This window comes from Neisseria sp. P0017.S009, from assembly GCF_051957375.1.
Taxonomy (GTDB): Bacteria; Pseudomonadota; Gammaproteobacteria; order Burkholderiales; family Neisseriaceae; genus Neisseria; species Neisseria perflava.
On the sequence record NZ_JBQCWL010000003.1, the window covers coordinates 1 to 230,686 of the forward strand.

The following is a 230,686-nucleotide window of genomic DNA, read 5'->3' on the forward strand; positions in this document are numbered from 1 at the left end:
AACCAGATAATCCGATGAGATGCTAGTCTGTCTCACTCTCATGCAAAGGTAAGATCAACCATTTAATCCGCTTACCCAATATTTTTCATGGTAGTGTTCTTTGTGAAATTAAAATATAAAACAGTTGGTGCTTGTTTTAACAGGACTAAGTATATCTTGGAAAAATTAGGCCAAAATTATCGACAAAGTGCTTCCTGTATTCATTGTTAGGGCTTAAAACGCCAATGTTGGTATGCTCAGCCTTTCTTGTCGTTGATAGTTTAAAGTGGAACATTATTTAATAAATTCCACCACTTCGCGTTTTTGGGTGAGGCTCTTACTTGCGATAGCCAAATGCTGCCATCACACTTAACTTAAATTCTTGGGGATCAAACAAGCCTTTTTCTGCCAATAATGTATCCATTTTGGCATGAGGGAAACCTTCAACAGTGGGAAGCGGTCGATGTGTTTGGCAATCATGGCTTGGGCAGTTTACTGGAAGAAAGTACTCATGAGAAATCCCCTAAATGTCTTGGTGGAAATTTAGGGGATTTTGGGGAATTTTGCAAAGGTCTCAGGCCGTCTGAAACCCTATATTCAGGTTTCAGACGGCCTTTTTAACTACCCTATTTTATTCGCCGTAGTAGGCTTTGGTCAGGATTTCTTCCATATCGGCCACCATCGCGAGGCGTGGGTTGGCCGGGGTGCATTGGTCTTCAAAAGACATCATGGCCAGTTCTTTTCTGCCGTCGAGGAAGGTTTTCTCATCGATGCCCTGCTCTTTAAACGACATTTTGATGCCGACGTTGACCGCCAGTTCGTGGCAGGCGCGGGCGAAGGATTCGACGCCTTCTGCCGGTGTGCTGCATGGCAGGCCTAAGGTACGGGCGATTTCCTGATATTTCAGGTCGGCTTTGTAGTAGTTGTACTTCGGCCAAGTGGCGGTTTTCTGCGGACGCGTGCCGTTGTAGCGGATGACGTGCGGCAGCAGGATGGCGTTGGCACGGCCGTGCGGAACGTGATATTTACCGCCGATTTTGTGCGCCATCGAGTGATTGATGCCCAAGAACGCATTGGCAAACGCCATGCCTGCAATGGTGGAGGCATTGTGCATATGCTCGCGCGCTTCGGGATCGGCCGCACCGTGTTTGTAGGAGCGTTCGAGGTATTGGAACACGAGCTTGATGGCTTGCAGGGCAAGGCCGTCTGTAAAGTCGTTCGCCAGTACGGAAACGTATGCTTCTACGGCGTGGGTCAATACGTCCAAACCGGTATCGGCGGTTACGCCTGCCGGTACGGTCATGGTAAACGCAGGATCGACAATCGAAATGGTCGGTGTCAATGAGTAGTCGGCAATCGGATATTTTTTGTCGCCGTCGCTAATGACGGTAAACGGCGTTACTTCGGAGCCTGTGCCCGATGTGGTAGGGATGCCGATAAATTTGGCTTTGCGGCCCAACTCAGGGAAGCGGAATGCACGTTTGCGGATGTCCATGAATTTTTGCACCAAGTCTTCAAAATCGACTTGCGGCTGCTCGTAGAAGAGCCACATGGCTTTGGCCGCATCCATCGGCGAGCCGCCGCCCAGTGCGATAATGGTGTCTGGTTGGAAGCTGCGCATCAAATCGGTGCCTTTATAGACGGTTTGGACGCTCGGATCGGCTTCGACGTCGGTAAACAGCTGGATGGTCACTTTGTTTTTGCGTTGATGCAGTTGGTGGGTGATTTTATCGACAAAGCCCAGATCAACCATCGAACGGTCGGTCACAATCATGACTTTTTCGCAGTCTTTCATGTCTTGCAGATATTGGATGGAATCGCGTTCAAAATAGATTTTGGCGGGCACTTTGAACCATTGCATGTTGTTTCTCCGACGGCCTACTTTTTTGATGTTTAACAGATTGACTGCGCTGACGTTGCCGCCGACGGCGTTTTTACCGTAAGAGCCGCAGCCGAGGGTCAGAGAAGGCAGGAAGGCGTTGTACACGTCGCCGATGCCGCCGAAGGTGGAAGGCGAATTCCAAATCACGCGCAGGGCTTTGACGCGGGAGCCGAACGTTTTGACCAATTCTTCGTCGGCGGTATGGATGGCGGCTGAGTGTCCCAAGCCGTCAAAGGCAACCATTTCTTCAGCGAACTTCAAACCTTGTTCGGTCGAATCCGCCTTAATCATGGCCAAAACAGGCGAAAGTTTTTCTCGGGTCAGCGGCTCGTTCGGGCCGACTTCGCGGCATTCGGCGATGATGATGTTGGTTTTTTCAGGCACTTTAAACCCGGCCTGTTCGGCAATCCATGCCGCCGGTTTGCCCACTACCGCAGAATTGAGTTTCGCCCCGCCGCAGCTGGCGCAATTCGCCGTTACGCCGAAGATAAACTCTTCGAGCATGGCTTTTTCTTTTTTGTTGGCGAAGTACACGCCGTAAGATTTGAATTCTTCGGCCAACTCTTTGTAAATCTCTTTATCGGCAATCACCGCCTGCTCGCTGGCGCACACCATGCCGTTGTCAAAAGATTTCGACATCACAATATCGTGCGCCACCTGTTTGATGTCCGCCGTTTTTTCAACATAAGCAGGTACGTTGCCCGCCCCGACGCCGAGTGCAGGTTTGCCGCAAGAATACGCGGCTTCCACCATCGCATTGCCGCCGGTCGCCAAAATCGTTGCCACGCCCGGATGCTTCATCAGCGCGGAAGTGCCTTCCATAGACGGCTTTTCAATCCACTGGATACAGTTTTCCGGCGCACCGGCCGCAATCGCTGCATCGCGCACAATACGTGCGGCATGTGCGGAACACTGCTGGGCGGACGGGTGGAACGAGAAAATAATCGGATTGCGGGTTTTCAGCGCAATCAAAGATTTGAAAATGGTGGTGGAAGTCGGATTGGTCGTTGGCACAATACCGCAAACCACGCCGACCGGATCGGCAATTTCAGTAATACCGGTTACATCGTTTTCGCTGATGACGCCCACGGTTTTCAAATCGCGCAGGCGGCGCACGACGTTTTCGCAAGCAAACAGGTTTTTCGTCGCCTTATCCTCAAACACGCCGCGTCCCGTTTCTTCCACCGCGTGCATGGCGAGCACACCATGTTTGTCCAGCGCGGCAATGGAGGCTTTGGCAACAATAAAGTCAATCTGCTCCTGATCGAGCTTAAGAAACTCGTCCAATGCCCGTAAACCCTTGTCAACCAGGCTGTTTACCTCGGCTACGGCTGGGCTGACGACGTTGTCGGCTGATGCGTTCATGGTGTATCTCCTTAATAAAAGGTGGCAATAAGGTCAATAAATTTTCACTACGATAACTATAGGTAATTTAGTTACATTTTGCTTTGACCTACATCACAAACCATGATTGAACTTTTCAGACGGCCATTTTATCGTTTATTCATTTTAATTCTTTGAAGTATAATATTTTTATCTACACAAAAACAAAGACGGTTATTCTTCGTCGCTTTCCTCGATAATTAAGATAAAAACAGAAAATAGATGTATTAAAATTACAAACATAAATGAAAAAGGCCGTCTGAAAATATTTTTCAGACGGCCTTTATTTATATATGCATTTTATTGACTGATGTCTTCCAGCGTACGGCCTTTGGTTTCCTCACCCAATACCAAGATTACCGCCACAATCAGCAGCATAACCAGCGCAAACATCATAAAGATATTGCCGAAGCCGCCGCTGTTGCCCACCATCGCCGCCACTACCATGGGCGCGAGTATGCCGCCGACGCGCCCGATGGCGCCTGCCCAGCCGGATGCGAAAGCACGGAAGCGCAAGGGGTAGAGTTCGGGGGTGTAGGTGTACAAAACGCCCCATGCACCCAAGTTGAAGAAGGACATCAGGCTGCCCCAGATCATGACTTCGGCCGCAGTTGTGCTTTGCCCGAAAAACCATGCGCACACGGCGCAAGCGGCCAGAAAGCCTGCCAGCGTTGCTTTGCGGCCGATTCTTTCCACCAAAGCCGCGGCGGCAATATAGCCGGGCAGTTGCGCAACAATCATCACCAGCACATATTCAAAGGTTTTGACCACGGTATTGCCCTGCTCGACCAGCAATTTGGGCAACCAAGTGAAAATGCCGTAATACGAAAACACAATGCCGAACCAAACCAGCCACAGCATCAGCGTGCGCCGTGCAAACGGATGTTGCCAAAGTTGGAAGAAGCGGATGCGTTCGCGCGGGGCGGCAGGGGCGGCAACGGCTTCTGTCGGCGGCGTGATGCCCGATTGAATTTCCAACGCGGATACCAAATGGTGCGCTTCATCGGTTTTGCCACGGGAAAGCAGGTAAGGCACGGATTCGGGAACGAATTTCAACACCAACGGCACATAAAACAGGGGCAAGGCGCCGAATAAAAACGCGCTGTGCCAGCCGGTTTGCGGAATAAAGAAATAAGACACCAGCGCGGCTGAGAGCCAGCCCAAGCCCCAAAAGCTTTCCAGCAACACAATAAAACGGCCGCGTACTTTCGGCGGCGCATATTCGCTGACCAGCGATACGGCAACGGGCAGTTGGCCGCCCAAACCGACGCCGACAAAAAAGCGGCACACCAGCAAAACCGTCAAATCAGGTGCAAACGCGCACAAACCTGTGGCAATGCTGTACACCACCATCGTGCCGGCAAAAACGGTTTTCCGTCCGAACCTGTCCGCCAGCCAGCCGCTGAATACTGCGCCCAGAGCCATGCCGACAAAGGCAATGCTGACAATCCAACCCAACTGCGCCGGAGCCAGCGCCCAATCTTTGCCCAAAGCAGGCAATACAAACGACACCAAGCCTGTATCCATGGCATCAAACAGCCAACCTATGCCGACCAAAACCAGAAGTTTGTAATGAAATCGGGAAGGCGGCAGATTGTGCAGCCGTGTCAGAATATCCATAACTTCTTTCCTTTGTTTGTGTATGATTGAATTGGGTTTTAGCAATAAATGCTTTAATTTCAGTGACAAACCTGAAACCGAGACATTGTGTCGATTTTAACATTGGTACCATATGCAAAGAATAGGAAGCGCGTGTTTTTTAGATATTTTTATCGCCAGAACCGCACGCCCTATTAAAACTCTGAATAAGGGTTCACGGCAGGCCGTCTGAAAGTTGATGGTTTGGGTTTCAGACGGCCTGCCGTTTTTTGCAAAGGCTTCATGCTTGGGTTATGATGTTTATTTGTAATATGTAAACAGATGATTGCCTGTTTTTACATAACAGGCCGTCTGAAACAACGGAGAACGATATGAATGCGGTTGTAATTGCGGTCATCATCATGCTTGTGCTGTCTTTATCGCGCGTGCATGTGGTGCTCAGCTTGGCTGTCGGCGCGTTTGTCGGCGGCTTGGTGGCCGGTATGCCTTTGGAGAATGTAACCAACGCGGCCGGCGATGTGGTGCAGCAAGGGATTATTCCTGTTTTTAACGAAGGTCTGAAAGGCGGGGCGCAAATCGCGCTGTCTTATGCCATGCTCGGCGCGTTTGCCATGGCCATCACGCATTCCGGCCTGCCGCAACAGCTCGCCGGCGTGATTATCCGCAAACTAAACGGCGGTGAAGGCAATGCGAAAGGCGAAGGCGCGGTCAAATGGCTGCTGCTGGCGATTATTTTGTGCATGGGTGTGATGAGCCAAAACGTTGTGCCGATTCATATTGCGTTTATCCCGATGATTATTCCGCCGCTGCTGTTGGTGTTCAACCGTTTGAAACTCGACCGCCGCTTGGTGGCCTGCGTGATTACGTTTGGCTTGGTAACGACTTATATGTTCCTGCCTTACGGTTTCGGCGCCATCTTCTTGAACGACATCATGTTGGGCAATATCCGCTCGGCAGGCATGGACACCAGCGGCATCAATGTGATGCACGCAATGGCGATTCCGGCTTTGGGCATGGTTTCCGGCTTGCTGCTGGCCTTTTTGCACTACCGCAAGCCGCGCATTTATCAAAACAATACCACTGACACGGAAGACAACCGTGCAGCAGTGCAACAACAAGAGCCTTCAACCTATCGCAGCTTGGTAGCGGCCGTGGCGATTGCCGTGTGTTTTGCCATCCAGCTTATGTATGAAAACTCATTGGTATTGGGCGCGATGTTGGGCTTTGCCGTGTTTATGATGTTGGGCGTGATGAACCGCTCCGCCGCCAGCGATGTATTCGGCGAAGGCATTAAAATGATGGCGATGGTCGGCTTTATTATGATTGCGGCACAAGGTTTCGCCGCTGTAATGAACGCAACCGGCGAGATTCAGCCTTTGGTCGAACACAGCATGGCTTTGTTCGGCGGCAATAAAGGCATGGCCGCCTTTACCATGCTATTTGTCGGCCTGCTGGTAACCATGGGCATCGGCTCGTCTTTCTCCACCTTGCCGATTATTACCGCGATTTATGTGCCTTTGTGCATCAGCTTGGGCTTCTCCCCAATGGCTACCGTGGCCATCGTCGGCACCGCCGGCGCGCTGGGCGATGCGGGTTCCCCCGCTTCCGACTCGACACTCGGTCCGACCATGGGTTTGAATGCCGACGGTCAGCACGACCACATCCGCGATTCGGTTATCCCGACCTTTATCCACTACAATATCCCGCTGATGGTTGCAGGCTGGATTGCCGCGATGGTGCTGTAATATGAGCGATATTCAGGAATTGGAACACCGCGTCACCGAGCTGGAAATTCAGACGGCCTTGCAGGAAGATTTAATCGGCAGCCTGAACGACACCATCGCCAAGATGCAACAGGCTTTGGATTTGCAACAAGGTCAGTTGCGGCTTCTGTATCAACGGATGCAGGACAAAGGCGCAAACGGCGAACGCGAACCGTACAGCCTGCGCGACGAGATTCCGCCGCATTATTGATAAACTAAAAAAGGGCATGTTTGATACATGCCCTTTTCTTTCATAGCAAAGGCCGTCTGAAAGTCAATCAAGCTTTCAGACGGCCTTTTAAACAATCAAACCTTACAAACAAGCCAATTCGTTGGCCATTTGCTGCTCGACGGTTTCACGTTGGCGGATAAGTTTGTATCCGCTGCCGTCAACCAATACTTCCGCCGCACGGTTGCGCGTGTTGTAGTTACTCGCCATGCTTGAGCCATACGCACCGGCGCTGCGGATAAGCAGCAAATCCCCTTCTTCGCAGGCGATGGTGCGGTCTTTGCCGAGAAAGTCGCCGGTTTCGCAAATCGGGCCAACGATATTGGCCGTCAAAGGCTCAATGTCTTTGGTTTCGACCGCTTCGATGTGATGATAGGCATCATAAAGCGCCGGACGCATCAAATCGTTCATCGCCGCATCGACCATCACAAAGTTTTTCTCTTCGCCATGTTTTACGAATTCGACTCGCGTCAATAACGCGCCTGCATTGCCAACCAAACTACGACCTGGCTCGAGGACCAGTTTCAGACGGCGTGTGCCGATCAGTTTTTGAACGGCTTGGGCATACGCGCCCAAATCAGGCACATTTTCGTCTTGGTAAACAATACCGACACCGCCGCCCAAGTCTAAGTGTTCCAACACAATGCCTTCGGCTGCCAGTTGGTCGACCAAGTTCAAGATACGTTCGCAGGCTTCGACAAGTGGGCTGAGGTCGGTCAGTTGTGAGCCGATATGGCAGTCGATACCGACGATTTTCAAATGGCTTTGTAGGGAAGCATGACGATAGGCCTCAAGTGCATCGGCATAGGCAATACCAAATTTGTTGGCTTTCAGGCCGGTGGAGATATAAGGATGAGTTTTAGCATCGACATCGGGATTGACGCGCAGGGAGACCGGAGCGACTTTCCCCAAGCGAGCGGCAACCTTTTGAATACGGTCGATTTCGGGAATGCTCTCCATATTAAAGCATTTCACGCCTGCATTCAGCGCAAACTCAATTTCTGCTTCACTCTTACCCACACCGGAAAAAATCGTTTTCGCCGCATCGCCGCCTGCCGCCAAAACACGCGCCAACTCGCCGCCGGACACAATGTCAAAACCACTCCCCAAAGAAGCAAAGTGCTTGATAATGCTCAGGTTGCCATTCGCTTTGACCGCATAGCAGACAAGCGGATTTAAAGCGGCAAACGCGGTTTGGTAGTTTTCAAACGCCTCGGTCAGCGCAGATTTGCTGTACACATAAAGCGGCGTGCCGAATTCCTCGGCAAGATGGGAATAAGGGATTTGTTCGCAGGATAAGGTCATGTTTGTGAAGTCTTTTTTTAATCGTTGGTTTGAGTGGTCGGCTCTTTTGCCGTATCGAATTTCAAGCCGGTCTGAATCACGCCGAAGCGCGCCTTGTCGCCTTCTTTGGGCAGGTAGAGGTCGCCTTTGTAGCCGCAGGCAGAAAGCAGCAGAGCCGTTGCCGCTGCAAAAAATACGCCGTATTTCATCAGTAAAACTTTCTTCATCATTACGAATGTGGCAAGATTCGGTATCTTAAACAAAAACCACACAAAAAGCCATGATGACCGAAAGCGAATTCATCCGCATGAGCGAAGAATTGTTTGAACACATTGAAGACCAAATCGATGAAAACGGCTGGGATTTCGACTGTCAGTTTGCCGGAAACGTGCTGACCATCGAAGCCGAAGACGGCACGCAAATCATCGTTAACCGCCACACGCCCAACCAAGAATTGTGGATTGCTGCCAAAAGCGGCGGCTACCATTTCGCCGAGCAAAACGGCAAATGGCTGGCAACACGCGACAGCCGTGATTTCTACGACGTTTTAAACGAAGCACTGAGCGCGGCTTCGGGCGAAGCGGTTGAGATTACGGAATTGTGATTCAGTCTTCGAATATCCCTAGCTAAAAATCTATTTACCTCAAAGGACACCCAAATGCCCCTACTAGACAGTTTCAAAGTCGACCACACCCGTATGCACGCTCCTGCCGTACGCGTGGCAAAGACCATGACCACGCCCAAAGGCGACACCATTACCGTGTTTGACCTGCGTTTCTGCATTCCCAACAAAGAAATCCTGCCCGAAAAAGGCATTCACACGCTGGAGCACCTGTTCGCCGGTTTTATGCGCGACCACTTAAACGGCAACGGTGTCGAAATCATCGACATTTCCCCGATGGGCTGCCGCACCGGTTTCTACATGAGCCTTATCGGCACGCCCGACGAGCAAAAAGTGGCCGACGCATGGCTCGCTTCAATGCAGGATGTTTTGACCGTTCAAGACCAAAGCAAAATCCCCGAGCTGAACGAATACCAATGCGGTACTTACCTGATGCACTCGCTTGCCGAAGCACACGAAATCGCCCAAAACGTTTTGGCACGCAAAGTCGCCGTCAATAAAAACGAAGAGCTGACATTGGACGAAAGTCTGTTGAACACTTAATACGCTATAACAGCAAAGGCCGTCTGAAACTTCATATGACAAGTTTCAGACGGCCTAAGACCTTTTATTCCAATTTTCAACCTTCCAGCCACAGTTTTACACCGCCTAAAAATAAGTTGGCGGATGCTGACAGTGTACATAGTATAATTACACTTTGAACAAACAACCTGATTCTATTGCCTTTATGAAACCGTTTTTCTGCAAAACCGCCATTGCCCTCAGCCTGACCCTCCCCGCCGCCGCTAATGCTGCCGAGTATGTCTGCAATGTTGAAGGCATCACCGTTTATGCTTCATACCAGATCAATGACGCCTGTCGCATAGTTGAAACAAACAATGTAACAGAAAACAGCGTCGTTGCGATTCCGGGCGACACTCCGGTTTTAAAAACGGTACAAACAACAGAATTTAAAGCATCTGCCGCAGACTACATTAATGCTTCTCAAGCAACGCCCGCGGTACAAACCCCAGTCGTTGTTGCTCGAAATGAATACGGTATTCCGGCACCTATTTCCATTCCGATGGCACAAACTCGACAAGCTATGCTAGCGAATAAAACCATTGCAGACAGCGCAATCGTTTCCAACAATACGCCTGCTTTGGAAACATCAGCCGTTGCAAAACCTGAAAACTATGTTGTCGATGCTGCTGTCCACAACACAACTCCTGTCGTACAAACTCAGACGACTGCCGTTCAAGAGGACAACACTATTGTTCCTCCTGTACTCATCGCGCAAACCCATACCGTTACAGCCGACAAAGCCATTGCAGACAGCGTAATCGTTCCCAACAATACGCCTACTCTGGAAGCGCCGCCCACAATAAAAGCTGAAGACTATGTTGCCGACACTACTGTCCGCAATACAACTCCTGTCGTACAAACTCAGTCTAGTGCAACCCAAACAGAAAACAGTGTTGTTCCTGTAATGCTTGCCGCACAAGCCCAACCTACTGCTTCTACCGAGAAAACAGTTTCAGACGGCCTTGCTATTATTAATGAAACACCAGCTGTTCAACCTGTTGTACCTGCAATCCAAACTCCACAAGAGATTATTCAGAACTCGGCAGTTCAGCCGCAAACTTCAACTACCCAAAATAACCAAGCGGTAACAGCTCAGGATGAAGTGCTCGATAAAACACCTACCAAAGTCGAGACTAAGCATAAAGGCAAAACTTATGCCAAAACCTCCTCTCGACGCAAAGCCAAGGTTAACCGTACTAAAGCCGATAAAACAGCCGTTGTCCGCGCATCTGAGGAACAAGCAGCCAAACCTATTGCCACCGCTTCAACCGAACCAAGCACGCCGGCAACTGCCACTCTGGTAGAGCATGGCAAAACCACTGTCCCAACACCTTTCCCACAAGCATACAAACCGGCAGCCGATATTTTGCTGGATAAAGGAAATAGCGACAGCGATATCAAAATCCTGCCGAATGTACCGATTACCAGCGTGACCAACACAGCCGAAGCTGCCAATCCGCGCATCAATATTACCCTGCGCAACCGTCAGAACAAATCACGCAGTTCTTCATACAGCAAATACAAAGCCCCTGTTATCCGTACTGCACCTGTGGTTACGCCGGCTCCTAAGCCAAGCCCTAAAGAAACCCGCAAACAGATATTGCAGACCGAAGTACGCAACGAACAGGCTGCTATTACCCGCCTTCAAACCCAGTTGAACGCGGCCAAACAAAAAGGCGATCAGATTAAAATCCAACAACTGACCCGTACCATAAACGCCCGTAAAGCGAATATCCGCGCTATTCAAGGCGAGATGTCTCGTTGATTGGTTTTTTATACAAAAAGGCCGTCTGAAAACATTTTCAGACGGCCTTTTTAATGGTACAGACCTTATTTATTCAACAGACAAATACTTTCTCTAAAATCATTTGCTGATCACGCCAAAGTACATTTCTTCACATCCCTACCCTCGTGCGCCATTACTGCTTCTATCCAATCGGCGATATTTTGCCAATAATATTGCGGCTTTTCAGACGACCTATCAGTCTGCATCACTTCATCATTCAACACAACGGGAACACCCTGCTCTGCACCGGCTTCAAGCACAATCCAAATACTGCCTTCATGGGTATCGGCTCGGGCTACTTGATGTTCATATGCCCAGCCAACCGCAGCTTGTCCGCCATTTTGCAAAGACTGCATCGCCAGAGATAATGGATGAAAGCAGGTATCTACATTGTTGTCGGCAGTAACGACCAAAGTTGCACCATGCGTGCCTAACGCTTGCGCGGCATGAAAGACTGGGGAGTTGTGCAGGTTGGCAATAAAGTCAAACGGCATCGCGGCGTGATGGTTCAGCACATTGTCTGCCATTTTTTCAAACACGGATGGCGAAGAAAACGGCGTACCAAGAAAAACGGCGCAATCAGGGCGGATTTCGCTTTGTTCCTTTAGCTGCCCTGCACCAAGCGCGGCAATCAAACTCAAGCGGCTGAGGCGGCGAGTATCTATACCGCTTTGCTGCTTTAAGATTTGTTTGAGGATTTTACCGCCGGTGCCGGCGTCAGTATCAAAACGCACGGCGGCGGTAATACGGATATTAGGATTTACGGTTGCCATTGCCATACCAAAGATGTGTTGCTGCCGCCAAAACCAAACTGATTGGCCAAACAGAAAAAGCCGCCTTTTTGTGAAGCCGCGCACTCGGAAAAACGAATTTTCCACCCCTGATAATCGTTGCTTCCGCCTTGTTTTAGAGCGGATAAAAGCAAGGCTGTTTCAAGGGCTGCCGTTGCGCCAAGCGTGTGTCCGATTTGCGGTTTGAACGCCATCAAGGGCGGCAGTGTACCGAATATATTTTCCAGTGCGGCCAATTCGGCGGCATCGCTGTCAGCCGTGCCGATGCCGTGTGTTTTAACGGCCGCAATGCTTTCAGGAACGATGCCTGCAATATCTAACGCACGTCGCATCACTTGCTCTTGCGCTTGGCCATCGCTTTGAATCAGGTCATTGCCTGTATTGGCAGCGTGTCCTATAAGTTTCAGACGGCCTGAAGATTCAGGAGCAGCGGAAGATAAGGCAAGCGCGGCAACACCTTCGCCTAAAATCAAACCGTTTCCGCCAAAAGGCTGATACTGTTCGGTCAGCAAACCCAAGCTGTGAAAATGCAGCAAAGTCAGTCGGTTGAGGTTTTCAATCCCAAGCACAAAGGCACGCTCCGCCTCGCCGCGCAAGCAGTTATCCGCCTGAATGAGCGCATGGGCGGATGAAGTGCAGGCAGTAGCGAAACTGAAAATCTGCCGATTGCCGCTGCGCCGGCGCAAATCTTCGGCGAGATAAAGCAGATTGTGTTCTTCTTCCGCCCTATTGCCCACAAAATGGCGGTTTTCATATTCGGAGATGGAATAGGAACTAGACCCGATAAACACCAGCGCATCATGCCAACTTTCAGATGGCCAGCCTGCATTTTCGGCAGCTAGGCGCAAATGTTGTTCGGCGATATCCGCCAATTCCTTCCGCCCCAAACTGTCGCTAGCAAATGCACGAAAATAAGCAGCCTGCTGCGGCTGGTTTAAAAACGTATAAGACACCGCATCAGGCCGTCTGAAGTCCGTTTGCGGATTCAAGGCAGAAGTGGCCGCCGTACCGAAAACCCAACTCACGCACCATGCTCCGCACGGATAAACGCCGCCAAATCGCGTACGCACATCATATGTTTGCGCACCATACGGTCGCCCTGCAGGCGCACTTGGAAATACTGTTGCAAAGCAACGCTGATTTGCAGCGCATCAAGCGAATCCAAACCGACCGGACTGTCATCGCCAAACAAAAGCGCATCGTCGGTGAAATCATCCATATCCACATCGTCGGCCTTATCGGCCTCTTGCACGATTAACTTTTTCAATTCCGCTTCCAGCTCGTGCTCGGCCAGTGTAAAGGTGTAAGACATTTTTTAAACTCCCATTTTTATCTCATGAAGCAACAGCTCGTTTTAGCGAAACTCGCTACGCTCGTTTTCAGACGGCCTGAACTTTATGCAAAATCGCCCCAAAGCGTCTGCATGGCGGCAATGGCCGCAAGTGAGGCGGTTTCGGTACGCAACACCCGTTTGCCGAGCGTAACGGATTGAAAACCGGCATCAAATGCCTGCTGCTCTTCCTTCTCCGTCCAGCCGCCTTCAGGGCCGACCATAAACACGACTTTGCCGGATTGCGGCTGAACATCGCTCAGTTTTTGTGCGCGGTTCAAACTCATTAACAGTTTGGTCGTTTCCTGCGGCAACTGTTGCAGAGCCTGTGCATAAGTCGTCAGCGGCAAAACCTTCGGCACAATATTGCGGCCGCTTTGTTCACACGCCGAAACAACAATTTCCTGCCAACGCGCTACCCGCTTTTCAGCACGTTCGCCGCTCAAGCGGACGACACAGCGTTCGCTGATGACCGGGCGAATTTCTGCCACGCCCAATTCCACGCTTTTCTGCAAAGTGAAATCCATGCGCTCGGCGGCGGATACCGCCTGTACCAATGTAATGTTCAGCGGCGATTCGTTGTCCGTTGCCTCTTCACGCAAAATCCGCACGCTGGCTCGGCGTTTTTCCAAAACTTCTGGCAAAGCCGGATATGCCTTGCCATTGCCGTTGAACAACACGATTTCTTCCGTGTTTTTCACGCGCAATACATTCAGATGGCGCACCACATTATCGGGCAATTCGACCACGCTGTCGGGGCTTAAGGCAAAATCAACATAAAATCGGGGCATGGTTTCCTGCTTTATTCATGTATATAATTTAATGTATATAATTTAAATTTAAAATTTCGTGAATGAAGTTGAAACACGGCGACATACTCCTGCCTGCTTTCGATTTCATCCACTATAATTTGAAAACTTCCCGAATTTTAATCCACTGTCGCGCAAAACTGCAAAAAACAAGGATACGCCGTGCTATACCGTTTACAGAAAGTCGTCCGCCACATCGCCCAAACCGAAGTCATGCCGCGTTTTCTGAACACGCCGTCACGACGTAAGGAAGACGGATCGGTTTTGAGTGAAGCAGATTTGGCCGCACAAACCGCTTTTGCCGCCGCCCTTCCCTTATTGGAGGATTGTCCGATGTTGGGCGAGGAAATGAGCTTTCAGGAACAAACCCGTTTGTGGAACGAACATTCAGACGGCCTATGGATTGTCGACCCTATCGACGGCACAAACAACTTCGTCAACGGTTTGCCGCATTTTGCCGTATCCGTCGCGCTGGTTAAAAACGGCCATGCCGAATTGGGCGTGATTTACAATCCGGTCAGCGGCGAATGTTTCTATGCCGAACGCGGCAAAGGCGCATTTCTCAACGGCACGCCGCTGCCGCTGCGTTCGGAAAACAAAAAACTCAACGAATCCATTGCCGGCGTAGAAATCAAATACCTGCGTTCGGGCAAACTCGCCAGCCGCATGAATACCCTTGCCCCATTCGGCACAATCCGCAGTATGGGCAGCAGCACGCTCGATTGGTGCTACCTTGCCAGCGGCCGCTACGATATTTACATCCACGGCGGACAAAAGCTGTGGGACTACGCTGCCGGTGCATTAATTTTTGAAGAAGCCGGCGGCTGCCTGACCACTTTGGAAGGCGACGATTTTTGGAGCGGCGAACATGTATTTAAGCGTTCCGTCATCGCCGCATTGCAACCCGAGCTGTTTCAGCAATGGGTGAAATGGATTCGAGAAAATCAGTAAAAATACCGTTTATCTTCAAAATATCACGATTATCTTGCAACTTATTGAAATTATTTCACTTCTTAACAGCATTTAATACTAAAAACGGTAGAATATCAATCGCTGACACAACACCGCTCTTTCATCCCTTTTGGGCGGTGCAGCAAGTAAGACGTTTTCCCGCAATGTATTGGCCATTCATACTTCTCCCTTAGTATGAATGGTTTTTTTTATCTGCAAAAACAGCTTAGGCCGTCTGAACGTTCAGACGGCCTGTTTACACTACTATTTGAAAAACTGTCCGCAACACGCCTTAAACTTTTTGCCCGAACCGCACAAACAAGGCTGTTTCATCGTCGGTAACGCAACGGTCGGCTCAATAAAGTACCAACGCCCGTCTATTTTCACAAATGCCGACAATTCATGATGGCACTCAGTTTGCCCGTTCTCTTCAAAATACGCCTCAAACTCGACCAAAGCATGCAGCTTGCCAAACGGCACATGACGGATAACCTTCAATCCCGACCACTGCATCTGCCTACTCCATGCCGCCAAATCCTGCTTGTCCAACAAATTCTGCTGCGCAGGGACAGTCGTGTCCACGATATAGTCGATTTCCTGCAAAACATACGCGCTGTAACGCGAACGCATCAACTCTTCCGCCGTCGAGGCCGCCGCCTCACGCGCATGAAACGGTGCGCAACATTCCGTATAAACACGCCCCGACTGACAGGGGCAAAGTGTAGCCGTCATTCCTAATTACCCGAATAAATCCATTTCAAAATTATAACGCAAACCCGACTCAGGCCGTCTGAAAACGAGCGTAGCGCGTTTCGCTAAAACGAGTGTAGAGAGTTTCACTAAAATAAGCAAAGCGGGTTTCGCCAAAACAAACGCAACAATCTGATATAATGCGCCTTTTCGATTTTGACTATCCATGATGACCATTCCCATCCAAAGCATCAGCCGCCTGTTGCCGCAAACCCAATGCCGTGAGTGCGGCTATGAAGGCTGCCTACCCTATGCGCGCGCCCTGTCGGCAGGAGAAGCGCCGGTAAACCTGTGCGCGCCGGGTGGGGAAACCGTCATGAAAGACATTGCCGACCTATTGGGCAAGCCCTACCTCGCCCCGGCAAAAACACAAATCAAAGCCGTAGCCCTGATTGACGAGGCCGTCTGCATCGGCTGTACCGCCTGCATCCGCGCCTGTCCCGTCGATGCCATTATGGGCGCGTCCAAACTAATGCACACCGTCATCAGCGACGAATGCACCGGCTGCGGCTTGTGCGTTGCCCCCTGCCCCGTCGACTGCATCGACATGGTTCCCGTATCGCAGCCCTTCCTGCCGTCCGCACGCCGTTTCAGCACCTCTGCCGAACCGCGCTTCGCCGCCGCCGAACACGCGCAAAGCCGTTTTGAACGCCATACCGCGCGCAAACAGCGCGATGATGCCGAACGCAAAGCCCTACTGGCGCAACGTGAAGCCGCCGTCAAAGCCAAACAGGCCGCACAGGCACAAGCCCAAATAGCCGCAACAAGCGCCGCATTCAACCCCATGGATTTGATTGCCAAAGCCATGGCCAAAGCGCAATCACAACAGGACAAACTCGTCTCCTCCGACAACCGCGAAGACTTCAAAGCGCGCCAAATCGAAGAAGCCAAAGAACGCGCCGAACTGCGCCGCGCCCAACGTGATGCCAAATACGGCAACGAAGCCGAAAAAGCCGCCGCCATCGAATTTCTGCGCCGCTACAAAGCCGCGCAGGAAGCGGTCAAAGAAGCGCGCTGATTTCCAAAACAACAAACCCATTCCTATAAAACTTCAGGCCGTCTGAAAACATTGCACGAAAACCAATAACTTTATGACCATACAAGAATTTCCACACCAGCATACCGCCCATTGCGAAAGCGGTGTGATGTCCACCCTGCTCAAATACCATGGCCACAATTTAGACGAAGCCATGATTTTCGGCATTTCCCACGCGCTGACGTTTGTCTGGATGCCGCTGATCAAATTAAACGGCATGCCGCTGGTTTCCTACCGTACCGCGCCGCGCAGCATCATCAAAAACACCTGCAAAGCATTGGGGCTGAAATTATCTGTCCGCAAATTTTCCGACGCACAAAGCGGACAAGCCGCATTGGATGCCGCGCTATCCTCAGGCAAACTGGCCGGTTTGCAAACCTCCGTCTTTTGGCTGCCCTACTTCCCGCCACAAATGCGCTTCCATTTCAACGCACACAATCTTTTAGTGTACGGAAAAGACGGCAACGACTACCTCATCAGCGACCCCGTATTTGAAACCGTGCAACGCTGCGCCGCCGAAGATTTGCAACGGGCGCGCTTTGCCAAAGGCGTATTGGCGGCAAAAGGCATGATGTACACCTTGGAAGACAACAGGCCGTCTGAAAAAATCATAGCAAACTTACCCGCCATTATCCGCAAAGCCATACGCAAAAACGCCAAACATATGCTCGCACCGGTCTTTTTCATCGGCGTCAAAGGCATCCGCACGCTGGCCAAAAAAATCGAATCCCTGCCTGCCAAACAAAATGAGAAATACCAAAAACTGTTTCTCGGCCATTTGGTGCGGATGCAGGAAGAAATCGGCACCGGTGGCGCAGGTTTCCGCTACATCTACGCCTACTTCCTCGAACAAGCCACCCATATCTGCAACGAACCTGCATTTCAGACGGCCTCAGAACAAATGACCGCCATCGGCGACCAGTGGCGGCAGTTTGCAGCGATGTGCGTGAAACAGTGCAAAAAGCCGTCCGAAAACGGCTGCCGCGAAATCGCCGCATTTTTGCGCAAGATTGCGGACGATGAAGAAGCGTTATGGCGGGGATTATTGGAATAATCAGGATTTATTCGATCCCGATTAATCTACCGTGAATTATTTTGACATTCAGGCCGTCTGAAAACTAAAAGAAATTAAAAATGCGTTACCTAGCTACTGTCTTATTTTTGTGTTCCGCCTTAACCCATGCCGCGCCGCAGGACGGTTTTGCCTTGGTTCATGATGGCGACGGACACACCAACTTGCGTAAAATCCCCAATTTACGTTCCAAACCACTGGCGAAAATCCCTAACGGCACACCGTTGGAATGTATAGAAGAACTCAGCGAAAACAAATCGGACTTCTGTTTTGTTCAACTACAACAGGCAAACGCCGACGATTCTGGCTTTATCCATCGCAGCCGTCTGATATTTCTCGCTGCCGATAAAAGCTTCGTCCGTCTGCGCGAACAATCCGGTCATGACGATACGCTGACTTTGTCCGGTAGCAGACAAAAGGTACACATCGTTGCCCGCCGCATCCATCCAAAACTCAGCGACTTCTCGGGCATCAGCAAAGACAACTTCACGGCGCGTCTCTATCAAGGCAAACCGTATTATGGTATCGACTCTATGATTCCCAAAAGCGTGTTCGCGCTTGAACGTATTACATTAAACGATCAAACGGTTCCCGCTGCCGAACTGCAAGGACTGTTCTCTCCCGATTTTGCCGCCACCGCACGTGGCAGCAATGTGTATGAAAAATGGGAAGCCTATTATCGTGACAGCGATAAAACGCTTTATCTGTTCGGCAGACAAGGTTCGGACGGCAATCCTTTCAGCGTTTGCTTTATATTTAAAGACGGCAAATTCCAACGCCGTTATTTATGGGGTGCTGCAATTTAAATATCGCTCGAAAGGCCGTCTGAAACCATGATTCAAATCCAATCCCTCTCCCACCATTATCCCAAAGCTGAAACCGCCGCGCTGGACAATGTGTCGTTCGATATTGCCGACGGCGAATGTTTGGGGCTGCTCGGTCACAACGGTGCAGGGAAAACGACGCTGATGTCGCTTTTGGCCGGCTTGCAGGAAGTGCGGCAGGGCGAAATTTTGTTTGACGGCAAGCCGTTGCGCCTGTTGAGCCGCAGCAAACGGCAGAAAATCGGTTTGGTGCCGCAGGATTTCGCGTTTTATCCGCAGCTTTCGGTGTGGGACAACCTGCTGTTTTTCGCCTCACTTTACAAAGTGCGCGATAAAGGCCGTCTGAACGCGCTGTTGGAGCAGACCGACCTGACCGCCCACAAAAACAAAGCGGCAAAGCATCTTTCGGGCGGGCTTAAACGCCGTCTGAATTTTGCCATCGGCCTGATTAACACGCCGCAGCTGGTGTTCCTTGACGAAATCACAGTCGGCATCGACCCGCAGTCGCGCCGCTTTATCCTCGACAGCGTGGCGGATTTGACGCGGCAGGGGGTAACGGTGGTTTACACCTCGCACTATCTGTCGGAAATTGAGCAGCTTTGCGACAAAATCGCACTGCTGCAACACGGCAAGCTGGTGTACCACGGCGGTTTGGACGAGCTTTTAAGCACGCAAACAGCTGTCGTGCGCTTTACTGTCGAACCGCCGCTGCCGCCTCAAACGCTGGCCGCCTTAGGTGCCAAACAAGTGGACAGCCGCGGTATGATGGAAACCATACACGATGCCGCCGCCGTTTATGCCGCCCTGCAACAAAGCGGCGCACAAATCCGCTACTTCCAGCAGGGACACGGTTCGCTGGAAACGTTTTACCTTGATTTCCTGCGCAAAGACGAGCCAGCAACAGATAAGCAAAATCCACAATGACGATTTCCTCCCTCCTCAAAGAACTCAAACTGCTCTGCCGCGACCTGCACGGTTTGGCCGTGTTGTTTGTGATGCCCATCGCCTTCATGCTGATTATGTCGTTGGCGCTGAGCCGTGACCAAGACCCGCACACCGACAGCCGCATCGCACTGGTTGGCGTAGCAAACGACAGTATCAATACCGCGCTGGCCGCCGCGCTGGAGAAAGAACAAATCCATGTCACACTGATGCCGTCTGAAAAACTAACCGACGCGCAAAACGGCCTACACGACAAACGTTTCCAACTGGTGCTGCACAACCCGAACCACGCCTCCGGCAAAATTGCCGATGACAAAGCCCTGCAAATCTATGTACCGCCCGATACCGAGCCTTCATGGCTGGCGGCGGTCAAAGGCGTTTTGCAACAGCACTACACCGAAACGCGGCTGGACGCTTATTTCGACAACAACGACGGCATCAAAATCAATAATAAAAAACTGCCCCGCTCCATCCGCAAAGACATCCAGAAAAAAGTGGATGGAAAAAACGACGAACAATTCACCGCCGTGCGCAGCTTTTTAGATAAAAAAATGCTGGAAGAGCATTACCTGAGCGCAGGCAGCGGCACAGTGGAAAAACCCAACGCCGTACAGCACAGCGTACCCGCATGGCTGATTTTCGGTATGTTTTTCATCATGATACCGCTATCGAACGTCATGGCGCTGGAACGCCAGACCAACACCATTACCCGCCTGCGCCTCGCCCGCGCCTCCGCATCCGGCCTGATTGCAGCGAAACTCATCCCCTATTTCCTGATTAACCAGCTTCAGTTTGTCGGAATGTTGCTGCTCGGCCGCTACCTGCTGCCCGAAATCGGCGTACCCGCCCTCATACTCAACGGCAGCCTTGTTCCCTACGCGTTGCTGTCCGCTGCCGTCAGTGCCGCCGCACTCGGCTACGCGCTATTAATCAGCGTCTGCGCCAAATCCACCGAACACGCCGTCGTCCTCGGCGGCGGCGGCATCATCCTGATGGCGGCAATCGGCGGCATTATGGTGCCTGCACACGTCATGCCCGAAACCATGCAGCAACTCACTTGGATTTCCCCAATGGCATGGGGCTTGAAGGCTTTTCAGGAATTACTGCTCAACCGCAGCGGACTGGACGGAATCGGCCGTTATCTGCTTCTACTGTCAGCATTCTCTTTTGCCACACTGACTGCTGCCGTATTGGTTTATCGTAGGCAGTTGCAGACGCAGATTAGGTTTTAAACGTTTGTCTGCCCTAGGTAGAAAACTTATTTCTCAAAACCATTCCTATAAAACTTCAGGCCGTCTGAAAGATATTTTCAGACGGCCTGATGCTTGATGTGCTATGGATTGTTTCAATAACAAAATATGTTCAACAAAATCCTAAAATCCAAACGTAAAAAACCTGCTTTTGTCAAAGCAGGTTTTCATATTTGGTGGGTCGTGAGCGATTCGAACGCTCGACCAACGGATTAAAAGTCCGCTGCTCTACCGACTGAGCTAACGACCCGATAAGCTGTGCATTATAGAGACGGGACTCACAGCTGTCAACACTTTTTTTAAACTTTTTTATTCGACGACGATTTTCGGGAAGCGGCTGCTGAAGTCTTTGCCTTTATCGGCAATGGCCAGCGCGATTTGGAATGCAGCTTCGGTGTAGATGTCGGCGATGGTTTGGTTGTTTTCAAACAAGGCCGAAGATGTGCCGCTGTCCATGGCTTCGCGTACAGGCAGGCTCAACGGAAGCTGGCCGAGCAACGGTACGTTCAAACGCTCTGCCAAGTTTTTACCGCCTTCTGCGCCAAAGATTGCTTCGGCATGGCCGCAGTTGGAGCAAATATGGACAGACATGTTTTCCAAAACGCCCAAAATCGGGATATTGACTTTGTTGAACATATCCACGGCTTTGCGTGCATCAATCAGGGCGATGTCTTGCGGCGTGGTCACGACAACGGAGCCGGTTACGGGGATTTTTTGCGACAGGGTCAATTGGATATCGCCGGTACCGGGCGGCAGGTCGATGAAGAGATAATCGACATTGTCCCATTCGCTTTGGAACATAAGTTGTTGCAAGGCTTGGCTGACCATCGGGCCGCGCCAAACGACGGCTTGGTCGGTATCGACCAGAAAACCGATGGACATCACTTGAATGCCGCTTTCAGCTTCAACAGGAATGAGTTTTTTGTTTTGTTGATCGGGTTTGCGGTCTTGTACGCCGAGCATGGTGGGCTGGCTTGGGCCGTACAGGTCGGCATCGAGTACGCCGACGCGCGCGCCCATTCTGGCCATTGCGGTGGCAAGGTTGGCTGTGGTCGTTGATTTGCCGACGCCGCCTTTGCCCGATGCAACGGCGATGATGTTTTTCACGCCTTTGATGGTTGCTACGCCGGGTTGAACTTTATGCGTACCGATTTCGGTATCGATACTCAAGTGAATGTGGGTATCGCCGGTATGCGAAATGACGGCTTCTTGAACGACGTTGGCAATGTCTGCAGCAATATGGGCAACTGGGAACGCGAATTTCAGGCCGATATGCAGGCCGTCTGAATGCTCTTCCAGAAGCGAAACGGCTTTTTCGCTGCCCAAAGTGCGTATTGTGGTGGGAATCAACACGGCATCGAGTGCGGTTCGGATGGCTGGAATATTCATAATCTGCCTCTTGAATGTGGGAAATTGTTTGATGTGCGCGATTTGCCTGCCTGACAAATCTGCTGAATTATACCCTTGAACGCCATGCAAGGGATACGCCCGAAAAACTTCAGGCTGCCTGAATCATCGGGCAGCCTGAAAAAGGGTCAACTGAAACGCGGCCTTATTCGCTCAAGAGCGCAATGTCGGCAACTGCGTTCATTTGTTCTGCCAAGCGGTTCAGCAGGTTCAAACGGTTTTGTTTCACGGCGGCATCTTCGGCCATCACCATCACGCCGTCGAAGAAGGCATCGACTTGCGGTTTGACGGAAGCCAGTTCGGACAAGGCGGTTTGGAAATTGCCTTCGGCAACAGCAGCGGCGATTTTCGGCTGCAAGCCTTGTGCAGCGGCATACAGGGCTTTTTCTTCATCTTGTTGCAGCAGGCTTTCATTGACTTCGCCCAGCGCAGCATCGGCTTTTTTCAGCAGGTTTTGCACGCGTTTGTTGGCGGCAGCGAGCGCGGCGGCTTCGGGCAGTTGTTTAAACGCGGCAACGGCTTGCAGTTTGGCGGTCAAATCGTCCAAACGGCGCGGCTGTTTGGCGAGTACGGCGGCGACGATGTCTTGCGGATAGTCGTTTTGCAGCAACACGGCAAGGCGCGCCTGCATGAAGTCGACGGTTTCAGACGGCGTTTTTTCGTTGAGCAAACCTTTGGGGAAGCTGTCGAAGGTCGTCTGAATCAGCTCGTTCACGTCCAAGCCATACTGCATCAGCATCCGCAAAATACCCAAGGCAGCGCGGCGCAGGGCGTAGGGGTCTTTGTCGCCGGTCGGAATCAGACCGATGCCCCAAATGCCGACCAAGGTTTCCAGTTTGTCGGCCAGCGCAACGGCAGTAGCGACTTTGCCGTTCGGCAGGTTGTCGCCGGCAAAACGCGGTTGGTAGTGCTGCTCGATGGCTTCGGCGATTTCTTCGGTTTCGCCGTCCAAGCGGGCGTAGTATTTGCCCATCGTACCTTGCAGTTCGGGGAACTCGCCGACCATTTCGGTCACCAAGTCGGCTTTTGCCAGACGCGTGGCGCGTTCGGCTGCGGCGGCATCTGCGCCCAGTGCTTTGGCGATGTGGGCGGCAATGCTTTGCAGGCGTTCGATGCGTTCGGCCTGCGAACCGATTTTGTTGTGATAAACCACGTTTGCCAGCTTGGGCAGGCGGCTTTCCAAAGTCGCTTTCTGGTCTTGCTTGTAGAAGAACTCGGCATCAGACAGGCGCGCACGCAAAACGCGTTCGTTGCCTTGGATGATGTGCGACGGGTCTTCGGTTTGCAGGTTGGAGACCAGCAGGAAGCGGTTCATCAGCTTGCCGTTTTGGTCGAGCAGCGGGAAGTATTTTTGGTTTTGCTGCATGGTCAGAATCAGGCATTCCTGCGGCACGGCGAGGAAATGTTCTTCAAAACCGGCTTCCAATACCACAGGCCATTCGACCAATGCAGTCACTTCGTCCAACAAGGCTTCATCGGCGGCAACGGTCGCTTTCAGACGACCTGCCTGTTCGTTCAAGGCTGTCTGAATCGCAGCTTTGCGCTCGGCAAACGAAGCTACGACTTTGCCTTGCTCGCGCATTTGTGCGGCGTAGCTGTCGGCGTTTTCAATGGTGATTTCGCCGTTGGACAGGAAGCGGTGTCCCAAGGTTTGATTGCCGCTTTGCAGGCCCAAAACGCTGACGTTCACGATCTCGCCGCCGTGCAGCACAATCAGCCCGTGGACAGGGCGCACGAAGGTAAATGTGCTGCTGCCCCAACGCATGACTTTAGGAATCGGCAATTTTTTCACTGCGGCATTGATGATGTCTTCCAAAAGCTCGCCCAGCGGTTTGCCGGTTTGGACGTATTCGTAGGCGTACACATCCTGCTTGCCGTCGTTGATGATGGTCAGGTCTTCGATTTTCGCACCCGCACCGCGCGCAAAACCTTCCAAAGCCTTAGTCGGCGCACCGTCTTTCATGGCATTCGCCACTGCCGGGCCTTTTTTCACGATTTTTTGATCAGCTTGAACGGCCTTCACGTTTTTGACTTGAACGGCTAAACGGCGCGGAGAAGCGTAGGCAGTGTATTCGGCTGCGCCGTCAATCAGTTGCGCTTTTTCCAAGCCTTCGGCAACGGAAGCGGCAAAATGGTTGCCCAGATTATTGAGGGCTTTTGGCGGGAGTTCTTCAGTGAGAAGTTCAATTAAAAGGGTTTGGGTTGTCATGTGCTTATCGTTAAATAGGAAATTGGTTGGCGTCTGAATACGGCATCATGCGGTTTTCAGACGCAAGGTTAATTGAATTGACGGCGATTTTATCATTTTCAGACGGCCTGTGGCTGTCTTTCACAAATAATTTGCCCAATTTTCAAGCAACTTCGTCCGCAACGGCTTCAATTCGCAGCGCGGATATACGGCAAACCGCTGGTTTCGTCGTATTCGGGAATGTCGCTTCCGGCAAACAGCGCGCCGGCCAAACGCACAGCCGCACCGGTCACGGCCGGAGAAATCATAAAGCCGTGGCGGAACAGGCCGTTGACTTCAATCAGGCGGCGTTCGCGGTTGAAGCGGATTTCGGGATTGTGGTGGTTTAGCGTTGGGCGCAGGCCGGTGGCCAGCTCCAAGAGGTTTGCTTCGCCAAAGGCCGGATGCACGGCGTACAGCGCGGACAAAAGTTCCAAACCGGAACGCACGCTGGCCGGCGCTTGGCTTTCGCTTTCGATTTGGGTCGCACCAATCACAAAAATATGGTTTTCCTTCGGCGCGATATACAAAGGATAGCGCGGATGCAGCAGACGAACGGGGCGGGAAAGCTCGATTTCAGGGGCGTAAACGCGCGCCACTTCGCCACGAACGCCGCGCAAAACGCTTTCAGACGGCCTGTTCCACGCGCTCTTTGCACCATAACCGCGGCAGTCGATGACCCAATCGTATTGCGCCGCAAAATCTTCGACTTCGCGTTCGCACGACCAATGGCACGCTACATTCATTGACTCCAAAGCATCGGCCAGCGCATTCAATACCTGCCGTCCGTCCAACTGCCCTTCTGTCGGCAGATACAGGCCGTCTGAAAACCTCCCTGCCAGTTGCGGCTCGTTTGCCGCGATTTCATCCGCGTTCCAACGTATGGTTTCATGTTCTGCCACGCCGCCGCGCTTCAAATGACGGGCAAACTCGGCAGAAAGCGGCTTGTCCTGCGTGTGCCAAACAATCAGGCTGCCGTTTTCCTGCATCATCACCGGCGTATTCAGACGGCCGACAATCGCGCGCCAAAGCGCAATACTTTGTTTGCCCAAACGAATGACTTCGGGCGTTGCCTCCACCGCTTCGGCAGACGGCGCTAACATGGCCGCGGCAACATAAGCGGCGGCTTGCGCGCCGTCGCGTTCGCCTTTCTCAAACAACTCGACCGAAATGCCCTGCTCTGCCAGTTGGAACGCCATCAGACGGCCCGACAGACCGCCACCGAGTACCGCAACCTTAGACATCAGTTTCTCCTTGTTTTTAATATATAAATAAGCGGCATATTTTAGAACTTGTTTTGCTGTATCACAATATCAACAGAAAATGAAAACAGTTTTTCAGATTATGCTCAAGCTAAATCAGTAATACGTAAACAAAAATCTTCCCTCTATACCCGGCAGTTAACCGCTTCAAGCTGCCAATCAGTTTTTATAAAAATATCTTCCTTACATAAAACCTACTATAATGCCATCTTTTGACATATTTACATTCACTCAGCATCATTGCACCTACTAATTGTCTTTGATGCACCCATTTGATTTTATAAGGAATAATGATGAAAAGCTTGGGCAGTACTTTATTTATCCTCGGCGTATTGGCATTCGGTTTGAATTATATGAACGCAGTACCCAAAGTTTTGGCTTGGATTTACGAATGGGGCGAAGATACCGCCCTATGGATTAAAGCAGGCATTACAGGTAGTGGCGCTTTACTGTGGTTGGCAGGCAACTTCCTTGAAAAACCTGCAGAGACAGAGGCAGAAGCAGAAGAGGAAGAAGAATAAATGCTATAAAAGGCCTTCTGAAAAGTTTCAGACGGCCTTTTTTATATCTTCGGCAAAACAGTACCTACTTTATGTCTGAAAGTATGCCTTAATAGAATAAATTGCTTGCTTTATTACTCCATGCGTCGAAGTTGACTTTTATGGATATAACCCTGAATCGAAATATGATGACCATACTCGTCTTTTTCTGTGTAAGCTCCCTGATTGCTGTACCACAACCAGTCGCCTTTTCTGAAGGCTGGGGCGATCTGTACACGTGTTCCGTTTGGGAGTGTTTTGATGATTTCGCCTTGCCTGATCGGTTCTTCGGGGTAGCTGTTGTTACGGACGTTTGCCGATCCGTCAGGGCTGGCGACAACATAATTGTGCACAATAAAGCCTTGGCTTTGATGGACGTAGCCTGTACGGATTCCGTCTAATTGAATATGAAACCATTTACCCTGTTTACTGAGTATTTTATGTTTTTTGCTTTCATAATCCAATACGGTCATGATTTTGCTGCGTGTATCAGGAGCAGCACGAACGTTTGCAGAGCCATCGCATTCGGCATAAGGCAAAAAGTAATCAGCGGCTTGGGCTGCTGCCGACGATAGTAAAACCGTTAAAAACAGTGCCATTTTCTTCATGGTTGGTTTTCCTTAGTATGTTTAGAGTGAGTTTGTTGTGGCGGTAAATTGTGTTGCCGTGCAGGCTTTGACGCTGAATACGCCCGCCTGCTTATCCGAATTTCACTTCTACCCCGAATACTTCCCGCCATAGTTTTCGCACGTTGCCGTAGTGGGTCAGCAATTCGTCCGTTACTTCGGTTTTTTTGGCATCTCGCAGTTTGGTGTTGTGTTGCTGCTGGCGGTAGAAGCGGTAGGCGGTGCGGCTTTGTTCGGCGAGAGTTTTGTCGATGAGGCCGCAGTCGGCAGCGATGTTCAATAGGGCGATGTTGCCGTAGTTGTCCAAGAGTTGCGGATACTGGCGGGCATGGGCAAGGATCAGATATTGGACGATAAATTCGACATCGACCACGCCGCCGCGCGCGTATTTGACGTTGCTGTCGGCAGGCGGATGAGTGGGGAACATTTTTTCGCGCATTTCGATGATTTCGCCTGCTAAAACGGTTTGGTCGCGTTCGGCAGTCAGTATTTCGGTGCGGATGCGGTCGAAGGCCGTCTGAACATCAGGCGTACCGCAGATAAAACGGGCGCGGGTAAGGGATTGGTGTTCCCACGTCCATGCGTTTTCGCGCTGGTATTTTTCAAAGGCGGCGATGCTGTGGGCGAGGAAACCTGCGTCGCCGTTGGGGCGCAGGCGCAGGTCGGTTTCGTAGAGGCTGCCTGCGCCGGTAGCAGCGGAAAGCCAGTTGGTCAGGCGGCGGGCAAGACGGCTGTACACGTCGCCTGCATCGGGATGCGGATCGTCGTAAAGATAAACCAAGTCAAGGTCGGAGGAATAGCTGAGTTCTTTACCCCCCAGTTTGCCGTAGCCGATGATGGCAAATTGCGGCGTGTCGCGGTGTTTTTTGGGCATGTCCGCCCACGCGCACGGCACGGCGGCGGCGAGGATGGTGTCGGCAAGTGCGGAGAGCTGGTCGGAAAGTGATTCTACCGTCCACAATCCGGCAAGGTCCTGAACGGCGAGGCGGAAGACTTGGGCGTGTTGGAAATGGCGCAGCGTGTCCATTTGCGCTTCGGTGTCGCCGCCGCAGGCTTTGAGGTCGTTTGAAAGGGCTGCGGCGAGGGCTTGCCAGTCGAACGCGGTATCCAAAAGCTGCGCGCTGATGAGTTCGTCCAGCAGAATCGGATATTTGCTCAGATACGCCGCCACCCATGAGCTTTGGCTCATAATCTGCGCCAGTTGTGCCAGGGTTTGCGGATGCTCGTTGAGAAAGGCGAGATAGGCGGAGCGGCGGCTGATGTTTTCGAGGAAGTCAAACAGCCGCATCAGCGTATTGGTCGGGTTGGTTTGCTCTGCCGCCGCCTGTACCAACAGCGGCACGATGGCGTCAAAACGCGGCTGGGCGTGTGCGGAAAGGTGGCGGTATTTATGGCCGTGCCGGATTTGGTCTAGCCTTGCGGCGATGGTTTCGGCATCGAACCCGTGTTTTTTCAGACGGCCTTGCCGCTCTTCTTCGTCGGGCTTGTCCTGCCATGCCCATTGCCATTCGCTGTTGTCTAGGGTTTGCTCTTCGGGTTCGCTCAAAATTTCGTTGAACAACTGATTGACCTTGTTCCGATGAACGTTGAGGTCGTCTGAAAAGGCGGCGTAGCTGTCGAAACCCATGCTTTCGGCAAGCAGTTGCTGCTGTTCGGGCGAGGAGGGCAGGGTTTGGGTTTGCTGGTTGTCCCAGTATTGCAGGCGGTGTTCGATGTCGCGCAGGAAGCGGTAGGCGGCGAGCAGGGTTTCGACGTTTTCAGACGGCATGATGCCCAGCTCGGCAAGTTTCTTCAGCGTTTCCTGCGTGCCTTTCAGTTGCAGCGCGCGCATTTGTCCGCCGCGTATCATCTGGAAAATTTGGGCGATAAATTCAACTTCGCGGATGCCGCCCGCGCCGAGTTTGATGTTGTCCGCCATGCCTTTTTTGCTGACTTCGCTGCGGATTTGGCGGTGCAGGTTGCGCATCGCTTCATACGCGCTGTAATCCAGATATTTGCGGAACACAAAAGGGCGCACCAGCGATTTGATGTCGTTCGGATGCGGCGTAACCACGCGGCCTTTGCACCACGCATAGCGCTCCCATTCGCGCCCCTGCGTGATCAGATATTGCTCCAGCGCGGTTTCGCTCAACACCAGCGCGCCCGAATCACCGTCCGGCCGCAGCCGCATATCGACGCGGAACACCTGCCCGTCGGCGGTAATGTCGTTCAACAATGCAATCAGTTTCTGCCCGACTTTGGTGAAAAACTCTTGATTGCCGCGTTCGCGCCTGCCGTCGGTATCGCCCGATTCGGGATAGATGAAAATCAAATCGATGTCGGAAGATACATTCAACTCATAGCCGCCTGCCTTGCCCATCGCCACCACGCTCAAATGCTGCGGCGATTTCGTATAACGCCCGATCGGCGTGCCGTACATGTCCCGATAATAGGCGTAGGCAAAGTCCAGCGCGGTATTGACGGCAAAATCGGCAAACAGCGTAATCGTGCGGGTTACTTCGTTCAAATCGCTGATGCGGTTGATATCGCGCACGATAATCTGCGACACCACATAACGGCGCAACTCGCGCAACTGCCGCGCCAATTCTTCCTCGTTTTCTTCCGCGCGGATTTTGTCCCAGTCGGCAAAGGCTTGGAAATCCGCTTCGGTCAACACCTTGTCCAGCATGGGCAGGAAAATTTCGGGCTTGAGTTTGCCTGAATCAAGGTTGCGGGCGAGAAAAAGGGAATAACGGCGGGCAGTATCGAGGCGGTTCATAATCTTTGCCTGAATAAACAGAAAAGACCATCATAGCAAGGTTTCAGGCCGTCTGAAAGCCACGCTTTCCCCTATCCGTGCAATCGGCTAAAATACCAACTTTGCAACCCATCATAAGGAAACCGCCATGACCCGTATGGTTCACTGCGTCAAACTCGGCAAAGAAGCCGAAGGCATGAAATTTCCGCCGCTGCCCAACGAGCTGGGCAAACGCATCTTCGAAAACGTTTCCCAAGAAGCATGGATGGCATGGACCCGCCACCAAACCATGCTCATCAACGAAAACCGCCTAAGCCTTGCCGACCCTCGCGCACGCGAATACCTCGCCCAGCAGATGGAACAATACTTCTTCGGCGACGGCGCAGATGCCGTACAAGGCTACGTTCCGCAAGAGCCTAAATAAACATTAAACGCCGAGGCCGTCTGAAACCCGATTTTCAGACGGCCTTTAAAATTCCCGATTGCCCCGCATATTAGACAAATAGAACAGATAAATCATACAAACCCATGATTTTCTGTTAAAATCCAAATTTCATTCATTTCAATCCACACTGGAGCAAACGCCATGCAAAACGACGTTTACGACTATACCTCGCAAGGCTCGGTTGCCAAAAATACCGTCCTGCAAAAAACCTACCGCCTGCTCGGCCTGTCTTTCATTCCTGCCATTGCCGGCGCGTTCTTTTCCGCCAAAACAGGCTTTAACATTTTTGCCATATTCGGCTCATACTATGTTGCCCTGGCCGCCTTCTTCGGCTTCTTCTACGGCATGACCTTCCTGATCGAGAAAAACCGTTACAGCAACGTCGGCGTCGCCCTGTTGATGATCTTCACTTTCGGCATGGGCCTTGCCATCAGCCCTATGCTGCAATACACCCTGGCGATTAACAACGGCGCGCAAATCGTCGGTACGGCCGCCGCCATGACCGCCGGCGTATTCTTCACCATGTCCGCCATGGCACGCCGCACCACAATGAATATGAACAAACTCGGCAGCTTCCTCGGTGCCGGTGCCATCGTGCTCATGATTGCTGTTGTGGCCAACATCTTCCTCAACATCCCTGCCCTGAGCCTGACCATCGCGGCCGGCTTCGTTGTCTTCAGTTCCCTGATGATTATGTGGCAGGTGCGTGCCGTTATCGACGGCGGCGAAGACAGCCACATCAGCGCAGCGCTGACCATCTTCATCTCCATCTACAACATTTTCAGCAGCCTCTTGAGAATCCTCATCTCTATTAGTGGTGACGACTGATAAAGCCGCAAAGGCCGTCTGAAATTTCAGACGGCCTTTTTGATTTTTGACATCACCGGCAAACTCCCCTATCCTGAACGCCACACAAACCCCATTCCCAACCCAAAATGACCACGACCACTCCGCGCCGTGCCGTGTACGCAGGCAGCTTCGACCCTCCCACCCTCGGCCACCTGTGGATGATACAGGAAGCCCAATCCCTCTTTGACGAACTCATCGTCGCCATCGGTACCAATCCCGAAAAGCGCAGCACCTACACCATAGAAGAACGCCGCGCCATGCTCAATGCCATTACCCACCCCTTCCCAAACGTCCGCATCAGTGTGTTTGAAAACCGCTTTTTGGTCGATTACGCCCGCGAAGCCAAAGCCAATTTTATCGTCCGCGGCATCCGTTCCGCCGCCGACTACGAATACGAACGCTCGATGCGCTACATCAACAGCGACATCGCCCCCGAAATCTCCACCGTCTTCCTGATGCCGCCACGCGAAATTGCCGAAGTGTCCTCCACCATGGTCAAAGGCTTGGTCGGCCCACAAGGCTGGCGCGATATGATAGGCCGCTACCTCCCCGACCCCGTCTATCAAAAAATCCTGCAAGACCACGAAACAAACACATAAAACAAAGGCCGTCCGAACATTTCAGACGGCCTTCCAATTTTCATTGATTATTTACGGGCAGACATCAACACCTGCAGGTTTTGATTCAACGTTTCCATGTCCAACCAACCGGCGGCAATAAACAGTATCAAAATCACCGTACCCACACACAACACGCCGAAACCATACAACAGATAACCTACCAAAACACGGCCTACCGTCGCATTCCCCATCCACATCAAACCGCGTACCTGCACCACAAACACCCAAGCCTGCCACAACAGCGCAAACGCAGCCAACGCCGGCACATACAACACCAGCAACAGCGGCAGCAGCAACGCCTCAGACACCAAAATAAAGCCCCACAAAGGCAGCCGGGGCGCACCGTAATAATGCAGCACCTTGCGCATCGAGCGGCTCAACACCAACCATTTCACAATCACCAAAATTACCGACAGGCACACCGCCGCCGCGCCACTGCCAAACAAAGGCGACATGCTGGCCGCGTTCACCACACCCAACAGCAGCAACACCGCCGCCATCACCAAAGGCGAATACAAATACGTCTCCGGCGAACGATAGCGCAAACGCAAAACATCCCACATATCACGAACAAACACATACAGCATGGCATAAATCCAAAGCAAAAAAGCCGATTGTATCTTAGGCCGTCTGAAAATCAAACCGGCAAACCTAAAAACTGCTAATTGAACCGAAAAATAATTCAATACAAAACAAAATCTTAATTTACCGCCTCAAAAATAAAGCCTACAAACGCTTGCACAAGGCAACGAAATTTGGTTTAATTCACATCTCGCAACGAAACACGCGAAGGCCAGATAGCTCAGTTGGTAGAGCAACGGATTGAAAATCCGTGTGTCGGCGGTTCGATTCCGCCTCTGGCCACCACCAACCGCCTTGAAGCGGTTATTTTTTTGTCTATACGATTTACACGCCATACTTAGCGCAAATCCTGCTCCAGACCATGCGTCCCGATTTCCACACAAGGCCGTCTGAAAATTTTCAGACGGCCGTTGTTCATGTTGGCATGGCATAAAAATCCGCTTTACCGCCCCATTCCGACAGAATACGGCGCTTCCATCCAAACCGGCTGAAACCTTCGCGAACATACTGAATATGAATAAAGTTCAAGGCCGGTCGGTTTACTATATAATACCGTCCAAACCAACCATAACTTACTCATTGCAGGGAAGATAATGAAAAAAGTGCTGATTGTGCATTACTCGCAAACGGGGCAGCTCTCCAGCCTGGCGCGAAATTTTGCCGCGCCGTTGCAAACAGCCGGCATACAGGTCGATTGCGTCAATATCGTCCCGGAGCAGGCATTTCCGTTTCCGTGGCCGTTTTGGCGTTTTTTCGATACCTTTCCGGAAACCGTCCATTTAAAGCCCGCCCCGATTCTGCCGCCGCACATTCCATCTGAAGATTACGATGTGGTGGTCATTGCCTACACCGTTTGGTTCCTCTCTCCTTCGCAACCGATGACCGCCTTTTTGCAACGCGAAGAAACGCGCCGCCTGCTGGACGGCAAACCGGTCATCACGCTTATCGGCTGCCGCAATATGTGGCTGGGCGCGCAGGAAAAAATGAAATCTTTGCTGAAACAAAACGGCGCCAAACTCATCGGCAACATCGTAAAAATCGATGCCTGCAACAGCGCGGCCAGTTTCATTACCACGCCCGCATGGATGCTGACCGGCGACAAACGCTATTTCCGCTCCCTGCCCTCCGCCGGCATTGCTGAAGAAGAATTGGCGGATGCGGCGCGGTTTGGGACGAAATTGCGCGATGCGCTGTTAAACCAACAGCCCTTGGACGAAACCCTGTTTCAAAACATGGGCGCAGTGACGGTTAATGAAAAACTGATTTTCAGCGAACGCGCCGCCGGCCGCAGCTTCTTCGTCTGGGGCAGGCTTTTGATGGCGGCAGGCCGTATTTCTCCGCTTTTGCGCCGTGCCTTGCTGTGCTTTTACATCGTCTTTTTATTGGCGATGATTTTGGTGGTTTTGCCTGTCAGCGTGATTTTGAAAAAGCTGCTGCATCCGCTGCTTAAAGGCCGTCTGAAAAAGCTGGCGGATTATTATGGACAACCGTCAGGCAGATAATACTTTTCAGACGGCCTCAAACCAGGAACCCATCATGCCCGAAGTGATCCACTACCCCGAACGCCGTCGCTTTCAAATCGATATTGACGGTTTGGAAGCAGGCTATATCAGCTATACCGAACACAACGGCGGCTGGGACGTAAACCATACCGAGGTCTCACCCAACTTCCGTCATCGCGGCATTGCCAAACTGCTGGTGGACGCGCTGATGGAATACGCCGAAGCACACCACATCCCGTTGACTGCAAGCTGCGACTACGCGGCGCGGTTTATCGGTTGATTATTTTGACAAACACATCATGACATCGAATAACACACTCAAAGACGTTTATCTCAACCGCGTTTCTGCCTTTTTGCCCAATGCACCCGTCGGCAACGACGAAATGGAAGCCGTCCTCGGCATGGCAGGCGATGTACCTTCACGCGTACGCCGTATGATTTTGCGCTCCAACGGCATTTTGTCGCGCCATTACGCCATCGACCCCGAAAGCCGCCGTACGACGCACACCAATGCCGAGTTGGCCGCCGAAGCGGTCAACGGCCTGTTTGCCCAAGGCGTTGCGGCAGAAGCCATCGGCAGCCTGGCCTGCGCCACTTCCTATCCCGACCAAACCATGCCCGGACACGGCGTGATGGTGCATGGTTTGCTGGATATGCCGCCTTGCGAAGTGTTCAGCATGGCAGGCGTATGCGCGGCAGGTATGGCGGCGATGAAACATGCCTACAACGCCGTGCGCACCGGCGAACACGCACATGCGGTTTCCGTTGCCTCCGAAAATGCCTCGGCGGTCATGCGCGGCGAAGTATTTCAAAGTGAAACCGACCATAAAAAACTGGAAAACGCGTCCCCCGAAATCGGGTTTGAAAAAGACTTTTTACGCTGGATGCTGTCTGACGGCGCAGGCGCGGTGTATCTGTCCGACCGCCCCAATTCAGACGGCCTCAGCCTCAAAATCCATTGGATAGACCTGCTTTCCTACGCCAACGAAATGCCGCCCTGCATGTATGCCGGCGCAGAATTCCGCGACGGCGTATTTGAAGGCTGGAAACACGCCGATGCCGATTACGGCCGCCGCCACAGCCTGATGGCGGTCAAACAGGACGTCAAACTGCTGAACGAAAACATCGTCCGCTATACAGTGGAAAAACCCCTCTCCCAAATCGCCGCCAAACACGGCATCCGCGCCGAAGAAATCGATTGGTTCCTACCCCACTACTCTTCCGGCTTTTTCCGCGACCGCCTTTCAGACGGCCTGAAAAACATCGGCTTCGACATTCCGCAGGAAAAATGGTTTACCAATCTGCACAGCAAGGGCAACACGGGTTCGGCCTCGATTTACATCATCCTTGAAGAATTTATGCGCACCTTCCCCATCGAACACGGCCAAAAAATCCTGTGTTACGTTCCGGAAAGCGGACGCTTTTCAACATGTTTCATGCTTTTGGAAGCAGTAAAGGCCGTCTGAATGAAGATTGACGACATCCCTCAAGACAACAGCGCCAGCTACCACGGCCACCGCAAAGTCATCTACGGCACCCGCGACGGCCACTACGAAGCGGCCACCAGCAACGGTTGGCAGGACGAAGCCTACGCCACCGAAATGGCGGTGTGCGAACTCGATGCCCAAACACAGGCCGCGCGCAAAGCCGTCGAAAAAGGCGAGTATTCTCCGCTGTACTACCATATGTTCCGCTGCCGTTATGATGAAACCGGCTTGGCCATGGCGGCAGGCGTATGGAAATGGCAGCTGCGTCGGCATTTCCGCCCCGAAGTGTTCGCCAAACTACCGGCCAAAACCCTGCAAAAATACGCCGATGCCTGCCAAATCAGCATAGACAACCTCAAACAAACCGATATTTAAAGTCCCTCATGATTACCCTACATTCTCTCGAGCAATCCCGCGCCCTGCGCATTGTTTGGCTGCTTGAAATCCTCGGTACGCCCTACCGCCTGCAAACCTACTGCCGTCATCCTGACACTTTGCTCGCCCCTGACGAACTCAAAGCCATCCATCCCTTGGGCAAATCGCCTTTATTGGATGATGACGGCTTTATCTTGGCGGAAAGCGGCGCGATTACTGACTACCTGATTCAAACCTACGGCAACGGTCGTCTGATGCCCGAACGCGGCAGCCGCGAATACTGGCAATATCAACGCTGGCTGCATTATGCCGAAGGTTCGCTGATGCCGTTATTGCTGCTCGGACTGGTGTTCCGCCGGATTGAAAGCGCGCCCATGCCGTTTTTCGTCAAACCGATTGCCCGCAAAATCAGCAGTAGCGTCAAAAGCAGCTTTATCCATCCGCAAGCCGCCCTGCATCTTGCCCACATCAACAGCGAGTTGGAAAACCGCGAATGGTTGGTCGGCAACAGCCTTAGCGGTGCCGACATCATGATGAGCTATCCGCTGCAAGCCGCGGCCGACCGCTTCGATTTTGCCGACTACCCCAATATCCGTGCCTATTTGCAGCGCATCGAAGCGCATGAAGCCTACCGCCGCGCCGTTGAAAAAGCAGGTTCGCCTTTATTGAAACTCGACAAATAAAACAAGGCCGTCTGAAACGTTTTCAAACGGCCTGAAACCTTGGTTCACTTATCGAATAGCTTTGCGGCAAACGGCGTTTTTACCCAAGCGCCGCCCGAATGCTTTGTTCCCCCTCGCCGTTCCACTATAATGGCAATCCATATCCTTCTAAAAAATAACATCATGCCAACCGACAACCGCCCGACTCTTGCTATCGACACCAGCACATCCTTTTTGTCCATCGCATTGGAACATCAAGGCAAAATCCGCCTGTTTCATGAAAACGTCGGCACCAAGCAATCCGAACAAATCCTGCCGCAAATCGAGCGCCTCTTTAAAGAAGCAGGCATCACGGCCGCCGATTTGGGCTGCATCGTTTATGCACAGGGCCCCGGCGCATTTACCGGCCTGCGTATCGGCGCGGCGGTTGCACAAGGTTTGGCCACGCCGTTTGACACGCCCATGATCGGCATTCCCTGCCTCGATGCCGCCGCTTCGCTGTTGCCACCATCAAGCTGTGTACTGGCAGCCACAGATGCGCGTATGGGCGAAGTGTTCTACGCATGGTTTGATACGCAAAACCACGTCCGCTTGAGCGATTACACGGTTGGCAAAGCCTCCGCCATTGCCGCGCCCGAAGGCCAAACGCCTAGCGGCGGCATCGGTAATGCCTTTGCCCTCGCCGACAAACCGCCTTTTGACGGTCAAGCCGATATGCCGACCGCCGCCGACTATCTTAAACTTGCCCGCAGCGGCCGCTATATTGCTACTGACGCGGCACACGCCGAGTTGCTCTACGTCCGCAACAAAATTGCCCTGACCGCGCAAGAGCAAGCCCAACAAAAGGCCAAACCGTGAACCTGCGCCCAGCCGTACTTGCCGACTGCCCCACCCTTGCCGCCATCGACGCACAAGGCAATCCCTCGTCGTGGACGGCGCAACAGTTTGAGTCGGCGGTTCAACACCATCCCGACAGCGTTTGGCTCAGCCAGACCAACCACCAAATTACCGGCTTTATCGTGTGGCAAACCGTGTTTGACGAATCCGAGCTGCACCTGATTGCCGTTGCGCCAGAATACCGCCGACAAGGCATTGCATCCGCCCTGCTACAACACTGGCAAAACGCAGTGCAACAGCAAGACGCAACCCGATTGCTGCTCGAAGTCCGCGCAAGCAATGAAACCGCGCAACAGCTCTACCGCAAACACGGCTTCCAAACCTGCGGTCGCCGCAAAAACTACTACGCCCTGCCCGACGGTGGCAGCGAAGATGCCGTATTGATGGAGAAATCATGTTAAGCAGCCGCTATCTGCACCTGCACGAAGCCTTGGGCTTGGGCCCGATGTGGCTGAACCGAAACGCCAAAATCATCCATGCCGCGCCTCAAACCGCAACATCAGCCGCACCCGTCCGCCCCAAAACCATTGCTGCCGATACCGCGCAAACCGTGCGCACTTTATCCGCAGGTGCCCATCAGGCACGCACTGCCGCCATCGCTACTGCGCAAGCGGCCAAACCGGCTGTCCGCGCTCCCGAAGCAGCACCCAAAGCCATTGCCGAAACACCGACAAAAACAGAAAAAGCCGCGCATTCAGACAATCTGCCCCGCCTTGACGTAACCATCAGGCCGTCTGAAATCATGGTGGTCAGCATTTGCCCGTCCACCGAAGACAGCCTGCACGGTACACTGTTTAGCGGCGATGTCGGCACGCTTCTCGACAACATCCTCGCCGCCATCGGCCTCAAGCCCGAGCAGGCGCACAAAACCGCATGGGTCAAAACCGCGCCCGTATTCACTGCCCTGCCCGATGCCGAACACATCCGCTCCGAGCTTGCCGAAATGCAAAACGAGCTGACCGCTTCGCAAGCGCGCGCAGTATTGTTCCTCGGCAAAATCTTCGACAGCCCCGACATGATCGGGCTGATGAACGAATTGTGCGCAGAGCGGCCGCATTTCGTCATTCCCCACCCCGCCCGCCTGCTGATGCAGCCGCAACTCAAAGCGCAGGCATGGCAAATCTTAAAGCCATTGAAACAGCTTTTGGCCAAGGCCGTCTGAACATTCTGTTCAACCTGAAATCAGGTTTTTCACCAACAAAAAAGGGCGTGTTCGACACGCCCTAATGTTTTTCAATATTCCGCCGAATGCCAGAAAGGCTGACCCACCGTCGGCGTACTGGCGCGCGCTTTCTCACGCGCCTCCACAGGTTCCGCCTCATAAGCCAGACGGCCCGACTCGACCGCAAGCGCAAAAGCGCGTGCCATATTGACCGGATCGCCACTTCGGGAAACGGCGGTATTCAATAACACGCCGTCAAAACCCCATTCCATCACTTGCGCCGCCTGCGAAGGCAAACCCAACCCCGCATCGATAATCAACGGCGTGTTGGGCAGACGTTCGCGCAGGACTTTCAGCGCATAAGCATGAACCGTGCCCAGTCCCGTGCCAATCGGCGCCGCCCACGGCATCAACGCCTGACAGCCTGCGTCGAGCAGTCGGCGGCAGGCAATCAGGTCTTCGGTGCAATAAGGCAGTACTTTGAAGCCGTCTTTAATCAGGATTTCCGCCGCCTCGACCAGTTGGAACACGTCGGGCTGCAACGTGTCATCATCGCCGATAAGTTCGAGCTTAATCCAATCGGTATCAAACACTTCGCGCGCCATTTGCGCAGTGGTCACAGCTTCCTGTACGCTTTGACAGCCTGCGGTATTGGGCAACACAGGCACACCCATTTCTTCCAACAACGACCAAAAACCCTGCCCGTGCGCTTCGCCGCCGCTGCCGGCGCGGCGCAATGAAACGGTAATCATCGCCGGTTGCGCGATTTGAACAGACTGCTTGAGGATTTCCGGCGTCGGATAAGCAGCCGTACCGAGTAGCAGCCGTGAAGGGAAAGTTTCTCCATATAGGGTAAACATGATGGATTCCTTTGTAATATTATTTTTGGGGCGATAGCCTTCTGAAAAATCGGTTCAGATAGTTTCCAAATAGTTTTCAAGTCCTTCCGCGACCTTAGTCGGAATAAACTCGGTAATTGTGTATTTCGCTACGCCTTCTCGGTGAAATGGGTCTTCTGCAATTAACTTTTCCACCTGTTCCCTGCCTGATGCTTTCATCAGGATAATGCCGCCTGTCCGCGGCTGTTTGCGTCCAGACATCACAAATACACCTGCTTGATAATACCGTTCAAGATACGCAATATGCTCGGACAGGTAGGTTTCAACCGCAGCCAAGTCTTTAATATATTCCAACGATACGATAAACATTTCTTTTCCTTTTCTCAGCATTAAACCAATAGCGCAGCTATACACGCAGTAAAACCGCTTATCCGCCGACTACGGGGCGCACAATGTCCACTTTGTCGTTTTCGTTTAAAACCGTTTCCGCATACGCGCCTTTGGCGACAAACTGGGTATTGACGGCAACGGCAAACGGTTTCTGCGGCGCGGTTTGGGCGATAAGGTCGGCAACGGTTGTGCCGTTTAATGTGATGGCTTCATTGTTTAATATAATCTTCATAATGCTGCTCCTCTTGTCAGACTTCTTATTTTCAGACGGCCTTATTCATCCCACAAAGCCTGAAACGCTTTAACCACGGCTTCGGGATTTTCCGCTTCGGTAACGGCGCGGACGACGGCGAGGGAGGAAACGCCGGTGGCAAGTACATCTTCAGCGTTGTTCAAATCGATGCCGCCGATGGCGACGACGGGTATGCCGCGAGCCTGTTTCACATATTCGCGCAGTTTCTCCAAGCCTTGCGGGGCGGTGGGCATTTGTTTGGTCGTGGTCGGAAAAATCGCGCCGCTGGCGACGTAGCTAGGTTGTACGGACAAGGCGCGATCGAGTTCGGCAACAGAGTGCGTACTCAAGCCCAAGCGCAAACCGGCAGCTTCAATCGCGGCTAGGTCGGCAGTGTCCATGTCTTCCTGCCCGAGATGCACGCCGTATGCACCTGCGGCAATCGCTTCGCGCCAGTGGTCGTTGATGAAAAGCTGGGTTGCACTGTTTTGACAGGCTACGACGCAACGTTCGATTTCGCGTTTCAACTCGTCGCCATGCAGGATTTTACAGCGCAGTTGCACCGTGTCGGCACCTGCTTTGACCATGCGCTCGACCCAGTCAGCAGTGGGAACAACGGCGTAAAATTTCAGGGGAGATTTGAGTGGCGGGAAGGTCATAACGGCTCCGAAAGGAATAATTCGTTGTTATATTATCAGAAAAGGCCGTCTGAATAATATTTGTTTTCAGACGGCCTGATTGAAAAAATGAATATTGCCCTATTCGGCTTTGGCTTTATAAAAATATGAACATACTGATGGGTTATCAAAATGAGTGCCATATTGGCGCCCCACATTCGGAGACCCAACCCATGAAAAAAATTTCTCTTGTTAGCCGCCCTTCCCTTACTGTTTACCACTTATTCAAATGCCGCCACGCCTAAAGCGGAAGCTTCAAAACCAGCTTCGGCACACAAACAAACCAAGCAGCGTTTTTCCGGCAAAATCACCGGCTATCAAACCGCCGAGCATTTGTTCTCCGTACGCAAGGGCGACCGCCTGCGCATCAGTAAAACCGGCAGCCCTAACGCCTATTTCAACGTATGGGCACCCAAAGACGATGAAGCCGTATTTAACGGTTCGGCACAAGGCGATAAATTTGACGGTATCGCTACCCAATCGGGCAAATATAAAGTGCAGGTCTATATGATGCGCGCCCAAGCCCGCCGTAACACTACTGCCCATTACGCCGTAAACGTCATCAAAAACTAAGGGGCTGACGTAGATTAGCCCTAAATTCCACACCAATCTCGCAGGATTTTAAGCTGTTGAGACGGTGTGCCGAAGTTAAATCGAAATTCGCATTCTTTCAAGAACAGCGGGAAAGATTTGCGATCGATTCCGTTGTATTTTCGCAAGAAACGTTTTGCCTGATTCCAAAAATTCTCAATGCCGTTAATGTGGTTCTGACGGTCGACAAATTCCTTGGAATGGTTGATGCGGTAATGGATAAAACCGCTCACGTCCAACTTATCATAGCTGCTCAGGCTATCCGTGTAAACAATGCTGTCCGGCATGATTTTCTTTTTGATGACAGGGAATAACGTTTCAGACTTGGCATTATCCACCACAACGGTATAGACCCGTCCGTTGCGTTTCAGAATGCCGAAGACAACCACTTTTCCTGCCGCACCTCGACCACGTCTGCCTTTACGCTGTCCGCCGAAATAGCTTTCGTCCAGCTCGACAGAGCCCTCGAAAACCTCATCGGCAGCCAAGGCCAAATGATGGATGATGACATACATATTTTGCGGTAGAATAGAGTTATTTATCCTGCGACTAGGTAGAAGGCGCGGAAAGTCCGGCAGAACTGGTCAGCCTGATTGAAAGCGGCGACTACGAAGCCCTGCTTGCCGAAGATTCGGACGAACATGGCCAAGGCCACGAACATCATTGCGGCTGCGGCTGTTCCCTCGGCTGAGTCAGCCTGCCCATATTATCTACCGCCTCGATTTTCATATTAAAAGGAGACTTACCAGCATGATAAGCAAAGCAAAATTCAATACCGTTGTCGGCAGCATAGGAGCGGCAATAGGTATTTTCGTATTTGTCGCCTATATCCCCCAAATTATCGCCAATATGCAAGGGGCAAAGGCGCAGCCGTGGCAACCCCTGTTTGCAGCAGTATCCTGTCTGATTTGGGTTTTGTACGGTTGGAGCAAAGAACCCCGGAAAGACTGGATTCTGATTATACCCAACGCAGTCGGCGTGATATTGGGATTTCTGACTTTTCTGACTTCGCTTTAAACAAGGGGCTAATCTACGTCAGCCCCAAAACTAAACGCCCTCATGATGTAAAGCTTTAAAAAACAGCAAAGGCCGTCTGAAAATTGAAATTTCAGACGGCCTTTTAAACGGTTTGAAAAGGACGTATCGAACACGTCTTTTTTTTCCTATTACAACAGGAACATGGTTGCTAATCCCAAGAAAATCAGGAAGCCGCCGGAGTCGGTAACCGCGGTAATCAGCACCGAGCTGCCCAATGCCGGGTCGCGTCCGGCTTTGTCCATCATGACGGGAATGAGGACGCCGACGGTCGCGGCCAGCAAAAGGTTCAAGGTCATCGCGGCCACCATGACCAAACCGATGCCGATGTTGCCGTAGAGCAGCCATGAAATCACGCCCATTACCGTGCCCCAAATAATGCCGTTGACGAGGGCGACGCCGACTTCTTTTTTCAGCAGGCGGCCTGCCTGCGTACTGGTCATTTGTCCCATTGCCATGGCGCGGACGATCATGGTGATGGTTTGGTTGCCGGAGTTGCCGCCGATGCCGGCGACGATGGGCATCAGCGCAGCCAGTGCGACGATTTTCTCGATACTGCCTTCAAATGCGCCAATTACGCGGCTGGCGATAAAGGCGGTACACAGGTTGATGGCAAGCCACATCCAGCGGTTTTTCACCGAGTCCCAAATCGGGGCGAACAAGTCCTCTTCTTCTTGCAAACCGGCCATGTTAAACATGTCGGCTTCGGATTCTTCACGGATCACGTCCACCATTTCGTCAATGGTGATCCTGCCGATCAGCTTTTTGTTTTCATCGACAACCGGCGCGGTGACCAAGTCATAACGTTCAAACGCCTGTGCCGCTTCTTCCACGTCGTCTTCGGGACGGAAGCGCACGACATCGGTGGCCATCACGTCCGCCACCATGTCTTCGGGGTCGGCGACCAAGAGTTTGCGGATGGGCAGCACGCCTTGCAACACGTCGTTTTCATCAACCACGAAAATCTTGTCGGTATGGTCGGGCAGGCTGTCGAAACGGCGCAAGTAGCGCAACACGACTTCACACGCCACATCGGCGCGGATGCTGACCAATTCAAAGTCCATAATCGCGCCGACTTGGTTATCTTCGTAAGACATCGCCGCTTTGACCTGCTCGCGTTCTTCTTCATCACGCGTTTGCAGCGCTTCGTACACCACTTGGTGCGGCAGGTCGTCTGCCAGTTCTGCCAATTCGTCTGCGTCCAAATCATCGACGGCGGCCAACAGCTCGTCTTTGTCCATGGACTCGATCAGCGTTTCGCGTACGGCGTCGGATACTTCCAGCAAGACTTCGCCGTCGTCTTCAGGGGCGACCAAAAGCCAGACGATGTTACGCTCGCGCGGCGGCAGGGATTCCAAGACGGCGGCCACGTCGGCAGGGTGCAACTCGGCCAAGAGGACGGTCAGCTCGGTGAACTTGTCACGCAGGCTTTCGTCTTCAATCGGCACGCCTGCTTCGATTTGTTCAAAGGACGGCTCGAGGATTTCGCATAAGGCGTGGATGCGGTCGATATCGTCAGAGATGCGATCGTCAGAAATGCGGTCTTCCACCGCTTCATTGTCGGGGGTATGGTCGAGATTCGGAGGGGTTTGTTCGATGCTCATAAATGCTCCGCCCGCCGGACGCGGGGAGGCATTTCGGCGGGATGATTATGGTTGTTGTGTGTCTGATGGGAAGTTCAAAGGCGAACTGGGAAGGTCCATAATTCGAGCCTGCTGAGAGGCGCAGAGTTGTAAACGGTGCATATTCTACTCTTTTTTAGGCCGTTTTACCATTTTTAACGGGAAAGGCCGTCTGAAAGCGGGTGATAACGACACCCTTTTTTTTCAGACGGCCTGATGATTTGATTTTATTTGTTTCGCCTGCCGAACGCTTCCCTGACCACGTCCAACCAAGCCCTTAAGGCCGGCGTCGGGCGTTGGTGTTTCTTCCATGCCATGGTGAGCTGCCAGCGGATTTCGGGTTCGACCAAAGGAATGGCGGCAAAGACATCGGGATTGATTTTTCGGGCATAGTATTCGGGTAACAAGGCAATGCCCATATTGTGCGCCACCATGTCGGCGACCAAATTCCATTGTCCGGTACGGCAGACAACGTTGGGCGTAAAACCTTGATTGCGGCAGGCCGTCTGAATGGTTTCGTTGAGGGAAAAGCCTGCACCAAAAAGGATGAAGGGCTCGTGTTGCAGGCTTTTGAGCGTCAGCGCATCGTGTCTCGCCCGATTTTTCGGCATCAAGACCACCAGCGGATAGTCGCACAACGTGATGCTGTCGAAGTCTTCGTGAACCGGCGCGAGCAGCTGCCCGGCATCGAGTTCGTTGTTGCGCAGGGATTGCTCGATGGCGAGCGAACCTTGTTCCAAAAACGACAATTCTATGTCCGGCCATTTTTGGTGGAAATCAAACAGCGCATGACTGAGCAAATCGCTGCCGAACAAGGCCAAACCCAAACGCAGCGTCCCGCTTTTGACATGGCGGTAATCGTCAACGCGGGCCAGCAGCAAATCGCGTTCGTGTAAAAGGTTTAACGCATGGCGATAGACTTCTTCGCCGATTGCGGTCGGCTGCACCTGCCGCTTTTTGCGTCCGTTTTCTCTGCACAAAAGCGGCACGCCCAATTCTTCTTCCAAAGACTGGATGATTTTGCTGACCGTCGGCTGCGTCAAATTCAACGCGGAAGCCGTGGCCGAAAAACTTTGCAGGCGGATGAGTTCGGCAAAACAATGCAGGCTTTTGAAATCCATTATTCCTCTAAGGCATGATTATTCGTTTAATAATTCATATTATGCAGAAATTAGGTTTCTATAATCAAGCCTTTCATTCAACACACACCCATATCATGGACTCCCTCACCAGATTTTTTCAGACGGCCTTGCAGCTTGCCATCATCGGCGCAGTATGGGGCGTCTCCGACCTTATCGTCCGCTTCACGCATCTGCCTGTTTCTTCAGGCGTATTGGGCTTGTTCCTCATGCTCGCCCTTTTAGGGCTCGGCATCATCCGCCCGGGCATGGTTGATCGCGGCGCAAAATGGGCATTGGGCGAACTCGTCTTTTTCTTCATCCCCATCATGGTTTCCGTCTTGCAATATCAAGACCTGCTGATGTCCGAAGGTTGGCAGCTGATTTTGACCATCGCCGTCGGCACCGCGCTCGTGATGATCAGCACCGCCCTGACTCTCGATTTCTGCTACCGCTGGAAACGCCGCCTCTACAAAAAACTCCACTCCTAAAAATAGAGAATAAAAATGGACTACACTGCCCTCGCCTGCTTCATCTGGACTTGCTTTGCCTATGTCGTTGCCAAAAAAATCCACCGCAAAAAACCCTTAATGATTTTCTCCCCCGTCGTTACCGTCTCCGTCAGCACCATCCTCCTGCTGCTGGCATTCGGCGTCAATTACGACACCTACCACAAATATACCCAAGGCATCGTCTTCCTGCTCACTCCGGTTACCGTTGCCTTTGCCGTCCCCATTTATGAAAACCGCGAAGTCATCCGCCGCCAGCTGCCCATCCTCTCCATCGCCATTATGGTGGGCATGTTTGTCGGCGTAGTCAGCGCATTCCTCATGAGCCATATGTTCCACTTCAACAACGAAGTAACCAACAGCCTAATGGCGCGCTCCATCTCCACGCCGTTTGCCGTCGTCCTCGCCAGCGAAATCCACGGTTCAGCCTCGCTCGTTTCCCTGTTCACCATCATCACCGGCTTTGTCGGCATGATATTCGGCGACCTGTTTTTGGCCTTCACCCGCATCCGTTTCCGTACCGCCAACGGTGTAGCATTTGGCAATGCCGCCCACGGCTTCGGCACATCGCGCGCCGGACAACGCCATGAAACCGAAGGCGTAATGGCCAGCCTGACCATGATTTTGGCCGGACTGTTTATGGTATTGTTTGGCCCAACCATGGTGCATTTGGTAATTTGGATGATGAGTTAGGCTTCGTCCCGATGACCATACACAAAAAGGCCGTCTGAAACACATATCGGTTTCAGACGGCCTTTTATATTATGGAACGATTACAGTTTGAAAATAGAAGCCTCTGCTAAATCATGAATGGTATCCAACGCAGATGAACCTGTACCATTGTTTGAATAGGTCGCATTGTCTGAGGAAAGACCAGCAGAAGAATCAAGAGGATCAGCCTCACCAAACTCACGGCTCAAAAGCTCATCTCCATCGAAAGCTTTGGATTCCAATATCGGCTTCGCGGCCGGCTGTGCAGGCTCAAAACCTTCCCACTCACGCGGATCAAGGCGGATGATATGATCATCGTCATAGCCATCATTAGGCCCTTTGCCTTCTCCTGAAAAAGTACCGTCCCACTCGCGCGGATCGAGGCGGATAACAAAATCTTCAGAATCACTTTCTTTACTTGGTTGATGTACTTTAGCCATGAAATTCTCCTTAACAAATAAACGGATACTGTACCTAATGCCTCATAAAAGGCATTGCGGACTCTATTCTAGAACAAAGAAAACAGCGGGCAAAGATTGAAGGGAACAACGGTTTATTAACACGATAATCGTATTTAAATCTTTTTAAAACAAATAGATATAATTTATACATCATACCCGGTCATCCATTATTAAAAATCTCGCACATGCCGTCCACCAAGATGATTCCCCCTCTTCCGTCCCTTGCTATGTAACAAAAAGGCCGTCTGAAAAATGACTTTCAGACGGCCTTTTCATTTGCTCAAACCTTATTCTTTAGGCAGGCGCAGGACGGAGACGATGAATCCGCCCCAAATGACGATCAATGCGACAAGCATCATAATAATGGCTGAAGTACTCATTATTCGTCTCCTTCACGTTCGTGTTCATGTTCGTCTTTGACGTTGAAGCCCTGACCGTGTTCCCACGGCAAGAATGACAGCAAGACCGACAATACGAGGATGGCGCCCACCATGCCCCAACCAAAGATATTGAGGAAGCTGTCAGGATAGCCGCTGTAATTCTCTTTTAGGAGGCCGGCAGTATCCTGATAAAGCATATAGCCGAGCATGGCGACGGTAACCACCACGCTGGCTGTCCACACTTTGCCGACACGGATGGAAGACAGCGCGTTCAAGTGGTTACGCAGTTCCGGCAGCTTGTTCAACAAGACAATCGCCAAAACGTAAACAAAACCGGAAGCCACAATGCCATAAGTATTGATGAATTTGTCCAATACGTCCAACACAGGCAGGCCGGTGGTCGTACCGAACAGCAAGGTGGAAATAATCGCCATGGGAACGCCAGCAATCAACGTTGCGCTGACACGTCCGATGTTCATTTTGTCTTGAATTGCAGCCACAATCACTTCAACGATGGAAATCATAGAAGTTACACCGGCAAACACCAGCGAGCCGAAGAACAACACGCCGATCAACGCGCCCATCGGCGCTTGGTTGATGATGGTCGGGAACGCGATAAACGCCAAGCCGATACCGTTGGATGCCACTTCGCTGACTTCTTTGCCTGCGGCTTGAGCCATAAAGCCCAATGCGGCAAATACGCCGATACCGGCGAGCAACTCAAAGCTGCTGTTGGCAAAGCCGACAACCAAGCCGGTGCCGCCCAAGTCGGTTTTTTTCTTCAGGTAAGAAGAATAAGTAATCATGATGCCGAAGCAGATGGAGAGCGAGAAGAAGATCTGACCATATGCGGCTACCCAGACTTTCGGATCCGCCAAGCGGCTCCAGTCAGGCGTAAACAAAGCGTCCAAACCTTTTGCCGCACCCGGCAGAGTCAGCGCAATGCCCACCATGATGACAAACATTACCACCAACAAAGGCATGAAGAATGTGGACGCACCGGCCACACCTTTTTGCACGCCCAAAGCCATAATCGCCAGCGTAAACACCCACACGGCAATCAACGGACCGGCAACTTTGCCGACAAAATCCAAGCCCAAGTCTTTGGCATCGGCCATTTGCAGGAAGTCTTTGAAGAAGAAGGTCTGCGGATCCGTACCCCATGCCGAAGTCAAAGAATAATAGGCATAGCTTGCCGCCCAGCCGACAATCACGGCGTAGTAGATACAGATGATGACGTTGGTCAGAAAGTTCCACCAACCCACCGGCTCAAACCAACGGCCGAGGCGGCGGAAGGCCAAAGGAGGCGAACCGCGGTAACGGTGGCCGATGGCATAGTCGAGCAGCAACAGCGGAATACCCGCCGTCAACAGCGCAACCAAATAAGGGAGGACGAAAGCACCGCCGCCGTTGTCGAAGGCGATGTAAGGGAAACGCCAAATGTTGCCTAAGCCCACGGCCGAGCCGATGGCGGCAAACATAAAGGCACGGCGACTGCTAAACGTCGCGCGTTCGCTGGATTGAGAATTTGACACGATGAACCTCTTAAAAATCGAGTGTCGTCAAGGCCTCCCGGCCTTGCGCGTATATATTTAGAAATCAGGTCGGACAAACCGGCCGGTTAAAATAGATATTCGGACAAGGATAATATCCGGTATTTAAAGAATGCACCGCTTATGGCCATGCAAACATAATCTGACCTTATCGTAAAAAAATTTAACACTGTTGGCAAGTCAGTATTGCATTAAAATCGCAAGGAAAATCTTCATGCACTACGACTAAAATCTTCATACACTTCTTTATATACAAGCCAAACGCAACACCCAAGCCCCGTTTTTCCCTCCCCTTCCCACTGACAACCGCCCTCGCCGCAAACCGCCTTTCCCTTATCCCGTAAGGAAAAGCGGCAACCCAACGCATTCAAATCCCCCGTCATCAAAATGTTTCAGACGGCCTGTTTTCCTTCCGTCCAATCCGGGCCGTCTGAAAATTTCACTGTTGCATGTTGTAATCAAGAAACCGTCCCAAAATTCCGTTTAATATAAACAAAAACAATCCACCTTTTCCCGTTTCCTTCATTACCGTGATTTAAAACGGACACAAAACACCAAAAAATGGAATTAATAAAAATAAAATTTCAAAAAATATTAAATAACATTAAATTTAAACCTGCATTTCTACTCTAATTATCCACAATTAAAAATAATCAAACCAAAAAATTTCAATAAAACATTAATTACACAGCACTACATTTTTGCTATAATTGCCGCCATTCAATCCACAACCCAAACCCAAAAGAAGAGGAAAAGCCATGGGTATCAAAGTTGCCATCAACGGTTACGGCCGCATCGGCCGCCAAGTAGTGCGCGCTATTTTCGACTACAAACTGCAAGACCAACTCGACATCGTTGCCATCAATGCCAGCGGCAGCATCGAGACCAATGCTCACCTGACCAAATTCGACACTGTTCACGGCCGCTTTGACGCCGATGTTTCCCATGATGAAAAACACCTCATCATCGACGGTAAAAAAATCCCTTACTTCTCCACCCGCAACCCAGCCGAATTGCCATGGGGCGAATTGGGCGTTGACTTGGTAATGGAATGTACCGGCGCGTTCACCAGCAAAGAGAAAGCCAAAATCCACTTGGAAAGCGGCGCGAAAAAAGTGCTGATTTCCGCTCCCGGCGGCGATGACGTTGACGCAACCATCGTTTACGGCGTAAACGACGACGTGATTACCGACGACATGACCGTTATCTCCAACGCGTCTTGTACCACCAACTGCCTGGCACCTGTTGCCAAAGTATTGAACGAAAACATCGGTATCGTAAACGGCGTGATGACCACCATCCACGCGCTGACCAACGACCAAACCGTCACCGACGTACGCCACAAAGACCTGCGCCGTGCGCGTAGCGGCGTGGAAAACATGATTCCGACCAAAACCGGTGCTGCCAAAGCCGTCGGTTTGGTATTGCCGGACCTGAAAGGCAAACTCGACGGCCTCGCCATCCGCGTACCGACCGTCAACGTTTCCCTGGTTGACCTGAGCTTCCAAGCAGGTCGCGACACTTCCGCCGAAGAAATCAACGCGCTGATGAAAGCCGCTTCCGAAGAAGGCCGTCTGAAAGGCGTATTGGCCTACAATACCCTGCCGCTGGTTTCCATGGACTTCAACCACACTACCCAAGCCAGCACATTTGACTCTACGCTGACTAAAGTCACCGCAGGCAAAATGGTTAAAGTGTTCGCATGGTACGACAACGAGTGGGGCTTCAGCTGCCAAATGCTGAACACCGCTCGCCGTATGTTCGGTTTGGAAGTACGTCCGTTCTAATCGGCTTCCAACACAAAGGCCGTCTGAAACATCTTTTCAGACGGCCTTTTGTATTTCCTTTAAAATATCGCATTCCCATTTATTTTCAGACGGCCTCTTCATGTTTCCCAACGAATCCGCCCCCAACCTCCTGCAAGGCTTAAACCCCGAACAACTCTCCGCCGTAACCTGGCCGCCGCAATCCGCCCTCGTTTTGGCAGGCGCAGGCAGCGGCAAAACGCGCGTGCTGACCACGCGTATCGCCTGGCTGTTGCAAAGCGGACAAGCCAGCGTGCACAGCATTATGGCGGTAACGTTTACCAACAAAGCCGCCAAAGAAATGCAGACCCGTTTGGGCGCAATGATTCCAGTCAACGTCCGCGCCATGTGGCTCGGCACGTTCCACGGCCTCTGCCACCGCTTTTTGCGCCTGCACCACCGCGACGCAGGCCTGCCCTCTTCCTTCCAAATCCTCGACAGCGGCGACCAACTCTCCCTCATCAAACGTCTGCTCAAAAGCCTCAACATCGCCGAAGAAATCATCGCACCGCGTTCATTGCAAGGCTTTATCAACGCGCAAAAAGAATCCGGCTTGCGCGCTTCCGTATTGAGCGCGCCCGATCCGCACACACGCCGCATGATTGAGTGCTACGCCGAATACGACAAAATCTGCCAACGCGAAGGCGTAGTCGATTTCGCCGAACTCATGCTCCGCAGCTACGAAATGCTGCAAAGCAACGAAATCCTGCGCCAACACTACCAAAACCGCTTCAACCACATTCTGGTCGACGAGTTCCAAGACACCAACAAGCTGCAATACGCCTGGCTCAAATTAATCGCCGGCAACCACGCAGCAGTGTTTGCCGTCGGCGATGACGACCAAAGCATTTACCGCTTCCGCGGCGCAAACGTCGGCAACATGACCGCGCTGATGGAAGAATTCCACATCGACGCGCCCGTCAAACTCGAACAAAACTACCGCTCTGTCGGCAACATCCTCGCCGCCGCCAACGCCGTCATCGAAAACAACGACGAACGCCTCGGCAAAAACCTGCGCACCGACGCCGAAGCAGGCGATAAAATCCGCTACTACTCCGCCTTTACCGACCTCGAAGAAGCCCAATTCATCGTGGACGAAACCAAAGCCCTCGAACGCGAAGGCTGGAATTTGGACGAAATCGCCGTCCTCTACCGCAGCAACGCCCAATCCCGCGTCATCGAACAAAGCCTGTTCCGCAGCGGCATCCCCTACAAAATCTACGGCGGCCTGCGCTTTTACGAACGCCAAGAAATCAAACACGCCCTCGCCTACCTGCGCCTCGCCGTCAATCCCGACGACGACAACGCCCTCTTGCGCGTGATTAACTTCCCACCGCGCGGCATCGGCGCACGCACCATCGAAAACCTTCAGACGGCCTCAAACGAACAAGGCATCACCCTCTGGCAGGCAGCCTGCAACGCCGGCGCAAAAGCCACCAAAATCGTCGCCTTCGTCCGCCTCATTGAAGCCCTGCGCAACCAAGTCGGACAACTGCCCCTGTCCGAAATCATCGTCGGCATCCTCAAAGACAGCGGCCTGACCGAACACTACCGAACCCAAAAAGGCGACAACCAAGACCGCCTCGACAACCTCGACGAACTCGTCAACGCCGCCATCGAGTTCAAACCCGAAGACAGCAACTTTGAAACCCTGCCTGAAAACATTTCAGACGACCCCGCCTTCCCCATCCTCGCCTTCCTCAGCAACGCCGCCCTCGAATCCGGCGAAAACCAAGCAGGCGCAGGCGAAAAAGCCGTCCAACTGATGACCGTCCACGCCTCCAAAGGCTTGGAATTTAACGCCGTCTTCCTCACCGGCATGGAAGAAGGCCGTTTCCCCAGCGAAATGAGCCTCGCCGAACGCGGCGGCCTCGAAGAAGAACGCCGCCTCATGTACGTCGCCATCACCCGCGCCCGTAAACGCCTCTACATCACCATGGCGCAACAACGCATGCTGCACGGACAAACCCAATTCGGCATCGTCTCCCGCTTCGTCGAAGAAATCCCGCCCGAAGTATTGCACTACCTGTCCGTCAAAAAACCCGTCTACGACAGCTACGGCAACACACGCCAAACCGCCACGTTCAAAGACAAAATCCTCGACGACTTCAAACAGCCGCAAACCTACGCAGGCTTCCGCATCGGCCAAAACGTCCGCCACGCCAAATTCGGCACCGGCGTCATCATCGATGCCGTGGACAAAGGCGAATCCGCCCGACTGACCATCAACTTCGGCAAACAGGGCGTAAAAGAGCTAGATACCAAGTTTGCGAAATTGGAAGAGATGTAGAAGGGAGATGGCAGAGGCCGTCTGAAAACGGGAGGAGCAATTTTGCCGAAACCTCCGCCGTCATTCCCTCGCAGGCGGGAATCCAGAAGTAGAAATGTAGGTTGAATACTCGTATCCAACAAAAACATTGACGCGTCTATCGTTTCCGAAAAAAACGCTGTTGGAAAATGTCGGATTCGAGAATCCGACCTACGGCTGCTGCTTTTGGGGTGATGAAAAAGCAGCCTGCACTTTAAATTTCACTCGTTTCCCTGCTCATAAGATTTCAAACAATTGTGCCAACAGCACATCCTGCAGCACCACCCGCGTTTCGGCCTGCCGAAGCAGCCGTGCGAGTAGTGCATCGATTTCTACGCCCGAAACAGTTTGACGCAGGCTGGATAAAGCCTTCATGCGGTTTTTTTGTTCGAATGCATCTTCCATACCAGGTTTGACACAAAAATACCAAAACGGCTCGGTCCTCATGTGGTAGAGCGGCATGCCGAAATTTTCTTGGTGGTATGCGTTTGCCACCCACCGCTGCCATTACTGTCTGAATATTGCCTGCCATTCTTCCAAAAGCGTATCCGAAAAATCAATTTTTTCTGTGTGCAGGCTGCCTGATTCATACAGCAGGCATAAACTGTATAGAAGGATGAATTTATGCGGGGCACGGTTGTTTGCTTGTGTAAAACTTGTATGCAGGCTGCGGAATTGTTCCGCATATTTTAATAATGCTGCCAAATCTTTCATACCGCTTCCTCCTGCAAACTTTGCAATACCTCCTCCGGTTGCCAATTCAATGCGCGGCAATAATCAATAAACTCAAAGATATCCAGCCGCCTGTCACCTGTTTCCACTTTTCCTACGAACGAATGCACCACATTCATCCGTTCCGCCAATGCACGCTGCGACAACCCCAAATCCAATCTTCTGCGGATAAGGAGTTGTCGCAAATAGGTGTGTTCGGCAGAGTGTACCGACAAACGAATATTTCTCATGCGCTCCGATTTTAGGTACAATCACGCATGCACCTGTTTTAGGTGCAAATAAGAAATATGTATAAAAATGACCGTAATACCCATACACCCTGCCAACCCGTTCGACGCTATACGCCAAAACATCACTGAAGAATATTTAAGCGAAACGCAGCACTACCCTTGGATTGTTACCTTTTCAGGCGGCAAGGACAGCACCCTTGTCGCCCATTTGGTGTTTGACATGCTGCTTTCGCTGCCGCCGATGCTGCGGACGCGGCAGGTGTTCTTCATTTCCAACGACACGCTGGTGGAAAGCCCGCTGGTAGTGAAACACATGCGCCAATCTTTGGCAGAAATTCTGCGTGCCGCTGAAATTTTCAGGCTGCCCGTCAGCGGCGAAATCACCGTGCCGAAATTGCAGGACACCTTTTGGACGCTACTCATCGGCAAAGGCTACCCCACGCCTAACCGCTCAATGCGCTGGTGCACCGACCGCCTGAAAATCCAGCCTACTAGCGGCTACATCCTGCAAAAAGTAAACGAAAACGGCAAAGCCATCATCGTACTGGGCGTGCGCAAAGACGAATCTGCCACCCGCAAAGCAAGTATCGAAAGCCACCAAAACTTGGAAAACAGCAATCTGACCCCGCACAGTGATTTGAAAAACGCGTTGGTGTACCGACCGATTGTCGATTTGAGTACCGACGACGTGTGGGAATTCCTTGCTGCCAACGACCCGCCCTGGGGAGGCGCACACAGCGATTTAATCAAGCTCTACCGCGAAGCCGCCGGCGGCGAATGTCCGATTGTGCTGTCGCAGGAAGAAGCCCCCGGTTGCGGCACCAATTCCAGCCGCTTCGGCTGCTGGACGTGCACGGTGGTCAATAAGGACAGAAGCCTGCAGGGCTTTGTGGACGCGGGGAAAACCGAATTCACACCGTTAATCGAATACCGCGACTGGCTGGTGGACATCCGCAACAAACCCGAATACCGCCAGGCCGAACGGCGCAACGGAAAACTCACGTTCAAAGGCGGCAAACACATCCCCGGCCCGTTCACCATCGCAGCGCGGCAGGAAATGCTGGCGAAGCTGCTAAAAGTGCAGGCTGCTTTCGGCGAAGAACTGATTTCGCAGGACGAAATCGACCTAATCAAGCGAATTTGGACGGAAGATCTGATTAACACTTACTCAAGGAATAAAAATGAAGACGGAAACACGGGAACAGGTGGCTGATTTGCTGCTGTGGAGTGATGAAAATGCCAGAAACCTGATAGAGAAAATCGCTGCCGAACATGGTGTATCGCCCGATGCGCTGGCCGATTTGGCGGCATGGGAGCGCGAGCAACAGGAACGGATCCGCAAACGCGGCATGACCGAAGTATTCGATGAAGTTTTTGAAAACAGGAAATATTGGGGCTGAATATGTGGATACATTCAATCAGGCTGCTTAATTTCAAATCCTACCAAGAAGCGGCCTTCTCCTTTCCCGAACCGAAAAACGGGCAGAACATTGTTTTAATCGGCGCGATGAACGGGCACGGCAAAACCACTTTGTTGGAAGCGGTTTACCTGTGCCTGTATGACGCGGATGCGGTCAGCCATTTGCAGCGGGCCGGCTTGAACAGCAAAGATGTCAATTACCCGAATTTCCTGCAGGCTGCCCTGCATCACAAAGCAGCGCCGCAATACGGCCGATACCGCATCGAGCTGGAAATTGAAATCCGCCAACGGCGGCAAGGTAAGATTTGCGGCCTGAAAATCCGCCGGAAATGGCATTTCAATGAGAAAAGGCAATTTGAACGCGAAAGCACCGAAACGCGGGCAGACGTGCTGGTTGACGACCGCTACCTGCCTGTCGATTTAGCCGAATTGGACAAATATCTCAACACTTACGCCCTGCCGTTCGATTATGCACCGTTTTTCTTTTTCGACGGCGAAAAAATCGTGCAGGCTGCAGAACGCAGCGGCACGGGTATGTGGCTCAATACCGCCCTGAAAGGCCTGTTGGGCGTAACCCTGCTGACGCGGCTTGCAGACAGCCTTGGCGATTACCGCAAACGCTGCATTTCCGAGAACGCGGGCAAAAAGATGCAGGAAGATTTGGACAAAGCCGAAAGCGCATTGACTTCTGCCCAAGTGCAATATGATGTATTCCGTGAAGAATGGGAAAAAGTACAACAGGAATGGGCGCATTGGGATGCGGAAAGAAGCAGGCTGCAACAGCAGATCGGCGGCGGCAGCGACATCCGCACTTCGCAGGATTTGCTGATGCAGCGGGAACGGCTGGAGAAGGAAATGGACGATTTCAATGCGAAGGTCAAGGCGGCGGTTAAAGCCATGCCGCTGGCCTTCCTGCCTTCAGACGGCCTGAACGCGCTAAAAATCAAACTCGAACGAGAAGCCAACCGCCTGCACCATGAAGCCGGCAGGGAGCAGATTGCGGGACGGGTAAACGATTTTTGGAGCGCGTTTGTCGGCAGCGGCAAAGTCAAAGAAGTATTGGGGCGTTCGGCTTGCGCCATTTTGGAAGACCCGCTGATGAAGGAAGCTGTAGCCGAATGCTGGAACGAATTATTTTACCCGTTGCCTGAAAATTGCGCCGAAACTATCGAGCACAACTATCTCTCGAAAAACGCCCATGCTGAAATCCAAAACGAAATCAGCCGCATACAGGGTATGCCACAAGGAAGGATAGGCAGCCTGCTGGCCGATATCGAACAGCGGCGGAGCGAACAAAAACAAGTCTTGGAAGAATTGGAGCTGCTCAAAGGCAGCAACAAAGACGAACTGGTGGAACAGCTCAAACAGGCGAACAAGCAGGCCGATATACTGAAAGAACGTTCGGGCAGCCTGAAAAGCAACGTGTTGGAAAAAGAAAAAGAATGCCGGCGCAAAAAGGATGAAGTCAGCAAACTGCAAGACAAAATCAGCGACAGCAACCCGCTGATGGTGAAGTCGCGCCGTGCGGGACAGGTAGAAAAAGTTATTGCCGCATTGACCGATGCTCTAATGCGGCAAAAGGCGGGTGAAATCGGTGAAACCGCCACCCGCATCAACCGCACCATTGCACACGATGACCGCATCCACAAAATCAGCATCGAAGCCGACGGAAGGATGGGGCTTTACGGCCGCGACGGCAGGGAAGCGCAGGTCGATTTGTCGGCCGGACAAATGCAAATTCTGATTATGTCGCTGGTGTCGGCATTGGCGGAAGTTACCCACTATCCTGCCCCCTTTGTCATCGATACCCCTTTGGCACGTTTGGATGAGGGCCACCGAGAAGGTTTGTTCAAGCATTGGAGTGGGCTGGAACAGCAGGTGATTTTGTTGTCGCAGGACACCGAAATCACCCCCGAAGTGTACCGCCGTCTCGACCCGCATATCGGCCGCACCTATCTGGTGGAAGCCGAATCACTGGACAGCGCGGGCGCATGTTCACGTGTAACTGCCGATGTTTATTTCGAATAATTAAAGGAACAATACATGTATCTGCTGCCAGACAACCGCCAGTGGGATTCCGACTATTTCCATACCCTGATTAGCGACAAACACATTATTTCCAGCAGCGAAGCCAAAGCCATACGCGAAAAACTCACCCACGCAGGTGCGTTGCCGCATCTGGACAACAACTACGAGTGGGCGGTACTCTGTATCGGCTATTGCTTTGCCAAAGGCTGGGCTCGCCAGCCGGAAAATTTGACTGCCGCCCCCGATACCAAAGGCATCGACATCCCTTCTTTCCAAACCTGCTTTCAAGACCATTCGCGGCTTTGGCTTGCCCTGTTGAGCGAAACCCTGTTCCACATCAGGCAAGGGAAACTGGCGGGAAAAGATGATTTGTACAAACTAATTGCCGACCTGTGGCATACCGGCGCGCTTGGTTTGCATGCGTTTTGGGAACGTTGCAGACAATTCAAACCCGATGACGATTTGGCACAACGGCAGGCCTTTTTGAACGAATTGGCTGAATTGGCTGTTAAAAACAGTAGCGGACGGCAACATGCAGGAGAGATTTCTAGTTCAAGCGAATTTCCCGCAGAAAATGTCGGAACACTCGATGCAGCCCGCATCAAACTTAAAACCGCACTGGACAAAACAGTCGGCAAGGGCGGCACGATACAACTAGAATACGTCGGCGTGCGCTACGACTGCTTGCGCGTACAGTTCGACTGCTATGTGGATTTGGAAAAATACCACAGCCAGATTTGCTCCGAATTAGGCATCGGCGATGACGAAATGCGCTGCGGACGCATACGCGGCGAAGCCAATACATGGCACATCAATATCCTGCGCCCGCAAGACACTTGGCGGCAATACGGGCAAAGTGAGTTTCAGACGGCCTTACAGCAATACCGCGCATCGGCACAGCAATTCAGATTGCCAGTGTGTATCGGTTTGGACGAACGCGGCGAACCCGTGTTTCAAGATTTTGCCACCGCGCCGCATGTGATGGTAGGCGGGGAAACGGGGGCTGGGAAATCGGTACTGGTGCGCTCAATGCTGGCTTCCCTGTTCGAACTCGCTCCTCAGAATGAAACGGAAATCGTCGTGTGTTATTGCAAAGTTTCTGCGGATTTCGCCGCCTTCAAAGACCGTCCGAATTTATGGCAGGGGCGCATAGTCAGCGATGCGGAAGAAGCTGCTGAAATATTGTCGTCTTTTGCTGACGAGATGGATAAACGATACCGCCTGATGGACGAATACGCTGCAAAGGATATTGCAGAAGTCCCACAGCACGCCCGTCCAAAATATGTTGTTATCGTGATTGACGAACTGGCCGACCTTATCGATGTCAGCAGTGACGCAGAAGGGCATTTGGTACGGCTGGCACAAAAAGCGCGCTCCGCAGGAATGTATCTGTTATTGGCAACGCAACGCCCCGATGCGAAAACACTCAGCGGCCGCCTACGTGACAACCTGCCGACCAAAATTGCGTTGAAAACAGGCAAACGCCAGTCTTCCGAGATTATCTTGGGCGAGCGCGGTGCTGAAAACCTGACGGCCAAAGGCGATCATTTGGTCAAATGGAACAATGAAGCAGCACGTTTTCTGCACGGGTATAATGTATAATTTGTTCAACCATCCTTTGCAAAGGTCTCAGGCCGTCTGAAACTTAAATGGGGTTTCAGACGGTCTTTTCCTTTGGGGATTAGTGATTAGGCTTTAGGTTCGCCATCATTCTCTGCTTTGGGCGGAACGGGGGCAAACCAGCCGACCAGAAGCAACAGCAAGCCGACGATGATGAAGGAGGCAATGCGCTCGATACCGCCGCTGTTGGAAAGCTCGATCAGGAAGAGTTTGACGACCACGATGCCCATCAGCGTCGCGCCTGTCATCCAGTAGGAACGCTGTTTGCGGCGGTTGCCGAGTACCATCAAGATGATGGCGGTTACTGCCCAAACGACGGAGAGGCTGGCTTGCAGGCCGAAGGATTGGAGCATGATGTCGAGACGCCAAGTAATGCCGTCGTAGAAATGCCATACGCGCATCACGCCTACGCTGATCAGCATAAATGCCAAGGCGGAAACTGTGGTTGCCGTGGTACGGCGAAGGTCGGGTGGCAAGGCTTCGGGCAAAGATTTCAGGGCAAACCAAAGCATACCGGCGCTGGCAAGTTCCAATGGGTTAAGCACGGGAATATACGGCAACGGCAAAGGTTGGAACGGCGTGGAGAAGTTGGTCCACAGCATCCAACAGGCAGCGGCAAGGGCGCACAACGGCATAGCAAAATGCTGATAAATGGCTTGATGCCGTCTGAAAAATCCACGTTGGCGCTGCGTATGGAAAACAACCCACATCGCCAAAGGCACAACCAGCCATGAGAGCTGCGCCCAAACGCCGGATAGGAGGCCGCCGACATACAGCGCGGTCCAAAGTGTCCAAAGTATGCCAAGTATCGTGATATTGAGTTTGTGTAACCAAATCAGATCAGGGCGTGGATAATTGTTCAAAATAATGAAGTTCAACACGCTGGCGGCGACAAGCGGCAAGGCTGCGGCGGCTGTCCATGCGTGTTCGGTATGATAGAAGACGAAATGCAGGGCAAACACGGGCAGGAATGCCAAGTTTGCCTGCAGAAGCTCTTCCCATTTCAAACGTTTGGCAAACAGCAGCAAGCCGGCAAATATCGGCCACATCCACAACTCGATAAACAGGGTTTCCTCGCCTGTCCATTGCATATAGAGGGCGTAGCTGCCTGTCGCCAACGCTGTAAGCAGGATGATCCAGCCTGCAACCTTCGCAAAGTAAACCTCGTTTCCTTCCGGCTTTTCGCTTGCAACCGGCACACGCGGATATTGCAGCGCGTAGGCAGCCGCAAACAGCAAAGGCGTAGCGGCAATAAGGTACAGATGGCTCAGGAAGCCTTGGGATTCATAAATGATGCTGGATTGCAGCAACAGGGCGAACAATACATTGCCCAAGACAAATGTGATAAATACATTCGGCTCATGTTTGCGCCGGCAGAATGCCCACGCCGCTGCCAAAGCGGAGAGAGCGACAATGCTGCCTTGGTCGGCCAAGAAAAGCAAAGGCAAAATAGAGATGTACAGCAAGGCGGCAGACAACACGGCCGTCTGAACGGATTTTTCCCATTGCGCAGAACCTTCGCGACGCGAGAAATACCACAGCAAGTAAATCGCCGCCCCGCCAAGCAACACCACAATCGTCGTAAACCACTGCCCTTCCAGAACGGTATCCGTGCCGAAACCCTGATAATTGCCCAACTGAATCAGCGCCGCCAAGAGATAAACCATCAGCGCACCCAAACGGATATGCGGACGCTGTTGGCGCAAACCGAAGAAATAAACCAGTGCGGATTCAGCACTCCACAAAATGACCGTATTGCTCGGTTCAAAATAAAGCGGAACGGCAATCGTGAGGAACAACACCGCCAACGCAAAAAACGCCTGACGCAAAATATACAAACCCTGCTGACGTTTCAGCAGCAGCGCCGCCAATCCGTAAACAGCGGCAAAACCCAATGCAGAAAGCGCATCCGCGGACGGCCAATGCTCCACCATGCGGTATTGCAGGCCGAACGCCGCCGCCATCGTGCCAAACAATAAAGTATGGTCGAGGACATGAACGCGCAGGCCGTGTGTATAAATACTCTTGCCGATTTCTTCCAAAGTCGCATTGTCGGCAATCGGCGTAACGCCGTCTTCGCTGTTTTCCGTCAACTTACGGCGTGCGAACAGATACGCGATAAAGGTATAGAGCAGCCAGTGGTAAATCAGGAAAGGCTCGGTAGTGGCGAAATGTTGCGGCGTATAACTTCGCATGCCCCACAGCGCGGCAATCGCAAAAGTAGCGACAAAGCCCGTCAGGTTCAGCGGACGCCATGCCTTAAACCAAGCAATCGCGGCCACACCGGCATTGAGTAGGGCAAGATAAGAAAACAGCACCAAATAATTGCCGCTGCCGTCTGAAGTCAGCAAAGGCGCGGCCATACCGCCGATTAAAGCAACCTGCGCCATAATCTGCGCGTTCTGCCTTACCGCCAGCCACGCCATCAGCACAACCATCGCCACCATCAGCCCGAACACGACCGACACAGGCAGCAGCGGATGCAGTTTCAACGCCGCCAACGCCGTCAAATACATCACCGCCACGCCGAAACCCTGCAACACCAAGCCATATTCACGCTTACGGCTTTGCAGCTTCCAGCCGCCGACCACCGCCGCCAAACCCGCGCCTGCCACAGTCAGATAACGCAGTTCCACCGGCACATGAACCCGCTCGGAGGCATAGCGCAAGAGGAACGCCAAGCCGAGGAACAGCACCACAATACCGGTTTTCAACAGCGGATTACCGCGCAAGAACCAAGCAACAATCGGATTATCGGAAAACTTGTACTCTCCGCCTTCCGACTGAGCTTTATGGATAACGAATTGACGCGATGGCGCTTCTTCGCTTTCAGACGGCATCGAAGCAACAACAGCCTCTTCTTTAGGCAACCCTGCTTGTTCAGCAGCAACCGGAGCAACCGCCTCAACAACTTCCGATTCCACAACAGGCTCAGACGAAGCAGCAGCCTTGGCAGAAACAGGATTAATAGGTATAGAAAAAGAAGGTGCAAACGCCTCTTCAATTTTCTGCTTAACAGGCGCAGCTTCCGCCTCAGACTCAACCCGAACATGAAGCGGCTCAGAGGCCGTCTGAACATCGGAAACAGCCCGAGCCTCAAGCCCCTGTCCTACTTTCGCCTCATCACGGACAGCCTCATGTTCCAACACCGACAAACGCCGTTTCAGCAGCTCGATTTCCTGCTCCAGCTTCTGCATCCTGTCGCCTGCCGTAGCAGATTCAGCCAAACGCTCTTCTTGGCGTTGTTTGGCGATTGACCAAGCAACCAGCCAAAACAACGACCCAATAATAACGCCAGTGAACATCTCATCAGCAAAATAGCCGATAATAATAGGAATAAGCAGGCCAAAAAACTGCATGAAACACCTGTTTGATAACAATAAGAATATGCCGATTGTAACACCGGCAACATTATTCATGAAAAAAAGAGACAAAAGGCCTAGAATAAAAGCATACGGCGAATAGAATATAAAGAATCGGAATAGAAAAAGGCCGTCTGAAAATATTTAGGGATTTTCAGACGGCCTTGGGTGTGTTGTGAATTTCAACTATCGCATACTTGCCTTGAGATACTAACGCGACAAATCGATATTTTTGTTTATCCCGCACGCTTTTCTATCAGAGCAATTTCTGCATCATTCAAACCGTACATCTGATAGACAGTTTGGTTGATTTTGTCATCTAAAAAGGCAATGTGCTGATTATAGAAGGTTTGGTCAGATTCGGTTTCAGCAGTTTTTGCGTTTTGTTTGGCTTGAAGCATTTGGTCGGCAAGTTTGACCAGTTGATCATGCAAGGTTTGGTTTGTCCGACTCACTTTTGGCAACATCAGTTGCTCAACATGGGCTTTTTTGACCTCTGCCAAGGCTTCACCGCTTTCAGGATTGAGCTGGTAATAGCAAAAATCGATCAGTTTAGAGTTTAAGACTGCTAAAATAAATTTTTGGTTTACCTTCTCCGAAATCAAAATATGTAGATTATTCCGACAGATAATGTCTTTGCCAATGAGAGTAGCAATGATTCGGTCGGCAGTTTGGCGGACGATGATCTTTTCGGGAGCGGAAAAGATTTCCGGTTGACGTGGTGCTGCCAGCCATTCACCGTACTGTATCCACGAGTCTTCGTTCCAGTAGCTGATGTATTTGTTCATCAAACTGCCGCGCATCAGCGGCTTCCAGTTCTCACCTTCGGGCTTGGGGCAATCTTCTTTAACGTAAGGTTTGTCTTTGACAGTTTCTTTGCTTTGCGGCGGATTACCTTTGCCTTTTTCAAATGGTTTCACCCCGTTGTAAACAATAGTGCAGTCTTGCAATGCAATAGACTGTTTTTTGATTTTCTCAAACAGAGTAGTTTCTTCAGGAGTGGCAAGAATGTTGATGATGCCGCCTTGTTTGTCGAAGTGGTTCTGGTCAAGCCGCTGGTAAGACGAAATTTGGCAGTTTTCTGCCATTTCTACGTCAAATAGATTTTTACCGTTCAGACGGCCTTTTTCAAAAATCAAGACATGGGTATCGACAACAGCATCGAAAATGTGTTCTTTGCCGTGCAAAATTTTCTGCCATCGGTAATCATTGAGTAGATAACGTCGGATCTCAGTGTAAGTGAGAGATTGCAGCCATGTATTCGGCACAATCATGCCAATTTTGCCATTTTCCGCCAAAAGTGCGCCACTACGCTCAAGGAAGAGCAAGTAGAGGTCGTATTGGTAGTTTTGATGTTGATAATGTTGCTCGAAATAGGCACGTTGATCTTTTTGCTCTTTGCTGCTGACTTTGACGTAGGGTGGATTGCCGACTATTGCGTCAAAGCCTTTTTGAGGTCGTCTGAAAACTTTGGGAAAGGCTTGTTCGAATTCAAATGGGTTGATACTGCGTTGGTGTGGACGATCAAAATCGGGCAGATTGTCCATGATATCGTAGCCGATGAGTGCATTGCCACATTTGATGTTGCCACTCAAATCAGGCAGGATTTTTTCGGCAAACAAGACGTTCATTTCGTTAGCAGTCACCATAGTTTCATCTTCCAAAAGCTTGAGAAAGAGGGAAACTTGGGTTACTTCGGCTGCTTGCATATCAATATCCACACCATAGACATTATCAAGCAAGATTTGTTGCTTCTGTCGAATTGACAATACCCACACGCCGTTTTCTTCGTCCCAATGGCAGCCTGCTTCTTTAGCAGCAGTGGGGTACTGATTGTAATAGCTGCGATACCAATCTAAAAGTTTACCGTACACTCCAATCAAAAAGCTACCGCTACCACAAGCAATATCGGCGACTTTCAGTTCGGCAACTTTGGATGGATACCGCGCCTTTTCTAACAATGGGCCAACAGTGTGTTCGACAATGTAATCTACAATGTATTTGGGCGTATAAAACACCCCGCCTGCTTTACGGACTTCAGGTTTCTGCTCAATAAGAGCTTTACCATCTTGAATACTGATAACTTTACCTAAAAAGCGTTCATAAATGTTACCAAGAATGTGGATGGGGATGTAATTGAAATCGTAAGGGGTGTTGGTATGGTCAAGATCAGCTGCAATTTCTCGGAATTGAGCTTCGTCAGCGCCGAGAAAACCATCTTTATCCATGAAATGCGGCTTAAACACAATGCCGTTGTATTTGATATCGAGGTGGCGGCATTCTGCAATAAATTTTTTCCACGGTTTGGCTGCATTGGCAATATTATGTAGCAGATTTTCAGGCTTCGGTCAATTGATAGTTGTCAAGATTAGGATTGCCGGTGTAAAAGGCTTGCGCCATTTGCAGACGGATTTCGTCGATGTATTCAAGAAAACTATCATCAATAGATGCACCGCCGCCGAATAAATTGCCTTGTTTGCCGCTTTTACCTTTGGGTTTGGGCAGATTGCTGATATAGGCTTGTAGGTTGCCTGCAGCTACGGCTTCGCGTGAAAACAGCCAGAAGACTTCGGCAAATGTATCTTGGTTAAGAAAATCAGTGTAGGTATAGTATTTAATTTCAGTAGATAAGGCAGTATCAAAGTCAGGTTTGTGTCGGCAGTCGATAATGACGAATTCCTCAAAATCGGTCAGTACGGATACCCCTGTTTGTGAGTTCCAGCCGTATTTGGCCGTCTGAAAATAGTCAGCTTGATTTTTCCGCAATGTACGGCTTGGTTTTTTAGCCTCGACAAAAAATTGTACGGTTCGATAATCTGGCGCAAGGTGGAAAGCGTAATCGGCACGTTTCTGTGCCTGAGAACCTTCCTGTCTTTGGGCTTTTTCTACTTTAACTTCTTGCTGATATGGATTTTTCTGATGATTATGTGCCACATCCCAGCCTAATGCCGTAAAGAATTTATCAATAAAATCTTGACGGACAGCAGCTTCGGTATAACTTGGTGAGAGGTAGTAATCAGAGTTGGTTTTGAAGTCTTCAATTAGTTGTACAACTTGTTGATGAGCAGTTTCCAGCATGTTTTTTCCTGTTTAGTTGATCTTTTCTCAGACGGTTGAATTTATTTTTCAGACTACATGAGGTAGTGGAACTTTCCTGAACTCAATGCGCCTCTTCCCAATTCATCCCCACACCCACTTCAGCCACCAGCGGCACGTTCAACATCCCTTCATCCACTTTCGCCATAATCTGCGGCAGTTTTTCTTTGACCAAATCCAGTTCGGCTTCGGGTACTTCCAGCACCAGTTCGTCATGCACCTGCATGATCAGTTTGCTTTGCAAGAGGTCGTCCCACGGGGAGGCTTCGCACTCTGAAAGCCAGCAGGATACGTCTATCATGGCGCGTTTGATGAGGTCGGAGGCGGTACCTTGCATGGGGGCGTTGATGGCGGCGCGTTCGGCTCCGGCGCGGGCGTTGGCGTTTTTGTTGTGGATGTCGGGCAGGTAGAGGCGACGGCCGAACAGGGTTTCGACGAAGCCTTGTGCGGCGGCTTGTTCTTTGGTGCGCTGCATGTATTCGGCGACGCCGGGGTAGCGGGCGAAGTAGCGGTCGATAAAGTTTTTGGCGGAGATGTTGTCGATGCCCAATGATTTGGCAAGGCCATATTGGCCCATGCCGTAGATCAGGCCGAAGTTGATGGTTTTGGCGTAGCGGCGTTGTTCGGACGAGACGTTTTCGGGGGAGATGCCGAACACTTCGGCGGCGGTACGGCGGTGTACGTCTTCTCCGTTTTGGAACGCGGTAATCAGGGTTTTGTCGCCGGAGAGGTGCGCCATGATGCGCAGCTCGATTTGGGAATAGTCGGCGGAAACGATGACGCTGCCTTGCGGTGCGGTGAAGGCACGGCGCACGCGGCGGCCTTCGGCGGTGCGGATGGGGATGTTTTGCAGGTTGGGGTTATTGCTGGCGAGGCGGCCGGTAATGGCGACGGCTTGGGCGTAGGTGGTATGCACGCGGCCGTCTTTGGGGGAAATCATTTCGGGCAGTTTGTCGGTGTAGGTGGATTTGAGTTTTGCCAGGCTGCGGTTTTGCAGGATGATTTTGGGCAGGGGGTAGTCAGGCGCGAGCTGTTCGAGCACGGCTTCGTTGGTGGAAATGCCGCCTTTGGCGGTTTTTTTCAGGCCTTTGGTGGGGATGCCCATTTTGTCGAACAGGATTTCTTGAAGCTGTTTGGGCGAGTTGAGGTTGAACGGCTGGCCTGCGGCGGCGTAGGCTTCTTGTTCGAGCTTCATCAGCTCGGCGCCGAGTTCCGCGCTTTGGCGGGCGAGTTCGGCGCGGTCAATTTGTACGCCGTTGCGTTCCATTTCAAACAATACTTGCGCAACGAGCAGCTCCATTTTTTCATACATTTCAAGCTGTTTGGCGTCCATCTGCGCGCGCAGGTGTGCTTCGAGGCGCAGGGCGAAATCGGCGTCTTGGGCGGCGTATTCGGTCGCCTGTCCGATGGCAACGTCAGCAAAACTGATTTGCTTTGCGCCTTTGCCGCACAGCGATTCGTAGGTAATGGTTTCCAAGCCGAGCCAGCGTTCGGACAATTCGTCCAAACCGTGTCCGAGATGGCTCTCAATGATGTAGGAAGCGAGCATGGCGTCGCCGGCAATGCCGTTCAGGGCGATGTCGTAGTTGGCGAAAACGTGTTGGTCGTATTTGAGGTTTTGCCCGATTTTTTTCAGGGCAGGATTTTCCAAATGCGGTTTCAGACGGCCTAATACGTCTTGCAAATCAAGCTGTTCTGGCGCGGCAGTCAGGCTGTGTCCTACGGGGATGTAAACCGCTTTGCCTGCTTGGAACGCGATGCTGATACCGACCAGCGCGGCATTCATTGCGTCTAGGGATGTGGTTTCCGTGTCGATGCCGATTTTTTCCGCCTGCGCCAGTTTGTCCAACAAGGCGGCAAACTGCGCTTCGGTGGTAATGGCTTGATAATCCAGTTTTTCAGGGGCTGGGGCGAGTTCGGGTTGTTTTTCAGGCTGTGTTTCCATCGCCAATGCGGCCTGTTCGCCGATATGCTCGCTGCCGAACAAATCTGTGTTTTGCGCTTCGTGCATACGGCTTTCCGCCTCTTTCAGCCAAGTGCGGAAGCCCCAGCGTTTGAAATCGACAACCAGCTGCGCCCATTTCGGCGAAGTGCGGCGCAGGCTTTCGAGGCCGTCTGAAAGCTCGGCGTGCAAGTCCACATCGGTTTTAATCGTTACCAAGTCATACGACAGCGGCAGTTGTTCCAAAGCGGCTTGCAGGTTTTCGCCGACCTTGCCCTTGATTTCCGCAGCGTGTTCCATCACACCGGCCAGCGAGCCGTAGGCTTCCAGCCACTTCACCGCCGTTTTCGGGCCGCACTTCTCCACGCCCGGCACGTTGTCCACCTTGTCGCCCATCAGCGCGAGATAATCGCGGATTTGGTCGGGGCGCACGCCGAATTTTTCCTTCACGCCTTCAATGTCCAGCGTTTCGCCACTCATCGTGTTCACCAGCGTCACGCGCTCGTTCACCAGCTGCGCCATGTCCTTATCACCGGTGGACACCACCACGTTCCACCCTGCTTCACTGGCCATCTTAGCCAAAGTGCCGATAACGTCGTCCGCTTCCACCTGCGGAATCACCAATACCGGCCAGCCCATCAGGCGCACCAAATCCGGCAAGGCTTCCGCCTGCGGGCGCAAATCGTCCGGCATCGGCGGGCGCGTCGCCTTATAGTCGGGAAACATCTCGTGGCGGAAATTCTTGCCCTTCGCGTCAAACACCACCGCGCAATAGTCGTGCACATAATCCGCCCGCAACCGGCGCAACATGTTCAACACGCCATAAAGCGCACCCGTCGGCGCACCATCTGGCGCAGATAAATTCTGACCCATAGCATGATAGGCGCGGTAAAGATAAGAAGAGCCGTCAACGAGAAGGAGAGTGGGTTTGTTGGACATGGAGAACCTGCTGTGTGTATGAAAATAATGTACGGATTATAAAGGAAAAGGCCGTCTGAAAACCGAAAATCAAGTTTCAGACGGCCTGATGTTTACATAAATATACGGTTTCAGGTATTGCGCCGCAGAATCCCATCTTGTATATTTGTATCCAAATGAATACAAACTAAAACAAACGAATATGAATGCAACGAACCGTATCCCAATCAGCGTGCGCATCACTCAAGAAGATGCTGATTTTATTGCTGAACTCAAAATCGAAGGTGCGAATACGCCGTCTGAAAAAATCCGCGAACTGCTCAAACTGGCGCGCTTGGCGCATACGCAAACGCGCGATTACAGCTCCGCACTGACGGCGCAGGAGCAATTTTTCCAAGCGGCAAAACACGAAATCTTGCACGCTGAAAAACAGGCGGGGGTGCATTCGCATATCGTGGCAAGGTTGTTTGAACAACTGCCCGACTTGGGCGCAACGCTTGCCGCCGACCTGCCTGAAGAAGCCGACCTCGACGATTTGAAAAAATACGAACGCGAACTGATGTGGCGCATCGTCCGCCTCACCGACAGCATCTTGCAACTCGCCGTAACCGGCAAAGGTGCGGCATACGACGATACGGTATTGCAACAACTTGAAAACACTTTGAAACTGGCAAAGATTGTGCAGCAGGCAAATGAAGTTTAAGACTGCCGCCATACCAAATGAAACAAACACATTTTAGTGAAAGGAAAATCCAAATGAGCGAAACCCTATCCCGCCGAGTAGGCCGTCTGGTGAGCGGCGGTTTTCATGCCCTGATTGATGCGGCGGAAAACCTCGCGCCTGAAGCGGTAATGAACGAAAGCATCCGCGAAATCGAGCGTGCAGTAGATGAAGTGCGTGCTGAGTTAGGCAAAGTGTTGGCGCAGAAACACCTTGCCGCCAAGAAAATGGCTGATGAAAGCAACCGCCATGAAGCCATCGATGCCAATCTGCAAGCCGCCGTAGATGCCGGTCGCGATGATCTTGCCGAAGCGGGTATCGCCGAACAGATGGACATCGAAGCGCGTCTGCCCATCTTGGAAAACACCATTGCCGATTGTGCCGCACAAGAAAAAGAGCTCGAAGGCTTTATCGCCGCCCTGCAGGCGAAAAAACGCGAGATGCAGCAGCAGTTGCAAGACTGGCGTGCCGCACAGCAAAGCATGAGCACAGGCAAAACAGCCGGCGGCAACGGCAGCGACCTCAATCGCATTGCCCGTGATGCCGAAAAAAGCGGCAACGCTTTCGACCGCGTGATGGGTCATCAAAACTCGGTACACAGCAGCACCGATGCGGCGCAGTTGGCAAAATTGAAGGAATTGGAAGACTTGAGCCGCAACAACCGTATTGCCGAACGATTGGCGGCATTGAAAGCGAAATCATAAGCCATATTGAGAAAATCGCGGTTTCAGACGGCCTCTATCTCTACGGGCCGTCTGAAAAAAGAAAACCATACACACCTTAATAACAAAAAGATGACGGATTGGGAAAAATCCTGTCAGTTACGACAAATTAATAAAAAACCCATATCCAATCTGCTTAACTTTAAAATAAAATATATGCTGTCTGAAAATTAAAAAGAATAAGGAAATGCAATATGTGGAATTTAATCAACGCCCCCGAAACTGAAATCTTCGGCATTGCCATTGCGCTGATGGTTTTGCTCGGTGTGTTGGAAGTCATTTCCATGCTGGCAGGCGGTATCAGCGACTGGTTGGACAACCTGTTGCCCGACAGCCTGACCGAAACTGCGCACGCCGAGGTCGGATTGGATGTGGCGGATGCAGGCATATTCGTGCGTTTCCTGAGCTGGCTGTATGTCGGACGTATCCCGGTGTTGATGTTGATGGTGATGTTTCTTGCCGTATACGGACTGACGGGTTATCTGTTTCAGACGGCCTTTGCCACTGTATTCGGCAGTTATCTGAATGGCACGCTGGCAGCAGTCATTGTTTGGTTTATTTCCCTACCCTTGGTGCGCGTGACGGCTAGCGGTTTGTACAAAATTATGCCGAAAGATGAAACCACTGCCGTTTTGCAGGAAAGTTTAATCGGCCGCGTCGGCACGGTGGTATTGGGCGAAGCTCGGGTAGGCAATGCGGCGCAGGTGCGCGTGAAAGATGCTTACGGCCAACAGCATTATGTGATGGTAGAGCCTGACTCTGAAGATGTATTAAAACAAGGTGATGCAGTATTGCTGGTGTCGTTGAACGGAAATACATTTAAAGCGATTTTGAATCCGAGCGGCAGCTTGGTTGATTAAGGCCGTCTGAAACCGCTGATTTATCGATACGGGAAAAATAGATACTTCACCGCCCTATTCTCACTATCTAGAAATTTGAGATAAAAATTAGAAAAAACACCCCCTATTATTTCACATATTTTTAACCCTTTCAGACGGCCTCTTTCTCTCAAAGCCTTCTGAATCCACCGCCCCAAAGGCATATTAACAAGAAGAAAGGAAAAACCATGAATTTGGTCTCCATCGGCACTATCGCCGGCGTCATACTCGTCGCGCTGTTTGTACTCGGCCTCATCCTGACCCGTCTGTATCGCCGTGCCAGCAAAGAAGTCTCATTTGTCCGCACCGGTTTTGGTGGCGAAAAAGTCATCATGAACGGCGGTGCGATGGTGCTGCCTGTATTGCACGAAATCATCCCCGTCAACATGAATACACTGCGCCTTGAAGTGCGCCGCGCAGCCCAACAAGCGCTGATTACCCGCGACCGGATGCGCGTTGACGTGATGGCGGAATTTTACGTCCGCGTTAAACCCAGCGCCGAGAGCATTGCGACCGCCGCACAAACACTGGGTATGAAAACCATGTCTCCCGATGAGTTGAAAGACCTCGTCGAAGGTAAATTTGTTGACGCCCTACGCGCCGTTGCCGCCGAAATGGCGATGGAAGAACTGCATGAAAAACGTGTTGATTTCGTTCAGAAAGTACAACAAGTCGTGAGTGAAGACTTGTTCAAAAACGGTCTCGAACTCGAAACCGTTTCCCTGACCGGCCTCGACCAAACCAGCTTCGAATTTTTCAACCCGCAAAACGCCTTTGACGCGGAAGGTTTGACCAAACTGACCGAAACCATCGAAGGCCGCCGCAAAAAACGTAACGAAATCGAACAAGACACCGATTTGGCAATCAAAACCAAAAACCTCGAAGCCGAGCAGCAACGCCTGAAAATCTCGCGCGAAGAAGAATACGCCAAACTCGAACAAGAGCGTGAGATTGCCGTCCGCCGTGCCGAACAAGAGGCCAGCATTGCCGAACAAGAATCTCAGAAAAAACGTGAAGCGGAAGAAGCCAAAATTGCGGCTGAACGCGAAGTGGATTTGAAACGCATTGCCGCCGAACGCGACATTAAAAACGAAGACATTAGAAAAGCCCAAGCCGTTGAGCAGGCCGAGGTTGAACGCCGCAAAGCCATCGAATTGGCCGAGCAAGACCGCGCCATCGCCGTTGCCGAAAAATCGCGTGCTGAATCCGAAGCCAAAGCCGAAGCCGACAAAGCCCGCGCCGCCGCCGTTCGCGAAGAAGAGAGCGTGATTACCGTACGCGAAACCGAACGCGCCGAGCGTGCCAAAGCGGTTGAATTGATTGCCGCAGAAGAAGCCGCGCAAAAAGATGCGATTTCGCTCACTGTTGCTGCCGAAGCCGAAAAACAAGCCGCACAAGACCGCGCAGAAGCCGTGCGTATTGCCGCCGAAGCCGAAGCCGAAAAACACCGCCTGCAAGCCAAAGGTGAGGCAGATGCCAAAATTCTGTTGGCGCAAGCGCAAGAGCAACAATACAAGGTTGATGCAGAAGGTACCCGCGCTGTAAACGAGGCTGCCAACGTCCTGAGCGTTGAACAGGTTGAAATGCAAGTCCGCCTTGCCCTCTTAAAACACCTGCCGGACATCATCCGCGAATCCGTCCGCCCGATGGAAAAAATCGAAGACATCAAAATCTTGCAAGTCAATGGTCTGGGTGGCTTTGCCGGTGGTGCAAACGGTGCGGAAGGTGTTTCAGACGGCCAAACCACACAAGCCAGCCTTGCCGATCAAATGGTCAACAGCGCCCTGCGCTACCGCAGCCAAGCTCCGTTGGTTGACGGTCTATTGAAAGAGTTGGGACTGAATGGTGGCGACATCAACGGTCTGACCCAAGGACTGGATAAAACCATCGACCAATCATAAATGAATACCGTAATAATGGTTTAAAGGCCGTCTGAAAAGTTTCAGACGGCCTTTTGTTTATACAAGGGCTTCCGCAAATTCTAATATTTTCAATACTGATCAATTCAGATCTGTTGCGGTTGCAATAAATTAGGAATTATCCACCCTGCTTTTTGTGGTTAAAAAAGATTGAGTAGGCTATTCTTAGCCAAATAACAAGACTAACTGCTTTGAAAATGATCCGCCAACAATTGAGTCATAAAAACCGGTTCTACCGTTCCGATTTCAAGTTTGCCATCTACTCATCTATCGACATTTCAATACCAAGCTGCTTATCTTCAGGCAAATAAAAAAGCACAACATTTCGTTGTGCTTTTTCTTGATGAACCCACATTACTTGTTTTTTTGCGAACGAAGGTAATCCAAAGTTTTCAGCTGGGCAATGGCTGCTGCCAATGCTTTGTGCGCTTCGGCCAGAGATTTATCATCTTTGGCTGCAGAAACACCTGCCTCGGCTGCTTTTTTAGCTGCTTCAGCACGCGCCTGATCCATTTCGGTACTGCGGACGGCAACGTCTGCCAATACGGTAATCTTATCAGGCTGTACTTCTAAAACGCCACCGGAAACGGCAACCAGCACTTCTTCAGCTTCACCCGGAACAGTCAAACGCAATGCGCCGGGGCGTACCAAACTCATAATCGGCTCGTGTCGTGGATAAATACCAAGCTCACCTTGAACGGTCGGAACCACCACAAAGCTGGCTTCGCCCGAATAGATGTTTTGCTCGCTACTGACCACTTCAACTTGCATGACGCTCATGCCGACCTCCTTAGTTTAAGGTTTTCGCTTTCTCAACTGCTTCTTCGATGCCGCCTACCATGTAGAACGCTTGTTCAGGCAGATGGTCGTATTCGCCGTTCAAGATGGCTTTAAAGCCGGCAATGGTATCGCGCAGGGCGACATATTTGCCTGGAGAACCTGTAAACACTTCTGCAACGTGGAACGGTTGAGACAGGAAGCGTTGAATTTTACGGGCACGCATCACAGTCAGTTTGTCTTCGTCAGACAATTCGTCCATACCCAGAATGGCAATAATGTCGCGCAATTCTTTGTATTTTTGCAGAGTAGACTGTACACCGCGCGCTACGTCGTAATGCTCTTGACCCAATACCATCGGATCCAATTGGCGCGAAGTAGAGTCAAGCGGGTCAACTGCCGGGTAAATACCCAAAGATGCAATGTCACGGCTCAATACGACGGTCGCGTCCAAGTGGGCGAAAGTTGTCGCTGGAGACGGGTCAGTCAAGTCATCCGCAGGTACATATACGGCTTGGATGGAAGTGATGGAACCTGTTTGGGTAGAGGTAATACGCTCTTGCAAACGACCCATTTCTTCAGCCAATGTCGGTTGGTAACCCACTGCAGAAGGCATACGGCCCAACAGTGCAGATACTTCGGTACCGGCCAGAGTGTAACGGTAGATGTTGTCGACGAAGAACAATACGTCGCGACCTTTACCGTTTTCGTCTTTTTCGTCACGGAAGTATTCGGCCATAGTCAAACCGGTCAAAGCAACGCGCAGACGGTTGCCTGGAGGTTCGTTCATTTGGCCATACACCATGGCTACTTTATCCAATACGTTGGAATCTTTCATCTCGTGGTAGAAGTCGTTACCTTCACGGGTACGTTCACCCACACCTGCGAACACGGACAGACCGCTGTGCGCTTTGGCGATGTTGTTGATCAATTCCATCATGTTCACGGTTTTGCCCACACCGGCACCACCGAACAGACCTACTTTACCGCCCTTAGCAAACGGACACAGCAAATCGATCACTTTAATACCGGTTTCCAACAATTCGGTAGTTGAAGACAACTCGTCGAATTTCGGAGCAGTTTGGTGAATAGCACGGCTCTTGTCGGTATCGATCGGACCTGCTTCATCAACAGGCGTACCCAATACGTCGACAATACGACCCAATGTACCTTTACCTACCGGTACAGTGATTGGCGCACCAGTATTGCTTACAGACATACCGCGTTTCAGGCCGTCTGAACTACCCATTGCAATAGTACGGACAACGCCGTCACCCAGAAGCTGTTGAACTTCCAGAGTCAGACCGTTCTCGTCCAATTTCAGGGCATCGTAAACATGCGGGATAGCGTCGCGTGGAAATTCCACGTCAACCACCGCACCAATAACTTGTACGATTTTGCCTTGGCTCATTATCGTATCCTAATTTCCTGTTCAGGCTTCAGACGGCATTAAACTGCCGCTGCACCTGCTACAATTTCTGACAATTCTGTGGTAATCGCGGCTTGACGCGATTTGTTGTACACCAAGCGCAATTCTTTAATGGCATTACCTGCGTTATCGGTTGCGGCTTTCATCGCTACCATACGCGCGGCTTGTTCAGATGCCATGTTGTCGCTCAATGCCTGATAAACCACAGACTCTAAATAGCGGCGAACCAAATATTCCAATACGGCGATAGGACTCGGCTCGTAGAGGTATTCCCAAGTAAATGAAGAATGACCTGTTCCGTCGTCAATAACGTTTTCACCGATAGGCAGCAAAACTTCCATACGCGGCTCTTGGCGCATTGTATTGACGAAACGTGAGTAAACCATATGGATACGGTCTAATTCATGCTTCTCATAACGTTGGAAGATTTCGGTCAGAGGGCCGAGCAGCAATTCCATTTTTGGGGTATCACCCAAATTGGTTGCGCTGGCAATAACATTCAAACCGATGCTTTGGCATGCAGCCAAACCTTTACTACCCAGGCACACGACTTCGACTTCGATGCCTTGTTCCTGATACTCTTGAACTTGCGCCAAAAACTTTTTCAGTACGTTTGCGTTCAAGCCACCGCACAAACCTTTGTCCGAGGTAATCAAAATGAAACCGGCACGACGCACTTCGCGGTGCGGCTCCAACAATTTGATACCATGATCGGCATTAGTTTGTGCAAGATGGCTCATCACTGTACGCACTTTTTCGGCGTACGGACGCGCTAAGCGCATCCGGTCTTGAGTCTTCCGCATTTTAGAGGTCGACACCATTTGCATCGCTTTAGTGATCTTTTGGGTATTTTGAACACTACGGATTTTGGTGAGAATCTCTTTTCCGACTGCCATTTCAGACTCCTTTCATCTCAATACTTATGCTTGGTAAGCGTAAGAAGATTTGAAAGATTTCATGGCTTCGGTCAATGCTTTTTCGCTTTCGTCAGACATTGCGCCTGATGCATTAATCGCTTCCAGAACCTCAGGATGTTGCGTACGTACGAAACTCAAGAATTCTGCTTCGAAAGCCAAGGCTTTGGATACCGGAACATCTGCGTAAGAACCGTTGTTGATCGCCCACAAAGTCAATGCCATTTCGGCAGTGTTCAATGTGCTGAATTGTTTTTGTTTCATCAATTCAGTAACTACTTCACCGTGTTGCAGCTGTTTGCGCGTTGCTTCGTCCAAATCGGAAGCAAATTGCGAGAACGCTGCCAATTCACGGTACTGTGCCAACGCCAAACGGATACCGCCACCCAGTTTTTTGATGACTTTGGTTTGTGCTGCACCACCTACGCGCGATACGGAAATACCGGCATTGATTGCAGGACGGATACCGGCGTTGAACAAGTCGGTCTCCAAGAAGATTTGGCCGTCTGTAATCGAGATTACGTTGGTTGGTACGAATGCTGATACGTCACCGGCTTGGGTTTCAATAATTGGCAACGCAGTCAGAGAACCGGTTTTGCCTTTTACTTCGCCATTGGTCAGTTTTTCAACTTCGTTTTCGCTGACACGGGCTGCACGTTCCAACAGACGGGAGTGCAGATAGAATACGTCGCCAGGATATGCTTCACGGCCAGGAGGACGGCGTAACAGCAGAGAAATTTGACGGTATGCAACGGCTTGTTTAGACAAGTCATCGTATACGATCAACGCATCTTCACCACGGTCACGGAAGAATTCACCCATGGTACAACCGGAGTAAGGAGCGATGTATTGCAGTGCAGCGGCTTCAGAAGCAGTTGCAGCAACCACGATGGTATGCTCCATCGCGCCATGCTCTTCCAATTTGCGTACTACGTTGGCAATAGAAGATGCTTTTTGACCGATAGCCACATAAATACAGATAACGCCTGTACCTTTTTGGTTAACGATGGCATCCAGTGCCACGGCAGTTTTACCGGTTTGACGGTCACCAATGATCAACTCACGTTGACCACGACCAACCGGAACCATAGAGTCAATGGCTTTCAGGCCGGTTTGCATTGGTTGGTCAACCGATTTACGCGCAATCACACCCGGTGCAATTTTCTCGATTGGAGCAGTCAATGTTGTGTTGATTGGACCTTTACCATCGATAGGACGACCCAATGCATCAACCACACGGCCAACCAGTTCGCGACCGATCGGCACTTCCAAAATACGGCCGGTACAGGTAACTGTATCGCCTTCTTTAATGTGTTCGTACTCACCCAACACTACGGCACCGACGGAGTCACGCTCCAAGTTCATGGCCAGACCGAAAGTGTTACCGGGGAATTCGAGCATCTCACCTTGCATCGCGTCTGACAAGCCATGAATGCGCACAATGCCGTCTGTAACAGAAACAACGGTACCACGGGTACGCACTTCTGCATTGACGGACAGATTTTCGATTTTAGCTTTAATCAAATCGCTAATTTCAGCAGGATTAAGCTGCATGAAAACTCTCCTAATTTGTCATAGTCGCATACAAAGCATTCAGTTTGCCTTGTACGGACAAATCCAAGACCTGATCACCCACTTCTACTTTGATGCCGCCGATTAATTCAGGGGCAACTTTAGCTACCACATCCAATTTGCTGTTGAAGCGTTTTGTCAGGATATCGGTAACATCGGCCAGCTGCTGAGAACTGAGCTCATACGCGCTGTAAATTACTGCCGATTTCGTATTGTTGTGTATCAAGGTCAAATCTTGATATTGGGCATAAATTTCCGGCAATACCAGCAAACGCTTTTGCTCGGCCAAAACGGTAATAAAATTTGCCAATTCGACATTTTTGATACCGACAAGACCTTTGAGCGTTTCTGCCTTTTCGGAAGCTCCCGTTTCCGGCTGCTCGATGAAAGCAATGACTTTCTCATCCTGAACAACCGCTGCGAGTTCTTTCAGTTCGCCCAACCAAGACTCGATTTGGTTTTTTTCCTGAGCCAGACTAAACAATGCTTTCGCATAAGGTCTGGCAATCGTTGCGAACTCTGCCATAAGATTACAGCTCCTGTTTTAAGGCACTGAGCAGATCTGCATGTTTGGAAGCATCGACTTCTTTACGCAGGATAGATTCCGCACCTTTAACAGCCAATGAAGCGACCTGTTCGCGCAACACTTCGCGTGCACGGTTAACTTCTTGCTCTACATCAGCTTTTGCTTGGGCTGCAATGCGTGCTGCTTCATGAGAAGCTTGCTCTTTGGCTTCTTCTACAATTTTTGCAGCACGTTTTTCGGCGTTGGCAACCATTTCGGTTACCTGATTACGCCCTTCGGCCATAAGTTCTGCAACTTTTTTCTCTGCCTGCTCAAAATCGCTCTTACCGCGCTCGGCAGCAGCCAAGCCTTCGGCGATTTTTGCGGCACGCTCATCCAATGCTTTGGCGATCGGAGGCCATACGAATTTCATCGTAAACCATACCAAGCCAAAGAAAACTAGGATTTGCGCAAATAAGGTTGCATTAATATTCACGTTACTTAACCTTCGTATCTGGGTTAATCAAACAGACGGCAAGCCTGTATCTGAACGGATCGCTCCGTCTTGATTACGCACCACTAAACGGGTTAACGAAGGCGAACAACAGGGCAATAGCCACACCGATCAAGAAAGCCGCGTCGATCAGACCAGCGATCAAGAACAGTTTGGTTTGCAGAGGACCGATCAGCTCAGGTTGGCGAGCAGAAGATTCCAAGTATTTAGAACCAACCATTGCAATACCGATAGAGGCACCCAATGCGCCCAAGGCAACGATCAAACCACATGCGATAGCAATCAAACCCATTTTTAAACTCCTTAAAATAGTAAAGGTTAAACTACAAAAAACAAACTACAAAAAAACTACTTGATTAGTGTGCATCATGCGCCTGTCCGATATATACGAACGCCAACGCCATGAAAATAAATGCCTGCAAGGTGATGACCAAAATGTGGAAAATCGCCCAAGCCAAACCGGCAATCAGGTGGAACACAAATAAAATCGGATCCAAAGTTTCGACACTGCCGGTTGACGCCCATGCACCGCCCAACAGAGCGATCAACAGGAACACCAGCTCGCCAGCATACATATTACCAAACAACCGCATACCGTGGGATACGGTTTTGGACAAGAACTCTACCAAGTTCAGCAGGAAGTTGGCCGGAGCAAGCCACGGACCGAAAGGTGCGCAGAACAACTCGTGAATCCAACCGCCAAGGCCTTTGATTTTGACATTGTAGTAAATACAGATCAGCAATACGCCAATCGCCAGAGCCAAAGTCGTATTCAAGTCAGCTGTCGGCACGACGCGCAACAGGGCATGATGATTACCGGTAATGCCTTGCCATGCCATCGGCAGCAAATCAACCGGCAGCATATCCATGGCGTTCATCAAGAGAATCCAGACAAATAAGGTCAGACCCAACGGGGCAACGGCTTTACGCGATTGTTCGTTATGGATAATGCTTTTACACATGTCATCCACGAATTCGAACAGAATTTCAACAGCCGCTTGGAAACGACCGGGAACACCGGCCGTCGCTTTTTTGGCACCGCGCCACAAAAGGAAGCTGCCGATTACGCCCAACAGAACGGCAAAAAAGATTGCATCAAGGTTAATGAACGAAAAATCAGCAATGTTTTTCAGTCCTTGACCCTGAGTAACATCCGACATACTGGTCAAGCTTTGCAAGTGGTGCTTGATGTAGTCGGCAGCGGTCATAGTTTCACCTGCCATAGTGTTTCACTCTCAACAATACTAAAAAAACCAAATGACTGACGCCAAGAAACGCCAATAAAAATGGGTAAAATACCAGTGATCGATGCCATATCGCAAAAACGACCAACATAGATACCAGCGACAGCACTACTTTTAAAACCTCTCCGCCGATAAACATCGAACTTTGCAGATCAGGATTTCGTCGGGAAAACTTTAAAAGTAAAACTGCAACTAGGGTAGGCAAAATGTACGAAAATCCTCCCGCAAAAGCAGAGAGGAAGCCGGGCAATCCGGAAAATAACGCACAAACAACTGAAATTATTAACAATACAATCACTTGCAATGGGACTATCTGATTCATTGTACTTCACACCCCAAAACGCAAGGTAAATTAATATAATCAAGAAGTTTATTAACGTCAAGCAATATGTTAATCTTTGTGAACCTTTCACAGATAAATGATTAACACATATAAAACAAATCTTTGCAGGAACGGAGTTTAACACAAATTACATGTTGCTACACAGATTTTACAGAAGATTTTGATTTGTATTGTAAACATTTATACGCTCTACGCTTTTTCAAAAATTGAGGCCGTCTGAAAAGCTTTTTTCAGACGGCCCGTTCTGTTTATAAAGCCGTTAGAACGCTTGATTGATGCCTAACTGCTTCAGCAAATATTCGAATGTTTCCGGCGTATCAAAATGCAGCACGATTTTGCCTTTTTTCTGATTACTGGTTTTGACTTCGGCATTAACGCCCAAATGCTCGGTCAATGCATCATTGATGCGGCGGATATCCGGGTTAATGGTTTTGGTTGCTTCCGGTTTGGCTTTTTGATGTGCCAACTGGCTGCGGCGCTCTACCTCGCGTACCGACCAACCGTTTTTGACGGCTTTTTGTGCCAACTCCAATTGGTCAACCACATGCAAGGTCAGCAACGCGCGGGCATGACCCATTTCCAGACGGCGTTGGTAAAGCATTTCCTGAACCGGCTCAGGCAGGCTCAACAGACGCAGGCTGTTGGAGATGGCACTACGGCTTTTACCGACGGCTTTTGCGATGGTTTCATGAGTCAGGCCGAATTCATCGGCAAGGCGTTTCAAACCTTGCGCTTCTTCAATCGGATTCAGGTTTTCACGTTGTAAGTTTTCAATCAAACCCATGGCCAACGCAGTTTCGTCGCTGATGGTTTTAATGACGACGGGAATTTCGGTCAAACCGGCCAACTGGGAAGCGCGCCAACGGCGTTCTCCGGCAATCAATTCATATTGAGACAAACCACGTTCGCGTACGATAACCGGCTGGATAATGCCTTGCGCTTTAATGGAATCGGCCAATTCCTGCAAAGCTTCGTCATCAATTTGCACACGCGCCTGATAACGGCCGGGCTGAATATCGGCGATGGCAACCGTTGTCAGGCGGTCGCTACTGCTGCTGTCCACTGCATTGGAAATCAGCGAATCCAAACCGCGTCCCAATCCACCTTTTGCTTTTGCCATATTGTTTTCCCTTTCAGACGACCTCATTGTTGAAATGACGTATTCTATCGGATATTGCCGCTTTACGACAATTTGAATCACGATGATTTGACTATTGCCATTTATTTACGGAGCGAAACCGCAAACACGCCCCTTAAAGCGTTACTCAAACGGATTTCTTCCGCATTTTCCAATATAGCGCGCGTGATGTGGGCTTCCTTGATTGTATCTGCACCTAAATATAGCTGAGACTGCTTCAATACCGCTTGGCGCATTACCCCGTTCAAAATATCCAAATCCAAAGACGGCGTGAGCCATTGTCCTTGATATTTGACGAACACATTGCTTCTTCCACCCTCTAACAAAAGGCCGTCTGAATTGAAAAACAGACTGTCAAATGCACCCTGCCCTTCTGCCGTTTTCCATGCTTGGTCAAAAATTTCACGGCGTGTGGTTTTGAAACGGCGTAGATAATCGCGTTGGTTTAATGTGTGTTCACTCAGGATGACGTATTGCTGCCCATCCAATTCAGAAACAGCCCCATGGCTCAATGAAAGGCCGTCTGAAAACAAAGCTGCTTTGACTCTAAATAACCCACTTGGCAACTCATCTATATAATGTTGAATTTGCTCTATTGCATTTTGAGGCCAAGACAGGTTGAGCGCTTGTGCCGATCTGTTCAGACGGCCTAAGTGCAAATCGAGCAAACGGCATTGTTTGTATTCCACGCGCATGGTTTCAAAAATACCGAAATCAGGCCGCAAGTCATTCAGAAAACGCGCCTTCCAACCGCACTCGCGATATTCGGCTTCAGGGTCGCTATCAATCACAATCCCCGAACCCACGCCATAAACACCTTGATAAAGGCCGTCTGAAACGGGCTTCAGGGATAAGGTGCGGATCACAACATTAAACACACCTTCAAACCCCAAACCTGTATCGCACGGATGCAAAAAGCCAATGCTGCCTGTGTACAAACCACGCGGTTCGGACTCAAGAGACTCAATAATGTGCATACTCATGCGTTTGGGCGCACCAGTAATACTGCCGCACGGGAAGGCTGCGCGGAGAATATCGGCAACCGAAACATCAGGCAGCGCCTGCGCTTCGATGGCACTGGTCATCTGCCAAACACTGCCGAAACGGGAAACTTTAAACGGTTCAGGCACGCGTACTTTGCCTGTTTGCGCGATTTTGCCGAGGTCATTGCGCAACAAATCGACAATCATCACATTTTCGGCGCGGTTTTTCGGGTCGTTTTGCAATTCAACGGCGCGGCGTTCATCTTGCCCATCGTGAAGAATCGGCGCAGTGCCCTTCATCGGCTCGGTTGTAATCAGGCCGTTTGAATCGATTTTGAGGAAAAGTTCGGGAGAAAAACACAAAGTCCACGCTTCCTGCCCTGCCCCGTCGGGCAGACAAGACAAAACAGCATACGGCACAGGCTGGCGCAAACGGCGGTAAAGCTGAATCGGATTGCCGTAAGTTTGCAGGTGCAGGCGTGCGGTGTAATTGATTTGATAGGTATCGCCACGGCGGATGGCCTCGTGGATTTGGCGGATATGCTCGAGATAATCGGCTTCGGATATGGAGAATCGGGGAGTGGAGATGCCTGCCGCCAGGCCGTCTAAATGATTGGCCAGCCAGCTTTCGGCATCGATTTCGGAACAATCGGCAAACCAGTGCAAACGCAAATTGCCACTGTGCGCGGATGAAATATCCATCAGTGGCAATCCGAATTCGTAGTCTGCAAACAACACTGCATGCAAACCCTTTTTCCAGCCGGCTTGCAAAATACTTGTTAACGAATCCAGTTCGTTATGATAAAACCGATGGCTTTCTACATGATTTTGATAGAGTTTTGCTCGGCCGCTCACGGCATCGTCAAACAGGGCGAAATAAGGCATGATTGCTGTACAAATAGGCTGATTATACGCTGCTTTTACATAAGTTAGCAGACAAATTCAAAAAAAGCACTCGAATGTAATTTTATGTAGTCGAACGAAGTATAAAAGGGTAGAATCAAACCATACCACACCATATCATTTAAAACTTAATCGATAAGGAGACTTTATGGCAGACCACCAATTAGAACCGTTCGAGAATGTTGAACTGGGCGAGAAACAAGACCAGCTGCAAGTATTCGAAAAGGCTGTTTTGGAACACGAAGGACGCGGCACTGACGAAGATTCCAGCAGCGCACCGCTTCCTGCCAACTACCCATACAAACAACGTATGCGCCGCTCTGTTTACGAAAAAGAAAAACAGAAGCTGCAAATCGAATTGTTGAAAGTACAAAGCTGGGTTAAAGATTCCGGTCAGCGTATTGTCAGCCTGTTTGAAGGCCGCGACGCAGCCGGTAAAGGCGGTACCATCAAACGCTTCATGGAACACCTGAATCCGCGTGGCGCGCGCGTGGTTGCTTTGGAAAAACCAACCACTACCGAACGCGGCCAATGGTATTTCCAACGCTACATCCAAAACCTGCCGACCGCAGGCGAAATGGTATTCTTCGACCGCTCATGGTACAACCGTGCAGGCGTAGAACGCGTAATGGGCTTCTGCGAACCTAACGAATACCTGCTCTTCATGCGTCAAACTCCTGAATTGGAACGTATGCTTGTTGCCAGCGGTATCCATCTGTTCAAATTCTGGTTCTCCGTATCCCGTGAAGAACAACTCCGCCGCTTCATCTCCCGTCGTGACGACCCACTGAAACACTGGAAACTGTCCCCTGTGGATATCCAGTCGCTCGACCGCTGGGACGACTACACCGAAGCCAAAAACGCCATGTTCTTCCACACCCATACCGGCGACGCGCCTTGGGTCATCATCCGCTCCGACGACAAAAAACGTGCACGTTTGAACTGTATCCGCTACTTCCTGCACCAGCTGGACTATCCGGGCAAAGACGTGAAAGCCATCGGCAAAGTGGACGAGAAAATCGTTTTGGTTCCTGATACACGTTACAAAGACAAAACTGTCGAGCTCGGACACGATTAATTTGTAACCTTACCAAAGGCCGTCTGAAATTTCATCTTTCAGACGGCCTTTTCTTAATCCTCGCGATTCCAGTACGTTTTTTGTGCGAATACCAATTTATTGTCAGTGAATTTTACATTATCCAAATTCAACGCCCAGACATCACTTTTCATCACTCGAGCAGCAGGATGCGCTTTGTAAAATAAAGACTGCGCCGCTTTCAAATCCGCTTCATTCTCAATCAAAGCGGCAGTCGCCGCAAACTGAATGCCGCTGATTTTTGTGATACTATCAGGCTGACCGGCAATGGTACCGGCTACTTTGGCAGAACGGCTCATCATTCCGCCATGTTTCGTTTTCAAAGAAGTCAACACAATCAATCGGGCATTCGCCTCATCAAACACATAAAAACAACAAGCCGCCCAAACTTCGCCGTCTGCCGCAGCGGCAATACTGACGACATGATGATTGCTCAAAAATTTAACGATATTGGTAGGAATCGCTTGCATGATTTTATCCTCTTTCTCAGTGTATTCAATTTATTTTCAGGCCGTCTGAAACATCAGCCCTGCCAGCGCGGCGCATCGGTTTGAAAAATACCGAACAAGTCCAAAGCATGAGAGACACTGTGTGTAATCATATCTTCGATGGATTCTGGCTTCTGATACAGAGCCGGAACGGGAGGAAACACAATGCCGCCCATCTCTGTTACACGGCGCATATTGTCGATGTGTGCCAAGTTTAACGGCGCTTCACGCACCATCAACACCAGCCTGCGCCGCTCTTTCAATGTTACATCCGCCGCACGGCTGAGCAAATTATCGGCAAACCCGTGAGCAACCGAAGCCAAGGTTTTCATTGAACACGGCGCAATCAACATTCCATCCGTCAAAAACGATCCGCTGGCAATACTTGCCCCGACATTACGGACGGAATGCACGACATCCGCCAAAGCATAAACGTCTTCTTTAGTGTAATCCGTTTCCAAAGCACGGGTCATCTCCGCCCCTTGCGAAACCACCAAATGCGTTTCTACCTGATGCTCACGCAAAAGCTGCAAAGCCTTCACGCCATACTGAAAACCGCTGGCACCGCTGATGCCGACAACCAAACGCTTCATTGTATTTCCCTGTCTTGGCCTAAAGATAAATGAAAGGCAGATTCTCAAGACGAAAAAATAACCGCTAAAAAGCGGTTAGATTTCCTAATGTGGTGCCGACAGCGAGATTTGAACTCGCACAGCCTATGGCCACTACCCCCTCAAGATAGCGTGTCTACCAATTCCACCATGTCGGCATAAATTAAATTGTCTTACTGCTGCTGAGGATTCGGAGCAACAGGAGTTGTATTGTTTTGTGCAGGCGTTGCAGGCTTAGGAGCTTGCTGGGTCTGCTTCACATCGCTGAAGTCTAAACCATGCTTACTGGAGTGAGTGTGAATATACACCATCGCCATGCAAGTCGCAAAGAAAAATGTTGCAGCAACGGCAGTCGAGCGGCTGAGGAAGTTGGCATTACCGGCAGAACCGAATACGCCTTGCGCGCTACCGCTGCCGGAACCGAATGTTGCGCCGGCATCCGCGCCTTTACCGTGTTGCAGCAATACTAACACGATTACGAATAGAGCGGAAATAATATTAATAATCCAGATAAGGGTTTTAAAGGCTTCCATATGTTTTCTACGAGGCTTGTGCTGCGTTGATGATGGCGGTAAAGGAGTCATATGATAATGACGCGCCACCAACCAATGCGCCGTCTACATGAGGTACTGCGAAGATGTCGGCCGCGTTATCCGCTTTCACACTTCCGCCGTAAAGAACGCGGATTTTAACATCGCTTCCGCACAAAGACAAGATTTCTTTGTAGATAAATGCGTGCATGTCGGCGATTTGTTCGACGGTGGCGACTTTGCCTGTACCGATCGCCCAAACCGGCTCGTAGGCAACGGCGATGTTTTTGGTGTTCAAACCTTGCAGGATGGAAAGCTGGTGGGCAATGACTTCGTGTTCTTTACCGGCTTCGCGTTCTTCCAAACTTTCGCCGACGCACAACAATGGAATCAGGCCGACGTTGAGGACGTTTTCCATTTTGCGGCGTTGGATTTCGTTTTTCTCGCCAAAATAAAGGCTGCGCTCGGAGTGGCCGATGAGGACGATATCTGTACCGATGTCGGCAAGCATTTCAGCGGACACTTCGCCAGTGTACGCGCCATTATTTGGGAAACGGCTCACGTCTTGCGCACAGGTCAAGATGCGGTTGTTCAAAACAATCTGCATGGCGTTGTGCAGTTGCAACAGATAAACGGTCGGAGCAGCCAGGCCGATTAACACGCGTTCTGCGGTTGGCATGACACGGAAGCGGTGCATAAGTGCATTGTTGTTTTGGAGTCGGCCGTTCATTTTCCAGTTGCCGATAACCCATTTTTGGTCCCACATTCCGATTTGGTGATACATCTTTATTGCTCCGTGTGTTGGTTGTTGCTTGCTGTAGCGTCGTGTAATGTGAAAGTTTAGTGGATATATGTGCGCTTGGCAATTATTAACGGGCCTCCGGGGCCGTCTGAAAGATGGCACACTCTCCGACAAGGATTTATAATGTATGCTTCGATAAAATTAAGAATTGAACGGAGCACAAATATGGACTTTGAAAAAGCGCGTTTCAATATGGTTGAACAGCAGATTCGTCCGTGGGATGTCTTGGACTTCGACATTTTGGATGCTTTAGAGGAGATCGAGCGCGAACATTTTGTCGGCGAGGCTTTTCAAGGTTTGACCTATGCAGATATGGAGCTGCCGCTGACCAACGGCCATAAGATGTTGGAACCCAAAGTCGTTGCCCGCCTGGCTCAAGGCTTGAAACTGAAAAAAGACGAAACTGTCTTAGAAATCGGTACAGGCTCAGGCTATGCAACCGCCCTGCTGTCCAAACTGGCCGGCAAAGTCGTGACCGACGACATCGACGCCGAGCAGCAGCAACGCGCCAAAAAAGTTTTGGACGAATTGGGCTTTACCAACGTCGATTATGTGCAAAACAACGGCCTGACCGAAGCATCGCAAGGCGCTCCTTTTGATGCGATTTATGTGGGCGGCGCAGTAGACAGCGTACCTGAAATCTTAAAAGAGCAATTGAAAGATGGCGGCCGCATGGTGGTCATTGTCGGTCGCAAACCGGTACAACGCGTGCTTTTGCTGACGCGTAACGGCAATGAGTTTTCCGAAAAAGTATTATTTGACACCGTCGTGGCACACTTGGAAGACAAATCGGCCAATCCGTTTGGCGATTTCGATTTTTAAACAACAGGCCGTCTGAAAATTCAGACGGCCTCATGCTTTTACCCAACCCTATGACCGACATCATCCAACTCTCGCCCACCGAATTGAAACAATGGCAGGACGAAGGCCGCGCATTTCATCTGCTCGACGTCCGCACCGATGAAGAACGCGCCATCTGCACCCTGCCCGCCGCCATTCATATCCCGATGAACCTCATCCCCCTGCGCCAAAACGAGCTGCCCGACGATGATTTACCCATTGTTGTCTATTGCCACCACGGCATCCGCAGCCTGCACACGGCAATGTATTTGGAAGACGCCGGATTTGAAAACCTCTACAACCTGCAAGGCGGTATTGATGCTTGGGCAATGCAGGTAGACAGCAAAATGATGCGATATTGAATCGGTTTTATCAATAAAAGGCCGTCTGAAACTGGATTTCAGACGGCCTTTTTCAAACCTTTCTGCTTACACTTGTAAGCTAGCGACAAACTGCTGTACGGCCGGCACAGCCAAAATCAACAGCAATACCAATACGGCTTTTTCCATACGGTTGAACTGACAATTTCCGTAGTGTTTCTTTTGCGAATAGAAAAACAGTAATACGCCGGGCAAATAGAGCAAGACTGAAAGCAGCAAATATTCCGTGCCTGCCGCATAGACAATCCAAGCCGCATAAAGCGTTGCTGCCGCGCCGATAAGACGGTATTTCGCCGCGGCCTTTTGTGTCAGCGATAATTTGAGCAGATATGCACCAATTAACAAATATGGTATCAAAATCATGGAAGTCGATACCATCAGCAAGGCAGAATAATCCTCGCCTTTTAACCACACCAGCAATAGGCAAAACTGCACGGTCAAGGTGGTAAACATCAATGAACCCTGCGGCACTTCGTTTTTATTCAACGGGATAAACGATTTTGGAAATGCGCCGTTTCTCGCACCCATGTGCGGAATCTCGGTCGCATACAGCGTCCAGCTTAAATAAGACGACAGCACAGACACAATCAGGCAGGAAGAAATCAACACTTTACCCCAAGAGCCGACCATGTGCGCCAACACGCCCGCCATAGACGGATTAGCCATTGCTGCAATATCCGCACGAGGCAAAATGCCTTGAGCCAAGACGGTAATTGCCACATACATGGCCAGCGTCAAGCTGACGCCGATAATGGTTGCTCGACCGACATCAGCACGACTTCGCGCATGCTTGGACAAAACCGCCGCACCCTCAATACCGGTAAACACCCACAGCGTAATCAGCATTGTGTTTTTCACCTGCGTCATCAGGCTGACATCAGGATTTTCAGGCGTAGCAAGGCTCGCCCCTGTCCAATCGGACATAAACACTTCGGTTTGAAAGAAATAGGCTGCCATACCAATAAATAAAATCAGCGGAAATACTTTGACTGCCGTCGCAATCAGGTTCACTCCTGCCGCTTCTTTAATACCGCGCACCACCAACCAGTAAATCAGCCACACAATTACTGATTCTCCAACAAAAGCAGCAAATGTGTTGCCTTTGCCGAAAATCACGTTGTCCGGCGTATCGACAAATCCGCCTACTGCTTCAAACGCAACCACCAAATAGCCGACAATACCGACCGTGGTGCAAAGCCAATAGCCCCACGCCGAGAAAAAACCCATCAAATCGCCGAAGCCGTCGCGGGCGTACGTATAAATACCGCCATCCAATTCGGGCTTAAGTTTGGACAAGGCCGAAAATGACAGGCCGAGGAAGATAATGCCCACACCGGTAATCAGCCAACCCAACAGCAAAGCCTGCGAACCTGCAACGGCAGCCATATTCTGCGGCAGGCTGAAAATACCCGAACCAATCATGGAACTGATAACCAAGGCCGTCAGCGCGGCCAAGCCGATTTGAGATTTTTGCGACATGTTTATTCCTGATTTTTATCATTATGTGTTTGTGAAGCGACGGCATTACCGGCTTTTTTAGCCTGTTCTAACCGTATCAAAATATTATGCAGCTGCTTTCAGACGGCCTTAAATCCTTGCGCCAACGCACGGATATGTTCAGGTGCGATACCGCAGCACCCGCCGATGATTTCAGCACCCAAATCCGCCCATTGTCTCGCCCATGCCAAATAATTTTTCGGCGTGGCATCGGAGCGAATCGGATCCAAACCGTCGTTGGCCTCGTTCATCTGACCTTGTACCGGTTCAAATGCATTGGCGTACACACCCAGTTTCAGACGGCCTTGGGCTTCATGTGCCACTTTCAAAGCTTCTGCCATTACTTCAGGCTGACTGCAATTGAACAACATTGCCGCCGCACCTATTTCTACCGCGAAATCCGCCGCCTCGTGCACGGTTTCTCCCGAACGCAACACCGGTACATCATGCGGCATCGTATCTTCCAAAGTAAACGATACCCAAAACGGCTTACCGTCATCAGGCAGACTGCTGCGCCAGAAACGCGCTTCTTCCAAGCTGGATACGGTTTCTGCCAACCAAATATCAGCAAACGGCATCAAACCCGATATTAAAGGGCGCGCCAAAGCAGGTGCGACTTGTTTGTCAAACAAGTCAGGGCGGTAAGAACCGAATAACGGCGGCAGGCTTGCGGCTACTTTTGCAGTAGTCCCGCTTTGTTCCACCGCTTCACGCGCTAAACGGCCGGAAAGCCTTGCCCATTCGGCAGCTTGAGCATCAAAGCGCTCCTGCCCGATATGAAACGGAACAAGCGCATAACTGTTGGTCGTAATCACCTGTGCGCCTGCGCGAAGAAAGTCCAAATGCGTTTCGCGTACAATCTCCGGTGTTTCCATCAAAGCCAAAGCAGACCATTCCGGCTGACGAAACGGTGCGCCACGCCGATGCAGTTCACGCCCCATTCCGCCGTCTAAAATCGTTACCGTCATGATCGACCTCCAATGATGAATTTTTAAAATCGCCATTCTACGCTTTTTTAACTCCTTACCTTTAATCTATGAAAAACTAAACTTATGCAGTTTCGTTATATAAAAGGCCGTCTGAAGCAGGATTTCAGACGGCCTTTACGATTATTTCACAAACCGTGCATCTGCCATAAACGGCCGTGTAGCGGCTGGTTTGGCGGAATAGAAGCGGGAGAAAGTGCTGTCGATTTTGGTCTGTATCGGCTTACCGTCCAATGTTGCCGATGCTTCCAATTTCACACCACCGCCACTGGTTTCGCCTAATTTCATATTTGGCAACGTCAGTTTGGCAATATTGAGTTTCACATTTCCCACTTTGGTATCGGGGGACATCAGCTGCTTACCGACCGGACGGATTTTTTCACCCTCATCATGAGGCGCGGCACCACCGTTATCGTCAACCACGCCGATATTAATCAATCTGGCAGACGCCAAATCCATCTTGCCGTTTTTTACCGGAATACCGACAAACAGTTTTACGCCGCGATGAATGAACGTATTGTCCCGCCACTGAGTTTGGCCCTCTTTCGGCGGTTTGGTTTCTGCCGCCACCGAATAAGTGCGGCCCATAATCATCAATTTATAACCTGGAATTTTTTTCGAACCGAATCCATCAGTGATATCTTCGACCAGTTGCGGCGCAGTCAGGGTTTCGTTTGCCAAAATACGGGCTGAAGTTTCTGCCAGATGGGCAGGCTTGCCGTCTATGGTCAATGCCTGTTCATGGCCGAAATCAGACGCAAATGCAGGCACGGCGGCCAGTGCAGCGGCCAATGCTAGAATACGGATGGTTTTCATTGCAGACTCCTTAAAAATGTAATTGGGTTGATTGCCCGTCAAAATCCGGGCAATATTGATTGGAGTCGATATTTTTATATAAATGATACAGATTATCAAAAATATTTGTATTTTAAAATAAAAAAGGCCGTCTGAAACCTAGTTTCAGACGGCCTTTTAATCTACTTAAAACCTTCTATCAGTCTTTGAAGCGTTTGAATACCAATGTGCCGTTGGTACCGCCAAAGCCAAAGGAATTGGAGATGGCAACGTCGATTTTCGCATCGCGTGCTTCGTTGGCGCAGTAGTCCAAATCGCAACCGGCTTCAACGTCTTGTTCAAAGATGTTGATGGTCGGTGGAGATTTTTGCTCGTGTACCGCTAACACGCTGTACAACGCTTCCACACCGCCGGCCGCGCCGAGCAAGTGGCCGGTCATGGATTTGGTGGAGTTAACGATGACTTTGCGCGCATGATCGCCCAAAGCGCGTTTGATGGCTTTGGTTTCGTTGGCATCTCCCAAAGGAGTCGATGTACCGTGTGCGTTAACGTAATCAACGTCTTCAGGATTCAGGCCGGCATCTTTCAGGGCGCGGGTAACGGCCAATGCAGGGCCTTCTTCGTTAGGCGCAGTAATGTGGTAAGCATCGGAGCTCATACCGAAGCCGACGATTTCGGCGTAAATTTTCGCACCGCGTTTTTTCGCGTGTTCCAATTCTTCCAACACCAGCACGCCAGCGCCTTCGCCGATAACGAAACCGTCACGGCCTTTGTCCCACGGACGGGAAGCGGTAGCAGGGTCGTCGTTGCGGGTGGAAAGTGCCTTCATGGCGGCAAAACCGCCGACGCCCAAAGTGCTGATCGCGCCTTCTGCGCCACCGGCAATCATCACGTCTGCGTCGCCGTATTTAATCAATCGTGCAGAGTCGCCGATGGAGTGTGCGCCGGTTGTACAGGCAGAAACCATGCCGTAACTCGGGCCGCGGTAGCCTTTGAGGATGGTCACGTGACCGGAAATCAGGTTAATCAGCGAACCCGGAATAAAGAAAGGATTGATTTTGCGCGCGCCGCCTTCGATAACGGCTTTGCCGGTCGCTTCGATGCTGGGCAGGCCGCCGATACCGGAGCCGATGTTGACACCGACGCGGTCTTTGTCGAGGGTTTCCAAATCGTCCAAGCCTGAATCATTGATGGCTTGCAGGGCGGCGGCAATACCGTAGTGGATGAACACGTCCATACGGCGCGCTTCTTTCGCGCTGATGTATTGGCCGATGTCGAAATCGCGAACTTCGCCGGCGATTTGGCTGTTGATGTCGGATGCGTCAAAGCGGGTAATCCGTCCGATGCCGCTTTTGCCTGCGAGCAGATTGCTCCATGCGGTGGCGACGTCGTTGCCGACCGGTGATACTTGGCCAAGACCTGTGATGACTACTCTTCTCTGACTCATGATAATCTCGCTGTTGGTTGTCGGGATTTTCGCGGCAGCCTTGCTCTTTTTCTTCGTGAAAACGGGCAAAACTCATGCCGTCTGAAATTTCAGGGGTTTAATAATAAGGTAAAAGCCTCTATTGCGATGGCGCAGCAGAGGCTGGATGTTTGGTGCGACCGATTAGCCTTGGTGGGCGTTGATGTAGTCGATAGCCAATTGTACGGTAGTGATTTTTTCAGCGTCTTCGTCAGGGATTTCGCAGCCGAAAGCTTCTTCCAAAGCCATCACCAGTTCTACGGTGTCCAGAGAGTCAGCACCCAAATCGTCTTGGAAAGAAGATTCGTTTTTCACTTCGGCTTCGTTTACGCCCAGTTGTTCAGCAACAATTTTTTTAACTTGTTGTTCGATGTTTGACATGTCAGTCGTTCCTTTTCGCCTTGCGGCAGGTTGTTTAAGGGAAATAATTCGTCGGTATTGTACCGAATTCGGATAGAGTTTTCCATCTAATCCTGCATTTTAGCACAGATTATTCTGGAAAAACCTGTTGTTGCGCATATTAGCATATGCTGATTTTAACCTACAAGCAGGAATTTGTTTTTGTTACGTATTAACATTAACATTATTAAAAACAAGGGGCTGTACTAGATTAGCAGATATGTTACCCTCGAAATATGAAGATAACTCACTGCAAATTAAAGAAAAAAAGTACAGAAAGAACTGCTTCGTTTTTTTGTACTCGAAGTTACCGCCCGTTCTGCCGCCGATATTTTGGGTATCCATCCCAATTCGGCAGCACTGTTCTACCGTAAAATCCGCATGGTTATCAACTATCATTTGGCCTTGGCTGCCGATGAGGTTTTTGAGGGCTCTGTCGAACTGGACGAAAGCTATTTCGGCGGACGGCGTAAAGGCAGACGTGGTCGCGGTGCGGCAGGAAAAGTGGTTGTCTTCGGCATTCTGAAACGCAACGGACGGGTCTATACCGTTGTGGTGGATAATGCCAAGTCTGAAACGTTACTCCCTGTCATCAAAAAGAAAATCATGCCGGACAGTATTGTTTATACCGATAGTCTGAGTAGCTACGACAAGTTGGACGTGAGCGGTTTCATCCATTACCGCATCAACCATTCCAAGGAATTTGCCGACCGTCAGAACCACATTAACGGCATTGAGAATTTTTGGAATCAGGCAAAACGTGTCTTGCGAAAATACAACGGAATCGATCGCAAATCTTTCCCGTTGTTCTTGAAAGAATGCGAATTTCGATTTAACTTCGGCACACCGTCCCGGCAGCTAAAAATCCTGCAAAAATGGTGTGAAATTTAGGGCTAATCTACTAGTACAGCCCCTTAAAAAATTTTGATGGCGGTTGCTGCTGAAAAAGTAGAAATTGGATTTGAGAGAAGGTTTTTGCATATGCTGGTTTCGTGAAGGCCTACGCAGGATCAGCGTTGTCAGCGTTTTCATGTGTATGCTAACCTTCTGCAAGGTATCTGCTTAATCATATTTGAAATCAGTATTAAAGCATAATTATCAGTATCCGAAATTCCAGTTAATTAAATATTCAGAGACAATCGTTAAGATTGATTTAAGGATGAAAATGCAAGACCAAGAAAACATTAAAAACCAAGAAGAACAAGAAAATCAGCCAAAAGAAGACAATGGTGCCATGACCAAGTTGCAAGATGTGTTCAATCTTGCGCATGACCAGGCCCATCCCGATAAAATTGATGCCGTCATCCGCGCCAATACTCGGGTGTCCGGAACCAATATGTGGGTATTGATGTTTGCCATTGCCGTGGCGAGTATCGGTCTAAATGTAAACAGCACGGCGGTAGTGATCGGCGCGATGTTGATTTCGCCGTTGATGGGGCCGATTGTAGGTATGGGTTACGGTTTGGCGGTAGGGGATACTGCGCTGATCCGTCAAGCCGTGCGCAATATTATTATATTCGTCGTCATCAGCTTGATTACCGCTACATTGTATTTCCTGTTAACCCCGCTTAAAGAGGCGCAAAGCGAGCTTTTGGCGCGTACTCAGCCGACCCTTTGGGATGTGTTGATTGCCTTCTTCGGCGGTAGTGCGGGTATTGTGGCGCTGACTCGAAAAGAAGGAGGCAATGCCATACCGGGTGTGGCGATTGCTACCGCATTGATGCCGCCCCTGTGTACTGCGGGCTACGGACTGGCACATGGCAACTGGCACTACTTTCTCGGTGCTTCATATCTTTTTGCCATCAACTGCGTGTTCATCGCTTTTTCGACCTTGTTGTTTTCCAAGCTGCTCAAGCTGCCGCGCAGGGGGCTGGTAACGGAATCCAAACGCCGGTTGCAAAGCATCATTATTACTGCTGTCGTGTTGGCTGTGATGATTCCGAGCGGCTATATGGCATCAGGACTGGTGCGTCAGGAGATCTTCAACACCAGAGCCAATGCCGCCATTGCCACTGCGCAGCAACAGGAAGGTTTTTTCGTGCTGCGTAAGATGTTGAACCACAGAGAAAATAAAGTCGGTCTGATTGTCAATGGAACGGGCAATGCCGAGAAAATTTCCGCCTTGCTGGTGAAAAGCCTTAACGCGTCGGGGGTGAAAGAGCCGAAGGTCAACGTGGTCTATGCGGGAGGGAACGATGCCAAAATCGAAGAATTGCTGGCAAGCCGAAACAACCCGGTTCAGCAGCAAAATGAGCTGAAAGAGCAGCAGGCCTATATCGATACCATACTGGCAGGCAAAGCCTCCGATATCGACGATGCAGCGGTACTCAAGGAATTAAAAGCCCAATATCCGGAAGCGGAAAAAATCGTTGTCGGACGCGGCTTGGCTTGGGATAAAGCGCAAACAACGCCTGTTTCCGAACAGTCTGAAAGCCAAAAAAACGCAGAACCGAAGACAGATACATATGACGATATCGTCGTTGTCTCTCTCGAATTGGAGCAGCCACTACCTGCCAAAGATTACGAGCGGATACAGGCGTGGTTACGCCAGCGTTATGAGGGTAAGGTAGTGAACATATTGCAAACGCACAAGTCTCAGACAGATAAACCGTCTAACGAATAATCGCCTTCAGGCTTTATCCATTTCCGAGAAATCATTGATTGTTCCTAGTACACCAAATCCGCCTCAAACACGCCTCTCAAGGCGTTGGAGAGGCGGATTTTTTCTGCGCGTTCGAGCATATCGCGGGTGATGTGCGTTTCGATGACTGCGTCCGCGCCCAAGTAGGTTTGCAGCTGCTGCAACACGGCTTGGCGCATGATGCCGTTGAGGATATCCAAATCCAGAGACGGGGTGAGACGGGTGTTTTTGTGCATGTTCATGTTTCAGTATTCTCCTGAAAATACTGTAAACAACGCTACTAGTTTCTACAGCATCGAGTTGATAACGTTCGCCCACACCGGCAAGGTTTTCTGCGCCAAGGACGAGTTTGAGTTTCTCAAAGTCGATTTGGTCTTCGCAAAAGACTTCGGGAAAGATTTGCTTGAGTTTTAATATGTTGTTTTGTTTGAAATTATTTTCTAAATCGTGTATAATTTTTCGGTTCGGCTGCCATAATTGCGTCTTCCATCAATGATCACTTACAAAGTGTCCATTTTATCGGGATATGTTGAAAGTTAAAAGAAAAGAAGGCCGTCTGAAAAACTTTAATATTCGTTTTTCAGACGGCCTTCTTTTCACTTACCGAAACAAGAGTATTTTGTTTCTCAACTTTACGAAACAGTCAGTCCTGCTGCTTGCTTCTACCCCAAAAACTCTTTCAAAAACAGCAATACGCAGGTAAGTTCGTCGGCGGATTCGCGTTGCGTACCGTTGCCGGTATGGCCGCCGCCGTCAGGCGAGTAGAGCCAAGATTGCGGCGAGGTTTCGCGCAGTTTGGCGTAGAACTTGAGCGCGTGGGCGGGATGGACGCGGTCGTCGCTGAGGCTGGTGGTAATGAGCGCTGGCGGATAATTGATGCCGTCTGAAAGATTGTGATACGGCGACAATTCGCCCAGCCAGCGTTTGCAGACTTCGTATTTTTGCGGATTGCCGTATTCGTCCGTCCAGCTTGAACCGGCGGAGAGCAGCGGATAACGGATCATGTCGGTCAGCGGCACTTCGCACACCAGCGCGCCAATGCTTTGAGGTTCGCGCACGCAGGCGGCGGCGGTAATCAGGCCGCCGTTGCTGCCTCCCTGCAAGCCGATGTGTTTGGGCGAACTGATACCGCGTTCGGACAAATCGCGCACGACGGCAAGCAAATCATCAACGCTTTTATGTTTGCTGATTCCCTGCGCCGCCTGATGCCAACGCGGGCCGAATTCGCCGCCGCCGCGGATGTTCGCCAACACAAAGGCATTGCCCTCTTCCAGCCAATATTTGCCGACGCTACCCAAATAATGCGGCAATTCGGGAATACCGAAACCGCCGTAGGCATAGACTAAGGTCGGCGTGTCGGGCGTGGCGTTTTTGCCGACGTGGAAATAAGGAATGCGCTCGCCGTCGGCTGAAGTCGTCCAAAACTGCTGCACGTTGATGCCGTCTGAATCGAACTGCTGCGGCTGACGGCGCATGACGGTCAGTTCCATCACGTTCAAATCCAATGCAAACAGCGTCAGCGGTGTGGTGAAATCGCTGGCGGCAAGGTAAACCACGTCGCCGCCCCACGGTTGGTCGGTCATTTCCAACGCGCCCGAAGGCAGGCGCGGCAGTTCGACTTCCTGCCATTTGCCGTCGGTAAAACGCCATGCTTTCAGACGGCCTTGTACGTTTTCCAGTAGGCTCGCCACCACAAAACGCTTGGTCGTTTCCACGCTTTCTAATGCCTGCGTTTCATCGGGCGCAAACAAAAGCTGCGCCGCGCCTAATTCGCCGCGGTTTAATTTTACTGCCACCAATGCGCCGCTCGGATAGCTTTGGTTCGCGCGGTTCCAGTCTTTGCGCAGCGTCAGCAAAAGATGTCCAGCCAGATAGCCGACTACGTCGCAATCGTTGGGCAGGTTTAACGGTTTCGCCTCGCCTTCGGCTGAGACCTGCAAATAGGTTTTGGTGTAAAAACCGTCCGACGCTTCAATCAAATCAATCGGCGAACCCTGCGGATCGAGGTAACGCCACGCGTTTACCATCATGCCGTCTTTGGCAATTTGATACACCGGCAGGCTTTCCTCGAAACTTTTGCCGCGTTCCACCAGCCACACTTCGCGCGGATAGCCCGATTCGGTCAACTGGCGTTCGTCCCAAGCCGGACACACCCATACGCTGTTTTCATCGCGCCACGACACATGGTTTTTGCCTGCCGGAAAGTGAAAACCGCCTTCTACCAACTCCCCTGCTTCCAAATCCACTTCCAGCGTGTACGCCGTATCGCCGCCCGATTTGCTCAGTGTTAACAACGCGCGGTTGGGCTTTTCCACCAAGTGCGACACGCCACCCAAATACACATCGTCGCCGAGCAACTCGTCGAAATCCGCCACTGAAAACAGGATTTTCCACTCGGGATAGCCGGAACGATACGTCGCTGCGGTACATACGCGGTACACGCCCTTCGGATACTCCGCGTCCTGATGGAAATGGTACATCCGCGCGCGGTGTTCCTGACAAAACGGAATCTGCCGCGTATCCTGCAACTGTGCCAAAATGCCGTCAGACAATGCGCGCGCCTTGTCGTTTTCTAAAAAACGGGCGCGCGTTTCGGCATGCGCCGCAGCGGCAAACTCTTGCGTTTTGGGAGATTCGAGGTTTTCAAAATGAAGATAGGAATCGGGGTAAGATTTCATAGGAAAAGACCGTCTGAAAGATTGGGAAACGGAATTATAACGGCAAAATCAAAAAAGGCCGTCTGAAACCTGCGTTTCAGACGGCCTGAGACATTATTCAACTCAACGTCCGTATATTTTCCACAAACCTTCCTGCAAACCAAATGCAGGCTCGCCGTCTTGCGGCTGGGTGCGTACATAGCTGCCGTCAGGCTGCATCAGCCAAGCCTGGGTATTGTCTTCCAAGGCCATTTCCAAACCTTCGCGGATCACGCGTTCTTTGAGTTCGGGCGTGGTAATCGGCGTGGCGACTTCAATGCGGCGGAAAAAGTTGCGACCCATCCAGTCGGCGCTGGAGATAAAGGTATCGTCTGCGCCGTTGTTATGGAAGCAATACACGCGCGAGTGTTCGAGTTGGCGGCCGATGATGGAGCGGACGCGGATGTTTTCGGACAAGCCTTTTACACCCGGGCGCAAAGTACACATACCGCGCACAATCAGGTCGATTTGCACGCCTGCCGCGCTGGCCTGATACAGCGCATCAATTACGCTCGGCTCGATGAGGGAATTCATCTTGGCGGTAATCCGCGCCGGTTTGCCTGCTTTGGCGTGTTCGGTTTCCTGCTTGATGCGGTCGATGACCATTTTGTGCAGGGTAAACGGGCTTTGATAGAGCTTGTTCAGACGGCCCGGCTTGCCCAAGCCTGTGATTTCCATAAACAAAGTGTTCACATCGGCAGTGATTTGTTCGTCGGCGGTAATGATGCCGAAGTCGGTGTAAATGCGCGATGTGCCTTGGTGGTAGTTACCGGTACCGAGGTGGGCATAATGCTTGAGCACGCCGTCTTCGCGGCGGATAACCAAAGCCATTTTGGCGTGAACTTTGTAGCCGAATACGCCGTACACGACGTGCGCGCCCGCCTCTTCGAGCTGTTTCGCCCAGTTGACGTTGTTGGCTTCGTCAAAACGTGCCATCAGCTCAACGACGACGGTTACTTGTTTGCCCGCCAGTGCGGCCTTCATCAATGCGCGCACAAGCTCGGAATTGCTGCCGGTACGGTAGATAGTCATTTTGACGGCCAACACATCCGGATCGGCCGCAGCCTCGCGTATCATTTGAACAACCGGATCGAAAGACTGATACGGATGGTGCAGCAAGATCGGCGACTGTTTGACCAGTTTGAATACGGAGCCGTTTTTGCGCAAGGCTTTCAGACGGCCTGCATTGCGTGGCGGAAACTTCAAATCCGGCCTGTCCACCAAATCGGGGACGGCATTGAGGCGCACCAAATTGACCGGCCCTTTGACCTGATACAGCTCGGCAGAAGTCAGCTTGAACTGGGCAAGCAAGAAGTCGTGAATATGCGCCGGACAAGTGTCCGCTACTTCCAAGCGCACGCCGTCGCCGTATTCGCGGTCGTGCAATTCGTTTTGAATCGCGGCACGCAGGTTTTTCAAATCTTCTTCATCAACCGTCAAATCGCTGTCGCGCGTGAGGCGGAACTGATGGCAGTCTTTAACCTTCATGCCGGGAAAGAGTTTGCCGACATGGGCGTGCAAAATCGAAGACAAGAACACAAAGCCTGCATCGCCGCCGCAAATTTCAGACGGCATGGGGACGACGCGCGGCAAAATGCGCGGAGCCTGCACAATCGCCATCCCGGACGGACGGCCGAACGCATCCGTGCCTTCTAGTTCAACGGCAAAGTTGAGCGATTTGTTTAACGGGCGCGGGAATGGGTGTGACGGATCAAGGCCGATGGGGGTGAGAATGGGCAAAAGCTCGTTGTCGAAATAGTTTTCGATCCATTTTTTCTGCGCAGCCGTCCATTTGTGGCGGCGATAGAAATGAATGCCGGCACGGCCGAGTGCAGGCTGTAATACTTTGTTAAACAGATCGTACTGCTCGCGGATCAAGGCCTGCGCCTCTTTCGCCACCGCTTCGATTGTTTCGGCCGCGGTTTTTCCGTTGTCGAGCAGTTGATGCGGACGCAGTTTGTTTTCGCGTTTCAACCACGCCATGCGCACTTCAAAAAATTCGTCCAAATTGGAAGAAACAATGCACAAAAAACGCAAACGCTCCAACAAAGGAACATTCGCATCCTGCGCCTGAGCCAGCACACGACGGTTAAACGCCAACAGGCTAAGTTCTCGGCAGAGAATGCGGTTTTGCTCGGGCATGGTTCACTCCTGAAACATCGGTCATTAAGACTATCAAGTATAACGTTTTGCCGCCGTTCCGTCAGGTTTCAGACGGCCTTAGCAGACAACCTTATCTCTATTTGAGGCAAGACAAAGGGTTATCCGTTTTTTTCTATGCCGAAACAGCGGTTTTTGCTATAATGCGCAGTTTAATGCAACCGCAATACCACTGCTAAAGGATAAGAAAATGGGCTTTTTGCAAGGCAAAAAAATTCTGATTACCGGCATGATCTCCGAGCGTTCCATCGCTTACGGCATCGCCAAAGCCTGCCGCGAACAAGGCGCGGAATTGGCATTTACTTATGTTGTCGACAAACTGGAAGAGCGCGTCCGTAAAATGGCGGCCGAACTCGGCTCCGAACTCGTGTTCCGCTGCGACGTTGCCAGCGACGACGAAATCAACCAAGTTTTCGTTGACTTGGGCAAACACTGGGACGGCTTGGACGGCCTCGTTCACTCCATCGGCTTCGCCCCTAAAGAAGCTTTGAGCGGCGACTTCCTCGACAGCATCAGCCGCGAAGCGTTCAACACCGCTCACGAAATCTCCGCATACAGCCTGCCTGCACTGGCAAAAGCCGCCCGTCCGATGATGCAGGGCCGCAACGCCGCAATCGTTGCCCTGAGCTACTTGGGCGCCGTTCGTGCCATTCCTAACTACAATGTTATGGGCATGGCCAAAGCCAGCCTCGAAGCCGGCATCCGCTTCACTGCCGCCTGCCTGGGCAAAGAAGGCATCCGCTGCAACGGCATCTCCGCAGGCCCGATCAAAACCCTGGCCGCTTCCGGCATCGCCGATTTAAGCAAACTCTTGGGTCACGTCGCTTCCCACAACCCATTGGGTCGTAACGTTACCACCGAAGAAGTTGGCAACACAGCCGCCTTCCTACTGTCCGACCTCGCTTCCGGCATTACCGGCGAGATTACCTACGTTGACGGCGGTTACAGCATCAACGCGCTGAACGACGAAGAGAACTAAACAGTTTTCACGCCAAACGCACTTTCATCATGAAAGTGCGTTTTTTATGGCCATTACATTATGGTTTTAATGACTGCATAACCGATAAGGCCGTCTGAAATTCAAATACACGTAGGAAACATGATTGTCGTATGCTTTGGTGCATTATGTTAATAACATTACAACATTATCATTTTATTTCATCTAAAAGGTAAGATAGAGCATTGATTCTAAATATAACATTCATATTATCTGATACTTAGCCGCTGATAAAAAGTGGTGTAAAAAAGTAACAGAAAAAATTCAGACGGCCTGTTTTTCATACAGAAGGCATAGAAGCTAGGCATTTTTAGCACAAAATACAAAATTTAACATTATTGAATTTTTCTTAACCGATAAAGCGTTAATATGCCTGCCGATTAACTGAATCACATCTGATTTTGACTCAAACACATACAGGAGATTAATTATGTCAATCGCTTCAGAATTTAAAGAATTTATTATGCGTGGCAACGTTGTCGACCTCGCAGTCGGTATGGTTGTCGGTACAGCATTCAGCGGCATCGTCAAATCATTGGTTGACGATGTAATCATGCCTCCTATCGGTCTGTTGATCGGCGGCGTTGATTTCTCCAACCTGTTCATTACCCTGAAAGACGGCGCACAAGCCGCTCCTGCAGAAGGTTACGCCAATCTAGCAGCCGCTCAAGCAGCCGGTGCCGTTACCCTGAACATCGGTCTGTTCATCAATACTGTGATCAGCTTCCTGATCGTTGCCGCTGCCATCTTCTGTGTGGTTAAAGCCATTAACTCTGTGAAAAAAACCGAAGCTCCTGCTGAAGAAGCACCGGCAGAGCCTAGCGAAGAAGTTCTGTTGTTGCGCGAAATCCGTGACTCTCTGAACAAAAAATAATCACAATACCCAAACATACACACACAAACCAAGGCCGTCTGAAACCATTTCAGACGGCTTTTCTCATACCAATTTTCATTAAGCCCTTCCTATTGAAAAAAACATGCCTTCCCTTTCTCAGCAATCTATCCTGCTTTTTCAACCATGAAGCAACGCTCATGGTAAACACAAAGAAAATAAGAGCAGCATAACTCCTTGCCAATAAAAAAGCCCGATGCGTTCAACATCGGGCTTTTAACTGGAAAACCAATCTTAATCTTTGCGTGTTTCCACCAAAATCATTTCGACTGCTACGTCTTCCACTTCTACTTTAGGCACATCCGAACGGCGTGTTTTAGCAACCGGTTCAGGTTGTGGCTGCGCGGCAAAAGCGGCAACTGCTTGCGGATCGGTTTCAACGAAGATTAAATCGCCCAAGCTCTCAGGCACAACGATTGCGACAGGCGCTGCTTCAGCTACGGCTTCAGTTTGTGTGGCAACAGTTTCGGCTGGTGCTTCAACTGGTGCAACAGTAGCCGTTGCATTCGGAGACAATACCGCAGCAATGGCTTCTTTGACGTTGCTGACTGCAGAAGCAAGCAGGGCTTGTTCGGCATCAGCGCCTTCAGTTTGCGCTACAGCAGGCTCGTCTTCGCTTTCAATCGCAAATACGAATGGCTCTGCGCTGGTCACTTCAGGCTCGGATACCACAATCACCAGCGGCTCGGCATGATCATCTTCCTGCGGCAAAGGCACATTTTCAGTTTCGGCGGTTTCGTTCAAACCCAAAACATGCGCCACGGCAAAGAGGACTTTGTCGGCGGTGTCGGTAATGTTCAGGTATTGCTCGATTTTTGCCGAAGACGGAATATTGCGTTTTTTGCTGTTTGAACGGCGGTCGTTGCGGTTGTTGCGCTGACGGTTGTTACGGTCGCGTCCTTGACGGCCGTTGTTTTTCACGCCTTCTTCACTGCGGGCGTTGTTGTCCGCTTCAACTTGCGCCTGTTCGCCATCGGCTTGAACGTTTGCGTCTTCAACATGGCTTTCCGCATATTGGTTACGGTTGCGCTCGTTACGGCCGTTGTTGCGGCGGCGTTTATTGCCGTTTTGTTCCGCTTGGTTTTCAGACGGCATCTCAGCCAGTGCGGCCACTTCTTGAACGTTTACGTCTTCAACCGTTTCCTCGACACGGTTACGCTCGTTATTGCGCTCATCGCGGCGGTTGTTGCGGTTGCGGCTGCGGCGGCTTTCTTTACGCTCGTCGTTGCGGCTTTCGCTTGATTTGTTTTCTTCAAACTTACTGTCGGCGGCTTCGGCATTCACTTCGCGCACTTCGACTTTGCTGCCGTCGTGTTTGTTGTTGCGGCGCGGATTTTGACGGCGGCTGCTCGAACGGCGGTTGCCGTTTTGGCCACGGTTGTTTGCCGTGCGTTTTTCAGCAGGCTCTTGAGCGACTGCGGCAGGCGCAGGTTCGCCGCCGAAAATGCGTTTCAACCAAGCTTTGAAGCTGTCCCACCAAGAGGCTTTTTTCTCAGGGGCGACAGTTGGCGCAGGCTGGGTATGGCGCACGCCTTTGACGGCAGGCTCAGGACGGGCTGCTTTGGCTTTTTCGCTACCGAAAGGTTTGGCAGATTCGTCTTCTTCCGGCTCGGCAACGCGTTTGTAGCTCGGTTCGCCGTCTTCTTCTACGTCATCAATGCGGATGCGGTTGATTTCGTAGTGCGGATTTTCCAAATGGATATTTGGAATCAGGACGACGTTTACATCCAAACGCTCTTCCATCGCAAACAGCTCGGCGCGTTTTTCGTTCAACAGGAAGGTGGCGACATCGACAGGCACCTGTGCGCGTACTTCACCGGTGTTGTCTTTCATTGCTTCTTCTTGAATGATGCGCAAAACGTGCAGGGCGGTGGATTCGATGCCGCGGATGACGCCGGTACCGGCGCAGCGCGGACACGCAACATGACTGCTTTCGCCCAAAGCCGGTTTCAAACGTTGGCGGCTCAATTCCAAAAGGCCGAAACGGGAGAGTTTGCCCATTTGCACGCGGGCGCGGTCTTTTTTGAGCGCGTCGCGCAGGACGTTTTCAACATCGCGCTGGTGTTTCGGGTTTTCCATGTCGATGAAGTCGATGACGACCAAACCGCCCAAGTCGCGCAGGCGCATTTGACGGGCGACCTCTTCGGCGGCTTCCATATTGGTTTTGAACGCGGTGTCTTCAATATCCGAGCCGCGTGTGGCACGCGCAGAGTTGACGTCGATGGAAACCAGGGCTTCGGTATGGTCGATCACAATCGCGCCGCCGGAAGGCAGGCTGACGCTGCGTGAGAACGCACTTTCGATTTGGTGTTCGATTTGGAAACGGGAGAACAGCGGCGTGTGGTCTTGATAGAGTTTCAGACGGCCTACATTGCTCGGCATGACGTAGCTCATGAATTCGGCAACTTGGTCGTAAACTTCTTGATTGTCCACCAAAATCTCGCCGATATCGGGACGGAAATAGTCGCGAATCGCACGAATCAGCAGCGAGCTTTCCATAAAGAGCAGGTAAGGGTCATGGTGTGCTTTGCCTGCTTCTTCAATGGCTTGCCAGAGCTGTTTGAGGTAGTTCAAGTCCCATTCCAACTCTTCCGCGCTGCGGCCGATGCCGGCGGTGCGGGCGATGATGCTCATACCGTTCGGAATGTCGAGTTCGGCCATGGCGGCTTTCAACTCTTGGCGCTCTTCGCCTTCAATACGGCGGGATACGCCGCCGCCGCGCGGGTTGTTCGGCATCAATACCAAATAGCGGCCGGCCAGGCTGATGAAGGTGGTCAGTGCCGCGCCTTTGTTGCCGCGCTCATCTTTTTCGACTTGGACGATAACTTCCATGCCCTCTTTGAGCACGTCCTGAATACGCGCCCTGCCGCCTTCGTAGTCGCGGAAATATGAACGCGATACTTCCTTAAACGGCAAAAAGCCGTGGCGGTCGGTTCCGTAATCGACGAAACACGCTTCCAGCGACGGCTCGATGCGGGTAATGATACCTTTGTAGATATTGCCTTTACGCTGTTCTTTGCCCAGCGTTTCGATGTCCAAGTCCAAAAGGTTTTGGCCATCGACAATGGCAACGCGCAGCTCTTCGGCCTGCGTTGCGTTGAATAACATTCTTTTCATAGTCACCTCGTGAACAGCGGCCGTTTGATTTGTGAATATCTTTTTCAGACGGCCTGTCTGTCCGGTTGGCACTCTTCAAAGGCAAGATGGGAAAATCCCCGTGTAACCAGTATTTGATTTGAAATCCGCAAGGTTGCATGCTTGAACTCAAGCCATGTGCGGACGGATTCGGATAAAGAAGGAAATAAAGAACAATGCGGCGGAAAGGTTGATGGTTCCGCTGCCGTCCGAATGCTGATGCTTCGGACAAAATTAAGGCAGCCTACATCTTCTTATTATCGTAGCGCCGGTAATTTCGGACGGTGCTGCGCGGACTGCGTCTTACGCCCGGCCGGACGGCAGGTTCAATTCAAACTTAATTACGGGATTGCGTTTGCCGGCTTTGAACAAACACAAGGAAATGCTTTGCGGAGTGCGTTTTTAATATAAAATCTCGTTTTAACAATAAATCCGTTTCAGACGGCCTGCGACGGCAGGTTCGAGTCCCGAAACGGACGTTTGGGATTATAGAGAAAATGCACGCAATACGCAAAGATTCAGTCAGCCTGATTGCCGTTGCCGAACACGAGGAAGGCCAACGCCTTGATAACTATCTGATAAAAATCCTCAAAGGCGTCCCGAAAAGCCATATCCACCGCATTATCCGCGCCGGCGAAGTGCGGCTGAACAAAAAACGCTGCAAACCCGACAACCGCATTCAGGCAGGCGATACTATTCGCATTCCGCCGATACGCATCGCAGAAAAACAAAGGCCGGCTGAAAACCAGGCCGCGCCAGCACGCGAGTTTGACATCGTTTACGAAGACGATGCGCTTTTGGTCATCAACAAACCGTCCGGCGTTGCCGTCCACGGCGGCAGCGGCGTGAGCTTCGGCGTCATCGAACAAATCCGCCGCGCCCGTCCCGAAGCGCGTTATCTCGAACTCGTCCACCGCCTCGACAAAGACACCAGCGGCCTTTTGATGATAGCCAAAAAACGCAGCGCCTTGGTGAAACTGCACGAAGCCATCCGCAACGACCATCCGAAAAAAATCTATCTCGCGCTGGGTGTCGGCAGGCTGCCGAACGACCGCTTCCACGTCAAGCTTCCCCTGTTCAAATACACCGGCGCACAAGGTGAAAAAATGGTGCGCGTCAGCGAAGACGGCCAATCCGCCCACACCATCTTCCGCGTGTTAAACCGTTTTTCAGACGGCCTTTTGCACCAAGTCGGCCTGTCCGACCTGACCTTTGTCGAAGCCACCCTGAAAACCGGCCGCACCCACCAAATCCGCGTCCACCTACAATCGCAAGACTGCCCCATTGCCGGCGACGAACGCTACGGCGACTATCAGGCCAACAAACGCCTGCAGAAACTCGGTTTGAAAAGAATGTTCCTGCACGCTTCCGAGCTGCACCTCGCCCATCCGCTGACCGGCGAAAAACTAATCCTGAAAGCCCACCTGCCGCAAGAATTAGCGCAATTTGTTTTAATGCTGGAAAATCAGGAAAAGGCCGTCTGAAAGGAAACCCATGAAACCCAAACTCATTATTTTCGACTGGGACGGCACGCTTGCCGACACCACCAACCCCATCATCCACACCTTTCAACAAAGCTTTGCCGATTGTGGCCTGCCCGTTCCCGAAGCCGACCAAATCCGTCCGCTCATCGGATACAGCCTGTCCGGCATCATCCGCCGCCTTGCCCACAACGTCAGCGAACACGTTCAGGAAACCCTGATTGAGACCTATGCCGCGCACTACCTCAATCCCAACAACCGCAACATGACCCTGTTCACCGAAGCCCTGCCCTGCCTGCAACGCTTGAAACAACAAGGCTATTGGCTTGCAGTAGCGACCGGCAAAGGCCGGAGCGGCTTGGACAAAGCCATTGCACAAACCGACACCCAAGCCTTTTGGCTGGAAACCGCCTGCGCCAGCGAATATCCGTCCAAACCCGCGCCCGACATGGTACTCGCCCTCTGCGACCGACTGGGTGTTGAACCGGAAGAGGCCATCGTCGTCGGCGACACCACCCACGACCTAGAAATGGCCGCCAACGCCAAAATCCGTGCCATCGCAGTCACCACCGGCGCACATACCGCCCAACAGCTTTCCGCCCTGCCCCATGCCGCCATGCTCAACAGCTTGGCCGAATTGCCTGATGTATTGGAAACCTTATAAATGATGGCGTGCATCAAACGACAAAGATTTAGATAACTAACCGATTGGACTTGAAATGAAAAAATTGCTTTTTGTGTTATTAGGGCTGGCAGGCCTTAATGTCTGCGTTGCCAACCCTACTTATGATGCAACCAGAGGTGCGTTGCAAAATGACCCTGGTCTATGCCAATACGGCTACAACTCCAATTGTGGTTCGCCTGGTCAACGTCAACAAAGACGGACTACGGAAATTATCAATATCAAGGTTCCATCAAAATACGGAGCCTGGGCATTTAATCCTAAAACTGGTATTACAGGTGGCGCACTTGATATGAATTCTCGTGAGGAAGCAGAAAGAGAAGCCATTAAAACCTGCGAACAAGGGGGTAGAAATAAACCATGTAAGATAGGTGTTTGGGTACGTAATAGTTGTATCGCCGTTGCACAAGGTAAATTGGGTAAGAAAGTAGAAACTTTCTATGGAATGGAACCTATCCCCGGCCACGCTGAACCATCTGCCTTGAGAAAATGTCAAGCATCTGGAAGCTCTCAATGTACTATTGTTGTTAACGAAGGTTGCTCACTACCTAAATTCTAAATAGACCAAAGGCCGTCTGAAACGTAGACAAACATTAAATAAGCATTTCCTAGGAACACCCATGGCACTCCAATTTGAAATCAACGCCGTTACCCCCTTCCGTCAAAACTGCACGCTGATTTGGGATGACGAAACAAAAGAAGCCGTTTTGACCGATGTCGGCGGCGACGTACCCTATTTATTGCAACAAGTCCAAAACAAAGGCCTCAAGCTGACCGCCATTTGGCTGACTCACGGCCATCTTGACCACGCAGGCGGCGTGGTTGAACTTTTGAAAACCTGCGACGTACCCGTTCTCGGCCCGCACAAAGACGACGAATTCCTGCTCCAAGCCCTTCCGCAAACAACGGCGCAATACGGCTTCCCTGTTTCTCCGTCATTCACGCCGACACGCTGGCTGGAAGAAGGGGAAACGCTCAAGGTCGGCAACCACAGTTTCCAAGTCCTCCACATTCCCGGCCACACCCCCGGCCAAGTCGTTTTTTACAACGCTGAAAACGGTCTTTTAGTCGCAGGTGATGTCTTATTTTATGAGACCGTTGGTCGCACAGATTTTCCGCGCGGCAATCATGATGACCTCATAAACAATATCTGCGCTAAACTATTAACCCTACCCGAAACCACGCAAGTTATAGCCGGACACGGCCGTATGACCAGCATCGGGCATGAGAAAAGGTACAATCCGTTTCTGGTTCGTTAATATGAATGTTGTATAAAGCCAACATTCTGGCATACGCAGATTATGCGTATAAAGGAAAACTGGCATACAATTTGCAGGGATAACACCCGAAAGATTAAGTACCTAATCTCCGGCAAATGCCAAAATGAACTAAAGCACAAAGATAACAAGGTATTACGCAATACAACCTGATTTATCGAAAACCGGACATCTCTAAACCCCAAGCCTTACTCGCAGTGAAATTGTTACAAAGTGACAATAAATGTCAGTCAGGCCTTCTGAACGGTTCTGCCGATTCAGGCGGATACAACGGAGATGAGGCGCAATGCCCTGCCGGAATGTGCCGATGTTCTGTTTGTCAAACCGTCGGGTACATCTTTAAGAAGCACAACATTATTTGGGTAAACCGGCAAACTCGCTGCCGGCACTAACAGGCCGTCTGAAAAGTTCGGCTGGTAAAATCAATAAAAGGATTATCAAATGAAAAAAATCGCAAAAGTGGGCTTCGTCCTGCTGGCTACCGGCCTGCTGGCCGCCTGTGCTACTAAGAGCAAAATCACTCCTGAAGGCACTACCGACGAGCCACGCTTCCCTAAACCTTACTCCCTGACCTTCAACAAAGACCGCGGTACATTCCCGACTTTTGACGAGTTGGATCAAATGCGTCCTGGTCTGACCAAAGACGACATCTATAAAATCCTCGGCCGTCCTCACTACGACGAAGGCATGGTTGGCGTTCGTGAATGGGACTACCTGTTCCACTTCTACACCCCGGGCGTAGGCGTTGACCCTGAAAACACTTCCGGCGTTGAAGGCATCACTACTTGCCAATACAAAGTGATCTTCGACAAAGACAAATTTGCACGCAGCTTCTTCTGGAATCCAGTATTCCCTAAAGATGCCGTATGTCCTCCTCCAGCACCTAAACAAGAGCCTCAAGTGATCATCCGCGAGATCATTAAAGAAGCTCCTAAACGCATCCGTCAATAAGGACAAATTTGAAACGGATCCTATTGGGTATAGCCTTGGCAGTAGGTCTGAATTCTTTGGCCGCTGCCGATGCTGTCAGCGACTATATCCAACGCAAAAAAGTCGTGGTCAATACAGCTAAGGCAGAGCTTTGCTTTGCCGATGACGGTCAGTGCCATCCGGTATTGATCGGTAAGACCACGCCGAAAGGCAAGTTCAATATGACGCCGATGATGACCAGCAAACCGGGTTACGGTGGCGAGGTTATCGGCTTCAAAGAAGAAAATGACTTTTTGTTTGCGTTACACCGGGTATGGACGCTCAAGCCGCAGGAAAGGCGCATGGAACGCATCGCTTCTCCCAATGTGGCCGACCGCATCATAACCAATGGTTGTATCAACGTACAAAATAATGTGTACGAAAAACTGCGTCAGTATTTCATTTTGGAAATCATCTGATGTAAGTCAGTCAAACAAAGGCCGTCTGAAACTTTTCAGACGGCCTTTCTTCTCAAACGAAAATCCAACGGCATTTGCTTGCTCCGTCAGTACCAAACGAAGAATATTTGACCGCTTCATCCTCAATTCATCCTCAAGCCATATCACTTTTTACCATATCCAAAGAACCAACGGTTATTTATACCGCTTTCCGCCCAATGCTAGAATCGCGCGTTTATATATCGGCCCGCCGAAAAATCAAATAAATAATATAGCGGCAGAAATAGCTTTTATTCCCTGCCCCTTACACACACAAATATCATGACTGATTCTTCTGCCAAATTACCCAATTTGTGGCTGCTGATTGCCGCTGCCGCCTCCATCCTGCTGATTACCATCGGCATGAGGATGACTTTAGGACTTTTTGTCCTGCCCGTCGTCAACTCGACCGAATTGAGCATGACCCAGTTCAGCCTGATTATTGCCGTTTTCCAATTGATGTGGGGCATATCGCAACCCTTGTCCGGCGCGTTGGCCGACCGTTTCGGCGCGTTTAAGGTTTTAGCTGGCGGTACGGTTCTGTTGATTGCTGCCTGTCTGATGGTGCCGCAAATGCCGACTTATTGGGGGCTGATGCTGGGTATCGGTTTATTGTTGGCATTCGGTACGGGTTCGGGCGGATTTTCCATCATTATGGGACAGGTCGCCGCCAAAACGCCGCCTCATCGGCGCGGCTTGGCTTCCGGCCTGGTCAATGCAGGCGGGTCCGCAGGGCAATTTTTGTTCGCGCCGCTGGTTCAAGGTTTGATTGCCCTGCCCCATGTCGGCTGGACGGGGACATTTTATGTTTGGGCAGTCATTGCCATCTTGATTTTGCCGATTTCTTGGTGGCTGGCCGGCGGCAAACATGCTGCTCATACCGTCCATACCGACGACGGCGGCCAAACCCTGAAGCAGGCCGTCTGCAAGGCTTTCGCCAACCGCAGCTATATCTTGCTGCATTTGGGTTTCTTTACCTGCGGTTTCCACATCGCCTTTTTGGTTACTCATCTGCCGACCGAAATTTCACTTTGCGGCCTCCCTGCTACGGTCGCTTCGACCTCTATTGCCATTATTGGTTTGGCAAACATCGCCGGCTGTATTTTTTCAGGCTGGTGTACCGGCAGATTTTTGGGCAAATACGTCCTCTTCGGTTTATATGCTTCGCGTGTCGCCATGATATTGATTTATCTGGCCGCACCTAAAACCGATTTGAACTTCTATCTTTTCGCCGCCGGACTCGGTTTCACTTGGTTGGCAACCGTCGCCCCCACCGCCGCCATCACCGGCAAACTTTTCGGCACGCGCTACTTGGCCACCCTCTTCGGGTTGACCATGTTGAGCCACCAAATCGGCGGCTTTTTGGGTTCGTACATCGGCGGCATCGTCATCACGCGCTTCAACGATTACGGCTGGATGTGGTACGCCGACGCAGTCTTGGCAGGTGCGGCCGCCCTGTTGAATTTACTGATTCATGAACGGAAAGCGGCTGCCGCCTGACGCGGAAACCTTGGCATTTCAAGGCCGTCTGAAACGTTTCAGACGGCCTTTGCCTTATTCCATTTTTTGTGTTTTATCCACAATCGATATTCCTATCCATTATTTAACACTCCCTTACAAACCCGTTAAAATACTGCCTTTATCATGCTGATTGTCTGACTCTGATGAACTGGTCTTATCTGATCGATGCCATCCCCAAATTCGTCGATGCGGCAAAGCTGACGCTGGAATTGTCGGTATATGGCGTCGTTTTGTCGTTGCTGTTCGGCCTGCCCGTTGCCGTGGTTACGGCATACCGCATCCGCCCCTTCTACGCATTGGCACGCGCCTATATCGAGCTGTCGCGCAATACGCCCCTGCTGATCCAATTGTTTTTCCTGTATTACGGCCTGCCGAAAATGGGCATTAAATGGGACGGTTTCACCTGCGGCGTGATCGCACTGGTTTTCTTGGGCGCAAGCTACATGGCGGAAGCCATCCGCGCCGGTATTCTGACCGTCCCCAAAGGACAGATCGAAGCGGGCAAGGCCATCGGTTTGAGCCGCTTTCAAGTGTTCCGCTATGTCGAATTGCCTCAGGCATGGGCGGTCGCCGTTCCCGCCATCGGCGCAAACGTATTGTTTTTGATGAAAGAAACATCTATCGTCAGCGCGGTCGGCATTGCGGAATTGCTGTTCGTTACCAAAGACATCATCGGCATGGACTACAAAACCAACGAAGCCTTGTTCCTGCTGTTTGCCAGCTACCTGATCATCCTTCTGCCCGTTTCGCTTCTGGCGCGCTGGGCAGAAAACCGCGTACGGAGTGCAAAATATGGTGTTTGACTGGCTGTTTGAAGGACAAAACGCAGCACGCTTGGGCGAAGGCCTGTTGCTGACGGCGCAGATTTCCCTGGCCTCCGTTGCCGCCTCCTGCGTATTGGGTACGCTGTTCGGCTTGGTTTTACGTTCGCGCAACCGGCTCATCCGCTTTATCGGACGGTTTTATCTCGAAACCATCCGAATCGTACCGATTTTGGTGTGGCTGTTCGGCCTGTATTTCGGCCTATCCGTCTGGACAGGCATCCACATCGACGGATTTTGGGTCTGCGTCTGGGTATTCACCATGTGGGGCATCGCCGAAATGGGCGATTTGGTCCGCGGCGCATTGGAATCGATTGAAAAACACCAGGTCGAATCAGGCCTGGCACTCGGCTTGAGCCGCGGGCAGGTATTCCGCTACATCGAGCTGCCGCAAAGCATCCGCCGCGTATTGCCCGGCGCCGTCAATCTGTTTACGCGCATGATCAAAACCAGCTCGCTCGCCTCCCTTATCGGCGTCATCGAAGTCGTCAAAGTCGGCCAGCAAATCATCGAAAACTCGCTGCTGACGCAACCCAATGCTTCATTTTGGGTTTACGGCCTGATTTTTATGCTGTATTTCTTCTGTTGCTGGCCGCTGTCGCTGCTGGCGGCAAAACTTGAACAAAAATGGGAACACTGACATGGCTTTACTGAGCATCCGCAACCTGCACAAACAATACGGCAACGTAACCGCCATTCAATCCTTAGACTTGGACTTGGAAAAAGGCGAAGTCATCGTACTGCTGGGCCCGTCCGGCTGCGGCAAATCCACCCTCCTGCGCTGCGTCAACGGTTTGGAGCCGCACCAAGGCGGCAGCATCGTGATGGACGGGGTCGGCGAATTCGGCAAAGACGTTTCCTGGCAAACCGCCCGGCAAAAAGTCGGCATGGTCTTTCAAAGCTATGAACTGTTTGCCCACATGACCGTCATCGAAAACATCCTCTTAGGCCCGGTGAAAGTACAAAACCGCAACCGTGCCGAAGCAGAGGCACAAGCCGACAAACTGTTGGAACGCGTCGGCCTGCTCGACCGCAAAAACGCCTATCCGTGCGAACTCTCCGGCGGCCAGAAACAACGCATCGCCATTGTCCGCGCCCTGTGCCTGAACCCGGAAGTCATCCTGCTGGACGAAATCACCGCCGCACTCGACCCCGAAATGGTGCGCGAGGTCTTGGAAGTGGTTTTAGAACTCGCCCGCGAAGGCATGAGCATGCTCATCGTAACCCATGAAATGGGGTTTGCCCGCAAAGTTGCCGACCGCATCGTCCTCATGGACAAAGGCGGCATCGTCGAATCGACCGACCCCGAGACCTTCTTCTCCGCCCCCAAAAGCGAACGCGCCCGCCAATTCTTGGCAGGTATGGACTACTGATTTTATTTTCAGGCCGTCTGAACCCTTTTTCAGACAGCCTCCACTTTCAACCAAACATTTGAAAAGGAAACACTCATGCAATTGAATGCCAAATTCAAAGCCCTCCTCGCCTCCGCCGCCATCGCCGTCGGCCTGACTGCTTGCGGAGGCGGCTCCGGCGATGCCCAATCTTCACAAAGCAGCGGCGCGGCAACCGTTGCCGCCATCAAAGAAAAAGGCGTCATCCGTATCGGCGTATTCGGCGACAAACCTCCGTTCGGCTATGTTGACGCCAACGGCAAAAACCAAGGCTTTGACGTTGAAATCGCCAAAGACCTGGCCAAAGACCTGCTCGGCAGCCCCGACAAAGTCGAATTCGTCCTGACCGAGGCCGCAAACCGCGTCGAGTACGTCCGTTCCGGCAAAGTCGACCTCATCCTCGCCAACTTCACCAAAACACCCGAACGCGCCGAAGCCGTCGATTTCGCCGATCCTTACATGAAAGTGGCCTTGGGCGTGGTTTCCCCCAAAGACAAACCGATTACCGACGTTGCACAATTGAAAGACCAAACCCTGCTGGTCAACAAAGGCACCACCGCCGACGCCTTCTTCACCAAAAGCCATCCTGAAGTCAAACTGCTGAAATTCGACCAAAATACCGAAACCTTCGACGCACTGAAAGACGGCCGCGGCGTAGCACTCGCCCACGACAACGCCCTGCTGTGGGCATGGGCAAAAGAAAACCCGAATTTTGAAGTCGCCATCGGCAACCTCGGCCCTGCCGAATTCATCGCCCCGGCTGTTCAAAAAGGCAACACTGACCTCCTGAACTGGGTCAACGGCGAAATCGCCGCCATGAAAAAAGACGGCCGTCTGAAAGCCGCCTATGAAAAAACCCTCTTGCCCGTATATGGCGAGAAAGTCAAACCGGAAGAATTGTTGGCGGAATAAACCGACTATTTTCTCGGCAAAAAGTCACTTTCCCGTATTTCAGCCATTCGATTTGTGATTCATTTAAACAAATATCATATCCGACGACAGGCCGTCTGAACGTGTTATCGATACCTTCAGACGGCCCGTTGTTTAAAAACGAATAACATGATAACCTTTTAATAACGGATGAAATAATTCGTCCGATATTTCTACAAAGCAAAAAGGAAACTATGATGAACCGTCGTCAATTTATCGGCAGCGCAGCCGCCGTCTCCCTCACCGCAGCCGCCTCATTCGCCCGTGCGCACGACCACGCAGGCCATGCACACCATGCCGGCCACGGTGAACACGCACATTCCGCACCCCGTGCCTACGAAGCCGCGCGTAAAGCCGCCGCACATTGCGTTGAAGCCGGCCAAATCTGCCTGGCGCACTGCATCGCCCTGTTGAGCGCAGGCGATACCTCCATGAAAGACTGCGCAACCGGCGTCAATCAAATGCTGGCACTGTGCGGCACCTTGCAAAATCTCGCCGCCCAAAATTCACGCCTGACCCCGTCTTTGGCGAAAGTGTGCATCGAAGCCTGCAAACAATGTTCCGCCGCCTGCAAAGAACACGCCGGCCACCACGCAGAATGCAAAGCCTGCTACGAATCTTGCTTGGCCTGCATTAAAGAATGCGAAAAAATTGCCGCTTAATCAATATTAAAAAAAAGGCCGTCTGAAATCTTTCAGACGGCCTTTTGTTTATGGTTTCGTTCACGCTATTCAGCTGCAAGCTCTTGCTCATCCAGCAGTTTTTTCTTCACAACCGCAGGATTACCAGCGGCCACGCAATAAGGCGGCACGTCTTTGGTAACCACCGAACCTGCGCCGATTACCGCGCCCTTGCCGATGGTAACGCCGCCCATGATAATCGCACGCCGGCCGATCCAAACATCGTCTTCAATCACAATCGGGCGGATGTCCGTATAGCCTTCAAAGCGGCGGGTTTCAGGGTTGAATTTGTGGTTGGTCGAATAAAACAGGCATTCCGGCCCCATCATCACGTTCTTGCCGAGGGTCAGGCCGTGACAGATTTCGCAATTGACGCCGATACCCGAATTGTCGCCGATTACCGTATCCGGAAAAACATATCCGCCTTTTTCGATATTGACATTTTTGCCGATGTTTGGGGAAATGCACGCAGCCAAAGCGGCGCGGAATTTTTGCGCAATCCGGCCGAAGGGTTTGCAATAAGACGGAGGCAACATTCCTCCCCAGACACGCAAAATACGCGTCAATATCCTTTTTTGCATGGATTCCGTCTCCTGTTCGTAAAAGCGTAAATATTAATCAGACTATTATTTTTCTTAAAGTTTCACATCTAGAAGAGGCTTTACATCCTCTTTTCAGTTGAATTACAGCCCGATTACACAATATTTAGTTTGAAACTCTATTCTAAACTGTTCTCGCCTGTTGCGAAACTGCCCGCTACGCAAAATATCCGCTTGACGAAACAGCCAAAAATAGCGAAAATCCCACGCTTAACTGAAGTACAGGCAAAACCCCTGTGCCCGCTTAATCGAAAGGAAATCAAATGAAACAAGGTATTCACCCGAACTACCACGAAATCAACGTTACCTGCTCTTGCGGCAACAAATTCGTGACCAAATCCGCAATGGAAAAAGACAGCTTCAACGTTGAGGTTTGCTCTCTGTGCCACCCTTTCTACACCGGTACTCAAAAAATCGTCGACACTACCGGTCGCGTGGACAAATTCAACAACAAATTCGGCAACCTGTTCAAACGCTAATTGTCGCTTTGTCAAAAAGACTGCTTCGTGCAGTCTTTTTTGCATTCAGGCCGTCTGAAACCTTTCTTTCAGACGGCCTCGCCATATCGGATAAACATCCTTTCAAATACCCGAAAAAACCAGCGGTAAACATGATTTTTACAAAGCTCTCCGTTCCGGCATATCGCGCAAACCCGTCAAACCCTGTACCATTGCCATTCAAACCAACCGTTTTTTGACCTTCCATGCTGACTTACACACCGCCCGATCCGCGCCGCCCCCAAAAAACCCATGAAAAACCGTGGCTCCTGCTGCTGATGGCCTTTGCCTGGCTGTGGCCGGGTGTGTTCTCGCATGACTTGTGGAACCCTGCCGAACCCTCCCTCTTTACCGCCTCCGAATCCATGAAAAACGGCGGCAGCCTGCTGGTTGCACAAATCTTCGGCCAACCCGACTTTACCATCTCCCCAGCTTTTTTGTGGGTAGCAACCGCATTCCAAACCCTGTTTTCGCCTTGGGCGGCTGATGCCTATGATGCCGCACGTTTTACCGGCGTGGTATTCACCGCCGTCGGACTGACTGCCTGCGGTTTTGCCGGTTTCAACTTCCTCGGCAGACACCACGGCCGCAGCGTTGTCTTAATCCTCATCGGCAGTATCGGTTTGCTGCCCATTGCCCACTTTCTCAACCCCATGTCGACTGCTTTTGCCGCATTTGGATTGATTCTGTGCGGCTTTTCACTGGCACGCCGCCGCGTCATTATTGCCATTTTGCTGTTGTGCGGCGGCTGGGTTTTACTCTCCCTTTCCTCAGGCTATCTGCTGACCGCGGCCATGATGTTTTTGGCACTTGCCCTATCGTTCCATTCCACTTGGCAGAGCAAACGCTATCTGCTGACCCTGATTGGCGCCATCGTCGTTTCCCTGCCCCTGCTGATTCTGTATCCGCTGGTTTTATCCAGAACCCATCCCGAATGGTTTGATATATGGTTCAACCATTATTCTTTAGGCGTATTCGGCGGCTTCCATCAAATTCAGACGGCCTTCAATCTGCCCTATTATCTGAAAAACCTGCTGTGGTTTGCCCTACCTGCTTGGCCGCTGGCGGCATGGACGCTCAGCCGCACGCGTATCCACGATAAAAATTGGGGCATTCTGAGCCTGTCGTGGCTGGTTATCATGACAGCCCTGCTCGCCATCAATCCGCAACGCCTGCAAGACAACCTCGTTTGGCTGCTGCCGCCGCTTGCCCTGCTCGGCGCGGCACAACTGGACGGCCTGCGTCGCGGCGCGGCGGCATTTATCAACTGGTTCGGCATCATGGCATTCGGTTTGATTGCCGTGTTCCTGTGGCTGGGCTTCTTCGCCATGAACTACGGCTGGCCTGCCAAACTGGCCGAACGCGCCGCCTATTTCAGCCCGTATTACATCCCCGACATCGACCCGATTCCGATGGCCGTCGCCCTGCTGTTTACCCCGTTGTGGCTCTGGGCGATTACGCGTAAAAACATCCGCGGCCGCCAAGCCGTCACCAACTGGGCGGCCGGCGTTACCTTGGCCTGGGCCTTGCTGATGACCCTGTTTTTACCGTGGCTCAACGCCGCCAAAAGCCATGCGCCGGTCGTACACCAAATGGAAGCCGCACTTTCTTCCGAATTGAAACAGAAACTTTCAGACGGCCTCGAATGTATCAGCATCGACAGCCAAGACCAGCGCACACGCATCGCGTGGACACAATACAGCCGTATTAAAACCACGACCGACAACCCTTCCTGCCGCTACCGCCTCATCCGCCAAGCCGCCAACATCGGTGCACCTTCGGGCTGGCAAACCTTGTGGCAAGGCGCAAGACCGCGCAACAAAGCCGAGACTTTCCTATTGCTGGAAAAAACTGCGGCGCAGTAAACCGCACCAGCCTCAAAACTGAATAACCTCAGTCCAACAAAGGCCGTCTGAAAGAACTTTTATCCTTTCAGACGGCCTTTGACTCACTTTAACACCGCTTCCCGTACAATGGCCCTTTTCCCTTATCTGCCTAAAAATATGAAACCCAACCGCCTTTTGCCCCTCGTCCTCTTATTGACCGCCCTCTCCGCCCATGCCAAAGATTTCATTATCTACGACCGCATGGACTACGTCGGCAAACCCGACCTGACCGCCGACAAACTCTCCAAAGTGTTTTTGGTTTACGAAAGCGAGCTGGTCAAACCCGATCCGACGGGCAAACGCAAACACGGCGTACTCAATGAAGCGCGTATCCGCGAATTGGCCAAACAATCGCGCCGCGAAGGCTACCGCACCATTTCCACCGACATCGAAAGCTGGTTTGCCGAAAAAGACGGCCAACTACTGACACCCGACGAATTGAGAACCGACTTCGCGCGGATGTACCAAATCTTCAGAGAAGAAAACCCGCGCGCCTTCATCAGCAACTACGGCATGCCTTCCGAACACCTGCACGGCATCCGCCACTACCGCCCCAATGTTGACAACGAAGCCATCTTGGCCAAATGGCGGCAAGTCAGCAAACGCCGTGCGCCCACCGCCGCCATCAGCGACTATGCCAATCCTGTGTTCTACATCACTTCCCCCGATTTGGTGCAATGGGAAAAAGACGTGAAAACCGCCGTTGACGACATCCATCAACGCTTTCCCAACAAAAAAATCATCGGCTACATCTGGCCGCAATATTATTCGGCCACCAACAGCCCTTATTTCAAACAGTTCATCGACCCCGTCCGCTGGCGCAAAATGCTTGAAATCAGCAAAAAATACACCGACGGCGTGATTATTTGGTCGGACAAGCGCGATGAAAACAACCAAATCGTGCGCTGGAACGATCCGCGCATTCAAGCCACAATGAAAGCGACTCAAGCCTTCATCCATGCCAATGCCAAAGAAATCAAGGTGGAAGGTTTGCAGAAATATTAAAAACAAGGCGGGCATATTTACCCGCCTTTTTACTTACCTACACAACTGTCTGTATGTTTGACACAACACGCTGCAAAACAACCGTAGCACCAACGCTTCTGCGTTCTTTCACACGTTTTTACCCGTTATTCCTAAACGCAGGCCGTCTGAAAATTGCCCGAATATCCAATACCCTTTACAATACCCGTAATTAAAATACATTTTTCGACACCCCCCTCCTGCATGAGTTCCACACCCTTCATCGAAATGAAAGACGTTGCCTTCGCATATGGCGACCGTCCTATTCTGAACAACATCAACTTCAGCATTCCACAAGGCAATTTCGCCGCCGTAATGGGTGGTTCGGGTAGCGGTAAAACCACGCTGATGCGCCTGATTACGGGTCAAATCCACCCGCAATCGGGTAAAGTGCTGATTGAAGGGCGTGATTTGGCCGCATTTTCAGCGCAGGAGCTGTACGAACACCGCCGCCGCATGGGCGTTTTGTTCCAACACGGCGCATTGTTCACCGACTTATCCGTCTTCGACAACATCGCCTTCCCCATGCGCGAACTGACGGATTTGCCCGAAGCGGTCATCCGCGATTTGGTGGTGTTGAAACTGAATGCAGTCGGTTTGCGCGGTGTTGAAAACCTGATGCCTTCCGAGCTTTCCGGCGGTATGTCGCGCCGCGTTGCCCTCGCGCGTACGATTGCGCTCGACCCTGAAATCATGTTGTACGACGAGCCTTTCACCGGCCTCGACCCGATTTCACTGGGCGTCATCGCCCACCTCATCAGCCGCGCCAACAAAGCCCTGCGCTCCACCAGCGTAATGGTAACGCACGACATCGAAAAATCACTGGAAATCGTCGATCAAGTCATTTTCCTGGCACACGGCGAAATCATGTTCTCCGGATCGCCCGAAGAAATGCGCGAACTCGACTCGCCTTGGGTACGCCAGTTTGTCGGCGGTTTGGCAGACGGCCCCGTCGCCTACCGCTATCCGGCGCAAACGACTTTAAAACAAGACTTGCTGGGCTGATGTTCAGACGGCCTGAAACTTAAACAAGGCCGTCTGAAAACCATTTAACCAATCAACTGAAACCTATGAATTTTATCCGTTCCGTCGGGGCAAAAACCCTCGGCTTCATCCAATCGCTGGGCAGCATTACGCTGTTTTTCCTGCAGATCCTGGCCAAATCAGGTACGGCGTTTGCCCGCCCGCGCCTGAGCATCCGCCAGGTTTACTTTGCAGGCGTGTTGTCTGTCCTGATTGTTGCCGTCTCCGGCCTGTTTGTCGGCATGGTATTGGGCTTGCAGGGCTATACGCAGCTGGCAAAATTCAAATCCGCCGATATTTTGGGCTATATGGTTGCCGCTTCCCTGTTGCGCGAATTGGGTCCCGTATTGGCGGCTATTCTGTTTGCCAGCAGCGCGGGCGGTGCCATGACCAGTGAAATCGGTTTGATGAAAACCACCGAGCAGCTTGAAGCAATGAACGTGATGGCGGTCGACCCCGTGGCACGCGTGGTTGCGCCGCGCTTTTGGGCGGGTGTGTTTTCCATGCCTTTGTTGGCATCAATTTTCAATGTTGCCGGCATTTACGGCGCGTATTTGGTCGGCGTCGAATGGCTGGGTTTGGACGGCGGTATTTTCTGGTCGCAAATGCAAAACAACATTACCTTCCATTACGACGTACTCAACGGCTTAATCAAATCCGCCGCCTTCGGCGTAGCCGTTACGCTGATCGCCGTACATCAGGGCTTCCACTGCGTACCGACTTCCGAAGGTATTTTGCGCGCCAGTACACGCACCGTAGTGTCTTCCGCCCTGACTATCCTCGCCGTCGACTTCATGTTGACCGCATGGATGTTTACCGACTAAAGGCCGTCTGAAACGACACTTAAAAAGAATGAAACAAGGAAATAGCACATGAAAAAAAATGCTTTGGAATTTTGGGTAGGACTGTTTGTCTTACTGGGCGCAGCCGCTATCGGCTTTCTCGCCTTCCGAGCCGCCGGCGGGCAATCGTTCGGCAAATCCTCTCAAACCTACACCGTCTATGCCGATTTCAGCGACATCGGCGGCTTGAAAACCAACGCTCCGGTCAAATCCGCAGGCGTACTGGTGGGCCGCGTTGCATCCATTCAGCTCGACCCTAAATCCTATCAGGCAAAAGTTGCCCTCAATCTGGACAGTCAATATCAGTTCAGCAGCGACGTTTCCGCACAAATCCTGACTTCAGGCTTGTTGGGCGAACAATACATCGGCCTGCAACAAGGCGGCGATACTGATTCTTTGGCGGCAGGCGACACCATTACCGTCACCAGCTCCGCCATGGTTTTGGAAAACCTTATCGGCAAATTCATGACCAGCTTTGCCGAAAAAAACGCAGACAGTGAATCTGCCGGTCAAAACAAACAATAAACACATATCAACCCAATATTCAGGACACTCCCATGAAAAAAACTTCCTTCATCAGCGCATTGAGCATCGGCGTATTGAGCATCAGCATGGCATTTGCCTCTCCTGCCGACGCAGTCAACCAAGTCCGTGAAAACTCCGTTCAAGTGCTGAAAATCCTCAACAGCGGCGATGCCAACACTGCACGCCAAAAAGCTGAAGCCTACGCCATCCCTTACTTCGACTTCCAACGCATGACAGCTTTGGCCGTCGGCAACCCATGGCGTACTGCAACTGACGCACAAAAACAAGCGTTGACTAAAGAGTTCCAAACCCTGCTGATCCGCACCTACTCCGGCACCATGCTGAAATTCAAAAACGCCAAGGTCAACATCAAAGACAACCCGGTCGTAAACAAAGGCGGTAAAGAAATCGTTGTCCGCGCCGAAATCAACGTTTCCGGCCAAAAACCGGTCAACATGGACTTCACCACCTATCAAAGCGGCAGCAGATACCGCGCATACAATGTCGCAGTCGAAGGCGCAAGCTTGGTTACCGTATACCGCAACCAATTCGGCGAAACCATCAAAGCCAAAGGTATTGATGGTCTGATTGCCGACTTGAAAGCCAAAAACGGCGGTAAATAATCCACCCCCGCACCATGCCGCCTGATGTTCAGACGGCATGGTGCCTTACATCATAAAGACACCATGCAAACAGAAATCCGCAACGGCACGCTCTACATCAGCGGCGACGTTACCGTCAAAACCCTGACTGCCTCCGCCTTTGCGCGCTACGAACAACAATGCCGTCTGAAAGAAACAGACAGCATAGACTTCAGCCAAGTAGGCAAAGCAGATTCCGCCTGCGTTTCCCTGCTGCTCAACGCTCTGCGCCGGACAGACAAAAAACCGACCATTCAAAACATTCCCGATTCCGTCCGCGCACTGGCCGAACTTTACGAAATCAAAGACTGGTTGCAATCATGAAAAAAACCACCGCTTCCCTCTGCCTCATCATCAGCCTTGCCTCCGCTCCCGCACTTGCCGAACGCAATCCGGCCGACCCTTACGAAGGCTACAATCGCACCGTTTCCAAGTTCAACGACAAAGCAGACAAATACGTCCTTTCCCCTGTAGCACGCGGCTATCGCAAAGTAACGCCCAAACCGGTGCGTACCGGCGTGAGCAACTTCTTCAACAACCTACGCGATGTTGTCAGCTTCGGCAGCAACGTGCTGCGCCTTGACATCAAACGCGCTAGCGAAGACCTCGTCCGCGTCGGCATCAACACCACCTTCGGCCTTGGCGGTTTAATCGACGTAGCCGGTGCAGGCGGCGTACCCAGCAATAAAAACACCCTCGGCGACACCTTCGCCTCATGGGGCTGGAAAAACAGCAACTACTTCGTCGTCCCCCTGCTCGGCCCGTCTACCGTACGCGATACCGTCGGCAACGCCATTACCACCGTCTATCCGGTTAAAAATGCCGTCTTCCACACCAGCGCAGGACGCTGGGGTACAACCGGCATGCAAGCCATCAACACCCGCAAAGAGCTCCTCGACCTGACCGACAGCCTCGAAGGTGCAGCCATCGACAAATACAGCTACACACGCGACCTTTACATGAAAGTCCGCACCCAACAAACCGGCGGCACGCTCCCTCAAAGCGAAGACGACAATATCGACATCGATGACTTGGTGGACAGCAACACCACTTCCGAACCGGTAGCAGCCCCCCAATCCACTCCGGAAGAAATCCCCGATACAGCCAATCCCCAAACCCTGTATCAAACACCATCAGAAAACCCCTGATTATTCCCAAAAATAAAGGCCGTCTGAAATTCAGACGGCCTTTATCCTCCAAAGGATAGCCAGTCCACCACCTTTGCTATATCATTCAACTATACAGAAACCAAGGAAAACACCATGTACGAAGTCAACCGCAGCGTCTTCCTGCTTATCCCCCTCGATCCTTTTTGGAACTGGCTGAAATCCCTGCCCGGCAATCACCTTGACGGCCTGACACTTGAAGATATCCAAGCCGATGCCAACTCCTACCTCGTTCGCCCGTGCGAAACTGCCGACGAAGTATGGGACGAGATCGAAGCGCGTTTCGAAGATATTTTTGCTGCCGAATTGGCCGACTGGTGCGAAGACGAAAGCGAATGGCCTGATTTGGACGCCGACATTTTCAACGAATGGTTCGACATCCAACTTTCCACCGTGATTACCGACCTCGAACACGAACCAATCGCACGCGAAGAGTTCCAACCCATCAATCTCAACTGATGAAACTGACCGTCCGCAACTACCATCTCGACGGCTACGGCCACGTCAACAATGCGCGCTATCTCGAATTTCTCGAAGAAGCGCGCTGGACGTTTTTTCAAGAGCATGACCTTCTGTCCGAACTCGAAGGCATCATGCTCGTTGTTGCACGCGTCGATATCCGCTATCGCCGTCCGTCGCTCGAAGGCGATGTTTTAACCTTTACAGGCCGTCTGAAAGACATCGGCACACGCCACATCATCCTCAGCCAAACCGCGACCCTGCCCAACGGCAAAGCCGCCATCGAAGCCGAAGTGACCCTTATGCCCGTCAGCAGCGAAAGCGGCCGCAGCATCAGCGTTCCCCAAACCTTAGCACACGCCATTCAAAACCTCGAATCATGAAAAAAATACTCACACTCCTTGTCATTGCCACAATTGGCGCGCTTCTTGCCTTCGTCCTTATCCCCAGCAACAAAGCCGCCCCTGAGTTCGCCCTGCCCGACCTGCAAGGCAAAACCATTACCAATGCCGATTTGAAAGACAAAGTTACCCTCATTAACTTCTGGTTTCCCTCCTGCCCCGGCTGCGTGAGCGAAATGCCTAAAATCATCAAAACCGCCCAAGACTATCAAGGCAAAAACTTCCAAGTCCTCGGCATTGCCCAGCCCATCGACCCTATTGAGAGCGTCCATCAGTACGTCAAAGAATACGGCCTTCCCTTCACCGTCATGTACGATGCCAACAAAACTGCTGCAAAAGCCTTTGGTACACAGGTTTACCCGACTTCTGTCCTGATCGACAAAAACGGCAACATCCTTAAAACCTACGTTGGCGAACCCAATTTCACCCAACTCTATCAAGAAATCGACCAGGCCCTCGCCCAATAAATCCAAGGCCGTCTGAAACCATATTTCAGACGGCCTAAAACCGAAATATCCTTTATAATAAGCAACATTTTATCCGTTCAGACACCAAGCTCCTCTATTAACAAAGGCCGTCTGAAACAACCGAATACCCATAAGAGAACATCATGAAATTTATCGACGAAGCAAAAATCGAAGTCGCCGCAGGCAAAGGCGGTAATGGCGCAACCAGTTTCCGCCGCGAAAAATTCGTACCCCGCGGCGGCCCTGACGGCGGCGACGGCGGCAAAGGCGGCAGCGTTTGGGCAGAAGCCGACGAAAACACCAACACCCTCGTCGAATACCGCTTCGTCAAACGCTACCAGGCCAAAAACGGCGAAAAAGGTCACGGTTCCGACCGCTACGGCGCAGGGGCGGACGACATCGTCCTCAAAATGCCCGTCGGCACCCTCATCCGCGACCTCGACACCGACGAAATCGTCGCCGACCTCACCCACCACGGCCAGCGCGTCTGCCTCGCCAAGGGCGGCAAAGGCGGCTTGGGCAATATCCACTTCAAATCCTCCGTCAACCGCGCCCCGAAACAATCCACGCCCGGCGAAGAAGGCGAAACCCGTTCCCTGCAACTCGAACTCAAAGTCCTCGCCGACGTCGGCTTGTTAGGCATGCCCAACGCCGGTAAATCCACCCTGATTACCGCCGTATCCGCCGCACGTCCAAAAATCGCCAACTACCCCTTCACCACCCTGCATCCGAATTTAGGCGTCGTGCGCATCGACGAAAACCACAGCTTCGTCATGGCCGACATCCCCGGCCTGATTGAAGGCGCGGCAGAAGGCGCAGGCTTGGGACACCGCTTCCTCAAACACTTATCACGTACCGGCCTGCTGCTGCACGTCGTCGATTTGGCACCCTTCGACGAAACCGTCAACCCCGCCGAAGAAGCCCTTGCCATCATCAACGAATTGCGCAAATACGACGAAGAACTCTACGGCAAACCGCGCTGGCTGGTGCTGAACAAACTCGACATGCTCGACGAAGAAGAAGCCCAAGCACGCACCGCCTCCTTCCTCGAAGCCATCGGCTGGGACTACCCGAAACCAGACGACCGCTTCCAATTCGACATGAAAACCCCGCGCCTCTTCCAAATCAGCGCTCTGACCCACCAAGGTACGCAGGAATTGGTGCACCAAATCAACCAATACCTGACCGAGAAAAAACGCATCGAAGCCGAGAAAGCAGAAGCGGAGCAGGCAGCCGCAAATGTCGAAATTATCGAACAGCAGCCTAAAACAGATACTGGCGTGTTTAAGCCAGAGTAAGAAGGATGGTTTCAGACAGACCTTTGACATTAATCAGAATGTCCGAAATTTCACCTATTAGATTTCAACAAAAGGAAGCGTTATTATGGAACTCGAGCTAGTTTCTTCTAAAGAAGAAATTCTCGCTAATTTAATCCGGTTTTCAAATTATCAATTCAGCAAAAATAACTCCCATCGTAATTATTATAAAGACACTCTAAAGAGAGGGAAGATTTTTGTCTTCGCTGATTATGGAGGCAGATACATTTTCTGTCCTAGTAGATTTGTTGGATATAAAAACTGTACCATTCAAAAACACCAAAAAGCCACCAATAAAAACGGTTCTAAAACCACACCCAAAATTAATAGTTTATTGAAAAAGCAACACGATAAAAATGAAAATGCGGAAAATGAATACCAAAAACTTTGCAGAGAACTCAATATTGCTCCTAACGATAAAAAGAGAACATTCTGGGAAATAGATCTCTTGGAGAACATCAATTCCTCTTATACTGGGTTCCCTGATGAAGTAAATCATCAATCAGAATACCAAGAAGGCAGCGTACAACAAGTAATGGTTAATCGATATGAAAGAGATCCTAAAGCAAGGGAAGCATGCTTAAAAAAATATGGTTATAACTGCTCTGTATGTAACTTTAATTTTGAAGATTTCTATGGAGAAATAGGGAAAAATTTCATTCATGTACATCATTTGACACCTGTTTCCAATAATGGTGAACGTTACACAAACCCTGAAAAAGATTTACGCCCTGTATGTCCAAATTGCCATGCTATGTTACATAAAACCAATCGGCCACAACGTATAGAAGATCTCAAACTTCTTATTAAAATGCAGAAAATCATTGATTCATAAACTTTAAGCAAAACACCATGACCACCATCTACAACACCCTTACCCGCCAAAAAGAACCCTTTACCCCCATCGACCCTAAAAACGTGCGCATGTACGTTTGCGGTATGACCGTTTACGACTATTGCCACTTAGGCCATGCCCGTGTGATGGTCGTGTTCGACATGATTGCCCGTTGGTTGCGCGAGTGCGGTTATCCGCTCACTTATGTGCGTAATATCACCGACATCGACGACAAAATCATCGCCCGTGCGGCTGAAAACGGCGAAACCATCGGCGAGCTAACCGCGCGTTTCATTCAGGCCATGCATGAAGATGCCGATGCTTTGGGTGTGTTGCGTCCCGACATCGAGCCAAAGGCAACGGAAAATATCCCGCAAATGATTGCCATGATTGAAACCTTGATTCAAAACGGCAAGGCATACCCTGCCGCAAACGGCGACGTTTACTACGCCGTGCGCGAGTTTTCCGCTTACGGCCAATTGTCGGGCAAATCGTTGGATGACCTGCGCGCAGGCGAGCGCGTGGAAGTGGACGGTTTCAAACGCGATCCGCTTGATTTTGTGTTGTGGAAAGCGGCCAAAGTAGGCGAACCGGCATGGGAAAGCCCTTGGGGCAACGGCCGTCCGGGTTGGCATATTGAATGCTCTGCCATGAGTGAAAACCTGTTCGGCGATACTTTCGATATTCACGGCGGCGGCGCGGACTTGCAGTTCCCGCACCATGAAAATGAAATCGCCCAAAGCGTCGGTGCCAGCGGCCATACCTGCGGCCACGACCACGCGCAAACCCATCATGGTCAAAGCATTGCCAGTCACGTCAAATACTGGCTGCACAATGGTTTCATCCGTGTAGACGGCGAAAAAATGTCCAAATCGCTGGGCAACTTCTTCACCATCCGCGAAGTATTGAAACAATACGACCCGGAAGTCGTGCGCTTCTTCATCCTGCGCGCCCACTACCGCAGCCCGCTGAACTACTCCGACGCGCATTTGGACGACGCAAAAGGTGCGCTGACTCGTCTGTATACCACGTTGAAAAACACTCCTGCGGCTGAGTTTGATTTATCCGAAAACGCCAATGACTACACCCGCCGCTTCTACGCCGCCATGAACGACGATTTCGGCACGGTCGAAGCGGTTGCCGTGTTGTTTGAGCTGGCAGGCGAAGTGAACAAAACCAATGATGCGCACCTCGCCGGCTGCCTGAAAGCCTTGGGCGGCATCATCGGTCTGTTGCAACGCGATCCGATTGAGTTCCTGCAAGGCGGTGCTGTTTCAGACGGCCTCTCCAACGAAGAAATCGAAGACTTAATCGCCCGCCGCAAACAGGCACGCGCGGATAAAAACTGGGCGGAATCCGACCGTATCCGCGACCTTCTGAACGAACACAAAATCATTCTGGAAGACAATGCCGGCGGTACGACTTGGCGCCGCGGTTGATTTCATGACATAGATAAAAGGCCGTCTGAAACTGTTTTCAGACGGCCTTTTTAATTTTGCTATTTCCAAAAGGGCGCAAACATCGCGTCCTTGGTTTAAAACATCATTTCATTTATGCGCCGAATACTTTCAGACGGCCTTCGATTGGTTGGAAGGTTTTTTCGCCGGCTGGAGCTGCAATACCGCCAATCACCATTTGCGCACGCAACAACCAGCTTTCCGGCAAGTTCCATTCTTTGGCAATGGCCGCATCAGGCAGCGGATTGTAGTGTTGCAGATTGGCGCCGATACCGGCAGCCGCCAATGTTGTCCAAACAGCATATTGAATCATGCCATTTGCCTGATCTGCCCAGATCGGGAAGTTGGCCGCATAAGATGGGAACTGCTCTTGTAAGCCTTTGACAACATCTTGATCTTCAAAGAATAAAACTGTCGCCGCGCCTGCTTTAAACAAGTTCAGTTTTTGTGCAGTGGCTTCAAACTGCTCGGCAGGAACAACCGCACGCAACGCTTCTTCGACAAAATGCCACACTTTGGCATGTTCTTCGCCAAACAATACGACCACTCGGGCAGATTGCGAATTGAAAGAAGACGGCGTATGCAAAACGGCGTGTTCGATGATTTTGGTTACTTCCTCATTGGACAGAGGCAGGGTGTTGTTCAATGCATAGATAGAACGACGGGTTTCAGCAGCTTGTTGCAAAACAGAATAAGTCATGATCTTTTCCTTAAATTAATCTTTATCTTTACCAAAAACGTTATCCAGAGCCCACGCTCCGCCACCGGCTACTGCCAGATACAAAAACACGAAGCAGAACAAAACGGCAGATTCGCCATGGTTGGCCAATGGGAACAAAACATCACCAGAAGACGCGTGGGCTATAAAGTAGGCGGCTGCCATCTGACCGGACAAAACAAACGCGGCCGGACGCGTAAACAGGCCCAATATCAATAAGATACCACCGACAATTTCCAAAACACCGGCCACCAGCATCAAGCCTTCGGGCGCACCGCCCATAGACATCGGAAAACTGAAAAACTTGGCCGTACCATGCAACAAAAACAAATACGCCGCAACAATACGCAAGACAGACAATACAACAGGTTGGAATGATTTGAGGGCTGACATCTTAATAATCCTTATTTTAATGGCTACCTGAAGAGGTATGGAGCAATTTCAATAAGTGCAGTATAGATAATTCCCAGTAAGAGATATATACTCGAATTATTGATACAACGTTTCCTAATAAGAAATAATGGATACCCTATTTAGCCTAAAAGTTTTCCGCCAAGTTGTTCAAAGCGGCAGCTTTACCCGTGCCGCCGATCAGCTCGGCATTTCCACCGCCATGGCCAGCAAACACGTCAGCCATCTGGAAAACACCATTCAAGCCAAGCTCTTACACCGCAACAGCCGCAACCTCCATCTGACCGAAGCAGGCGAAGAATACTACCGCCAATGCAGCTACGCGCTGGATACCTTGGACACCGCCGCCCAAAAAGCGGCAGGCGGTACCGACACGCCGCAAGGTATGTTGCGCGTTACCATGCCCCTATGGTTTGCAGGCGGCAATATGAGCGCATGGCTAGCAGAATACCGCCAGCGTTATCCCAAAGTAACGCTCGACCTCGTCCTCGACAACCGCCATATCGACCTCATTGCCGAAGGTTTCGACCTCGCCTTACGCGTTTCCAAAACCCCCTCCCCTTCGCTGATCGTCAAACCGCTGGCCAAAATCGAGTTCGTCCTGCTTGCCGCTCCCGACTATCTGGCCCGACACGGCACACCCGATACGCCCGAATCCGTCATGCAGCATCAAGCCATCCTGCCTTCCTATACCAGTCAACAAAACTGGGAGATTACCCACCGCATTACCGGAGAAAAAGCCATTCTCCACCTCTCCCCGGTTATCCGCAGCGACAACACGCTGATGATCCGCGAACTGATTAAAGCAGGCGCAGGCATAGGCTATCAGCCCCTTTGGGCGGTTCAGCAGGAATTGAAGGAGGGCACATTAATCCAACTCCTGCCCGATTACACCATCTGGACAGATCAACTGAACGCCACCTATGTCGACAGGGCATTTCTCAGTGCGAAAGTGCGCAGCTTTATTGACTTTCTCAATGAAAAAATATCGGAAGGATAAACATCAAGGCCGTCTGAAACACTTTTCAGACGGCCTTTAATCAAAGCAACAATTCAATCAATAATTGGTCGAGCAGAACTGTTCGCGTTTGTCCGCATCAGCGGCATAGCATGTCAAACCCATGCCTGACGCATTGCTGTTGTTCGCTTTCGCACCCGGTTTCTTGTTCACCAAAACCTTACCGTTTTTTCCGATTTCCACGGTGACGTCTTTGCCGTTTTTCAGCTTCCATTTCAACACTTGCGCATCGGCACTTTGACACTTGCTGACCGTACAGCCGCCTTCTGTCGCAACATTGCCGTTTTTATAAATCACGCACTGCTGTTGGCTGTCGGTACAGGCCGCATACGCAGCAACGGAGAAACAGGAAATCAGCGCAGCAAACAAAACAGGTTTCATGGTTTGAACTCCTAAGGTTGTGATGATGGGTTTGTGATATTTGGAACTATACGCTTATTTGAAGATACCTACTACTCTTCAAATATGCATAAGTTGCAGCCATAGAAGCTGAAGCAACTGCCCCATTCAATTGATATGCAGCTCCCGTCAACATAGCACCAGCTGCATTTGCATTACCAGAGAGACCTGCATTGGCTACAGAAGCTCCCATAGCAGCACTTGTAGCGGCGAAAGATAAGGCTGCGATTGCAGCATCAAGGCCATCCAATGAATTTCTATCTGCTTCAGGCGTGGCTAAATATTTCTGAATATTATTAGCATTTTGAATCGCATCAGCAGTACTTAATCCATTTTCGCGTGCAATATTTAAAAAACTAAATCCAGCGTTTGGCATTCTCATACTCCAAATTTTAAACTAAAAACCACAACCCAAAAAACGGAAATACAAATTGCAAAAAATATAAATAAATTAATATACTGAACAATATAAAAAATCATATTAATTTGTTTAAAAAATTTACTTGACTCTGTAATATTACCAATAATAAACTTTACACTAGAGGAAAGAAAAAAAAGAGTGATCCCCCACCATAGAATATATAATTATTAATTCTTACAAAAATAATAAAAATATCATAATATTCTATCCTGTATACATATAAAATTCCACCTAATAAAAAATAACATATCATAAAGATAAAATAAAAAATACATATAAAAATCTTTACCATATTTTAAAATTTCAACCGAAATATCTTTTATTAATTTAATAAATATAGAATGGGTTACAAACCCAATATTCAAAAGTAGTCTAAAACAATATCTGTTTTCCAATAATCTTTCATAACAATAACAAAATACTAAACAGATACTCAACTTATAATTTTGAGTAAAATACCATTACATCTAAAATCTACAATCCATTTCAGATAAACGGAATTTAACTAAAACAAACGTATCATTACAACTGTAAATGCCGGCAAAAGTTGTCTGAAAAGTTTTCAGACGACCTTTAATTGGTTTTCTACCTCACCGCTTCAACTTCGCAAACGCATCCGCCATCGCCGAATTGGTCGGGGCGCGGTCGTTGCGTTGGGGTTTTCGGTCGCGGCGTTCTTGATGTCGGGTTTCAGACGGCCTGTTGCCTTTGGCTGTGCCACCAGCCTCGTCATCCAGCCGCATGGTCAGCGCGATGCGTTTTCTGGCGGCATCGACTTCCAGCACTTTCACTTTCACCACGTCGCCGGCTTTCACCACTTCGCGCGGGTCTTGGACGAATTTATTGGATAAGGCAGAGATGTGCACCAAGCCGTCCTGATGGACGCCGATGTCCACGAACGCGCCGAAGTTGGCGACGTTGGAGACCACGCCTTCAAGTATCATGCCGACTTGCAAGTCGCTGATTTCGTGGATGCCTTCGGCGAATGAGGCCGTCTGAAACTCGCCGCGCGGGTCGCGACCGGGTTTTTCAAGCTCGGACAGGATGTCCAGAATGGTCGGCAGGCCGAAGCGTTCGTCGGTGAAGTCGGAGGCTTTGATTTGCTTCACGCGCTCGCGGTTGCCGATGAGTTCGGCGGCGGTAATGCCTTGTTGCGCCAGCATTTTGGCGACAACAGGATAGGCTTCGGGGTGGACGGCGCTCGCGTCCAACGGCTCTTTGCCACCGTTAATCCGCAAAAAGCCTGCCGCCTGCTCGAAGGTTTTTTCGCCCAAACGCGGTACTTTCAGCAATTTTTTGCGGCTGTCGAACGCGCCGTTTTCATCGCGGTAGGCGACGATGTTTTGGGCAAGGGTTTGATTTAAGCCGGAAATTCGCGCCAAGAGCGGGGCGGAGGCGGTGTTCACGTCCACGCCGACGGCGTTCACGCAGTCTTCGACCACCGCGTCCAGCGATTTGGCGAGCTGGCTTTGGTTCACGTCGTGCTGATACTGCCCCACGCCGATGGATTTGGGGTCGATTTTGACCAACTCGGCGAGCGGGTCTTGCAGCCTGCGGGCGATGGACACCGCGCCGCGCAGGGAAACGTCCAAGTCGGGGAACTCGCGCGCCGCCAGTTCGGACGCGGAATAAATCGACGCGCCGGCTTCGGAAACGACGATTTTGTGCAGCCCCATTTCCGGCATTCCGCCCACCAGTTCGCCCGCGATTTTGTCGGTTTCGCGGCTGGCGGTGCCGTTGCCGATGGCGATAAGTTTCACGCCGTGTTGTTTAATCAGGCGCGACAACGTTGCCAACATATTGTTTTCTTGATGCAAATAGACGATGACGGTATCCAACAGCTTGCCCGTGTCGTCCACTACGGCGCATTTCACGCCGTTGCGGTAGCCGGGGTCGAGACCCAGCGTGGTCAGCCGTCCGGCGGGCGCGGCGAGCAGCAAGTCTTTGAGATTGCGGGCGAACACGGTAATCGCGTCGGTGTCGGCGGCTTCTTTCAGACGGCCTAGGGCTTCAAGTTCCAACGACAAAAAGATTTTTGCGCGCCAAGTCAGGCGCACGGTATCACGCAGCCATTTGTGGCCGTCTGAAACCTTGAAACGGCGGGCGATGATTTGCTCGTATTCGCTTCGCTGCGTAATCGGCGTGTCGTCGGGCTGGTATTTGAGCGCGATGTTCAAAATGCCTTCGTTGCGGCCGCGCAAAACCGCCAGCGCGCGGTGGCTGGGCATGGTGCGGACGGGTTCGCGGTGGTTGAAATAATCACTGAATTTTTCGCCTTCGGTTTCTTTGCCTTCAACGACTTGCGCGTGGATTTCGGCTTCGTTCCACAACTTATCGCGCAGCGTGCCGATGAGTTCTGCGTCTTCGGCAAACTGCTCCATCAGAATCGCGCGCGCGCCGTCCAACGCGGCTTTTACGTCAGGGACGTTTTCGTTCAGGTAGTCCTGTGCGGCGGCTTCAACATCCTGCGGCTGCTCAGCAAGCAACACGTCCGCCAGCGGCTGCAAACCGTGTTCGCGTGCGATTTGCGCTTTGGTGCGGCGTTTGGGTTTGTAGGGCAGATACAGGTCTTCCAGCGCGGTTTTGTTGTCGACGGCTTCAATTTGCGCCCTGAGGTCGTCTGAAAGCTTGCCTTGCTCTTCAATGCTTTTTAAAACAACGGTTTTGCGCTCTTCCAATTCGCGCAGATATTGCAACCGCTCGGCAAGCTGGCGCAGCTGCGTATCATCTAGCCCGCCTGTAGCTTCTTTACGGTAACGCGCGATAAAAGGTACGGTTGCGCCATCATCTAAAAGCTCAATCGCAGCATTGATTTGCGCGGCAGTGGCGGAGAGTTCTTGGGAGAGGATTTGAGTAATGTTCATCAATAGAATTCCAACGGACAGGCCGTCTGAAATTTCAGACGGCCTGATTTAAAAAACAATCGCTTTAAGGCAGCGAATTATAATATTCGTAGGCTTTGTCCATATCTTCAAACTGGTACATATGCCCTTTTTCCAGCACCATCGCATTATCGCAATATTGCTTCATGGCGCTGTGGCTGTGTGACACCAAGATGATAGAACGGTCTTTGCGCTTTTCAAACAACTCGTACTTACATTTATCGGCAAAGCGCGAGTCACCCACTGCAATCACTTCGTCAATCAAATAGCAGTCAAACTCTACCGCCAACGACAAAGCAAATGCCAAACGCGCCTTCATACCTGAAGAATAACGCTTAACCGGCTCATAAAGATATTGCCCCAGCTCGGAAAACTCTTCGGTAAAGTTCTTCACATAATCGATATCGACATTGTAAATCCGGCAGATGAAACGCAAATTGTCCATACCGGTCAGGCTGCCTTGAAACGCACCGGAGAATGCCAAAGGCCAAGAAATACTCATCGTCCGCTTGATTTCGCCCGTGGTTGGCGGCTCAACGCCACTGATCAAACGGATGAGCGTCGATTTACCTGCACCGTTGCGGCCGAGAATACCGATTTTCTCGCCCTTCTCCATTTTGAAGTTGATATCGTGCAAGACTGTCCGCCAACCTTGGCGGGTCAGATAGCGTTTGGAAACGTGTTCAACTGAAATCATTGCGGCTCAACCCCTTTGCTGAATCTCGCCACCATCGCCAAACCAAGCAGCAGCAAAACTAAATTACACAACAAAATATACCAAGGATTTTCGTAAGTCGTAACGCTGTTACCAAAATATCCGGCACGGAACATTTCTGTACCATGCACCATCGGAAGCATCAGCACATAGTGTTGCAACTGCTGAGGCAGGTTGTGTACGAAGAAAAACACGCCGGACAAAGGCATCATCACAAAACTGATGGTACTCCAAACTTTGCCAAACGGCTCAAAGTGAAACGCCACCGAACAGATGACCAGCCCCAATCCAACGGCAAACATTGCCATCAAAAGCCAAGCCAACAACATATAGAAAATATCTGCCGGTACATCAATCCAGCCGATGACGACCAATGCAGCCATAATCACAACCTGCGCAATGGTGGCACCGGCAATCTCCAACAACATACGCGCAAAAATGGTATCTAAAACACGTACATTTCGGTGATACAGCAGGCTTGTGTTGGCCGCAATCGAACCGATGGCGCGATTAGAGGCATTACGCCACATCATCATCATCGGATAGCCTGTCAGCGTGAAAGCCACGATATTCAAAGCCGACACGTTGTGCATGCGGAAAAACTTCCACATCAACACCATAACCAAAGTCAGCAGCAAAGGTTCGACAAATAACCACAAAAAACCAATGTTATTACGACCGTAGCGAGTAATAATTTCACGCATTAAGAGCGCGCCGATTACCCTTTTTTGGATAAGCAGCGACTCCAAAAACGATGTTTTATGTAGCTCTTTCATCAGTTTTTATGCTCACGGATACTTGCAGACAGCAACACGGCAATGCCATAGACAATCAAACCGATGACAAACGTTGCCACAATGTTGTACAGACGGTTTGGTTCATGCGCCAAGTCAGGTTTGTTCGGCTGGGAAATCACTTCCAAATACAATTGCTGACGATCTGCTTCCGCTTTCGCACTTTCCAAAGAAGTCATCGCTGCAGCCAATTGTTTCTCAGCCAATTCGTTTTCCAAATACACGCGCTGATATTCCGCCGCCTGATTGGACAACGAACCCTCGCCACCGCCGGAAATCGCTTTCATTTGTTGCGAGATTTCTTTACGCAAGCTCTTTTCACGCGCAATCAAACCTGGAATTTGCGGGTTTTCAGGCGTAACGGCTTTTACCTGGTCAAGCTGGGTTTGAATGACAATCAACTCGTCCTGCAATTTGGATACCAAACCCATTTGCACATCGGATTGCGCCTTCAAGTCGAAAATACCGTTGGATACACGAAATTTCGTCAATTGGGCAGAAGCCTCTTTAACTTGTTCTTCAGCCGAATTGACCACTTCTTGAGCATAACGAATCGTATCCTGACGCGCACGTTCGTTCAGCTGGTTGATCAATACCTCACCCTGTTTGAGCAAAGCATCATTAATCTTTTGAGATTCACCGGCATTGAACGATGTAACGCTCAAATTGGAAATGCCTGAGACAGAGTCAAAATGGATGGATACCTTATCGCGGTAGTATTGATAAAAGGCCTCATCCTCGCCACGCAGGCCAAAACCATTAAAACGGCTGAAAATATCGCCTTCTTTTTCATAAAAATCACGAACGGGCATTTTCTTACGCAACGCGTCCAAAGCCGATCGCGACTGCATATATTCCTGTACGGTATAAATATCGTCTTGAGCACGAGAGAAACCCGAACCCTGCAAAATGGCACCTAAGCCGTTCAAAGACGATTGGCTCTTAGGAGAACGCACCACAAAGCTGGACTGAGATGTGAACTGATCAGAAGCAAATAGTCCGTAATACACACCGGAACACAAAGTCGGCACGATAACCGTTGCCCAAAGCAGCGGATTAATCTTACGCGACCAAGACTTCTTGGCCTTTTTCTTTTCAGGAGCCGGTTGTTCCGGTTTCACATCCACATTTGCAGAAACTTGCTCAGACATTATTTTCCCCATCAGTTCACTAAATTATTAATACTGTTCGCACCGCTAACCACAGGCGAGAACACAAATGACAAGAACTTGCGTACTTCGGCCATCGGCGCATTCGATACGTACACCACGTCCTTATCTTTCACAGGGAAACGCTGCATCCAAAACATAGAATTCGCATCTGCCAGGTTCAAACGGTAGACCACAGGAATCTCCGCACGATCGCCATAACCCTTTTCAACCCATTTAGATTGTTTCTCGGGAGGCAGCTCGGATAAAGGCGCATAACGGAATACAAATACACCGCGCGCATCTGCACGATAATCCTGCAAACCGCCCATACGTCCCACAGCCTCAGCCAAAGACAAGCCCTTCACAGAGAAACCAATCTGCTGCGTATGACCGACCGCACCCATAGACGTAAACGTGCTTGGATTAGTAATCATTGTGACTACATCACCGCGGCGCAACAAAATATTTTGACGCGGATGCGCTACCAAATCTTCCAAAGCAATCGTTCTGACAACATTGCCGCGTGTTAGCTGTACGTTCGTATCCTGAACATTCGCAGTCGAACCGCCCACCGCAGCCACCGCATCCAACACACGCTCGCCTGCAGCCGTCAAAGGCATACGCACACTATTACCCGCGCGGATAACAGATACATTCGCCGCATTGTTTTGCACCATGCGCACCATTACCTGCGGCTGGTTCGCCATTTTTTTCAGACGGCCTTTAATAATGTTTTGCACCTGAACCGGTGTTTTACCAAGGACAGACACATCGCCGATAAACGGCACAGAAATCGTACCTGAAGAGCTGACCATCTGTTCGGGCAGCTTAGTTTGCTGCGCATTACCCGAACCGGTAGACGACAAAGCTCCGCCGAACAACACAGCCGGAGGAGCTTCCCAAATCGTAATGTCCAGCACATCACCTATATTGATAGCCCCTATTGATGATGTACCATCGCCCAACTGAGCAAATGACTGATTAACTTGCGCTTGATATAGTGACTGAGCCACCGCACCATTCACATCAATCAATTCCACCTCCGGCACTTCGGCCGTAGCCGGCTGTTGCCCCAAAGCAACAACATTTCGCGTACTCGGACCAGAATTAGGAAGAGAAGAGCATGCGGCCAACAGGCTGACACACAACAATAACATGCCCCTGCGGGTAAGACATTCTGCTTTCAACATTGATTAAATCTCACTATACTTTTAATTAAGCACGACCATTATAACACCTGATGAAATATTAGGCCGTCTGAAAACCTGACATAAGTATCAAAAACATCACATTACAGTGAATACCGTCATGAGAAAACTTAAAAAACTGATTCGACAACCAGGTGTATTCTTCCGCGACTATCTCAACAAAAGATACCCTGTCCGCAACGCCGAACAGCGTACAACAGAGTCTGACGAACCGGTCATTATCGACAACACCCTGTATTTAGCCGAACTTGAAAATAGTATCAACCTTCCCCCTATTAAAGTTGATGTCGTTTTCACATGGGTAAATAACCAAGATCCCAAATGGCAGCAACGCCGCCGCCAACATAGCCCTACTGCCGAACAAAACGCACTTCACAATAATGACGAGGCCCGTTTCAGCAACCACAACGAACTTTACTATTCACTTCACAGCGTGCGTACCTTCCTGCCGTGGGTTAACCATATCTACATCATTACCGACAACCAACGCCCCGACTGGCTCAATCCTGCCGACTATCCCAACGTCAGCATAATAGATCACAGTCAAATCATTGACCCGCAATACCTGCCCACCTTCAATTCGCATGTAATCGAAGCACACCTGCACAACATTCCCAATCTAAATGAACACTTCATCTATTTTAACGATGATGTATTTGTTGCCCGACCATTACCGAAGGAACACTTCTTTCACGCCAACGGCATTGCTTCACTATTTATTGCAGACAAAAGCTTAAAACAAATGTCCGAAAGAGGAACCGATACACCCACTCTTTCCGCCTCAAAAAACTGTATCGCACTATTACAACAGCACTACGACTGCCGCATCGACCGTCCGTTAGTACACACCTATATCCCACTACATAAAAGCAGCTTTCAATTTGCTTGGCAGCACTACCGTACTGAGATTGAAGCCTTTTTATCCAACCGTTTCCGTTCTAACCACGATCTCAACCTTGCCACCTTCCTCGTACCTTGGCTGATGTTTTTAAACAGGAAATCTACAGTAGGTAATGAAATATGTTATTATTTTAATATCCGTTCCAACAAAGCGCCTGCCCAATATATCAAGCTCTTGGAAAATAAAAAAAATGGGCGGCAGCCACACTCTTTTTGTGCCAACGATTTTCACAGCCAGCAACAGATCGAAAACTACCAGGACAAACTGATTCAAATGCTGGAAAATTACTTCAAAACCAAATAAAAATAAAAGGTCAAAAAAATGAATAACAAAAAATTTCGGAAGCTCTTACGAGACCCTAAACTCTTTTTCCGCGACATGTACGCCAAACGCGTAATGAAACTCAAAAAATACCTTCCCTTAAAATACGAAGGTAATAATCAATTTACAATCGTTTCAGCTGTTTATAACGTCGAAAAATACCTTGATGAATACTTTGACAGTATCGTCAAACAAAGCTTGAATTTCAAAAAACACATTCAAATCATTCTAGTAGATGATGGGTCAACCGACCATTCGGCAGAAATCATCAAACGATGGCAAGCCAAGTTTCCCCAAAATATCCATTATTTTTACAAAGAAAATGGCGGCCAGGCCTCGGCACGCAATCTGGGTTTGCAACATACACAAACTGAATGGGTAGTATTTACTGACCCTGACGATTATCTTCACCCTGACTACTTCAAATCAGTAGATACGCAAATTAGCCAACATCCGTCGGCAGTAACTGTAGCTACTAATATGAAGTTTTTCTTTGAAAATCAAAATATCATTAAAGATAGTCATCCTCTAAGATTCCGTTTTAACAAAACCCACGTTGTTGATGTTGCTAAGCTCGATAAATTCATCAATATGTCTGCTGCCTCCACCTTTTTCAGAGTCAGCCATATTAAAAAACAGAATTTGGTGTTTGACCACAATGTTAAGCCAAACTTTGAAGATGGCAAATTTATTGCAGACTATTTATTAGATTTGCAGGACGCAAAAGCTGTGTTTGACAGAGATGCCGTCTATTTCTATCGCAAACGTGAAAGTGGCACATCCACTCTAGATACTTCTTGGCAAAAAGTAGAAAAGTTTTCTAATGTTTTTGAGTATGGCTTCTTGCCTATGCTTAAAAACTATAAAAACCGCTTAGGGCATGTACCCTCCTCAATACAAAAAACCGCATTATATGATATGGCTTGGTATATCCAACAATTGCTTAATAGACCTGAACGTCTAGATTTGTTGGATACTAAACAAAAATCACATTTTTATGATCTAATGCAGCAGGTTTTTAATTATATTGATCAAAAAAATATTATGGAATTTGGCTTAGCGGGAGTATGGCTATTCCATAAAGTTGGTATGCTTGGAATGTTCAAACAGAGCGAGCCACCATTCCAAATCGCCTATGTTGAAAATATCGATCGTGAACGCAAACAGTTCCTTATCAGCTATTTTACCTATTTCGACCAGCCATATTCTGTGCAAGCCGATGGGCGTGATCTTATTCCTGTCTATGCAAAAAGCGTGGTCAATAAGCTAAATGAACAATTATTTGTTTACGAAAAACGTTTGTGGATTCCCTATGGTGACGTTGCAGACAACGCCAAAATTAATATCCTACTCAACAAAAAAGCAATGCGAATTTCGATTAAAGGTAAAACCTTTATGCACGGCATTGCATTAAATGAACTTATCGGTTTATTTACGCCGTCTGAAAAATACCTTTCAGACGGCAGCTGGCTCTTAATGGATAGGGAAACTAAAGCTGACGACAACGCCGAGCATTTTTATCGTTATATGATGCAGAACCACCCAGAGCAAACTTGCTATTTCGTACTTAACAGAACTGCCCCAGACTGGAACCGTCTCGAACAGGAGGGCTTCAAACTTGTAGAATTCGGCGGTAGTGAATATGAACAACGTTTGCGTAAAGCTGAAAAAATCATTTCCAGTCATTTGGAAAAACACATCAACAATTATTTTGGGGATTTATACGAACACAGCAAAAAATTTGTCTTTCTCCAGCACGGAGTAACTAAAGACAATCTTTCTGCATGGACAAATAGCAAACAAAACCTACACTGTTTCATTACCACTACTGAGCCAGAAAGCCGCTCGATTAAGGCTGATTTCAATACCTACAAACTGACCGAAAAAGAAGTAGCACTAACTGGATTTCCACGCTACGACTCCTTACTATCAAAAAATAAGCCCGACAGTCGCAAGATCCTGATTATGCCAACTTGGCGCAATAACATTGTCGGTCAAAATATCGGTACAGGTAGCAATACTCGTACGCTCAACAGTGCTTTTATGGAAACTGACTATGCCCGTTACTGGCAGGCTCTGCTTCACGACCAGCGCCTGAAGGAAATGGCAGAAACCTACGGCTACGAAGTAATTTTTGCACCACACCCAAATATCGAGCCCTATTTGGAAGTAATGAATGTCCCTACCTATATAAAAATCTGGAGTGGACTGCGTGAAACTGAAAGTATTCAAAATCTTTTCGGACGTTGCGCCGTATTGATTACCGACTACTCATCAGTAGCATTTGACATGGCCTATCTGAATAAGGCAATTATTTACTATCAATTTGATAAAGAAGCCTTTTTCTCTGGTACACACACCTATCAAAAAGGCTATTTCTCTTACGAAACTGACGGATTTGGCCCTATTACCATCAATCAGCATGAAACGCTGACTGAATTAGAAAACATTTTAAAATCAGGACATGCCAAACCCGAATATCTTGCTCGCATCCGCGATACTTTCCCCTTCCAGGAAGGTGGCAACTGCGAACGTGTGTATCAAGCTATTACTGCTCTTGACCATGCCGAAACCGCTGACAATCTGCCGATTTTAATCAATATGATTGAGCAAGCAGAAAATCATCAGGTATGGGACTTGGCTGCAAACCGTATCCAAACTCTGCTTGATACAGGCCGTCTGAATGCGGAAGAAACAGCTGATTATCGCCATCGTTATCTGAACGCTTTATTTGAGAGCAAACAGTTTGATACTTTGCAAAACCTGTTACCTGATTATCCCGATACCGCAGGTTACTGGCATGCGAAAATGGACTTATATATCGGTAATGCCGTTAAAGGGGCGGAATTTTTTGCTGAAAATGAGCATATAGGAACGCAAAATGATTTACTTGTCGCATTACTTGCAGCCTCGTTTCACCAAGCAAAAAGGCCGTCTGAAAAACTGTTTGCCCGGATAGGTACAGACTTATCCGACTCATATCAACCTTTGTTGACCGTAGCACAAAAGCTATCGGAGCAGAATTATTTTGTAGCATTGGCTTTACTGAAAACGTATATTGATGGCTTGGATGATCGCACAAAAGGCTATCTCAAACCCGAGCTATTGGCTTCTTACCTCTGCATGAAACTTGGTAACTTACAAGGCGCGCATCAGTTTTTGGTTGCTTTTGAAAACCATACTCAGAATGATCCAAGTTGCCGTATCGCTATTGCAAGACTGGCAAAATTACGCGGTGATTCTGAAAAACTATTTACCCAGCTTAACCGTGCCTTTGAAGAAAATCTGCTCTTCATTCCTGAAGATTTAACGGTCGATTATCTGAAAAAAATGTACGCTACCGGCAACACTGACGGCGAAGTATATCTATTGGCTCAACTGCGCCAAAAATATCCTGAGAATCCGTCTTTGGCCTTGTATGAAGCTGAAAAACTTGCCCAAAACCAAGATTGGGAGTCTGTCACCAAAATATTGGCTGATTTTGCACAAACCACACCGGAAACGATGTATCTTTATACAACTGCTTTATGCCGTCTGAAAAACCATCAGGCAGCACAACGTTATTTTGACAGTCTCTCTCTACAAGACACAGCAGCATATTGGAAACTGGCAGCTGAAATAGCCGAAGCGAAAGGTGACAAGGCATTACAGGCTGAGTGTCTGAAAAAACAATTGGCTTGTTTAGAGTAATCTCTGTCTTATCTTAAAAAAGGCCGTCTGAAAACTTTTATGTTTTCAGACGGCCTTTACTATTAGATGCACTAATCGAGTTCTACTGTTGAATTGATATAGGTAACATGGTTCATTTCTGCCAAATCCTTACCTTCATCTATATCTGTGTATAAAACATTATTGCGTTCCCAAAATACATCTTTGCGTATGACTTTAGCCGGCACGCCTGCAATAACACAGTTATTAGGAAAATGTTTTTTCACTACCGAAAATGCACCAACAATACTACCGCTACCAATCTTTGTACCACCCCAAATTGTTGCGCCATAGGCTACCCACACTCTGTCTCCAATGGTAACGTCTTTAGAAATATTTAAACGTTTTCCAGTATGAACATCATAAATCGGGTGTGCATCATCAGTACGGATTTGATTATTAGTGGCAAACATACAATCTTCACCAATGGACAAGGTTGTATGTTCGGCAACAGTAATATAAACCGGATTGGTACTGGTAGTTTTACTGCCGATATTAATCGTACAGCCTACTCCCAAACACCATTGGCCTTGCATAGAAACATTTTCTCCAATATAGACTTTGCTGTCCTTGCCTAAAAATTCCAAAAATACATTACGCAAGTTTGCATTAGGGTGGATAACAACTTCATTCCCACCTCCTCCTAGAAATTGGAAATGACAGTTTCGCAGATTATCAGGTGCAGTAATTTTATTTCCGGAGGTGTCGATATAATTACCTGACATCACCTCTTTTTTGCGGCTGTTAACTACTGGCCGTTCAGAAAAATATTGTTCCGCACGCTCGGCCAATTTGATAAAGACCGCACAGGTTTGGGCAAAATCCAAAGTACTGACATCATAAATGTATACATTATCCCCATCCTGCTTAGATAAGCTGAAGTTTGGAAACATTTCTCCGATATTATCTATCTCACTTTTATTACGATAAAACAGGAAAATCTTCTGCCAATCTAAATTTAAGCTGACAGAAAATGGTGTTTCACGGTCAGATTTGAAATTGCAGTACACATTCTGCTGATAATAAATATCAACAGACGTATTTTTTAATTTGATATTTTTAAGAATTTCTTGCTGAAATTCTTCAGCCGTTTTATCTACCATTACATTCCCCAAACATGATAAATATGGTTCAAATATTAAAAAAATAGACAGTAAATTTTAAACTTACTGTCTATTTACTTCGCATTTAGTTCAGATTAATGTCCGAATCAGTAATATGGATGTCCAACAGCAAATTATTGATAATGGTATTGGACAAGAATACTGTGTTGCCTGAAAAATCTATGTGCTTTTGAATTTTTTCAAAGTCAAACTCACATAATACAACTGTAGGCAATGCTTCTTTCAGCTCTTTAATATCCGGATAAAACTCTGATACTTTAGCCGATGAAATGACCACTTGATTTTCAAGGTTATGATCAATTACATCTGGTAGCTTTTTGAAAGTCTCCAAAATCGGCGTACGGATAGAATGCAGATACAATGGATCTTTGCCACCATAGTATTTATGATTGCCCAAAAATGGGTCGATTGCAAAGGTTTTGTACCCACCAATTAAGCCGTGATATACCGCTCCTGTACCGCCTGATGATGCACCGCAAATGACTACGTTTTTCTTATCTACGCCATAAATATTCATCAGGCTCTTAATGAAACGCTGGATATTGTCTTCGATATTTTCATCAAACTTTGTATTCAACCCGTGACTGCCAAACGCGTCTGATACATCAGCCATACGGATGATGTAAGTATTTGGCATAATGCTGTTGCTGATAAATGGAAATGGGTGGCTATAATAACGGTCAACCATATTCTCATTACTCTTATTGGTATAAGAGAACAACACCAATAGGTTTTTCTTGTTGGCACTCAATACTTTCGGTGCTTCAACAGTATAAATGACATTTTCCAACTCATGGAAAGAGTCTGGGAAATAAGCCAAAAGATCTTTATAACTGTGCTTGTTCACGCGACGGAACACACTTACACCCATTTTGTGTTCAACAGCTAAAAAGCCTCTATTATTTAGCTCATAAACATAATCACTTAGACCATGATTCCGAGCATAGCTTAGGAAAAACTCATTACTGTCGCCTTTAACACCAATGTATTCAACTTCCGGCTTATCCAAGTACTCGGCTAAATTAATGCCCTTATTTTTTTCAACATTCAGGATGTAGCATAATTCGCTGCCAAGATAAATGGAAGTGACTTCTAAAATCTCACTAAATTTATCCTCGATTTTTGCCCAATCGGTTTCAGCAAATTTAAAAGACAATACTGTCTTTTCTTGATTAACCGATTGTGGGTAACTTCCATAAATTTCTGAAATATATTTCAGAAATTTATGGAAGCCGGAAATCTTAGAAATTTTGCTCTTATTACGCTCAATAAAGTTAAAGGTTTGTCCTACTGCCGTATAACTGACGCTGACAAAATAGTCGTTCAACAGAAAATCAAACACTATACTTTGATTGTTATAAATCCAAGCGTTAACCTTTTGAGGATCAATCTTGGCTTTTCGTAAGATGTTTTGCTGAATTTGATATAAATCCATTTTATAAACCCTGCTGATATTTTTCCAACAATGCTTTTTTGTCGGTTTTGTGGTTGGTGCTGACTGGAATTTCATCAATGTGAATAAATTCAGACGGCATCATGTAAGACGGTAAATTTTGTACTAATGCGTCTTTGATCGCCTGAGTATCTGCACTTTGCTTGGCTGTATAGAAACACACCAAACGCAATACTGCGCCTGTGTTGCGTTTCAAAGCCACTACTGCCACATTATCAAAGGCAAATTCCTTAAGGTTAAGGATTTTTTCTTCAATTTCTGAAAGTTCGATACGGTAGCCATTGAGCTTAATCTGCTCGTCTTTACGGCCTTGTACATAGAACAATCCATTTTTTTCAAAACCGTAGTCACCTGTTTTATAAGTACGGTTATCTGCACTGTGTACTACCAAGCGTTTAGCATTTTCAGTTTCGTTGTTCAGATAGCCACGCATCACATGGTTACCGCTAATCCAAATCTCTTCGTCAACAATCTCTAATTTGGAATTAAGCACGGCAACGCCTACAGGCAACTCTTCTTCTGCCGCCAGCATATCAGGTGTAATATCAACGTAAGTTGTTGCTACAGTAGCTTCAGTCGGACCATAGGTATTGATAACACGGACACCGGGAAATTTTTGAAAAATCATATTTACTACTGGTTTGCCAAGTTTTTCGCCGCAGAACAAAAATTCTTTCAAACTCGGTAAAGTAGCTTGACTACATTTAGGGTTAAGCAGCTGCTGCATGGCAAAAGAAGGCGTGGAAACCCAGGTAGTAATTTGTTGTTTGGCCAAAAAATCAATCCAGGTGGCAGGATTAGAAATAGCATCACGACTGTTCATGACAATGCAACCGCCGTAAGCCAAGTTGCCAAAGATTTCGTACATTGACAAATCAAACGCAAACGGAGCCTGATTCATGAATACATTAGGTGCGGCTAAATTAAGCTGCTCTTTCATCCATTTCATCAGGTTAAACACGGCTTCACGACCGATTTGCACACCCTTAGGTGCGCCGGTTGTTCCTGAAGTAAACATGATGTAAGCCAAATCTTTTTCAGCCAGCTCTACTTCTTCGTCAGTCTGCTTTTCAAAAGTTTGCGTTGCCGAACGGTATACAAAGCGTGCTTTCGACAGTTGGCAGATATTGTTCAGACGGCTTTCAGGATAAATACTATCCACCGGAATAAAAGGGATTTTGTTTAATAAGCAGGCATAAATTGCCACTGCAAAATCAATTTCTTTATGGCCGTGCAACACCAGAGGAATGTTTTTGGTAATATCTGCTATGCTTTTGTAAGCCTCGATAAATGCGGCTATTTTTACGCGCAACTCTTCCCAAGAACATTCTTGAGTATCATTAACTAACGCTTTTCCCGAAGTTTGGCTGAAACGGTATTCCAAAAAATCATCAAGATTTTGGAATTCATTTAATTGTTTCATGATTTAGCCTTTGTAATTATTTTCAACATATTGAATGATATTGGCTGAGTTTGCCAAAATATCAACCAGTTGCTCAAACGGCAAATCAACATCAAATTTTTGTTTGATGGCCATAACCAAATCCATTGCGCTCACAGAATCAATAAGTCCTGTAGACAACAATTCTTCATTTGCTGACACTTGTTTTTGTGCAACTTGTGAAATCAACGCCAAAACTTCGTTAGATACTGACATGGTAAGATCCTTTTATTAAAATTGAAATGATAACGCTTTGCACTCTGTGCATAACACTGTGATTATCCCATATTTTTTTACTTTTCAGGTAACTAAATATACAATATCCAAATAAAGCAATCCCTCTTTGACAACACTTACACCAGGCCATCTGAAAGCGTGTTTGTATTTTCAGCCAACCGATTTCACGACTTCCAAACACAATTTTAATTAAGGAAAACCAATGACTATTCTTATCACCGGCGGTACCGGTTTTATCGGTTCTCATACCGTTGTTTCCCTGTTGAAATCAGGCTTTAATGCCGTGATTTTGGACAATTTGTGCAATTCGTCTGCCAACATCCTCCCGCGCTTGGAAAAGATTACCGGCAAGTCTGTGCCTTTTTACCAAGGGGATATCCGTAATCGTGAAGTGTTGCGTCAAATCTTTGCGGAACACGATATTGATGCTGTCATCCATTTTGCCGGCTTGAAGGCAGTCGGTGAAAGCGTGGCCAAACCAATGAAATACTATGACAACAATGTGTCGGGCAGTTTGGTTTTGGCTGAAGAAATGGCGCGTGCCGGCGTATTTAAGATTGCGTTCAGCTCATCTGCTACGGTTTACGGCGATCCGGGTAAAGTACCTTATACGGAAGATATGCAACCGGGGGATACGACCAGCCCTTACGGCACGTCTAAGTCTATGGTGGAGCGCATTTTGACGGATATCCAAAAGGCCGATCCGCGTTGGAGCGTGATTTTGTTGCGCTATTTCAACCCTATCGGTGCGCATGAAAGCGGTTTGATCGGCGAGCAGCCAAACGGTATCCCAAACAATCTGCTGCCTTATATCTGCCAAGTGGCTTCAGGCAAGCTGCCGCAATTGTCGGTTTTCGGCGATGACTATCCTACCCCAGACGGTACGGGTATGCGCGACTATATCCATGTGATGGATTTGGCGGAAGGCCATGTGGCGGCAATGCAGGCGAAAAGCGATGTTTCGGGTGTACACCTGTTTAATTTGGGTTCGGGACGTGCTTATTCGGTATTGGAAATCATCCGTGCCTTTGAGGCAGCCTCCGGTTTGACCATTCCGTTCCAAATCAAACCGCGTCGTGATGGCGATTTGGCCTGTTTCTACGCCGATCCCGCCTACACCAAAGCGCAGACCGGTTGGGAAACCAAACGCGATTTGGCGCAGATGATGGAAGACTCATGGCGTTGGGTCAGCAACAATCCAAATGGCTACGACGATTAAGTTGACCTGATACAGGCCGTCTGAAAGAGATGTTTTCAGACGGCCTCTTTATCTGAAAAACACACTTTCTGTCTGCTATAATCCGTTTATATTATTTTGACTATCCTCTGAAACTTATGAAAAAAATCCTTGTTACCGGCGGCGCGGGCTTTATCGGTTCTGCCGTTGTCCGTCATATTATCCAAAACACCCAAGACTCTGTCGTCAATGTCGATAAGCTGACTTATGCCGGCAATTTGGAATCTTTGACTGAGGTAGCCAATAATCCTCGCTATGCTTTTGAACAAGTGGATATTTGCGACCGCGCCGAACTCGACCGCGTATTCGCACAACACCAGCCTGATGCCGTGATGCACTTGGCTGCGGAAAGCCATGTCGACCGCTCTATCGATTCGGCAGGCGAATTTATCCAAACCAATATCGTCGGTACATTCAATCTGCTTGAAGCAGCCCGCGCCTACTGGCAACAAATGCCGTCTGAAAAGCGCGAAGCCTTCCGTTTTCACCATATTTCTACCGATGAAGTCTATGGCGATTTGCACGGCACAGACGATTTGTTTACCGAGACCACGCCATACGCGCCGTCCAGCCCCTACTCTGCTTCTAAAGCGTCCAGCGACCACCTCGTCCGTGCATGGCTGCGTACTTACGGTTTGCCGACCATCGTAACCAACTGTTCCAACAACTACGGCCCTTACCATTTTCCGGAAAAACTCATTCCTTTGATGATTCTGAACGCGCTTGACGGCAAACCGCTGCCCGTTTACGGCGACGGTATGCAAATCCGCGACTGGCTGTTTGTCGAAGACCACGCGCGCGCGCTGTATCAGGTTGTTACCGAAGGTGTTGTCGGCGAGACCTACAATATCGGCGGCCACAATGAAAAAGCCAATATTGAAGTCGTCAAAACCATCTGTACCCTGCTGGAAGAGCTTGTTCCTGAAAAACCGGCCGGCGTGGCACGTTATGAAGATTTGATTACTTTCGTACAAGACCGTCCCGGCCATGACGTACGCTATGCCATCGACGCTGCCAAAATCGGCAGGGAGCTGGGCTGGAAACCTCAAGAAACATTCGAATCCGGCATCCGCAAAACAGTGCAATGGTATTTGGACAACAAAACCTGGTGGCAAAACGTATTGAACGGCAGCTACCGTTTAGAGCGTTTAGGCACCGGAAAATAAGTTTTCAGACGGCCTGTTCCCATATTAGGCCGTCTGAAAATCACGCAAACACACACTACTCAGGAGAAAACCCATGAAAGGCATTATCCTTGCCGGCGGCAGCGGCACTCGCCTCTACCCCATCACGCGCGGGGTATCCAAACAGCTGCTGCCCGTGTACGACAAGCCCATGATTTACTATCCCCTGTCCGTATTGATGCTGACAGGAATCCGCGATATTTTGGTCATTACCACGCCTGAAGACAACGCCTCTTTCAAACGCCTGCTCGGCGACGGCAGCGATTTCGGCATTTCCATCAGTTATGCCGTGCAACCCAGTCCGGACGGCTTGGCACAGGCATTTATCATCGGCGAAGAATTTATCGGCAACGACAATGTTTGCTTGGTTTTGGGCGATAATATTTTCTACGGCCAATCATTTACGCAAACATTGAAACAGGCCGCCGCCAAGACCCACGGCGCAACCGTATTCGGCTATCAAGTCAAAGACCCCGAGCGTTTCGGCGTGGTTGAATTTGACGAAAACTTCAACGCCCTGTCTATCGAAGAGAAACCGCAACAGCCCAAATCCGATTGGGCGGTAACCGGCTTGTACTTCTACGACCAACGCGTCGTCGAGTTCGCCAAACAAATCAAACCGTCCGCCCGCGGCGAATTGGAAATTTCCGACCTCAACCAAATGTATTTGGAAGACGGTTCATTGTCGGTTCAACTTTTAGGACGCGGTTTCGCATGGTTGGACACCGGCACCCACGAGAGCCTGCACGAAGCCGCTTCATTCGTCCAAACCGTACAAAACATCCAAGACCTGCAAATCGCCTGCCTGGAAGAAATTGCTTGGCGCAACGGTTGGCTTTCCGATGAAAAACTGGAAGAGCTGGCGCGCCCGATGGCGAAAAACCAATACGGCCAATATTTGCTGCGCCTGTTGAAAAAATAATGTTTGAGGCCGTCTGAAACTTTTCAGACGGCCTTTAGATGAAAGATAAAACAATGAACATCATTGATACCGCCATTCCTGACGTAAAACTGCTTGAGCCGCAAGTCTTCGGCGATGCGCGCGGCTTTTTTATGGAAACTTTCCGCGACGAGTGGTTCAAGACCCAAGTCTGCGACCGCACCTTCGTGCAGGAAAACCACTCCAAATCCAGCAAAGGCGTATTGCGCGGCCTGCACTATCAAACTGAAAACACACAAGGCAAACTCGTGCGCGTGGTTGTCGGCGAAGTATTCGACGTGGCCGTCGATATGCGTAAAGACTCCCCTACTTTCGGCAAATGGGTAGGCGAGATCTTGTCTGCAGAAAACAAACGCCAACTGTGGGTACCCGAAGGTTTCGCTCACGGCTTCTATGTACTGAGCGATGAAGCCGAGTTCGTCTATAAATGCACAGACTATTACAACCCCAAAGCCGAACACTCGCTGATTTGGAATGATCCGACCGTCGGTATCGACTGGCCGTTGCAAGGTGAGCCGAACCTGTCGCCTAAAGACTTGGCAGGCAAAGTATTGACCGAAGCAGTCACGTTTTAAAAAGTTTTAAAAATAATTCAGGCCGTCTGAAAGAATGTTCCTCTTTTCAGACGGCCTACAATCCATTAATAACAATAATCGACGAAAACGCATTGTGAAAAACGCCTACATTCCCTCTCGCGGCATCCGCAAAATCCCCCATCTCTCCACCCTATTGCCTGAGTTTCATATCTGCAAAGACGGAAAAGGTGCAGAGACTGTTGTCGGCTGGGGTTTGCGCCCGACGACACACAAAGCACGTGCTTTTGCCGCCGAACACCAGCTTCCCTTTATTGCGTTGGAAGACGGTTTTTTACGCTCGCTCGGACTGGGTGTCGCCGGTTATCCGCCCTATTCCATCGTCTATGACGACATCGGCATCTACTACGACACCACACGTCCTTCGCGTTTGGAACAACTGATTCTCGCCGCCGATACCATGCCGTCTGAAACCTTGGCTCAGGCGCAACAGGCGATGGATTTCATCCTGCAACACCACCTGTCCAAATACAATCACGCGCCCGAGCTTTCAGACGATCATCCTTTACACTCCCCATCCAAACCCGAAACCATCCTCATCATCGACCAAACCTTCGGCGATATGGCCATCCAATATGGCGGCGCAGACGCCTCTACGTTTGAACTGATGTTTCAGACGGCCTTGAATGAAAACCCGCAAGCCGATATCTGGGTAAAAACCCATCCCGATGTTTTGTGCGGCAAAAAACAAGGCTATCTGACCCAACTGGCGCAGCAACACCGCGCCCATCTTTTGGCAGAAGACATCAATCCGATTTCTTTGTTGCAAAACGTCGATAAAGTTTATTGCGTTACCTCGCAAATGGGTTTTGAGGCGCTTTTGTGCGGCAAACCACTGACCACCTTCGGCCTGCCGTGGTATGCCGGCTGGGGCGTAAGCGACGACCGCCACCCACAAATCGGCAGCCTTGTTCAAACCCAACGCCGCGCCCGCCGCAACTTGCTGCAACTCTTCGCAGCAGCCTATCTGCAATACAGCCGCTACCTCAACCCCAATACCGGCGAAGCAGGCAGCCTCTTTGATGTTATCGACTATCTGGCAACGGTCAAACGCAAAAACGACAAATTGCGTGGAGAGTTGTATTGCGTCGGCATGTCTTTGTGGAAACGCGCGGTTGCCAAACCGTTCTTTAACGTACCCTCATGCCGTCTGAAATTTATCTCCTCCACCCAAAAACTGGCAGGGGTCAAACTGTCCGACGATGCACGCATCCTAGCTTGGGGCAACGGCAAAGAGGCCATCGTCCGTTTTGCCGAACAACATAATATCCCCCTGCTGCGCATGGAAGACGGCTTTATCCGCTCGGTCGGACTCGGTTCTAATTTAGTGCCACCGCTGTCGCTCGTTACCGACGATATGGGCATTTATTTCAATGCCGAAACCCCGTCACGTCTTGAACACATCCTCCAAAACCAAAACTTCGACGACCAGGACTTTCAGACGGCCTTGAAGCTGCAAAAAATGCTGACCGAAAACCACATCAGTAAATACAACGTCGGCAGCTCAGACTTCACGGTCCCGTCAACCAACAAAACCGTAATCCTCGTTCCCGGCCAGGTTGAAGATGATGCGTCTATCCGCTACGGTTCGCCCCAAATCTATCGCAATCTGGATCTGCTCCGTACCGTACGCGAACGCAATCCCGATGCCTATATCATCTACAAACCGCATCCAGATGTAGTCAGCGGTAACCGCATCGGCCATATTTCCCCTGAAGATACGGCACGATATGCCGACCAAACCGTCGAACAAGCCGATATCCTGACCTGTCTCCAATACGCAGACGAAATACATACCATGACTTCGCTGACTGGTTTTGAATCCTTGTTGCGCGGCAAAAAAGTCAGCTGCTACGGTCTGCCTTTTTACGCAGGTTGGGGACTTACCCAAGATCTGCTCCCCATTCCGCGCCGCAGCCGCAGGCTTGAGCTTTGGCAGCTGATTGCCGGCACGCTCATCCACTACCCCGACTATATCCATCCCGAAACCCATCAGGCCATTAATGCGGAAACCGCTGCCCAAATCCTGATACGACAAAAAAATATGCAAAAAAACAACAACGGATTACATCGCGGGTACTTTGCTAAAAAATTAGGTAAAATCAAACAACTATATCGATCTTTCAAATAAACACCATCAAAGTTAACAATGCGTCATAAACCAGCTTCAATTGCGGCATCATTGCCTTTGCATCGTTAATACGCTTGGCGTATGCTTGAAAGTTCAACTCAAAACTATTACATAAAAAACAAAACCACATTGCGACATGAAACAGACCGTCCTCAAAAACAACCTGCAAAACCTGCTTGAAAGCGCAGAAAATATCCTGCTGCTTCAAAGTCCTGTCGGCGATTTTTTTCTGCGCCTTGCCAATTGGCTGACTGAAAACGGCAAAACCGTACATAAATTCAACTTTAATGCAGGCGACGACTATTTTTATCCGCCCACTCAAGCTCATACCGTTGTTTTTAACGACAACTACGATGCCTTTCCTGAATTTTTGCAAGAATACATCGTTCAACATCACATCCAGGCGGTTGTCTGCTTTGGCGACACACGCCCTTATCACGTCATTGCAAAACGCATTGCAAACGAAAACCAAGTCGGTTTCTGGGCGTTTGAAGAAGGTTATTTCCGCCCCTACTACATCACCTTAGAAAAAGACGGCGTCAACGCATTTTCCCCGTTACCGCGCCGTGCCGACTTTTTTTTGGAACAATTCCCCAAGCTGGCACAGCAAGAATACAAAGCGCCGACGCCGGTACGCGGCGGGTTTATGCCCATGGCCAAAAACGCCGTCCGTTACTATATCGAATTGTTCCGCAACCCGAACAAGTACCCGAACTACATCCACCACCGCGCATCCAATGCCGGCCATTACCTCAAACTGTGGTCGATCTCCATCCTCAAGCGTTTGAACTACTATATTGAAGACATCCAAATCGCCAAACGCGTGGAGGCGGGCAAATACGGCAAATTTTTTATTGTTCCCTTGCAGGTATTCAACGACAGCCAAGTCCGCATCCATTGTGACTTTTCCAGCGTCCGCAGCTTCCTGCTCCATATTTTGGCCTCCTTTGCCGCGCACGCGCCTGCCGATACCAACCTCATCATCAAGCATCATCCGATGGACCGCGGCTTTATCGACTACTCGCGCGACATCAAACGCTTTATCAAAAAACACCCCAAACTCAAAGGCCGTATCACTTACGTCCATGATGTCCCCCTGCCCGTTTTCCTGCGCCACGGCCTCGGCATGGTTACCATCAACAGCACCAGCGGCCTGTCCGGCCTGATTCACAATATGCCAGTTAAGGTTCTCGGCCGTGCCTATTATGATATTCCCGGCATAACCGACCAAAATACCTTGGCAGAATTTTGGAATCATCCGACACCGCCTGACAGCGACCTGTTCCATGCCTACCGTATGTACCACCTCAACGTGACCCAAATTAACGGCAACTTCTACAGTCAGGTGTTTTTCCCCAACAAAGACACATCCGACTCTTCCATACCGACAACCTGACTTAGCGAAGGAAAGTTCAGGCCGTCTGAAAATATTTCAGACGGCCTGAAGCAATCAATACCTTGGCTACTTCCATGTAAATCAAACACAAAAACCTGCATTTATCATTAACAATAAATTACAAAGACAGTATAATGACCGAGCTGTCATGAGCGCATACCGACTCAAGCTGAGCCTTTTGTAACACACAAAATATGGATGCCCCTAGGCAAAACAATATAACAAGCTAAGCATCCTAAAGATAAGCCAGCAAAACTATGCCGAGCAATATTTTTACAAAGCCCTCAACCGGTATCGCCGCCCATATGCCACAGCATCCGTCTTCCACTTTATATCCGCCCGCAAACCATGACCGCCGCTCCTGATATCCTCTACCGGCAAGCCGCCGCCCTTTTGGAACAATCCCATACCGCCCAAGCCCTGCCCCTGTTGCAACAGGCGGCAGAGCAGGGTTATGCGGAAGCTGCTTTCGCATTGGGCAACCATCTGCTGCAAAACGGCCAATTGGAGCAGGCACTTTCATGGTTGGAAGCCGCCGCTGCCCAACGCCACCCCATGGCACTCTTCACCCTGCTGCAACAACGCGAATACAACGGCACCCCGACCGGACAGCTTCTTAACGAATACGCCTGGCTGGGTGAGCAAGGTCACCTCGAAGCCCAATTAATCCTCATGCGTTACCACGCACAGCGCAATGATCCACAATCCCTCTACTGGGCGGAGCTTGCCGCTGCCCGATATGCTGCGCCTGCGTATTACCATCTGGCACGCCATCATCAACGCCAAGGCGACGTTGAAACAGCCATCGAACAATACGAAAAAGCGGCCACGCTCGGTGTGACTGCTGCCTGCTGGCAACTCGGTCAAATCTACTTCTACGGCACAGGCGTCAGCCACAACCACGCACAAGCCGAACAATATCTCGAACAAGCCGCGCAAGCCGGCCACATCGCCGCACAAACCCTGCTGGCCGACCTTCTTGCCGCCCAACGCAAACCCGAAGCCTTAGAATGGTATCGTCGTGCCGCCGATAAGGAACAAGCGGAAGCACAGGCCAAGCTGGCCCAATACGCCCTGACCGGCGAACTTTCCGAACGAGACCCGTTCCAAGCGGCACGCTACGCCAAAGCCGCTGCCGAAAAAAACCATCCCGAAGCCCTGAAAATCATGGGCGACCTCTACCGCTACGGCCTCGGCATCAAAGCCGACAACCATATCGCGCACGATTACTACCACCGTGCCGCCACGTTAGGTTCTGCCTCCGCGGCACAAAAACTCATCAGCGACGCCGCACTGTACCATCCGCAACAATACGAACAAATCAAAACAGCCGCCCTGCAACAGCAACAAATCGGAACCATCTACCGTTTGGCGGAAGCACAAGCCCACGCCATCGGTCGCTACGCAGACTACAATGCCGCGCGCAAGAATTACATGGAAGCAGCCGAATTCCACCATAAAAACGCGGCGGCAGCCTTAGGCCGCATCTACCATTACGGCCTCGGTACGGCGCAAGACCCTCGGGCGGCCGCCCACTGGTACGCAATCGCAGCCGAACAAAACCACCCTTCCGCCCAATACCACCTCGCCTGTTTTTACTATCACGGGCAAGGTGTCGGCTGTCATGTTCCGACCGCCTGCTACTGGCTGCAGGCCGCCATCAGCAACGGCCACACTTCGGCCGAATCATTAACATCCCTATTAGAACAATGGCGCCGCGAAGTGCACCATGCCATCGGTCAAAAGGCCGTCTGAAAATATTTACACTCGCATTTTTTGACAATCTTTAACTATTCCCCTAATATTTGCCAGTTATTTTTCACGGACACGTCATTGTTTTCATTTCTTTCTGAAAACACCTTGCCCGCGCATCAATACCATGACACTCGGCGGATAACGCCAAGCGTTGAAACACACTACATCCGGAACAAAAACGGATGCTCGGAAAAACATTTCTAGGAGGTGAAACAACATGGAATGGGAATTCAACAGTTATTACACACTGATTGCCGCCACACTCGTGTTGCTGGTTGGTAAATTTCTGGTTCAAAAAATCAAATTCTTACGAGACTTCAATATTCCCGAGCCGGTCGCCGGCGGTTTGGTTGCCGCTATCGTCCTGTTCGCCCTGCACGAAGCCTACGGCGTCAGCTTCAAATTTGAAAAACCGCTGCAAGATGCGTTCATGCTCATCTTCTTTACATCCATCGGTTTGAGCGCCGACTTCTCCCGTTTGAAAGCGGGCGGTTTGCCTTTGGTTATCTTTACCGCCGTGGTGGGCGCATTTATCATCGTCCAAAACTTTGTCGGTGTCGGCTTGGCGAGCGCATTGGGCTTGGATCCGCTGATTGGCCTGATTACCGGTTCGATTACCCTGACCGGTGGTCACGGTACCGCCGGTGCATGGGGTCCTGACTTTGAAAGCAAATTCGGCCTGACCGGCGCAACCGGCTTAGGTATGGCTTCTGCAACATTCGGCCTGGTATTCGGCGGTTTGATCGGTGGTCCTGTTGCACGCCGTCTGATCAACAAAATGGGCCGTAAACCTATCGTCAAAACTGCCAAATCCGACGACAACGATGCTACTGATGACATCTTCGAACAAGCACAGCGCACTCGCCTGATTACGGCTGACTCCGCTGTCGAAACGCTCGCGATGTTTGCCGCATGTTTGGCTTTTGCCGAAATCGTGGACAGCTACGACAAAGCCTTCTTCGACTTGCCTAAATTCGTATGGTGTCTGTTTGCAGGCGTGGTCATCCGCAACGTCCTGACTGCCGCCTTCAAAGTCAATATGTTTGACCGTGCCATCGACGTATTCGGTAACGCCTCCCTGTCACTCTTCCTGTCTATGGCTCTTCTGAACCTGAAACTGTGGGAATTGACCGGTCTGGCAGGCCCTGTAACCATCATCTTGGCCGTACAAACCGTCGTGATGATTCTGTACGCCACTTTCGTTACCTACGTCTTCATGGGTCGCGATTACGACTCTGCCGTATTGGCAGCCGGTCACTGCGGCTTCGGTTTGGGTGCCACCCCGACTGCCGTTGCCAATATGCAGTCCATTACCCAAACTTTTGGCCCGTCTCACAAAGCCTTCTTGATTGTACCTATGGTGGGTGCGTTCTTCGTTGACTTGCTCAACGCCGCCATCCTCTCCGGCTTCATCAGCGTCATCAAAGGCTGATACGTCTGACATAGAAAAGCACTTGCCGCATTTACTTGCTGCAAGTGCTTTTGTTATGATAAGCACGTCAGGCCGTCTGAAAGGCCGTCATCTTCAGGAGTACCCATGTACAAAAAAACCGCTTCCGTATTGATTTTAAGCACGATTCTTCTTGCCGCATGCAGCAAAGAAGAGCCCAAAGCCGCACTTGATTGCGCCCAACCGGCCACACTGCAAAACATCCGTACCACCATCGAAGACACCCTCAAACAACAAGCGCGCTCCTTTGCCCGCAATGACAACCGCCAATTTGTCGATGCCGACAAAATCATCGCCGCCGGCCTCGAATTAGAAACCCTGCTTGAAGACCCCAAAGAAACCGAAGACGATGGCAAAGCCATCTGCCGCGCCAACCTCAAAATCCGCATTCCCGACACCATCCTCAAGACGGCCATAGACAACAGCCCGCTGATTTACGGCAACACCCCGTTGTCCGACATGCTCGAACAAAAACTGATGGGCAGCAACCTGACCTTTGAAAACAACACGTTCAGCACCACCCTGCTCTACACCCCCGACAAAGACGGCAAACCGGTTTTCGAAGACAACACCCTGAGCACCACCGCCCAAACCCTTTCCGCCACCCTGCTGCCCTACGGCGTGAAAAGCATTGTTATGATAGACGGCAAGCCTGTATCCAAAGAGCAGGCCATCAAGCTGCTGCAAAACCAAAACACGGAAGAGCCGCCGACTGTCAATCCGCAAGACATCCTTGAAAACAACGCCGCCAGCCAAGCTGCCGGCCTGACCGATGACGGCGACGATTCAGATTACGAAGTCCTGCGCCCCGACCATGAAACCCAACGCAACGAGCCGCCCGGCCTCAGCCAAAGCGAACTCGACAACGCGCGCGCGCAAAACCGTCAGGCGGACGGCGAAATCAACGACCTCTGGGGCGGCTTAGACAGCGATGTCAAACAACAAATCCTCGGCGAACAACGCGCCTGGATTCAAAGCAAAAAACTCAACTGCCAACAAGCAGCCGCGTCCGCAGACAACTCCGCACAAGCAGAATACCTGCGCCTGCAGTGTGAGACCCGCATGACCCGCGAACGTACGCAATACCTGCGCGGCTATTCCATCAACTAAAACCGATAAGGCCGTCTGAACATTCAGACGGCCTACAAGAAAGCACATCACATCATGCAATACCGAATCCACCGTGAAGGCAATGCCCAAAACACACCCTCTTCAGCCTCCACACCCGTCGACAACTGGGAGCGCAACACCCTGCGTGAAGTCCTCCTCGCCGCCTACCAAGAACAGCGCCGCGCCCGCATTTGGCGCAATATCTGGCGCGGTGTCGCCGTCCTCATCTTCCTCAGCCTGATCTTCGGCTTCGCAGAAGAAGAAGGAAAAACCACGAGCATCCAAGCCCGCAGCGAACACACCGCCGTTATCGACCTGACCGGCGAAATCGGCAACGACATCGACGACCAAGTCCAAATCCTGCGCGACAGCATGGAAGCCGCCTACAACAACGGCAACGCCAAAGCCATCATCATCCGTGCCAACAGCCCCGGCGGTTCGCCTGTCGTGTCCAACACGGCCTTTAACGAAGTCCGCCGCCTCAAAGCCGAACACAAAGACATCCCTGTCTACCTCGTTGCCGAAGACATGTGCGCTTCCGGCTGCTACTACATTGCCGCCGCAGCCGACAAAATTTACGCCGACCCTTCCAGCATTGTCGGCAGCATCGGCGTGATCGGCGGCGGTTTCGACTTTACCGGCCTGATGGACAAAGCCGGTGTCAAACGCCGTCTGAAAACCGCCGGCAGCAACAAAGGTATGGGCGACCCTTTCACGCCTGAAACCCCGGCACAAACCCAAATTTGGGAAACCATGTTGGGCGATATTCACCAAGAATTTATCAAAGCCGTCAAACTCGGCCGCGGCGCAAGGTTGAAAGACAAACAGTATCCCGATATTTTCAGCGGCCGCATCTATACCGGCAAAGAAGCCAAACAGGTCGGCCTGATCGACGACTTCGGCAGCATTTACAGCGTTGCCCGCGATGTCGTCAAAGCTCCTGAACTGGTCAACTACACGCCGCAAGACGATTTCAGCAAAATGCTCAGCCGCCGCTTCGGTGCGGAAGTGAAGGCTAAAGTCAAAGAAACTTTGTCTGAAATTTGGTAAACCAAAAGGCCGTCTGAAACCCAAATCATTGGGCTTCAGACGGCCTTTTTTATATGGTTTTTAAAATAAAACGCTGATTATTGTCCAAACATTTATCGGCTTCATAAACCGACAGGCAAATATCCCCTGATGATGCTGTTACAGGAACAGATTACGCCTGCAAACGATTAAACCTCCACGCTTCAGACGGCCTGTTTCTGCATATTATGCGCCATATCGAGCGCGGCGCGGACGGCAGTCATCAGGCTGCCGGAATCGGCTTTGCCCGTACCGGCCAAGCTCAAGGCCGTGCCATGATCGACGGAGGTGCGGATAAAGGGCAGGCCGAGGGTAATATTTACGCCTTCGCCAAAACCGGCGTATTTGAGTACCGGCAGCCCTTGGTCGTGATACATGGCAAGGACGGCATCGGCATCTTTGAGCAGAAAAGGTTGGAACACGGTATCGGCCGGATAAGGGCCGCGTGCGTCTATGCCTTCGGCCTGCAAGGCATGAAGCGCCGGAATAATGGTGTCGATTTCTTCGTGTCCCAAATGGCCGCCTTCGCCGGAGTGAGGATTGAGACCAGTAACGAGGATGACCGGATTGGCTATGCCGAACTTATGGCGCAGGTCGTGTTCAAGAATGCGGACAACCGACTCGATTAAAGGCTTCGTGATGGCGGCGGAAATGTCTTTCAGCGGCAGATGGGTGGTCACCAATGCCACGCGCAGGCCGCCGCCGGTCAGCATCATGACAACTTGTTCGGTATGGCTTTTTTCGGCTAGGTATTCGGTGTGGCCGCTGAAAAAGCCGTTGCCTGCGTGGGCATCGTTGATGATGCCTTTATGCAGCGGCGCGGTCACCATACCGGCAAACAGGTCGTCTGAAATGCCTTGATACGCCGTATCCAGCAGCCGGAGGACATACGCGGCATTGGCAGGATTGAGTTCGCCCGCCCGACACTCGGCATCTAAAGCAATATGCAGGACTTCGAGTTCGCCCTTGGGCAACGGATCGGCCGCTTGGGCTTGAAAGTCACGCAAGATGACGGATTTGCCGAGCTGTTCGGACCTTTGCGCCAACAGGTTTTTGTCACACAAAACAACGGGGCGGCAAGGAAGGTCGGAGAAAGCCAAATCGAGGCAGATGTCGGGGCCGATGCCGGCCGGTTCGCCGGAAGTGATGGCGAGAATGGGAGCAGTCATGGTGTTTCTCGGTATGGTTTACAGTATTTAGACAACGTCAGGCAAAATGCCTGCCCTACTTTTGCAGATTAACACAAATACAAAAAGGCCGTCTGAAAACAGTTTTTGCTTGGTCAAACTGTTTTCAGACGGCCTTAGCTGTTTACCGTTTTACACTTAAGAACGACGGCCGATCATGCGGTACAAAACGTCGTGGCCTTGAATGCGGTGGACGACAACCATGGCGATGTGGCCAGCGACAAGCGCAAAAAGCAGCCAGCCGAGTTTGTCGTGCGCCATATTGCCGAGGTTGGACATCCATTCGATTTTTTCAGGCGAACCCTGCATCACTTGGACGCCGAATACTTTCAACGGGCCGCGGCCGCCGCCGTATTGGCGGATCATGCCGATAACGGGGACGGCGAGCATGAAGACGTAAAGGGCAAGGTGGCCTGCTTTGGCGGCAAAGCTGTCGGCGGCAGGACGTTTGGACGCATTGAGCAAAGCCCAAACAATGCGCACGGCAATCACCAGTAGCGTGATGAAACCGATGGATTTATGCACGCCGAAGAGCGATTTGACCCATTCTTCGCCATCGTAGATGGTCCAAACGGTAATGGTGGAGAGGATGCCGATGAAACCGAGTACGGTCAGCCAGTGCAACGCGCGCGCGACGGCATCGTAGGTTTGTGGACGTGTAGTGGTCATAATGTTTCCTTGTTTTTGATTTGTTTGGTTTTTTGAATCGGCGGCATTGTAACAAAAATGTCCAACCAATTATGTTGCCTTTTTGAAGAGACTTCGTAACTGTTTGGAAAATTTGAAGAAACGGCGGTTTTATCCGTCAGGCTGCACAGGCCGTCTGAAAACAAGGGCAGGAATACCACCTTCTATGCCGAACTCGGGCTAAAATAGGCGTTTTTATTCTCGGGTACGCATCGATGCAGGTTTGGATTCGGCGGTTTGCGCTGTTGCTTCTGCCTTTGGGTTTCTTGGCGGTCATGGTGACCGCGCCTTTGCTGTCGCTGGCGTTTTACGACGGCGAAGGCGCTTGGGCGGAAGTGGTGGCTGATGACTATATGCGCCTGCGCTTGGGCTGGACGGTGGCGCAGGCGGTTTTGACTTGCGTCTTGGTCACGGCTTTGGGCATACCTGCGGCGTGGGTGCTGGCGCGGATGGACTTTGCCGGACGGCGCACGGTTTTGCGCCTGCTGATGCTGCCTTTTGTGATGCCGACCTTGGTGGCGGGCATGGGCGTACTGGCTTTATTTGGCGCACACGGTATGCTGGCGGCAGGTTGGCAGGACACGCCGTGGCTGCTGATTTACGGCAACGTGTTTTTCAACCTGCCGGTTTTGGTGCGCTCGGCGTATCAGGGATTTATGCGTGTGCCGCAGGCGCGGTTGCTGTCGGCACAATCTTTGGGCGCGGACGCGTGGCGGCGGTTTGTCTGGGTCGAATGGCCGGTGGTGCGCGCGTGGGTTGCCGGTGGCGCGTGTCTGGTGTTTTTATATTGTTTTTCAGGCTTCGGACTGGCCTTACTGCTCGGCGGCGAACGTTTTGCAACGGTGGAAGTGGAAATCTACCGGCTGGTGGCGTACGAGTTGGATATGGCGCGTGCGTCGGTGCTGGTGTGGCTGGTGCTGGCGGTTACGGCGGCGGCAGGAGGTTTGTATGCGTATTGGAGCAAGCGCGTGGCGGTGGATAAGTCGGTCTCGCCTTTGCCTCCGCGTGCGCCGATATGGGCTTGGGAAAAATGGCTGACAGCAACGGTATTGGCCATGTTGGCAGTATGCTGCCTGCTGCCTTTGGCGGCGGTGTGGCTCAAGGCGGCAGCGGCAGGCTCTTCGTGGGCGGTTTTGCTGGAAGCGCAAACGTGGGCAGCGGTGTGGAACACCATCCGTTTCTCTGTGGCAGCGGTGGCGGCGGCGATGGTTTTGGGCGTGCTGTATGCGGCGGCAGCACGGCAAATGGCGTGGTTGCGCGCGCTGATGTTTTTGCCGTTTATGGTGTCGCCCGTGTGCATCGCCTTCGGCGTTTTGCTGCTCTATCCGCAGTGGACGGCTTCGCTGTGGCTGCTGACGGCGACTTACGCGCTGTTGGCGTATCCGTTTGTGGCCAAAGACGTACTGGCCGCGTGGGACGGTTTGCCCAAAGATTACGCGGCGGCGGCGCGCACCATGGGCGCAAACTGTTTTCAGACGGCCTGTTATGTAACCGCGCCTTTATTGAAACCGGCCTTGCGGCGCGGTCTGACTTTGGCTTCAGCAACGTGTATCGGCGAATTTGCGGCCACATTATTCCTGTCGCGTCCCGAATGGCAGACGCTGACCACTTTGATTTACGATTATCTCGGACGCGCCGGTGCGGACAATTACGGACGGGCGATGGTGTTGACGGCGGTATTGACCGCTTTGGCTTTGACGGCATTTTTGCTGGTGGACGAAGCGGAAGGGCAAAAGGCCGTCTGAACGTAGTCTGCTCAAATTCCCTTCGCTTTCACTACACTATTGCCGCGCCTTGTATCGAAAATTGATTGAATCCGCTATATAATTTGTTTTTAACCGCACTCAACACGACCTATCATGACCGACTTAGAAACCAAACGCCTTGAAACCCAAGCCATGCTGGACAATGCCGACTTGCTGTTTGGCCAAGAACAATGCCGCGCGGCCTTGCAAAAAGTTGCCGACGACATTACCCGCGACTTGGGCGACAAATACCCCCTGCTCCTGCCTGTAATGGGTGGCGCGGTGGTGTTTACAGGACAGTTATTGCCGCTGTTGCGCTTTCCTTTGGACTTTGACTACGTCCACGTTTCCCGCTACGGCGACAAACTCGCAGGCGGCGCGTTCAACTGGAAACGCATGCCCGACCCCGAGCAAATCAAAGGCCGTCATGTCGTCGTTTTGGACGATATTTTAGACGAAGGCCACACCATGGCCGCCATTCAGGAAAAACTGTTGGAAATGGGTGCGGCAAGCTGCCGTGCGGCCGTATTTGCCAACAAACTGATCGACAAAGAAAAACCAACCAAAGCCGATTATGTCGGTTTGGACGTGCCCAACCGCTACGTCTTCGGCTACGGCATGGATGCCGCCGGCTGTTGGCGCAACCTCGGCGAAATCTACGCCTTAAACAATAAATAAAACAAAGGCCGTCTGAAAAATCTTCAGACGGCCTCAACCCCAATGCTAGGAACACATCATGATAGGTTTGTTAATCATTACACATGAAACCATAGGTGAAGCCTATCGCGGTTTGGCCGACCATTTCTTTCCCAACGGCTTCCCCGAAAATCTCCACATCCTCGGCGTACAGCCCGACGAGGATCAAAACGACATCATCAACAACGCCATCGCCGCATTGCAGGAATTTCCCAACAACCGCGGCGTGCTGATCATGACCGACATCTTCGGCGCAACCCCATGCAACGCCGCACGTCGGCTGGTGCGCGAAAACAAATCCGCCATCCTGACCGGCCTCAACGCCCCGATGATGATTAAAGCCATCCAATACTCATCACAAGCCGAAAACCTCTCCGACTTCACCGAAACCGTCAAAGAAGCCGCCATCCGGGGCATTTTCGCCATTACATCCGCACCTGAAGACCTGATGTGCAAAGAACACGGCTAAGGCCGTCTGAAAACATTCACTTTACGAACATTACATTTAGGGGACATCCATGCTCAAACAAGAAATTGAAATCATCAACAAACTCGGCCTGCACGCGCGCGCTTCCAGCAAATTCACCCAAACCGCCTCCCAATTCCAAAGCGAAGTCTGGGTCACCAAAAACGGTAACCGCGTCAACGGCAAAAGTATCATGGGCCTGATGATGCTGGCCGCCGCCAAAGGCACCGTGATTGAGCTGGAAGCAGAAGGCGCAGACGAAGCCGCCGCCATGCAGGCGTTGACCGACCTCATCAACGACTACTTCGGCGAGGGCGAATAATGAGCATCGTCCTACACGGTGTAGCCGCGGGCAAAGGCATTGCCATCGGCCACGCCCACCTCATCACGCGCGGCACGGCGGAAGTCCCTCAATACGACATTGATCCCGACAAACTCGATGCCGAAGTTGCCCGTTTCGACAACGCCATCAAAGCCACGCGCAAAGAATTGGAACAGCTGCGCGGCGCAATTCCCGAAAACGCCCCGACCGAATTGGGCGCATTCATCTCCCTGCACCTGATGCTGCTGACCGACGTTACCCTCTCGCGCGAACCCATCGACATTTTGCGCGAGCAGAAAATCAACTCCGAATGGGCATTGAAACTGCAAAGCGACAAGCTTGCCGCCCAGTTCGACAGCATCGACGACGACTACCTGCGCGAACGCAAACAGGACATGCTTCAAGTCGTCCACCGCATCCACAACAACCTTGTCGGCCAAAGCAACGAAATCAACCTCGCCGGTAACCTGCTTGACGACACCGTCCTCATTGCGCACGACCTCTCGCCTGCCGATACCGTACTATTCAAAGAGCAGCACATTACCGCCTTCGTAACCGATGCCGGCGGTCCGACCAGCCACACCGCCATCTTGGGCCGCAGCCTCGACATCCCGTCCGTCATCGGCCTGCACAACGCCCGCAAACTCATTACCGAAAACGAAATCGTCATCGTCGACGGCATCAACGGCGTCCTCATCATCGATCCCGACGAAGTCGTCCTCAACGAATACCGCCGCCTCGCCCGCGAATACCGCAGCCACAAGCGCGAACTCAACAAAATCAAAAAAACCGCCGCCACCACGGCCGACGGCATCAACATTGAGTTGCTCGCCAACATCGAATCCGCAGAAGACATCAAAGCCCTGCACAACTTCGGCGCAGACGGCGTCGGCCTGTTCCGCAGCGAATTTCTTTATCTCAACCGCGACAGCATGCCGACCGAAGACGAACAATACGAAGTCTATGCCGGCATCGTCAAAAAACTCAAAGGCAAAAACATCACCATCCGCACCGTTGACTTGGGTGTAGATAAAAATCCGCGCTGGTTCGGCCAAAACAGCACGCCCAACGGCAGCCTCAACCCCGCGCTCGGCCTGACCGGCATCCGTTTGTGCCTCGCCGAGCCGGTCATGTTTCGCACCCAAATGCGCGCCATCCTCCGCGCCGCCGCCCACGGCCCCGTGCGCATGATGTGGCCGATGATTACGTCCATTTCCGAAGTGCGCCAATGCCTTATCCATCTGGACACGGCCCAACGCCAGCTGACCGAACGCGGTGAAACCTTCGGCCCGGTCAGCATCGGCTGCATGATCGAAATCCCGTCCGCCGCCATGACCGTCGGCAGCATCCTCAAGCTCGTCGACTTCGTTTCCATCGGCACCAACGACCTGATTCAATACCTCCTGTCGGTCGACCGCGGCGACGACAGCGTCAGCCACCTCTACCAACCCGGCCACCCTGCCGTCCTCAAAACGCTGCAACACATCATCCGCACCGCAAACCGCATGGAAAAAGGCGTGTCCATCTGCGGCGAAATGGCCGGCGATACCGTCTTCACCCGACTGTTGCTCGGCATGGGCCTGCGCCGCTTCTCCATGAACCCCAACAACCTGCTTTCGGTTAAAAACATCATCCTGCACAGCAACACCGGCCATCTCGAAAACGATGCCGCCAAAATCCTGCGCTGCGAAGACCCGGAAAAAGCCGAAAAACTGATTAAAATCCTTAACCAAAGCGAACAGGCGGAATCACAGGCCGTCTGAATCTCTAAAAAGGGCGTGTTTCGATACACGCCCTTTTATTCGTCCCCATTTTGGGTTTACGCCCAACTCTCCCTCAAGCCCTCTTCTTCCCTATTTCGCCATTTCAAAAACCAACCTTTTTCACTTTTCCCAAACACTGCTTACAGGCCGTCTGAAAAATATAGGGCGCAAGTGAAATAAAACTTTTATGCCGACACCAAAGGCCGTCTGAACCCTGATTGCAAGGTTTCAGACGGCCTTGTTTTCAACCGAATACCTTTTATTTTTTTGCAATAAAAAACCCTTTACCGATCCATTCCAGCTACTGCCCACTATGGCTTTAGGTACCCCATATCATTCCTTTTTACTAGGTCTTCAGTACACCAAAGCCCTATATAAACACTATCCCTTCGTTTTAATGATGAAACTTTTTATTTCGAAATATGTCTATCCCTACATTCACTTGAAAAAAGATTCAATACCTTATAAATTTATAAAAAGATAGTAATTATCATCATATTTTAAAGGAATGATTCATGAGATTTACGCAACTTTCTGCTTTGATTGCCGCCGCAGCTTTATCAGTCGGCTCCGTATCCGCTTTTGCCAAACCCGTTCAGCTGACCGATACCGTTGGCCGTAAGGTAACTGTCGACCTGCCTGCCAAACGTGTGGTGTTGGGCTTCTATTACCAAGACTACATGGCCATCGGCGGTAAAACCGCGCTGGACAACGTCGTTGGTTTTTCCAAAGCAGTTTGGGCCGACTGGGCGCCGCCGAGCTGGGCGGCATTCAGCAAAGCCGTGCCTAAACTGAATCAGCTGACCGACGTGGGCGAAGTGGAAGTCGGCACTTTCTCGATTGAGAAAGTATTGGCGCTGAAACCCGATTTGCTGGTTTTGGCCGAATGGCAATACAAGGCTTTGGGTTCCGATCTCGACCGCATCAACAAGGCCGGCATCCCCATCGTCGTGTTGGACTACAACGCGCAAACGGTGGCCAAACACGTCCAATCGACCAAGCTTATCGGCACGCTGACCGGCCAGCAGCAAAAAGCCGACAAACTGGCGGCAGACTACAAACGCGTTGCCGACACCATCCAAGCGCGCGTGCAAAAAGCCAACCTGCCCAAGCCTAAAGTCTATATCGAGTTCGGCAACAAAGGCCCTGCCGAACACAGCGTTACCTTCGGCAAAAGCATGTGGGGTTCGATGGCGACACTGGTCGGCGGCAACAATATCGCCGCTTCTTCGGTCGAATTCTACGGCCCGATCAATCCTGAAAAAGTCCTCGCCGCCAAACCCGACGTGATCGTGATTACCGGCCGCGAAACCGAATTGAAGAAAAACCCTGCCGCCATGGTGATGGGCTGGGGCATTCCAAAAGCCGAAGCGGAAAAACGCTTGGCAGGCTTTGCCAAACGCGCCGGCTGGGCCAACCTGCCTGCGATTAAAAACAACCGCCTCTACGCCGCCTACCACGCCAACTCGCGCACGCTGTCCGACAGCGCGTCGATTCAGTTTATGGCCAAAGCGATTTATCCGCAGTTGTTTAAGGATTTCAACCCTGAGAAGACCTATCTGGACTTCTACCGCCAAAACCTGCCCGTCGTACCGAACGGCACGTTCTACCTCTATCCGAAAGGACAATAAGGTAATTTAGATTTTCAGACGGCCTTTTAAATCGGAAGGCCGTCTGAAATTTTTGCGGAAGAAAAAGGCAAACCTGTTTCTCCCCTTTCACAACACTCTTTTTTAAAGGTTTGAAACATGAATGATTCGGTTGTCGCCGAGATTGTGAAAAACCAGCGCAAGTTGGAAGGCAAGCGTTGGTTGATTGTGTTGATGTTTTTAGTCATCGCGGCGGTCAGTTTCCTATTCGACATCGCCACCGGCCCTGCGATGACGGACACGCTGCCCGTCGGCGAAGTGGTCAATGTTTTGCTGGGCAAACCCGAAGTCGATGAAATGAACCGCCTGATTGTGATGGATTTGCGCCTGCCGATTGCGGTGATGGCCTTGGTGGTCGGCGCGGCTTTAGGTGTCGGCGGTGCGGAAATTCAAACGCTCCTGAACAACCCGATGGCCAGCCCTTATACGCTGGGCTTGGCGGCGGCGGCGGGTTTGGGCGCGTCGGCGGTGATTGCGTTCGGCGGTTTCGGGCTGCCTGAAACGGTCGCCGTTCCCATCGGTGCGTTTGTGATGACCATGCTGGCTTCGGGCATCTTGTTTCTGTTTGCCTCGGCACGCCGCTTCAACTCGGCGATGTTGGTGCTGGTGGGGATTGCGCTGTTGTTTCTGTTTCAGTCGATTTTGTCGCTGATTCAGTTTATCGCCGCGCCTGAGATTTCGCAGCAGATTCTGTTTTGGCTGTTCGGCAGTTTGAACAAGGCAACTTGGGAAACAGTCATCGTTACGGCGGCAGTTACGGCGGTATGCGTGTTTCTGCTTTCGCGCGATGTGTGGAAGCTGACTGCGCTGCGCTTGGGCGAAGAACGCGCCGTCGGGCTGGGCATCAATCTGCAATTTTTACGCCTGAAAACGCTGGTGTTGGTGGCGGTAATGACGGCGACGGCCATCAGTTTTGTCGGCGTGATCGGCTTTATCGGCTTGGTTGCGCCGCATGTGGCGCGGATTCTTTTGGGCGAAGACCAACGTTTCTTCCTGCCCGGCGCGATGCTGGCAGGGGCGGCGTTTTTGTCGGTCGCCAGCGTGTTGTCCAAGGTGATTATCCCGGGCGCGCTGTTTCCGGTGGGGATTGTTACGTCGTTTGTCGGCGTGCCGTTCTTCTTCTGGATTGTATTAACGAAACGATAGGCCGTCTGAAATGTTGAAACTTGAAAACGTACACATCCGGCGCGGCGATTATGTAGTCGCCGACAATATCGATTTGACGCTGGAACAAGGCAAAGTCTATTCCGTGCTCGGCCCCAACGGCACGGGAAAATCCTCGCTGATGAAAACGATTTTCGGAGAAGTAGCACACAAAGGTACCATCCGCTACGGCGACGAAGTGTTGAGCAAAATCCACCTGCAAAGCTGGCGCAAACGCATAGGTTATATGCCGCAGGACACCGCCGCCGAAGCCTCGCTGACCGCGCTGGAAGTCGTGTTGCTCGGCCGCATGGACGCGCTGCACATGCACGTCGGCGACGAACTACTGCACGAAGCCGCAAGTATCATGGCGGAGCTGGGCATCGGCCATCTGGCGCACCGCGACGTCATGCGGCTTTCCGGCGGACAGCGGCAGCTCGTCATGTTTGCCCAAGTCATGCTGCGCCGTCCCGAAATCCTGATGCTGGACGAACCGGTCAGCGCGCTGGATATGCACCATCAGCTCAATCTTTTGGAGCGCGTGGTGCAATACACGCACGAACACAATCTGGTTACGCTGATGGTCTTGCACGATTTGAGCCTCGCCGCGCAGTTTTCAGACGGCGTGATTCTGCTCGGCGAAGGCAAAGTACAGGCGCAGGGCGCGCCGCAGGACGTGTTGCAGGCGGACATGATCGGCAGGCTGTATAAAGTGGACATCGAGCTCTTATACGACAGCAAAGGCCTGCCCGTTATCCGCCCAATGCGGCAATCCTAGCTGGGAAATCTGCCATCAAGAAACCAGCCCCAGCAATCATTTTATACTCTTCACAAAAAAGGACTTTCCCATGAAAAAATCACTCTTCCTCCTGATGCTGACCGCTTCCCTGAGCGCATACGCCACCAACCACGAAATCAAAATGCTCGACAACGGCAAAGACGGCAGCATGGTGTTCGAGCCCGGCTACGTCAACGCCAAAGTCGGCGACACTGTTACCTTCAAAGCCGCCAACAGTGGCCACTGGGTACAAAGCAAAGCCCTGCCCGAGGGCGTTGCCGACTTCCTCTCCGAAGACGGTAAAGACTTCACCCTCAAGCTCGACAAAGAAGGCGTGTACGTCTACACCTGCCCGCCGCACCGCATGATGAACATGAGCGGCGTGATTCAGGTCGGCAAACCGGTGAACAAAGCCAAAGCACAAGCCGTTGTCGATGAAATGGAAAACCGCGCCATGCAAAGCAAAGGCCGTCTGAAAAAATACATGGCGCAAGTGAAGTAAACGCGTTTATGCCCGCATTAAAGGCCGTCTGAAACCTTTCAGACGGCCTGTTTCCTTTGCGTAAAACACGCATCAAAGCTATATCTTCCGTTTCAGTTTCCGATAAAATAGGCCTATTCCGACACAAGACCCGTAAGCATGATACGCCGCCTTTACGCCACGCTGTGGCACCTCGCCCCCTTCCTGATCCGCCGCCACCTGCGCCGCCGCGCCCTCAAATCCCCAGCCTATCTCGAGCATTGGGGCGAGCGTTTCGGGCAGGCGTATCCCAATCCCATACAACGCCCGATTTGGATACACGCCGTATCCGTCGGCGAAACGCGTGCGGCCGAACCTTTGGTGCAGGCATTGCGCCGCCATTTTCCCGACTCGCCGTTTCTGATTACCCAAATGACGCCGACCGGCCGCGCCACCGCGCAATCCCTGTTCCCCGAGGCGCAATGCCGTTACCTGCCCTACGACAAATCCGAATGGGTAGCCCGATTTTTAGCCGAACACCGCCCCATCTGCGGCATTTTGATGGAAACCGAAATCTGGCCCAACTTGATGCACAGCTGCCAAGAAGCAGGCATTCCCCTCTTTTTGGCCAACGCGCGCCTCTCCGAAAAATCCCAACGCGGCTACCTCAAAATCCGCAAGCTGGTCGAGCCTGCCATGCAGAGCCTCTCCGGCTGCTTTGCCCAAACCGCCGCCGATGCCGAACGCCTTCACCTTATCGGCGCGTCCAACGTCCACGTCTGCGGCAACACCAAATACGACATCGCGCCCCCCGACGACTTGCGTCCGCTTGCCGTCGCCTTTAAAGAACGCATCGGCGCACGCCCCGTCGTCGTCTGCGCCAGCACGCGCGTGTACAAAGGCACGGATGAAGCCGAGCTGCTCCTCAAAGCATGGCAGGGCTACCGCGGCAATGCCTTGCTGGTCATCGTACCGCGCCACCCTGAAAACTTTCAGACGGCCTATGATACCGCCAAATCGCTTGGTTATACCGTCCAAAAACGCAGCGACGGACAACCCGTTTCCCCAGATACACAAGTTTGGATAGGCGACAGCATGGGCGAACTGGCCGCCTACTACCTCAGCGCAGATATTGCCTTCGTCGGCGGCAGCCTCGTTGATGCCGGCTGCCAAAACATCATCGAACCCATCTCCTGCCGCGTCCCCACCCTCTTCGGCTACTCCAACTACAACTTCGCCCAAGCCTGCAAAGGCGCAGTCGAAGCCAAAGCCGCCGTCCGTGTCGAAACCGCCGAAGCCTGGTACAGAACCACGCGCCAATACCTCGACGATGAAACCCTGCGCCAACAACTGATCAGCCACACCGAGCAATTCATTTCGCAACACCAAGGCGCCAGTGCCAAAATTGCCAAAGCGATTGCAGATTGTTTGAATCAGCGTTAAACAATAAAAAACCGCCCGTTCATGACAAACAGGCGGAAACTGAAAAACAGTTTTTTGTTTTCAGCCGTTTAATTGACTAAGAGCAGGAACAGGGTTAAGATAATCCTAACGACTGTCCGCAGTCTCAGCCATGAACGACCCGTGCGAGTGGTATGTTTCATGATTGAAACCATCCTTTCTAGGGCGGTTTCAGCACAAAGCCCCACTGCAATGGGGCTTTTTTGCTACCAGCCCCGCGATAATTATACCCAAACTTCCTAAAATCATTCCAAACAAATTTCCACTAAAAAGGCCGTCTGAAACCCCAATTTTTTGGGTTTCAGACGGCCTTTTCTCAACCTACAAACTTAACGTCCTGCTTTCAACACGCGACGTGCAAACACGAACATACCGAAGACAAAAAACGCCAAGCCCAGCCATTTGGCGGCCGTATCCCAGTTTTCCAGGTTCAGGGCCAAAGGCGCATCCGAACCGCCGTTGGTTACGGAGAAGGCAATGATAAACGCCATAATCACACCGATCAGGCTCTCGCCGACAATCAAACCGGCAGAGAACAGCGTACCGATACGTTCCGCATTTTTCAGACGGCCTTCACGGTTTTCTTGACGACGGGCGATGACGGATTTCAACACAGCCGCCAATACCGCGCCGATCACAATCGGCATATTCACAGACGGCGGCAGGTAAATGCCCATGCCCACGGCCAATACCGGCAAGGCGCGCTTGCCGCCGGAGGATTTGCGCAATGTGAAATCGACCGCAATCAACGCCACGCCAATGGCCACGCCGGTGAAAATATAATCCCATTGCAGATTGTGCGAGAAAATACCTTGGGCGATGGTGGTCATCAAAGTTGCCTGAGGCGCGGCAAGGGCTTGTGCCGCATCCATGCCTTCACGCGGCATCGCGCCGGTAAAGCCGTAGGCTTCATACAAAAGCTCCAACACAGGTGAAATCACCAATGCACCGACAACGCAACCGACAATCAACGCAACCTGCTGTTTCCAAGGCGTTGCCTTTACCAGATAACCCGTTTTTAAATCCTGCAGGTTGTCATTGGAAATCGAAGCCACACAAATCACAGACGCGCCGCAAAACAGCGTCAACGCCAGCAGGAATTTGCGGTTTGCCTCGTCCGTCATCAAGCCGCCGGATTCGCCAACCAGCAGCAACACCAGCGAAATGATAACGATAGAGACGATGCCCACACCCGAAATCGGGCTGGAAGACGAACCGACCAAACCGGCCATATAACCGCAAGCCGCGGCCACCAAAAAGCCGATAATCGAAGCCAGCAGCGTACACACGACCACCAACAGCCAAGCCAAACCGCCGGAAATATGCGAGTCGCCGATAAAGTGGAAGAAAGACACGCCCAACACCAGCATCATCGCCAACACCCAGGCAATCATCGCCTTAGGCGACAAATCCTGTTCCGTACGCTCAGTCATCTGCACGCCGCCGAAATTGCGGAAAGACAGGCGCATACCCTCGACCATCGGTTTCATCAAAGTCAACAGCGTCCAAATAGCGGCAATACCGATCGTACCCGCGCCGATAAAACGGACTTTTTCCTTCCACAAAGACATTGCAAAAGGAATCATCTCCATATCGGCAGGTTGCGGAATATGCGCCGACAGATAAGGCACGGCCACACCCCAGGCAATCGAAATACCCAGCAAAATCGCGATACCGCCGGTCAGGCCGACCAAATAGCCCGCGCCCAGCAAAGCCAAAGAAAAGCCCATCGGCACTTGGAACACCGACGCGCCGCCTTTAAACCAAAAGCTCGCGCTGTCCGCCACCACGCGCAAACCGCTTGCGCAGAAGCTCATCAAACCGGCCAGAGCGCCGCCCGACACCAATTCCTTGATACCGCTGCCGCCTTCCTGTTGGTCCGCATCATGGTCGCCAACCTTCAAAATCTCAGCCGCCGCCACGCCTTCCGGATAAGGCAAATCGCTCTTCACCACCATCGCATAACGCAAAGGCACAGTGAAAATCACGCCCAAAATACCACCGGACATACACAGCAGCGTAGTCTGCCAAAACGGAAAGCCCGCCCAATAACCGGCCATCAGCAAACCCGGCAAGATAAAAATAATACTGGAGAGCGTACCCGCGGCTGAAGCCTGAGTCTGCACCATATTATTTTCCAGAATATTGCTGCCTTTAAAAAACTTCAAAACCGCCATCGAAATTACCGCAGCCGGAATCGAAGACGCAAAAGTCAAGCCCACCTTCAAGCCCAAATACACATTGGATGCCGTAAAAATCACCGTAATCAACGCGCCGAGTATCATCCCCCGCAGCGTCAGTTCACGGAAACTCGCATAAGGATCAACCGCCTGTTTCATAAAAATCTTCCTGTATCAGGTAAACAATCAAATCAAAACTTTTCAGACGGCCTTTTGATACATCCATCAGGCCGTCTGAAAAGCCTCTCTCTTACCATTTTAATGAACTATCCGACTACACGCAAAAGCCCTATTTATTTTCATTTGACGCCAAACAATAAAATCATATCGATACAGACGTTTGGGGCAGTTTGACGGTTTCAGGTAAAATAACGCCAAATTCATCAACCGTTCAGAAAGCCGCCGCCATGTATTCACTCGTCCGCCCTATCCTGTTCCGTTTCGATGCAGAAAAGGCCCATCATTTCACGCTCAACAGTTTGCGTTCTATCGAAAAACTCGGCCTGCTGCCCAAGGTGGACAGCCACACCCGGCCAACCGAGCTGATGGGTTTGCAGCTGCCCAATCCGGTCGGCTTGGCGGCAGGTTTAGACAAAAACGGCGAGTGTATCGATGCGTTTGCCGCTTTAGGTTTCGGCTTTGTCGAAATCGGCACGGTAACGCCCAAGCCGCAGCCGGGCAATCCGCAGCCGCGCCTTTTCCGTGTTCCCGAACACCAAGGCATCATCAACCGCATGGGTTTCAACAACCACGGCATCGACGCGATGATCCGCAACATTGAAAACAGCCGCTTTAAAGGCATTTTGGGCATCAACATCGGTAAAAATGCCGTTACGCCGATTGAAAACGCGGCCGACGATTATCTGATTTGCTTGGAAAAAGCCTACGCCCATGCGAGCTACATCACGGTCAATATTTCCTCCCCCAATACAAAAAACCTGCGTGCCTTGCAGGGCGGCGACGAGTTGAGCGCATTGTTGGAAGCCTTGAAAAACAAACAGGCGCAACTGGCGGCTGCGCATGGCAAATATGTGCCACTGGCGGTTAAAATCGCGCCGGATTTGGACGAAGCACAAATCGACGACATCGCCCATGTGGTCAAATCCGTGGAAATGGACGGCATCATCGCCACCAACACGACCATCGACAAATCCAGCTTGGGCAGCCATCCGCTCGCAGGCGAACAAGGCGGCTTGAGCGGCTTGCCCGTACGCGAGAAAAGCAATCAAGTGTTGAAACTTTTGGCGGAACGCATTGACGGCAAGCTGCCGATTATCGGCGTCGGCGGCATCATGAACGGCACGGACGCGGCAGAAAAAATCCGCTTGGGCGCCAGTGCGGTTCAAGTGTACAGCGGTTTGATTTATCGCGGCCCTGAGTTGATTAAAGAGTGTTTGGCTGCGTTGAAATAATACTTTTCCAAAAATAAGGCCGTCTGAAATCTTTCAGACGGCCTTTTGATATGCTTTCATTCTTCAAACAGATTGCCTTGTGCCAATAAGGTTTTGACCGGTGCGAAATTGCGGCGGTGTTCCGGCAAGACGCCGTATTGTTTCAACGCGGCCAAATGTTGCGCCGTACCGTAGCCTTTGTGGCGGTCAAACCCGTATTGCGGATAGCGTTTCGCCAATTCATACATTTCCGCATCACGCGCGGTTTTGGCCAAAACCGAAGCGGCGGAGATTTCAATAATTTTGCTGTCGCCTTTGACCACGGCTTCGGCAGGAACATTCAAATCTTTCGGCACGCGGTTGCCGTCTATCCACACTTTGTCGGGAGTGACCGACAGCCCCTCGACTGCGCGCTTCATCGCGGCCATGGTTGCGTGCAGGATGTTCAGTTGCAGGATTTCGTCAGGATCGGCAAAGGCAATGCTCCACGCAACCGCCTGTTCCTTAATCATCTGCGCCAACATATCGCGCTTTTTTTCGCTCAGTTTTTTTGAGTCGGTCAAACCCGGCAAGTCAAAATGTTCCGGCAAAATCACTGCCGCCGCAAATACGCTGCCGACCAAAGGGCCGCGTCCCGCTTCGTCCACGCCTGCGCTTAAAACCGTCGCCATTTCTTCACCACCTGTCTGATTCAAAGCCGCCATTATATCCGCTTGCGGCAGATAAAATCCGCAATAGGACAAGCCGTTGGGGAGCAGTTAAAATTTCATCTGCTTTACCAATCAGTTATAATTTACATCCCCACATACTGATACGTCTTACAACATGCCTGCCCAATCCGAACGCCTCCATTTTTCCGAACGCTGGCTCAACGCCTACGAACGCTACCGCTATCGCCGCCATATCCACGCCTTCCGCCTCGGCTTGGCAATCGTGTTCTCCACCCTGTTGGCGAAAGTCTTCCACCTGCAACACGGCGAGTGGATCGGCATGACCGTCTTTGTCGTCCTCGGCATGCTGCAATTCCAAGGCGCGATTTACTCCAAAGCGGTCGAACGCATGCTCGGCACGGCCATCGGTTTGGGTGTTGGGTTGACCGTTTTATGGTTGAACCAACATTATTTGCAAGACGACGTTTTCTTCTATCTGATTATCGGTGCCGCCAGCGCAGTGGCCGGTTGGTCTGCGGTCGGCAAAAACGGCTATGTCGCCATGCTTGCCGGTTTGACCATGTGCATGCTCATCGGCGACAGCAGCCACCACTGGCTCGACAGCGGCCTGATGCGCGCCATGAACGTTTTGATTGGTGCCGCCATCGCCATTGCCGCCGCCAAACTCCTGCCCCTGCGCTCCACCCTGATGTGGCGCTTCATGCTTGCCGACAACCTCACCGACTGCGCCAAAATGATTGCCGAAATCAGCAACGGCAAGCGCATGACGCGCGAGCGCTTGGAGCAAAACATGATTAAAATGCGCAAAATCAACGCCCGCATGGTCAAAAGCCGCAGCCATCTGGCCGCAACATCCGGCGAAAGCCACATCAGCAACAATATGATGGAAGCCATGCAACATGCCCACCGCAAAATCGTCACCACCACCGAGCTGCTCCTGACCACCGCCGCCAAACTGCGCGCGCCCACGCTCAACGAAAGCGAAATCCGCCTGCTCGACCGCCATTTCAACCAACTCCAACGCGAACTGCGCCTGACCGTACGTCTCATCAAAGGCCACTACGCCCGCCGCATCCGCATCGATACTTCGCTCAATACCGAACTAAGCAAACCGGCCGCCCGCCTGCATTACGACTGGCAAGGCTTCCTCTGGCTCAGTACCAATATGCGTAACGAAATCGCCGCATTGGTGATCCTGTTGCAACGTTCGCGCAATAAATGGTTGGACAAAAAAGAATTGCAACGCCTGAAAGAATACCTGCGTAACGATACCGATCCGGAGTAACAATAGGCCGTCTGAAAAACGCAAACCCAAAATAAAAGACAAAAACGAATTAGCCGCCGATAACATCGGCCAATAAAAAAGGCCGTCTGAAACCCAATGGTTCAGACGGCCTTTCAATCAATCCAAGCAACAATAAATACCGCATAAAGCAAAATCCCCTGCGATTGCAGGGGATTTTTATATTTGGTTGCGGGAGCAGGATTCGAACCTACGACCTTCGGGTTATGAGCCCGACGAGCTACCATGCTGCTCCATCCCGCGTCAGAAGTTGTAACTATACGGAAAGACGGAATCGCTGTCAAGCGTTTTTGACAGAAAATGCGAAAAACGCCGCTTTACAAAAAACCGTCCGCATGGTTTAATTTTTCGTTAATAAAGAAACAGGGGTGCTGCTTTCAAACCGAGCGGCTGAGAAATACCCTTTACACCCGAACAGGATAATACCTGCGTGGGGAGTTTCGGCAAATGTGTTTTTAGACGGTTGATTGAAGATATCCACAAGGCCGTCTGAAAAAAAGCAATGCTCCTGTTTCCATTTCATAACCGAAAAACAGGAGCAATTTTTTATGACTACCGCTAAAAAAACCGGCGATGAGGCGCGCCGTCTTTCCGACTTGAGCGAAGACATCGGCATCCGCTTCCAATATCCCAATTCCAACCGCGTCTATATCCCGGGCAGCCGCGCCGACATCCGCGTGCCTTTACGCGAAATCCGTCAAGACGACACCTACACAGCACAAGGTACGGAAACCAATCCACCGATTCCGGTGTACGACACCAGCGGCGCATACGGCGATCCGGCGGCACACATCGACTTGAAACAAGGTTTGCCGCACGTCCGCACTGCATGGCTGGACGAACGCGGCGATACCGAAATCCTGCCCAAGCTTTCCAGCGAATACGGCACTGAACGCGCGCACGATCCGAAAACCGCCCATCTGCGTTTCAACCAAATTACCCACCCGCGCCGCGCCAAAGCAGGCCGCAACGTAACCCAGCTTCACTACGCCCGCCAAGGCATCATTACGCCGGAAATGGAGTTTGTCGCCATACGCGAACGCATGAAGCTGGACGAGCTTTTCAGACGGCCTGAATACGCCAAGCTCTTGAAACAACACGCAGGGCAAAGTTTCGGCGCGAATATCCCGACCCATCCCGACCAAATCACGCCCGAATTCGTGTGTCAAGAAATCGCCGCCGGACGCGCGATCATCCCTGCCAACATCAACCATCCCGAACTCGAACCGATGATTATCGGCCGCAACTTCCGCGTCAAAATCAACGGCAACTTGGGCAACTCCGCCGTAACCTCCAGCCTGACCGAAGAAGTCGAAAAAATGGTGTGGTCGCTGCGTTGGGGCGCGGACACGATTATGGATTTGTCTACCGGCGCACATATCCACGAAACACGCGAATGGATTATCCGCAACGCGCCCGTCCCCATCGGTACTGTGCCTATTTACCAAGCTTTGGAAAAAACCGGCGGCATCGCCGAAGACCTGACTTGGGATTTGGTGCGCGACACCTTAATCGAGCAGGCAGAACAAGGCGTGGACTATTTCACCCTGCACGCAGGCGTATTGCTACGCTATGTGCCAATGACGGCCGATCGCCTCACAGGCATCGTATCGCGCGGCGGCTCTATCATGGCGAAATGGTGCCTCGCCCATCATCAGGAAAACTTCCTCTACACACATTTCGACGAAATCTGCGAAATCATGAAAGCCTACGACGTATCATTCAGCCTCGGCGACGGTCTGCGCCCCGGCTGCATTGCCGATGCCAACGACGAATCCCAATTCGCCGAGCTGCACACTTTGGGCGAATTGACTGCCAAAGCGTGGAAACACGACGTACAAGTCATGATCGAAGGCCCGGGCCATGTACCGTTGCAACGCGTGAAAGAAAACATGACCGAAGAGTTGCAACACTGCTTTGAAGCGCCTTTCTACACACTCGGCCCGCTCGTTACCGACATCGCCCCCGGCTACGACCACATCACCTCGGGCATAGGCGCGACCAATATCGGCTGGTACGGCACAGCCATGCTCTGCTACGTTACCCCGAAAGAGCATCTCGGCCTGCCCGACAAAGAAGACGTGCGCACCGGCATCATCACCTACAAGCTCGCCGCCCATGCCGCCGACCTCGCCAAAGGCTGGCCGGGCGCACAGTTGCGCGACAACGCCTTAAGCAAAGCGCGTTTCGAGTTCCGCTGGCGCGACCAATTCCGCCTCAGCCTCGACCCCGAACGCGCCGAGAGCTTCCACGACGAAACCCTGCCTGCCGAAGGCGCGAAAATCGCCCACTTCTGCTCAATGTGCGGTCCCAAATTCTGCTCGATGAAAATCACGCAGGAAGTGCGCGACTACGCCGACAAGCAAAAAGCCCAACGGCAGGGCATGGAAGAAAAAGCGATTGAGTTCGTCAAAAAAGGAGCGAAGCTTTACAGTTAAAACGTAAAGCAAGAAAAGGCCGTCTGAAAATGTTTCAGACGGCCTTTTTAGTGAATAGCCTTTAAGCCAAAGCAATACGCACTACGGCCGCTTATTTTTCCACCCTGCGGAAATGGTGCGGACGGAAGCCGAGCGCGACGAGGGAAACGAAGTAGAGGCCGCCGCCCAAGGCAATCAGGACGCAGAGTTGGCCTGCTTTTTTAAAGCCGCCGACGTGTACCCATTCAAACGGCAGATAATATTGCGCCAGCCACAAACCGCCGCCCATGACGACCAAAGAGATGACCATTTTAACCAAAAACGCTGCCCAACATTTACCGGGGCGGTAGATGCCGTGTTTGCGCAAAAGGAAAAACAGCAAACCTGCATTCAGACACGCGCCCAAACCGATAGCAAGGGACAGACCGACGTGTTTGAGCGGCGAAATGAAAGCGAGGTTCATCAACTGTGTGCAAATCAGCGTGAAAATAGCGACCTTAACGGGGGTTTTGATGTTTTGGCGCGCGTAGAAGCCGGGTGCCAATACTTTAATCATAATCAGCCCGATCAAGCCAAAGGAATAAGCAATGAGCGCGTGTTGGGTCATTTGCGCGTCGTGCAGCGTAAATTCACGGTACATGAACAAGGTCGTAACCAACGGGAAAGACAACACGGCAAGGCCGACGGCGGCAGGTAGGGTCAGCAGCATGCACAGGCGCAAACCCCAGTCGAGCAGACCGGAAAATTGCTCGGTATCCTGACTGGCAGCGTGTTTGGACAAGGTAGGCAATAAGATTGTACCGAGTGCCACGCCCAAAACACCGGTTGGCAATTCCATCAGTCGGTCGGCGTAATACATCCATGACACGCTGCCGGACTGCAAAAACGAGGCAAAAATGGTGTTGATAACCAAGGAAATCTGCGCCACGCTCACGCCTAAAATAGCCGGCCCCATCTGTTTCATCACGCGGTTGACCGCCGCATCTTTAAAGCTGAGTTTGGGCATTTTCAAGAAGCCCAGTTTCGCCAACCAAGGCAGTTGGAACACCAGCTGCAACACGCCGCCGACAAATACTGCCCACGCCAACGCCATAACAGGCGGATCGAAATACGGTATGAAAAACAGGGAAAAGACGATAAAGGAGATGTTCAAAAATGTCGGTGTGAAGGCGGGAATGCCGAATTTATGATAGGAATTGAGTATCGAACCGACAAAAGAGGATAGTGAAATCAATAAAATATAAGGAAACGTTACCCGCAGCAGGTCGATGGAGAGCTGAAACTTATCGGCATCTTTGGCAAAACCGGGCGCGGAAACATAAATCACCCACGGCGCAGCGAGGATGCTCAGCGCGGTAACGATGACCAACACAAACGACAACATACCGGCCACATGACGCACAAACGCCTGCGTGGCTTCGGGTGAGCGGGTTTCTTTGTATTCCGCCAAAATCGGCACGAAGGCTTGGGCAAACGCGCCCTCTGCGAACACGCGCCGCAACAGGTTGGGCAGTTTGAACGCGACAAAAAACGCATCCGTCGCCATGCCTGCACCAAACGCACGGGCAATAATCGTATCGCGCACAAAGCCCAAAATGCGCGACACCATCGTCAGGCTGCCAACCTTGGCCAAGGCTCCCAATAAATTCATGTGTTTTCCTTACTTGTCTTTCAGGCCGTCTGAAAATCCGGCTTCTTCCAATACTGCCGCCGCCGCCAATGCCGCCGTATCTTTTTTCAACAGCAGATGCAAGGTGTGGAAATCCTGTTTCAACGCAGCCACGGCTTCAGGGCAGTCATACCAGTCTGCGACAGCCTGCGCCAGTTTTTCAGGGACGGCATCGTGTTGCAGCAGCTCGGGAACGGCGGCTTTACCCAACAGAATATTGGGTAAACCAACATGCGGCACTTTGATTTTGCGTTTCACATACGCATAAGTCAGCGGCGAAATTTTGTAGCTGATGACCATAGGCCGCTTGCACAAGGCCACTTCCAAAGTCGCCGTACCGCTGGTGACCAATACCACGTCGGCAGCGGCGCAAACCGTATCCGACTGCTTGTCGGTCAGCGTGATGGGAAGGGCTGCGAACTCAGGCTGCGCCAAAATTTCACTAATGCGTTTGCGCGTTGCGGCCGTCGCCACAGGCAGCAAAAACTGTGCCTTCGGATAACGTTTCAGCAGCAATAAGGCCGTCTGAAAAAACACCGCCGCCATGTAATCGATTTCGCTCACGCGGCTGCCGGGCAAGATGGCAAACACGGGCACGTCCGCAGGTACGCCCAGCTTCTGCCGTGCCGCCGCCCTATCCGCTTCCACCGGCATGGTTTGCGCCATCGGATGGCCGACAAACTCAGCCTTGCCGCCGGCATCGATATATAGCTGCGGTTCCATCGGAAATAGGCACAACACGCGGTTGACCTGATGTACGATTTTATTGACCCGTTCGCGCCGCCACGCCCAAACCGACGGGCTGACATAATGAATGGTATGAATGCCTGCCTGCTTGAGTTTTTCGGCCACGCCGAGATTAAAGTCCGGCGCATCGATGCCGATAAACACATCCGGCTTGAGGCGGAGCAAATCGTTCACCAGCCCTTTGCGGATTTTCAAAATCTGCGGCAGGCGTTTGATGACCTCAACAAAACCGCGCACCGCCAGCTTTTCCTGATCGTACAAACTCTCAAAACCCTCCGCCTTCATGCGCTCGCCGCCGATGCCGGTAAACCGCGCATTCGGGCAACGCGCCTTAATGGCACGGATTAAATGTGCGCCGAGCAAGTCGCCGGAAGCTTCGCCGACGCTGATGGCGATAAGGGGGGAAGGATTGGAGTTCATATTGTTGAGGTTCGGAAGCTAAAAGATTTTGGGGCGGTCATTTGCCCAACCGTTTTCAGACGGCATCGACAGCAAACGGGCAGAAACCTGCCCTACTACGCGGATTTTTGCAATCCAAAGGCCGTCTGAAAAAGTTTCAGACGGCCTTCAATCCATCAATCAACGGATAATGCCGCGTGTGGATTGTGCAAAAAAGTCTTTAAATACCGCCAATTCGCTTTGGGTTTCGGCGCGTTTCAGAATCTCTGTCTTAGCTTCTTCAAACGGAATGCCGCGATGGTAAATGGTTTTATACGCATCTTTGACGGAGGCAATCTGTTCGGCAGTGAAACCGTTGCGGCGCATACCTTCGCTGTTGAGGCCGGCCGGTTCGGCGCGGTAGCCTGCAGCCATAAAGTACGGCGGTACGTCTTTGTGTACGCCGGCGGCAAACGCGGTCATGGCGTAGTCACCGATTTGGCAGAATTGGAACACCAGCGTGTAGCCGCCCAAGACGACGTAGTCGCCGATGGTAACGTGACCTGCAAGTGAGGCGTTGTTGGCGAAGATGGTATGGTTGCCGACCACGCAGTCATGGGCGAGGTGGCAGTAGGCCATAATCCAGTTGTCGTCGCCGATACGGGTTTCGCCGATGCCGGTAACCGTACCGAGGTTGAACGTCGTAAATTCGCGGATGGTGTTGCCGTTGCCGATAATCAGCTTGGTCGGCTCGTCGCGGTATTTTTTGTCCTGCGGAATTTCGCCGAGGCTGGCAAATTGGAAAATGCGGTTGTTTTCACCGATGGTCGTATGACCGTTGATGACGACGTGCGGGCCGATTTCGGTATTCGCGCCGATTTGCACATTGGGGCCGATGATGCTGTATGGGCCGACTTTGACGCTGGAGTCAAGTTCGGCTTTAGGGTCGATGACGGCGATCGGATGGATAAGGGTCATGCTGTCTCCTTGCTGTCTGATACAGGTATTGCCTGCAAGATGCCGTCTGAACTTTCAGACGGCCTGTCCCATTCTTACACCACGCGTTTGGCGCACATAATCACGGCTTCAACGGCAACTTGGCCGTCGACTTTGGCAACGGCGTTAAATTTGCCGATACCGCGTTTGTTGGTCAGCAGCTCGACTTCAAAAACCAGTTGGTCGCCGGGGATGACTTGGCGTTTGAAACGGGCGTCGTCAATACCGGCGAAGAAGAAGAATTCGTTTTCTTTGCGGCCGCCTTCGCTGAGGATGGCGAGTGTGCCGCACGCTTGCGCCATGGCTTCGATAATCAGCACGCCGGGCATCACGGGCAGGTCGGGAAAGTGGCCTTGGAACTGCGGCTCGTTCATGGTGACGTTTTTAATCGCAGTCAGGGTTTTCATCGGTTCGAACGCAGTAATGCGGTCGAGTTGCAAAAACGGATAACGGTGTGGGATAAGTTTTTGAATGTCTTTGGCTTCAATCGGGAGTTGTACGTCCATGATGTTCGTCTTTCCTTGTTTGTATTGGGTTTAAACGTATTCGGATGCGGGGGCGCGGACTGTTTGCGCCGCCTTTAGGCTTCGTCGCTGTCGGCAAGCTGTTTCTCCAGCGTTTTGAGGCGTTTGTTCATTTCGCTCAAACGGTGGATATAAACGGCATTGCGCGCCCAGTCTTTGTAGCCCGACATCGGGAAAATACCGGCCAGATGCTGGCCGCTTTCGGTAATGCTGTGGGTAACGGATGTACCGCCGCCGATGGTGGTTTTATCGGCGATTTCGATGTGTCCGACCGTGCCGACGCCGCCGCCGATAATACAATAATTGCCGATGGTGACGCTGCCGGAAATACCGGTCTTGGCGGCGATAACGGTGTGCGAACCGATTTTGCAGTTGTGGCCGATTTGGACTTGGTTGTCGATTTTGGTGCCGTTGCCGACGGTCGTATCGCTCATTGCGCCGCGGTCGATATTGGTGTTCGAACCGATTTCCACATCATCGCCCAGCGTGACTGCGCCGGTTTGCGGAATTTTAAACCATGAATCGCCGGCAAAGGCCAAGCCGAAACCGTCCGCGCCGATGACGGCGCCGCTGTGGATTTCGACACGGTTGCCCAAAGTGCAGCCGTAATAGATGACGGAGTTGGGATGCAACACGACTTCATCGCCCAACGTGCAATCGTGTTGGACAACGGCATTGGCCAAAATACGGCAGCCTTCGCCCAATACGGCATTCGCGCCGATATAGGCATTCGCGCCGATTTCGCAGCTTGCCGGCACTTTGGCGCTGGCCTCGACAACGGCAGTCGGATGTACGCTGCCCTGTGCTTTGACAATCGGCGAGAACAATCGTGCCACTTTGGCAAAATAAAGATAAGGGTCGGCAGCCACAATCAGGTTGCGGCCTGCAAATTCGTCTGCGGCTTTCGGCGACACAATCACTGCGCCTGCCTGGCTGTCGTGTACTTCGGCTTTGTATTTCGGATTGGCCAAAAAGCTGATGTGTTCCGCCTGCGCCTGATCCAACGGACGGACGGCGGTAATGGCGATGTCTTCGCCTTTCCATTCGCCGCCGAGTTGGGAAACGATTTGGGACAGGGTGTATGCTTGTGAAGTCATGATAATCTGCCGTCAAGATGTCAGGCCGTCTGAAAGATGCCGGTTTGGGTTTCAGACGGCCTTAGGTTTGTCTATATATCACATTCGCTGCCGAGCAGAGTCAGTGAGCATTTAGGGCTTTGATAACGCTGTCGGTAATGTCGTAACGGCCGTTGACGTAAATCACGTCCTGCAAGATGAAGTCGTAACCTTCGCGCTTGGCTAAATCGACGATGACGCGGTTGGCATTTTGCTGGAGCGCGGCGAATTCTTCATTGCGGCGCAGATTGTAGTCTTCTGCCAACTCGGCCTGCTCCTTGCGGAATTTCTGTACCAGATTGCGCCACTTTTGGGTTTCCGCTTCCCTTTGGCTGTCGCTGAGCTTGTCGCCGCTCAGTTTTCGCTCCAAAGCCTCGCCTTCCTGTTGCAACTTTTGCAAGGCGGTTTGACGGCTTTTGAACTCTTTTTCCAAAGTCATCTGAATGCTTTGCGCCTGCTTGGATTCCTGATAAACGCGCTCGGTATTGATAAAACCGATTTTCTGCACTCCATCCGCCGCCGCTTGCGGCAACAGCACGAAACCCGGCAGGGCTACGGTGAGGACACGGAGGGTGTCGGCTATTTTACTCATGATAAAAATCCTTGCTTGAAAACAAACGGGCGGTTTGCAATAAGCTTGCCGCCAATCTGCCATGAGGCCGTCTGAAACGGACAAACCCGGTTTCAGACGGCCTAAACATCATCAGAATGTCGTACCGAGTTGGAATTGGAAGCGTTGGATTTCGTCGCCTTCTTTTTTCTTAATCGGATAAGCATAACTGAACTTCATCGGACCCAGCGGAGAGAGCCAAGTCACGGCAGCACCGGCAGAGTAACGCAATTCGTTTTTGAATGTCGATTTGTGCGTTGTGCCTACGCCATACACGTTTTGGAGCGCGCCGTTGGTGTAATAAGAATTGCTGCTGCTGTCGTTGTAAGTTTTGTCATCCCACACGCTGCCCGCATCGGCAAACAGGCTCAGACGGACGGTACGCGAATCTTTAATGCCCGGCATCGGGAAGAGCAACTCTGCGGAAACGTTGGCTTTTTTGTTACCGCCGTAGCTGATTTTCTCGCCGTATTCGTCATAGACTTTCGGGCCCAGCGTACCGCTTTCAAAACCGCGGACGGAGCCTAAGCCGCCGCCGTAGAAGTTTTCAAAGAACGGCATGGTTTTGGTTTTGCCGTAGCCGTTGCCATAACCGACTTCGCCACCCAGCATCAGCGTGAAATCTTTGCTCAATGGGAAGAACCAAGTTTGGTTGTGGGTCAAGGTGTAGTATTGCAGGTCGCTGCCCGGCAAGGCGATTTCGCCGTTTACGCCGGTCAGGTAACCGCGGGTCGGCCACAAGGCATTGTCGGTTTTGTTGCGGCCCCAGCCGATGGTACCTTTGTACAACCAGCCTTTGAAGTTACCCACGCCGCTGCCGTCGCCTTTACCGTATTGGTTGATAAAGTCAGCATAGCGTTTAGGCGCGCCTTTGTAGGTATTCACGGTCAGACGCTCTGCGGCCAAACCGAAGTTTACACGGTCATATTCGGTAACCGGAATACCGATACGCAAACCGCCGCCGAAAGTTGTAGTTTTATATTGTTTCGCGCTGGAAGAAGCTTTACGCGGGTCGTAAGACTTGCCGTAAAGGTCGTAGCCCAAGCTTACGCCGTCAGGTGTGAAGTATGGGTCGGTAAACGACAACGAGCCGTTTACTGTGGTTTTACTGCGGGAAGCGCGCAGGGCAACGGATTTACCCGTACCGAACAGGTTGTCTTGAGCCACGCCGGCAGACATCACCAAACCGGTATCCTGAACCCAACCTGCGCTCAAGTCGAGCGAGCCGGTAGAACGTTCGGTCAGGCTCATGTTCAGGTCAACTTGGTCAGGGGTATTGGCCACAGGAACCGCATCAAATTGAACGTTGTCGAAGTAGCCCAACAACTCAACGCGCTCTTTAGAACGTTGCAGTTTGGCAGAGTCGTAAGGCGCCGATTCCATTTGGCGCAACTCGCGGCGAATGACTTCGTCACGGGTTTTGTTGTTGCCGGTAATGTTGATTTCGTTCACATAGATTTTGCGGCCCGGCTGAACGGTCAGCACAAAATCAACGGTATGCGTTTCGGCATTGGGAATCGGTTGGACATTGATTTCGCTGAATGCGTAACCTGCCTGACCCATGCGGTTTTGGATGGCTTCGAGCGAATTGGACATTTGCGCGCGCTCGTACCATTTGCCCGGCTTCATGGTCAGCAGTTTTTCCAAATCTTCTTTCGGCACTTCCAGCGTATCGCCTTCGATGCGTACATTGCCCCAACGGAAGCGGTCGCCTTCGCTGACGGTTACTTTAATGGTTTGCTTAGTTTTGTCTTCGTTGGTTTGGATGTCGGTATCCAAAATGCGGAAGTTGAAGTAGCCGTTGTTTTGGTAGTAATTGGTGATTTTTTCCATGTCCTGAGCAAATTTTTGCTCATTGAACTGATTGCTCTTAGTGATCCAAGTCCACATACCACCTTCGCTCAGGGACATTTGTTTCAGCAGGCGGCGGTCGGAATAAACTTCGTTGCCTTCAAAGGAAATATCGGTAATCTTGGTAGATTTGCCCTCTTCGATGGCAATATCGATAGATACGCGGTTACGGGCGAGTTTGGTTACAGTCGGAGTGATTTGGACAGACTGTTTGCCACGGCTCAAATACTCTTCTTTCAAACCGGCAACGGCTTGGTTCAGCGTTGCTTGGTTGAAGTATTGGGATTGCGCCAAACCGAAGGCTTCAAGGTTTTTCTTGATGGCATCGTTTTGCAGCATTTTCGCGCCGGTAATATTGAGCGAGCTGATGGTTGGACGCTCAATCACGGTCAGCAGGACTTGATTGTCCATGGTTTCGACGCGTACGTCGTCAAAGAAACCGGTTGCGTAGAGTTTTTTGATGATTTCTTCACTGCGCGCATCATTGAAATTATCACCGACTTTAACGGGCAGGTAGTTGAAGACGGTACTCGGCTCGGTGCGCTGCAGGCCTTCGACGCGGATGTCCTGAATGGTAAAGTCAGCCAATGCCAGTGGAGACAGGCTCAATACCATTAAAGCGGAAGCAATCTGGTTCAGTTTCATAAATTATCCAAACAAACGGTTGATGTCATTAAAGAAAGCCACAGCCATCATCAAAAGCATGGCTGCCAGTCCGAAGCGCAGGCCGACTGCCTGTATGCGCTCGCTCAAAGGCTTTCCGCGTATCCATTCGGCGGTATAAAAAACCAAATGTCCGCCGTCTAAAACGGGGATGGGCAAAAGGTTCAACACGCCTAAGCTGATGCTGACCAAGGCCAGAAATTCGAGGTAGCTCTGCAATCCGAGTTTGGCGGATTGTCCGGCGACATCGGCAATGGTCAGGGGGCCGGAAATATGGTTCAAAGAGGCATTGCCCGTAACCAGTTTTCCGAAAAATTTGAGGGTCGTCCACGAATAGTTGACGGTTTTGTTCCAACCCAATTCAAAGGCTTGGGCAACGGAAGGTGTATAACGGTAGCGGATGGTCTTATCCCACTCTTTATCCGCCTGGGCAGCAAGCCCGGCTCTACCCACCAGCACGCCTGCTGACTGCTCGACGCTGTCCGGCCGGATAGCGGTCGCCAGTATTTTACCGTCACGCTCGTAAGTCAGCTCGATTCGTTTGCCGGGGCTGGCGCGGAAGAGTTCCGTCCATGCTTGCCAGCTTTCGATGGGCTTCCCATCAGCAGTCAGCAGTTTGTCGTTTTCCTTCAAACCTGCTTTTTCGGCGGGACTTTTGGCCAAGACTTTACCGATGCGGTTAGTAATTCTAAAAGGCAAAAGGCCGATGTTGCCTTGGTTTTTCGCAACTTTACCTGCTTCAGGCGTGCCGGCGGCATCAATTATGCGGATGGCTTGGGTATTTGAGGCCGTCTGAACAGCAACTTTTACAGGACCGGCTTCAAGGTTCAACACCATCTCGGTTTGTGCATCGCTCCAGTCTTTAACGGCGATTCCGTTGACCGATACAATCTTATCACCCGCCTGAAAACCTGCTTTGGCGGCAATACTGGCAGGTTCGACCATGCCGACATAGGGGCGCAACTCGGTCACGCCGAAGGAAAAGCTCAAACCGTAAAGCAAAACGGCCAAAATCAAATTAGTCAAAGGACCGGCAGCGACAATGGCGATGCGCCTGGCCGGATGCTGCTTGTCAAAGGCGTAGGGCAAATCTGCTTCTGCCACCTCGCCTTCGCGCGTATCGACCATTTTAACGTAACCGCCCAGCGGAATCGGGGCAAGACACCACTCGGTATCGCCGCGTTTTCGGGTGAAAAAGGGCTTACCGAAGCCGACGGAAAAGCGCACGACTTTAACGCCGCACCAGCGGGCAACAATATAGTGTCCGAACTCATGCAGGCTGACCAAAATCAGAATGGCGACGATAAAGGCTAAAAAGGTTTGCAAAAAAATCCCCTGTATGGAATGTGATGATCAACGGATAAGGCCGTCTGAAAACCGATTATAAAGGCAGTTGTTCCATTTTGTCTGCCTAAATGCCAAGCGGTTGACGTTTCAGACGGCCTGTCATTGAAACTTTATTGTTTGCCGATAAAGGCTTCTGCCTGTCTGCGTGTTTGCGCGTCTTGCGCCAGCAGGCCTTCGATATCGTAACGGCCGTCTGAAAAATCTTGTGCAAGGCAGTGGGCAACGACTTTGGCAATATCGGTAAACTTGATGCGTTTATCTAAAAAAGCGGCCACGGCAACTTCGTTGGCGGCGTTCAACACACAAGGCGCGGCGCCGCCTGCATTCATTGCCTGATAGGCAAGTTTCAGACATGGGAAACGGTCAAAGTCAGGCTTTTGGAAGGTCAATGCGGACAATGCGCCGAAATCCAGCTCGCCCACGCCGGAGTCGATACGTTCGGGCAGGCCCAAACAATAAGCAATCGGCGTACGCATATCGGGATTACCCAACTGCGCCAATACCGAACCATCGCGATAACGCACCATGCTGTGTATCACGGATTGCGGATGAATGACGACTTCCAGTTTTTCCGGCGGACAGTTAAACAGCCAATGCGCCTCAATCAACTCCAAGCCCTTATTCATCATTGACGCGGAATCGACGGAAATTTTGCGACCCATGCTCCAATTCGGATGTTTGACCGCCTGCTCGGGCGTAATGCTGTCAAATGTACTTAAATCGGTGTTAAGGAAGGGGCCGCCTGATGCGGTCAGAATAATCGAATTGATACCGTGCTCATTCAGACGGCCTGTGTAATCCCTTGGCAATACTTGGAAGATGGCGTTGTGTTCGCTGTCAATCGGCAAGACGGTGGCGCCGTTTTGACGGGCGGTTTCCATAAACAATGCGCCGGAAACCACCAGTGTTTCTTTGTTTGCCAGATAAATGGTTTTGCCTTTTTGAGCGGCAGCCAAAGCCGACGGCAAGCCAGCCGCGCCGACAATGGCACACATCACGCCGCTGACTTCATCGGCAGAGGCGACATCAATCAAGGCTTGAGAACCATATAAAACCTGCGTATTGATGCCTTCTTGTTTGAGTTTCTTTTCCAACTCGGCCGCATGGTCAGCATCGCCGACAACGGCATATTCCGGGCGGAACTGTTTGCATTGTGCCACCAGCTTGTCCACCTGCCTATGCCCTGCCAGCGCGAACACGCGGAATTTTTCGGGATGGCGGGAAACAACGTCTAAAGTGCTTTCGCCTATGCTGCCGGTGCTGCCTAATATGGTCAGAACTTGTTGTGTCATGGTGTGTTCTTTGTGTGCTGTGCAAACGGTATTCATTGTGTTTGAAATAAATTTCTTTGCCGTTTCCAATTTTCAGACGGCCTTTTGCCTCCCAGCTGAAAAGGCCGTCTGAAAGAATTACTCAATGCCGTATTCGATGGTAACAACCAGTCGGACTTGTTTGCCGACGGTGCTTTTATCGTAAGAACCGCCGTACTCGTCGTCCTCGCTGCTGCCGGTGTCGGCATAGATGTTGAACGAGCCTTGCGAAGCAGAACGCATGGCACCCACTTTGCCGCCGCCGGTTTTGGCAAATTCGGCCGCGCGTTTCTGCGCATCCTCAGTCGCCTGCGTAATCAAATCGCGTTTGATGGTTTCCAAATTGCCCAACAAATATTGCGGATTGTCGAAGCGGATAAATTCGTTTTGCGCACGGAAATTCAAAATGGCACGCTGGGCGGCTTGGATTTTGTCCAATTTTTTGGTGTTGACCACAATATTGAGGTCGCCATCGTAGCCGTTGGGCGTGCGGGTTACGTTGCCTAATTCGTCGCGGGTTTCATTGAAGACGCGCGACACTTCAGGCAGACCCACTTTCATTTCAGCCGCCGTAAAGCCTTGCTCACCCAAAAACTTAGACAGCTTCTTGCGTCTTGCCGTCAGTAAATCCAAAACTTCCTGATAGCTCTCGCCGTGCGCGTTCACGCCCGTATTCCACGTTGCGCTGTCGGATTGGAAGTTTTTCTCCGCCAAACCTTTTACGGTAATCGTCCCCGGCTGACGCAGATTCTTAAACTGCACGCCCAAAATAAACGCTGCAGCCATCAATCCGAGTGCCAACAATACGCCCAAGATCGATAAAGATGAAATCTGTTTTTGTTCGGACATAATCAGCTCCCCCAACCATATGAGACAGGCGGTTTAAAACAAATATACAAAGGTGGCATAAATGCTGATAACGGCAATCAGGCTGTCCACACGGTCGAACACGCCGCCGTGTCCCGGCAGCAGATTACTGCTGTCTTTGATACCGGTCGCACGTTTGAGCCAGCTTTCCAGCAAATCGCCGCACACGCTGACAACGGTCAGAATCAAGCCGATCAAAATCGTTTTGAACCAACCGGCTTCAAAAGCCAGCCAACCGGCTTTCCATACGATGGTCATGTACACGGCAACGCATAATGCGCCGCCGATCGCACCCTCCCAGCTTTTACCCGGACTGATGGTCGGCGCAATTTTGCGCTTGCCAAACGATTTGCCGCAGAAATATGCACCAATATCGGCCACCCACACCAAACCCATAATCGCCAATAAAGACAGCGCGTCTTCAGGCTGAGGGCGCAGGTAAACCAGTGCGAACCAAAACGGCATCACCAACAACCAACCGACTGTGTAAGCCTGCCAGCCGCCGTTTAACTTCCATTTTGCTTTCAGCCACCAAGGCATGACAATCAGCCAAAACGCCAATACGACATACCAAACCAAATCAGGCAACTGCCAACCGCCGGCATAGGCAATCACGCCGAACACCAGCGTTGAAGCCAAATAATGGTTGATTTTCAGCTTGTCCAAGCCACTCATGCGGGCATATTCCCACAAAGTCAGCATGGCAATCAGGCCGCAAAACGCAGCCCACAGCCACATAGGTGCATAAAACAGCATACCCAGCATCAGCGGCAAAAGCCACAGCGCCGTTAAAATTCGTTGTTTCAACATAGTTCTCAACCCCGTTGCTGCTCAACCGGCAGCTGTTCGGAAGTCCGCCCGAAGCGGCGCTCCCGTTTTTGGAACGAAACAATCGCCTCGTTCAACGATTTCTCATTAAAATCAGGCCACAGCGTATCCGTAAAATACAATTCCGCATACGCCATCTGCCACAGCAGGAAATTACTGATGCGCGTCTCGCCACCGGTTCGGATAAACAAATCCGGCTCGGGTGCATCGCCCAACATCAAATAACGCGACAACGCCTCTTCCGTAATCTCAGTTGCACCCTCGGCAATCAACTGATTTGCCGCATGCAAAATATCCCAGCGGCCGCCATAATCGGCGGCAATGCTCAAAGTCAAACCGGTATTGTTTGCCGTCAACGCTTCTGCCGCCTCAATCCCCTTCAGGATTTCAGCATTAAACCGCTCACGGCTGCCGATGACTCTCAAGCGCATATTGTTATCGTGCAAACGGCGCACCTGCTTTTGCAAAGCCTGCAAAAACAGCCCCATCAGAAAAGAAACCTCTTCCTCGGGGCGTCGCCAGTTTTCAGTTGAAAAAGCAAACACGGTCAAATACCGCACACCCAATTCAGCACAATGCTTCACCATGTTCTCCAGCGCATCCAAGCCGCGCTTATGCCCCATCACACGGGGAAGAAAACGCTTCTTTGCCCAACGTCCGTTGCCGTCCATAATCACAGCAATATGTCGGGGGATGGCAGAGTGTTCCAAAATCGTCTGCGTACTGCTTTTCATGTCTGCCTTTCAGGGAGCAAACCGTCCAAAGGCCGTCTGAACGGTTTGCACACAGGATTAAATCGCCATCAAATCTTCTTCTTTGGCAGCCAAGAGCTTGTCTGCCTCAGCAATGTATTTGTCGGTCAACTTCTGAACCGCTTCCTCGCCACGGCGTGCTTCATCTTCAGAAATCTCTTTGTCTTTCAACAGTTTTTTGATGTGGTCGTTTGCATCACGGCGCACATTGCGGATAGACACACGACCCTCTTCTGCCTCGCTGCGTACCACTTTGATCAGATCCTTACGGCGTTCCTCAGTCAACATAGGCATTGGAACACGGATCAAATCACCGACAGAAGCAGGGTTCAGGCCCAAGTTGGAATCACGGATCGCTTTCTCAACTTTTGAAGCCATATTGCTCTCGAAAGGTTTCACACCGATCGTACGCGCATCCAAAAGCGTCACGTTCGCCACTTGGCTCACAGGTACCATGCTGCCCCAGTATTCCACTTCCACTTGGTCGAGCAGGCCGGTATGCGCACGGCCGGTACGTACTTTAGCCAAATTGTCTTTCAATACTTCCAGAGAACGCTGCATTTTGCCTTCAGCTGTCTTTTGAATATCATTAATCATCTTAATACTTTCAATTTCATAGGAATAAAACAGAATTAACCGAGAATAGTACCGTTAAACCGCCCCCACGACAAGGCTTTACGCCCCAACAGCCTTGTTTTCTAACCGATATTTAACATCAAACAAAATAAAGGCCGTCTGAAAATCTTTCAGACGACCTTTATTGTTTCAAGCAACTACATCAACTCGGCCTTTTGGCTTAATTTATTTACCAACTGACCCAAACTGAAATCTCCCTATCATTTTCAATCGAAATCTAATCTTAATAACTCAAAAGCTCACAGTTGTACTCTTGGTAATTAAAGTTAACTTGCCCTCGACATCTACCATCACTATCGGAAACCTTCTCTCTAAAGTAATGAAGTTCGCAAGGTAGATCCAATATAACAACCTGCCTTCCCATGCAAATTTTCACATTTAGTTTGCAAAATTTGTATAAAAACTGTATTACGTTATAATTGGTTTTATTCGAATACGTTATTTAATTCACCTGAAAACAAACAGATAAATGCAAATTAACTGGAGAATATCTATGAACAAATTACTCATCCTATGCTCAGCATTAGCGCTTTCTGCCTGTGTTGTACCACATCCCTATACTTCAACCGAATATCAAAAATATAAACAAAGTGATTTGAAAGTACCAAATCAACCTTATCCTATACGTTTAGAGGGAGAGTTCGAGCGTAATGGTAAATCTTTCCCTAAAGTAAATCCGGCTCTAACAAAAGCTGCCAAAATTGCACTAAACGGAACAAAGATTGTAACAGTAGACCCGCAAGCCCAAAACAGCCTGAAAATCCATGCCAACAATATCGCCAATATTGGTGGTGCAGTAGGTAACGGTATAAAAACAGGTCTGACTTTCGGATTAGCAGGCAGTACAGTTCAGGATTACTATCAATTCTACTGTAGCTACTCAGATGGCAAAAAAGAATTAAACCGTTCCGAATTTAATCACGCTATTGTGACTACTATTGGTTTAACCTCCACACCCAAAGAGCTGACTCCCCATAGTAATCTGGATCAGGCATTTATCTCTGTAACTAAAGATATTGTTGTTAATTGCTTAGGTGACTTGCAAAACAAAGGTTTCTTGTTACCAGAAACAGCCAATACCCATACCGGCAGTAACTGAAATTTCTGAAGATGTTGCCAAAGCTGCCATTATGAAACTGAATATGGCAACTCCAGGTCAATGTTCCAAAGCTCATCCCTAAAACAATCCTTACTTGATATAAAAAGGCCGTCTGAAAATCTTTCAGACGGCCTTTTCCTAATTCAAATCCTACTCTCTATTTCTCTCATTCCAAAAGTAACGCCATACAAAGCATGGGAAAGCAAAAATCAGGTAGAGGCAGACAACGGTCGCGTAAAACTCCCAATCTTGGGCATGTACGGCACCAGCTCGCGATTCGAGGATATAGGCGAGGATCGCGGTAAGAAGGAAACCTGCCAGCAATTCGATCAAGTGATGGCCGATATGTTTGCGTTTCAGGGCGACGATGCCGAAGAATTTGGTGGTAATAAATGGTGCGTTGGCAAAGATAAGTGCCAACAACAAAAGAATGTACATGGATGCGGTCATGATGGTCTTTCTGTTTTCAGACGGCCTGTGTGTGATTTTAACATGTTAAATGGGCATTCTTGCCCATTATTATCCGTGGAATATTCAATATCTTGATGATGCCCGCTTGATGATTGCTCAAAGGCTTGAGGCCGTCTGAACTTTGGGTATATTTCATCCGAATGCGAATCCTAACAAAAACGGCGGCTTTGGAACAGCCGCCGTTGGTTTTGTTTGAAGCTTACAGGGTATTTATCAATGCTTTGGCACACCAGTCGATAACGGTTTGCGGCATGATACCCCACAGGAGCAGTAGGAAGGCATTGACCGTCAGGACAAATTTGGCGGCATAGTTGCTGCCGACCGGCTGGTCATGATCAGGTGCATCGAAGTAGATGACTTTGACCACGCGCAGGTAGTAGAACGCACCAATCAGCGACATGATGACGGCAAATACGGACAACCAAACATGGCCTTGTTTCAAGAGAGCCATAATCACGCCGAATTTGGCGTAGAAGCCCATCAGCGGCGGAATACCCGCCATGGAGAACATAGACAGCAACATCAGGAAGGCAAACCATGCATGGCGTTGGTTAAGGCCTGCGAGGTCTTTGATGTTTTCACATTCAATGTCTTTGGTGGACAATACCATCAAAACACCGAAGCTGACTGCCGCCATCAAAGCATAGGTAATGGCGTAATACAAACCTGCAGTAAAGCCGACTGCGCCTGCCATAAACGCCAACAGGATAAAGCCCATGTGCGATACGGTAGAATAGGCAAGCATACGTTTGATATTGGTTTGCATGATGGCGGCAAGGTTACCGACCACCAAAGAAGCAACGGCAAGAATGGCCAACATCGGCGCCCAGTCTGAATGTATGGTACCCATACCGGTAACAAGGATACGGAACGCAAAGACAACGGCGGCGATTTTCGGAGCCGTACCCACAAAGGCGGTAACAGAGGTCGGCGCACCATCGTACACATCGGGTACCCACATATGGAATGGAACCGCACCCAATTTAAATGCAATGGCGACTACGATAAATACCATACCCAATTTCAACAACCATTCATTGGCCTGCTCATTGAAAGCAGAAGCCAAGACGGAAGCAAAATCAAGGGAACCGGTGGCGCCGTAAACCATAGAAATACCATAGAGCAGCAAACCGGAGGCCAACGCGCCCAATACGAAGTATTTCAGCGCGGCCTCGGCAGAGCGGCCGGAGTCGCGGCGCAGGGCAATCATGGCGTACAGCGACAAAGACAACAATTCCAAACCGATATACGCAGTCAAGAAATGTGCCGAGCTGACCATGACGCTCATACCCAACAGGGCAAACAATGACAGGGTGTAAAACTCGCCTTTAAAGATTTGGCGGTCTTGGTTGTACGGTTTACTGTAAATAAACAGACCAAACGTCAGCGCATACAGCACCAGTTTTGCCAAACGGGACATGCCATCTGCAATATACATACCGTGAAAGGCATCGACACTACCCTGCTCCCATACCGCCAATTGGGTGACGGCCACGATGATGACCGTTCCCAAACTCATCAGATGGGTCAGATAGCGGCTTTTATCGCAAATCCACAAGTCTGCCAGCAATACGACACCCAATAGCGCAAGCAGCACGATTTCGGGCATGGCGGGCATTAAATTCAAATCAGACCAGTTCATTTACACACCTCAAATCTTGCTTTGTGCCACATGGGCAATCAAATCGTTTGCCGCTTGATGCACTACTTCGATAAACGCTTGCGGATACAGACCCATGCCCAATACAGCAACCGCCAAAATCGCCAAAATCGCAAATTCGCGGCAATTGATGTCTTTCATTTCGGCAACGTGCGGATTGTGAATCGCACCAAAAATAACGCGTTTGTACATCCACAGGGTATAAGACGCACCGTAAATCAGAGTCATAGCAGCCAACGCACCTACCCAGAAATTCACTTTAACCGCGCCCATAATCACCATAAACTCGCCCACAAAGCCGGAAGTTGCAGGCAGACCGGCATTGGCCATACCGAACAACATCATAAACGCCGCAAACTTAGGCATCACATTGACCACGCCGCCATAATCGGCAATATTGCGGGTATGCAGGCGGTCGTACATCACGCCGATACACATAAACATCGCGGCGGACACAAAACCGTGGGAAATCATTTGAATGATTGCGCCTTTCAATGCCCAGTCATTCAGTTGGCCGTTCACAAACAGGAACATGCCTAAAGTGACAAAACCCATATGGCTGATGGAAGAGTACGCCACCAGTTTTTTCATATCGGTTTGCACCAAAGCCACCATACCGATGTAAATCACGGCAATCAGGCTCAATACGATGATCACAGGGGCAAAATAGCGTGCCGCGTCCGGCATAATCGGCAGGATAAAGCGCAAGAAACCATACGCACCCAGTTTCAGCGTAATTGCTGCCAACACCATCGAACCGCCGGTCGGCGCTTCAACGTGGGCATCCGGCAACCAAGTGTGCACAGGGAACATCGGCACTTTTACGGCAAATGACAGGAAGAATGCCACAAACAAAAGCTGCTGTACGCCCAACGGAATCTGTTTGATGTTTTGGAAATCGACAATAGAGAAGCTGCCTGTTTGATAGTACAGGTAAACCATGGCAACCAGCATCAAGAGCGAACCCATCAGCGTATAGAGGAACAGCTTGACCGACGCATAGACGCGGCGCGGACCGCCCCATACACCGATAATCAGGTACAGCGGAATCAGCATACCCTCGAAGAACACATAAAACAGAATCGCATCCTGCGCGGCAAACGCGCCGTTAATCAAACCCGACATCATCAGGAATGCCGCCATATACTGCGCCGGACGTTTCTGAATGACTTCCCAACCGGCCAATACCACCAACAGCGTAATAAACGCATTCAAGATGATAAAGAGCACTGAAATACCGTCCACGCCCAATGCGTAGTTGATTTTCAGAAGCGGAATCCACTCGTGGAACTCGGTAAACTGATAGCCGCCGCTCAAACGGTCGAAACCGGTAAACAAGGGCAGCGTTACCAAGAAACCGGCAAGCGCACCCATGAAGGCAAGCACACGCGCCAGCGGCGCACGGCTGTCTTTACCGGTCGCCAAAACCAGCACACCTGCGGCAATGGGTATCCATATTGCCAAGCTGAGAAGATGGTTAGAAAACATTGCGTTACCTGTTTGGTTTGGAGGTTATTGGAAAAGTTAATTTTTTTTGGGGATGCTGGCTGCTTCAAAACAATTATCGAAAAACTGTTTCAATCTATCCACAATCTGCTGCTGGCGTTTCTGAATATCACTCGGCAACCAATCATTGGCATTTTCACCTGCTAATTTACGCACTTCAACAATATCGGATTTTTGATAGTGCTCCTTTTTCTTACCAAAATAGCCGTTACCTGCCTGAATATTTAACCGTTTTTCAAAAACAATTTTATTACCTAATTGTTCTAAATATTGTTCCGCATCTATGATTGACCAACCATTATAGTTAGTTTCCTGCCATTTTTTCGGAAAGATATGTTCGATTTCAGTTTTAGTTGGCAATAATTTCTGCTCTTTATCAAATAGATAAGCATTAATCATTAACAACCCTTTAGTTATACGTCCTGTATTTTGTTCATAGTGTATGGGTGCAGGCATAACATATGATAAAGCGTTTTTCTCACCGTGATAAATCGCAACACATAATTTATAAATATCATCTTTAATTGCGGTTACGGTTGGCGCAACTAAAAATTTAGCATACAAAAATGCAGTAAGCTGTTTTAATAATGCTGCAAAATCATCTTTAAAGGATTGCGCACCCTTGTTTGCAATGAAGAACACACTCGCGGCGTATTTCCAAAACTCATTAGGATAGACATTCAGACATTGCAGCCACTTGGCCGCCTCGTCATTTACAAAGTTCGAAGTTTCCACGTCTTGGTTAGTTTTGCTGTTGTTAATATCCTGCCAAAATCCAGCCAGCTCAATTAAGTGATTGAACAAATTTTCGTTTTCCAACTGTTTGTTTCGGTCGTCAGTATAAAAACGGCGAAGCCCAATTTCTTTATCCGTAATCTTTTCTTTCGCCCTTAATACATGGGTGTAATAGCGGAACAAATCATCTACGGAAATAGATGCACCCTCTGCCAACGCAACAAGTTCCTTCCATTGTTCAACAAATTTATCTTTCTGCTGCGCCATCTTATAAAGCCTGGCTTTAAAAATATCTGCATCCGACAAAGGCAAGCCCCTATCGTTTAATGTGGAAAATATGGTTAATGCACTATTTAAACTGTCACTTTCAATCGGAAGTAAAATACAGTCATTCAAAATAGTTAAACAAAGATGATACCAATCCATTGGGTTGGTTCTGGCGTATTCTTGGCACTGTTTCAGGAAATACAAATAATTAACAGCGTAATTAGAACGACACTCTTCTGAGATTTCACCGTTTGCCAAAATCTCGTGCAAAATTTCGTTATCTGTTTCTGTGGCAACTTGCGTATGCAGCCGGATTGCGGTTCTATCGGTAATTTCAGCCGTTAGAACATCAACATCCCAAATACAGGGGGCAATTTTGCTTTTAAGTGTGGTAATTTTGGCTGCGGTATCGGGGGTACTTTCCGTTTGCTCTAAAACTCGATAAAACGCACGCAATAACAGCAGTAATGATGTTAAACGCTGTTGCCCATCAATTACTTCCAAATTACCTTTTTCATTGGGGCAAACGACGATTGTACCAAGAAAATATTCTTCATTTTTTCCTGTGGACGACTGACGAAAATCCACAATATCAGACCATAATACGGCGCATTTTTCGGTATCCCAGCGATAGGGGCGTTGATATTCAGGAATGATAAAATATTTTTCCTGCATATCTTGATTACCTAGCAGATTAATAATTTTTTTACTGCTCACATTTAGATTTGCCATGATTAAAGTCTCGTTGATAGATTTATGATTTTCAGGCTACCTGAAAAAGCACATAATACTTATGCGTATCCGCCCTAAACACTGCCTTCTTTCTCAATCACTAAAATCCGCGCTTCGCCGCGCGGGTGGGCGACGTGTTCCGCACCGATTCCTGCATAGAAGATATCTCCGCTTTTTAAACGAACGATGTGTTCTTCGCCGTTTTCTCGGTAGTGCATCTCAACTTCGCCATCCATCACAGCAAACACTTCCTCGCCGTCGTTGATGTGCCATGTGTAGGGCTGGTTCGTCCAGTGCAGGCGTACGGTGGTGCCGTTCATATTGGCGATGTCGAGTGCGCCCCATGCGCGGGAAGCGGTAAATTCGGCGGAGCGGATGGTTTGTGTGTCCGACATGGTTTTTTCTCGCCTTTATATTTCAGACGGCCTCTTCCCTATTTTTCTTGTCAAAACCGTTATCCGAAGATTTTGACTACGCCCCGTCGGTACGGTTGGTGTCCATCTCAAGTTTAATGAACGCATCAATCATGCTGCGCCAAATTGCTTCTGCTACTTCAGGCGACAAACCGGCCTTTTCGGCATAAGCGCGGCGCGAGGAAATCACTTGAGCCACCCGTTCAGGCGCGGAAACCGCCCGCACATCGTTTTTAGGTTTCAGACGACCAGCCTGCCGTACCAATTTCTGCCGACGGGCGAGTAATTCGATTAATCCCTTGTCCAAACCATCAATGGCTTCGCGGACTTCGTCCAGGGTTTGCGGTAATTTGTCTTCAATCATTGTTGCTCAAATTTTCTTTTTTAGACGGCCCCTATACACACAAACTATAGATAGGCCGTCTGAAATCCCGCTTTTATCGGAACAATCCCCAGAAGGTCATGCCGAGCAGTACCAATACGCCGAATACCATAGCGGCGGCGTAGGTGTAGATAAAGCCAGTTTGGACTTTGCGTACCTGCGCGGCAATCGCGCCGACCAGTTTGGCAGAGCCGTTGACGATACCGTTGTCGATAATGGCGGTATCGCCGACTTTCCAGAAGAAAGTACCCAATGCGCGCGTGCCTTTAGCGAAGACGTTGAAATACAGGGCGTCGAGGTAGTATTTGTTTTCAAACAAAACGTAAATCGGACGGAATGTCTGTGCAATTTTCGCAGGCAGGTGCGGCAGTTTGACGTACAGGAGCCATGCGCTCAATACACCTGCAATAGCGAGGTAGAGTACAGGCGAATGCAGGCTGTGAGACACCATTGCCAATGCGCCGTGGAACTCTTCCTTCATGATGTGCATGGTCGGATGCGCGTCGGCGTTGACGAAAATCACGTCTTTGAAGAAATCGCCGTAAAGCATAGGCTCAATGGCAACATAGCCGATGATGACGGACGGAATGGCAAGCAAAATCAAAGGCAGGGTAACAACCAATGGACTTTCGTGCGGATTGTCGTTTTTGCCCAAGCCGTGATGTTCTTCACCATGATGATCGTCATGATGTTCAGGCAGGCTGCGCCATTTCTCTTCGCCGTGGAACACCATAAAGTATTGGCGGAACGCATAGAACGCAGTAACAAAAACGCTGGCGAGGACGGCAAAATAAGCAAAGCCGCTACCCGGCAGGGTGCTGTATTTGGCTGCTTCGATAATCGAATCTTTGGAATAGAAGCCGGAGAAGAACGGCGTACCAATCAGCGACAAGTTACCGATCAGCATGGTCAGCCAAGTAATCGGCATGTATTTTTTCAGGTTGCCCATGTGGCGCATGTCTTGGTCGTGGTGCATACCGATAATCGCGCTACCTGCGGCCAAGAACAATAAGGCTTTAAAGAAAGCGTGGGTCATCACATGGAACATCGCCACGGAATAGGCGGACGCGCCCAAAGCCACAGTCATATAGCCCAGTTGCGACAGGGTGGAATACGCAACCACGCGCTTGATGTCGTTTTGAATCACGCCCAAGAAGCCCATAAACAGGGCGGTAATCGCACCGATTACCATGATGACTGACAGCGCAGTGCTGCTCATCTCATAAATCGGAGACATACGTGATACCATGAACAGACCTGCCGTAACCATGGTTGCGGCGTGAATCAATGCAGAAATCGGGGTCGGACCTTCCATCGAATCAGGCAGCCAGACGTGCAGCGGGAATTGTGCCGATTTACCCATCGCACCGACAAACAGAAGCAAACAGGTTACAGTAATCAAAGACCATTCCACACCGGGGAACAATTGGATAGTGGCCGTCTGAACATTAGGCAGATAAGCGAATACATCTTGATAGCGCAAGCTGCCGCCGAAATAGGCAAGCACCAAACCGATACCGAGCAAAAAGCCGAAGTCGCCGACACGGTTGATCAAAAAGGCTTTCAGGTTGGCAAAAGTCGCGCTCGGACGTTTGAAATAGAAACCGATCAAGAGATACGACACCAAGCCCACAGCTTCCCAGCCGAAGAAGAGCTGGATGAAGTTGTTGCTCATAATCAGCATCAACATGCTGAAAGTAAACAAAGAAATATAGCTGAAGAAGCGTTGGTAGCCGACTTTTTCGTCGTGCATATAACCGATGGTGTAGATATGCACCATCAACGACACGCCGGTTACTACGACCATCATCATCGCCGTCATCGTATCGACCAAGAAGCCGACGGAGAAATCCAAACCGCCCATTGTCAGCCAGGTATAGACGTTCTCGTCAAACTTGGCACGGCTACCATTGAGGAATCCCCACAGCACATAAGCCGACAGCACGGCAGACACCGCCACGCCGAGTATCGTAACCGTATGCGCGCCGGCACGTCCGATTTTGTTGCCGAACAAACCCGCAATCAGCGAGCCTGCCAACGGAACAAGGGCAATTATCAAATATAAAGTCATATCGTTCATGATTACCCTTTCAACTCATCCAAATCGGCAACGTTGATTGTTTGTCGGTTGCGGTACACCAATACCATAATCGCCAAACCGATGGCAGATTCGGCAGCGGCAACGGTCAGTACGAAGAATACGAAAATCTGTCCGGCAGTATCGCCCAAATATTGCGAGAAGGCGATAAAGTTGAAGTTCACCGCCAAAAGCATCAGCTCGATGGACATCAGCAATACCAGCACGTTTTTGCGGTTCATGAAGATACCCATTGCGCTGATACCGAACAGGAGCGCACCCAATACCAGATAATGCGTCAAGGTAATCATGCTTTGCCCTCCTCTTCCGGCTTAAGGCCGTCTGAAACTTCGTTTTCTTCGAGAGATTCGACTTGCGGTTTCACGGCTTCCATTTTCACCAAGCGCATACGACCTTGGTCGGCGCGCACTTTAACTTGGTCGGCAGGATCCATGCGTTTCGGATTGGTGGTTTTACGGTGAACCAGCGCAATCGCCGCCACCATACCCAACAGCAGCAATACCGCCGCCAGCTCAAACGGCAGCAGATAATCGGTATAAATACGGCTGCCCAAATCACGGATATTGTTGTAATCCGCAGGAATGTCTTTCATCAGACCAAACGCGGCAAGGTCGGTTTTCGGGTTGACCAGAATCAGAATCAGGGCAACCGCCAACAACGTACCGACCACACCGGCAACAGGCGCATGACGCCAGAAACCGGCGCGCATTTCCTCGATGTCGATGTTCAGCATCATCACGACGAACAGGAACAGCACCATCACGGCGCCGACATATACAACCACCAGCGTAACGCCCAAAAACTCAGCCTGCATCAGCATCCAAATCATCGCGCTCACGCAGAAAGTCAGCACCAGATGCAAAGCGGCGTGGACAGGGTTTTTCGCGGTAACGGTACGCAGCGCGCCGTATAGGACGATGGCGGCAAGGATATAGAACAGAATCGCGGAAAAAGTCATTCGTCTGCTCCTTAACGGTACGGCGCGTCAGCGGCTTTGCGTTTGGCGATTTCAGCTTCGTATTTGTCGCCAATGGCCAAAAGAATCGGCTTGGTCATGTGCAAGTCGCCTTTTTTCTCGCCGTGGTATTCAAAAATATGCGTTTCCACAATCGCATCGGTCGGACACGCCTCTTCGCAGAAGCCGCAGAAGATACACTTGGTCAGATCGATATCGTAACGCTTGGTGCGGCGCGTGCCGTCTTCGCGTTCTTCCGATTCGATGTTGATCGCCATTGCGGGGCAAACGGCTTCACACAATTTACATGCGATGCAACGCTCTTCGCCATTCGGATAACGGCGTTGCGCGTGCAGACCGCGGAAACGCACGGATTGCGGCGTTTTCTCTTCGGGGAAATAAATTGTGTCTTTGCGGGCAAAAAAGTTTTTGAGCGTTACGCCCAAGCCTTTTACCAATTCGCCTAAAAGAAAGGTTTTTACTAAGTTAGCCATAACGTACACCCTACTCTTTTAGAGTAGATTATTTTTTAATTGAAATTAGATTTCAGATACCTGGGAATATATTTAATAAACTGCGGATAATTGTAAATAAGCTCTAGCTACATCAAGATTACCATTGCCATCCCACCACCGCGCAAGTGAGAACCGTACATACCTACCTGCAGTAATTTTTCTCAAACCACCAATATCATTGACACCAACATATGGTACGGTAAAAGTACATATACCATCAATGTAATAGAATCTTTGCTCATCATATTTCGATAAAAATAAATCATGATTCAAGCTGGCCACTACCACACTATAATTCGGTAAGTTCATACTATTTTTTAACAAAAAAGCTTTGTTATGCTCCCAATTCAATGCTCCATCAAACAAATCACGAATATGAATATTAGAAATAGCAATTCTATTCAAAAATTTTTGTAATTGCTCCCTTGTTAAAGTACCAAGAAAACAACTATTTTGAACACAAACATCTTCGCAATGTGGTAGAACAAGTCCTTCTCTATTTTCATATTCAACCGAATACACTTGACCCACTTGATATGGGCTATCTTCATTTTGATTTTCAGCATTTTCAGTTAATAGGCGAATGTATCTATTTGAATCACTGTCAAATGCACCAATACAAACATGACCTTTCATTTGTGTTCGAGCTAAAATTACTACATTCTTAGAAACAGTAACCATCTAATTTAAATTCCTGTTTTAACTTATTCACAATCAGCGTTCTATGACAGGCTGAACAATTTTGCTCTACACAAAAAAATGTAACCTTTTCTGAATTAAATTGGTTAATAAAATTTTTGAAATCAAAATTTTTCAGAATTTTATCATCATATAATTCAATAAATTTACTCCCTAAACATTCACGTTTTTGTTTGGATTGATTAGTTAATAAATCATTCTTCTTTTGTGCTTCACGAATTTCATTAGTTGGTGCTAATTCTTTAATGTGAATATAATTAATGCCTAATTCATTTAATTTATTTTGCAGATAAATGCTATTTGCAAAAGCATACTTATTGCCACGCATGCCACGTCGCTGGCGTACATCTACAAATAACGTAATTTTTTTATCTAATAATTTTTGAAAAAATTCAGCTTCTGTATTACCGTATACACCAGTTGCAGTAACAAACATTTCTAATACACTCCTATTGATTTAAATTCAAACACATTACCAAATATATCTTCTTCATAGCCCCCAGTAACTTGTACCATTACATCCTGTTGACTCACGAGATTTCCTTTTTCATCAATATGCTGAATATCAATATTTCTATCACTTAAGTAACGACCAATCATTTTACTTCTATGGCATTCGCAAGGTCTAAGCTCGCTACACATACAAGCTACTTTTAAATTTTTATTGTATGCTGTAATCAACCTATTTGCGGAAACAATAAAACTATCTGTCTTCATTACTTCTTCATACAAAACATGCCCATCATCATCATAACAAGCACGATTAACGGGCTTACCACCTAAAGTATCGCCTAAAAACAGATAGGTTACTGAATATTCTCTACAAAAATTTTCCAATATTCCACGGTTAAAATTCGGATTAAAGCGAGAGAATGGATTAGTTCGCACGTCTATTAAGTAATCTATTTCATATTTTTTTAATAATCCAAAAAAAGTTTCTACTTGTCTATTACCATGTCCAATACTATAAATTGGGAATTTAACTTCTGCCATGATAAAACTCCTAAAACAATCACATAATATTTTCAGGCTGCCTGAAGCCCCAACTTATATCATTTCCACAAATTCAGCGGTGAAATCATCCACAGACCCAAAATCACGATGTAGGCGAAGCCGATGGGAATCAGCACTTTCCAACCCAAACGCATGATTTGGTCGTAGCGGTAGCGCGGGAAGGTGGCGCGTATCCACAGATACCAGTACAGCACAGCCGCCATTTTCACGAACATCCAGAACGCGGAAGGCGTGCCGACAATGCCCCAGCTTTGCGGGAATGGGGACAGCCAGCCGCCGAGGAACATCAGCGATGTCAGCGCGGCAATCAGAATCATGAAAATGTATTCGGCAAGGAAGAACAGCGCGAACGCGAAGCCGGAATATTCGACGTGGTGTCCGGCAACGATTTCGGACTCGCCCTCTGCCACGTCAAACGGTGCGCGGTTGGTTTCGGCAACGGCGGAAATCAGATAGACGATGAAGATGGGGAACAGCGGCAGCCAGTTCCAAGAGAATACCGAACCGCCGGCAATACCTTTGGCTTGTGCGGCAACGATGTCGGAGAAGTTCATGCTGCCCGACACCATCACGACACACACCAGCGCGGCGCTCATGGCGATTTCGTAAGAGATACTTTGCGCGGAAGCACGCATTGCGCCCAAGAACGAATATTTGGAGTTGGAAGCCCAGCCCGCGATGATCACGCCGTAAACCGACAGCGAGGTAATCATCAGGATGTACAAAAGACCGATATTGATATTGGTCAGTACCCATTCTTCGTTGAACGGAATCACTGCCCATGCCGCGAAAGACGGGGCGAGCGACATAATCGGGCCGATGTAGAACAGGGCTTTGTTTGACAGCTTCGGACGGGTTACCTCTTTAAACAAGAGTTTGAACACGTCGGCAAACGGCTGAATCAGACCCCACGGGCCGGTTACGTTTGGGCCAACGCGAAGCTGCATAAAGCCGATGACTTTACGTTCGAAATACGTCAGGTAGGCAACGGTCAGAATCAGCGGAATCAGGATAATCACGATTTTGACGATGACGGATACCACCAAGCCTACGGTAATACCCAAATCGCCCAGACCGAGCGTTGCGGCAAAGAGGTTTTGGAACCATTCTTGCATGATCAAGCTCCCGCCAGTTCAATAGTGTCCATCAACGCACCCAGCGCGGCATTTTCGGTATGCAGCGGCAGATGCACCACGTTTTCAGGCAAACCGGCATCAGCTTTGACGGCAACCAATACGCTTGCGCCGTTTTGTTTGGCAACAACAGTTTGTCCGTCTTGCAGGCCCAAGCGTGCCAATGTGTTTGGATTTACACGCGCGGCAGGCACGGCGGCATGGCTGGTTTCTTGCAACGGTGCGGAACGGCGCACGATAGAATCAGTGTGATAAATACCGACGCCGCCGACACGGACGAGGCGGTCTGAGGCCGTCTGAACGCCATCCCCTACCCATGTGCTGCGGTTGTCCAGTTTAGACGGCAGGCTTTCTGCATCCAGCGCATCTTTCAGAATCGCGGAGGTATCGTGGTATTCAAAACCTTTCAGATCAAACAGGTTGCCCAATACGCGCAACACTTTCCACATCGGACGCGAATCGCCGAAGCCTTGTACCACGCCGTGGAAAGATTGCAGACGGCCTTCCATATTGATGAAGCTGCCTGATGTTTCGGTAAACGGCGCAATCGGCAACAATACGTCGCACACGTCCAGCAGCGTTTCGCTGACAAACGGCGTAAACGCCATCACGCTTTTCGCCTGTTTCAACGCTGCCACGGCTTTTGCACCGTCAACTGTATCGATTTCAGGTTCGACGTTGAGCAACAAGACTGCCTGTTTCGGCGCGTTTGCCATTTCGGTAACGCTCTCGCCGGAGTTCACGCCCAATACGTCCGCACCAACGCTGTTGGCGGCTTGCGGCAAAATACCCAGCACTGCGCCGGTTGCGTCTGCCAGCTCTTGCGCGGCGGCGTAAATGGCGGCGTAATCGGGATGGTTTTGCACTTCAGCGCCCAAAATCACCGCTGCTTTTTCAGCGTTTTTCAGGCTGGCGGTAACGGCGTGTTCCGCATTGGCAGACAGGTTTTTCAGACGGCCTGCCCACTCGTCGGGATGTGCGGCTTCTTGAGACAGAAGCGGCATAAACAATTCTTCTTTACTGCTGGCCAATACGCTCAAGGCCATACGGTCTTTGGCGGCGCGGCGCAGGCGGGCGGTCAGGAGTGGCTGTTCTTTGCGCAAGTTTGCGCCGACTACCAATACGGCATCGTTGTCAGCCAAAGATTCAATGCTTTGTCCCAACCATTGTGCACCTTTAAGGCCGTCTGAAAGACGTTTGTCTTGTTGGCGCAGGCGGGTTGCAAAGTTTTTAACGCCCAAGCCGTCGGCAAGTTTTTTGGCCAGATACAGCTCTTCAACCGTATTCATCGGATTGGCCCAAATGCCGACTTGGTTTTGGTTGCCGTCTTTGGCGATACATTCAATCGCGCTGCAGACATATTCCAACGCGGTTTTCCAATCCACGTCCATCCACTCGCCACCCTGTTTGATTTTCGGGTTTTTCAGACGGCTTTCGTGATACAGGCCTTCGTAGGCAAAACGGTCGCGGTCGGACAGCCAGCATTCGTTGATGGCTTCGTTTTCCAACGGCAACACGCGACGGACGGTATGGTCTTTGGTTTGTACAATCAGGTTGCTGCCCAAAGCGTCATGGGCGGAAACGGATTTGCGGCGGTTCAATTCCCAAGTACGCGCGTTGAAGCGGAACGGTTTGCTGGTCAATGCGCCGACAGGACACAAATCGATGACGTTGCCTGACAATTCGGTTTCCACTGCTTTGCCGATAAAAGGCATAATTTCGGAGTATTCGCCGCGGTTGGCCATAGCGATTTCTTGCACGCCGGCGATTTCTTCAGTGAAACGAACGCAACGGGTACAGTGGATACAACGGCTCATTTCCTCGGCGGAAACCAAAGGACCCATATCCTTGCCGACGACGGAACGTTTTTCTTCGGTATAACGGCTGGTGGTTTTGCCGTAGCCCATCGCCAAATCCTGCAACTGGCATTCGCCGCCTTGGTCGCAGGTCGGACAATCAAGCGGATGGTTGATGAGCAGGAACTCCATCACGCCTTCTTGCGCCTCTCGGGCTTTTGCCGAATGCGTACGCACAATCATGCCGTCTGTAACCGGCGTGGCACAGGCGGGCAGGGGTTTGGGGGCTTTTTCCACGTCCACCAAACACATACGGCAGTTGGCGGCGATGGAAAGTTTTTTGTGGTAACAGAAATGCGGGATATAAGTACCGAGCTTGTGCGCGGCTTCAATCACCGTCGCGCCCTGCTCCACAGATACCTGTTTGCCGTCGATTTCGATTTGTAACATGGTTCGTTCCTAGTTACGGGTATTTAATAAATAATTCTTTTAGAGGCCGTCTGAAAACTTAGCACCACTTATTCGGTTTCATCGGTCCGCCGTGTTCGATGTAATGCACAAACTCATCACGGAAATGCTTGGTAAAGCTGCGGACAGGGAAGACGGCGGCATCGGCAAGGGCGCAGATAGTGCGGCCTGCCATTTGGTTGCCGACGGAATCCAGCAAATCCAAGTCTTCCATGCGGCCTTTGCCTTCTACGATGCGGTGGACGATGCGGTAAAGCCAGCCAGTACCTTCACGACAAGGCGTACATTGGCCGCAAGACTCGTCGTAGTAGAAGTAGCTCAGGCGTTCAAGGGCTTTCACCATGCACACGTCTTCGTCCATGACGATAATCGCGCCGGAACCCAACATCGAGCCTGCTTTGGAAATCGAGTCATAGTCCATATTGGTCTGCATCATGATATCGGCAGGCAACACGGGCGCGGACGAACCGCCGGGAATGACGGCTTTAAGTTTTTTACCGCCGCGCATACCGCCCGCCATTTTCAGGACTTCGGCAAACGGCGTGCCCAACGGCACTTCATAGTTGCCTGGACGCTCGACATGACCGGAAATACAGAACAATTTGGTACCGCCTGCATTCGGAATACCTTTATCGGCAAATGCCTGTCCGCCGTCACGGATAATGAAGGGGACGGAGGAGAACGTTTCGGTATTGTTGATGGTAGTCGGTTTGCCGTACAGGCCGAACGAAGCAGGGAATGGTGGTTTAAAGCGAGGCTGGCCTTTTTTGCCTTCCAGCGATTCGAGCAATGCGGTTTCTTCGCCGCAAATATATGCGCCGTAGCCGTGGTGGGCGAAGAGTTCAAATTCAAAATCCGAACCCAAAATATTTTTACCCAAAAAGCCTGCGGCACGCGCCTGCTCCAAAGCGGCTTCAAAACGTTGGTAGCCTTCGAAAATTTCGCCGTGGATGTAGTTGTAGCCGGCTTTCGCACCCATCGCGTAACCGGCGATAATCATGCCTTCAATCAGGGCATGAGGATTGAACATGATGATGTCGCGGTCTTTAAATGTACCCGGCTCGCCTTCGTCGGTGTTACAAACCACATATTTTTCGCCCGGGAAGGAACGGGGCATAAAGCTCCATTTTAAACCGGTCGGGAAGCCCGCACCGCCACGACCGCGCAAGCCAGAGGTTTTGACTTCGTCAATCACATCGGTTTGCGAGATGTTTTCGGACAGGATTTTACGCAGGGCGGTATAACCGCCACGTTTGACGTATTCGTCCAATGTCCAGCAATCGGGATTGGCGGTATCCACTTGGTCAAAAATCACGCCTGATTGGTAAATAGCCATTTTTGGTGTGCCTGTTCGTTTTCGTATCGGTTGCAGCCGTTGTTTTCAGACGGCCTTTTATTTCAGTTCGGCAAGTTTCTTGTCAATCGCTTCTGCGGTCATAAAGCTGCACATGCTGTGGTTGTTGACCAGCATGACCGGAGCGTCGCCACATGCGCCCATGCATTCGCCTTCGACAAGGGTAAATTTGCCGTCGGGCGTGGTTTCGCCGTAGCCGATACCGAGTTTTTGTTTGAGGTATTCGCCGGTTGCCATACCGCCGCGCAGGGCGCAGGGCAGGTTGGTACAAACGGTCAGTTTGTATTTGCCGACAGGCTCAAGGTCGTACATATTGTAGAAAGTAGCGACTTCGTAGGCTTGTGCAGGCGAGATGCCGATATAGTCTGCGACAAAAGCGATGGTCTCAGGAGCAAGCCAGCCTTTTTCGGTTTGGGCAATACGCAATGCGCCCATGATGGCGGAGCGACGTTGGTCGGCAGGATATTTTGCCAACTCGATGTCAATTTGTTTTAAAGATTCTGCGGATAACATTATCGGTCAACCTCCCCGAATACGATGTCCTGCGTACCGATGATGGCAACAACGTCGGCCAGCATGTGGCCTTTTGCCATTTCGTCCATGCCTTGCAGGTGGGCGAAGCCGGGTGCGCGGATTTTCAGGCGGTAGGGTTTGTTTGCGCCGTCTGAAATGATGTAAACGCCGAACTCGCCTTTCGGATGTTCGACAGCGGTGTAGGTCTCGCCCTCGGGAACGTGCATACCCTCGGTAAAGAGTTTGAAATGGTGAATCAGGTCTTCTATACCTGTTTTCATTTCGGTACGTTTGGGCGGAGCGAATTTGTGGTTTGTGGTAATGACCGGACCCGGATTGACACGCAACCACTCGGAACATTGTTTGATGATGCGTACGGATTGACGCATTTCTTCCATACGGCAGAGGTAACGGTCGTAGCAGTCGCCGTTGACGCCGACGGGGATGTCGAAATCCATTTTGTCGTACACTTCGTAAGGTTGTGTCTTACGCACGTCCCATTCCACGCCGGAACCGCGCAACATAACGCCGGTAAAGCCTTTTTGCATGGCGCGCTCAGGAGTGACAACACCGATGCCGACGGTACGCTGTTTCCAAATACGGTTGTCGGTCAGGAGGGTTTCGAGTGTGTCGATGTTTTTCGGGAAACGCTCGCAGAAGGCGTCGATAAAGTCGAGCATGGTACCTTCGCGGGATTCGTTGAGCTGCTTCAATACTTTGGCGTTGCGGAATTTGCTGCTCTCGTATTTAGGCATGAAGTCGGGCAGGTCGCGGTAAACGCCGCCGGGACGGAAGTAGGCCGCGTGCATACGCGCGCCGGAAACGGCTTCGTACAAGTCCATCAGCTCTTCGCGGTCGCGGAAGGCGTAAAGAATGGCGGTCATCGCGCCGATGTCGAAAGCGTGCGAACCGATGCCCATTAAGTGATTGAGGATGCGCGTTACTTCGGCAAACATCACGCGAATATACTGGGCGCGGATAGGTACATCGATACCGGCAAGTTTTTCTACCGCCAAGCAATACGCCTGCTCGTTGACCATCATGGAAACGTAGTCCAAACGGTCCATATAGGGCAGGGCTTGCAGATAGGTTTTGGTTTCAGCCAGTTTTTCAGTACCGCGGTGCAGGAGGCCGATGTGCGGATCGGCACGGACGATGGTTTCGCCCTCCAACTCCAAAATCATACGCAATACGCCGTGCGCCGCAGGGTGTTGCGGGCCGAAGTTGATGGTGTAGTTTCTTAATTTATTGGCCACCGTAGTTCTCCTCACGGACGATACGCGGCGTGATCTCGCGCGGCTCAATGGTAACAGGTTGGTAAATCACGCGTTTTTGCTCTTCATCGTAACGCATTTCCACATAGCCGGAAATCGGGAAGTCTTTGCGGAACGGATGTCCGACAAAACCGTAATCGGTCAGGATGCGGCGCAAGTCCGGGTGGTTGTTGAACATGATGCCGTACATATCGAAGGCTTCGCGTTCGTACCAATCCGCGCTGTTGTAAATATCGACGACGGATTCGACTACTGGGAAGTCGTCGTCTGAAACCCAGACGCGTACGCGGATGCGTTGATTGTTTTTAACGGAAAGCAGCTGACTGACGACGGCAAAGCGTTTGCCCTGCCATACTTCGTTTTTGTAAGTGCTGTAATCGACACCGCACAAGTCAACCAGAAGCTCGAAATGCAGCTCTTCATGGTCGCGCAATGCGGTCATGACTGAAATATAGTGTTCGGGCAGACACTCGACGGTAATCTCGCCCAAAGCTGAAATGACTTTGCTTGCCTGATCGCCAAGCACGCCGACGACGGTCTCGTATAAGTTTTGAATGCTTGCCATATCGTCCTCTCCTTACTCGTCACGCGCAATGGTGGAAGTGCGCTTGATTTTTTGTTGGAGCTGAATCAGGCCGTAAATCAGGGCTTCCGCAGTCGGCGGACAACCCGGCACATAAACGTCTACCGGCACGACGCGGTCGGCACCGCGCACAACGGAATAAGAATAGTGGTAATAGCCGCCGCCGTTGGCACACGAGCCCATAGACAATACCCAGCGCGGCTCGGCGAGCTGGTCATACACGCGGCGCAGTGCAGGTGCCATTTTGTTGGTCAACGTACCTGCCACAATCATCAGGTCGGCCTGACGTGGGGACGGACGGAAAATGATGCCGAAACGGTCAAGGTCATAACGCGCCATACCCGCATGCATCATTTCCACGGCGCAGCAGGCCAAGCCGAAAGTAACCGGCCACAATGAACCGGTACGCATATAGTTCAACACCGTATCCGCGCTGGTGGTGATGAAACCTTTTTTCAAAACGCCTTCTATTCCCATTCCAGCGCACCTTTTTTCCATTCGTAAATAAAGCCTACCGTCAGAACGACGATAAACACTAGCATAGACCAAAAGCCGTACGCGCCCAAATCTTTGAACACAACTGCCCATGGCAACATGAACGCGACCTCCAAATCAAACAGGATGAAGAGGATGGCGACGAGGTAATAGCGCACGTCGAACTTCATCCTTGCGTTCTCAAAGGCTTCAAAACCGCATTCGTAAGCCGCGTCTTTTTCGGCATAGTGACGTTTCGGGCCTAAAATTGTGCCGAGCAAAATAAACAGCACGCCGGCCGCAAGGCCGACGAGGATGAATACGAGGACGGGAAAGTAACTGGCCAACATGGTCGTACCTAACTGGTTGACAGACAAATCTTAAAAATAGATTACCATTTTATCGAATTTCAAAAGCCATTTAAAGGTAAATATCAGCAAATCAGCAAAAAAACCTCAATAAATTCAATAAAGTTATGAGAACAATTCTTATTTGTATTTAATATTTCCAAATTTTAATTTCGGTTTAATTATGTATCATTTAATTTAAATTTTCCGCCTATTCAATTTATGCCCCGAATCCTCCCTCTTTCCGATTCCCAATAAAACATGAGGCCGTCTGAAATAGATTATTTTCAGACGGCCTGCGTACATCACATCCATTTAAATGGAAAAATCAATCGACACCTTTGAGCATGCGGTTCAATACCGGGGCGAGTACCAACAGGATACCGCAGGTTACCGCGCCGATGGTGGCCAGCATCCAGTAGAAATCCAATGGCGACTGAGCATTGTAGTAGTCTTTAAACAACACTCCGCCCAAGGTAAAGCCGATGGACAATGCCAAGAAATTCAAAGCAACCATTTGTGTTTTGAACATGCTCGGTGCGATTTTGGTAGAAAACGACAGCGAAATCGGCGACAGCATCAGCTCGCCTATCGTAATCGCCAGCAACACCAGCATAAACACGATAATCGGCATCGGGGTTCCGGATGAAATATACGGAATAAAACTCAAATAAGAGACGCCGGTTACCAACATGGCCAGTGCAAACTTCAACGGCGTTTTAGGTTGGCGTTTGCCCATTTTCGTCCACACCGCCGCCATCACGCCGGAAAAGAGGACCACCCACATGGCCTGTATCGAATCTTTCCATGAAACAGGCACGGTAAAGCCGAAGAAAGTACGGTCCACCGTTTCGTCAAAATAAACCGTTGCAACGGTGTACACCTGAAACCAAACCGCCCAGAACATACAAATGGTCAAAAACAGCGGAATATAGGCCACAATATAGCGTTTATTGGCCGCTTCAACCTGGCTGCTGCCCAGCAGGCGTGCAAAATAAGCGATAACGGTAATAATGACCACGCCTAAAAGCCAGCGTGAAAAGTTCTCAAGATTGAGCGCGCCGGAAGCAATCACGCTGCTCAACACCAAAACCAGCAACACACCGACAGCTATTGCAGTCTGTACCTTTTCAGGGCGCAACGGATTGGGAGCCGGCGTATGCGGCAGGTTTTTACGGCCGCGCGAATACCACAGCAGGCCAAATGCCATACCGACGGCCGCCGCGGCGAAACCGTAATGGAATCCCATTCTGTCTTGCAAAATACCGGTCAACAAAGGGCCTAAGAAACCGCCGATATTGATGGAAATATAGAAAATAGAGAAACCGGCATCGCGCAATTCGCGCAGGTCGTCCCGTTCATACAAAGAGCCGACCATCGAACCGGCAGACGATTTCACGCCGCCGCTGCCCAGCGCGATAAACACCAAGCCCAGCAGCAATCCCATCAAACCCGGCACAATCGCCAATAAAATATGGCCGGTCATCACGACGATGCCGGCGATAAACAGGGTACGCTCCGCGCCCCAAATGCGGTCGGCCAACCATGCGCCGAGAATCGTGGACAGGTAAACGCTGCCGCCGTACGCGCCGACAATGCCACCGGCCAAGGCTTTATCCATACCCAAACCGCCTTGATTCGCGGCGTAATATAGATAAATCAGCAGGATGCCCTGCATACCGTAGAAGGAAAAACGCTCCCACAGCTCAATATGGAATAGGGTGGATAATTGCAAAGGATGGCCGAAGAAAGTTTTCTCGGCAGAAGACAGCTTTTGACCGGACATTTAATAAGTTCTCCTAATATATCGGACAGGATCAGGCTTCAGACGGCCTATTGCACCTACCAATCATTTTTATAGAAACTATATATTACCGCCAATCTTTGCATTTGCAAAACATGTTTTAATATTTGCAAAATAATGTTTCTTTCAAACTGAAAAATGCCGTCTGAAATCTTTCAGACGGCATTTTATGTTTTACGGTTTATACGCCTTGTTTCAGGCTGGCTTCGATGAAGCCGTCCAAGTCGCCGTCCAATACGGCTTTGGTGTTGCCGACTTCGTAGCCTGTACGCAAGTCTTTGATGCGTGAGGAGTCCAAAACGTATGATCGGATTTGGCTGCCCCAACCCACATCGGATTTGCCTTCTTCCAACGCCTGTTTCTCTTCGTTGCGTTTGCGCATTTCCAATTCGTACAGTTTGGATTTCAACATTTCCATCGCAGCAGCTTTGTTGGCGTGTTGCGAGCGGTCGTTTTGACATTGCACTACAATCCCTGTCGGCTCGTGGGTAATACGCACGGCGGAGTCGGTTTTGTTAATGTGCTGACCGCCGGCACCCGATGCGCGGTAAGTGTCGATGCGCAAATCGGCAGGGTTGATTTCGATTTCGATGGAATCGTCGATTTCGGGGTAAACAAACACGGATGAAAAAGACGTATGGCGTTTGTTGTTGGAGTCAAACGGTGAGTAACGAACCAAGCGGTGAACGCCGGTTTCGGTACGCAGTAGGCCGTAGGCGTATTCGCCTTCCACGCGGATGGTGGCGCGGTTGATGCCTGCGATTTCGCCGTCGTCTTCTTCAAGGATTTCGATTTTGAAGCCTTTGCGCTCGGCGTAGCGGCTGTACATGCGGAACAGCATGCCCGCCCAGTCTTCGGCTTCAGTACCGCCTGCGCCTGCGGTGATGTCGATAAAGCAGTTGTTCGGGTCGGCAGGCTGGTTGAACATTCGTTTGAATTCGAGGTCGGCCATTTGTTTTTCCAAACCGGCCACATCTTCCTGTACGGCGGCGAAACCTTCTTCGTCATTTTCTTCGACGGCCATTTCAATCAGCATGCGGTTGTCTTCGATGCCTGTGGCGATGTTGTCGAGGGTTACCACGATGCCTTCGAGGATCTTGCGCTCTTTGCCGATTTCTTGGGCGCGTTTGGGGTCGTTCCAAAGTTCCGGATCTTCGGAGAGGCCGACGACTTCTTCAAGGCGGTCTTTTTTGCCTTGATAGTCCATATAGACGCGGATGTCTTCGCTGCGCTTCTCCAAGTCGTTTAGGGTGTTGTTAAGCTGGTTGATTACTTCGGCTTCCATGATTCTTGTGTTCTTTCAAAATTTTAGGGGCGTATTGTAAGGGATTTGCCTGTTTTTTTCCATGACCGGGCCGTCTGAAAATGTACGGTTCGGGTTTTCAGACGGCCTCGGTTTTAAATTTTTCCATCCAAAGCTGCCAGTCGTTGTCTATCGGCGCTTGTACGGTCATCCGACTACCGTCTTCTATGCTTTGAAAACTGAGGCTCTGCGCGTGCAACATTAAGCGTTGCGTGCCGATATGTTCGGCAACGGCATGGTTTTGGCGCAAATCGCCGTAGTTGGTGTCGCCGACGATGGGGTGGAAAATGTGTTTCATATGGCGGCGGAGTTGGTGTTTGCGGCCGGTGTGCGGCGTGAGTTCGGCCCACGAATAACGCGAAGTCGGATAACGCAGGGCGGATTGGAACGGCAACTCGGTTTGTGCCAGACAACGGTAGGTGGTTTGCGCTTCCTGCAATGTGGCTTCGGTCTGCGCTTCGGCGATTTTGTCGGGCATATATTTGAGGGCGTAATCAATCAGGCCGTCTGAAGGTAGATGACCGCGAACAATCGCCCAATAGGTTTTTTCGATGGTTTTGTTTTCAAACTGCTGCGTCAGTAACCGTGCGGCTTCCGTATCGAGGGCAAACAGCAAGACGCCGGAAGTCGGGCGGTCGAGGCGGTGGACGGGATAGACGTGCTGCCCGATTTGGTCGCGCAGGGTTTGCACGGCAAAACGGGTTTCGTGTTTGTCTAACCAGCTTCGGTGCACCAGCATTCCGGCAGGTTTGTTGACGGCAACGGTGCGGCTGTCGCGGTGGATAATATCGAGCATGGCGGAGCAGTTGAATAAAAGCAGATATTGTAACGGGCTTTTGAAGATGTGGCAGGCACACTTGCCGCCGAAACCCAACTTTCAGACGGCCCGCCTCTTTCGGGTTACAATACTGCACATAAAAACACGAAGGAAAAGCTGTGAGCCTGCTCAAAAAACTGCCCAAACCCATGCTGCCCGACGAAACACGCCGCGATATTCAGGCGCGCGAGTCGTATCATGTATTGAAGATTATTTCCGAATTTGTCGAAGCCGGCGAAGAATTGCGCGCCATTCAGCCGGCCGTCAGCATTTACGGCAGCGCGCGCACGCCCGAAAACCATCCCGACTACGCATTCACATTGCGCTTGGCACGCAAGCTGTCGGATGCCGGATTTTCCGTCATTTCCGGAGGCGGGCCGGGCATTATGGAAGCGGCCAACAAAGGCGCGTTTGCAGGCGCAAGTCCGGCGGTGGGGCTGAATATCGTATTGCCGCACGAGCAAAAAGCCAATCCGTATCAAGATTTGTCGATTAAATTCCAACACTTCTTCCCGCGCAAAGTCATGTTCGTCAAACACGCCGTAGCGTATGTCGTCATGCCCGGCGGTTTCGGCACATTGGACGAATTGTTTGAAAGCCTGACTTTGGTGCAAACCGGCAAAACGCCCGACCGCCCGATTATCTTAGTAGGCAAAGCATTTTGGGCGGGACTGTTGGACTGGATACACGAGCAGTTGCTGGGCAGAAATCTGATTCTGGAAGAAGACTTGAACCTGATCTGCGTCATCGACGACGAAGACAAAATTATCGAAGAAATCTTCGCCCATTACGAAAACCGTTTGGAAGACTTGTCCGAGCACCAAAATGCTTGGTCGCTGGGGCTGTAAAAAACTAAGGTTTCAACTGAAAAAGCGGTTATCCCGCCTGCCCTCTGCTTCATGAATAAAGGCCGTCTGAAAATGTTTTCAGACGGCCTTTTATCTTCTTTCAAAGCGTTTAATTGTTTTCCCACTCGACATGCTCACTCAAGAAGCCGCCGCTTTGGTGCGCCCAAAGTTTGGCGTACAGACCTTGTTTCGCGAGCAACTCGGTGTGGCTGCCTTCTTCGATGATGCGGCCTTTGTCCAAGACGATGAGGCGGTCCATCGCGGCGATGGTGGAGAGGCGGTGGGCGATGGCAATCACGGTTTTGCCTTCCATCATTTTGTCGAGGCTTTCTTGGATGGCAGCTTCGACTTCGGAGTCGAGCGCGCTGGTGGCTTCGTCAAGCAACAGAATCGGCGCATCTTTGAGCATGACGCGGGCGATGGCGATGCGCTGGCGTTGGCCGCCGGAAAGTTTCACGCCGCGTTCGCCGACGTGCGCATCATAACCACGCCGGCCTTTGGCATCGGAAAGGTTGGGGATGAAGTCGGCGGCTTCGGCGCGTTCGGCAGCGGAAATCATTTCAGCGTCTGTGGCGTCGGGGCGGCCGTAGATAATGTTGTCGCGCACGGAGCGGTGCAGCAGCGAGGTATCTTGCGTTACCAGACCAATTTGGGCGCGCAGGCTTTCTTGGGTCACGCTGTCCACGTTTTGGCCGTCGATCGAAATCGTGCCGCTTTGCGGTTCGTAAAAGCGCAGGAGCAGGTTGACGATGGTGGATTTGCCTGCGCCGCTGCGGCCGATCAAGCCGACTTTTTCGCCGGGTTTGATGTTCAGGTTAAAGCCGTTGAGGAGCGGTTTGCCTGCTTCGTAGGAGAAATCGACGTGTTCAAACTTGATTTCGCCTCGGGTAACTTTCAGCGGCAGGGCTTGCGGCTTATCGAGGATGGTGTGGGGTTTGGACAGGGTGGCCATGCCATCGTTGACGGTACCGATGTTTTCAAACAATCGGGCGGATTCCCACATGATGTATTGCGACAAACCGTTCACACGCAATGCCATGGCCGTGGCGGTGGCGACCGCACCCACGCCGACTTGGCCGTGATACCAAAGCCAAATGCCCAAAGCGGTTGTGCCGACGGTCAGCGAACTGTTGACGATAAAGCTGCAGGTGTACAGCAGCGTTGCCAAACGCATTTGGGCATGGACGGTTACCATAAATTCCTCCATCGACTGCTTGGCATAAGCGGCCTCGCGTGCGCCGTGGGAGAAGAGTTTGACGGTGGCGATATTGGAGTAGGCGTCGGTAATGCGGCCGGTCATCAGCGAGCGCGCATCGGCCTGACGCGCAGCGGTTCTGCCGAGCTTGGGAATCAGGAAACGCATAATCATGGCAAATCCAATCATCCAGCAGATAAACGGCACGATAAGCCAAGCATCGAATGAGGACAGAATCACGCCGGAAGTGATGAAGTACACCAACACATACACAACCATATCGGCAACAGTCATCACGACATCGCGCAGCGCCAGCGCGGTTTGCATGACTTTGGCGGACACGCGGCCGGCAAACTCGTCCTGATAAAAGCCCAGGCTTTGACCCAGCATCAGGCGGTGAAAATTCCAACGCAGGCGCATGGGGAACACGCCTTGCAGGGTTTGCAGGCGCACATTGGAAGCGAAAAAGGTCCAAACGGCAAAAAATGCCACCATGACCATCATGCCGATTAATGCATGGCCTTTTTCAACAAAAAGCGTTTGCGGCGTATAAGCGCCGAGCCAGTCGACCACCTTGCCCATAAATTGGAACATCAAGGCTTCCATGATGCCGACGCCGACCGTAAACACGGCCAACACGGCGATCCATTTACGCACGCCTTCAATATTGCTCCAAATAAACCGCCACAACCCTTTTTCTGGCGTTTTCGGAGCAGCTTCTGGATAAGGGTCGATGCGTGACTCGAACCATGAGAATATTTTTTTAATCATTGTTTTTTTTTGCAAATGTGATAAGACGGTCAGGCCGTCTGAAAAGGATAACTCAAATACATTCAAGACTGTATTTTACGGGAAAAATCCAACTGATGACAACGGATACCGTCAGTCCGACCAAACCAACCTATCGGCTTGACCATCTAAAAATCCCTTTGCTTTGCCCAAAACAAAGGCCGTCTGAAACTGTTCAGACGGCCTTTGCTGGATTTAGGTTAATCCTAAAAATCACTCTTTACGTTGACGACCCAAATCGGCAGCGGCAGTGAACAAAACGTCGGTGGAAGAGTTCAACGCAGTTTCTGCAGAGTCTTGAATCACGCCGATGATGAAGCCGACGGCAACCACCTGCATGGCCACATCGTTATCGATACCGAACAGGCTGCACGCCAAAGGAATCAGCAGCAACGAACCACCGGCCACACCGGATGCACCGCACGCGCTGACGGTGGCCACCAGGCTCAGCAGCAGAGCAGTGGCGAAGTCAACCGTAATGCCTTGCGTGTGCGCCGCAGCCATCGCCAAAACGGTAATGGTGATTGCCGCACCGGCCATATTGATGGTTGCACCCAATGGAATGGAAATAGAGTAAGTGTCTTCGTGCAGGCCTAGTTTTTTCGCCAATGCCATGTTCACAGGGATATTGGCGGCGGAAGAACGGGTAAAGAAGGCATACACGCCGCTTTCACGCAGGCAGGTAAACACCAGCGGGAAAGGATTGCTGCGGATTTGCGTCCACACAATAATCGGGTTGACCACCAAGGCGATAAACAGCATACAGCCGAGCAATACGGCCAACAGCTGCATATAGCCGGCAAGCGCTTCAAAACCGGTTTCCGCAATAGTAGAAGACACCAAGCCGAAAATACCCAACGGCGCAAAACGGATAATCCATTTCACGACGGTCGAAACGGTATCGGCCAAGTCGGCCGCCACTTGACGGGTCGTATCCGAACCGTGATGGCGCAAAGCCGCGCCCAATACCAAAGCCCAAGCCAAAATGCCGATATAGTTGGCATTAGCCAGCGCGTTAATCGGGTTAGCCACCAAATTCATCAGCAGCGTTTTCAATACTTCGATAATGCCGGAAGGCGGCGCAACGGATACATCGCCGGCCGTACGCAGAATCAGCGTGGTCGGGAATGCCATACTGGCGACAACCGCCACCACGGCCGCGGCAAACGTACCGAAAATATACAAAATCAAAATCGGTTTGATGTGGGCCTGATTGCCTTTTTGGTGTTGCGCAATGGCGGCAGTCACCAAAACAAATACCAAAATCGGCGCGATAGCCTTAAGCGCACCGACAAACAGGCTGCCCAGCAGTCCTGCACTGATACCGACTTGCGGCGAAACTGCGCCCACAAGAATACCTAAAACCAAGCCGATGGCGATTTGTACCACCAGGCTGACGCTGTTGATCGCGTTTAAAAGCGGATTGCCACTTGCCATATCCGTTCCTTCAATTTAAAGATATGTTAAAAAAGTCTTACATTCTAAAATAAAAAATCATTTGTCGGCGAGGTTTTCACGCACACCTCACAAAAACAGCATCAAAGTTTAGCATTTATGACACAGTTGGCACTTTATGCCAAAAATACGGTCAAACCAGCTCAAATCCTACTTTCAAGCATATCCATACCGTTGCTTTACTTCTCTATATCTTGCTTTCAGACGGCCTGAAATCTGCGCCATAAGGCCGAATACAAAGGCAACTTCATCAGCCAAAATACAAAAACATAAATATTACAATCGTATAGAAACAAACCAAAATCCGCCCTTACGTCACATTTTGCAACATTATCGCGCTAAATTTCCGTTTATAACCATAGCCTGAAACCTTGCAGAAATAATGTTAAAATCCCCAAACTGAAGAATTGTCGCTGTCGAACACACATCATGACCAAACTGACCTACCCTGTTTTATTTGCATCATTGGCGCTCGCCTACGGACACGCGTTGGCAGTAGATACTTCCGTTCCCAAAGCGGAAGACTACGAAGCCGTTCCCGAATCTGAAATGCCCAAGCAGCCCAAAGACGACCAAACAGGCAAACTCAAGCCCAAATTCCCCGTCAAAATCGACACCCAAGACAGCGAAATCAAAGAAATGCTTGAAGAATACCTGCCGCTGATTACCCAGCAGCAGGACGAAGAACTGGACAAAGAGCAGGTCGGCTTCCTCGCCGAAGAGGCTCCCGACAACGTCAAAACCATGCTCCGGACCAAAGGCTACTTCAACAGCAACGTCAATATTCAAGACCACGGCGAAAGCTATACCGTCAACGTCACCCCCGGCCCGCGCACCAAAGTCGACAACGTCAGCGTAGCCATCCTCGGCGACGTATTGAATGACGACAACTTGGCCGAATACTACCAAAATGCGATGGAAAACTGGCAACAGCCCGTTGGAGAAAACTTCGACCAAGACGGCTGGAGTGCGAGTAAAACCTCTGTCCTCAGCGCGGTAACACGCAAAAAATACCCTTTGGCGAAACTCACTACCACCCAAGCCACCATCAATCCCAATACGCAAAAAGCCGACTTGAACGTCATCGTGGAAAGCAACCGCCCCATTTACTTCGGCGATTTCCAAATCACCGGCACACGCCGCTACCCTGAGAGCGTGGTTTCCGGCATGGCGCGCTTCCAACCCGGTTCGCCTTACGACTTGGATAAAATCCTCGACCTGCAACAGGCGCTCGAACAAAACGGCCACTATTCCGGCGCATCCGTACAAGCCGACTTCGATCAACTGCAAGGCGACCGCGTTCCCGTCAAAATCAACGTGACCGAAGTCAAACGCCACAAACTGGAAACCGGTATCCGCTACGACTCCGAATACGGAATCGGCGGCCGCATCGCCTACGACTATTACAACCTCTTTAACAAGGGCTACATCGGTTCGGTCGTTTGGGACATGGACAAATACGAAACCACGCTGGCCGCCGGTATCAGCCAGCCGCGCAACAACCGCGGCAACTACTGGACAAGCAACGTTTCCTACAACCGCTCGACCACGCAAAACCTTGAAAAACGCGCCCTGTCCAGCGGCATTTGGTATGTCCGCGACCGCAACAATATCGATGCCCGCTTCGGCCTCGAATTCATTACCGAAGACCGCAAAGTCCCCGACACCAGCTACGATTTGGGCCGAAGCCATGCCACCATGCTGACCGCCTCATGGAAACGGCAAAGCATCGAAACCGAGCTGCATCCTCAAAACGGCTACTACCTCGACGGCAAAATCGGCTCGACCTTGGGCAAATTCCTCTCCTCCACCCAAATGGCACGCGCCACGGCACGCGCAGGCTATTTCTTCACGCCTGAAAACAAAAAAATCGGTACATTCATCGTACGCGGACAGGCAGGCTACGTTTATGCCCGCGAAGGCGAAGAAGTACCGTCCAGCCTGATGTTCCGCACCGGCGGCGCAACTTCCGTACGCGGTTACGAACTCGACAGCATCGGCTTGGCCGGCCCCAACGGCTCCGTCCTGCCGCAACGCGCCTTGGTGGTCGGCAGCCTCGAATATCAATTCCCGGTTACCAAAAGCTTCTCCGGCGCCATCTTCCACGATGTCGGCGATGCGGCAAGCAACTTCAAACACATGACCTTAAAACACGGTACCGGCTTGGGCGTGCGCTGGTTCAGCCCGGTTGCGCCGTTCTCCTTCGACATTGCCTACGGCCACCACGACAAAAAAATCCGCTGGCACATCAGTTTAGGCACAAGGTTTTAACAAACATACACCATCCATTTTTTCAGACGGCCTCAGCCATTCCAGGCCGTCTGAACAACAGACAAACAGAAAAATATCATGACCGATACTGCAAACACTTCCACGCCGTCTGAACAACAGCCCGCCCCGCCAAAGCGCAAAAAACGTCTGTTGCGCGGCTTTGTCCTGTCCGCCTTGGGCGTATTGACCGTTTCTGCCGGAGCGATCGGCTGGCTGGTCGGTACGGAATCGGGTTTGCGTTTCGGTTTGTACAAAATCCCGTCATGGTTCGGCGTCAAAATCTCTTCGGACACACTGAAAGGCACGCTGATTGAAGGTTTTGAAGGCGACAAATGGTTGATTGAAACAGACGGTGCGGACATCAAAATCAGCAGCTTCCGTTTTGATTGGAAACCGTCCGAGCTGTTCCGTCCGTCTTTGCACATTACCGAAGTCGTGGCCGGCGACATCGCCATCGTGACCAAGCGCACGCCGCCCAAAGAAGAAGAGCCGTCAAAAGGCCTGCCCGACAGCATAGACCTGCCCGTTACCGCCTATCTCGACCGTTTGGAAACCGGCAAAATCAGCGTGGGCAAGCGTTTTGACAAGCAGACCGTCTATCTCGACCATCTGCACGCGGCCTACCATTACGACAAAAAAGAACACCGCCTCCACATCAAAACCGCCGATACACCATGGAGCAGCTCGACAGGCGCGGTGGTGCTCGGTTTGAACAAACCCTACGTCCTCAATACCGCCATCTACACCAAAGGCCAGCTTGAGGGCGAAACCATACACGGCACGGTGCGCCTGTGGGGCAGCCTGCAAGACGTGTACACCGACCTACTGCTCGACGGCGACAACGTTCATTTGTCTGCCAAATCCACCATCCACCCATTCGCCGACAGCCTCAACGAAACCGTCGGTGAAATCCTGGTTAAAGGTTCCAACATCAATCCGCAGGCCTTCCTGCCCACCCTGCCCAAAGCACGTCTGAATTTCGACGCCACCACCATTCCGTCCTTTACAGACGGCGTTGCGCTGGAAGGCTCGATAGACTTGGAAAACGACCAAGCCGGTTTTGCCGATGAAAACCATATCCCCGTCAAACGCATCCTCGGCGAATTCATTGTCGACGATAAAGGCACGGTCAAAATCGAAGACATCGGCGTCGGCCTGCTCAAAGACGGCAGCATTGATGTATCCGGCTCTATCGACACCGCCCAAGACCAGCTCAAACTCGCACTGGGCATCAACAATACCGGCGCGGACGACTTTGTCCGTCAAAACATCGCAGGCCGTCTGAACGGCAGCATCGACGTCAAAGGCGAAACCTCCTCCCCCATCGTCAACTGGAATCTCGACAGCGGATTTGCGCGTACAGACGGCATGCTGTTTTTCCAAACCGACAAACAGCTCGGCCAGCGTACGCTCAAGCTCGACAAAGTCCGTCTGGTTCCACAAAACGGCGGCGAGCTCAACGCCAAAGGCTCGCTCGAACTCTTTAAAGACCGCAAACTGCAACTGGACATCGTCAGCAAAGCCTTCAACCCTGCGCGCATCGATCCGCAGCTTCCGCAAGGCAGCGTCAACGGCAACATCAACTTGACCGGCATACTGGCGCAAGAGAAATTCGCTGGCAAAATGCAGTTCGCACCGAGTACGCTCAACGGCGTTCCACTCAGCGGCAAAGCCGACGTCGCCTATGAAAACAAACACCTCTCGCGCGCCCTGACCGACCTGACCCTCGGCAGCAACATCGTCAAAACCAACGGCAGCTTCGGCAAAAAAGGCGACCGCCTCAACCTCAACATTACCGCCCCCGATTTGTCGCGTTTCGGCTTCGGCTTGGGTGGCCTGCTCAACGCGCGCGGCTATATCTCCGGCAGCTTTTCAGACGGCCTCAAAACCCTTGAAGCCGATTTGAACGGCGAAGCACGCAACTTCAAAGTCGCCGATGCCGTCAACATCCGCACCCTCGACTTCAAGCTCAAAGGTTCGCCCGACACCAACCGTCCGCTGAGTGCCGACATCAAAGGCGAACACATCGCCGTCTCCGGCGGCGCGGCCATGATCGACAACGTCAACCTGCTCATCAGCGGCACAGGCTCGCACCACCACATCCGCGGCAACAGCAACATGGCAGTGGACAACAAACGCTATAAGCTCAACCTCGACGCCACCGGCGGCCTCAACAAAGACCAAACCCAATGGAAAGGCACGGTTGACACGCTCGACATTAGCGGCGCGTTCAACCTTAAACTGCAAAACCGCCTCAACCTCGAGGCCGGCAGCGAACGCGTTTCCCTCAGCAGCGCGCGCTGGGCGGCCATGGGCGGCAGCCTCAACCTGCAAAATTTCGTTTGGGACAAAAAAGCCGGCATTACCAGTAAAGGCAGCGCGCAAAATCTGCACATTACCGAGTTGCACAACTTCTACACCCCGCCCATCGAACACAACCTCGTCTTGGGCGGCGACTGGGATTTGGCTTACAGTCAAAACGCGCGCGGCTTCCTCAACATCAGCCGTCAAAGCGGCGACATCATCCTGCCGGGCAAAGATCCGAAAAACAAACAGCCTTTGGGACTTTCCGCGCTCGCCCTGCGCACCCGTTTCCAAAACGGCCGCATCGACAGCACGCTGGAAGGCAACACCCGCTTCGGCAAAGTTGACGGCACGCTCGGCATCGCCCAACAGTTCGGCAACAACATCAACAACGCCCCCGTCAGCGGCAAAGTCAATATCAGCGTTCCCGATTTAGGCTCGCTCAAATCCTTTATGCCGGCGACAGCCCAAGGCATTGCAGGCCGTCTGAACGCGACCGCCACCATCGGCGGCCGACTCGGTTCGCCCACCGTCAACAGCAACCTCGACCTCCAAACCAATTACGGCCGTGCCGACGGTACCGTCAACATCGGCCAAGGCACCAGCTTCGACACTGCCCCTCTGAGCGGCAAACTCAACCTGAACGTCGCCAACCTCGAAGTCTTCCGCAACTTCCTACCCGTCGGCCAAACTCTCAAAGGCCGTCTGAACGCCGCCGTCAACTTGGCAGGCCGTCTGAACGATCCGCAACTAAGCGGCCTGATTAACGGCGACAACCTCTATTACCGCCATCAAACCCAAGGCCTGATTCTCGACAACGGCGTATTGCGTTCGCGCCTGCAGGGTCAAAAATGGGTGATCGACAGCCTCAAATTCCACCGTGGCGGCACGATTGAGCTCAAAGGTGCGGTCAACCTTGCCAACGCCAACCCCGATGTCGACGTGGACATCGTCTTCGACAAATACCGCACCCTCTCGCGTCCAAACCGCCAACTGCAGCTCTCCGGCGCGGCCAAAGTCCTCTACAATCCGGAAAAAGGCGTATCGCTCAACGGCACGCTCAACACCGACTACGGCAGGTTTGGTTCGCAAAAATCCTCCATGCCGACCCTCGACGACGACGTGGTCGTACTGGGCGAAACCAAAAAAGAAGCAACGGCCACCACGCCGATTAATATGAACCTTGTCTTGAACATCAACGACAATGTCCGTTTTGTCGGCTACGGCGCAGACGTTACCATCGGCGGCAAACTGTCCATCACATCACGTCCGGGCGAAGCCGTCCAAGGCGTCGGCACCGTGCGCGTTGTCAAAGGCCGCTACAAAGCCTACGGCCAAGACCTCGACATCACCAAAGGATCGGTTTCCTTTGTCGGCCCGCTGACCAATCCAAATCTTAACATCCGTGCCGAACGCCGCCTCTCCCCGGTCGGCGCTGGCGTCGAAGTCCTCGGCAGCCTCAACAATCCGCGCGTGACCTTGGTTGCCAAGGAAGCCATGAGCGAAAAAGACAAACTCTCCTGGCTCATCCTCAACCGTGCCAGCAGCGGCAGCGACGGCGATAACGCCACGCTCTCCGCGGCCGCCAGCGCACTGCTTGCCGGCCAAGTCAACGACCGCATCGGCCTTGTGGATGATTTGGGCTTTACCAGCAAACGCAGCCGCAACGCCCAAACAGGCGAGCTCAACCCTGCCGAACAAGTCCTGACCGTCGGCAAACAGCTCACCAACAACCTCTACGCAGGTTACGAATATGGCATTTCCAGCGCCGAACAATCCGTCAAACTCGTGTACCAACTGACCCGCGCCATCCAAGCCGTTGCCCGCATCGGCACGCGCTCCTCCGGCGGCGAGTTGAAATACACCATCCGCTTTGACAACTGGTTCGGCAAAGACGAACCCGAGCCGGAAGAACAACACTAAAAGCCGTGAAAAAGGCCGTCTGAAATTCATCTTTCAGACGGCCTTTATCTTGTTCTACCGTATTAGAATCTTCAGCCATGCCTCAAAAAACAAAGGCCAACGGCGCAAGTTTAAAAATAAATGCAGCTAAAAAAGTGAACGGCAAACCATGGCTTATTCCAAGTTAGCAATAAATAAAGCAGATGCAAAAAGGCCGTCTGAAACTGACAGGGGTAGGTTTCAGACGGCTTTTTTTGAATCATCGAAACAACTTATGCATGGCATTGCTAATTAATTCGAGCTGTTTCTTATATTCGCGGCAACGGGGGCAGAGCGACAGGTGGACGGCAAGGGCAATGCGGTTAAAAAGACTGAGATGCACTTGGTCTTGCTGTTTGGAAATCAGATCGGTTATTTTGCGGCATTTTTTCATGGCGTTTTCCTGTCAGGCATGGGAGAACCATTTGATTTGCAGGCACTGGCGCAAGGTTTCGCGCGCACGGTGCATGATGGTGTAATAGTTGGCATGGCTGATGCCGCATTGTTCGCGGATTTCATCGCTTGAAAAGCCGAGAATCTCTTTCATGGTAAACACGCGGGCGGTGTTTTCCGGCAGATGGTAGAGGCAGGTCTGCAAAACTTGGTAGAACTCTTTATTGTTCAAACTGGCTTCGGGCGAGTCCCAACCCTGAGGCTGTCCTTCGTCCGTCCAATGCCCGTCGGCGGCAAAATGTCCTTCAAAGGCTTCATCCAAGGCTTCCTCGTCGCGCGTGATGAAAACTTGGCGTTGCCGTCCGATTTGGCGCAGGCAGTCGGTAATTTTGTTTTTTAAGATTGCAAACAGCCAGCTGCTCACTTGGGCGTCGCCTTTGAAACCCTCGGCCGCACGGTAGGCAGAAAGCATGGTTTCCTGTACGAGGTCTTCCGCCAAATCGGGGCGGTCGGGCAGCTGGATATGGGCAAAGCGCAGCAGCAGTTTGCGGGATTCGGCAAGCTCGGCATCGGTCAGTTCGGGTAGGGCCATAATGTA

At 50.9% G+C, this 230,686-nt stretch carries 216 protein-coding genes, 4 tRNA genes, 3 pseudogenes and 1 riboswitch; of the genes and pseudogenes, 103 read left to right on the top strand and 120 right to left on the bottom strand.

The window, feature by feature from the left end:
* Window positions 1-610: 610 nt before the first annotated feature.
* Together adhE and ACTHTG_RS04385 are read right to left on the bottom strand one after the other, a co-directional pair.
* Window positions 611-3,226: a bifunctional acetaldehyde-CoA/alcohol dehydrogenase gene (adhE, locus tag ACTHTG_RS04380; protein WP_049331971.1), complete on the bottom strand. Its 2,616-nt coding sequence runs from the start codon at window positions 3,224-3,226 to the stop codon at window positions 611-613.
* 318 nt (window positions 3,227-3,544) lie between these two features.
* Window positions 3,545-4,864, bottom strand: a complete 1,320-nt coding sequence (locus ACTHTG_RS04385) for an MFS transporter (RefSeq protein WP_049331973.1) — start codon at window positions 4,862-4,864, stop codon at window positions 3,545-3,547.
* 350 nt (window positions 4,865-5,214) lie between these two features.
* On the opposite strand from ACTHTG_RS04385, the gene ACTHTG_RS04390 reads away from it, so the two are divergent.
* Window positions 5,215-6,588, top strand: a complete 1,374-nt coding sequence (locus ACTHTG_RS04390; RefSeq protein WP_440360545.1) for a Na+/H+ antiporter family protein — start codon at window positions 5,215-5,217, stop codon at window positions 6,586-6,588.
* A 1-nt stretch (window position 6,589) separates the two neighbouring features.
* The gene (locus ACTHTG_RS04395) at window positions 6,590-6,817 is read left to right on the top strand and encodes a SlyX family protein (RefSeq protein WP_004518924.1); all 228 of its coding nucleotides are present in this window, start codon (window positions 6,590-6,592) and stop codon (window positions 6,815-6,817) included.
* Between the two features lie 102 nt (window positions 6,818-6,919).
* Here ACTHTG_RS04395 and lysA read toward each other — a convergent pair whose 3' ends face one another.
* Window positions 6,920-8,140 (bottom strand): diaminopimelate decarboxylase, encoded by a 1,221-nt coding sequence (gene lysA, locus ACTHTG_RS04400; protein ID WP_308538536.1) that lies wholly within the window; start codon window positions 8,138-8,140, stop codon window positions 6,920-6,922.
* A 17-nt stretch (window positions 8,141-8,157) separates the two neighbouring features.
* On the bottom strand, window positions 8,158-8,349 hold the full coding sequence (gene lptM, locus ACTHTG_RS04405; RefSeq protein WP_003684659.1) for an LPS translocon maturation chaperone LptM: 192 nt from the start codon (window positions 8,347-8,349) through the stop codon (window positions 8,158-8,160).
* Between the two features lie 50 nt (window positions 8,350-8,399).
* Between lptM and cyaY the strand changes: the two genes are divergently transcribed.
* The 3 genes from cyaY to ACTHTG_RS04420 all read left to right on the top strand — a co-directional run bounded on the left by cyaY (window position 8,400) and on the right by ACTHTG_RS04420 (window position 11,070).
* Complete coding sequence (cyaY, locus tag ACTHTG_RS04410) at window positions 8,400-8,723, top strand: iron donor protein CyaY (protein ID WP_308538537.1); 324 nt, start codon at window positions 8,400-8,402, stop codon at window positions 8,721-8,723.
* Between the two features lie 54 nt (window positions 8,724-8,777).
* On the top strand, window positions 8,778-9,284 hold the full coding sequence (luxS, locus tag ACTHTG_RS04415) for an S-ribosylhomocysteine lyase (RefSeq protein WP_070824096.1): 507 nt from the start codon (window positions 8,778-8,780) through the stop codon (window positions 9,282-9,284).
* Between the two features lie 184 nt (window positions 9,285-9,468).
* The gene (locus ACTHTG_RS04420) at window positions 9,469-11,070 is read left to right on the top strand and encodes a hypothetical protein (RefSeq protein WP_440360546.1); all 1,602 of its coding nucleotides are present in this window, start codon (window positions 9,469-9,471) and stop codon (window positions 11,068-11,070) included.
* Between the two features lie 110 nt (window positions 11,071-11,180).
* Here ACTHTG_RS04420 and ACTHTG_RS04425 read toward each other — a convergent pair whose 3' ends face one another.
* The 4 genes from ACTHTG_RS04425 to ACTHTG_RS04440 all read right to left on the bottom strand — a co-directional run bounded on the left by ACTHTG_RS04425 (window position 11,181) and on the right by ACTHTG_RS04440 (window position 14,003).
* On the bottom strand, window positions 11,181-11,870 hold the full coding sequence (locus tag ACTHTG_RS04425; RefSeq protein WP_004518931.1) for a hypothetical protein: 690 nt from the start codon (window positions 11,868-11,870) through the stop codon (window positions 11,181-11,183).
* Window positions 11,852-12,907 (bottom strand): beta-ketoacyl synthase N-terminal-like domain-containing protein, encoded by a 1,056-nt coding sequence (locus ACTHTG_RS04430; protein WP_440360547.1) that lies wholly within the window; start codon window positions 12,905-12,907, stop codon window positions 11,852-11,854. Before ACTHTG_RS04430 ends, ACTHTG_RS04425 begins: the two co-directional genes overlap by 19 nt.
* Window positions 12,904-13,194, bottom strand: coding sequence for an acyl carrier protein (locus tag ACTHTG_RS04435; protein WP_003748215.1), 291 nt, complete (start codon window positions 13,192-13,194; stop codon window positions 12,904-12,906). Before ACTHTG_RS04435 ends, ACTHTG_RS04430 begins: the two co-directional genes overlap by 4 nt.
* Window positions 13,195-13,277: 83 nt before the next feature.
* Window positions 13,278-14,003: a 16S rRNA (uracil(1498)-N(3))-methyltransferase gene (locus tag ACTHTG_RS04440; protein ID WP_004518933.1), complete on the bottom strand. Its 726-nt coding sequence runs from the start codon at window positions 14,001-14,003 to the stop codon at window positions 13,278-13,280.
* Between the two features lie 180 nt (window positions 14,004-14,183).
* Between ACTHTG_RS04440 and ACTHTG_RS04445 the strand changes: the two genes are divergently transcribed.
* Window positions 14,184-14,972 carry an inositol monophosphatase family protein gene (locus ACTHTG_RS04445; protein ID WP_004518934.1) on the top strand — a complete coding sequence of 263 codons (789 nt, stop codon included), beginning with the start codon at window positions 14,184-14,186 and terminating at the stop codon, window positions 14,970-14,972.
* Between the two features lie 264 nt (window positions 14,973-15,236).
* Here ACTHTG_RS04445 and ACTHTG_RS04450 read toward each other — a convergent pair whose 3' ends face one another.
* On the bottom strand, window positions 15,237-15,704 hold the full coding sequence (locus ACTHTG_RS04450; protein ID WP_004518935.1) for a YchJ family protein: 468 nt from the start codon (window positions 15,702-15,704) through the stop codon (window positions 15,237-15,239).
* Window positions 15,705-15,710: 6 nt separating this feature from the next.
* On the bottom strand, window positions 15,711-15,890 hold the full coding sequence (locus ACTHTG_RS04455; protein ID WP_004518937.1) for a hypothetical protein: 180 nt from the start codon (window positions 15,888-15,890) through the stop codon (window positions 15,711-15,713).
* Window position 15,891: 1 nt separating this feature from the next.
* On the opposite strand from ACTHTG_RS04455, the gene ACTHTG_RS04460 reads away from it, so the two are divergent.
* From ACTHTG_RS04460 to ACTHTG_RS04480, 5 genes are all read left to right on the top strand, one after another.
* Complete coding sequence (locus ACTHTG_RS04460; RefSeq protein ID WP_039861917.1) at window positions 15,892-16,740, top strand: RnfABCDGE type electron transport complex subunit B; 849 nt, start codon at window positions 15,892-15,894, stop codon at window positions 16,738-16,740.
* Between the two features lie 73 nt (window positions 16,741-16,813).
* Window positions 16,814-17,812: a BtrH N-terminal domain-containing protein gene (locus ACTHTG_RS04465; protein WP_070587977.1), complete on the top strand. Its 999-nt coding sequence runs from the start codon at window positions 16,814-16,816 to the stop codon at window positions 17,810-17,812.
* A gap of 80 nt (window positions 17,813-17,892) precedes the next feature.
* A complete protein-coding gene (locus tag ACTHTG_RS04470) occupies window positions 17,893-18,636 on the top strand; it encodes a hypothetical protein (protein WP_070587975.1) in 744 nt (247 codons plus the stop codon).
* A 27-nt stretch (window positions 18,637-18,663) separates the two neighbouring features.
* The gene (locus ACTHTG_RS04475) at window positions 18,664-19,578 is read left to right on the top strand and encodes an ABC transporter ATP-binding protein (RefSeq protein ID WP_004518940.1); all 915 of its coding nucleotides are present in this window, start codon (window positions 18,664-18,666) and stop codon (window positions 19,576-19,578) included.
* Entirely contained in the window at window positions 19,575-20,828 is a 1,254-nt protein-coding gene (locus ACTHTG_RS04480) for an ABC transporter permease (protein ID WP_004518941.1), read from the top strand. Before ACTHTG_RS04475 ends, ACTHTG_RS04480 begins: the two co-directional genes overlap by 4 nt.
* A gap of 192 nt (window positions 20,829-21,020) precedes the next feature.
* Here the strand turns inward: ACTHTG_RS04480 and ACTHTG_RS04485 are convergent.
* The 4 genes from ACTHTG_RS04485 to ACTHTG_RS04500 all read right to left on the bottom strand — a co-directional run bounded on the left by ACTHTG_RS04485 (window position 21,021) and on the right by ACTHTG_RS04500 (window position 25,724).
* Window positions 21,021-21,096: transfer RNA gene (locus ACTHTG_RS04485), tRNA-Lys, on the bottom strand.
* 59 nt (window positions 21,097-21,155) lie between these two features.
* Complete coding sequence (gene apbC / locus ACTHTG_RS04490) at window positions 21,156-22,235, bottom strand: iron-sulfur cluster carrier protein ApbC (protein ID WP_039861859.1); 1,080 nt, start codon at window positions 22,233-22,235, stop codon at window positions 21,156-21,158.
* 163 nt (window positions 22,236-22,398) lie between these two features.
* Complete coding sequence (gene glyS / locus ACTHTG_RS04495) at window positions 22,399-24,462, bottom strand: glycine--tRNA ligase subunit beta (protein WP_004518943.1); 2,064 nt, start codon at window positions 24,460-24,462, stop codon at window positions 22,399-22,401.
* A gap of 167 nt (window positions 24,463-24,629) precedes the next feature.
* Window positions 24,630-25,724, bottom strand: coding sequence for an FAD-dependent oxidoreductase (locus ACTHTG_RS04500; RefSeq protein ID WP_004518944.1), 1,095 nt, complete (start codon window positions 25,722-25,724; stop codon window positions 24,630-24,632).
* A gap of 311 nt (window positions 25,725-26,035) precedes the next feature.
* On the opposite strand from ACTHTG_RS04500, the gene ACTHTG_RS04505 reads away from it, so the two are divergent.
* Window positions 26,036-26,263 carry a hypothetical protein gene (locus ACTHTG_RS04505; protein WP_039861861.1) on the top strand — a complete coding sequence of 76 codons (228 nt, stop codon included), beginning with the start codon at window positions 26,036-26,038 and terminating at the stop codon, window positions 26,261-26,263.
* A gap of 113 nt (window positions 26,264-26,376) precedes the next feature.
* On the opposite strand, the gene ACTHTG_RS04510 is transcribed toward ACTHTG_RS04505, so the two are convergent.
* Window positions 26,377-26,889, bottom strand: a complete 513-nt coding sequence (locus ACTHTG_RS04510; protein WP_004518947.1) for an SH3 domain-containing protein — start codon at window positions 26,887-26,889, stop codon at window positions 26,377-26,379.
* A 91-nt stretch (window positions 26,890-26,980) separates the two neighbouring features.
* Window positions 26,981-29,665 (bottom strand): bifunctional [glutamate--ammonia ligase]-adenylyl-L-tyrosine phosphorylase/[glutamate--ammonia-ligase] adenylyltransferase, encoded by a 2,685-nt coding sequence (gene glnE / locus ACTHTG_RS04515; protein WP_308538541.1) that lies wholly within the window; start codon window positions 29,663-29,665, stop codon window positions 26,981-26,983.
* A gap of 127 nt (window positions 29,666-29,792) precedes the next feature.
* Between glnE and ACTHTG_RS04520 the strand changes: the two genes are divergently transcribed.
* The 3 genes from ACTHTG_RS04520 to coaD all read left to right on the top strand — a co-directional run bounded on the left by ACTHTG_RS04520 (window position 29,793) and on the right by coaD (window position 31,537).
* Window positions 29,793-30,068 carry an oxidative damage protection protein gene (locus tag ACTHTG_RS04520; protein ID WP_003682648.1) on the top strand — a complete coding sequence of 92 codons (276 nt, stop codon included), beginning with the start codon at window positions 29,793-29,795 and terminating at the stop codon, window positions 30,066-30,068.
* A gap of 162 nt (window positions 30,069-30,230) precedes the next feature.
* Entirely contained in the window at window positions 30,231-30,917 is a 687-nt protein-coding gene (locus tag ACTHTG_RS04525) for a Bax inhibitor-1 family protein (RefSeq protein ID WP_308538542.1), read from the top strand.
* A 107-nt stretch (window positions 30,918-31,024) separates the two neighbouring features.
* Window positions 31,025-31,537: a pantetheine-phosphate adenylyltransferase gene (gene coaD, locus ACTHTG_RS04530; RefSeq protein WP_150536938.1), complete on the top strand. Its 513-nt coding sequence runs from the start codon at window positions 31,025-31,027 to the stop codon at window positions 31,535-31,537.
* A 47-nt stretch (window positions 31,538-31,584) separates the two neighbouring features.
* Here coaD and ACTHTG_RS04535 read toward each other — a convergent pair whose 3' ends face one another.
* Complete coding sequence (locus tag ACTHTG_RS04535) at window positions 31,585-32,145, bottom strand: hypothetical protein (RefSeq protein ID WP_308538600.1); 561 nt, start codon at window positions 32,143-32,145, stop codon at window positions 31,585-31,587.
* Window positions 32,146-32,349: 204 nt separating this feature from the next.
* Between ACTHTG_RS04535 and ACTHTG_RS04540 the strand changes: the two genes are divergently transcribed.
* The 9 genes from ACTHTG_RS04540 to ACTHTG_RS04580 all read left to right on the top strand — a co-directional run bounded on the left by ACTHTG_RS04540 (window position 32,350) and on the right by ACTHTG_RS04580 (window position 38,225).
* Window positions 32,350-32,425, top strand: a tRNA-Phe gene (locus tag ACTHTG_RS04540).
* 308 nt (window positions 32,426-32,733) lie between these two features.
* A complete protein-coding gene (locus ACTHTG_RS04545; protein ID WP_308538543.1) occupies window positions 32,734-33,642 on the top strand; it encodes a dialkylrecorsinol condensing enzyme in 909 nt (302 codons plus the stop codon).
* Between the two features lie 34 nt (window positions 33,643-33,676).
* Window positions 33,677-33,922 carry a GNAT family N-acetyltransferase gene (locus ACTHTG_RS04550; RefSeq protein ID WP_254345353.1) on the top strand — a complete coding sequence of 82 codons (246 nt, stop codon included), beginning with the start codon at window positions 33,677-33,679 and terminating at the stop codon, window positions 33,920-33,922.
* A 19-nt stretch (window positions 33,923-33,941) separates the two neighbouring features.
* A complete protein-coding gene (locus ACTHTG_RS04555) occupies window positions 33,942-35,108 on the top strand; it encodes a beta-ketoacyl-ACP synthase III (RefSeq protein WP_285070964.1) in 1,167 nt (388 codons plus the stop codon).
* Complete coding sequence (locus ACTHTG_RS04560; RefSeq protein ID WP_308538544.1) at window positions 35,109-35,504, top strand: hypothetical protein; 396 nt, start codon at window positions 35,109-35,111, stop codon at window positions 35,502-35,504.
* A gap of 8 nt (window positions 35,505-35,512) precedes the next feature.
* The gene (locus ACTHTG_RS04565; RefSeq protein WP_004518958.1) at window positions 35,513-36,187 is read left to right on the top strand and encodes a glutathione S-transferase family protein; all 675 of its coding nucleotides are present in this window, start codon (window positions 35,513-35,515) and stop codon (window positions 36,185-36,187) included.
* Between the two features lie 129 nt (window positions 36,188-36,316).
* Window positions 36,317-37,024: a tRNA (adenosine(37)-N6)-threonylcarbamoyltransferase complex dimerization subunit type 1 TsaB gene (gene tsaB / locus ACTHTG_RS04570; protein WP_440362639.1), complete on the top strand. Its 708-nt coding sequence runs from the start codon at window positions 36,317-36,319 to the stop codon at window positions 37,022-37,024.
* Entirely contained in the window at window positions 37,021-37,464 is a 444-nt protein-coding gene (gene rimI / locus ACTHTG_RS04575; protein ID WP_004518961.1) for a ribosomal protein S18-alanine N-acetyltransferase, read from the top strand. The genes tsaB and rimI overlap by 4 nt, the downstream gene beginning before the upstream one ends.
* Entirely contained in the window at window positions 37,458-38,225 is a 768-nt protein-coding gene (locus tag ACTHTG_RS04580; protein WP_004518962.1) for a uracil-DNA glycosylase family protein, read from the top strand. Before rimI ends, ACTHTG_RS04580 begins: the two co-directional genes overlap by 7 nt.
* Window positions 38,226-38,296: 71 nt before the next feature.
* Here the strand turns inward: ACTHTG_RS04580 and ACTHTG_RS04585 are convergent, their stop codons facing one another.
* Genes ACTHTG_RS04585 through thiE form a run of 4 tightly spaced genes read right to left on the bottom strand, consistent with a single transcriptional unit; the run spans window position 38,297 to window position 40,345 of the window.
* Complete coding sequence (locus tag ACTHTG_RS04585) at window positions 38,297-39,085, bottom strand: thiazole synthase (protein ID WP_004518963.1); 789 nt, start codon at window positions 39,083-39,085, stop codon at window positions 38,297-38,299.
* A gap of 54 nt (window positions 39,086-39,139) precedes the next feature.
* Window positions 39,140-39,433: a YciI family protein gene (locus ACTHTG_RS04590; RefSeq protein WP_039861865.1), complete on the bottom strand. Its 294-nt coding sequence runs from the start codon at window positions 39,431-39,433 to the stop codon at window positions 39,140-39,142.
* A 58-nt stretch (window positions 39,434-39,491) separates the two neighbouring features.
* A complete protein-coding gene (gene thiS / locus ACTHTG_RS04595) occupies window positions 39,492-39,686 on the bottom strand; it encodes a sulfur carrier protein ThiS (RefSeq protein WP_004518965.1) in 195 nt (64 codons plus the stop codon).
* 41 nt (window positions 39,687-39,727) lie between these two features.
* Window positions 39,728-40,345, bottom strand: a complete 618-nt coding sequence (gene thiE / locus ACTHTG_RS04600; RefSeq protein WP_004518966.1) for a thiamine phosphate synthase — start codon at window positions 40,343-40,345, stop codon at window positions 39,728-39,730.
* A 207-nt stretch (window positions 40,346-40,552) separates the two neighbouring features.
* Between thiE and ACTHTG_RS04605 the strand changes: the two genes are divergently transcribed.
* Entirely contained in the window at window positions 40,553-40,936 is a 384-nt protein-coding gene (locus ACTHTG_RS04605) for a hypothetical protein (RefSeq protein ID WP_004518967.1), read from the top strand.
* A 20-nt stretch (window positions 40,937-40,956) separates the two neighbouring features.
* On the opposite strand, the pseudogene ACTHTG_RS04610 reads toward ACTHTG_RS04605, so the two are convergent.
* Window positions 40,957-41,486, bottom strand: a pseudogene (locus tag ACTHTG_RS04610) (IS1595 family transposase); the annotation flags it as partial.
* Between the two features lie 218 nt (window positions 41,487-41,704).
* On the opposite strand from ACTHTG_RS04610, the gene ACTHTG_RS04615 reads away from it, so the two are divergent.
* Window positions 41,705-41,971, top strand: a complete 267-nt coding sequence (locus ACTHTG_RS04615) for a SemiSWEET family transporter (RefSeq protein WP_004518970.1) — start codon at window positions 41,705-41,707, stop codon at window positions 41,969-41,971.
* Window positions 41,972-42,120: 149 nt separating this feature from the next.
* On the opposite strand, the gene mgtE is transcribed toward ACTHTG_RS04615, so the two are convergent.
* Window positions 42,121-43,593: a magnesium transporter gene (mgtE, locus tag ACTHTG_RS04620; protein ID WP_004518972.1), complete on the bottom strand. Its 1,473-nt coding sequence runs from the start codon at window positions 43,591-43,593 to the stop codon at window positions 42,121-42,123.
* Window positions 43,594-43,838: 245 nt separating this feature from the next.
* Window positions 43,839-44,732 carry a LysR family transcriptional regulator gene (locus ACTHTG_RS04625; protein WP_004518973.1) on the bottom strand — a complete coding sequence of 298 codons (894 nt, stop codon included), beginning with the start codon at window positions 44,730-44,732 and terminating at the stop codon, window positions 43,839-43,841.
* 14 nt (window positions 44,733-44,746) lie between these two features.
* Here ACTHTG_RS04625 and ACTHTG_RS04630 point away from each other — a divergent pair, with 14 nt between their 5' ends.
* Together ACTHTG_RS04630 and ACTHTG_RS04635 are read left to right on the top strand one after the other, a co-directional pair.
* Window positions 44,747-45,220 (top strand): CidA/LrgA family protein, encoded by a 474-nt coding sequence (locus tag ACTHTG_RS04630; protein WP_004518974.1) that lies wholly within the window; start codon window positions 44,747-44,749, stop codon window positions 45,218-45,220.
* A 15-nt stretch (window positions 45,221-45,235) separates the two neighbouring features.
* Window positions 45,236-45,931, top strand: coding sequence for an LrgB family protein (locus tag ACTHTG_RS04635; RefSeq protein ID WP_039861867.1), 696 nt, complete (start codon window positions 45,236-45,238; stop codon window positions 45,929-45,931).
* 80 nt (window positions 45,932-46,011) lie between these two features.
* Here the strand turns inward: ACTHTG_RS04635 and ACTHTG_RS04640 are convergent, their stop codons facing one another.
* From ACTHTG_RS04640 to ACTHTG_RS04650, 3 genes are all read right to left on the bottom strand, one after another.
* A complete protein-coding gene (locus tag ACTHTG_RS04640) occupies window positions 46,012-46,389 on the bottom strand; it encodes a hypothetical protein (protein WP_004518977.1) in 378 nt (125 codons plus the stop codon).
* Between the two features lie 308 nt (window positions 46,390-46,697).
* Window positions 46,698-46,790: a methionine/alanine import family NSS transporter small subunit gene (locus ACTHTG_RS04645; RefSeq protein WP_036472778.1), complete on the bottom strand. Its 93-nt coding sequence runs from the start codon at window positions 46,788-46,790 to the stop codon at window positions 46,698-46,700.
* Window positions 46,790-48,325, bottom strand: a complete 1,536-nt coding sequence (locus tag ACTHTG_RS04650) for a sodium-dependent transporter (RefSeq protein ID WP_083296577.1) — start codon at window positions 48,323-48,325, stop codon at window positions 46,790-46,792. Before ACTHTG_RS04650 ends, ACTHTG_RS04645 begins: the two co-directional genes overlap by 1 nt.
* Window positions 48,326-49,101: 776 nt before the next feature.
* Between ACTHTG_RS04650 and gap the strand changes: the two genes are divergently transcribed.
* Both gap and uvrD read left to right on the top strand, forming a co-directional pair.
* The gene (gene gap, locus ACTHTG_RS04655; RefSeq protein ID WP_070695274.1) at window positions 49,102-50,130 is read left to right on the top strand and encodes a type I glyceraldehyde-3-phosphate dehydrogenase; all 1,029 of its coding nucleotides are present in this window, start codon (window positions 49,102-49,104) and stop codon (window positions 50,128-50,130) included.
* A gap of 100 nt (window positions 50,131-50,230) precedes the next feature.
* The gene (gene uvrD / locus ACTHTG_RS04660) at window positions 50,231-52,438 is read left to right on the top strand and encodes a DNA helicase II (protein ID WP_004518981.1); all 2,208 of its coding nucleotides are present in this window, start codon (window positions 50,231-50,233) and stop codon (window positions 52,436-52,438) included.
* Window positions 52,439-52,693: 255 nt separating this feature from the next.
* On the opposite strand, the gene ACTHTG_RS04665 is transcribed toward uvrD, so the two are convergent.
* Genes ACTHTG_RS04665 through ACTHTG_RS04675 form a run of 3 tightly spaced genes read right to left on the bottom strand, consistent with a single transcriptional unit; the run spans window position 52,694 to window position 53,418 of the window.
* On the bottom strand, window positions 52,694-52,951 hold the full coding sequence (locus ACTHTG_RS04665; RefSeq protein WP_004518982.1) for a hypothetical protein: 258 nt from the start codon (window positions 52,949-52,951) through the stop codon (window positions 52,694-52,696).
* A gap of 12 nt (window positions 52,952-52,963) precedes the next feature.
* Window positions 52,964-53,170 (bottom strand): hypothetical protein, encoded by a 207-nt coding sequence (locus tag ACTHTG_RS04670; RefSeq protein WP_004518983.1) that lies wholly within the window; start codon window positions 53,168-53,170, stop codon window positions 52,964-52,966.
* Complete coding sequence (locus ACTHTG_RS04675; protein WP_049331660.1) at window positions 53,167-53,418, bottom strand: helix-turn-helix domain-containing protein; 252 nt, start codon at window positions 53,416-53,418, stop codon at window positions 53,167-53,169. Before ACTHTG_RS04675 ends, ACTHTG_RS04670 begins: the two co-directional genes overlap by 4 nt.
* Window positions 53,419-53,485: 67 nt before the next feature.
* On the opposite strand from ACTHTG_RS04675, the gene dndC reads away from it, so the two are divergent.
* The 4 genes from dndC to ACTHTG_RS04695 are packed head-to-tail and all read left to right on the top strand — an operon-like array spanning window position 53,486 to window position 58,468.
* On the top strand, window positions 53,486-54,631 hold the full coding sequence (gene dndC, locus ACTHTG_RS04680) for a DNA phosphorothioation system sulfurtransferase DndC (RefSeq protein ID WP_063076790.1): 1,146 nt from the start codon (window positions 53,486-53,488) through the stop codon (window positions 54,629-54,631).
* Window positions 54,600-54,818 carry a DNA modification system-associated small protein gene (locus ACTHTG_RS04685; protein WP_070695272.1) on the top strand — a complete coding sequence of 73 codons (219 nt, stop codon included), beginning with the start codon at window positions 54,600-54,602 and terminating at the stop codon, window positions 54,816-54,818. Before dndC ends, ACTHTG_RS04685 begins: the two co-directional genes overlap by 32 nt.
* Window positions 54,819-54,820: 2 nt before the next feature.
* Window positions 54,821-56,866, top strand: coding sequence for a DNA sulfur modification protein DndD (dndD, locus tag ACTHTG_RS04690; RefSeq protein ID WP_049258440.1), 2,046 nt, complete (start codon window positions 54,821-54,823; stop codon window positions 56,864-56,866).
* A 15-nt stretch (window positions 56,867-56,881) separates the two neighbouring features.
* On the top strand, window positions 56,882-58,468 hold the full coding sequence (locus ACTHTG_RS04695) for an FtsK/SpoIIIE domain-containing protein (protein WP_070695271.1): 1,587 nt from the start codon (window positions 56,882-56,884) through the stop codon (window positions 58,466-58,468).
* A gap of 86 nt (window positions 58,469-58,554) precedes the next feature.
* Here the strand turns inward: ACTHTG_RS04695 and ACTHTG_RS04700 are convergent, their stop codons facing one another.
* The 4 genes from ACTHTG_RS04700 to polA all read right to left on the bottom strand — a co-directional run bounded on the left by ACTHTG_RS04700 (window position 58,555) and on the right by polA (window position 67,825).
* Window positions 58,555-61,845 carry a DUF2339 domain-containing protein gene (locus ACTHTG_RS04700; RefSeq protein WP_308538545.1) on the bottom strand — a complete coding sequence of 1,097 codons (3,291 nt, stop codon included), beginning with the start codon at window positions 61,843-61,845 and terminating at the stop codon, window positions 58,555-58,557.
* Between the two features lie 239 nt (window positions 61,846-62,084).
* On the bottom strand, window positions 62,085-64,076 hold the full coding sequence (locus tag ACTHTG_RS04705; protein WP_440360549.1) for an Eco57I restriction-modification methylase domain-containing protein: 1,992 nt from the start codon (window positions 64,074-64,076) through the stop codon (window positions 62,085-62,087).
* Between the two features lie 109 nt (window positions 64,077-64,185).
* Entirely contained in the window at window positions 64,186-64,926 is a 741-nt protein-coding gene (locus ACTHTG_RS04710) for a hypothetical protein (protein ID WP_440360550.1), read from the bottom strand.
* Window positions 64,927-65,008: 82 nt separating this feature from the next.
* Window positions 65,009-67,825, bottom strand: coding sequence for a DNA polymerase I (gene polA, locus ACTHTG_RS04715; protein WP_440360551.1), 2,817 nt, complete (start codon window positions 67,823-67,825; stop codon window positions 65,009-65,011).
* Window positions 67,826-68,006: 181 nt separating this feature from the next.
* Here polA and ACTHTG_RS04720 point away from each other — a divergent pair, with 181 nt between their 5' ends.
* From ACTHTG_RS04720 to ACTHTG_RS04735, 4 genes are all read left to right on the top strand, one after another.
* Window positions 68,007-68,507, top strand: coding sequence for a hypothetical protein (locus tag ACTHTG_RS04720; RefSeq protein ID WP_049344991.1), 501 nt, complete (start codon window positions 68,007-68,009; stop codon window positions 68,505-68,507).
* Window positions 68,508-68,560: 53 nt separating this feature from the next.
* A complete protein-coding gene (locus ACTHTG_RS04725; RefSeq protein WP_308538550.1) occupies window positions 68,561-69,229 on the top strand; it encodes a PspA/IM30 family protein in 669 nt (222 codons plus the stop codon).
* A gap of 212 nt (window positions 69,230-69,441) precedes the next feature.
* Window positions 69,442-70,107: a YqiJ family protein gene (locus ACTHTG_RS04730; RefSeq protein WP_308538551.1), complete on the top strand. Its 666-nt coding sequence runs from the start codon at window positions 69,442-69,444 to the stop codon at window positions 70,105-70,107.
* Between the two features lie 206 nt (window positions 70,108-70,313).
* Window positions 70,314-72,026, top strand: coding sequence for a flotillin family protein (locus ACTHTG_RS04735; protein WP_004519001.1), 1,713 nt, complete (start codon window positions 70,314-70,316; stop codon window positions 72,024-72,026).
* A gap of 372 nt (window positions 72,027-72,398) precedes the next feature.
* Here the strand turns inward: ACTHTG_RS04735 and ACTHTG_RS04740 are convergent, their stop codons facing one another.
* The 11 genes from ACTHTG_RS04740 to ACTHTG_RS04790 form a co-directional block, all read right to left on the bottom strand.
* Window positions 72,399-72,824 (bottom strand): F0F1 ATP synthase subunit epsilon, encoded by a 426-nt coding sequence (locus tag ACTHTG_RS04740; RefSeq protein WP_004519002.1) that lies wholly within the window; start codon window positions 72,822-72,824, stop codon window positions 72,399-72,401.
* 10 nt (window positions 72,825-72,834) lie between these two features.
* Entirely contained in the window at window positions 72,835-74,232 is a 1,398-nt protein-coding gene (gene atpD / locus ACTHTG_RS04745; protein WP_003748111.1) for a F0F1 ATP synthase subunit beta, read from the bottom strand.
* 38 nt (window positions 74,233-74,270) lie between these two features.
* Window positions 74,271-75,146, bottom strand: coding sequence for a F0F1 ATP synthase subunit gamma (gene atpG / locus ACTHTG_RS04750; RefSeq protein WP_004519003.1), 876 nt, complete (start codon window positions 75,144-75,146; stop codon window positions 74,271-74,273).
* Window positions 75,147-75,170: 24 nt separating this feature from the next.
* On the bottom strand, window positions 75,171-76,718 hold the full coding sequence (atpA, locus tag ACTHTG_RS04755; RefSeq protein WP_003676111.1) for a F0F1 ATP synthase subunit alpha: 1,548 nt from the start codon (window positions 76,716-76,718) through the stop codon (window positions 75,171-75,173).
* A 10-nt stretch (window positions 76,719-76,728) separates the two neighbouring features.
* Window positions 76,729-77,262, bottom strand: a complete 534-nt coding sequence (locus ACTHTG_RS04760; RefSeq protein ID WP_004519004.1) for a F0F1 ATP synthase subunit delta — start codon at window positions 77,260-77,262, stop codon at window positions 76,729-76,731.
* A 4-nt stretch (window positions 77,263-77,266) separates the two neighbouring features.
* The gene (locus tag ACTHTG_RS04765) at window positions 77,267-77,737 is read right to left on the bottom strand and encodes a F0F1 ATP synthase subunit B (RefSeq protein WP_003708446.1); all 471 of its coding nucleotides are present in this window, start codon (window positions 77,735-77,737) and stop codon (window positions 77,267-77,269) included.
* A 73-nt stretch (window positions 77,738-77,810) separates the two neighbouring features.
* Window positions 77,811-78,047 (bottom strand): F0F1 ATP synthase subunit C, encoded by a 237-nt coding sequence (gene atpE / locus ACTHTG_RS04770; RefSeq protein ID WP_004519005.1) that lies wholly within the window; start codon window positions 78,045-78,047, stop codon window positions 77,811-77,813.
* 64 nt (window positions 78,048-78,111) lie between these two features.
* A complete protein-coding gene (gene atpB, locus ACTHTG_RS04775) occupies window positions 78,112-78,978 on the bottom strand; it encodes a F0F1 ATP synthase subunit A (RefSeq protein ID WP_003748099.1) in 867 nt (288 codons plus the stop codon).
* Window positions 78,968-79,321: an ATP synthase subunit I gene (locus ACTHTG_RS04780; protein ID WP_049336018.1), complete on the bottom strand. Its 354-nt coding sequence runs from the start codon at window positions 79,319-79,321 to the stop codon at window positions 78,968-78,970. Before ACTHTG_RS04780 ends, atpB begins: the two co-directional genes overlap by 11 nt.
* Before the next feature lie 280 nt (window positions 79,322-79,601).
* Window positions 79,602-80,462 (bottom strand): ParB/RepB/Spo0J family partition protein, encoded by an 861-nt coding sequence (locus ACTHTG_RS04785; RefSeq protein ID WP_039861871.1) that lies wholly within the window; start codon window positions 80,460-80,462, stop codon window positions 79,602-79,604.
* Window positions 80,463-80,563: 101 nt separating this feature from the next.
* A complete protein-coding gene (locus tag ACTHTG_RS04790) occupies window positions 80,564-82,348 on the bottom strand; it encodes a bifunctional chorismate-binding protein/class IV aminotransferase (protein ID WP_004519009.1) in 1,785 nt (594 codons plus the stop codon).
* Window positions 82,349-82,514: 166 nt separating this feature from the next.
* Here ACTHTG_RS04790 and ppk2 point away from each other — a divergent pair, with 166 nt between their 5' ends.
* The gene (gene ppk2 / locus ACTHTG_RS04795; RefSeq protein WP_004519010.1) at window positions 82,515-83,444 is read left to right on the top strand and encodes a polyphosphate kinase 2; all 930 of its coding nucleotides are present in this window, start codon (window positions 82,515-82,517) and stop codon (window positions 83,442-83,444) included.
* Window positions 83,445-83,497: 53 nt separating this feature from the next.
* Here ppk2 and ACTHTG_RS04800 read toward each other — a convergent pair whose 3' ends face one another.
* The 5 genes from ACTHTG_RS04800 to tpiA form a co-directional block, all read right to left on the bottom strand.
* Window positions 83,498-83,932, bottom strand: a complete 435-nt coding sequence (locus tag ACTHTG_RS04800) for a pyridoxamine 5'-phosphate oxidase family protein (RefSeq protein ID WP_004519011.1) — start codon at window positions 83,930-83,932, stop codon at window positions 83,498-83,500.
* A gap of 53 nt (window positions 83,933-83,985) precedes the next feature.
* Complete coding sequence (locus ACTHTG_RS04805; RefSeq protein ID WP_004519012.1) at window positions 83,986-84,543, bottom strand: UbiX family flavin prenyltransferase; 558 nt, start codon at window positions 84,541-84,543, stop codon at window positions 83,986-83,988.
* Window positions 84,544-84,633: 90 nt separating this feature from the next.
* Window positions 84,634-84,719, bottom strand: a tRNA-Leu gene (locus ACTHTG_RS04810).
* A gap of 15 nt (window positions 84,720-84,734) precedes the next feature.
* On the bottom strand, window positions 84,735-85,094 hold the full coding sequence (gene secG, locus ACTHTG_RS04815; RefSeq protein WP_004519013.1) for a preprotein translocase subunit SecG: 360 nt from the start codon (window positions 85,092-85,094) through the stop codon (window positions 84,735-84,737).
* A 7-nt stretch (window positions 85,095-85,101) separates the two neighbouring features.
* A complete protein-coding gene (tpiA, locus tag ACTHTG_RS04820; protein WP_004519014.1) occupies window positions 85,102-85,875 on the bottom strand; it encodes a triose-phosphate isomerase in 774 nt (257 codons plus the stop codon).
* A gap of 183 nt (window positions 85,876-86,058) precedes the next feature.
* Here tpiA and ACTHTG_RS04825 point away from each other — a divergent pair, with 183 nt between their 5' ends.
* Together ACTHTG_RS04825 and ACTHTG_RS04830 are read left to right on the top strand one after the other, a co-directional pair.
* Window positions 86,059-86,715 carry a protein-L-isoaspartate O-methyltransferase family protein gene (locus ACTHTG_RS04825; protein WP_308538553.1) on the top strand — a complete coding sequence of 219 codons (657 nt, stop codon included), beginning with the start codon at window positions 86,059-86,061 and terminating at the stop codon, window positions 86,713-86,715.
* Between the two features lie 50 nt (window positions 86,716-86,765).
* Window positions 86,766-87,095, top strand: coding sequence for a rhodanese-like domain-containing protein (locus tag ACTHTG_RS04830; RefSeq protein ID WP_003679997.1), 330 nt, complete (start codon window positions 86,766-86,768; stop codon window positions 87,093-87,095).
* Window positions 87,096-87,161: 66 nt separating this feature from the next.
* Here ACTHTG_RS04830 and ACTHTG_RS04835 read toward each other — a convergent pair whose 3' ends face one another.
* From ACTHTG_RS04835 to acpP, 5 genes are all read right to left on the bottom strand, one after another.
* Window positions 87,162-88,592: a basic amino acid/polyamine antiporter gene (locus ACTHTG_RS04835; protein ID WP_004519017.1), complete on the bottom strand. Its 1,431-nt coding sequence runs from the start codon at window positions 88,590-88,592 to the stop codon at window positions 87,162-87,164.
* Window positions 88,593-88,690: 98 nt separating this feature from the next.
* Entirely contained in the window at window positions 88,691-89,578 is an 888-nt protein-coding gene (locus ACTHTG_RS04840; protein WP_039861922.1) for a homocysteine S-methyltransferase family protein, read from the bottom strand.
* Window positions 89,579-89,719: 141 nt separating this feature from the next.
* On the bottom strand, window positions 89,720-90,412 hold the full coding sequence (locus tag ACTHTG_RS04845) for a hypothetical protein (RefSeq protein ID WP_039861873.1): 693 nt from the start codon (window positions 90,410-90,412) through the stop codon (window positions 89,720-89,722).
* A gap of 178 nt (window positions 90,413-90,590) precedes the next feature.
* On the bottom strand, window positions 90,591-91,838 hold the full coding sequence (fabF, locus tag ACTHTG_RS04850; protein ID WP_039861923.1) for a beta-ketoacyl-ACP synthase II: 1,248 nt from the start codon (window positions 91,836-91,838) through the stop codon (window positions 90,591-90,593).
* A gap of 162 nt (window positions 91,839-92,000) precedes the next feature.
* On the bottom strand, window positions 92,001-92,237 hold the full coding sequence (gene acpP, locus ACTHTG_RS04855; RefSeq protein ID WP_003679644.1) for an acyl carrier protein: 237 nt from the start codon (window positions 92,235-92,237) through the stop codon (window positions 92,001-92,003).
* Between the two features lie 254 nt (window positions 92,238-92,491).
* Here acpP and ACTHTG_RS04860 point away from each other — a divergent pair.
* A pseudogene (locus tag ACTHTG_RS04860) lies at window positions 92,492-93,146 on the top strand (IS1595 family transposase).
* Between the two features lie 274 nt (window positions 93,147-93,420).
* On the top strand, window positions 93,421-94,878 hold the full coding sequence (locus tag ACTHTG_RS04865; RefSeq protein ID WP_039861874.1) for a DUF389 domain-containing protein: 1,458 nt from the start codon (window positions 93,421-93,423) through the stop codon (window positions 94,876-94,878).
* A gap of 44 nt (window positions 94,879-94,922) precedes the next feature.
* Here ACTHTG_RS04865 and ACTHTG_RS04870 read toward each other — a convergent pair.
* Window positions 94,923-95,114: pseudogene (locus ACTHTG_RS04870) on the bottom strand (aminotransferase class IV); the annotation flags it as partial.
* Between the two features lie 22 nt (window positions 95,115-95,136).
* On the opposite strand from ACTHTG_RS04870, the gene ACTHTG_RS04875 reads away from it, so the two are divergent.
* Window positions 95,137-95,310 (top strand): DNA topoisomerase, encoded by a 174-nt coding sequence (locus ACTHTG_RS04875; RefSeq protein WP_198400575.1) that lies wholly within the window; start codon window positions 95,137-95,139, stop codon window positions 95,308-95,310.
* 248 nt (window positions 95,311-95,558) lie between these two features.
* On the opposite strand, the gene ACTHTG_RS04880 is transcribed toward ACTHTG_RS04875, so the two are convergent.
* Both ACTHTG_RS04880 and ppk1 read right to left on the bottom strand, forming a co-directional pair.
* Window positions 95,559-97,574 (bottom strand): prolyl oligopeptidase family serine peptidase, encoded by a 2,016-nt coding sequence (locus ACTHTG_RS04880; protein WP_440360552.1) that lies wholly within the window; start codon window positions 97,572-97,574, stop codon window positions 95,559-95,561.
* 102 nt (window positions 97,575-97,676) lie between these two features.
* A complete protein-coding gene (gene ppk1, locus ACTHTG_RS04885) occupies window positions 97,677-99,734 on the bottom strand; it encodes a polyphosphate kinase 1 (RefSeq protein WP_440360553.1) in 2,058 nt (685 codons plus the stop codon).
* 208 nt (window positions 99,735-99,942) lie between these two features.
* Here ppk1 and fabI point away from each other — a divergent pair, with 208 nt between their 5' ends.
* Together fabI and mscL are read left to right on the top strand one after the other, a co-directional pair.
* Window positions 99,943-100,731, top strand: a complete 789-nt coding sequence (gene fabI, locus ACTHTG_RS04890; protein ID WP_003748060.1) for an enoyl-ACP reductase FabI — start codon at window positions 99,943-99,945, stop codon at window positions 100,729-100,731.
* 448 nt (window positions 100,732-101,179) lie between these two features.
* Entirely contained in the window at window positions 101,180-101,623 is a 444-nt protein-coding gene (gene mscL / locus ACTHTG_RS04895; RefSeq protein ID WP_036492108.1) for a large conductance mechanosensitive channel protein MscL, read from the top strand.
* 252 nt (window positions 101,624-101,875) lie between these two features.
* Here the strand turns inward: mscL and ACTHTG_RS04900 are convergent, their stop codons facing one another.
* The gene (locus ACTHTG_RS04900; RefSeq protein WP_070587955.1) at window positions 101,876-104,758 is read right to left on the bottom strand and encodes an Rne/Rng family ribonuclease; all 2,883 of its coding nucleotides are present in this window, start codon (window positions 104,756-104,758) and stop codon (window positions 101,876-101,878) included.
* A gap of 515 nt (window positions 104,759-105,273) precedes the next feature.
* Between ACTHTG_RS04900 and ACTHTG_RS04905 the strand changes: the two genes are divergently transcribed.
* From ACTHTG_RS04905 to ACTHTG_RS04960, 12 genes are all read left to right on the top strand, one after another.
* On the top strand, window positions 105,274-106,260 hold the full coding sequence (locus ACTHTG_RS04905; protein WP_039861877.1) for an RluA family pseudouridine synthase: 987 nt from the start codon (window positions 105,274-105,276) through the stop codon (window positions 106,258-106,260).
* A 10-nt stretch (window positions 106,261-106,270) separates the two neighbouring features.
* On the top strand, window positions 106,271-106,921 hold the full coding sequence (locus ACTHTG_RS04910) for an HAD-IA family hydrolase (RefSeq protein ID WP_004519035.1): 651 nt from the start codon (window positions 106,271-106,273) through the stop codon (window positions 106,919-106,921).
* 55 nt (window positions 106,922-106,976) lie between these two features.
* Window positions 106,977-107,498: a DUF4189 domain-containing protein gene (locus ACTHTG_RS04915; RefSeq protein ID WP_004519036.1), complete on the top strand. Its 522-nt coding sequence runs from the start codon at window positions 106,977-106,979 to the stop codon at window positions 107,496-107,498.
* Between the two features lie 61 nt (window positions 107,499-107,559).
* Window positions 107,560-108,198: an MBL fold metallo-hydrolase gene (locus tag ACTHTG_RS04920; RefSeq protein WP_004519037.1), complete on the top strand. Its 639-nt coding sequence runs from the start codon at window positions 107,560-107,562 to the stop codon at window positions 108,196-108,198.
* Between the two features lie 459 nt (window positions 108,199-108,657).
* On the top strand, window positions 108,658-109,167 hold the full coding sequence (locus tag ACTHTG_RS04925) for an outer membrane protein assembly factor BamE (RefSeq protein ID WP_004519039.1): 510 nt from the start codon (window positions 108,658-108,660) through the stop codon (window positions 109,165-109,167).
* 8 nt (window positions 109,168-109,175) lie between these two features.
* Window positions 109,176-109,604 carry a hypothetical protein gene (locus tag ACTHTG_RS04930; RefSeq protein ID WP_003748039.1) on the top strand — a complete coding sequence of 143 codons (429 nt, stop codon included), beginning with the start codon at window positions 109,176-109,178 and terminating at the stop codon, window positions 109,602-109,604.
* A 300-nt stretch (window positions 109,605-109,904) separates the two neighbouring features.
* On the top strand, window positions 109,905-111,122 hold the full coding sequence (locus ACTHTG_RS04935) for an MFS transporter (protein WP_003748037.1): 1,218 nt from the start codon (window positions 109,905-109,907) through the stop codon (window positions 111,120-111,122).
* Window positions 111,123-111,286: 164 nt separating this feature from the next.
* Window positions 111,287-111,946, top strand: a complete 660-nt coding sequence (locus ACTHTG_RS04940; protein WP_308538555.1) for an amino acid ABC transporter permease — start codon at window positions 111,287-111,289, stop codon at window positions 111,944-111,946.
* Entirely contained in the window at window positions 111,936-112,604 is a 669-nt protein-coding gene (locus ACTHTG_RS04945) for an amino acid ABC transporter permease (RefSeq protein ID WP_049344971.1), read from the top strand. Before ACTHTG_RS04940 ends, ACTHTG_RS04945 begins: the two co-directional genes overlap by 11 nt.
* A gap of 1 nt (window position 112,605) precedes the next feature.
* Window positions 112,606-113,337: an amino acid ABC transporter ATP-binding protein gene (locus ACTHTG_RS04950; RefSeq protein ID WP_308538556.1), complete on the top strand. Its 732-nt coding sequence runs from the start codon at window positions 112,606-112,608 to the stop codon at window positions 113,335-113,337.
* A gap of 75 nt (window positions 113,338-113,412) precedes the next feature.
* A complete protein-coding gene (locus ACTHTG_RS04955) occupies window positions 113,413-114,267 on the top strand; it encodes an amino acid ABC transporter substrate-binding protein (protein ID WP_036492138.1) in 855 nt (284 codons plus the stop codon).
* Window positions 114,268-114,482: 215 nt separating this feature from the next.
* Complete coding sequence (locus ACTHTG_RS04960; protein WP_308538557.1) at window positions 114,483-114,947, top strand: four-helix bundle copper-binding protein; 465 nt, start codon at window positions 114,483-114,485, stop codon at window positions 114,945-114,947.
* Between the two features lie 65 nt (window positions 114,948-115,012).
* Here the strand turns inward: ACTHTG_RS04960 and ACTHTG_RS04965 are convergent, their stop codons facing one another.
* Window positions 115,013-115,546, bottom strand: a complete 534-nt coding sequence (locus tag ACTHTG_RS04965; protein ID WP_036492142.1) for an acyltransferase — start codon at window positions 115,544-115,546, stop codon at window positions 115,013-115,015.
* Between the two features lie 281 nt (window positions 115,547-115,827).
* Between ACTHTG_RS04965 and rpmE the strand changes: the two genes are divergently transcribed.
* Window positions 115,828-116,043 carry a 50S ribosomal protein L31 gene (gene rpmE, locus ACTHTG_RS04970; RefSeq protein ID WP_003681847.1) on the top strand — a complete coding sequence of 72 codons (216 nt, stop codon included), beginning with the start codon at window positions 115,828-115,830 and terminating at the stop codon, window positions 116,041-116,043.
* Here the strand turns inward: rpmE and ACTHTG_RS04975 are convergent.
* Complete coding sequence (locus ACTHTG_RS04975) at window positions 116,033-116,269, bottom strand: hypothetical protein (protein WP_308538558.1); 237 nt, start codon at window positions 116,267-116,269, stop codon at window positions 116,033-116,035. The genes rpmE and ACTHTG_RS04975 overlap by 11 nt on opposite strands.
* On the opposite strand from ACTHTG_RS04975, the gene ACTHTG_RS04980 reads away from it, so the two are divergent.
* From ACTHTG_RS04980 to cysS, 14 genes are all read left to right on the top strand, one after another.
* Complete coding sequence (locus tag ACTHTG_RS04980; protein WP_308538559.1) at window positions 116,268-117,926, top strand: ArnT family glycosyltransferase; 1,659 nt, start codon at window positions 116,268-116,270, stop codon at window positions 117,924-117,926. The two genes, ACTHTG_RS04975 and ACTHTG_RS04980, sit on opposite strands and share 2 nt — an antisense overlap.
* Before the next feature lie 138 nt (window positions 117,927-118,064).
* Window positions 118,065-118,952 (top strand): hypothetical protein, encoded by an 888-nt coding sequence (locus tag ACTHTG_RS04985; protein WP_223168973.1) that lies wholly within the window; start codon window positions 118,065-118,067, stop codon window positions 118,950-118,952.
* 222 nt (window positions 118,953-119,174) lie between these two features.
* Window positions 119,175-119,975 carry an ABC transporter ATP-binding protein gene (locus tag ACTHTG_RS04990; protein ID WP_049323595.1) on the top strand — a complete coding sequence of 267 codons (801 nt, stop codon included), beginning with the start codon at window positions 119,175-119,177 and terminating at the stop codon, window positions 119,973-119,975.
* Window positions 119,976-120,040: 65 nt separating this feature from the next.
* Window positions 120,041-120,817: a lipid asymmetry maintenance ABC transporter permease subunit MlaE gene (mlaE, locus tag ACTHTG_RS04995; protein ID WP_003683792.1), complete on the top strand. Its 777-nt coding sequence runs from the start codon at window positions 120,041-120,043 to the stop codon at window positions 120,815-120,817.
* Window positions 120,818-120,865: 48 nt separating this feature from the next.
* A complete protein-coding gene (mlaD, locus tag ACTHTG_RS05000) occupies window positions 120,866-121,360 on the top strand; it encodes an outer membrane lipid asymmetry maintenance protein MlaD (protein ID WP_049329454.1) in 495 nt (164 codons plus the stop codon).
* A gap of 32 nt (window positions 121,361-121,392) precedes the next feature.
* Complete coding sequence (locus tag ACTHTG_RS05005) at window positions 121,393-121,983, top strand: MlaC/ttg2D family ABC transporter substrate-binding protein (RefSeq protein WP_049332874.1); 591 nt, start codon at window positions 121,393-121,395, stop codon at window positions 121,981-121,983.
* 63 nt (window positions 121,984-122,046) lie between these two features.
* Window positions 122,047-122,325, top strand: a complete 279-nt coding sequence (locus tag ACTHTG_RS05010) for an STAS domain-containing protein (RefSeq protein WP_036493932.1) — start codon at window positions 122,047-122,049, stop codon at window positions 122,323-122,325.
* Window positions 122,322-123,149: an MlaA family lipoprotein gene (locus ACTHTG_RS05015; protein ID WP_049350934.1), complete on the top strand. Its 828-nt coding sequence runs from the start codon at window positions 122,322-122,324 to the stop codon at window positions 123,147-123,149. Before ACTHTG_RS05010 ends, ACTHTG_RS05015 begins: the two co-directional genes overlap by 4 nt.
* Before the next feature lie 114 nt (window positions 123,150-123,263).
* Entirely contained in the window at window positions 123,264-123,626 is a 363-nt protein-coding gene (locus ACTHTG_RS05020) for a hypothetical protein (RefSeq protein WP_003681812.1), read from the top strand.
* Complete coding sequence (locus tag ACTHTG_RS05025; RefSeq protein ID WP_070826656.1) at window positions 123,626-124,009, top strand: acyl-CoA thioesterase; 384 nt, start codon at window positions 123,626-123,628, stop codon at window positions 124,007-124,009. The genes ACTHTG_RS05020 and ACTHTG_RS05025 overlap by 1 nt, the downstream gene beginning before the upstream one ends.
* Window positions 124,006-124,494 (top strand): peroxiredoxin family protein, encoded by a 489-nt coding sequence (locus ACTHTG_RS05030; protein ID WP_440360554.1) that lies wholly within the window; start codon window positions 124,006-124,008, stop codon window positions 124,492-124,494. Before ACTHTG_RS05025 ends, ACTHTG_RS05030 begins: the two co-directional genes overlap by 4 nt.
* Window positions 124,495-124,637: 143 nt before the next feature.
* Complete coding sequence (obgE, locus tag ACTHTG_RS05035; protein ID WP_308538560.1) at window positions 124,638-125,792, top strand: GTPase ObgE; 1,155 nt, start codon at window positions 124,638-124,640, stop codon at window positions 125,790-125,792.
* A gap of 85 nt (window positions 125,793-125,877) precedes the next feature.
* Window positions 125,878-126,645, top strand: coding sequence for an HNH endonuclease (locus ACTHTG_RS05040; protein WP_004519062.1), 768 nt, complete (start codon window positions 125,878-125,880; stop codon window positions 126,643-126,645).
* Window positions 126,646-126,662: 17 nt separating this feature from the next.
* Window positions 126,663-128,084, top strand: a complete 1,422-nt coding sequence (gene cysS, locus ACTHTG_RS05045; protein ID WP_004519063.1) for a cysteine--tRNA ligase — start codon at window positions 126,663-126,665, stop codon at window positions 128,082-128,084.
* A gap of 112 nt (window positions 128,085-128,196) precedes the next feature.
* Here cysS and ACTHTG_RS05050 read toward each other — a convergent pair whose 3' ends face one another.
* Window positions 128,197-128,802: a nitroreductase family protein gene (locus ACTHTG_RS05050; protein WP_285070932.1), complete on the bottom strand. Its 606-nt coding sequence runs from the start codon at window positions 128,800-128,802 to the stop codon at window positions 128,197-128,199.
* Window positions 128,803-128,817: 15 nt separating this feature from the next.
* Window positions 128,818-129,213 (bottom strand): DoxX family protein, encoded by a 396-nt coding sequence (locus tag ACTHTG_RS05055; protein WP_070587938.1) that lies wholly within the window; start codon window positions 129,211-129,213, stop codon window positions 128,818-128,820.
* A gap of 127 nt (window positions 129,214-129,340) precedes the next feature.
* Between ACTHTG_RS05055 and ACTHTG_RS05060 the strand changes: the two genes are divergently transcribed.
* Window positions 129,341-130,231, top strand: a complete 891-nt coding sequence (locus tag ACTHTG_RS05060) for a LysR family transcriptional regulator (protein WP_004519066.1) — start codon at window positions 129,341-129,343, stop codon at window positions 130,229-130,231.
* 57 nt (window positions 130,232-130,288) lie between these two features.
* Here the strand turns inward: ACTHTG_RS05060 and ACTHTG_RS05065 are convergent, their stop codons facing one another.
* The 7 genes from ACTHTG_RS05065 to ACTHTG_RS05095 all read right to left on the bottom strand — a co-directional run bounded on the left by ACTHTG_RS05065 (window position 130,289) and on the right by ACTHTG_RS05095 (window position 137,801).
* Window positions 130,289-130,630, bottom strand: a complete 342-nt coding sequence (locus tag ACTHTG_RS05065; RefSeq protein ID WP_004519067.1) for a hypothetical protein — start codon at window positions 130,628-130,630, stop codon at window positions 130,289-130,291.
* Window positions 130,631-130,676: 46 nt separating this feature from the next.
* The gene (locus ACTHTG_RS05070; protein ID WP_039861883.1) at window positions 130,677-131,024 is read right to left on the bottom strand and encodes a hypothetical protein; all 348 of its coding nucleotides are present in this window, start codon (window positions 131,022-131,024) and stop codon (window positions 130,677-130,679) included.
* Window positions 131,025-131,659: 635 nt separating this feature from the next.
* Window positions 131,660-133,933: a Tex family protein gene (locus ACTHTG_RS05075; protein WP_308538561.1), complete on the bottom strand. Its 2,274-nt coding sequence runs from the start codon at window positions 133,931-133,933 to the stop codon at window positions 131,660-131,662.
* 64 nt (window positions 133,934-133,997) lie between these two features.
* Complete coding sequence (locus tag ACTHTG_RS05080; RefSeq protein ID WP_003747991.1) at window positions 133,998-134,648, bottom strand: ABC transporter ATP-binding protein; 651 nt, start codon at window positions 134,646-134,648, stop codon at window positions 133,998-134,000.
* On the bottom strand, window positions 134,645-135,442 hold the full coding sequence (locus ACTHTG_RS05085) for an ABC transporter permease (protein WP_004519071.1): 798 nt from the start codon (window positions 135,440-135,442) through the stop codon (window positions 134,645-134,647). Before ACTHTG_RS05085 ends, ACTHTG_RS05080 begins: the two co-directional genes overlap by 4 nt.
* A complete protein-coding gene (locus tag ACTHTG_RS05090) occupies window positions 135,442-136,611 on the bottom strand; it encodes a capsule biosynthesis protein (RefSeq protein ID WP_107696784.1) in 1,170 nt (389 codons plus the stop codon). Before ACTHTG_RS05090 ends, ACTHTG_RS05085 begins: the two co-directional genes overlap by 1 nt.
* 11 nt (window positions 136,612-136,622) lie before the next feature.
* Window positions 136,623-137,801 carry a polysaccharide biosynthesis/export family protein gene (locus tag ACTHTG_RS05095; protein ID WP_070837136.1) on the bottom strand — a complete coding sequence of 393 codons (1,179 nt, stop codon included), beginning with the start codon at window positions 137,799-137,801 and terminating at the stop codon, window positions 136,623-136,625.
* Between the two features lie 118 nt (window positions 137,802-137,919).
* Here ACTHTG_RS05095 and ACTHTG_RS05100 point away from each other — a divergent pair, with 118 nt between their 5' ends.
* Window positions 137,920-139,023 carry a stealth family protein gene (locus tag ACTHTG_RS05100; RefSeq protein WP_107696785.1) on the top strand — a complete coding sequence of 368 codons (1,104 nt, stop codon included), beginning with the start codon at window positions 137,920-137,922 and terminating at the stop codon, window positions 139,021-139,023.
* An 18-nt stretch (window positions 139,024-139,041) separates the two neighbouring features.
* Complete coding sequence (locus ACTHTG_RS05105) at window positions 139,042-142,731, top strand: CDP-glycerol glycerophosphotransferase family protein (RefSeq protein ID WP_440360555.1); 3,690 nt, start codon at window positions 139,042-139,044, stop codon at window positions 142,729-142,731.
* A gap of 71 nt (window positions 142,732-142,802) precedes the next feature.
* Here ACTHTG_RS05105 and ACTHTG_RS05110 read toward each other — a convergent pair whose 3' ends face one another.
* From ACTHTG_RS05110 to ACTHTG_RS05125, 4 genes are all read right to left on the bottom strand, one after another.
* The gene (locus ACTHTG_RS05110; RefSeq protein WP_049335787.1) at window positions 142,803-143,852 is read right to left on the bottom strand and encodes an acyltransferase; all 1,050 of its coding nucleotides are present in this window, start codon (window positions 143,850-143,852) and stop codon (window positions 142,803-142,805) included.
* An 85-nt stretch (window positions 143,853-143,937) separates the two neighbouring features.
* Window positions 143,938-145,308, bottom strand: coding sequence for an XcbB/CpsF family capsular polysaccharide biosynthesis protein (locus ACTHTG_RS05115; RefSeq protein WP_004519077.1), 1,371 nt, complete (start codon window positions 145,306-145,308; stop codon window positions 143,938-143,940).
* Between the two features lies 1 nt (window position 145,309).
* Entirely contained in the window at window positions 145,310-146,749 is a 1,440-nt protein-coding gene (locus ACTHTG_RS05120; RefSeq protein WP_004519078.1) for an AMP-binding protein, read from the bottom strand.
* A 3-nt stretch (window positions 146,750-146,752) separates the two neighbouring features.
* Window positions 146,753-146,983, bottom strand: a complete 231-nt coding sequence (locus ACTHTG_RS05125) for an acyl carrier protein (protein WP_003747973.1) — start codon at window positions 146,981-146,983, stop codon at window positions 146,753-146,755.
* A 223-nt stretch (window positions 146,984-147,206) separates the two neighbouring features.
* Here ACTHTG_RS05125 and galE point away from each other — a divergent pair, with 223 nt between their 5' ends.
* From galE to ACTHTG_RS05175, 10 genes are all read left to right on the top strand, one after another.
* Window positions 147,207-148,223 (top strand): UDP-glucose 4-epimerase GalE, encoded by a 1,017-nt coding sequence (gene galE, locus ACTHTG_RS05130; protein ID WP_004519079.1) that lies wholly within the window; start codon window positions 147,207-147,209, stop codon window positions 148,221-148,223.
* A 116-nt stretch (window positions 148,224-148,339) separates the two neighbouring features.
* Window positions 148,340-149,407: a dTDP-glucose 4,6-dehydratase gene (gene rffG, locus ACTHTG_RS05135; RefSeq protein ID WP_049335785.1), complete on the top strand. Its 1,068-nt coding sequence runs from the start codon at window positions 148,340-148,342 to the stop codon at window positions 149,405-149,407.
* A gap of 73 nt (window positions 149,408-149,480) precedes the next feature.
* Window positions 149,481-150,347 (top strand): glucose-1-phosphate thymidylyltransferase RfbA, encoded by an 867-nt coding sequence (gene rfbA / locus ACTHTG_RS05140; protein WP_004519082.1) that lies wholly within the window; start codon window positions 149,481-149,483, stop codon window positions 150,345-150,347.
* 53 nt (window positions 150,348-150,400) lie between these two features.
* A complete protein-coding gene (gene rfbC, locus ACTHTG_RS05145; RefSeq protein ID WP_039861926.1) occupies window positions 150,401-150,940 on the top strand; it encodes a dTDP-4-dehydrorhamnose 3,5-epimerase in 540 nt (179 codons plus the stop codon).
* Between the two features lie 34 nt (window positions 150,941-150,974).
* Window positions 150,975-153,089: a capsular polysaccharide biosynthesis protein gene (locus ACTHTG_RS05150; protein WP_004519084.1), complete on the top strand. Its 2,115-nt coding sequence runs from the start codon at window positions 150,975-150,977 to the stop codon at window positions 153,087-153,089.
* A gap of 136 nt (window positions 153,090-153,225) precedes the next feature.
* The gene (locus ACTHTG_RS05155) at window positions 153,226-154,485 is read left to right on the top strand and encodes a capsule biosynthesis protein (RefSeq protein ID WP_049335783.1); all 1,260 of its coding nucleotides are present in this window, start codon (window positions 153,226-153,228) and stop codon (window positions 154,483-154,485) included.
* 348 nt (window positions 154,486-154,833) lie between these two features.
* Window positions 154,834-156,240: an SEL1-like repeat protein gene (locus ACTHTG_RS05160; RefSeq protein ID WP_004519087.1), complete on the top strand. Its 1,407-nt coding sequence runs from the start codon at window positions 154,834-154,836 to the stop codon at window positions 156,238-156,240.
* A gap of 217 nt (window positions 156,241-156,457) precedes the next feature.
* Window positions 156,458-157,672 (top strand): sodium/glutamate symporter, encoded by a 1,215-nt coding sequence (gene gltS, locus ACTHTG_RS05165; RefSeq protein WP_004519089.1) that lies wholly within the window; start codon window positions 156,458-156,460, stop codon window positions 157,670-157,672.
* Window positions 157,673-157,777: 105 nt separating this feature from the next.
* Window positions 157,778-158,800, top strand: coding sequence for a lysozyme inhibitor LprI family protein (locus tag ACTHTG_RS05170; RefSeq protein WP_308538563.1), 1,023 nt, complete (start codon window positions 157,778-157,780; stop codon window positions 158,798-158,800).
* Window positions 158,801-158,854: 54 nt separating this feature from the next.
* Window positions 158,855-159,850 (top strand): S49 family peptidase, encoded by a 996-nt coding sequence (locus tag ACTHTG_RS05175; RefSeq protein ID WP_308538564.1) that lies wholly within the window; start codon window positions 158,855-158,857, stop codon window positions 159,848-159,850.
* Window positions 159,851-160,032: 182 nt separating this feature from the next.
* Here ACTHTG_RS05175 and pdxA read toward each other — a convergent pair whose 3' ends face one another.
* Together pdxA and ACTHTG_RS05185 are read right to left on the bottom strand one after the other, a co-directional pair.
* Window positions 160,033-161,037 carry a 4-hydroxythreonine-4-phosphate dehydrogenase PdxA gene (gene pdxA / locus ACTHTG_RS05180; protein ID WP_308538565.1) on the bottom strand — a complete coding sequence of 335 codons (1,005 nt, stop codon included), beginning with the start codon at window positions 161,035-161,037 and terminating at the stop codon, window positions 160,033-160,035.
* A 156-nt stretch (window positions 161,038-161,193) separates the two neighbouring features.
* Window positions 161,194-161,724 (bottom strand): cytochrome b, encoded by a 531-nt coding sequence (locus ACTHTG_RS05185; RefSeq protein WP_308538566.1) that lies wholly within the window; start codon window positions 161,722-161,724, stop codon window positions 161,194-161,196.
* A 233-nt stretch (window positions 161,725-161,957) separates the two neighbouring features.
* Between ACTHTG_RS05185 and ACTHTG_RS05190 the strand changes: the two genes are divergently transcribed.
* The 10 genes from ACTHTG_RS05190 (at window position 161,958) to waaA (ending at window position 172,207) form a co-directional block, all read left to right on the top strand.
* The gene (locus ACTHTG_RS05190) at window positions 161,958-163,487 is read left to right on the top strand and encodes an ABC transporter permease (RefSeq protein WP_308538567.1); all 1,530 of its coding nucleotides are present in this window, start codon (window positions 161,958-161,960) and stop codon (window positions 163,485-163,487) included.
* 114 nt (window positions 163,488-163,601) lie between these two features.
* Window positions 163,602-164,165 carry a hypoxanthine-guanine phosphoribosyltransferase gene (locus tag ACTHTG_RS05195; RefSeq protein WP_070646501.1) on the top strand — a complete coding sequence of 188 codons (564 nt, stop codon included), beginning with the start codon at window positions 163,602-163,604 and terminating at the stop codon, window positions 164,163-164,165.
* A 58-nt stretch (window positions 164,166-164,223) separates the two neighbouring features.
* The gene (locus tag ACTHTG_RS05200; protein WP_004519097.1) at window positions 164,224-164,652 is read left to right on the top strand and encodes a PTS sugar transporter subunit IIA; all 429 of its coding nucleotides are present in this window, start codon (window positions 164,224-164,226) and stop codon (window positions 164,650-164,652) included.
* A 49-nt stretch (window positions 164,653-164,701) separates the two neighbouring features.
* The gene (locus tag ACTHTG_RS05205) at window positions 164,702-164,971 is read left to right on the top strand and encodes an HPr family phosphocarrier protein (RefSeq protein WP_004519098.1); all 270 of its coding nucleotides are present in this window, start codon (window positions 164,702-164,704) and stop codon (window positions 164,969-164,971) included.
* Window positions 164,971-166,734, top strand: coding sequence for a phosphoenolpyruvate--protein phosphotransferase (gene ptsP / locus ACTHTG_RS05210; RefSeq protein ID WP_004519099.1), 1,764 nt, complete (start codon window positions 164,971-164,973; stop codon window positions 166,732-166,734). Before ACTHTG_RS05205 ends, ptsP begins: the two co-directional genes overlap by 1 nt.
* Before the next feature lie 515 nt (window positions 166,735-167,249).
* On the top strand, window positions 167,250-168,365 hold the full coding sequence (locus ACTHTG_RS05215) for an ABC transporter substrate-binding protein (RefSeq protein WP_004519101.1): 1,116 nt from the start codon (window positions 167,250-167,252) through the stop codon (window positions 168,363-168,365).
* A 117-nt stretch (window positions 168,366-168,482) separates the two neighbouring features.
* Window positions 168,483-169,529: a FecCD family ABC transporter permease gene (locus ACTHTG_RS05220; RefSeq protein WP_004519102.1), complete on the top strand. Its 1,047-nt coding sequence runs from the start codon at window positions 168,483-168,485 to the stop codon at window positions 169,527-169,529.
* A gap of 10 nt (window positions 169,530-169,539) precedes the next feature.
* Window positions 169,540-170,304, top strand: coding sequence for an ABC transporter ATP-binding protein (locus ACTHTG_RS05225; RefSeq protein ID WP_004519103.1), 765 nt, complete (start codon window positions 169,540-169,542; stop codon window positions 170,302-170,304).
* Window positions 170,305-170,374: 70 nt separating this feature from the next.
* Window positions 170,375-170,806, top strand: coding sequence for a plastocyanin/azurin family copper-binding protein (locus ACTHTG_RS05230; protein WP_004519104.1), 432 nt, complete (start codon window positions 170,375-170,377; stop codon window positions 170,804-170,806).
* A 138-nt stretch (window positions 170,807-170,944) separates the two neighbouring features.
* Window positions 170,945-172,207, top strand: coding sequence for a lipid IV(A) 3-deoxy-D-manno-octulosonic acid transferase (gene waaA, locus ACTHTG_RS05235; RefSeq protein ID WP_308538568.1), 1,263 nt, complete (start codon window positions 170,945-170,947; stop codon window positions 172,205-172,207).
* Between the two features lie 347 nt (window positions 172,208-172,554).
* Here waaA and ACTHTG_RS05240 read toward each other — a convergent pair whose 3' ends face one another.
* Window positions 172,555-174,564 carry an OPT family oligopeptide transporter gene (locus ACTHTG_RS05240; protein WP_004519106.1) on the bottom strand — a complete coding sequence of 670 codons (2,010 nt, stop codon included), beginning with the start codon at window positions 174,562-174,564 and terminating at the stop codon, window positions 172,555-172,557.
* 248 nt (window positions 174,565-174,812) lie between these two features.
* Between ACTHTG_RS05240 and ACTHTG_RS05245 the strand changes: the two genes are divergently transcribed.
* A complete protein-coding gene (locus tag ACTHTG_RS05245; RefSeq protein WP_070504155.1) occupies window positions 174,813-175,817 on the top strand; it encodes a quinone-dependent dihydroorotate dehydrogenase in 1,005 nt (334 codons plus the stop codon).
* 56 nt (window positions 175,818-175,873) lie between these two features.
* On the opposite strand, the gene rnhB is transcribed toward ACTHTG_RS05245, so the two are convergent.
* A complete protein-coding gene (gene rnhB, locus ACTHTG_RS05250) occupies window positions 175,874-176,467 on the bottom strand; it encodes a ribonuclease HII (protein ID WP_039861927.1) in 594 nt (197 codons plus the stop codon).
* 154 nt (window positions 176,468-176,621) lie between these two features.
* Here rnhB and ACTHTG_RS05255 point away from each other — a divergent pair, with 154 nt between their 5' ends.
* Window positions 176,622-177,752: an FUSC family protein gene (locus ACTHTG_RS05255; protein ID WP_039861887.1), complete on the top strand. Its 1,131-nt coding sequence runs from the start codon at window positions 176,622-176,624 to the stop codon at window positions 177,750-177,752.
* 184 nt (window positions 177,753-177,936) lie between these two features.
* On the opposite strand, the gene ACTHTG_RS05260 is transcribed toward ACTHTG_RS05255, so the two are convergent.
* A tRNA-Met gene (locus tag ACTHTG_RS05260) sits at window positions 177,937-178,013 on the bottom strand.
* A 111-nt stretch (window positions 178,014-178,124) separates the two neighbouring features.
* Window positions 178,125-178,224, top strand: a riboswitch (TPP riboswitch).
* A 94-nt stretch (window positions 178,225-178,318) separates the two neighbouring features.
* On the opposite strand from ACTHTG_RS05260, the gene thiC reads away from it, so the two are divergent.
* Window positions 178,319-180,208 (top strand): phosphomethylpyrimidine synthase ThiC, encoded by a 1,890-nt coding sequence (gene thiC, locus ACTHTG_RS05265; protein WP_049344950.1) that lies wholly within the window; start codon window positions 178,319-178,321, stop codon window positions 180,206-180,208.
* Between the two features lie 91 nt (window positions 180,209-180,299).
* Here thiC and murJ read toward each other — a convergent pair whose 3' ends face one another.
* The 13 genes from murJ to frr all read right to left on the bottom strand — a co-directional run bounded on the left by murJ (window position 180,300) and on the right by frr (window position 194,441).
* The gene (gene murJ, locus ACTHTG_RS05270; protein WP_440360556.1) at window positions 180,300-181,838 is read right to left on the bottom strand and encodes a murein biosynthesis integral membrane protein MurJ; all 1,539 of its coding nucleotides are present in this window, start codon (window positions 181,836-181,838) and stop codon (window positions 180,300-180,302) included.
* A gap of 9 nt (window positions 181,839-181,847) precedes the next feature.
* Window positions 181,848-183,023, bottom strand: coding sequence for a lipid-A-disaccharide synthase (lpxB, locus tag ACTHTG_RS05275; protein ID WP_440360557.1), 1,176 nt, complete (start codon window positions 183,021-183,023; stop codon window positions 181,848-181,850).
* Between the two features lie 159 nt (window positions 183,024-183,182).
* On the bottom strand, window positions 183,183-183,959 hold the full coding sequence (lpxA, locus tag ACTHTG_RS05280) for an acyl-ACP--UDP-N-acetylglucosamine O-acyltransferase (RefSeq protein WP_004519117.1): 777 nt from the start codon (window positions 183,957-183,959) through the stop codon (window positions 183,183-183,185).
* Between the two features lie 74 nt (window positions 183,960-184,033).
* Complete coding sequence (gene fabZ, locus ACTHTG_RS05285) at window positions 184,034-184,483, bottom strand: 3-hydroxyacyl-ACP dehydratase FabZ (RefSeq protein WP_003681704.1); 450 nt, start codon at window positions 184,481-184,483, stop codon at window positions 184,034-184,036.
* A gap of 74 nt (window positions 184,484-184,557) precedes the next feature.
* Window positions 184,558-185,598, bottom strand: a complete 1,041-nt coding sequence (lpxD, locus tag ACTHTG_RS05290) for a UDP-3-O-(3-hydroxymyristoyl)glucosamine N-acyltransferase (protein ID WP_004519119.1) — start codon at window positions 185,596-185,598, stop codon at window positions 184,558-184,560.
* 100 nt (window positions 185,599-185,698) lie between these two features.
* The gene (locus tag ACTHTG_RS05295) at window positions 185,699-186,208 is read right to left on the bottom strand and encodes an OmpH family outer membrane protein (RefSeq protein ID WP_039861888.1); all 510 of its coding nucleotides are present in this window, start codon (window positions 186,206-186,208) and stop codon (window positions 185,699-185,701) included.
* Between the two features lie 111 nt (window positions 186,209-186,319).
* Window positions 186,320-188,722 (bottom strand): outer membrane protein assembly factor BamA, encoded by a 2,403-nt coding sequence (gene bamA, locus ACTHTG_RS05300; protein ID WP_070587898.1) that lies wholly within the window; start codon window positions 188,720-188,722, stop codon window positions 186,320-186,322.
* Between the two features lie 3 nt (window positions 188,723-188,725).
* On the bottom strand, window positions 188,726-190,066 hold the full coding sequence (gene rseP, locus ACTHTG_RS05305; RefSeq protein ID WP_004519122.1) for an RIP metalloprotease RseP: 1,341 nt from the start codon (window positions 190,064-190,066) through the stop codon (window positions 188,726-188,728).
* Between the two features lie 131 nt (window positions 190,067-190,197).
* Window positions 190,198-191,379 carry a 1-deoxy-D-xylulose-5-phosphate reductoisomerase gene (ispC, locus tag ACTHTG_RS05310; protein WP_049335842.1) on the bottom strand — a complete coding sequence of 394 codons (1,182 nt, stop codon included), beginning with the start codon at window positions 191,377-191,379 and terminating at the stop codon, window positions 190,198-190,200.
* Between the two features lie 117 nt (window positions 191,380-191,496).
* Window positions 191,497-192,246: an SIMPL domain-containing protein gene (locus tag ACTHTG_RS05315; RefSeq protein WP_003747899.1), complete on the bottom strand. Its 750-nt coding sequence runs from the start codon at window positions 192,244-192,246 to the stop codon at window positions 191,497-191,499.
* Window positions 192,247-192,279: 33 nt separating this feature from the next.
* Complete coding sequence (locus tag ACTHTG_RS05320; RefSeq protein ID WP_049335758.1) at window positions 192,280-193,074, bottom strand: phosphatidate cytidylyltransferase; 795 nt, start codon at window positions 193,072-193,074, stop codon at window positions 192,280-192,282.
* Between the two features lie 5 nt (window positions 193,075-193,079).
* The gene (locus ACTHTG_RS05325) at window positions 193,080-193,826 is read right to left on the bottom strand and encodes an isoprenyl transferase (RefSeq protein WP_004519126.1); all 747 of its coding nucleotides are present in this window, start codon (window positions 193,824-193,826) and stop codon (window positions 193,080-193,082) included.
* Window positions 193,827-193,883: 57 nt separating this feature from the next.
* Window positions 193,884-194,441 (bottom strand): ribosome recycling factor, encoded by a 558-nt coding sequence (gene frr / locus ACTHTG_RS05330; RefSeq protein ID WP_004519127.1) that lies wholly within the window; start codon window positions 194,439-194,441, stop codon window positions 193,884-193,886.
* Between the two features lie 532 nt (window positions 194,442-194,973).
* Here frr and ACTHTG_RS05335 point away from each other — a divergent pair.
* Window positions 194,974-195,579, top strand: coding sequence for a hypothetical protein (locus ACTHTG_RS05335; RefSeq protein ID WP_224783379.1), 606 nt, complete (start codon window positions 194,974-194,976; stop codon window positions 195,577-195,579).
* 150 nt (window positions 195,580-195,729) lie between these two features.
* Here ACTHTG_RS05335 and ACTHTG_RS05340 read toward each other — a convergent pair whose 3' ends face one another.
* From ACTHTG_RS05340 to truC, 24 genes are all read right to left on the bottom strand, one after another.
* Entirely contained in the window at window positions 195,730-196,029 is a 300-nt protein-coding gene (locus ACTHTG_RS05340) for a DUF2818 family protein (protein WP_039861891.1), read from the bottom strand.
* A 220-nt stretch (window positions 196,030-196,249) separates the two neighbouring features.
* Window positions 196,250-197,692 (bottom strand): NADH-quinone oxidoreductase subunit NuoN, encoded by a 1,443-nt coding sequence (nuoN, locus tag ACTHTG_RS05345; RefSeq protein ID WP_004519130.1) that lies wholly within the window; start codon window positions 197,690-197,692, stop codon window positions 196,250-196,252.
* A gap of 9 nt (window positions 197,693-197,701) precedes the next feature.
* Complete coding sequence (locus tag ACTHTG_RS05350; protein ID WP_440360558.1) at window positions 197,702-199,198, bottom strand: NADH-quinone oxidoreductase subunit M; 1,497 nt, start codon at window positions 199,196-199,198, stop codon at window positions 197,702-197,704.
* A 36-nt stretch (window positions 199,199-199,234) separates the two neighbouring features.
* Complete coding sequence (locus ACTHTG_RS05355; RefSeq protein ID WP_440360559.1) at window positions 199,235-200,950, bottom strand: DUF262 domain-containing protein; 1,716 nt, start codon at window positions 200,948-200,950, stop codon at window positions 199,235-199,237.
* A 74-nt stretch (window positions 200,951-201,024) separates the two neighbouring features.
* Window positions 201,025-201,345, bottom strand: coding sequence for a cupin (locus tag ACTHTG_RS05360; RefSeq protein WP_440360560.1), 321 nt, complete (start codon window positions 201,343-201,345; stop codon window positions 201,025-201,027).
* A 76-nt stretch (window positions 201,346-201,421) separates the two neighbouring features.
* Window positions 201,422-201,727, bottom strand: coding sequence for a chorismate mutase (locus ACTHTG_RS05365; protein ID WP_440360561.1), 306 nt, complete (start codon window positions 201,725-201,727; stop codon window positions 201,422-201,424).
* Between the two features lie 73 nt (window positions 201,728-201,800).
* Window positions 201,801-203,825: an NADH-quinone oxidoreductase subunit L gene (gene nuoL, locus ACTHTG_RS05370; protein ID WP_440360562.1), complete on the bottom strand. Its 2,025-nt coding sequence runs from the start codon at window positions 203,823-203,825 to the stop codon at window positions 201,801-201,803.
* A gap of 2 nt (window positions 203,826-203,827) precedes the next feature.
* Complete coding sequence (gene nuoK / locus ACTHTG_RS05375) at window positions 203,828-204,133, bottom strand: NADH-quinone oxidoreductase subunit NuoK (protein ID WP_004519135.1); 306 nt, start codon at window positions 204,131-204,133, stop codon at window positions 203,828-203,830.
* Window positions 204,130-204,801, bottom strand: a complete 672-nt coding sequence (locus tag ACTHTG_RS05380) for an NADH-quinone oxidoreductase subunit J (protein WP_440360563.1) — start codon at window positions 204,799-204,801, stop codon at window positions 204,130-204,132. Before ACTHTG_RS05380 ends, nuoK begins: the two co-directional genes overlap by 4 nt.
* 11 nt (window positions 204,802-204,812) lie before the next feature.
* On the bottom strand, window positions 204,813-205,292 hold the full coding sequence (nuoI, locus tag ACTHTG_RS05385; protein WP_002218650.1) for an NADH-quinone oxidoreductase subunit NuoI: 480 nt from the start codon (window positions 205,290-205,292) through the stop codon (window positions 204,813-204,815).
* 72 nt (window positions 205,293-205,364) lie between these two features.
* The gene (locus ACTHTG_RS05390; RefSeq protein ID WP_440360564.1) at window positions 205,365-205,994 is read right to left on the bottom strand and encodes a dual OB domain-containing protein; all 630 of its coding nucleotides are present in this window, start codon (window positions 205,992-205,994) and stop codon (window positions 205,365-205,367) included.
* Window positions 205,978-206,448 (bottom strand): DUF488 domain-containing protein, encoded by a 471-nt coding sequence (locus ACTHTG_RS05395; protein WP_440360565.1) that lies wholly within the window; start codon window positions 206,446-206,448, stop codon window positions 205,978-205,980. The genes ACTHTG_RS05390 and ACTHTG_RS05395 overlap by 17 nt, the downstream gene beginning before the upstream one ends.
* Window positions 206,449-206,450: 2 nt before the next feature.
* Window positions 206,451-207,005, bottom strand: a complete 555-nt coding sequence (locus ACTHTG_RS05400) for a DUF488 domain-containing protein (protein ID WP_440360566.1) — start codon at window positions 207,003-207,005, stop codon at window positions 206,451-206,453.
* Window positions 207,006-207,064: 59 nt separating this feature from the next.
* Window positions 207,065-208,141 carry an NADH-quinone oxidoreductase subunit NuoH gene (nuoH, locus tag ACTHTG_RS05405; protein ID WP_003776119.1) on the bottom strand — a complete coding sequence of 359 codons (1,077 nt, stop codon included), beginning with the start codon at window positions 208,139-208,141 and terminating at the stop codon, window positions 207,065-207,067.
* 2 nt (window positions 208,142-208,143) lie between these two features.
* Window positions 208,144-210,405, bottom strand: coding sequence for an NADH-quinone oxidoreductase subunit NuoG (gene nuoG, locus ACTHTG_RS05410; protein ID WP_308538570.1), 2,262 nt, complete (start codon window positions 210,403-210,405; stop codon window positions 208,144-208,146).
* Window positions 210,406-210,463: 58 nt separating this feature from the next.
* Window positions 210,464-211,759, bottom strand: coding sequence for an NADH-quinone oxidoreductase subunit NuoF (gene nuoF / locus ACTHTG_RS05415; RefSeq protein WP_003686543.1), 1,296 nt, complete (start codon window positions 211,757-211,759; stop codon window positions 210,464-210,466).
* A gap of 57 nt (window positions 211,760-211,816) precedes the next feature.
* Complete coding sequence (gene nuoE / locus ACTHTG_RS05420; protein ID WP_004519138.1) at window positions 211,817-212,290, bottom strand: NADH-quinone oxidoreductase subunit NuoE; 474 nt, start codon at window positions 212,288-212,290, stop codon at window positions 211,817-211,819.
* Window positions 212,290-213,546 carry an NADH dehydrogenase (quinone) subunit D gene (gene nuoD, locus ACTHTG_RS05425; protein ID WP_004519139.1) on the bottom strand — a complete coding sequence of 419 codons (1,257 nt, stop codon included), beginning with the start codon at window positions 213,544-213,546 and terminating at the stop codon, window positions 212,290-212,292. Before nuoD ends, nuoE begins: the two co-directional genes overlap by 1 nt.
* The gene (locus ACTHTG_RS05430; RefSeq protein ID WP_002216335.1) at window positions 213,536-214,129 is read right to left on the bottom strand and encodes an NADH-quinone oxidoreductase subunit C; all 594 of its coding nucleotides are present in this window, start codon (window positions 214,127-214,129) and stop codon (window positions 213,536-213,538) included. Before ACTHTG_RS05430 ends, nuoD begins: the two co-directional genes overlap by 11 nt.
* Window positions 214,130-214,141: 12 nt before the next feature.
* The gene (locus ACTHTG_RS05435; RefSeq protein WP_002215610.1) at window positions 214,142-214,624 is read right to left on the bottom strand and encodes a NuoB/complex I 20 kDa subunit family protein; all 483 of its coding nucleotides are present in this window, start codon (window positions 214,622-214,624) and stop codon (window positions 214,142-214,144) included.
* Window positions 214,615-214,971, bottom strand: a complete 357-nt coding sequence (locus tag ACTHTG_RS05440) for an NADH-quinone oxidoreductase subunit A (RefSeq protein ID WP_003686600.1) — start codon at window positions 214,969-214,971, stop codon at window positions 214,615-214,617. Before ACTHTG_RS05440 ends, ACTHTG_RS05435 begins: the two co-directional genes overlap by 10 nt.
* Before the next feature lie 325 nt (window positions 214,972-215,296).
* Window positions 215,297-216,754: an oligopeptide:H+ symporter gene (locus tag ACTHTG_RS05445; RefSeq protein WP_004519140.1), complete on the bottom strand. Its 1,458-nt coding sequence runs from the start codon at window positions 216,752-216,754 to the stop codon at window positions 215,297-215,299.
* A gap of 199 nt (window positions 216,755-216,953) precedes the next feature.
* On the bottom strand, window positions 216,954-218,057 hold the full coding sequence (gene prfB / locus ACTHTG_RS05450; RefSeq protein WP_003681666.1) for a peptide chain release factor 2: 1,104 nt from the start codon (window positions 218,055-218,057) through the stop codon (window positions 216,954-216,956).
* Window positions 218,058-218,154: 97 nt separating this feature from the next.
* Window positions 218,155-218,871, bottom strand: a complete 717-nt coding sequence (truC, locus tag ACTHTG_RS05455; protein ID WP_004519141.1) for a tRNA pseudouridine(65) synthase TruC — start codon at window positions 218,869-218,871, stop codon at window positions 218,155-218,157.
* Window positions 218,872-219,011: 140 nt separating this feature from the next.
* Here truC and ACTHTG_RS05460 point away from each other — a divergent pair, with 140 nt between their 5' ends.
* Window positions 219,012-219,740, top strand: coding sequence for a TIGR00730 family Rossman fold protein (locus ACTHTG_RS05460; RefSeq protein ID WP_440360567.1), 729 nt, complete (start codon window positions 219,012-219,014; stop codon window positions 219,738-219,740).
* 109 nt (window positions 219,741-219,849) lie between these two features.
* Here ACTHTG_RS05460 and ACTHTG_RS05465 read toward each other — a convergent pair whose 3' ends face one another.
* Both ACTHTG_RS05465 and sstT read right to left on the bottom strand, forming a co-directional pair.
* Window positions 219,850-221,706, bottom strand: coding sequence for an ABC transporter ATP-binding protein (locus ACTHTG_RS05465; RefSeq protein WP_440360568.1), 1,857 nt, complete (start codon window positions 221,704-221,706; stop codon window positions 219,850-219,852).
* Between the two features lie 231 nt (window positions 221,707-221,937).
* Window positions 221,938-223,161, bottom strand: a complete 1,224-nt coding sequence (gene sstT / locus ACTHTG_RS05470; protein WP_440360569.1) for a serine/threonine transporter SstT — start codon at window positions 223,159-223,161, stop codon at window positions 221,938-221,940.
* 447 nt (window positions 223,162-223,608) lie between these two features.
* Here sstT and ACTHTG_RS05475 point away from each other — a divergent pair, with 447 nt between their 5' ends.
* Both ACTHTG_RS05475 and ACTHTG_RS05480 read left to right on the top strand, forming a co-directional pair.
* Window positions 223,609-225,450 (top strand): autotransporter assembly complex protein TamA, encoded by a 1,842-nt coding sequence (locus ACTHTG_RS05475; protein ID WP_440360570.1) that lies wholly within the window; start codon window positions 223,609-223,611, stop codon window positions 225,448-225,450.
* A 78-nt stretch (window positions 225,451-225,528) separates the two neighbouring features.
* A complete protein-coding gene (locus ACTHTG_RS05480) occupies window positions 225,529-229,677 on the top strand; it encodes a translocation/assembly module TamB domain-containing protein (protein ID WP_440360571.1) in 4,149 nt (1,382 codons plus the stop codon).
* 238 nt (window positions 229,678-229,915) lie between these two features.
* On the opposite strand, the gene ACTHTG_RS05485 is transcribed toward ACTHTG_RS05480, so the two are convergent.
* Both ACTHTG_RS05485 and ACTHTG_RS05490 read right to left on the bottom strand, forming a co-directional pair.
* The gene (locus ACTHTG_RS05485; protein ID WP_004519151.1) at window positions 229,916-230,089 is read right to left on the bottom strand and encodes a hypothetical protein; all 174 of its coding nucleotides are present in this window, start codon (window positions 230,087-230,089) and stop codon (window positions 229,916-229,918) included.
* A 12-nt stretch (window positions 230,090-230,101) separates the two neighbouring features.
* Window positions 230,102-230,680, bottom strand: a complete 579-nt coding sequence (locus tag ACTHTG_RS05490; protein ID WP_004519152.1) for a sigma-70 family RNA polymerase sigma factor — start codon at window positions 230,678-230,680, stop codon at window positions 230,102-230,104.
* Between the last annotated feature and the right edge of the window lie 6 nt (window positions 230,681-230,686).

Excerpts from the sequence above, each read along its gene's own strand:
- nuoK (WP_004519135.1), bottom strand. The coding sequence starts at position 204,133 with ATGATTACCTTGACGCATTATCTGGTATTGGGTGCGCTCCTGTTCGGT.
- ACTHTG_RS05340 (WP_039861891.1), bottom strand. The coding sequence starts at position 196,029 with ATGACCGCATCCATGTACATTCTTTTGTTGTTGGCACTTATCTTTGCC.
- luxS (WP_070824096.1), top strand. The coding sequence starts at position 8,778 with ATGCCCCTACTAGACAGTTTCAAAGTCGACCACACCCGTATGCACGCT.
- ACTHTG_RS04725 (WP_308538550.1), top strand. The coding sequence starts at position 68,561 with ATGAGCGAAACCCTATCCCGCCGAGTAGGCCGTCTGGTGAGCGGCGGT.
- ACTHTG_RS04905 (WP_039861877.1), top strand. The coding sequence starts at position 105,274 with ATGCACGCAATACGCAAAGATTCAGTCAGCCTGATTGCCGTTGCCGAA.
- ACTHTG_RS04545 (WP_308538543.1), top strand. The coding sequence starts at position 32,734 with ATGAAAAAAGTGCTGATTGTGCATTACTCGCAAACGGGGCAGCTCTCC.
- ACTHTG_RS04730 (WP_308538551.1), top strand. The coding sequence starts at position 69,442 with ATGTGGAATTTAATCAACGCCCCCGAAACTGAAATCTTCGGCATTGCC.
- polA (WP_440360551.1), bottom strand. The coding sequence starts at position 67,825 with ATGTCCAACAAACCCACTCTCCTTCTCGTTGACGGCTCTTCTTATCTT.
- nuoG (WP_308538570.1), bottom strand. The coding sequence starts at position 210,405 with ATGTTACAAATCGAAATCGACGGCAAACAGGTATCTGTGGAGCAGGGC.
- murJ (WP_440360556.1), bottom strand. The coding sequence starts at position 181,838 with ATGAATTTATTGGGAGCCTTGGCCAAGGTTGGCAGCCTGACGATGGTG.
- nuoE (WP_004519138.1), bottom strand. The coding sequence starts at position 212,290 with ATGTTATCCGCAGAATCTTTAAAACAAATTGACATCGAGTTGGCAAAA.
- nuoI (WP_002218650.1), bottom strand. The coding sequence starts at position 205,292 with ATGGCTAACTTAGTAAAAACCTTTCTTTTAGGCGAATTGGTAAAAGGC.
- ACTHTG_RS05430 (WP_002216335.1), bottom strand. The coding sequence starts at position 214,129 with ATGGCAAGCATTCAAAACTTATACGAGACCGTCGTCGGCGTGCTTGGC.
- lysA (WP_308538536.1), bottom strand. The coding sequence starts at position 8,140 with ATGACCTTATCCTGCGAACAAATCCCTTATTCCCATCTTGCCGAGGAA.
- ACTHTG_RS04805 (WP_004519012.1), bottom strand. The coding sequence starts at position 84,543 with ATGAAGCGTTTGGTTGTCGGCATCAGCGGTGCCAGCGGTTTTCAGTAT.
- dndD (WP_049258440.1), top strand. The coding sequence starts at position 54,821 with ATGTGGATACATTCAATCAGGCTGCTTAATTTCAAATCCTACCAAGAA.
- ACTHTG_RS05295 (WP_039861888.1), bottom strand. The coding sequence starts at position 186,208 with ATGAGTAAAATAGCCGACACCCTCCGTGTCCTCACCGTAGCCCTGCCG.
- rfbA (WP_004519082.1), top strand. The coding sequence starts at position 149,481 with ATGAAAGGCATTATCCTTGCCGGCGGCAGCGGCACTCGCCTCTACCCC.
- ACTHTG_RS05100 (WP_107696785.1), top strand. The coding sequence starts at position 137,920 with ATGAGAAAACTTAAAAAACTGATTCGACAACCAGGTGTATTCTTCCGC.
- ACTHTG_RS05085 (WP_004519071.1), bottom strand. The coding sequence starts at position 135,442 with ATGAAAGAGCTACATAAAACATCGTTTTTGGAGTCGCTGCTTATCCAA.
- ACTHTG_RS04880 (WP_440360552.1), bottom strand. The coding sequence starts at position 97,574 with ATGAAATCTTACCCCGATTCCTATCTTCATTTTGAAAACCTCGAATCT.
- ACTHTG_RS04475 (WP_004518940.1), top strand. The coding sequence starts at position 18,664 with ATGATTCAAATCCAATCCCTCTCCCACCATTATCCCAAAGCTGAAACC.
- ACTHTG_RS04390 (WP_440360545.1), top strand. The coding sequence starts at position 5,215 with ATGAATGCGGTTGTAATTGCGGTCATCATCATGCTTGTGCTGTCTTTA.
- ACTHTG_RS05190 (WP_308538567.1), top strand. The coding sequence starts at position 161,958 with ATGCAGGTTTGGATTCGGCGGTTTGCGCTGTTGCTTCTGCCTTTGGGT.
- frr (WP_004519127.1), bottom strand. The coding sequence starts at position 194,441 with ATGATTAATGATATTCAAAAGACAGCTGAAGGCAAAATGCAGCGTTCT.
- ACTHTG_RS04420 (WP_440360546.1), top strand. The coding sequence starts at position 9,469 with ATGAAACCGTTTTTCTGCAAAACCGCCATTGCCCTCAGCCTGACCCTC.
- acpP (WP_003679644.1), bottom strand. The coding sequence starts at position 92,237 with ATGTCAAACATCGAACAACAAGTTAAAAAAATTGTTGCTGAACAACTG.
- ACTHTG_RS04505 (WP_039861861.1), top strand. The coding sequence starts at position 26,036 with ATGAAAAGCTTGGGCAGTACTTTATTTATCCTCGGCGTATTGGCATTC.
- ACTHTG_RS04550 (WP_254345353.1), top strand. The coding sequence starts at position 33,677 with ATGCCCGAAGTGATCCACTACCCCGAACGCCGTCGCTTTCAAATCGAT.
- ACTHTG_RS05465 (WP_440360568.1), bottom strand. The coding sequence starts at position 221,706 with ATGATTAAAAAAATATTCTCATGGTTCGAGTCACGCATCGACCCTTAT.
- uvrD (WP_004518981.1), top strand. The coding sequence starts at position 50,231 with ATGTTTCCCAACGAATCCGCCCCCAACCTCCTGCAAGGCTTAAACCCC.
- ACTHTG_RS04980 (WP_308538559.1), top strand. The coding sequence starts at position 116,268 with ATGCTGACTTACACACCGCCCGATCCGCGCCGCCCCCAAAAAACCCAT.
- obgE (WP_308538560.1), top strand. The coding sequence starts at position 124,638 with ATGAAATTTATCGACGAAGCAAAAATCGAAGTCGCCGCAGGCAAAGGC.
- nuoF (WP_003686543.1), bottom strand. The coding sequence starts at position 211,759 with ATGGCTATTTACCAATCAGGCGTGATTTTTGACCAAGTGGATACCGCC.
- truC (WP_004519141.1), bottom strand. The coding sequence starts at position 218,871 with ATGCTCGATATTATCCACCGCGACAGCCGCACCGTTGCCGTCAACAAA.
- ACTHTG_RS04945 (WP_049344971.1), top strand. The coding sequence starts at position 111,936 with ATGGTGTTTGACTGGCTGTTTGAAGGACAAAACGCAGCACGCTTGGGC.
- ACTHTG_RS05485 (WP_004519151.1), bottom strand. The coding sequence starts at position 230,089 with ATGAAAAAATGCCGCAAAATAACCGATCTGATTTCCAAACAGCAAGAC.
- ACTHTG_RS04625 (WP_004518973.1), bottom strand. The coding sequence starts at position 44,732 with ATGGATTTCAAAAGCCTGCATTGTTTTGCCGAACTCATCCGCCTGCAA.
- rfbC (WP_039861926.1), top strand. The coding sequence starts at position 150,401 with ATGAACATCATTGATACCGCCATTCCTGACGTAAAACTGCTTGAGCCG.
- ACTHTG_RS05030 (WP_440360554.1), top strand. The coding sequence starts at position 124,006 with ATGAAAAAAATACTCACACTCCTTGTCATTGCCACAATTGGCGCGCTT.
- fabI (WP_003748060.1), top strand. The coding sequence starts at position 99,943 with ATGGGCTTTTTGCAAGGCAAAAAAATTCTGATTACCGGCATGATCTCC.
- ACTHTG_RS04615 (WP_004518970.1), top strand. The coding sequence starts at position 41,705 with ATGATAAGCAAAGCAAAATTCAATACCGTTGTCGGCAGCATAGGAGCG.
- atpD (WP_003748111.1), bottom strand. The coding sequence starts at position 74,232 with ATGAGCCAAGGCAAAATCGTACAAGTTATTGGTGCGGTGGTTGACGTG.
- ACTHTG_RS04950 (WP_308538556.1), top strand. The coding sequence starts at position 112,606 with ATGGCTTTACTGAGCATCCGCAACCTGCACAAACAATACGGCAACGTA.
- ACTHTG_RS05325 (WP_004519126.1), bottom strand. The coding sequence starts at position 193,826 with ATGAAAAGCAGTACGCAGACGATTTTGGAACACTCTGCCATCCCCCGA.
- fabZ (WP_003681704.1), bottom strand. The coding sequence starts at position 184,483 with ATGGACGTACAACTCCCGATTGAAGCCAAAGACATTCAAAAACTTATC.
- ACTHTG_RS04640 (WP_004518977.1), bottom strand. The coding sequence starts at position 46,389 with ATGGCTAAAGTACATCAACCAAGTAAAGAAAGTGATTCTGAAGATTTT.
- ACTHTG_RS04435 (WP_003748215.1), bottom strand. The coding sequence starts at position 13,194 with ATGTCTTACACCTTTACACTGGCCGAGCACGAGCTGGAAGCGGAATTG.
- ACTHTG_RS04555 (WP_285070964.1), top strand. The coding sequence starts at position 33,942 with ATGACATCGAATAACACACTCAAAGACGTTTATCTCAACCGCGTTTCT.
- ACTHTG_RS05320 (WP_049335758.1), bottom strand. The coding sequence starts at position 193,074 with ATGTTGAAACAACGAATTTTAACGGCGCTGTGGCTTTTGCCGCTGATG.
- ACTHTG_RS04990 (WP_049323595.1), top strand. The coding sequence starts at position 119,175 with ATGAGTTCCACACCCTTCATCGAAATGAAAGACGTTGCCTTCGCATAT.
- nuoL (WP_440360562.1), bottom strand. The coding sequence starts at position 203,825 with ATGAACGATATGACTTTATATTTGATAATTGCCCTTGTTCCGTTGGCA.
- ACTHTG_RS04560 (WP_308538544.1), top strand. The coding sequence starts at position 35,109 with ATGAAGATTGACGACATCCCTCAAGACAACAGCGCCAGCTACCACGGC.
- ACTHTG_RS05005 (WP_049332874.1), top strand. The coding sequence starts at position 121,393 with ATGAAAAAAACTTCCTTCATCAGCGCATTGAGCATCGGCGTATTGAGC.
- ACTHTG_RS04830 (WP_003679997.1), top strand. The coding sequence starts at position 86,766 with ATGACCGACATCATCCAACTCTCGCCCACCGAATTGAAACAATGGCAG.
- ACTHTG_RS05335 (WP_224783379.1), top strand. The coding sequence starts at position 194,974 with ATGAACAAATTACTCATCCTATGCTCAGCATTAGCGCTTTCTGCCTGT.
- ACTHTG_RS04975 (WP_308538558.1), bottom strand. The coding sequence starts at position 116,269 with ATGGAAGGTCAAAAAACGGTTGGTTTGAATGGCAATGGTACAGGGTTT.
- lpxD (WP_004519119.1), bottom strand. The coding sequence starts at position 185,598 with ATGACTTCACAAGCATACACCCTGTCCCAAATCGTTTCCCAACTCGGC.
- ACTHTG_RS05255 (WP_039861887.1), top strand. The coding sequence starts at position 176,622 with ATGCCTGCCCAATCCGAACGCCTCCATTTTTCCGAACGCTGGCTCAAC.
- ACTHTG_RS04845 (WP_039861873.1), bottom strand. The coding sequence starts at position 90,412 with ATGAAAACCATCCGTATTCTAGCATTGGCCGCTGCACTGGCCGCCGTG.
- ACTHTG_RS04935 (WP_003748037.1), top strand. The coding sequence starts at position 109,905 with ATGACTGATTCTTCTGCCAAATTACCCAATTTGTGGCTGCTGATTGCC.
- bamA (WP_070587898.1), bottom strand. The coding sequence starts at position 188,722 with ATGAAACTGAACCAGATTGCTTCCGCTTTAATGGTATTGAGCCTGTCT.
- ACTHTG_RS04705 (WP_440360549.1), bottom strand. The coding sequence starts at position 64,076 with ATGGATAAAGATGGTTTTCTCGGCGCTGACGAAGCTCAATTCCGAGAA.
- ACTHTG_RS04940 (WP_308538555.1), top strand. The coding sequence starts at position 111,287 with ATGAACTGGTCTTATCTGATCGATGCCATCCCCAAATTCGTCGATGCG.
- prfB (WP_003681666.1), bottom strand. The coding sequence starts at position 218,057 with ATGGAAGCCGAAGTAATCAACCAGCTTAACAACACCCTAAACGACTTG.
- ACTHTG_RS04675 (WP_049331660.1), bottom strand. The coding sequence starts at position 53,418 with ATGAGAAATATTCGTTTGTCGGTACACTCTGCCGAACACACCTATTTG.
- mlaD (WP_049329454.1), top strand. The coding sequence starts at position 120,866 with ATGAAAAAAAATGCTTTGGAATTTTGGGTAGGACTGTTTGTCTTACTG.
- ACTHTG_RS05440 (WP_003686600.1), bottom strand. The coding sequence starts at position 214,971 with ATGTTGGCCAGTTACTTTCCCGTCCTCGTATTCATCCTCGTCGGCCTT.
- ACTHTG_RS04395 (WP_004518924.1), top strand. The coding sequence starts at position 6,590 with ATGAGCGATATTCAGGAATTGGAACACCGCGTCACCGAGCTGGAAATT.
- ACTHTG_RS05025 (WP_070826656.1), top strand. The coding sequence starts at position 123,626 with ATGAAACTGACCGTCCGCAACTACCATCTCGACGGCTACGGCCACGTC.
- tpiA (WP_004519014.1), bottom strand. The coding sequence starts at position 85,875 with ATGTATCACCAAATCGGAATGTGGGACCAAAAATGGGTTATCGGCAAC.
- ACTHTG_RS04535 (WP_308538600.1), bottom strand. The coding sequence starts at position 32,145 with ATGCTGTATGTGTTTGTTCGTGATATGTGGGATGTTTTGCGTTTGCGC.
- ACTHTG_RS05315 (WP_003747899.1), bottom strand. The coding sequence starts at position 192,246 with ATGTCCGAACAAAAACAGATTTCATCTTTATCGATCTTGGGCGTATTG.
- tsaB (WP_440362639.1), top strand. The coding sequence starts at position 36,317 with ATGGCAATCCATATCCTTCTAAAAAATAACATCATGCCAACCGACAAC.
- ACTHTG_RS05230 (WP_004519104.1), top strand. The coding sequence starts at position 170,375 with ATGAAAAAATCACTCTTCCTCCTGATGCTGACCGCTTCCCTGAGCGCA.
- cyaY (WP_308538537.1), top strand. The coding sequence starts at position 8,400 with ATGATGACCGAAAGCGAATTCATCCGCATGAGCGAAGAATTGTTTGAA.
- secG (WP_004519013.1), bottom strand. The coding sequence starts at position 85,094 with ATGGAAGCCTTTAAAACCCTTATCTGGATTATTAATATTATTTCCGCT.
- nuoH (WP_003776119.1), bottom strand. The coding sequence starts at position 208,141 with ATGCAAGAATGGTTCCAAAACCTCTTTGCCGCAACGCTCGGTCTGGGC.
- lpxA (WP_004519117.1), bottom strand. The coding sequence starts at position 183,959 with ATGACCCTTATCCATCCGATCGCCGTCATCGACCCTAAAGCCGAACTT.
- ACTHTG_RS04450 (WP_004518935.1), bottom strand. The coding sequence starts at position 15,704 with ATGACGGCTACACTTTGCCCCTGTCAGTCGGGGCGTGTTTATACGGAA.
- lptM (WP_003684659.1), bottom strand. The coding sequence starts at position 8,349 with ATGATGAAGAAAGTTTTACTGATGAAATACGGCGTATTTTTTGCAGCG.
- ACTHTG_RS04780 (WP_049336018.1), bottom strand. The coding sequence starts at position 79,321 with ATGAATCAGATAGTCCCATTGCAAGTGATTGTATTGTTAATAATTTCA.
- ACTHTG_RS04740 (WP_004519002.1), bottom strand. The coding sequence starts at position 72,824 with ATGAGCGTCATGCAAGTTGAAGTGGTCAGTAGCGAGCAAAACATCTAT.
- ACTHTG_RS04710 (WP_440360550.1), bottom strand. The coding sequence starts at position 64,926 with ATGCTGGAAACTGCTCATCAACAAGTTGTACAACTAATTGAAGACTTC.
- ACTHTG_RS04460 (WP_039861917.1), top strand. The coding sequence starts at position 15,892 with ATGACCATTCCCATCCAAAGCATCAGCCGCCTGTTGCCGCAAACCCAA.
- ppk1 (WP_440360553.1), bottom strand. The coding sequence starts at position 99,734 with ATGCCCGAGCAAAACCGCATTCTCTGCCGAGAACTTAGCCTGTTGGCG.
- ACTHTG_RS05200 (WP_004519097.1), top strand. The coding sequence starts at position 164,224 with ATGATAGGTTTGTTAATCATTACACATGAAACCATAGGTGAAGCCTAT.
- ACTHTG_RS04635 (WP_039861867.1), top strand. The coding sequence starts at position 45,236 with ATGGACTACACTGCCCTCGCCTGCTTCATCTGGACTTGCTTTGCCTAT.
- coaD (WP_150536938.1), top strand. The coding sequence starts at position 31,025 with ATGACCACGACCACTCCGCGCCGTGCCGTGTACGCAGGCAGCTTCGAC.
- ACTHTG_RS05390 (WP_440360564.1), bottom strand. The coding sequence starts at position 205,994 with ATGGTTACTGTTTCTAAGAATGTAGTAATTTTAGCTCGAACACAAATG.
- ACTHTG_RS04440 (WP_004518933.1), bottom strand. The coding sequence starts at position 14,003 with ATGCCCCGATTTTATGTTGATTTTGCCTTAAGCCCCGACAGCGTGGTC.
- mgtE (WP_004518972.1), bottom strand. The coding sequence starts at position 43,593 with ATGAGCATCGAACAAACCCCTCCGAATCTCGACCATACCCCCGACAAT.
- mscL (WP_036492108.1), top strand. The coding sequence starts at position 101,180 with ATGTCAATCGCTTCAGAATTTAAAGAATTTATTATGCGTGGCAACGTT.
- ACTHTG_RS04670 (WP_004518983.1), bottom strand. The coding sequence starts at position 53,170 with ATGAAAGATTTGGCAGCATTATTAAAATATGCGGAACAATTCCGCAGC.
- ACTHTG_RS05245 (WP_070504155.1), top strand. The coding sequence starts at position 174,813 with ATGTATTCACTCGTCCGCCCTATCCTGTTCCGTTTCGATGCAGAAAAG.
- galE (WP_004519079.1), top strand. The coding sequence starts at position 147,207 with ATGACTATTCTTATCACCGGCGGTACCGGTTTTATCGGTTCTCATACC.
- ACTHTG_RS04840 (WP_039861922.1), bottom strand. The coding sequence starts at position 89,578 with ATGACGGTAACGATTTTAGACGGCGGAATGGGGCGTGAACTGCATCGG.
- ACTHTG_RS04760 (WP_004519004.1), bottom strand. The coding sequence starts at position 77,262 with ATGGCAGAGTTCGCAACGATTGCCAGACCTTATGCGAAAGCATTGTTT.
- ACTHTG_RS04700 (WP_308538545.1), bottom strand. The coding sequence starts at position 61,845 with ATGCAGTTTTTTGGCCTGCTTATTCCTATTATTATCGGCTATTTTGCT.
- ACTHTG_RS05090 (WP_107696784.1), bottom strand. The coding sequence starts at position 136,611 with ATGTCTGAGCAAGTTTCTGCAAATGTGGATGTGAAACCGGAACAACCG.
- ACTHTG_RS05095 (WP_070837136.1), bottom strand. The coding sequence starts at position 137,801 with ATGTTGAAAGCAGAATGTCTTACCCGCAGGGGCATGTTATTGTTGTGT.
- ACTHTG_RS05020 (WP_003681812.1), top strand. The coding sequence starts at position 123,264 with ATGTACGAAGTCAACCGCAGCGTCTTCCTGCTTATCCCCCTCGATCCT.
- ACTHTG_RS05125 (WP_003747973.1), bottom strand. The coding sequence starts at position 146,983 with ATGTCAGTATCTAACGAAGTTTTGGCGTTGATTTCACAAGTTGCACAA.
- dndC (WP_063076790.1), top strand. The coding sequence starts at position 53,486 with ATGACCGTAATACCCATACACCCTGCCAACCCGTTCGACGCTATACGC.
- ACTHTG_RS05115 (WP_004519077.1), bottom strand. The coding sequence starts at position 145,308 with ATGGATTTATATCAAATTCAGCAAAACATCTTACGAAAAGCCAAGATT.
- ACTHTG_RS04465 (WP_070587977.1), top strand. The coding sequence starts at position 16,814 with ATGACCATACAAGAATTTCCACACCAGCATACCGCCCATTGCGAAAGC.
- thiE (WP_004518966.1), bottom strand. The coding sequence starts at position 40,345 with ATGACCTTCCCGCCACTCAAATCTCCCCTGAAATTTTACGCCGTTGTT.
- ACTHTG_RS04630 (WP_004518974.1), top strand. The coding sequence starts at position 44,747 with ATGATTATTCGTTTAATAATTCATATTATGCAGAAATTAGGTTTCTAT.
- ACTHTG_RS05490 (WP_004519152.1), bottom strand. The coding sequence starts at position 230,680 with ATGGCCCTACCCGAACTGACCGATGCCGAGCTTGCCGAATCCCGCAAA.
- waaA (WP_308538568.1), top strand. The coding sequence starts at position 170,945 with ATGATACGCCGCCTTTACGCCACGCTGTGGCACCTCGCCCCCTTCCTG.
- ACTHTG_RS04520 (WP_003682648.1), top strand. The coding sequence starts at position 29,793 with ATGACCCGTATGGTTCACTGCGTCAAACTCGGCAAAGAAGCCGAAGGC.
- ACTHTG_RS04910 (WP_004519035.1), top strand. The coding sequence starts at position 106,271 with ATGAAACCCAAACTCATTATTTTCGACTGGGACGGCACGCTTGCCGAC.
- ACTHTG_RS05215 (WP_004519101.1), top strand. The coding sequence starts at position 167,250 with ATGAGATTTACGCAACTTTCTGCTTTGATTGCCGCCGCAGCTTTATCA.
- ACTHTG_RS05480 (WP_440360571.1), top strand. The coding sequence starts at position 225,529 with ATGACCGATACTGCAAACACTTCCACGCCGTCTGAACAACAGCCCGCC.
- ACTHTG_RS04800 (WP_004519011.1), bottom strand. The coding sequence starts at position 83,932 with ATGCAAGCGATTCCTACCAATATCGTTAAATTTTTGAGCAATCATCAT.
- thiC (WP_049344950.1), top strand. The coding sequence starts at position 178,319 with ATGACTACCGCTAAAAAAACCGGCGATGAGGCGCGCCGTCTTTCCGAC.
- ACTHTG_RS04965 (WP_036492142.1), bottom strand. The coding sequence starts at position 115,546 with ATGCAAAAAAGGATATTGACGCGTATTTTGCGTGTCTGGGGAGGAATG.
- ACTHTG_RS05075 (WP_308538561.1), bottom strand. The coding sequence starts at position 133,933 with ATGAACATTACTCAAATCCTCTCCCAAGAACTCTCCGCCACTGCCGCG.
- ACTHTG_RS05220 (WP_004519102.1), top strand. The coding sequence starts at position 168,483 with ATGAATGATTCGGTTGTCGCCGAGATTGTGAAAAACCAGCGCAAGTTG.
- ACTHTG_RS04835 (WP_004519017.1), bottom strand. The coding sequence starts at position 88,592 with ATGTCGCAAAAATCTCAAATCGGCTTGGCCGCGCTGACGGCCTTGGTT.
- atpE (WP_004519005.1), bottom strand. The coding sequence starts at position 78,047 with ATGGGTTTGATTGCTATCGCATGTGGTTTGATCGTTGCCTTGGGCGCA.
- ACTHTG_RS05010 (WP_036493932.1), top strand. The coding sequence starts at position 122,047 with ATGCAAACAGAAATCCGCAACGGCACGCTCTACATCAGCGGCGACGTT.
- rpmE (WP_003681847.1), top strand. The coding sequence starts at position 115,828 with ATGAAACAAGGTATTCACCCGAACTACCACGAAATCAACGTTACCTGC.
- ACTHTG_RS04470 (WP_070587975.1), top strand. The coding sequence starts at position 17,893 with ATGCGTTACCTAGCTACTGTCTTATTTTTGTGTTCCGCCTTAACCCAT.
- ACTHTG_RS04565 (WP_004518958.1), top strand. The coding sequence starts at position 35,513 with ATGATTACCCTACATTCTCTCGAGCAATCCCGCGCCCTGCGCATTGTT.
- ACTHTG_RS05355 (WP_440360559.1), bottom strand. The coding sequence starts at position 200,950 with ATGGCAAATCTAAATGTGAGCAGTAAAAAAATTATTAATCTGCTAGGT.
- gltS (WP_004519089.1), top strand. The coding sequence starts at position 156,458 with ATGGAATGGGAATTCAACAGTTATTACACACTGATTGCCGCCACACTC.
- ACTHTG_RS05170 (WP_308538563.1), top strand. The coding sequence starts at position 157,778 with ATGTACAAAAAAACCGCTTCCGTATTGATTTTAAGCACGATTCTTCTT.
- ACTHTG_RS05155 (WP_049335783.1), top strand. The coding sequence starts at position 153,226 with ATGAAACAGACCGTCCTCAAAAACAACCTGCAAAACCTGCTTGAAAGC.
- cysS (WP_004519063.1), top strand. The coding sequence starts at position 126,663 with ATGACCACCATCTACAACACCCTTACCCGCCAAAAAGAACCCTTTACC.
- ACTHTG_RS05150 (WP_004519084.1), top strand. The coding sequence starts at position 150,975 with ATGTTCCTCTTTTCAGACGGCCTACAATCCATTAATAACAATAATCGA.
- ACTHTG_RS05080 (WP_003747991.1), bottom strand. The coding sequence starts at position 134,648 with ATGATTTCAGTTGAACACGTTTCCAAACGCTATCTGACCCGCCAAGGT.
- nuoN (WP_004519130.1), bottom strand. The coding sequence starts at position 197,692 with ATGAACTGGTCTGATTTGAATTTAATGCCCGCCATGCCCGAAATCGTG.
- glnE (WP_308538541.1), bottom strand. The coding sequence starts at position 29,665 with ATGAACCGCCTCGATACTGCCCGCCGTTATTCCCTTTTTCTCGCCCGC.
- ACTHTG_RS04790 (WP_004519009.1), bottom strand. The coding sequence starts at position 82,348 with ATGCCTTATTTCGCCCTGTTTGACGATGCCGTGAGCGGCCGAGCAAAA.
- lpxB (WP_440360557.1), bottom strand. The coding sequence starts at position 183,023 with ATGAACTCCAATCCTTCCCCCCTTATCGCCATCAGCGTCGGCGAAGCT.
- gap (WP_070695274.1), top strand. The coding sequence starts at position 49,102 with ATGGGTATCAAAGTTGCCATCAACGGTTACGGCCGCATCGGCCGCCAA.
- ppk2 (WP_004519010.1), top strand. The coding sequence starts at position 82,515 with ATGGCAGACCACCAATTAGAACCGTTCGAGAATGTTGAACTGGGCGAG.
- ACTHTG_RS05060 (WP_004519066.1), top strand. The coding sequence starts at position 129,341 with ATGGATACCCTATTTAGCCTAAAAGTTTTCCGCCAAGTTGTTCAAAGC.
- ACTHTG_RS04875 (WP_198400575.1), top strand. The coding sequence starts at position 95,137 with ATGTTTCAGTATTCTCCTGAAAATACTGTAAACAACGCTACTAGTTTC.
- ACTHTG_RS04585 (WP_004518963.1), bottom strand. The coding sequence starts at position 39,085 with ATGTTTACCCTATATGGAGAAACTTTCCCTTCACGGCTGCTACTCGGT.
- ptsP (WP_004519099.1), top strand. The coding sequence starts at position 164,971 with ATGAGCATCGTCCTACACGGTGTAGCCGCGGGCAAAGGCATTGCCATC.
- sstT (WP_440360569.1), bottom strand. The coding sequence starts at position 223,161 with ATGGCAAGTGGCAATCCGCTTTTAAACGCGATCAACAGCGTCAGCCTG.
- ACTHTG_RS04685 (WP_070695272.1), top strand. The coding sequence starts at position 54,600 with ATGAAGACGGAAACACGGGAACAGGTGGCTGATTTGCTGCTGTGGAGT.
- ACTHTG_RS05055 (WP_070587938.1), bottom strand. The coding sequence starts at position 129,213 with ATGTCAGCCCTCAAATCATTCCAACCTGTTGTATTGTCTGTCTTGCGT.
- ACTHTG_RS05175 (WP_308538564.1), top strand. The coding sequence starts at position 158,855 with ATGCAATACCGAATCCACCGTGAAGGCAATGCCCAAAACACACCCTCT.
- ACTHTG_RS04720 (WP_049344991.1), top strand. The coding sequence starts at position 68,007 with ATGAATGCAACGAACCGTATCCCAATCAGCGTGCGCATCACTCAAGAA.
- ACTHTG_RS05350 (WP_440360558.1), bottom strand. The coding sequence starts at position 199,198 with ATGTTTTCTAACCATCTTCTCAGCTTGGCAATATGGATACCCATTGCC.
- ACTHTG_RS04825 (WP_308538553.1), top strand. The coding sequence starts at position 86,059 with ATGGACTTTGAAAAAGCGCGTTTCAATATGGTTGAACAGCAGATTCGT.
- ACTHTG_RS05050 (WP_285070932.1), bottom strand. The coding sequence starts at position 128,802 with ATGACTTATTCTGTTTTGCAACAAGCTGCTGAAACCCGTCGTTCTATC.
- ACTHTG_RS05435 (WP_002215610.1), bottom strand. The coding sequence starts at position 214,624 with ATGGGAATAGAAGGCGTTTTGAAAAAAGGTTTCATCACCACCAGCGCG.
- glyS (WP_004518943.1), bottom strand. The coding sequence starts at position 24,462 with ATGACAACCCAAACCCTTTTAATTGAACTTCTCACTGAAGAACTCCCG.
- ACTHTG_RS05065 (WP_004519067.1), bottom strand. The coding sequence starts at position 130,630 with ATGAAACCTGTTTTGTTTGCTGCGCTGATTTCCTGTTTCTCCGTTGCT.
- ACTHTG_RS04455 (WP_004518937.1), bottom strand. The coding sequence starts at position 15,890 with ATGGATAGTCAAAATCGAAAAGGCGCATTATATCAGATTGTTGCGTTT.
- ACTHTG_RS05185 (WP_308538566.1), bottom strand. The coding sequence starts at position 161,724 with ATGACCACTACACGTCCACAAACCTACGATGCCGTCGCGCGCGCGTTG.
- ACTHTG_RS05105 (WP_440360555.1), top strand. The coding sequence starts at position 139,042 with ATGAATAACAAAAAATTTCGGAAGCTCTTACGAGACCCTAAACTCTTT.
- ACTHTG_RS05110 (WP_049335787.1), bottom strand. The coding sequence starts at position 143,852 with ATGGTAGATAAAACGGCTGAAGAATTTCAGCAAGAAATTCTTAAAAAT.
- ACTHTG_RS04960 (WP_308538557.1), top strand. The coding sequence starts at position 114,483 with ATGAACCGTCGTCAATTTATCGGCAGCGCAGCCGCCGTCTCCCTCACC.
- atpG (WP_004519003.1), bottom strand. The coding sequence starts at position 75,146 with ATGGCAGTCGGAAAAGAGATTCTCACCAAAATCCGTAGTGTTCAAAAT.
- ACTHTG_RS04695 (WP_070695271.1), top strand. The coding sequence starts at position 56,882 with ATGTATCTGCTGCCAGACAACCGCCAGTGGGATTCCGACTATTTCCAT.
- ACTHTG_RS04645 (WP_036472778.1), bottom strand. The coding sequence starts at position 46,790 with ATGAGTACTTCAGCCATTATTATGATGCTTGTCGCATTGATCGTCATT.
- ACTHTG_RS05015 (WP_049350934.1), top strand. The coding sequence starts at position 122,322 with ATGAAAAAAACCACCGCTTCCCTCTGCCTCATCATCAGCCTTGCCTCC.
- ACTHTG_RS05205 (WP_004519098.1), top strand. The coding sequence starts at position 164,702 with ATGCTCAAACAAGAAATTGAAATCATCAACAAACTCGGCCTGCACGCG.
- ACTHTG_RS05380 (WP_440360563.1), bottom strand. The coding sequence starts at position 204,801 with ATGACTTTTTCCGCGATTCTGTTCTATATCCTTGCCGCCATCGTCCTA.
- ACTHTG_RS04735 (WP_004519001.1), top strand. The coding sequence starts at position 70,314 with ATGAATTTGGTCTCCATCGGCACTATCGCCGGCGTCATACTCGTCGCG.
- ACTHTG_RS04525 (WP_308538542.1), top strand. The coding sequence starts at position 30,231 with ATGCAAAACGACGTTTACGACTATACCTCGCAAGGCTCGGTTGCCAAA.
- pdxA (WP_308538565.1), bottom strand. The coding sequence starts at position 161,037 with ATGACTGCTCCCATTCTCGCCATCACTTCCGGCGAACCGGCCGGCATC.
- ACTHTG_RS05070 (WP_039861883.1), bottom strand. The coding sequence starts at position 131,024 with ATGCCAAACGCTGGATTTAGTTTTTTAAATATTGCACGCGAAAATGGA.
- ACTHTG_RS05120 (WP_004519078.1), bottom strand. The coding sequence starts at position 146,749 with ATGAAACAATTAAATGAATTCCAAAATCTTGATGATTTTTTGGAATAC.
- mlaE (WP_003683792.1), top strand. The coding sequence starts at position 120,041 with ATGAATTTTATCCGTTCCGTCGGGGCAAAAACCCTCGGCTTCATCCAA.
- ACTHTG_RS05445 (WP_004519140.1), bottom strand. The coding sequence starts at position 216,754 with ATGTCCGGTCAAAAGCTGTCTTCTGCCGAGAAAACTTTCTTCGGCCAT.
- ACTHTG_RS04925 (WP_004519039.1), top strand. The coding sequence starts at position 108,658 with ATGAAAAAAATCGCAAAAGTGGGCTTCGTCCTGCTGGCTACCGGCCTG.
- ACTHTG_RS05365 (WP_440360561.1), bottom strand. The coding sequence starts at position 201,727 with ATGATTGAAGACAAATTACCGCAAACCCTGGACGAAGTCCGCGAAGCC.
- ACTHTG_RS04480 (WP_004518941.1), top strand. The coding sequence starts at position 19,575 with ATGACGATTTCCTCCCTCCTCAAAGAACTCAAACTGCTCTGCCGCGAC.
- ACTHTG_RS04985 (WP_223168973.1), top strand. The coding sequence starts at position 118,065 with ATGAAACCCAACCGCCTTTTGCCCCTCGTCCTCTTATTGACCGCCCTC.
- ACTHTG_RS04955 (WP_036492138.1), top strand. The coding sequence starts at position 113,413 with ATGCAATTGAATGCCAAATTCAAAGCCCTCCTCGCCTCCGCCGCCATC.
- ACTHTG_RS05395 (WP_440360565.1), bottom strand. The coding sequence starts at position 206,448 with ATGTTTGTTACTGCAACTGGTGTATACGGTAATACAGAAGCTGAATTT.
- ACTHTG_RS04580 (WP_004518962.1), top strand. The coding sequence starts at position 37,458 with ATGTTAAGCAGCCGCTATCTGCACCTGCACGAAGCCTTGGGCTTGGGC.
- ACTHTG_RS04920 (WP_004519037.1), top strand. The coding sequence starts at position 107,560 with ATGGCACTCCAATTTGAAATCAACGCCGTTACCCCCTTCCGTCAAAAC.
- ACTHTG_RS05160 (WP_004519087.1), top strand. The coding sequence starts at position 154,834 with ATGACCGCCGCTCCTGATATCCTCTACCGGCAAGCCGCCGCCCTTTTG.
- ACTHTG_RS04590 (WP_039861865.1), bottom strand. The coding sequence starts at position 39,433 with ATGTTTATCGTATCGTTGGAATATATTAAAGACTTGGCTGCGGTTGAA.
- ACTHTG_RS04915 (WP_004519036.1), top strand. The coding sequence starts at position 106,977 with ATGAAAAAATTGCTTTTTGTGTTATTAGGGCTGGCAGGCCTTAATGTC.
- rnhB (WP_039861927.1), bottom strand. The coding sequence starts at position 176,467 with ATGGCGACGGTTTTAAGCGCAGGCGTGGACGAAGCGGGACGCGGCCCT.
- ACTHTG_RS05475 (WP_440360570.1), top strand. The coding sequence starts at position 223,609 with ATGACCAAACTGACCTACCCTGTTTTATTTGCATCATTGGCGCTCGCC.
- ACTHTG_RS04865 (WP_039861874.1), top strand. The coding sequence starts at position 93,421 with ATGCAAGACCAAGAAAACATTAAAAACCAAGAAGAACAAGAAAATCAG.
- ACTHTG_RS05240 (WP_004519106.1), bottom strand. The coding sequence starts at position 174,564 with ATGAAACAGGCGGTTGATCCTTATGCGAGTTTCCGTGAACTGACGCTG.
- atpB (WP_003748099.1), bottom strand. The coding sequence starts at position 78,978 with ATGGCAGGTGAAACTATGACCGCTGCCGACTACATCAAGCACCACTTG.
- ACTHTG_RS04510 (WP_004518947.1), bottom strand. The coding sequence starts at position 26,889 with ATGAAGAAAATGGCACTGTTTTTAACGGTTTTACTATCGTCGGCAGCA.
- adhE (WP_049331971.1), bottom strand. The coding sequence starts at position 3,226 with ATGAACGCATCAGCCGACAACGTCGTCAGCCCAGCCGTAGCCGAGGTA.
- ispC (WP_049335842.1), bottom strand. The coding sequence starts at position 191,379 with ATGACACAACAAGTTCTGACCATATTAGGCAGCACCGGCAGCATAGGC.
- ACTHTG_RS04785 (WP_039861871.1), bottom strand. The coding sequence starts at position 80,462 with ATGGCAAAAGCAAAAGGTGGATTGGGACGCGGTTTGGATTCGCTGATT.
- ACTHTG_RS04425 (WP_004518931.1), bottom strand. The coding sequence starts at position 11,870 with ATGGCAATGGCAACCGTAAATCCTAATATCCGTATTACCGCCGCCGTG.
- atpA (WP_003676111.1), bottom strand. The coding sequence starts at position 76,718 with ATGCAGCTTAATCCTGCTGAAATTAGCGATTTGATTAAAGCTAAAATC.
- ACTHTG_RS05360 (WP_440360560.1), bottom strand. The coding sequence starts at position 201,345 with ATGTCGGACACACAAACCATCCGCTCCGCCGAATTTACCGCTTCCCGC.
- ACTHTG_RS05225 (WP_004519103.1), top strand. The coding sequence starts at position 169,540 with ATGTTGAAACTTGAAAACGTACACATCCGGCGCGGCGATTATGTAGTC.
- ACTHTG_RS04500 (WP_004518944.1), bottom strand. The coding sequence starts at position 25,724 with ATGTCTAAGGTTGCGGTACTCGGTGGCGGTCTGTCGGGCCGTCTGATG.
- ACTHTG_RS04385 (WP_049331973.1), bottom strand. The coding sequence starts at position 4,864 with ATGGATATTCTGACACGGCTGCACAATCTGCCGCCTTCCCGATTTCAT.
- thiS (WP_004518965.1), bottom strand. The coding sequence starts at position 39,686 with ATGAAGATTATATTAAACAATGAAGCCATCACATTAAACGGCACAACC.
- ACTHTG_RS04900 (WP_070587955.1), bottom strand. The coding sequence starts at position 104,758 with ATGAAAAGAATGTTATTCAACGCAACGCAGGCCGAAGAGCTGCGCGTT.
- rffG (WP_049335785.1), top strand. The coding sequence starts at position 148,340 with ATGAAAAAAATCCTTGTTACCGGCGGCGCGGGCTTTATCGGTTCTGCC.
- ACTHTG_RS05195 (WP_070646501.1), top strand. The coding sequence starts at position 163,602 with ATGACCGACTTAGAAACCAAACGCCTTGAAACCCAAGCCATGCTGGAC.
- ACTHTG_RS05040 (WP_004519062.1), top strand. The coding sequence starts at position 125,878 with ATGGAACTCGAGCTAGTTTCTTCTAAAGAAGAAATTCTCGCTAATTTA.
- fabF (WP_039861923.1), bottom strand. The coding sequence starts at position 91,838 with ATGAGTCAGAGAAGAGTAGTCATCACAGGTCTTGGCCAAGTATCACCG.
- apbC (WP_039861859.1), bottom strand. The coding sequence starts at position 22,235 with ATGAATATTCCAGCCATCCGAACCGCACTCGATGCCGTGTTGATTCCC.
- ACTHTG_RS05400 (WP_440360566.1), bottom strand. The coding sequence starts at position 207,005 with ATGGCAGAAGTTAAATTCCCAATTTATAGTATTGGACATGGTAATAGA.